The 216,754-nt window shown below is 33.5% G+C and carries 193 protein-coding genes, 1 pseudogene and 1 riboswitch; of the genes and pseudogenes, 81 read left to right on the plus strand and 113 right to left on the minus strand.

All coding sequences use genetic code 11. The features are described from left to right. The first annotated feature begins 133 nt into the window (after window positions 1-133). Window positions 134-1,024 (plus strand): carboxypeptidase-like regulatory domain-containing protein, encoded by an 891-nt coding sequence (locus FUA24_RS22245; protein ID WP_148545317.1) that lies wholly within the window; start codon window positions 134-136, stop codon window positions 1,022-1,024. Window positions 1,025-1,078: 54 nt separating this feature from the next. Here the strand turns inward: FUA24_RS22245 and FUA24_RS26145 are convergent, their stop codons facing one another. Beyond that, the gene (locus tag FUA24_RS26145) at window positions 1,079-1,228 is read right to left on the minus strand and encodes a PspC domain-containing protein (protein ID WP_148545319.1); all 150 of its coding nucleotides are present in this window, start codon (window positions 1,226-1,228) and stop codon (window positions 1,079-1,081) included. A 294-nt stretch (window positions 1,229-1,522) separates the two neighbouring features. On the opposite strand from FUA24_RS26145, the gene FUA24_RS22255 reads away from it, so the two are divergent. The 12 genes from FUA24_RS22255 to FUA24_RS22310 all read left to right on the plus strand — a co-directional run bounded on the left by FUA24_RS22255 (window position 1,523) and on the right by FUA24_RS22310 (window position 14,718). Beyond that, window positions 1,523-5,029: a hypothetical protein gene (locus FUA24_RS22255; protein WP_148545320.1), complete on the plus strand. Its 3,507-nt coding sequence runs from the start codon at window positions 1,523-1,525 to the stop codon at window positions 5,027-5,029. Between the two features lie 158 nt (window positions 5,030-5,187). Further along, on the plus strand, window positions 5,188-5,556 hold the full coding sequence (locus FUA24_RS22260) for a hypothetical protein (RefSeq protein ID WP_148545322.1): 369 nt from the start codon (window positions 5,188-5,190) through the stop codon (window positions 5,554-5,556). A gap of 89 nt (window positions 5,557-5,645) precedes the next feature. Continuing rightward, window positions 5,646-6,668 carry a transporter gene (locus FUA24_RS22265; RefSeq protein ID WP_148545324.1) on the plus strand — a complete coding sequence of 341 codons (1,023 nt, stop codon included), beginning with the start codon at window positions 5,646-5,648 and terminating at the stop codon, window positions 6,666-6,668. 169 nt (window positions 6,669-6,837) lie between these two features. After that, window positions 6,838-7,410 carry a Crp/Fnr family transcriptional regulator gene (locus FUA24_RS22270; RefSeq protein ID WP_148545326.1) on the plus strand — a complete coding sequence of 191 codons (573 nt, stop codon included), beginning with the start codon at window positions 6,838-6,840 and terminating at the stop codon, window positions 7,408-7,410. A gap of 135 nt (window positions 7,411-7,545) precedes the next feature. Then, a complete protein-coding gene (locus tag FUA24_RS22275; protein WP_148545328.1) occupies window positions 7,546-8,034 on the plus strand; it encodes a GlcG/HbpS family heme-binding protein in 489 nt (162 codons plus the stop codon). A gap of 38 nt (window positions 8,035-8,072) precedes the next feature. After that, a complete protein-coding gene (locus FUA24_RS22280; protein ID WP_222861380.1) occupies window positions 8,073-9,593 on the plus strand; it encodes a Dabb family protein in 1,521 nt (506 codons plus the stop codon). Window positions 9,594-9,707: 114 nt separating this feature from the next. Next, complete coding sequence (locus tag FUA24_RS22285) at window positions 9,708-10,868, plus strand: carbohydrate porin (RefSeq protein WP_148545330.1); 1,161 nt, start codon at window positions 9,708-9,710, stop codon at window positions 10,866-10,868. 41 nt (window positions 10,869-10,909) lie between these two features. Next, on the plus strand, window positions 10,910-11,626 hold the full coding sequence (locus tag FUA24_RS22290; protein WP_148545331.1) for a 3-ketoacyl-ACP reductase: 717 nt from the start codon (window positions 10,910-10,912) through the stop codon (window positions 11,624-11,626). A gap of 97 nt (window positions 11,627-11,723) precedes the next feature. Beyond that, window positions 11,724-12,503 carry an SGNH/GDSL hydrolase family protein gene (locus FUA24_RS22295; protein WP_148545333.1) on the plus strand — a complete coding sequence of 260 codons (780 nt, stop codon included), beginning with the start codon at window positions 11,724-11,726 and terminating at the stop codon, window positions 12,501-12,503. Window positions 12,504-12,538: 35 nt separating this feature from the next. Then, window positions 12,539-13,435, plus strand: coding sequence for a metallophosphoesterase family protein (locus FUA24_RS22300; RefSeq protein WP_148545336.1), 897 nt, complete (start codon window positions 12,539-12,541; stop codon window positions 13,433-13,435). 3 nt (window positions 13,436-13,438) lie between these two features. After that, on the plus strand, window positions 13,439-13,924 hold the full coding sequence (locus FUA24_RS22305) for a hypothetical protein (RefSeq protein ID WP_148545338.1): 486 nt from the start codon (window positions 13,439-13,441) through the stop codon (window positions 13,922-13,924). Next, window positions 13,924-14,718: a DUF1853 family protein gene (locus FUA24_RS22310; RefSeq protein WP_148545339.1), complete on the plus strand. Its 795-nt coding sequence runs from the start codon at window positions 13,924-13,926 to the stop codon at window positions 14,716-14,718. The genes FUA24_RS22305 and FUA24_RS22310 overlap by 1 nt, the downstream gene beginning before the upstream one ends. Window positions 14,719-14,757: 39 nt before the next feature. On the opposite strand, the gene FUA24_RS22315 is transcribed toward FUA24_RS22310, so the two are convergent. The 5 genes from FUA24_RS22315 to FUA24_RS22335 all read right to left on the minus strand — a co-directional run bounded on the left by FUA24_RS22315 (window position 14,758) and on the right by FUA24_RS22335 (window position 17,659). After that, window positions 14,758-15,264, minus strand: a complete 507-nt coding sequence (locus FUA24_RS22315) for a ferritin (protein ID WP_148545341.1) — start codon at window positions 15,262-15,264, stop codon at window positions 14,758-14,760. Window positions 15,265-15,353: 89 nt separating this feature from the next. Continuing rightward, on the minus strand, window positions 15,354-15,656 hold the full coding sequence (locus FUA24_RS22320; RefSeq protein ID WP_148545343.1) for a hypothetical protein: 303 nt from the start codon (window positions 15,654-15,656) through the stop codon (window positions 15,354-15,356). Between the two features lie 95 nt (window positions 15,657-15,751). Beyond that, window positions 15,752-16,081, minus strand: coding sequence for a 2Fe-2S iron-sulfur cluster-binding family protein (locus tag FUA24_RS22325; RefSeq protein WP_148545345.1), 330 nt, complete (start codon window positions 16,079-16,081; stop codon window positions 15,752-15,754). A gap of 193 nt (window positions 16,082-16,274) precedes the next feature. Next, window positions 16,275-16,517 carry a NifU family protein gene (locus FUA24_RS22330; protein WP_148545347.1) on the minus strand — a complete coding sequence of 81 codons (243 nt, stop codon included), beginning with the start codon at window positions 16,515-16,517 and terminating at the stop codon, window positions 16,275-16,277. Window positions 16,518-16,522: 5 nt separating this feature from the next. After that, complete coding sequence (locus FUA24_RS22335) at window positions 16,523-17,659, minus strand: Mrp/NBP35 family ATP-binding protein (RefSeq protein ID WP_148545349.1); 1,137 nt, start codon at window positions 17,657-17,659, stop codon at window positions 16,523-16,525. Between the two features lie 153 nt (window positions 17,660-17,812). Here FUA24_RS22335 and FUA24_RS22340 point away from each other — a divergent pair, with 153 nt between their 5' ends. Together FUA24_RS22340 and FUA24_RS22345 are read left to right on the plus strand one after the other, a co-directional pair. After that, window positions 17,813-18,649 (plus strand): hypothetical protein, encoded by an 837-nt coding sequence (locus FUA24_RS22340; RefSeq protein WP_148545351.1) that lies wholly within the window; start codon window positions 17,813-17,815, stop codon window positions 18,647-18,649. Window positions 18,650-18,750: 101 nt separating this feature from the next. Beyond that, window positions 18,751-20,055 (plus strand): Fic family protein, encoded by a 1,305-nt coding sequence (locus FUA24_RS22345; protein ID WP_148545353.1) that lies wholly within the window; start codon window positions 18,751-18,753, stop codon window positions 20,053-20,055. Between the two features lie 15 nt (window positions 20,056-20,070). On the opposite strand, the gene FUA24_RS22350 is transcribed toward FUA24_RS22345, so the two are convergent. Genes FUA24_RS22350 through trmB form a run of 3 tightly spaced genes read right to left on the minus strand, consistent with a single transcriptional unit; the run spans window position 20,071 to window position 21,708 of the window. Beyond that, window positions 20,071-20,400 carry an MGMT family protein gene (locus FUA24_RS22350; RefSeq protein WP_148545355.1) on the minus strand — a complete coding sequence of 110 codons (330 nt, stop codon included), beginning with the start codon at window positions 20,398-20,400 and terminating at the stop codon, window positions 20,071-20,073. A 1-nt stretch (window position 20,401) separates the two neighbouring features. Further along, window positions 20,402-21,031, minus strand: coding sequence for a LysE family transporter (locus tag FUA24_RS22355; protein ID WP_148545357.1), 630 nt, complete (start codon window positions 21,029-21,031; stop codon window positions 20,402-20,404). 2 nt (window positions 21,032-21,033) lie between these two features. Continuing rightward, window positions 21,034-21,708, minus strand: a complete 675-nt coding sequence (gene trmB / locus FUA24_RS22360; RefSeq protein WP_148545359.1) for a tRNA (guanosine(46)-N7)-methyltransferase TrmB — start codon at window positions 21,706-21,708, stop codon at window positions 21,034-21,036. 223 nt (window positions 21,709-21,931) lie between these two features. Between trmB and FUA24_RS22365 the strand changes: the two genes are divergently transcribed. Next, window positions 21,932-22,996, plus strand: coding sequence for a glycosyltransferase (locus tag FUA24_RS22365; RefSeq protein ID WP_148545361.1), 1,065 nt, complete (start codon window positions 21,932-21,934; stop codon window positions 22,994-22,996). On the opposite strand, the gene FUA24_RS22370 is transcribed toward FUA24_RS22365, so the two are convergent. Beyond that, window positions 22,970-24,013, minus strand: a complete 1,044-nt coding sequence (locus FUA24_RS22370) for a sensor histidine kinase (protein WP_148545363.1) — start codon at window positions 24,011-24,013, stop codon at window positions 22,970-22,972. The genes FUA24_RS22365 and FUA24_RS22370 overlap by 27 nt on opposite strands. Before the next feature lie 6 nt (window positions 24,014-24,019). Continuing rightward, window positions 24,020-24,700 (minus strand): response regulator transcription factor, encoded by a 681-nt coding sequence (locus FUA24_RS22375; RefSeq protein ID WP_148545365.1) that lies wholly within the window; start codon window positions 24,698-24,700, stop codon window positions 24,020-24,022. 193 nt (window positions 24,701-24,893) lie between these two features. On the opposite strand from FUA24_RS22375, the gene FUA24_RS22380 reads away from it, so the two are divergent. Together FUA24_RS22380 and FUA24_RS22385 are read left to right on the plus strand one after the other, a co-directional pair. Beyond that, window positions 24,894-25,238, plus strand: a complete 345-nt coding sequence (locus FUA24_RS22380; protein ID WP_148545368.1) for a T9SS type A sorting domain-containing protein — start codon at window positions 24,894-24,896, stop codon at window positions 25,236-25,238. Window positions 25,239-25,316: 78 nt separating this feature from the next. Beyond that, a complete protein-coding gene (locus tag FUA24_RS22385) occupies window positions 25,317-26,297 on the plus strand; it encodes a LuxE/PaaK family acyltransferase (protein WP_148545370.1) in 981 nt (326 codons plus the stop codon). Between the two features lie 144 nt (window positions 26,298-26,441). On the opposite strand, the gene tyrS is transcribed toward FUA24_RS22385, so the two are convergent. Beyond that, window positions 26,442-27,737 (minus strand): tyrosine--tRNA ligase, encoded by a 1,296-nt coding sequence (tyrS, locus tag FUA24_RS22390; RefSeq protein WP_148545372.1) that lies wholly within the window; start codon window positions 27,735-27,737, stop codon window positions 26,442-26,444. Window positions 27,738-27,823: 86 nt separating this feature from the next. On the opposite strand from tyrS, the gene FUA24_RS22395 reads away from it, so the two are divergent. Beyond that, window positions 27,824-28,834, plus strand: coding sequence for an NAD-dependent epimerase/dehydratase family protein (locus FUA24_RS22395; protein WP_148545374.1), 1,011 nt, complete (start codon window positions 27,824-27,826; stop codon window positions 28,832-28,834). Here FUA24_RS22395 and FUA24_RS22400 read toward each other — a convergent pair. Genes FUA24_RS22400 through FUA24_RS22410 form a run of 3 tightly spaced genes read right to left on the minus strand, consistent with a single transcriptional unit; the run spans window position 28,809 to window position 31,447 of the window. After that, the gene (locus FUA24_RS22400) at window positions 28,809-29,348 is read right to left on the minus strand and encodes a DUF4296 domain-containing protein (RefSeq protein ID WP_148545376.1); all 540 of its coding nucleotides are present in this window, start codon (window positions 29,346-29,348) and stop codon (window positions 28,809-28,811) included. The two genes, FUA24_RS22395 and FUA24_RS22400, sit on opposite strands and share 26 nt — an antisense overlap. After that, a complete protein-coding gene (locus FUA24_RS22405) occupies window positions 29,348-30,688 on the minus strand; it encodes a dihydroorotase (RefSeq protein ID WP_148545697.1) in 1,341 nt (446 codons plus the stop codon). Before FUA24_RS22405 ends, FUA24_RS22400 begins: the two co-directional genes overlap by 1 nt. Before the next feature lie 36 nt (window positions 30,689-30,724). Then, on the minus strand, window positions 30,725-31,447 hold the full coding sequence (locus FUA24_RS22410) for a polyprenol monophosphomannose synthase (protein WP_148545699.1): 723 nt from the start codon (window positions 31,445-31,447) through the stop codon (window positions 30,725-30,727). 114 nt (window positions 31,448-31,561) lie between these two features. Here FUA24_RS22410 and FUA24_RS22415 point away from each other — a divergent pair, with 114 nt between their 5' ends. Both FUA24_RS22415 and FUA24_RS22420 read left to right on the plus strand, forming a co-directional pair. After that, on the plus strand, window positions 31,562-32,206 hold the full coding sequence (locus tag FUA24_RS22415; RefSeq protein ID WP_148545378.1) for a DUF4271 domain-containing protein: 645 nt from the start codon (window positions 31,562-31,564) through the stop codon (window positions 32,204-32,206). 26 nt (window positions 32,207-32,232) lie between these two features. Then, window positions 32,233-32,982, plus strand: a complete 750-nt coding sequence (locus FUA24_RS22420) for a uroporphyrinogen-III synthase (protein WP_148545381.1) — start codon at window positions 32,233-32,235, stop codon at window positions 32,980-32,982. 71 nt (window positions 32,983-33,053) lie between these two features. On the opposite strand, the gene FUA24_RS22425 is transcribed toward FUA24_RS22420, so the two are convergent. From FUA24_RS22425 to FUA24_RS22435, 3 genes are all read right to left on the minus strand, one after another. After that, entirely contained in the window at window positions 33,054-34,142 is a 1,089-nt protein-coding gene (locus FUA24_RS22425; RefSeq protein WP_148545383.1) for an L-rhamnose/proton symporter RhaT, read from the minus strand. Window positions 34,143-34,232: 90 nt separating this feature from the next. Continuing rightward, complete coding sequence (pckA, locus tag FUA24_RS22430; RefSeq protein ID WP_148545385.1) at window positions 34,233-35,849, minus strand: phosphoenolpyruvate carboxykinase (ATP); 1,617 nt, start codon at window positions 35,847-35,849, stop codon at window positions 34,233-34,235. A gap of 75 nt (window positions 35,850-35,924) precedes the next feature. Beyond that, window positions 35,925-36,308: a DUF423 domain-containing protein gene (locus FUA24_RS22435; protein WP_148545387.1), complete on the minus strand. Its 384-nt coding sequence runs from the start codon at window positions 36,306-36,308 to the stop codon at window positions 35,925-35,927. Between the two features lie 144 nt (window positions 36,309-36,452). Here FUA24_RS22435 and FUA24_RS22440 point away from each other — a divergent pair, with 144 nt between their 5' ends. The 3 genes from FUA24_RS22440 (at window position 36,453) to FUA24_RS22450 (ending at window position 38,354) form a co-directional block, all read left to right on the plus strand. Further along, the gene (locus tag FUA24_RS22440) at window positions 36,453-36,923 is read left to right on the plus strand and encodes an Lrp/AsnC family transcriptional regulator (RefSeq protein ID WP_147134731.1); all 471 of its coding nucleotides are present in this window, start codon (window positions 36,453-36,455) and stop codon (window positions 36,921-36,923) included. A gap of 2 nt (window positions 36,924-36,925) precedes the next feature. Then, complete coding sequence (locus tag FUA24_RS22445; RefSeq protein WP_148545389.1) at window positions 36,926-37,648, plus strand: 3-keto-disaccharide hydrolase; 723 nt, start codon at window positions 36,926-36,928, stop codon at window positions 37,646-37,648. 139 nt (window positions 37,649-37,787) lie between these two features. Then, complete coding sequence (locus tag FUA24_RS22450; RefSeq protein ID WP_148545391.1) at window positions 37,788-38,354, plus strand: hypothetical protein; 567 nt, start codon at window positions 37,788-37,790, stop codon at window positions 38,352-38,354. 93 nt (window positions 38,355-38,447) lie between these two features. Here the strand turns inward: FUA24_RS22450 and FUA24_RS22455 are convergent, their stop codons facing one another. Continuing rightward, entirely contained in the window at window positions 38,448-39,992 is a 1,545-nt protein-coding gene (locus tag FUA24_RS22455) for a glycine--tRNA ligase (RefSeq protein ID WP_148545393.1), read from the minus strand. A gap of 164 nt (window positions 39,993-40,156) precedes the next feature. On the opposite strand from FUA24_RS22455, the gene FUA24_RS22460 reads away from it, so the two are divergent. Both FUA24_RS22460 and FUA24_RS22465 read left to right on the plus strand, forming a co-directional pair. Next, window positions 40,157-40,837: a ComF family protein gene (locus tag FUA24_RS22460; protein ID WP_148545395.1), complete on the plus strand. Its 681-nt coding sequence runs from the start codon at window positions 40,157-40,159 to the stop codon at window positions 40,835-40,837. A gap of 54 nt (window positions 40,838-40,891) precedes the next feature. Then, window positions 40,892-42,511, plus strand: a complete 1,620-nt coding sequence (locus FUA24_RS22465; RefSeq protein WP_148545397.1) for an Ig-like domain-containing protein — start codon at window positions 40,892-40,894, stop codon at window positions 42,509-42,511. On the opposite strand, the gene FUA24_RS22470 is transcribed toward FUA24_RS22465, so the two are convergent. The 3 genes from FUA24_RS22470 to FUA24_RS22480 are packed head-to-tail and all read right to left on the minus strand — an operon-like array spanning window position 42,498 to window position 44,675. Next, window positions 42,498-43,277, minus strand: coding sequence for an amidohydrolase (locus FUA24_RS22470; RefSeq protein WP_148545399.1), 780 nt, complete (start codon window positions 43,275-43,277; stop codon window positions 42,498-42,500). The two genes, FUA24_RS22465 and FUA24_RS22470, sit on opposite strands and share 14 nt — an antisense overlap. A 28-nt stretch (window positions 43,278-43,305) precedes the next feature. After that, on the minus strand, window positions 43,306-43,995 hold the full coding sequence (locus FUA24_RS22475) for a LytR/AlgR family response regulator transcription factor (protein WP_148545401.1): 690 nt from the start codon (window positions 43,993-43,995) through the stop codon (window positions 43,306-43,308). Continuing rightward, entirely contained in the window at window positions 43,992-44,675 is a 684-nt protein-coding gene (locus FUA24_RS22480) for a sensor histidine kinase (RefSeq protein WP_246147142.1), read from the minus strand. Before FUA24_RS22480 ends, FUA24_RS22475 begins: the two co-directional genes overlap by 4 nt. A 774-nt stretch (window positions 44,676-45,449) precedes the next feature. Here FUA24_RS22480 and FUA24_RS22485 point away from each other — a divergent pair. Beyond that, entirely contained in the window at window positions 45,450-46,340 is an 891-nt protein-coding gene (locus FUA24_RS22485) for a thioredoxin family protein (RefSeq protein WP_148545403.1), read from the plus strand. Here the strand turns inward: FUA24_RS22485 and FUA24_RS22490 are convergent. From FUA24_RS22490 to leuS, 7 genes are all read right to left on the minus strand, one after another. Continuing rightward, entirely contained in the window at window positions 46,333-46,824 is a 492-nt protein-coding gene (locus tag FUA24_RS22490) for a coiled-coil domain-containing protein (RefSeq protein ID WP_148545405.1), read from the minus strand. The genes FUA24_RS22485 and FUA24_RS22490 overlap by 8 nt on opposite strands. A 46-nt stretch (window positions 46,825-46,870) precedes the next feature. Next, window positions 46,871-48,640 carry a MutS-related protein gene (locus FUA24_RS22495; RefSeq protein ID WP_148545407.1) on the minus strand — a complete coding sequence of 590 codons (1,770 nt, stop codon included), beginning with the start codon at window positions 48,638-48,640 and terminating at the stop codon, window positions 46,871-46,873. Between the two features lie 61 nt (window positions 48,641-48,701). Beyond that, a complete protein-coding gene (locus FUA24_RS22500) occupies window positions 48,702-49,415 on the minus strand; it encodes a Bax inhibitor-1/YccA family protein (protein WP_148545409.1) in 714 nt (237 codons plus the stop codon). 24 nt (window positions 49,416-49,439) lie between these two features. After that, window positions 49,440-50,150, minus strand: coding sequence for a zinc metallopeptidase (locus FUA24_RS22505; protein WP_246147143.1), 711 nt, complete (start codon window positions 50,148-50,150; stop codon window positions 49,440-49,442). 139 nt (window positions 50,151-50,289) lie between these two features. Beyond that, window positions 50,290-51,390, minus strand: a complete 1,101-nt coding sequence (gene ald / locus FUA24_RS22510) for an alanine dehydrogenase (protein ID WP_148545411.1) — start codon at window positions 51,388-51,390, stop codon at window positions 50,290-50,292. Window positions 51,391-51,605: 215 nt separating this feature from the next. Next, entirely contained in the window at window positions 51,606-51,884 is a 279-nt protein-coding gene (locus tag FUA24_RS22515; RefSeq protein ID WP_148545413.1) for a SemiSWEET family sugar transporter, read from the minus strand. A gap of 238 nt (window positions 51,885-52,122) precedes the next feature. Next, on the minus strand, window positions 52,123-54,936 hold the full coding sequence (gene leuS, locus FUA24_RS22520; protein ID WP_148545415.1) for a leucine--tRNA ligase: 2,814 nt from the start codon (window positions 54,934-54,936) through the stop codon (window positions 52,123-52,125). 223 nt (window positions 54,937-55,159) lie between these two features. Here leuS and FUA24_RS22525 point away from each other — a divergent pair, with 223 nt between their 5' ends. The 4 genes from FUA24_RS22525 to FUA24_RS22540 are packed head-to-tail and all read left to right on the plus strand — an operon-like array spanning window position 55,160 to window position 57,261. After that, window positions 55,160-56,038 carry a cell division protein FtsX gene (locus FUA24_RS22525; protein WP_148545417.1) on the plus strand — a complete coding sequence of 293 codons (879 nt, stop codon included), beginning with the start codon at window positions 55,160-55,162 and terminating at the stop codon, window positions 56,036-56,038. Between the two features lie 49 nt (window positions 56,039-56,087). Next, complete coding sequence (locus tag FUA24_RS22530; RefSeq protein WP_148545419.1) at window positions 56,088-56,456, plus strand: hypothetical protein; 369 nt, start codon at window positions 56,088-56,090, stop codon at window positions 56,454-56,456. A gap of 2 nt (window positions 56,457-56,458) precedes the next feature. Then, window positions 56,459-56,719, plus strand: coding sequence for a DUF3098 domain-containing protein (locus FUA24_RS22535; RefSeq protein ID WP_148545421.1), 261 nt, complete (start codon window positions 56,459-56,461; stop codon window positions 56,717-56,719). 11 nt (window positions 56,720-56,730) lie between these two features. Next, a complete protein-coding gene (locus FUA24_RS22540) occupies window positions 56,731-57,261 on the plus strand; it encodes a DUF5946 family protein (protein WP_148545423.1) in 531 nt (176 codons plus the stop codon). 46 nt (window positions 57,262-57,307) lie between these two features. On the opposite strand, the gene FUA24_RS22545 is transcribed toward FUA24_RS22540, so the two are convergent. The 5 genes from FUA24_RS22545 to FUA24_RS22565 all read right to left on the minus strand — a co-directional run bounded on the left by FUA24_RS22545 (window position 57,308) and on the right by FUA24_RS22565 (window position 64,866). Next, the gene (locus FUA24_RS22545; protein WP_148545425.1) at window positions 57,308-58,432 is read right to left on the minus strand and encodes a glycerate kinase; all 1,125 of its coding nucleotides are present in this window, start codon (window positions 58,430-58,432) and stop codon (window positions 57,308-57,310) included. A 79-nt stretch (window positions 58,433-58,511) separates the two neighbouring features. Further along, window positions 58,512-60,119 (minus strand): sodium:solute symporter, encoded by a 1,608-nt coding sequence (locus tag FUA24_RS22550; protein ID WP_148545427.1) that lies wholly within the window; start codon window positions 60,117-60,119, stop codon window positions 58,512-58,514. A 7-nt stretch (window positions 60,120-60,126) separates the two neighbouring features. Beyond that, a complete protein-coding gene (locus FUA24_RS22555; RefSeq protein ID WP_148545429.1) occupies window positions 60,127-60,729 on the minus strand; it encodes a GNAT family N-acetyltransferase in 603 nt (200 codons plus the stop codon). A 1-nt stretch (window position 60,730) separates the two neighbouring features. Beyond that, window positions 60,731-62,044 (minus strand): MGH1-like glycoside hydrolase domain-containing protein, encoded by a 1,314-nt coding sequence (locus FUA24_RS22560; protein ID WP_148545431.1) that lies wholly within the window; start codon window positions 62,042-62,044, stop codon window positions 60,731-60,733. Between the two features lie 146 nt (window positions 62,045-62,190). Continuing rightward, window positions 62,191-64,866, minus strand: coding sequence for a TonB-dependent receptor (locus tag FUA24_RS22565; protein ID WP_148545433.1), 2,676 nt, complete (start codon window positions 64,864-64,866; stop codon window positions 62,191-62,193). Between the two features lie 125 nt (window positions 64,867-64,991). Here FUA24_RS22565 and FUA24_RS22570 point away from each other — a divergent pair, with 125 nt between their 5' ends. Genes FUA24_RS22570 through FUA24_RS22585 form a run of 4 tightly spaced genes read left to right on the plus strand, consistent with a single transcriptional unit; the run spans window position 64,992 to window position 68,346 of the window. Beyond that, the gene (locus tag FUA24_RS22570; RefSeq protein ID WP_148545435.1) at window positions 64,992-66,020 is read left to right on the plus strand and encodes a LacI family DNA-binding transcriptional regulator; all 1,029 of its coding nucleotides are present in this window, start codon (window positions 64,992-64,994) and stop codon (window positions 66,018-66,020) included. A 51-nt stretch (window positions 66,021-66,071) separates the two neighbouring features. Further along, window positions 66,072-66,866 carry an undecaprenyl-diphosphate phosphatase gene (locus FUA24_RS22575; protein WP_148545437.1) on the plus strand — a complete coding sequence of 265 codons (795 nt, stop codon included), beginning with the start codon at window positions 66,072-66,074 and terminating at the stop codon, window positions 66,864-66,866. A gap of 3 nt (window positions 66,867-66,869) precedes the next feature. Then, window positions 66,870-67,580 carry a tRNA pseudouridine(55) synthase TruB gene (truB, locus tag FUA24_RS22580; RefSeq protein ID WP_148545439.1) on the plus strand — a complete coding sequence of 237 codons (711 nt, stop codon included), beginning with the start codon at window positions 66,870-66,872 and terminating at the stop codon, window positions 67,578-67,580. Between the two features lie 43 nt (window positions 67,581-67,623). After that, on the plus strand, window positions 67,624-68,346 hold the full coding sequence (locus tag FUA24_RS22585; protein WP_246147144.1) for an energy transducer TonB: 723 nt from the start codon (window positions 67,624-67,626) through the stop codon (window positions 68,344-68,346). Here FUA24_RS22585 and FUA24_RS22590 read toward each other — a convergent pair. After that, window positions 68,330-68,947 carry a thioredoxin family protein gene (locus FUA24_RS22590; protein ID WP_148545441.1) on the minus strand — a complete coding sequence of 206 codons (618 nt, stop codon included), beginning with the start codon at window positions 68,945-68,947 and terminating at the stop codon, window positions 68,330-68,332. The genes FUA24_RS22585 and FUA24_RS22590 overlap by 17 nt on opposite strands. Before the next feature lie 93 nt (window positions 68,948-69,040). Between FUA24_RS22590 and FUA24_RS22595 the strand changes: the two genes are divergently transcribed. Next, window positions 69,041-69,607, plus strand: a complete 567-nt coding sequence (locus tag FUA24_RS22595; RefSeq protein ID WP_148545443.1) for a DNA-3-methyladenine glycosylase I — start codon at window positions 69,041-69,043, stop codon at window positions 69,605-69,607. 2 nt (window positions 69,608-69,609) lie between these two features. Here FUA24_RS22595 and FUA24_RS22600 read toward each other — a convergent pair whose 3' ends face one another. Next, window positions 69,610-71,442 (minus strand): alkaline phosphatase D family protein, encoded by a 1,833-nt coding sequence (locus tag FUA24_RS22600; RefSeq protein ID WP_148545445.1) that lies wholly within the window; start codon window positions 71,440-71,442, stop codon window positions 69,610-69,612. A 147-nt stretch (window positions 71,443-71,589) separates the two neighbouring features. On the opposite strand from FUA24_RS22600, the gene FUA24_RS22605 reads away from it, so the two are divergent. Continuing rightward, window positions 71,590-72,339 carry a DUF2490 domain-containing protein gene (locus FUA24_RS22605; protein ID WP_187388366.1) on the plus strand — a complete coding sequence of 250 codons (750 nt, stop codon included), beginning with the start codon at window positions 71,590-71,592 and terminating at the stop codon, window positions 72,337-72,339. Window position 72,340: 1 nt separating this feature from the next. On the opposite strand, the gene FUA24_RS22610 is transcribed toward FUA24_RS22605, so the two are convergent. The 5 genes from FUA24_RS22610 to FUA24_RS22630 all read right to left on the minus strand — a co-directional run bounded on the left by FUA24_RS22610 (window position 72,341) and on the right by FUA24_RS22630 (window position 77,084). Next, window positions 72,341-74,737 (minus strand): hypothetical protein, encoded by a 2,397-nt coding sequence (locus tag FUA24_RS22610; RefSeq protein ID WP_148545449.1) that lies wholly within the window; start codon window positions 74,735-74,737, stop codon window positions 72,341-72,343. 43 nt (window positions 74,738-74,780) lie between these two features. Further along, on the minus strand, window positions 74,781-75,008 hold the full coding sequence (locus FUA24_RS22615; RefSeq protein ID WP_148545451.1) for a hypothetical protein: 228 nt from the start codon (window positions 75,006-75,008) through the stop codon (window positions 74,781-74,783). Between the two features lie 83 nt (window positions 75,009-75,091). Then, window positions 75,092-75,715, minus strand: a complete 624-nt coding sequence (aat, locus tag FUA24_RS22620) for a leucyl/phenylalanyl-tRNA--protein transferase (RefSeq protein ID WP_148545453.1) — start codon at window positions 75,713-75,715, stop codon at window positions 75,092-75,094. A 92-nt stretch (window positions 75,716-75,807) separates the two neighbouring features. Next, complete coding sequence (locus FUA24_RS22625; protein WP_148545455.1) at window positions 75,808-76,185, minus strand: DUF3127 domain-containing protein; 378 nt, start codon at window positions 76,183-76,185, stop codon at window positions 75,808-75,810. 20 nt (window positions 76,186-76,205) lie between these two features. Continuing rightward, complete coding sequence (locus FUA24_RS22630) at window positions 76,206-77,084, minus strand: flavin reductase family protein (RefSeq protein WP_148545457.1); 879 nt, start codon at window positions 77,082-77,084, stop codon at window positions 76,206-76,208. A gap of 121 nt (window positions 77,085-77,205) precedes the next feature. Between FUA24_RS22630 and FUA24_RS22635 the strand changes: the two genes are divergently transcribed. After that, window positions 77,206-78,357, plus strand: coding sequence for a sensor histidine kinase (locus tag FUA24_RS22635; RefSeq protein WP_148545459.1), 1,152 nt, complete (start codon window positions 77,206-77,208; stop codon window positions 78,355-78,357). Here FUA24_RS22635 and FUA24_RS22640 read toward each other — a convergent pair. Next, window positions 78,354-78,749, minus strand: coding sequence for an HIT family protein (locus FUA24_RS22640; protein WP_148545460.1), 396 nt, complete (start codon window positions 78,747-78,749; stop codon window positions 78,354-78,356). The genes FUA24_RS22635 and FUA24_RS22640 overlap by 4 nt on opposite strands. Before the next feature lie 15 nt (window positions 78,750-78,764). After that, a complete protein-coding gene (greA, locus tag FUA24_RS22645) occupies window positions 78,765-79,238 on the minus strand; it encodes a transcription elongation factor GreA (RefSeq protein ID WP_148545462.1) in 474 nt (157 codons plus the stop codon). 170 nt (window positions 79,239-79,408) lie between these two features. Here greA and FUA24_RS22650 point away from each other — a divergent pair, with 170 nt between their 5' ends. Then, window positions 79,409-79,834, plus strand: a complete 426-nt coding sequence (locus tag FUA24_RS22650) for a hypothetical protein (protein WP_148545464.1) — start codon at window positions 79,409-79,411, stop codon at window positions 79,832-79,834. 3 nt (window positions 79,835-79,837) lie between these two features. Here FUA24_RS22650 and moeB read toward each other — a convergent pair whose 3' ends face one another. The 16 genes from moeB to FUA24_RS22730 form a co-directional block, all read right to left on the minus strand. Further along, window positions 79,838-80,890: a molybdopterin-synthase adenylyltransferase MoeB gene (gene moeB / locus FUA24_RS22655; protein ID WP_394344236.1), complete on the minus strand. Its 1,053-nt coding sequence runs from the start codon at window positions 80,888-80,890 to the stop codon at window positions 79,838-79,840. 7 nt (window positions 80,891-80,897) lie between these two features. Further along, window positions 80,898-82,010, minus strand: a complete 1,113-nt coding sequence (thiH, locus tag FUA24_RS22660) for a 2-iminoacetate synthase ThiH (protein ID WP_148545468.1) — start codon at window positions 82,008-82,010, stop codon at window positions 80,898-80,900. A 1-nt stretch (window position 82,011) separates the two neighbouring features. Continuing rightward, a complete protein-coding gene (locus FUA24_RS22665) occupies window positions 82,012-82,782 on the minus strand; it encodes a thiazole synthase (protein WP_148545469.1) in 771 nt (256 codons plus the stop codon). Between the two features lie 4 nt (window positions 82,783-82,786). Beyond that, the gene (gene thiE, locus FUA24_RS22670; protein ID WP_148545471.1) at window positions 82,787-83,437 is read right to left on the minus strand and encodes a thiamine phosphate synthase; all 651 of its coding nucleotides are present in this window, start codon (window positions 83,435-83,437) and stop codon (window positions 82,787-82,789) included. After that, complete coding sequence (locus tag FUA24_RS22675; protein ID WP_148545473.1) at window positions 83,437-84,207, minus strand: hydroxymethylpyrimidine/phosphomethylpyrimidine kinase; 771 nt, start codon at window positions 84,205-84,207, stop codon at window positions 83,437-83,439. Before FUA24_RS22675 ends, thiE begins: the two co-directional genes overlap by 1 nt. A gap of 99 nt (window positions 84,208-84,306) precedes the next feature. Further along, a complete protein-coding gene (locus FUA24_RS22680; RefSeq protein WP_148545475.1) occupies window positions 84,307-84,894 on the minus strand; it encodes a thiamine phosphate synthase in 588 nt (195 codons plus the stop codon). 180 nt (window positions 84,895-85,074) lie between these two features. Beyond that, on the minus strand, window positions 85,075-86,937 hold the full coding sequence (thiC, locus tag FUA24_RS22685) for a phosphomethylpyrimidine synthase ThiC (protein ID WP_148545478.1): 1,863 nt from the start codon (window positions 86,935-86,937) through the stop codon (window positions 85,075-85,077). 81 nt (window positions 86,938-87,018) lie between these two features. Next, window positions 87,019-87,222 (minus strand): sulfur carrier protein ThiS, encoded by a 204-nt coding sequence (gene thiS, locus FUA24_RS22690; protein WP_148545480.1) that lies wholly within the window; start codon window positions 87,220-87,222, stop codon window positions 87,019-87,021. 79 nt (window positions 87,223-87,301) lie between these two features. After that, window positions 87,302-87,396: riboswitch (TPP riboswitch) on the minus strand. Between the two features lie 73 nt (window positions 87,397-87,469). Then, complete coding sequence (locus FUA24_RS22695; RefSeq protein ID WP_148545482.1) at window positions 87,470-89,602, minus strand: TonB-dependent receptor; 2,133 nt, start codon at window positions 89,600-89,602, stop codon at window positions 87,470-87,472. A 390-nt stretch (window positions 89,603-89,992) separates the two neighbouring features. Beyond that, window positions 89,993-90,400, minus strand: a complete 408-nt coding sequence (gene arfB / locus FUA24_RS22700; protein WP_148545484.1) for an alternative ribosome rescue aminoacyl-tRNA hydrolase ArfB — start codon at window positions 90,398-90,400, stop codon at window positions 89,993-89,995. Further along, the gene (locus tag FUA24_RS22705; protein ID WP_148545486.1) at window positions 90,400-91,953 is read right to left on the minus strand and encodes a DUF4301 family protein; all 1,554 of its coding nucleotides are present in this window, start codon (window positions 91,951-91,953) and stop codon (window positions 90,400-90,402) included. The genes arfB and FUA24_RS22705 overlap by 1 nt, the downstream gene beginning before the upstream one ends. A 1-nt stretch (window position 91,954) precedes the next feature. Continuing rightward, window positions 91,955-92,521 carry an AAA family ATPase gene (locus tag FUA24_RS22710; protein ID WP_148545487.1) on the minus strand — a complete coding sequence of 189 codons (567 nt, stop codon included), beginning with the start codon at window positions 92,519-92,521 and terminating at the stop codon, window positions 91,955-91,957. After that, on the minus strand, window positions 92,482-93,114 hold the full coding sequence (pnuC, locus tag FUA24_RS22715) for a nicotinamide riboside transporter PnuC (RefSeq protein ID WP_148545489.1): 633 nt from the start codon (window positions 93,112-93,114) through the stop codon (window positions 92,482-92,484). Before pnuC ends, FUA24_RS22710 begins: the two co-directional genes overlap by 40 nt. Beyond that, window positions 93,098-93,358: a thiamine-binding protein gene (locus FUA24_RS22720; protein WP_148545491.1), complete on the minus strand. Its 261-nt coding sequence runs from the start codon at window positions 93,356-93,358 to the stop codon at window positions 93,098-93,100. The genes pnuC and FUA24_RS22720 overlap by 17 nt, the downstream gene beginning before the upstream one ends. Before the next feature lie 57 nt (window positions 93,359-93,415). Beyond that, entirely contained in the window at window positions 93,416-94,141 is a 726-nt protein-coding gene (locus FUA24_RS22725) for a geranylgeranylglyceryl/heptaprenylglyceryl phosphate synthase (RefSeq protein WP_148545493.1), read from the minus strand. Next, window positions 94,142-94,768 carry a 4'-phosphopantetheinyl transferase family protein gene (locus tag FUA24_RS22730; RefSeq protein WP_148545495.1) on the minus strand — a complete coding sequence of 209 codons (627 nt, stop codon included), beginning with the start codon at window positions 94,766-94,768 and terminating at the stop codon, window positions 94,142-94,144. It lies immediately after the preceding gene. Window positions 94,769-94,833: 65 nt separating this feature from the next. Here FUA24_RS22730 and ahcY point away from each other — a divergent pair, with 65 nt between their 5' ends. Next, window positions 94,834-96,150 (plus strand): adenosylhomocysteinase, encoded by a 1,317-nt coding sequence (gene ahcY / locus FUA24_RS22735; protein WP_148545497.1) that lies wholly within the window; start codon window positions 94,834-94,836, stop codon window positions 96,148-96,150. Between the two features lie 307 nt (window positions 96,151-96,457). On the opposite strand, the gene FUA24_RS22740 is transcribed toward ahcY, so the two are convergent. The 5 genes from FUA24_RS22740 to FUA24_RS22760 all read right to left on the minus strand — a co-directional run bounded on the left by FUA24_RS22740 (window position 96,458) and on the right by FUA24_RS22760 (window position 102,315). Next, on the minus strand, window positions 96,458-97,240 hold the full coding sequence (locus FUA24_RS22740) for a hypothetical protein (protein ID WP_148545499.1): 783 nt from the start codon (window positions 97,238-97,240) through the stop codon (window positions 96,458-96,460). A gap of 1 nt (window position 97,241) precedes the next feature. After that, entirely contained in the window at window positions 97,242-98,000 is a 759-nt protein-coding gene (locus FUA24_RS22745; RefSeq protein ID WP_187388367.1) for a hypothetical protein, read from the minus strand. Window positions 98,001-98,056: 56 nt separating this feature from the next. Then, entirely contained in the window at window positions 98,057-98,335 is a 279-nt protein-coding gene (locus FUA24_RS22750) for a hypothetical protein (RefSeq protein WP_148545501.1), read from the minus strand. A gap of 136 nt (window positions 98,336-98,471) precedes the next feature. Beyond that, complete coding sequence (locus FUA24_RS22755; protein WP_148545503.1) at window positions 98,472-99,476, minus strand: phytase; 1,005 nt, start codon at window positions 99,474-99,476, stop codon at window positions 98,472-98,474. Between the two features lie 7 nt (window positions 99,477-99,483). After that, window positions 99,484-102,315 (minus strand): TonB-dependent receptor, encoded by a 2,832-nt coding sequence (locus FUA24_RS22760; protein WP_148545505.1) that lies wholly within the window; start codon window positions 102,313-102,315, stop codon window positions 99,484-99,486. 269 nt (window positions 102,316-102,584) lie between these two features. Between FUA24_RS22760 and FUA24_RS22765 the strand changes: the two genes are divergently transcribed. After that, entirely contained in the window at window positions 102,585-103,355 is a 771-nt protein-coding gene (locus tag FUA24_RS22765) for a T9SS type A sorting domain-containing protein (protein WP_187388368.1), read from the plus strand. Between the two features lie 97 nt (window positions 103,356-103,452). On the opposite strand, the gene rpmA is transcribed toward FUA24_RS22765, so the two are convergent. From rpmA to FUA24_RS22785, 4 genes are all read right to left on the minus strand, one after another. Beyond that, a complete protein-coding gene (gene rpmA, locus FUA24_RS22770) occupies window positions 103,453-103,713 on the minus strand; it encodes a 50S ribosomal protein L27 (protein ID WP_148545509.1) in 261 nt (86 codons plus the stop codon). 38 nt (window positions 103,714-103,751) lie between these two features. Then, window positions 103,752-104,411, minus strand: a complete 660-nt coding sequence (gene rplU, locus FUA24_RS22775) for a 50S ribosomal protein L21 (RefSeq protein WP_148545511.1) — start codon at window positions 104,409-104,411, stop codon at window positions 103,752-103,754. A 97-nt stretch (window positions 104,412-104,508) separates the two neighbouring features. Then, window positions 104,509-104,961, minus strand: coding sequence for a DUF4199 family protein (locus FUA24_RS22780; protein WP_148545513.1), 453 nt, complete (start codon window positions 104,959-104,961; stop codon window positions 104,509-104,511). A gap of 78 nt (window positions 104,962-105,039) precedes the next feature. After that, window positions 105,040-105,915 carry a DMT family transporter gene (locus FUA24_RS22785; RefSeq protein ID WP_148545516.1) on the minus strand — a complete coding sequence of 292 codons (876 nt, stop codon included), beginning with the start codon at window positions 105,913-105,915 and terminating at the stop codon, window positions 105,040-105,042. Between the two features lie 128 nt (window positions 105,916-106,043). Between FUA24_RS22785 and FUA24_RS22790 the strand changes: the two genes are divergently transcribed. Beyond that, the gene (locus FUA24_RS22790) at window positions 106,044-106,535 is read left to right on the plus strand and encodes a heavy-metal-associated domain-containing protein (protein ID WP_148545518.1); all 492 of its coding nucleotides are present in this window, start codon (window positions 106,044-106,046) and stop codon (window positions 106,533-106,535) included. Between the two features lie 59 nt (window positions 106,536-106,594). Here the strand turns inward: FUA24_RS22790 and gldD are convergent, their stop codons facing one another. The 4 genes from gldD to mutY form a co-directional block, all read right to left on the minus strand. Then, the gene (gldD, locus tag FUA24_RS22795) at window positions 106,595-107,173 is read right to left on the minus strand and encodes a gliding motility lipoprotein GldD (RefSeq protein ID WP_148545520.1); all 579 of its coding nucleotides are present in this window, start codon (window positions 107,171-107,173) and stop codon (window positions 106,595-106,597) included. Beyond that, entirely contained in the window at window positions 107,174-108,478 is a 1,305-nt protein-coding gene (locus FUA24_RS22800; protein ID WP_148545522.1) for a gliding motility-associated protein GldE, read from the minus strand. Window positions 108,479-108,512: 34 nt separating this feature from the next. After that, window positions 108,513-108,965, minus strand: a complete 453-nt coding sequence (locus FUA24_RS22805; protein ID WP_148545524.1) for a single-stranded DNA-binding protein — start codon at window positions 108,963-108,965, stop codon at window positions 108,513-108,515. Between the two features lie 81 nt (window positions 108,966-109,046). Continuing rightward, window positions 109,047-110,090: an A/G-specific adenine glycosylase gene (gene mutY, locus FUA24_RS22810; RefSeq protein WP_148545526.1), complete on the minus strand. Its 1,044-nt coding sequence runs from the start codon at window positions 110,088-110,090 to the stop codon at window positions 109,047-109,049. A gap of 142 nt (window positions 110,091-110,232) precedes the next feature. Here mutY and FUA24_RS22815 point away from each other — a divergent pair, with 142 nt between their 5' ends. The 3 genes from FUA24_RS22815 to FUA24_RS22825 all read left to right on the plus strand — a co-directional run bounded on the left by FUA24_RS22815 (window position 110,233) and on the right by FUA24_RS22825 (window position 114,780). Continuing rightward, window positions 110,233-110,523, plus strand: coding sequence for an HU family DNA-binding protein (locus FUA24_RS22815; RefSeq protein WP_116039361.1), 291 nt, complete (start codon window positions 110,233-110,235; stop codon window positions 110,521-110,523). Window positions 110,524-110,853: 330 nt separating this feature from the next. Continuing rightward, window positions 110,854-112,401, plus strand: coding sequence for an Rne/Rng family ribonuclease (locus FUA24_RS22820; RefSeq protein WP_148545528.1), 1,548 nt, complete (start codon window positions 110,854-110,856; stop codon window positions 112,399-112,401). A 123-nt stretch (window positions 112,402-112,524) separates the two neighbouring features. After that, complete coding sequence (locus FUA24_RS22825; RefSeq protein WP_148545530.1) at window positions 112,525-114,780, plus strand: response regulator; 2,256 nt, start codon at window positions 112,525-112,527, stop codon at window positions 114,778-114,780. Between the two features lie 16 nt (window positions 114,781-114,796). Here the strand turns inward: FUA24_RS22825 and FUA24_RS22830 are convergent, their stop codons facing one another. The 4 genes from FUA24_RS22830 to FUA24_RS22845 form a co-directional block, all read right to left on the minus strand. After that, window positions 114,797-115,096 carry a DUF1905 domain-containing protein gene (locus tag FUA24_RS22830; RefSeq protein ID WP_148545532.1) on the minus strand — a complete coding sequence of 100 codons (300 nt, stop codon included), beginning with the start codon at window positions 115,094-115,096 and terminating at the stop codon, window positions 114,797-114,799. Between the two features lie 7 nt (window positions 115,097-115,103). Next, a complete protein-coding gene (locus FUA24_RS22835) occupies window positions 115,104-116,141 on the minus strand; it encodes an aldo/keto reductase (RefSeq protein ID WP_148545534.1) in 1,038 nt (345 codons plus the stop codon). 203 nt (window positions 116,142-116,344) lie between these two features. Next, window positions 116,345-117,304 carry an OmpA family protein gene (locus FUA24_RS22840; RefSeq protein WP_148545536.1) on the minus strand — a complete coding sequence of 320 codons (960 nt, stop codon included), beginning with the start codon at window positions 117,302-117,304 and terminating at the stop codon, window positions 116,345-116,347. A 30-nt stretch (window positions 117,305-117,334) separates the two neighbouring features. Continuing rightward, window positions 117,335-118,096 (minus strand): exodeoxyribonuclease III, encoded by a 762-nt coding sequence (locus FUA24_RS22845; protein WP_148545538.1) that lies wholly within the window; start codon window positions 118,094-118,096, stop codon window positions 117,335-117,337. Window positions 118,097-118,323: 227 nt separating this feature from the next. Here FUA24_RS22845 and FUA24_RS22850 point away from each other — a divergent pair, with 227 nt between their 5' ends. After that, entirely contained in the window at window positions 118,324-121,746 is a 3,423-nt protein-coding gene (locus FUA24_RS22850; RefSeq protein WP_148545540.1) for a hypothetical protein, read from the plus strand. On the opposite strand, the gene FUA24_RS22855 is transcribed toward FUA24_RS22850, so the two are convergent. The 5 genes from FUA24_RS22855 to FUA24_RS22875 form a co-directional block, all read right to left on the minus strand. Further along, window positions 121,743-122,663 (minus strand): M28 family peptidase, encoded by a 921-nt coding sequence (locus FUA24_RS22855; protein WP_148545542.1) that lies wholly within the window; start codon window positions 122,661-122,663, stop codon window positions 121,743-121,745. The genes FUA24_RS22850 and FUA24_RS22855 overlap by 4 nt on opposite strands. Next, on the minus strand, window positions 122,660-123,847 hold the full coding sequence (locus FUA24_RS22860; RefSeq protein ID WP_187388369.1) for a carboxypeptidase-like regulatory domain-containing protein: 1,188 nt from the start codon (window positions 123,845-123,847) through the stop codon (window positions 122,660-122,662). Before FUA24_RS22860 ends, FUA24_RS22855 begins: the two co-directional genes overlap by 4 nt. Window positions 123,848-123,946: 99 nt before the next feature. Beyond that, window positions 123,947-124,687 carry a succinate dehydrogenase/fumarate reductase iron-sulfur subunit gene (locus FUA24_RS22865; protein ID WP_148545709.1) on the minus strand — a complete coding sequence of 247 codons (741 nt, stop codon included), beginning with the start codon at window positions 124,685-124,687 and terminating at the stop codon, window positions 123,947-123,949. A 22-nt stretch (window positions 124,688-124,709) separates the two neighbouring features. Next, the gene (locus FUA24_RS22870) at window positions 124,710-126,725 is read right to left on the minus strand and encodes a fumarate reductase/succinate dehydrogenase flavoprotein subunit (protein WP_148545546.1); all 2,016 of its coding nucleotides are present in this window, start codon (window positions 126,723-126,725) and stop codon (window positions 124,710-124,712) included. A gap of 10 nt (window positions 126,726-126,735) precedes the next feature. Then, the gene (locus tag FUA24_RS22875; RefSeq protein ID WP_148545548.1) at window positions 126,736-127,410 is read right to left on the minus strand and encodes a succinate dehydrogenase cytochrome b subunit; all 675 of its coding nucleotides are present in this window, start codon (window positions 127,408-127,410) and stop codon (window positions 126,736-126,738) included. 254 nt (window positions 127,411-127,664) lie between these two features. On the opposite strand from FUA24_RS22875, the gene FUA24_RS22880 reads away from it, so the two are divergent. Beyond that, the gene (locus tag FUA24_RS22880; RefSeq protein WP_148545550.1) at window positions 127,665-128,957 is read left to right on the plus strand and encodes an aminopeptidase P family protein; all 1,293 of its coding nucleotides are present in this window, start codon (window positions 127,665-127,667) and stop codon (window positions 128,955-128,957) included. A gap of 59 nt (window positions 128,958-129,016) precedes the next feature. Here FUA24_RS22880 and FUA24_RS22885 read toward each other — a convergent pair whose 3' ends face one another. Beyond that, window positions 129,017-130,339 (minus strand): aspartate kinase, encoded by a 1,323-nt coding sequence (locus tag FUA24_RS22885; protein ID WP_148545711.1) that lies wholly within the window; start codon window positions 130,337-130,339, stop codon window positions 129,017-129,019. A gap of 152 nt (window positions 130,340-130,491) precedes the next feature. Here FUA24_RS22885 and FUA24_RS22890 point away from each other — a divergent pair, with 152 nt between their 5' ends. After that, entirely contained in the window at window positions 130,492-131,148 is a 657-nt protein-coding gene (locus FUA24_RS22890) for a hypothetical protein (RefSeq protein ID WP_148545552.1), read from the plus strand. Between the two features lie 12 nt (window positions 131,149-131,160). On the opposite strand, the gene FUA24_RS22895 is transcribed toward FUA24_RS22890, so the two are convergent. Continuing rightward, entirely contained in the window at window positions 131,161-132,843 is a 1,683-nt protein-coding gene (locus tag FUA24_RS22895; protein ID WP_148545554.1) for an FAD-dependent oxidoreductase, read from the minus strand. A gap of 174 nt (window positions 132,844-133,017) precedes the next feature. Between FUA24_RS22895 and FUA24_RS22900 the strand changes: the two genes are divergently transcribed. Both FUA24_RS22900 and FUA24_RS22905 read left to right on the plus strand, forming a co-directional pair. After that, window positions 133,018-133,797: an alpha/beta fold hydrolase gene (locus FUA24_RS22900; RefSeq protein ID WP_148545557.1), complete on the plus strand. Its 780-nt coding sequence runs from the start codon at window positions 133,018-133,020 to the stop codon at window positions 133,795-133,797. A 57-nt stretch (window positions 133,798-133,854) separates the two neighbouring features. After that, a complete protein-coding gene (locus FUA24_RS22905; protein WP_148545558.1) occupies window positions 133,855-134,109 on the plus strand; it encodes a DUF1660 family phage protein in 255 nt (84 codons plus the stop codon). Between the two features lie 311 nt (window positions 134,110-134,420). On the opposite strand, the gene thiL is transcribed toward FUA24_RS22905, so the two are convergent. Continuing rightward, entirely contained in the window at window positions 134,421-135,464 is a 1,044-nt protein-coding gene (gene thiL / locus FUA24_RS22915; RefSeq protein ID WP_148545562.1) for a thiamine-phosphate kinase, read from the minus strand. A gap of 111 nt (window positions 135,465-135,575) precedes the next feature. Between thiL and FUA24_RS22920 the strand changes: the two genes are divergently transcribed. The 16 genes from FUA24_RS22920 to FUA24_RS22995 all read left to right on the plus strand — a co-directional run bounded on the left by FUA24_RS22920 (window position 135,576) and on the right by FUA24_RS22995 (window position 150,004). Then, entirely contained in the window at window positions 135,576-136,829 is a 1,254-nt protein-coding gene (locus tag FUA24_RS22920) for a choice-of-anchor B family protein (RefSeq protein WP_148545564.1), read from the plus strand. 10 nt (window positions 136,830-136,839) lie between these two features. Then, complete coding sequence (locus tag FUA24_RS22925; RefSeq protein WP_148545566.1) at window positions 136,840-138,165, plus strand: hypothetical protein; 1,326 nt, start codon at window positions 136,840-136,842, stop codon at window positions 138,163-138,165. A 4-nt stretch (window positions 138,166-138,169) separates the two neighbouring features. Further along, window positions 138,170-138,931: an MbnP family protein gene (locus FUA24_RS22930; protein ID WP_148545568.1), complete on the plus strand. Its 762-nt coding sequence runs from the start codon at window positions 138,170-138,172 to the stop codon at window positions 138,929-138,931. A gap of 6 nt (window positions 138,932-138,937) precedes the next feature. Then, complete coding sequence (locus tag FUA24_RS22935; protein ID WP_148545570.1) at window positions 138,938-139,981, plus strand: cytochrome-c peroxidase; 1,044 nt, start codon at window positions 138,938-138,940, stop codon at window positions 139,979-139,981. 108 nt (window positions 139,982-140,089) lie between these two features. Next, window positions 140,090-140,302, plus strand: a complete 213-nt coding sequence (locus tag FUA24_RS22940; protein WP_148545573.1) for a hypothetical protein — start codon at window positions 140,090-140,092, stop codon at window positions 140,300-140,302. Between the two features lie 664 nt (window positions 140,303-140,966). Beyond that, the gene (locus tag FUA24_RS22945; RefSeq protein WP_148545575.1) at window positions 140,967-141,296 is read left to right on the plus strand and encodes a HesB/IscA family protein; all 330 of its coding nucleotides are present in this window, start codon (window positions 140,967-140,969) and stop codon (window positions 141,294-141,296) included. Between the two features lie 53 nt (window positions 141,297-141,349). Then, entirely contained in the window at window positions 141,350-142,798 is a 1,449-nt protein-coding gene (sufB, locus tag FUA24_RS22950) for a Fe-S cluster assembly protein SufB (RefSeq protein ID WP_148545577.1), read from the plus strand. A 40-nt stretch (window positions 142,799-142,838) separates the two neighbouring features. After that, window positions 142,839-143,591, plus strand: coding sequence for a Fe-S cluster assembly ATPase SufC (gene sufC / locus FUA24_RS22955; RefSeq protein WP_148545580.1), 753 nt, complete (start codon window positions 142,839-142,841; stop codon window positions 143,589-143,591). A gap of 74 nt (window positions 143,592-143,665) precedes the next feature. Next, window positions 143,666-144,979, plus strand: a complete 1,314-nt coding sequence (sufD, locus tag FUA24_RS22960; protein WP_148545581.1) for a Fe-S cluster assembly protein SufD — start codon at window positions 143,666-143,668, stop codon at window positions 144,977-144,979. Between the two features lie 121 nt (window positions 144,980-145,100). Further along, window positions 145,101-146,315 (plus strand): aminotransferase class V-fold PLP-dependent enzyme, encoded by a 1,215-nt coding sequence (locus FUA24_RS22965; protein ID WP_148545583.1) that lies wholly within the window; start codon window positions 145,101-145,103, stop codon window positions 146,313-146,315. Window positions 146,316-146,570: 255 nt separating this feature from the next. Further along, complete coding sequence (locus FUA24_RS22970; RefSeq protein WP_187388370.1) at window positions 146,571-147,296, plus strand: META domain-containing protein; 726 nt, start codon at window positions 146,571-146,573, stop codon at window positions 147,294-147,296. A 39-nt stretch (window positions 147,297-147,335) separates the two neighbouring features. Continuing rightward, the gene (locus FUA24_RS22975) at window positions 147,336-147,758 is read left to right on the plus strand and encodes a SufE family protein (RefSeq protein ID WP_148545587.1); all 423 of its coding nucleotides are present in this window, start codon (window positions 147,336-147,338) and stop codon (window positions 147,756-147,758) included. Window positions 147,759-147,823: 65 nt separating this feature from the next. Then, window positions 147,824-148,150, plus strand: a complete 327-nt coding sequence (locus FUA24_RS22980) for a DUF59 domain-containing protein (protein ID WP_148545589.1) — start codon at window positions 147,824-147,826, stop codon at window positions 148,148-148,150. 9 nt (window positions 148,151-148,159) lie between these two features. After that, window positions 148,160-148,447 (plus strand): YciI family protein, encoded by a 288-nt coding sequence (locus tag FUA24_RS22985; RefSeq protein WP_148545591.1) that lies wholly within the window; start codon window positions 148,160-148,162, stop codon window positions 148,445-148,447. Between the two features lie 4 nt (window positions 148,448-148,451). Further along, on the plus strand, window positions 148,452-148,958 hold the full coding sequence (locus tag FUA24_RS22990; protein ID WP_148545593.1) for a DUF2480 family protein: 507 nt from the start codon (window positions 148,452-148,454) through the stop codon (window positions 148,956-148,958). Window positions 148,959-149,077: 119 nt separating this feature from the next. Beyond that, window positions 149,078-150,004, plus strand: a complete 927-nt coding sequence (locus FUA24_RS22995; RefSeq protein ID WP_148545595.1) for a DUF3078 domain-containing protein — start codon at window positions 149,078-149,080, stop codon at window positions 150,002-150,004. 88 nt (window positions 150,005-150,092) lie between these two features. On the opposite strand, the gene hflX is transcribed toward FUA24_RS22995, so the two are convergent. Next, a complete protein-coding gene (gene hflX / locus FUA24_RS23000; protein ID WP_148545597.1) occupies window positions 150,093-151,310 on the minus strand; it encodes a GTPase HflX in 1,218 nt (405 codons plus the stop codon). 294 nt (window positions 151,311-151,604) lie between these two features. Between hflX and FUA24_RS23005 the strand changes: the two genes are divergently transcribed. Then, window positions 151,605-152,573, plus strand: a complete 969-nt coding sequence (locus FUA24_RS23005; RefSeq protein WP_148545599.1) for an endonuclease/exonuclease/phosphatase family protein — start codon at window positions 151,605-151,607, stop codon at window positions 152,571-152,573. Between the two features lie 14 nt (window positions 152,574-152,587). Here the strand turns inward: FUA24_RS23005 and FUA24_RS23010 are convergent, their stop codons facing one another. From FUA24_RS23010 to FUA24_RS23020, 3 genes are all read right to left on the minus strand, one after another. Beyond that, window positions 152,588-153,685 carry an adenylate/guanylate cyclase domain-containing protein gene (locus FUA24_RS23010; RefSeq protein WP_148545601.1) on the minus strand — a complete coding sequence of 366 codons (1,098 nt, stop codon included), beginning with the start codon at window positions 153,683-153,685 and terminating at the stop codon, window positions 152,588-152,590. Window positions 153,686-153,729: 44 nt separating this feature from the next. After that, window positions 153,730-155,175, minus strand: coding sequence for a DUF5689 domain-containing protein (locus tag FUA24_RS23015; RefSeq protein WP_148545603.1), 1,446 nt, complete (start codon window positions 155,173-155,175; stop codon window positions 153,730-153,732). Window positions 155,176-155,278: 103 nt separating this feature from the next. Further along, on the minus strand, window positions 155,279-158,080 hold the full coding sequence (locus tag FUA24_RS23020) for a TonB-dependent receptor (RefSeq protein WP_148545605.1): 2,802 nt from the start codon (window positions 158,078-158,080) through the stop codon (window positions 155,279-155,281). A gap of 77 nt (window positions 158,081-158,157) precedes the next feature. Between FUA24_RS23020 and FUA24_RS23025 the strand changes: the two genes are divergently transcribed. Further along, a complete protein-coding gene (locus FUA24_RS23025; protein WP_222861381.1) occupies window positions 158,158-159,225 on the plus strand; it encodes an endonuclease/exonuclease/phosphatase family protein in 1,068 nt (355 codons plus the stop codon). A gap of 18 nt (window positions 159,226-159,243) precedes the next feature. Here FUA24_RS23025 and FUA24_RS23030 read toward each other — a convergent pair whose 3' ends face one another. The 10 genes from FUA24_RS23030 to FUA24_RS23075 form a co-directional block, all read right to left on the minus strand. Then, a complete protein-coding gene (locus FUA24_RS23030; protein WP_148545607.1) occupies window positions 159,244-159,675 on the minus strand; it encodes a hypothetical protein in 432 nt (143 codons plus the stop codon). A gap of 94 nt (window positions 159,676-159,769) precedes the next feature. After that, on the minus strand, window positions 159,770-161,368 hold the full coding sequence (locus tag FUA24_RS23035; protein WP_148545608.1) for an Ig-like domain-containing protein: 1,599 nt from the start codon (window positions 161,366-161,368) through the stop codon (window positions 159,770-159,772). Window positions 161,369-161,437: 69 nt separating this feature from the next. Further along, entirely contained in the window at window positions 161,438-163,108 is a 1,671-nt protein-coding gene (locus tag FUA24_RS23040) for a hypothetical protein (protein WP_148545610.1), read from the minus strand. 11 nt (window positions 163,109-163,119) lie between these two features. Further along, entirely contained in the window at window positions 163,120-165,714 is a 2,595-nt protein-coding gene (locus FUA24_RS23045) for a TonB-dependent receptor (RefSeq protein ID WP_148545612.1), read from the minus strand. 391 nt (window positions 165,715-166,105) lie between these two features. Beyond that, window positions 166,106-167,725: a glucose-6-phosphate isomerase gene (gene pgi / locus FUA24_RS23050; protein ID WP_148545614.1), complete on the minus strand. Its 1,620-nt coding sequence runs from the start codon at window positions 167,723-167,725 to the stop codon at window positions 166,106-166,108. Between the two features lie 2 nt (window positions 167,726-167,727). After that, entirely contained in the window at window positions 167,728-169,008 is a 1,281-nt protein-coding gene (locus FUA24_RS23055) for a peptidoglycan DD-metalloendopeptidase family protein (RefSeq protein WP_246147145.1), read from the minus strand. Between the two features lie 8 nt (window positions 169,009-169,016). Further along, window positions 169,017-169,940, minus strand: a complete 924-nt coding sequence (locus tag FUA24_RS23060; protein ID WP_148545618.1) for a tryptophan 2,3-dioxygenase family protein — start codon at window positions 169,938-169,940, stop codon at window positions 169,017-169,019. After that, window positions 169,940-170,719, minus strand: coding sequence for a DUF3108 domain-containing protein (locus FUA24_RS23065; RefSeq protein ID WP_148545620.1), 780 nt, complete (start codon window positions 170,717-170,719; stop codon window positions 169,940-169,942). Before FUA24_RS23065 ends, FUA24_RS23060 begins: the two co-directional genes overlap by 1 nt. Window positions 170,720-170,915: 196 nt before the next feature. Then, window positions 170,916-172,076: a 4-hydroxyphenylpyruvate dioxygenase gene (gene hppD, locus FUA24_RS23070; protein WP_148545621.1), complete on the minus strand. Its 1,161-nt coding sequence runs from the start codon at window positions 172,074-172,076 to the stop codon at window positions 170,916-170,918. A gap of 108 nt (window positions 172,077-172,184) precedes the next feature. Next, the gene (locus FUA24_RS23075) at window positions 172,185-173,342 is read right to left on the minus strand and encodes a homogentisate 1,2-dioxygenase (protein ID WP_148545623.1); all 1,158 of its coding nucleotides are present in this window, start codon (window positions 173,340-173,342) and stop codon (window positions 172,185-172,187) included. 245 nt (window positions 173,343-173,587) lie between these two features. Between FUA24_RS23075 and FUA24_RS23080 the strand changes: the two genes are divergently transcribed. After that, window positions 173,588-175,468, plus strand: a complete 1,881-nt coding sequence (locus tag FUA24_RS23080; protein WP_148545625.1) for a hypothetical protein — start codon at window positions 173,588-173,590, stop codon at window positions 175,466-175,468. On the opposite strand, the gene FUA24_RS23085 is transcribed toward FUA24_RS23080, so the two are convergent. Both FUA24_RS23085 and uvrC read right to left on the minus strand, forming a co-directional pair. Beyond that, window positions 175,465-177,627, minus strand: coding sequence for a patatin-like phospholipase family protein (locus FUA24_RS23085; protein ID WP_246147146.1), 2,163 nt, complete (start codon window positions 177,625-177,627; stop codon window positions 175,465-175,467). The genes FUA24_RS23080 and FUA24_RS23085 overlap by 4 nt on opposite strands. A gap of 190 nt (window positions 177,628-177,817) precedes the next feature. Continuing rightward, window positions 177,818-179,614: an excinuclease ABC subunit UvrC gene (gene uvrC / locus FUA24_RS23090; protein WP_148545629.1), complete on the minus strand. Its 1,797-nt coding sequence runs from the start codon at window positions 179,612-179,614 to the stop codon at window positions 177,818-177,820. 184 nt (window positions 179,615-179,798) lie between these two features. Between uvrC and rimK the strand changes: the two genes are divergently transcribed. From rimK to FUA24_RS23120, 6 genes are all read left to right on the plus strand, one after another. Continuing rightward, entirely contained in the window at window positions 179,799-180,674 is an 876-nt protein-coding gene (gene rimK, locus FUA24_RS23095; protein WP_148545631.1) for a 30S ribosomal protein S6--L-glutamate ligase, read from the plus strand. Between the two features lie 25 nt (window positions 180,675-180,699). Then, complete coding sequence (locus tag FUA24_RS23100; protein WP_148545633.1) at window positions 180,700-181,677, plus strand: succinylglutamate desuccinylase/aspartoacylase family protein; 978 nt, start codon at window positions 180,700-180,702, stop codon at window positions 181,675-181,677. Continuing rightward, complete coding sequence (locus tag FUA24_RS23105; RefSeq protein WP_148545635.1) at window positions 181,664-182,230, plus strand: 5-formyltetrahydrofolate cyclo-ligase; 567 nt, start codon at window positions 181,664-181,666, stop codon at window positions 182,228-182,230. Before FUA24_RS23100 ends, FUA24_RS23105 begins: the two co-directional genes overlap by 14 nt. A gap of 102 nt (window positions 182,231-182,332) precedes the next feature. Then, window positions 182,333-183,784 carry a PAS domain-containing sensor histidine kinase gene (locus tag FUA24_RS23110; protein WP_148545638.1) on the plus strand — a complete coding sequence of 484 codons (1,452 nt, stop codon included), beginning with the start codon at window positions 182,333-182,335 and terminating at the stop codon, window positions 183,782-183,784. 3 nt (window positions 183,785-183,787) lie between these two features. Then, window positions 183,788-184,201, plus strand: coding sequence for a response regulator (locus FUA24_RS23115; protein ID WP_148545640.1), 414 nt, complete (start codon window positions 183,788-183,790; stop codon window positions 184,199-184,201). A gap of 152 nt (window positions 184,202-184,353) precedes the next feature. Next, complete coding sequence (locus FUA24_RS23120) at window positions 184,354-184,800, plus strand: phytochrome family protein (protein WP_148545642.1); 447 nt, start codon at window positions 184,354-184,356, stop codon at window positions 184,798-184,800. Window positions 184,801-184,852: 52 nt separating this feature from the next. Here FUA24_RS23120 and FUA24_RS23125 read toward each other — a convergent pair whose 3' ends face one another. The 13 genes from FUA24_RS23125 to panC all read right to left on the minus strand — a co-directional run bounded on the left by FUA24_RS23125 (window position 184,853) and on the right by panC (window position 206,849). Beyond that, window positions 184,853-185,761 carry a hypothetical protein gene (locus tag FUA24_RS23125; protein WP_148545644.1) on the minus strand — a complete coding sequence of 303 codons (909 nt, stop codon included), beginning with the start codon at window positions 185,759-185,761 and terminating at the stop codon, window positions 184,853-184,855. Beyond that, the gene (locus FUA24_RS23130) at window positions 185,718-187,601 is read right to left on the minus strand and encodes an OmpA family protein (protein ID WP_148545646.1); all 1,884 of its coding nucleotides are present in this window, start codon (window positions 187,599-187,601) and stop codon (window positions 185,718-185,720) included. Before FUA24_RS23130 ends, FUA24_RS23125 begins: the two co-directional genes overlap by 44 nt. 80 nt (window positions 187,602-187,681) lie before the next feature. Then, window positions 187,682-188,308, minus strand: coding sequence for a lipoprotein signal peptidase (locus tag FUA24_RS23135; protein ID WP_148545648.1), 627 nt, complete (start codon window positions 188,306-188,308; stop codon window positions 187,682-187,684). Between the two features lie 67 nt (window positions 188,309-188,375). Next, a complete protein-coding gene (locus tag FUA24_RS23140) occupies window positions 188,376-188,756 on the minus strand; it encodes a TraR/DksA family transcriptional regulator (protein ID WP_148545650.1) in 381 nt (126 codons plus the stop codon). A gap of 4 nt (window positions 188,757-188,760) precedes the next feature. Beyond that, the gene (gene ileS / locus FUA24_RS23145; protein ID WP_148545652.1) at window positions 188,761-192,165 is read right to left on the minus strand and encodes an isoleucine--tRNA ligase; all 3,405 of its coding nucleotides are present in this window, start codon (window positions 192,163-192,165) and stop codon (window positions 188,761-188,763) included. A gap of 117 nt (window positions 192,166-192,282) precedes the next feature. After that, the gene (locus tag FUA24_RS23150; RefSeq protein WP_148545655.1) at window positions 192,283-196,491 is read right to left on the minus strand and encodes a LamG domain-containing protein; all 4,209 of its coding nucleotides are present in this window, start codon (window positions 196,489-196,491) and stop codon (window positions 192,283-192,285) included. Between the two features lie 299 nt (window positions 196,492-196,790). Next, window positions 196,791-201,191 (minus strand): lectin-like domain-containing protein, encoded by a 4,401-nt coding sequence (locus FUA24_RS23155; protein ID WP_148545657.1) that lies wholly within the window; start codon window positions 201,189-201,191, stop codon window positions 196,791-196,793. Between the two features lie 234 nt (window positions 201,192-201,425). After that, on the minus strand, window positions 201,426-202,085 hold the full coding sequence (locus FUA24_RS23160) for a hypothetical protein (protein WP_148545659.1): 660 nt from the start codon (window positions 202,083-202,085) through the stop codon (window positions 201,426-201,428). Window position 202,086: 1 nt separating this feature from the next. Continuing rightward, entirely contained in the window at window positions 202,087-203,445 is a 1,359-nt protein-coding gene (radA, locus tag FUA24_RS23165; RefSeq protein ID WP_148545661.1) for a DNA repair protein RadA, read from the minus strand. Beyond that, window positions 203,445-204,593 carry an alpha/beta hydrolase gene (locus tag FUA24_RS23170; RefSeq protein WP_148545663.1) on the minus strand — a complete coding sequence of 383 codons (1,149 nt, stop codon included), beginning with the start codon at window positions 204,591-204,593 and terminating at the stop codon, window positions 203,445-203,447. The genes radA and FUA24_RS23170 overlap by 1 nt, the downstream gene beginning before the upstream one ends. Window positions 204,594-204,667: 74 nt before the next feature. After that, window positions 204,668-205,630, minus strand: coding sequence for a lysylphosphatidylglycerol synthase transmembrane domain-containing protein (locus tag FUA24_RS23175; protein ID WP_148545665.1), 963 nt, complete (start codon window positions 205,628-205,630; stop codon window positions 204,668-204,670). A 3-nt stretch (window positions 205,631-205,633) separates the two neighbouring features. Beyond that, the gene (gene panD / locus FUA24_RS23180; RefSeq protein WP_148545667.1) at window positions 205,634-205,984 is read right to left on the minus strand and encodes an aspartate 1-decarboxylase; all 351 of its coding nucleotides are present in this window, start codon (window positions 205,982-205,984) and stop codon (window positions 205,634-205,636) included. 13 nt (window positions 205,985-205,997) lie between these two features. Next, window positions 205,998-206,849 carry a pantoate--beta-alanine ligase gene (gene panC, locus FUA24_RS23185; RefSeq protein WP_148545669.1) on the minus strand — a complete coding sequence of 284 codons (852 nt, stop codon included), beginning with the start codon at window positions 206,847-206,849 and terminating at the stop codon, window positions 205,998-206,000. Window positions 206,850-207,037: 188 nt separating this feature from the next. Here panC and FUA24_RS23190 point away from each other — a divergent pair, with 188 nt between their 5' ends. The 6 genes and pseudogenes from FUA24_RS23190 to FUA24_RS23215 all read left to right on the plus strand — a co-directional run. After that, window positions 207,038-207,847 (plus strand): glycogen/starch synthase, encoded by an 810-nt coding sequence (locus tag FUA24_RS23190; RefSeq protein ID WP_148545671.1) that lies wholly within the window; start codon window positions 207,038-207,040, stop codon window positions 207,845-207,847. A gap of 25 nt (window positions 207,848-207,872) precedes the next feature. Further along, window positions 207,873-209,573 (plus strand): DUF4270 domain-containing protein, encoded by a 1,701-nt coding sequence (locus FUA24_RS23195; RefSeq protein ID WP_148545673.1) that lies wholly within the window; start codon window positions 207,873-207,875, stop codon window positions 209,571-209,573. A 115-nt stretch (window positions 209,574-209,688) separates the two neighbouring features. Beyond that, window positions 209,689-211,536 carry a glutamine--fructose-6-phosphate transaminase (isomerizing) gene (gene glmS / locus FUA24_RS23200; protein WP_148545675.1) on the plus strand — a complete coding sequence of 616 codons (1,848 nt, stop codon included), beginning with the start codon at window positions 209,689-209,691 and terminating at the stop codon, window positions 211,534-211,536. Window positions 211,537-211,716: 180 nt separating this feature from the next. Beyond that, the gene (locus FUA24_RS23205) at window positions 211,717-214,500 is read left to right on the plus strand and encodes a TonB-dependent receptor (protein ID WP_148545677.1); all 2,784 of its coding nucleotides are present in this window, start codon (window positions 211,717-211,719) and stop codon (window positions 214,498-214,500) included. 12 nt (window positions 214,501-214,512) lie between these two features. After that, window positions 214,513-216,045 carry an SGNH/GDSL hydrolase family protein gene (locus tag FUA24_RS23210; RefSeq protein WP_148545679.1) on the plus strand — a complete coding sequence of 511 codons (1,533 nt, stop codon included), beginning with the start codon at window positions 214,513-214,515 and terminating at the stop codon, window positions 216,043-216,045. 170 nt (window positions 216,046-216,215) lie between these two features. Continuing rightward, window positions 216,216-216,754 (plus strand): annotated as a pseudogene (locus FUA24_RS23215) (F0F1 ATP synthase subunit beta); the annotation flags it as partial.

Here is a 216,754-nt window from a genome sequence, read left to right on the forward strand (position 1 = left end):
AAGAATCATGTATACCTTACATGATTTTTTTTTGTACCCAACCAATTCACTCATTAGAAAGAGGAGTTCCCTAACTCTAGTTTAATTTTTACAACTATTGATTCTAGCTTAGCTGTAAATTAAACCAACCAATATGAAAGAAGTAGTTTTTATACTCCTAGTGATTTCCAAATTAGCGCTAGGTCAAACAAAAGAAATTAAAGGCACAGTTACAGACAATAATAATTATCCAATTGCTGGCGCTACAATCAAAGTAAAAACGACTTCAATTGGCACGTTTTCAAACTTTGATGGAGAGTTCACCATAAAAATTCCAGATTCATTAAACACTATTGAAATATCTTACTTAGGCTTTGTAACCAAAGAAATTAATGTTTCGGACATCTCTAATACAAATAAAGTTATCACCCTAAATGAAGACATTTTACAATTGGATGAAATTGTAACCGTATGTAGGTGGTATGCACAATATATTGGTCTAAACTATTACGGAGGACTTAACAATTCTGGAAGAGGTTTCATGTTAGAATACGTTGATCCGTACCCACTAAAACTACCTATTGTTCCTGAGATTAGATTTGGATATCAAACCAATTCAAAAGAGAACAAACAAATATTGGTGGAGTTTAATTTAGATGACATAATCAGAGTTTTTAGAAAAACCCTTGATATTGACTTTTCATACAATAATATTGAATTAGGCAACAATTTCAAATGGAAAGCTTTTAAAGCAACTCTAAAAACCGAGTTCAAAACCTTTCGCTTAAAAAGGACATCATTCTCATTTGGCCTCGGTAAATCTACCCTGAATTCAAAAAATAGATTTGGTGTTACAGGTGGTTTCGAACAATATTTATGTGGAGGCATTAGAGTTACTTCAGAGATTACCAATTGGGGAAACTCTTGGCAGCTTCAACCCGGTTTAAGTTGGAGTCATAAAGGTTTTCGGTTTTTTTACAACTTCAACACTATAAATAGCTATTCAGAAAATAACATTGGCCTTGGTTACCGAATAAGTTTCTAAATTATTTGCCTCTGCGAAGATTTAAACTTCGCCGAATCATGTCCCTTAAGCAACCTATTTAGACAATAATTTTACGATCCAAAGTATAATATATAAACCGATACCAAAACCAAATAACAATACGCTAACTACAAAAGCTATTCTTATATGAGACGCTTTCCAACCCAATTTTGTTGCTAGCCAATCTGAAACACCTAAAATCATATCCAATAAGTTTAAAATGAAATCCTAAGATAAGAATATATACCTTATCAAAGCATCGTCAATACACTTTTAAATGGTTCCTAAAATCAATTTATCATAATTGCATTCACATCTAGAACCTAAAACCACCCTTAACACATCCAAAAATTCAACTTTATTACCTAAAACTTTATACTACATCGTTTTAGTAAAAAATATAGTGGCAATCTGATTTTTGTCAGGTTTTTTAAAGTACCCGGAATCTAACTTTGTTATGTAATTAATGCAGAACTACAAACAGTTAAGTTAGAACCTATGGAAAAATTAAGAAAAGACATTGTTCAGTCTATCAACTTAAAGTTGGCAGCTATTGGGCAACCTACCTTTAAAGATGAAAAAGGTAGCAAAGACATGTTTAGTGACCCTAAGTTTGATGAGTTAACTACCGGATTAATAATGAGCATAAAAGAGAAGTCCAGACTTCTCGCCGATCACCTGTCTCCTGCAGATGCAAGAATTCAAAATTTTATTGATAGGTATTTAGAAGAAGTACCTTTTAATAAACCTTGCAAATTGCCAAATGACACGCTTATTCTGTCTAAAAAAGGGCAAGCAAGAGAGGCTAGTTTACCAGCAAATGGTGATTCTTTTGTGAGTGATTTGGTTACCTCAAAACGCTTAAAGCAAGGTATTTTAAATAATCCTTTGCATGATAAAAGAACTACTAAAGGTACGTTCCATATTGTTGAAGGACCACTACCGGTACCTTTAGACAAAAAAGAAGTACCAAAAATTGTATTAGCGCACTTTATAAACGCAGCATTTAACGCACCAGAAGACCTAAAAGTATTACCATTTACGTCTTTACAAGAAGACAAAGCTAAGGTAATGGTGTCTATGATGTTAAGACCAACGGTGTCTCCAGAGGTAAAAGGTATCATGAAGAAAAAATCTTTAGAAGTAAGATTCTTTGCTCCTGGTAACTTGGTAAGTAACTTAGATTTTGTTGAAAATATTTTTGGCAATGCTGGAGATCCACATTTAGCACATAACGATGCTGCTTTAGATCCAGAGCACTGGACTGGACATACAGGATGTATTATCCTTGCACCGCACTTAAAAGAATTAAAGAAAAAAGATGTTGGACTACCACATTATGACGATGCCACAGAGCGTCAACGTAAAGATGGTATGTGCTATAAAGATGAAAACGAGCTTTATAATGATGGTGGTGCATTTAAAATCACTGCCAGAGATGAAAGTGGTGTTGTAGTTACGCTTATTGCAGACAACTATTATGGTTACTCTAAAAAAGAGATTAAAACACAAATTAGTTACTCTGCTAACTTATTTGGTTTAGTTGAAGAAGAGCATGCCGGTGGTGCTATTGCTTACGCAAGACGTATTATGGGTAGTACCGTAAATGGTAAAGATTATGCAGATAGTTACGGGTTAACACACAACTTTGAAACTGTAAAAACTCTGTTAGCTGATAGAATTGAGGTTAAACCAGAGAACTATGCAGTAGATAAAAAGTACCCTAATATTATTTATGTTCCAGAAACGGCATATTTTAATATTAATACGAATGATATTACTTGGGAATATAATGGCAAAGAGCAAAAATTATTGTTGTCGCCGTTTAAAACTTACGTGCACCCAACTGGTAACAAATTACGTTTAGAAAAACACCCGTCTATTAATTTATGGCGCATGGTAGAAACGTATCCAGAGGGTATCTTCTGTCATAAACCTTGTACAGTGTCTGGTGGTGGTAAATCAGAGATTTCTAAATCTATGCAAAATGCCATTACATACAGCAGTTTCAACATTCATGATATTGAAGAAGATTTCAAAAAAGCAGATGAAATTATTGAATTTGACTACTCTACAAGATGGAAAGTAAAAGACCCTAACAGACCAAAATCTAGATCATTCTTAAGTGAAGATAGAACTTTAGGTTCAGTAGTTAAGTTATTAACGCCATCTGAGGAAAACTCAGATGAATTCAATGCTTGGTTAGAGACTATTCCTGTGCATGTACGTTCTTTAGTGCTATTTGTAAAACGTTTGTTTAGACAAGCACATGGTGCGGACATAAACTGGAAAGACATGATGTCTGTTGAAATTATTAACGGTGTACAAGGTACTAAGTTAATTTACGACAATAACCCAGTAGTTGGTAGTTATGTACGTATTGGTTTTAACCAGCAAGGTAACTGGATGCTTAATAAATTACGTTCAGATTTCTCGGCAAGTGAAAAGATTCAGACAGAAGATGATATTTCGGCTTCTATTACACTTCCTAGAAATCAGTTCAAAGATTTAAATCCAGAATATAAAAATGAAAGTGTAAAAGTTTTAATTAACTGTGAAGCGCATCTTTTCCAAAGACCAGATGAGGCTATTGTAAGAGGTTATGATAAAGGTGCTGAGTTAGATATTATTTCAGATGGTAGATTCTTAACTAACTATGAAATGTTAACTAAGAAAGATGCTATTGCTATCTATGAAGACACTATTAATTATGACAAGTATACACAACCTGTTAAAGATTTCATTTTAGAAATAGTTAATAGTGAGGAGGAAGATATTCAGTTTGTATTACCGTCACACCCAAGAATTATTGGCGATGGTCTACCAACTAAAAACCCACGTTACTTAGAGCCAAATAGATTCTATAATGAAACAGAGGCTTCTTATATCTCAGACATGGGTGTACGCTTGCATAGAAAAGTTAAACCTGAAGATCCAGTAATTCACGTTGTAAATGCTGTATTGCCAGGTAGAAGAAATAACCCGGTAGATAGAGAAAATGGTATTAGACCTTTAGCGGTTTATAACCCTATTCACTATCAAGAAACTCCGGAGTTGTTTATGGATTTTGTTTGTAGTTTAACAGGTAAGTCTCCTTCTACAACCGGAGCGGGTTCTGAAGGAGCACTTACTAAAGCACCGTTTAACATGCTTACACCTACAACAGACTTAAACAACGCTTTATTATCGCATATCTTAACAGAGTCTAATGGATTTAGTACTGCTGCCGGTTATGTTGGTGCAGAAAACAAAATTGATCATGATGTGAGTTTATTAATCCCAGAAATTTGGGCGAGAATGACTCCAAATGATAGAGATCCTAAAAACTTAATTGCTAATGGCTCTTTAGAAAAACTTGAAGATTTTGAATACGAAGGCAAAAAGATACTTGCTAGTAGATTAGGATACAGAATTACCAGAAAATTCGATTTACTATGCTTAAATAGAATTTTTGATGAGCCTACTGCTGTATTTAGCGAACGTATGCTAAAACCAGAACTTCAAGGACTAGAAGATTATGTTGATGGTATAAACAACATTGTTGAAGCACAAGAAAAAGTAGCACTTAACTACTTTGCTGATGGCAGTGTAGAATCGGCTATTCCTCCATTAAAAGTACTGTTACACATTATGGCTTACGGTCATTACGAAGGTAAGGACATTAGTGATCCAGAATTACGTAAACTATTTGATAGAGACTATGTATTAAATAGCGATTGGTATAAAGAACGCTTAGCGCTTAAACAGCAAAAAGACCTAAAATACTACCAATCTCAAATAGATTACCTAGAGGCATTCATTGCAGAACCAAATAACAGCATTTTAGTATCTGAATTAGATATTGAAGCTAAATTAGAAGCTGTTAAAGCATTATATAAAACTGCTGAGACTGAGGAGTATCTAGATAGTTTAGTAGGAACTATAGGTTCAGATCCGCTGTTTAAAAAAGACTTAAACGTTGATAAAACAGCAAAAAACGAAGCACACTTAAATAGTTTGGTATAAACTACAGATTCTCAGAATCACTGTTCAAAAGATAGTTTGATTATTTTTAGTTATTCAGGGTAGTGCCTGATTTGTTTGCACAAAGAAATCTTAATTTTTTTAATTGAGGTTTCTTTGTTGCTTTTAGGGTATCGTATATATTTGCAAAAATTTTTTTCTTGCATAAATCGGCAGCACTTTTTTTTGTGGCTTTATACGTAGTAGCCATGTTAAGACCCATTCAACCTTGTATTGAATACATGCTTAATCAAGACTATATTGCCGAGTTTTTATGTATTAACAAAAACGAACCTGAACTTCAGTGTAAAGGCAAGTGCCATTTGGCAAAACAAATAGAAAAGCAACAAGAAGAACCTCAACATGCTTTATCAGTTTCCATGGAAAACTACCCTATAGGTTTTGTTTCTATTCTAAATTTAAAAAAACCTACTAATTTCATCGTTTTTAATAGTCCCCTCTATTCATATCGTTCATTGTATAATTTCCAATTTTCCGGACAAAGTTTTCAACCTCCAGAGTTAGTGTAGTAATACATAACAACTTTTTTAATGTCTTCGGAATCTTCTCCGCTAGAGATTAGTGATTACTACTTAAAACTATAACAATAAAATTCACAATGAAACATTTATTTATAGCACTGCTTTGCCTTGCAACAACCTTAACTTTTGCTCAAGAAGAAAAACACGATAGCCATCACTGGACATCAGGAAGACCAGATGGACACGCTCCAATTTCAGTAATGGGAGATCACGTTCACCACAAAGGCGAATTCATGTTCTCTTACCGTTATATGACTATGGATATGCGCCAATTAAGACAAGGTACAGACGATGTTACCAACGCCTCAGCCCATGCTAATTATATGGTAGCTCCTCAAGATATGGTCATGAATATGCATATGTTAGGAGCTATGTATGCACCTAGCGATAAAATTACATTAATGGTAATGGCTAATTACTTAGAAAACGACATGACTTTACAAATGCGTAATGGCATGAACTTTAATACAAGTTCAAGCGGTTTGGGTGATGTTATGGTAAGTGCCCTCTATAGCATCTTTAACAAAAACAATAAAGCCATGCATGCGCAAGTTGGTTTTAATATTCCAACAGGCAGTATAGAAGAAAAAGACGTAACACCAATGTCTATGGGTATGCAAATGCAATTACCCTACCCAATGCAATTGGGTACAGGCTCTTTTGGGGCTAAATTAGGTTTAACTTATTTAGGGCAATGTAATACATTTTCTTGGGGTCATCAGTTAACTGGAATGATAAACGTTAATGATAACGACCAAGATTACAAGTTTGGCAACCAATATAGATTTAACAACTGGATAGCTGCAAAAGCTGGAGATAACTTGAGTATTTCAGTAAGGCTTGAAGGTGTTTTAATAGATGAAATTGATGGTAATAGTGATTTACTAAACCCAATGATGGTAACTACAGCAGACACTAAAAACTCTGGTGCTACGTTTATCAATTCAGGTTTTGGTTTAAATTACATTATTAATGGTGGTGCTTTTATAGGCCTGCGTTTTGCTACCGAAATTAGCACACCTTTATACCAAGATCTAGAAGGTATTCAATTGAAACAAAATTATAATTTGATGTTCGGATTGCAATATGCTTTTCATTAGGATTTAATTAAAAAAAGCATCCTCGGTGCACAGCATCGAGGGTTCCGTTCATTGATCTCTACATTAAGTAAGATTTAAATATTAAAAGCATTTCTTTTCTTGAAGTGCTTTTTTTATAAATTTTAGTTTTTCATTTCAAAACTCTATTTTAGGCGCATACATTAAAAAAATGTCTCTAGAAACATTAAAACAACATATAAAAAAGAACATTGACATCTCTTCTTCGGATCTAGAGACCATAACCCGCTACTTTAAACCAAAATCTATTAAAAAAAGGGATTTCCTGCTTAATCAAGGAAGCATATACAAATACGAAGGCTTTGTTTTAGATGGTTGCTTTAGAGTATTTACTATTGATAAAAAAGGAAACGAAAACACTTTGTATTTTGCGGCAAAAGATTGGTGGCTTATGGATATTGATAGCTTTATGAATCAAACACCATCAAGTTTAAATATTCAAGCTTTAGAAGATAGTGAAGTTCTTCTTATAGACCGCGCGGATAAAATGATGCTTTATGAGTCGTTTCCAATAGTTGAAAAGCTATTTAGAATTATGTCGCAAAAAGCCTTAGTTGCTTGGCAAAGACGCTTAATTAGAAACCACTGTGAAACTGCCAAAGAGCGTTACCATCATTTTTCTACTACCTATCCCAATATAGCTTCAAAACTTACAGATAAACAAATAGCCAGTTATCTTGGCATTACACATGAATTTTTGAGTAAAATTAAAAAACAAGCTTAACGCCTTCACATTAACATAGATTCCGAAATAAGTTCAGCATAAGAAATTGCATGTAATTTTAATGAATTGAACAAGTTCAACTATTTTCTCATAACGGTTTATAATTTTTGTATTAATCAAACTATAAACACAATTATGAACTTTCTTAAACATTTAAAAACTGGTGTATTAGTAGCAGCCTTAATCTTATTATCTAATGCTACCTATGCCCAAATCACTTACGATTTAACACATGACCAAGCCTTCAAAGCCCTCTTAGCGGCCAAAGAAAAAGCCGAGGCAGACAATGTTCTTGTTAATATTGCAGTGGTAGATGCTGGAGCAAACCTTAAAGCATTTATTAGAATGGATGAATCTTACCTTGGTAGTATTGATGTAGCCATTAAAAAAGCAAAAACAGCACGTTATTTTAATGTAGATACAGGAAAACTAGGTGAATGGACACAACCAGGAGGTATTATTTATAATATTGAGCTTACCAATAATGGCTTAGTATCTTTCCCTGGAGGTCTTCCTATTAAAAATAAAGATGGCAAAATTATTGGAGCTATTGGCGTAAGTGGAGGTACCATAGAACAAGATAGAGAAATTGCAACTGTGGGAGCAAAAGCAATTATAGAATAATAAACTAAATTTACGAAAGACTTAAATTATTTAAGAACATGAAAAAAGCAATTTTCTTCTTAGCATTATTAGTATCTCAAATTTCCTTAGCGCAAGTTTCAGATGACCTAATGCTGTACAGACAAGATTTTAAAAATATAGCTGGTCAAAATACCGTTTCTGTAACTAGTTACGAAAAAGATGGCAAACACCTTGTATTTGTAGGTGGTGCTGGAGATGTAGATGTATTCAGTTTAAATAAAAAAGGGGCACTTACACCAATTAGCAGCCATGAATTATACAAAAAGAAAGGCCCTGCTAGAGGTATGGTTGCAGACAATATTGGTGGTACCGATTTTCTATTTGTTGCTAATAAATTTGGTAACGTTGTTGAAACGTTCAAGATATTAGACAGTGGTTCTTTGGAACGTGCCGCTATGGTAGAAGATACTGAAGATATGCATTTAGCAGTTGGTATTACATTACAGGTTGTTCATATGAAAAAGGCATCTTATTTATTTGTAGGTGGACTTGAAAGAACAACTCCAGGACTAACTTGCTTTAAAATTAATAACGACGGAAGCCTAACTCATGTACAGTCCATGAAGGACAATGACGAATTACACACCGATGGTATTATTGGGATGTACACAGTTAAAATTAAAGGAAAAACCTATTTATACACTAGCGGTTTCCAAGATAGTGGCGTAAGTAGTTTTAGAGTTTACGAAAATGGAAAGTTCAAGAATGTTAATAACATTCATGATAACACTACAGATAGATATTTAAATGGAGCTTACCCAGTAACTGGAGTTACTCTTGGTGAAAATAATTATGTAGTTGTGGGACACAGACATCATCAATATTATGGCTATGCTCCTAAATTCATTAAAAACAAAGATTTCGTATATCATGGTGATGGTGTAAGTGTCTTTAAACTAAATAACAGAGGTGCTCTTGTACCACATTTTGTCTTAAAAGATGATGAAACCAATAAACTTAAGGGACAAACTAGAATTGAATTAGTTTCTAGCAATGGAAAAGAGGCAGTATTCGCTGTTGGAACAAGAGATGATGCCGCTATTCAACTTTGTAAGTTAAATGAAGATGGTATTTTAAGTCCAATTAATTATTTGGAAACTGGATTTTCAATTTACTACGGCTTAAGATCACATAAAATTGGTGATGATAATTTCCTAATAGCAGGATCTAATAGATTTGACTTTGGTAAAGCAGTATCTTATAAGATTGCTCCTAAAATTGATAGAAAAAACAAGGTTATCAAACACATTGTACATCTAAAGTATAAAGATGAAGCAACTGCAGAACAAGTTAATGAAGCGGTTCAAGCTTTTGTGGACCTTCAAAATAAAATCCCTTCAATAGCAGCTTTTGAATGGGGAGAAAACGACAGTACTGAAGGCCATGACAAAGGGCTTACACATTCTTTTGTTCTTACATTTAAGGATGAAAATGCCAGAGAACAATATTTATTTCATGAAGCACACCTTGGCTTAATTAATAAATATGCGCAGTTCTTTGCTGATGCTGTAGTTATGGATTATTGGACTGAAGAATAAAATAGTTCAACCATAAAAATCACAAATTTTTATTTAATCAATAGGTTATAGATATCAAGAATTAGTTTAGAATCTTGATATCTGTAGCCTATAGAAAATCATTTAGCAAGTAAAATGAAGACGTTGATTTTACTCAGCTTTATTTTTGCCTCGTTTTCCCTAATTGGGCAAGAAAATGAAGAAGATAAAGTTAAACTAAGTTTAGCCGAAGGTGTAGATCCTTTTTTACACTACGCATCAATAGCCGCATCAAATATTTCTGGAGGACTGGAACAAGAAACTAGTTACTCCGGACAATTATATACGGGAATTAAACTTAATTTTGAAAAGCTATTGGGCTGGAAAGGAACACGTGGAAAAATTTCAATGATTAATCGCCACGGTAAAGGCTTATCTAATGAAGTGGGTTCTGTATTTGAGCCGCTAAATCTAGTTGGTGGGCAAAGTACCTTTTTATACGATTTAAACTTAGAACACGATTTTGGAGATAAATTCTCATGGAAGCTGGGCCGCACTACTACGGTTGATGATTTTTCGGTTTCCAAATGGTACTTTTATTCTTTAAACAATACCATTAATGGTGTAATAAGAGCCTTGCTACTAGATGGCAGAACAACAACATTTCCATTTGCAACATGGGGTACAAGATTCAAGTTTAAACCAAACGCTAAACATCAATTTCAATTAGGCGTATACCAATTAAGCGAAACTGTTTTTGATGAAACCTTACATGGTTTAGACTTTGCTTTTAGGGACTCAGATGACGTCTCCGTATTTTTTCAATACGATTGGTTTGGTAAAATTGCTGATTGTAAAACAAGAGTATATGCGGGTGCTAACCAAGTATTTGGTAGTTTCTCCAATTTAGATCCTAATAAGTTATCGGAGTATTTTTTAAGGCTTTATGGTCATATTGACGTAGATTTCACAGAAGATTTAAACACTTTCCTTACCTTGGCGTATTCACCTCACGGTGCAGTAGCTAAACTACCTTTTCAAAGTAGTTTTGGCCTCAATTGGAAAGGATTGGTTAACACCAGACCAGAAGACAGAATACTGTTTTTTGCCACAGTAGGCACATTTAGTGAAGAGTGGACAGCATTACAAGACTTTGATGAATTGTCACCAGAGGTGGTATTAGAAATGGGATATCGTTTTCAAATTACAGATTATTTTGTGTTACAACCTGCAGTGCAATACGACATCTGTCCGGGAGGCTCGGGAACTGTTGACAATGCTCTAATTCCAGGCATTTGGATTGAAGCCAGTTTTTAGCACATTTATAAAATAAAAGAACATAGTTAAAACATAAAAATATGAGTACGTTAAACAATAAAAAGGCCATTATTACAGGTGGTAGTAGAGGCCTTGGAAAAGCTACAGCCGTTGCATTTGCAAAAGAAGGTATTGATGTTGCTATTACTGGTAGAAATGAAGCTGTTTTAAAAACTACCGTTGAAGAATTAAAAGCTCTAGGTGTTAATGCCACATATGCTGTATTTGATGTTGGTAATTATGATGAAGTAAAATCTGGAATAAAACAGCTAATAGAGACTTTAGGTGGTATAGACATATTGGTTAATAATGCGGGGATCTGCTATGTTGGATCTTTTAATGAGATGCCCGTTGAACAATGGAGCGCAATGATACAGACTAATGTTATGGGCATGTATTACGTTACCAAAGAAGTGTTACCTCATTTAATTCAACAAAACGAAGGCGATATAATTAATATATCTTCTACAGCTGGTTTAAATGGCAACCCAAATATATCGGGGTATTGTGCCTCTAAATTTGCGGTTATAGGCCTATCGGAATCTCTAATGAAAGAAGTTAGAAAACATAACATCAGAGTAAACACCCTAACGCCTAGCACCATAGAAACAGATATGACTTTAGAATTAGGCATGATGGAAAAAGGATCAGAGCATATACTACAACCAGAAGATTTTGCAGAACTAATAGTTTCTGGCTTAAAATTACCAAGAAGAGCCATGTTAAAGTCAGCAGCTTTATGGACCACAAATCCGTAATATAAATTTTTAAGTTTAATTTTTTAAAGTGCTTTTAACGAAGCACTTTTTTATTACACCTTAGTTTACTGAATAAAGCCGTATCTTTAAAAGAAAAATGAAATTGAAATCTATCATTCTAGGTATAGGTTTAATTTTAGTATTCTATGTAGCCTGTTCCTCTTCTGAAACTCAAGAACAAGAAAAACAGGAAGAATCTATTGAGCAACCGCAAGAAGAAGAAGAAGAAGAAGAAGAAGAAGAAGAAAACAATGAGAACGCTAATGGTCTTTTAAAAATCCTCTCCTTAGGTGACAGTTATACCATAGGCGAAAGTGTATGTACAACATGCAGATTTCCCGAACAACTTAAAGACAGCATTATTAAAAGAACAGGAAATGGAAACATTAACCTAAAAGTTATTGCTACTACCGGCTGGACCACTACCAACCTTAAAAACGCCATCCTTAATGAGGAACTCGAAAATGATTACGACCTTGCCACCCTACTTATTGGTGTGAACAATCAATTTCAGGGCAAACCCTTTAGTCTGTTCGAAATTGAATTTCCGCAGTTGGTAAATTTAGCCATTAGTTCTGCTAAAGGCGAACAAAAGCGCCTTATTGTAATTTCTATTCCAGATTATGCCTACACCCCTTTTGGTAATGGCAGTAGTTCTATATCTGATGGTATAGATCGTTATAATGATTACATAGAAAATTACTGTAATGAGAATGGTATAACCTATGTTTTTATCACTGATATAACCAGAGAAGGTTTGCAAAAACCAGAGTTAGTAGCGAATGATGGATTGCATCCATCTGAAGTAGCTTATACCGAATTTGTTAAAAGAATTCTACCCGAAGCGCTAGATAAAATTGGCTTCAATTCAAATTAATATTGTCTATATTTAGCCTAAAGTAATTCTGCAAAATGTTTTCATCTAAAAAACGGCTAGACTACGCTTATAAAAATGCCAAAACTATTGCGTTTAATGACGCTAGTAAGTTTATTTTATTTAGTGATTGCCATCGTGGAGATAATAGTTTTGCCGACGACTTCGCCAATAACCGTAACATTTATTTCCACGCCTTAAAGCACTATTACAATGAAGGCTTTCAATATTGCGAACTTGGGGATGGTGATGAACTTTGGGAGAATATTTCCTTTAAATCTATCCTAAATGCCCATAAAAATGTGTTTTTACTAATGAAACAATTTCATGAGGAAAACAAATTACATATGATTTGGGGCAATCATGATATGGTGTATCGAAATCCTAATTATGTAAAAAAACATTTATCCACGTATTTTGATCCTAAAGTCGGTACAGAAGTAAAACTCTTTGGAGATATAACCTATAACGAAGCACTTATTTTAAAACATTCTGAAACAAACCAAGAGTTGTTTTTAACCCATGGTCATCAGGCAGATTGGTGGAACTTCTTATTTTGGAAATGGAGTAGATTCTTAGTTAGAATTCTTTGGAAACCCTTAAATGTAATGGGCATTGCAGACCCCACAAGTCCAGCAAAAAACTACAAAGAATTAATAAAAGTAGAAAGACGCGCTAAAAAATGGATTGCAGATCATAACAATCTACTTACCATTTTCGGACATACCCACAGACCACGTTTTCCAGAACCTGGAGACATTGCTTTTTTTAACGATGGTAGCTGTGTACATCCTAGAAGTATAACAGGACTGGAAATTGAAAACGGAGCCATTTCTTTGATTAAATGGCATATTGCAACCAAAGATGATGGTACGCTACAAATTGTTAGAACTTTGTTGGAAGGCCCTGTAAAGTTGATTGATTACAGGACTTAATTTATGAAGAAAAGGATGTTAAACCTAATTAAAGGAATTAGCTTAGTAGTACTAAGTTTTATTGCTGGTTTCAGTATTGCATTTTTCTTTGAGTCATTTCTTCGTGGAACAATTCAAGACATTTTTAGATTATCAACTTCAAATAAAATTCATTTTTATGGAAAGAATATGTTTATTTTTTCAGATAGATTATTTAAATATTTCTTAGGTTTAAGTATCCTAATTTTTATTTATGCTAACCTCAGAAAAAATTTCAAAAACATTATAACAAACACTCTTATTTGCCTATTTATTTTTGGAATAGCCATATTCTTAATTTCAGCTATTGACGCAAATATAAAAGTTCTTGAATGTACAAATTGTAAAGATGGAATTAGAGGTTTACACTGGACGGATATAAATTATGACTTTATTATTGGAGCAAGTGCCATAATTTCAACTATACCCTATTTAGTTAGAATTACAAAACATCTTAAAAAAGATTATTAATGCTTCAAAAAAGATACCAAGGCTTTTTAGCTACACCATGTTTATGGTATAAGAATTCAGTTTTTGATTTAAACCAATTTGAGATAACATCATCTTCATCAAAAATTAATTTTCAAATTGATGAGAGTCTTAGGTTAGGTAAGTATGTAGAACGTTTTGTATCTTTTGAATTGGCACAACATCCTAATATTTCAGTTCTAGCGGAAAACATTCAAATTCTAAAAGACAAAATCACTTTAGGCGAACTAGATTGTCTATTGCTCAAAGACGACCAACCTATTCACCTAGAAATTATTTATAAGTTTTATTTGTACGATGCCTCTGTTGGTAATACTGAAATAGAACACTTTATAGGTCCAAATCGAAAGGATGCGTTAATTGAAAAGTTAAACAAACTTAAAGACAAACAATTGCCTTTACTGCATTCTAAAACTTGTAAACCGTATTTAGACCGTCTTAACTTAAGAGCCGAAAATATTTTGCAAGAGGTATACTTTAAAGCCCAATTATTTTTACCGTACCACAACCAAGACATTCAGCTACAAGAGTTAAATAATGATTGTGTAATTGGATATTATATTACGCGTATTGATTTAGCTGATTTTGAAGATTGTAAGTTTTATATCCCAACCAAAAAAGACTGGTTAATACAGCCACACCCCAATGTAGACTGGCTAAACTTCAATAGTTTTAAAACCATTGCAACAACCTACTTTGAATCGCAATTTTCGACATTATGTTGGGTGAAGTTCAAAAATGGAGCATTAAAAAAAATGTTCTTAGTATGGTGGTAGCTAAGAACATTTATAGTTATAGTTGGTAAAAGTTGATTTTTATTCCTTTGGAAGTCTTTCATCAATCATTTTTAATGGCATACCTTCCATTAAATCAAATATATCAAGAATACTTCTAAATGTATCTTCTTCTTCAGCTTGTTCTGTTACAAACCATTGTAAAAAGACCTCACTAATAAAATCATCTGCTTTTCTTGCTGCTTTAAATGCCTTAAAAATAGATTCAGTAACAGCAATCTCTTGGTCTAAAGACGCTTCATATATAGCTCTGAGACTCTCAAAATCATTATTTACATCGCTTACATTAGGCGATACTGCAGCACCACCGTTATCATTAACAAATGTAAATATTTTCATGGCGTGTTCACGCTCTTCTTCAGCTTGCTTGTAAAAAAAGCTTTTTGCATTTAAAAGCTCACGTTGATCGCACCAAGATGCCATGGCTAAATAAGAAGCAGATGCCTTCATTTCCATAGCTATTTGGTTATTTAGTAAATCCATCACATCTGGATGAATAGACATTTGTTTTCTTACTATTGTATTCATACCTTTTTTGTTTTAATCAAAGTTACAACAAAAAGAAGGCGATTTTAAAAGCCAATAAAATTTAAAAAAAGTCTAAATAAACATAAAACTTAGACCAAAACAGGGTTAAAATCAAGGAAAAACAATTCAATTTCTTCCTTTAACTTTAGCAATTGAGGAATATCAAGAAAAATTAGATGTTGTTTATCTGCTACAAAAAGAAGCACGAAATTATCCGTATTTATAATGCGGTTAAGCGTTTCAAACGTTGTTAACTCATTAATCTTACGTCTAAGTGCTAACATTTGAGGAAAGCTTAAATCAATGTCCTTATTTGGCGTTTTTAAAACGTATTTACAAAAGGTTGTTTGCTTTATCTCGTAACAATATGTAGTATCGGCATCTAAATTCACGCAGCAAATATACCTTTTATTTAGAATAAATAAAAATAAAAAACACCCTAATTAAGACAAGGTTTTGAAACGGGTAAGAAAGTGATGGCCTTCTATTAACTCTCAGGAGCTAATTCTACTTCAAGCCCCTCCATTTCAGGAGTTATTTGAATTTGGCACCCTAAGCGAGAGTTGTCCTGAACATCAAAAGCTTCCGAAAGCATAGCTTCTTCATCATCGCCCATAGGAGGTAATTCATTATCGCTTTTTACATAACACTGGCAAGAAGCACACATAGCCATACCGCCGCATACTCCAATGGTACCTTCTGGAGCTAGTTCATAAGAACGAACTACTTCCATTAAATTCATAGCCATATCTGTAGGTGCCACAATATCGTGTGTTACACCATCTCTATCTGTTATTTTAATATTTACGTCTTGCATGATAATAAATTGTTTACTGCCAAAGGCATATCATATTTCGTGCCGCAAATTTAAGTTAAGAAAACGTAATAATTAAATCTTTTCTCTACTAATTTGATAGGAATTAAGAAAAATGAAGATTTTTTAAAATTAGTCGAAATATAAAAGCCCTTTTTTAGTAAAAAGGGCTCTTTATTATAGCTTTTATAGATTTTTAAGCATCTATATTAATTACCTCTTCTATTTGAGGTGCGTGTTTTTTTATGGTCATTTCAACTCCCGACTTTAATGTCATTTGGTTTACACTGCAACCAACACAAGCGCCTTGAAGTTGCACCTTTACAAGTTTATCGTCTTCAATTGAAAGTAATGAGATATCACCACCGTCACTTTGTAAAAACGGACGAATTTCATCTAAAGCCAATAATACTTTTTCTTTTATTTCTTCTGAAGTCATACTCATTATTTTTTAACTGCCGAACAACCAGCCATTGTTGTTATTTTAATTGCTTCTGTTGGAGGTAAAGTGTCATTTCTTCTCACTACTTCTTGTACCACATTTTGAGTTAATTTCTCAAAAGACTGTTCTAAAGGAGTAGCGGTTTGTAATGCCGCTGGACGTCCAACATCTCCTGCTTCTCTTATACTTTGCACTAAAGGTAACTCTCCTAAAAACGGTACCTTTAAGTCTTCGGCTAGGTTCTTAGCGCCTTCTTTTCCAAAGATATAGTATTTATTTTCAGGTAATTCCTCTGGCGTAAAGTACGCCATATTTTCAATAATTCCTAAAACAGGCACTTGAATACTATCCTGTTGAAACATTGCCACACCTTTTTTAGCATCTGCTAAGGCTATATTTTGAGGTGTACTTACCACCACCGCTCCTGTAATTGGTAAGGACTGCATAATACTTAAATGTATATCTCCAGTCCCTGGAGGTAAATCTAATAATAAGAAATCCAATTCACCCCAGTGCGCATCAAAAATCATTTGATTCAATGCTTTAGCAGCCATTGGCCCTCTCCAAACTACCGCCTGATTTGGTTGCGTAAAAAATCCAATAGACAGCACTTTAACACCGTAATTCTCTATCGGTTTCATCTTAGATTTTCCTTCAATATTAACAGCTAGAGGCTTTTCATTAGGAACATCAAACATAATGGGTATAGAAGGACCGTAAATATCGGCATCTAAAACACCAACATTAAATCCCATTTTAGCTAAAGTAACTGCTAAATTTGCTGTTACCGTAGACTTACCAACACCTCCTTTACCCGATGCTACTGCTACTATATTTTTGATACCTGGAATAGGTTTCCCTTTTATAACATTAGCTTTTGGTGTTTCTGGAGCATCTACCTTTACATTCACCTTAATTTTGGCCTTTGCATATACTTTCTCATGAATAATTTTTAAAATATCCACTTCGGTACGTTTTTTAGCCTGTAAACTAGGGTTCTTAATAGTAATATCTACAATTACCTCATCACCAAAAGTCACCACATTTTTTACGGCACCACTTTCAACCATATTTTGTCCTTCTCCCGGTACTGTAATATGCTCTAAAGCCTTTAATATATCTTGCTTGTTAAGCTTCATAACTCTTAAATTAATTGCATCTACAAAGATAATTAATAAACCCCGAAGTAAGAAGGCACAAGCTAGAACTTTTACCTATTGCACTATATATATTATTTACTACAAAAATTGGTATGATTTATGTGTAAAAACACACAACTTAATATCTTTTGTATGCTGCAAAAACTCTTCATTATAGTAGTCTGTTTTATGTCTTATACAGGCTTTAGTCAAAGTAAAATTAGAAAGGCTGAAGAAAGTCTAAAAAAAGAAAACAACACTACTAAGGTCTCTACCCAAAGTGGTGGCCGTGTAAGTAACGATGATGATAGTTTGGGCGAAGCTATTGTTAAAGAAACGTTTGGAGGGTTAGCTGTAGCTATTTTTTACTATACCGCTTATGGTATTTTAGTAGAAATGCCTTTTGAAAAAACCACCCCAAGTAGTCGTGCTATATTAAATAAACACCCCTATTTTAATACGGAAAACGGAAACTATAGTTACGAATGGAATGATAATTCTGCAGTAGGTAGAGCAACACTTTCGTCCAGATATATCTTTGAAAATTCTATTCTAGACGGACATCATCTTAACCTAGGCCTTCGTTTTTACAATAAATTGGCTCTTAAACTCGATTATCTTCAACTTTGGGAAAACAACCCCAATTTTGGGCATGACGAATTAGCCATTTATACAGCTTTACTAAAATATCACAGAGTTAGAACAAAAAAATTAGATGTATGGTGGGGTGTTGGAGCTTCCTATGCAGATGGTGCTGTTGATGATTTTGGATTTACATTTGGATTAGGTGCCGAAGCTTTTTTCGCAAAACCTATAAGTTTAGAATCTAACTTTAATCACACCTCTGTTAACGGAAACTCCATTACGAAATTTAATGCTTTGATAAATTATTATCTAAAACAGTTTAAAATTTCTGGTGGCTATGAACGATTAAAAATTGGTAGTCAAAAGTTTTCAATGCCATCTCTTGGATTAGGTGTATCTTTTTAGATGATATTTGTAAATTTTTCAAAAATTAGGAAATAATTACATATTTCGTATATTTGATGATATTTGTAAATTTTTCAAAAATTAGGAAATATTAGCGAATTATGATTGAGAAAGCTCCTAAATATGAATCTGATAGAGATGTAATTTTAAGAACAGGTTTTTTAAATATGGTAAAACATATGAATAAAGATGTTTTTAATAAAATTGAACGTGATTATTTATACTGGGATAAAATCAAACATTTAAAATACACTAATTTAACTTCAGAAGAAGCTTGGGAAGTAACAAAACTATCAAGACAAGTAAATTCAAGGAGTGCCAGTATAAAATCAACATGGTTGAACTACAATATTAATTCACACCTTAGTCAAAAAATACATTACCTAGATACTAACTTTGGAGCAGGATTACAAAAAGAGAAGTTACTATCAGATTTAGACAAACAAAGCTACCTTAACAATGCTTTAATGGAAGAATCTATTTTTTCTTCAATGATTGAAGGTGCTACTACTACAAGAGTTAAGGCTAAGGATATGCTTAGAAAAAGTAAAAAGCCTAAAAACAAAAGTGAACAAATGATATTGAATAATTATAAAACAATTCAATACATAAGTGAACACCAAGACAATGATATTTCTATTGATAAACTTTATGAGATACACCGATTGGTAACAGAAAACACACTGGACGATGACAATGTAGGTGTTTTTAGAAATAACAACGAGGTACATGTAATTAATGAACTCACAGGAGAGATAGTTCATACACCACCTAATTATGAAGAAATCAATGATTTAATGGTTTCCTTTTGCGAGTTTTTTAACAATAACCCTAAGGAAGACTTTATTCACCCAATAGTTAAAGGTAGTATTCTACATTTCTTGATAGGTTACATTCACCCTTTTGTAGATGGTAACGGACGTACTGCAAGAGCCATTTTTTACTGGTATTTACTTAAAAATGGATACTGGCTCACAGAATATCTATCTATTTCAAGAATTATTATGAAAACTAAAGTTCAATATGAAAAGGCATATATCTATTCTGAAATAGATGATATGGATATCACCTATTTTATACATTATCAAGTTAAAGTTTTAATGCGTGCCTTTGAGGAACTAAAAACATATGTAGCCAAGAAAAAGAAAGCGGAAACAAATCTGTCTAAATATTTAAAATTACAAGGCATAAACGAAAGACAAGCTATTATTCTACAAAAAATAGAAGAAGATAATAACAGGTTTTTCACCGTGAAAGAAATAGAAAACACATTTGGTATAACAAACCAAACGGCAAGAATAGATATTGAAGAATTAGTTGAAAAAAAGTTTCTTAAAAAAGTAGCTATCAACAAAAAAACCTTTAATTACTGGAAAGGAGATAAATTTGATGAGATTCTCAAATAAATTCAGAAAGACATTTTAAAGCGTTTCAGAAGGGTCCCAAAATACTTGCTTAAAGTTCTTAATTTGATTATCAACTACCTCAACGCCTTCACTTTCTAAAAGTTGTTGCATGAGATTGGTGCCATCAAAATGATGTTTACCAGTTAACAGACCTTTTCTATTTACTACCCTATGAGCAGGAACGTCTTTTCCAGAAGAACCATTCATAGCATACCCAACCATACGTGCACTTCTAGCGGCTCCAAGGTATTTAGCTATAGCACCATAACTCGTTACTCGTCCGTATGGAATTAACTTAGCCACCTCATATACCCTATCAAAAAAACTTAAAGTTTCAGGTTTCATGCTAAAGTTCCTTAATGATGTTTATAAGCGTAACAATGGAAATAACACCAGTTATTCCTCCAATAATAAAATTCATATTCTTTTGAGAGGTAAACTTTTTCTCTTTAATCTTATCAAAAAAGAAGATGTACATGTAGAGCATAACAAAAGTACCCGAGGATGCACCAGCTACATATGACAATATGTTTATTTGTTCAAAATTCAGCCATCCAAAAGACGCCAAAGTAATGGTCATATAAGCTTGGTAAGGTATAGGGAACACATTAATTGAAGACAAAAACAGACCATGAAAAAATCGACTTTTTTTACTTCTAATTTTAGGTTCAATCTGTTGTTTAGTCGTTGCCTTTGCAACAAATAAAAAGTAAATAGTTATGAGCACAAATATTACAAAAGCCACCCTTTGGAGAATATCTACTACCTCTGGATGATTACTTAAATAGCTAGCAAAAATAGAAGCAATATATGTTTGTAAAGCAACAATAACGCAAACCCCAATTGAAAAGACTATTCCCCTACCATGGCCTTCTTTTAAGCTAATTTTGGCTGCTGTCATGTTTAATAAACCAGGTGGAATTACACCAACTAAGGCTATTATTAAACCTAAAAAGAAAATAACAGTTATGTTCAAGGTTAGTTTATTTTAAATCTAATATACGTAATTGGTTTGTTTTGCTCCAGGTATTGAGACTCATAAAACGTCTGTATTGAAGTAACTTCTTCAGGACTTCCTTCTTGATTGTATACGTCATGATTAGAATATAACACGTCATGACCAGCACCATGTAATAATCCAAGCGTGTAGCCATGCATAAACTCGCTATCTGTTTTTAAATTCATAATACCTCCAGGCTTTAGAACCTGTTTATATTTATTAAGAAAATCGGCATTAGTTAACCTATGTTTGGTACGTTTATATTTTATTTGAGGATCTGGAAAAGTAATCCAAATTTCATCAATTTCATTTTCTGAAAATGCATATTCAATTAACTCAATCTGCGCTCTTAGAAATGCTACATTTGGAATATCTTCTTCTAAAGCAGTTTTTGCACCTCTCCAAAACCGTGCACCTTTTATATCTATACCAATAAAATTCCTATCTGGAAACTTTTTAGCTAAAGCCACTGTGTATTCTCCTTTACCACAACCCAGCTCTAAAACAACAGGATTATTATTTTTAAAGATTTTCTCTCTCCAATTCCCTTTTAAATCAAAGTTATTGTTAACCAATTCATCTCTACTTGGTTGATGCACGTTAGAAAAAGTTTCGTTCTCTTTAAATCGCTTTAGCTTGTTTTTGCTTCCCACTATATATTAACTATTTCTTATTATTTAAAAATATTTGGTAAAATTAAGGAAATATACATGAGTGTTGATATACTTATATTTGTTTTCTTTAAAATTAAGTTAGAAGGATAAATTAATATTCTTTTATTCTGAAATTCTTCCCAAAAGAAGTAAATGACAGAATTAAAAAATTAGAAATACGCTGTCTTCCGCATCAGCAAAAGACAGATTCAAAATCTATTTTGTGAAAGAACAAAAAAAAAGAATTTTAGTAGCCCCTTTAAACTGGGGATTAGGTCACGCTACACGATGTATCCCAATTATAAATGCATTACTAGATAATGGCTTTGAGCCTATTATAGCTAGTGATGGCGTAGCCTTAGCTTTACTTAGAAAAGAATTTCCTTTGATTTCATCTATAGAACTACCTTCATATAATGTTACTTATGCTAAAAAAGGAAAGAACTTTAAAATGAAACTTTTAAAGGACTCTCCTAAAGTTTTAAAAGCGGTAAAGGAAGAAAAGAAAGCTGTTAAAAAAATTGTAGAAATACAGAATATAGATGGTATTATTTCCGATAATAGATTAGGTGTTTACAGTAAAAAAGTACCTTCTGTTTTTATTACGCATCAATTAAATGTTTTGAGCGGTACTACTACTTGGTTTAGTACCAAAATGCACCAAAAAATTATTAAAAAATTTAATGCTTGTTGGGTTCCAGATACAGAAGGAGAAATAAACCTTAGTGGTATTCTGGGACACACTGAATCTTTTGACATTGCTACAACATATATTGGACCACTAAGCAGGTTTGAAAAGAAACTAGTAGAACCAGTAAATGAAATTTTGGCTCTAATTTCAGGACCTGAGCCACAACGTAGTTTGTTAGTTGATAAATTACTGAATGAACTAAAACACTTTAACGGAAAGGTTATTTTGGTTAAAGGCTTAATGGAAGACGAACAAACTATTCAGGTTATGGGCAACATTACTGTTTATAACTTCATGACTTCTAAATTACTTGAAAAAACCATTAACGAAAGTGAGCTGGTCATTTCGAGGTCTGGTTACACCACTGTTATGGATTTGGCGAAATTGAATAAAAAGGCGTTTTTTATTCCAACTCCTGGACAATTTGAACAGGAATATTTAGCGGAACGTTTAACGGAGTTAGGTCTAGTTCCAAGTTGTACTCAAGATGAATTTAGTATAGACAAACTCGATGTTTTAAAACATTTTGAAGGCCTAAAAGCTTTTGATTATACAGTAGACTTTGGTGAATTATTCAGTCTTTTCAAGGGTGAATGAAAATTCACTTCCTACACCATACTCACTTTCCACATAAATTTTCTCGTTATGAGCTTCAATTATATGCTTTACAATTGATAAACCTAAACCAGAACCTCCTTCTTTTCTAGAACCACTTTTATCAACTCTAAAGAAACGTTCAAACAATCGTGGTAAATGTTCAGATTCAATTCCTTCACCATTATCTGTTACACGAACAATGACTTTATTTTTAATTAAGTTTTCAATACTAATTTCTGTAGTTCCTTTTTGTCTACCGTATTTTAATGAGTTCACTATTAGGTTTGCCAAAACTTGTTGGATACGTTCTTTATCAGCATTAACAATAATAGGTTCGGTATAATCCATATCAAAAGTGAGGGTAATTTTCTTTTTGGCAGCCTTCATTTCAAACATCTCAAATACGTTTTCTACCAACTCTACAATATCAAACTCTTCAAGATTAAGACTTAAATCACCAACCTCTAATTTGGTAATCATATCTAAGTCCTTAATGATATAGCCCAAACGTTCAATACCCTTACTTGCTCTCTCTAAGTACTTTCTGCTAATCTTTTTATCATCCATTGCGCCATCTAGCAAGGTTAAAATATACCCTTGTACTGTAAACAATGGTGTTTTTAGTTCATGAGAAACATTACCTAGAAACTCCTTTCTATACTTTTCTCTTACCCTTAAAGTTTCAATTTCAATTTTCTTGTCTTTGGCAAACTTATCAATCTCCTGAGTAAGCGTCTTCATGTCTGTGGTAATAGCCCCTTTTGATAAATTTGCGGATTCCAGAAGTGTAAGGTCGTCATAAATTCTTTTTACTCTTTTGTAAATAAATTTTTCAATTCTAAATTGAATAACAACAAAACAGAAGGCGTAAACTATACTGGCTAGTATAAGTATGTTAAACCACTTTATCTCATGAAAGTAATATAAAAAAACACTCACTAAGAGTGTTATAAATAAGGTGATGTAAAGCGATGTATTTACCGCAAACCTGTACGATTTTTTAAATTTTGTCCGCATTTGGCATTAATCTACAAACTTGTACCCTACGCCTTTTATGGTTTTAAAACTATCGTCTCCTAACTTCTCACGTAGCTTTCTAATATGAACATCAATAGTTCTACCTCCAACTACAACTTCATTACCCCAAACAGTATCAAGAATTTCATCACGTTTAAAGACCTTCCCTGGCTTAGATGCTAGTAAAGATAATAATTCAAATTCTTTTCTTGGTAAAATAATTTCCTTTCCTTTAGAAGTAACTTTGTATTCATCTCTATTAATAACTAAGCTACCTATTTTTACAGTGTCTGCTATATCTTCTTCTTTGTAGCGTCTTAATAAAGCTTTTACTTTACTTACCAATACTTTCGGTTTAATTGGCTTAGTTATGTAATCATCTGCTCCAGCATCAAAACCAGCTACTTGAGAGTAGTCTTCTCCTCTAGCTGTTAGAAAGGTGATGATTGTATTTTTTAAATCGGGATTCTTACGCAATAATTCACAAGCTTCAATACCATCCATTTCTGGCATCATAACATCTAAAATGATTAACTGCGGTAGTTCCTTTTTAGCCTTCTTTACCCCTTCAAAACCGTTCTCTGCTGTTATTACTTGGTAACCTTCGCTTGATAAATTATAACCTACTATTTCTAAGATATCTGGTTCATCATCAACTAGTAGTATTTTAATATCCTTTTTTTTCATTTTAAATTAATGTTTGTAAAAAGTAAAGATAAAACTTAAAGAACAATATAGTTAATATTGGCTAATTAATAACATTAAGGTAACAAACCTCTTACTGAAAATTAACCTTTCGATTAAAAACGAAAATCTTTAACAAATTTTTGGTACAACTTTTGTTATTATTTCTTACCTTTATATAACCTTAATAACACTTATGGTAAAAAACTACTTTTTAACTACAATATTTACTTTAGCCGTTCTCTTTTTCACTAGTAATAGTGAAGCGCAGAGTTTCGGTGATACTAAACCTGTACAAGAAAATATAGAAGGGTTATCTATCTATCCTAACCCGGTTAATAGTAGTAAAACATTCATATATATTACTTCTAATAGAAATTTGGTTAAAAACATTGAATTTTTTAATGTTCTAGGAAAACGTATATATTCCACTAGGTTAGTTGGTAAGCAACTTAATATTACTAATCTAAACAAAGGTGTTTATATTTTAAAAATAACCGAGGGTGATGTAAGCGAGACAAGAAAGTTAGTTATCAAATAACGCCCTTACAAGACATATTAAAAAGCGTTGCCTATGGTAGCGCTTTTTTATTTTATATACTTTTGCGTTCATAAAGCCATGATAGATACAAATTCCATTTTCAACATAAAAACTAAGGAAGCGTTTGAAAAAAAGACTCTTGAAGTTTTTAAATTTCAATTTGAAAATAATAGAGTTTACAGATCTTTTTGTGATTTATTATATAAAACACCTAGTGATGTTAAAACTATTGAGGACATTCCTTTTTTGCCTATTCAATTCTTTAAAACGCATGAGGTAATAAGTTCAAAATCTTCAATTGAAACTACATTTACCAGCTCTGGAACAACCGGAAGCATTACTAGCAAACATAATGTTACCGATTTAAATGTCTATAATAAAAGTTTTGCCCAAGGGTTTAGGCATTTCTATGGTGATATTAAGGAATATACAGTTTTAGCCTTACTTCCGTCTTATTTAGAAAGAGAAGGTTCATCTTTAATCTATATGGTAGATGCCTTAATTAAGCAATCGAACAAACCGGAGAGCGGATTTTATTTAAATAACCTATCTGATTTAAAAGAAACCCTTGTAAAACTAGATTCAAAAGGTGAAAAAGTCTTATTAATTGGTGTTTCTTTTGCGCTTTTAGATTTGGTTGAAACCTATCAGTTTAATTTAAAGAACACCATTGTTATGGAAACTGGTGGAATGAAAGGTCGGAGAAAAGAATTGATTAGAGCCGAACTTCATGCTATTTTAAAATCGGGCTTTGGCGTAAATACCATTCATAGCGAATATGGTATGACTGAACTTTTGAGTCAAGGATATTCTAAAGGATATGGCATCTTTGAATGTCCGCAATGGATGCGTATATTAATAAGAGACACAGAAGACCCTTTAAGTATTCAAAAAGAAGGTAAAACAGGAGGTGTAAATGTTATAGATTTAGCCAATATTAATTCCTGTTCTTTTATTGCCACGCAAGATTTGGGTAGAATTTATACGAATAATTCCTTTGAGATTATAGGACGTTTTGACAACTCTGATATTAGAGGTTGTAACTTAATGGTTTTATAAAAGAAAACTTTATAAAAAAATCACAAATAGTGTAAGTTATTGAACTTTTAACCGACAAAAGTTTAAAGCTAAGAAAAAGAAAGATTAGTTTTTAATTGGTTGGTTAGTATATAAGGCTCGACACTCTCAATCGAGCCTTATATTTTATTGTATTTTTATTAGAAAATAATTTCTTCTTCCTCGTTGTAATAAAAGAAATTTCTCGTTAATTAAATCTTTTTCAGTGATTATGTAGTCTTCTTTTACTTTCTGCTTATTAACCGAAATTGAATTTTCCTTAAGTGCTCGTCTTGCCTCTCCATTAGACTTCAAAAAGTTTGTCTTTGCGGCTAAAGCACCTATCATATCGAGACCAGTTTCAAGATCTGAACTGGAAACTTCAGCTTGTGGAATACCGTCAAACACATCTAAAAAAGTTTGTTCATCTAATTGTTTTAAATCTTCATTAGTAGATTTTCCAAATAGGATATTACTTGCTTTAATAGCATTTTCCAATTCAGCCTCAGAATGCACTAGTTTTGTAATTTCTTCAGCTAAACGCTTTTGTAACACTCTAGCGTGAGGTGCTTCTTTATGCTCCTCAATTAATGCATTAATTTCTTCTTCTGTTAAAAAGGTAAAAATCTTAATATACTTTTCGGCATCATCATCAGATGAATTTAACCAGTATTGGTAGAACTTATAAGGCGATGTTCTTTTAGCATCTAACCAGACATTACCACCTTCAGATTTACCGAATTTAGAACCATCCGACTTTGTAATTAATGGACAGGTAATTGCATATCCCTTTCCACCAGCTATTCTCCTTATTAGCTCTGTTCCAGTTGTTATATTACCCCATTGATCACTCCCACCCATTTGCAATGTGCAATTGTTTTCTTTATATAAATGAAGGAAGTCATAGCCTTGAACTAACTGATATGTAAACTCTGTAAAACTCATTCCTTCCGAAGACTCAGAAGAAATTCTATTCTTAACAGAATCTTTTGCCATCATGTAGTTAACTGTAATATGCTTTCCTACATCTCTTATAAATTCTAAAAACGAAAACGCCTTCATCCAATCATAGTTGTTCACAAGAACTGCCGCATTATCGGCTTCACTTTCAAAATCTAAAAAGTGAGCTAACTGCTTCTTAATAGAGTCTTGGTTATGACGCAGCGTTTTCTCATCTAACAGATTACGCTCGTTAGATTTACCAGAAGGGTCACCAATCATACCTGTTGCTCCTCCTACCAATGCTACAGGTTTATGCCCGCAACGTTGATAATGTGCTAAAATCATAATTGGTACCAAATTACCAATATGTAAAGAATCTGCTGTTGGATCAAAACCTATATAAGCGCTTTTCATACCTTCCATAAGATGATCTTCAGCACCAGGCATAACCGTATGAATCATTCCTCTCCAAGTTAGTTCTTCAACAAAATTCTTTATCATTTCAATTCTATTTAGTAATTGTTGGCAAATATAAAAATACGTGCACAATTACTCATGTATTCTGAATAATTCTTTACTTTAGTTCCATGATTTTAGTAACTGGAGGAACGGGTTTAGTAGGAGCTCATTTACTTTACAAATTGGCAAGTAAAGGTGAAAAGGTGCGTGCTATTTTTAGGAATGAAAAAAAGCTTGAAAACATAAAAAGTGTTTTCTCTTGCTATACCAACAATTATTCTGACATCTATAACGGCATTGAATTTGTAAAAGGAGATATTCTTGACATTCCTTCTTTAGTCCATGCATTTAAAGATGTTGAATACGTTTATCACTGTGCGGCATTTGTGTCTTTTGAACCAGACAAGTATGTTTTATCTAGAAAAACCAATATTGAAGGTACTGCCAATATTGTAAATTTTTGTTCCTCAAATAATGTAAAAAAACTATGTCACGTAAGCTCTATTGCTGCATTGGGAAACAACACTAGCAATGCTCCTATTAACGAAAAAAACGTCTGGAACCCCGAAGATGACCATAGTATATATGCCATAACAAAATATGGTGCGGAAATGGAAGTATGGCGAGGTACCCAAGAAGGTTTAGATGCAGTAATTGTAAACCCTGGAGTAATTCTTGGCGCTGGAATTTGGAGATATGGTTCTGGAAATATTTTTAAAAGAGCTCATAAAGGTTTTAAATATTACACTTCGGGCTCTGTAGGACTTGTTAATGTTGATGATGTTACTGAAATTATGATTAAGCTTATTAAAAGCGATTTAAAAAATGAACGCTATATTCTTGTTGCCCAAGATTGGAGTTATAAGCAATTTTTACAACATCTTGCGGAGTCTGTTAACATGAGTCCGCCTAAAAGGCAAGCAAGCAAGTTTTTGTTGACCATTAGTTGGAAACTAGATTGGTTAAAAACAAAACTTACTGGAAAAAGAAGGGTACTTACAAGACATATTGCTGATGCTCTAACGAATAATAATAGTTACGATAACAGCAAAATAACAAATGCTTTAGACTATAGTTTTAGACCAATAGATAAAACGATAAAAGACATTGGATCTAATTATCTGAAACAGGCTCAATAAGATTTATTTCTTCATCTATATCTATTTCCTCAAGCTCTTGTTTTACAAGTTCTTCTTCAATTTTCATTAAGGCTAAAGAGTCATTTATAGGTCCAGAAAATTTTAAAGAATCTCTTTTCTTTAAAATCACATCAAGTGAATCTCTGCTTTTTTTTGCAGCCTCTTCTCGTTCTCTATCTTGTAGATTCTTTAAGCTTTCTTTTAATTCATCAAGACTATCTTTTACCATTTGGTAAATCTCTTCATACTCCTTAACATTATAAGCATAATAGGTATTACTTTCGGCAAACTGAAGACTGTCTATATTATGCTTCTTAAAAATATAGCTATTCGGGAAAATGTTATTTTTCTCCATGATTTTTCTGTTAACACTATTTGCTCCAGCTATGAGTTTAGCATCAATTAAAATGTTAACCATTCTCTTTTTTGAAATTAAGTTTTTAGGCTTTTTAGAACCATCACAAGCCATAACCACTAAAAGAGCTATAAAAATTATGAAAAAACGTTTTAGCATTATCTATTAAAAGTTAATCTTTTGGCATATTTTACCTTACTAAATTTAGCATTTTGATATGCTATATTTCCGTTTACAAAAGTATGCGTTATTCTTGATTTAAATGTAGTACCTTCAAATGGAGACCATCCACATTTATACAACGTATTTTCCTTAGTTACTGTCCAAGGGTTATTTAGATCTACCAAAACTAAATCTGCATAGTACCCTTCTTTAATATAACCTCGTCTTTCTACATCAAATAAAATAGCTGGATTATGACACATTTTTTCAACTATTTTTTCAAGGGAAATCTTTCCTCTATGATGCATTTCAATCATAGCTGGTAAAGCATGTTGTACCAAAGGACCTCCTGAGGGTGCTTTTGTATAAACGTTTTTCTTTTCCTCTAAAGTATGTGGAGCGTGGTCTGTTGCAATAACATCAATTCTATCATCAAGAAGCGCTTCCCATAATTGTTCTCTATCTTCTTTTGTTTTTACCGCCGGATTCCATTTAATAAAGGTGCCTTTACTATCATAATCTTCATCTGTAAACCATAGATGATGGATACAAACTTCAGATGTTATTTTTTTATCCTTTAGTGGCGTTTTATTTTCAAACAAACTGGTCTCTTTACCTGTAGATAAATGGAACACATGTAATCTTGCTCCAGTTTCTTTTGCTAGTTCTATTGCTTTTGAAGATGATAAATAACAGGCTTCTTCACTTCGAATTATTGGGTGTTGTCTTATAGGTATATCTTCTCCGTACTTGTCTATATTGGCCTTTAAGTTAGTCTTTATGGTAGTTTCATCTTCACAATGCACAGAAATTCTAAGATTGGTATTCTTAAAAATCTCTTTTAATACCTCTGGATCATCAACTAACATGTTTCCTGTGGAAGATCCTAAAAACAGTTTTAGCCCTGCGGCTTGATTAGCATCTAACTTTAAAATTTCATCTAAGTTATCATTAGTACCTCCAAACATAAATGAGTAATTGGCTGAAGACGATTTAGCTGCTATAGCAAACTTTTCCTCTAATTTCTCAATTGTAGTCGTTTGCGGATTTGTGTTAGGCATTTCAACAAAAGATGTAATACCACCAGCTATTGCAGCCTTAGACTCAGTTTCAATATTTGCTTTATGGGTTAACCCGGGCTCTCTAAAGTGCACCTGATCATCTATAACACCAGGTAATAAATATTTCCCTTCTGCATCTAAAACCAGCACATCTGCCGATTTAGGTGTTAAAGATTCCCCTATTTTTTTAATACATTCTCCCTCAATAAGAATGTCGCTATTAAAAACTTTACCTTCATTAACAATGTTGGCATTTTTAATGAGTGTTTTTTTTATTTTCATTTTTTAAAATTTGTAGCCTTTTGGTTGACTTTATTTTCTAAAAATACTTTTTAATTTCATAGATATTACTCCAAAAATTGCTTCAGAAATAATACCCTTACTTAATTTAGATTCCCCTTTAGTTCTATCTGTAAAAATTACTGGAACCTCTGTAATTTTGAACTTTTTTAAATATGCCTTAAACTTCATTTCAATTTGAAACGCATATCCCACAAATTTAATGGCATCTAAATTTATGGCTCTTAAAACCTCCTGTTTATAACAGACATATCCTGCGGTTGTATCATTAATATTCATTCCTGTTATAAAACGCACATATTTTGATGCAAAATACGACATTAAAACTCTACCCATTGGCCAATTAACCACATTTACGCCTGTAATGTATCTTGAGCCTATTGATAAGTCTGCTCCATCCTTAGCACAAGCATCATAAAGTTTTTGTAAATCATTTGGATCATGAGAAAAGTCGGCATCCATTTCAAAGATATATTCGTAATTTCTATCTAAACACCATTTGAATCCATGAATATAAGCCGTTCCCAGTCCAGATTTTTCTTGTCTAACTTCTAAAAATAGCCTTTTAGGAAACTCCTTTTGAAGTTCTTTCACTTTCAAACCTGTTTTGTCTGGTGAATTATCATCAACTACAAGAACATTAATATCTTTAGATTGAGAAAACACCGCTTTAACGATCTCCTCTATGTTTTCAATTTCATTATAAGTTGGAATAATAACTATAGCTCCTACCATTCTATCTCTGCGAACGTTTATTTTTAGCAAATGTACACTAATAAGCTTTTATTTATTTTAAATATTCCTTAATAATTTACGCACCTTATTAATTATTTGTGATAATTTTAACGCATGCTTAGAGAAATAGTATCAAACGAATTATTTACCGTTTTATTGGTTATTGGATTGGTTTTTGTTGCCATTGCAAAATTAAGTAGTCCGAAACGTTTTAATGACTTTGTTTATGTCATTGGGAATTCAAAATATTTAAAGATTTACTCTAAAGATCAAAAATTCTTCGATAGGTTTGATGCCTTATTATTCTGTAATTTAATTATTTGCGCTTCAGTTTTCATTTATCTTATTTACGGATATGCTTACGACGTTAAACAGATTTCCTCAGAAGTATTATTTAAAATAGTTTTTGGAATAGGATCTTTAATTTTAATAAAAGTACTTTTAGAAAGGCTCGTTGCAAGTCTATTTGAATTTGACAAGCTAATGGACGATTATCAATTTCAAAAAATAAGCTATAAAAATTATTTAGGTCTATTATTATTGCCAATTAATGCCATTATTCTCTACAATGTAGATTTATCATTACCCCTAATTTACATCATGATTATTTTTTTATTAATAGTTAATATTATTGGGGTTATCACTTCTTTTAAAACACACCAAAGTTTTATAAAGCACCATTTTTTTTATTTTATTTTGTATCTTTGCGCACTTGAAATAGCACCCTATGTAATTTTATATAAGGTGTTTTTGACCTAGGAACACAGAACAAACCGCTTGCGCTTATGAAAGTGAAAACAATTTTAGTATCTCAACCTGAGCCTAAAATAGAGAACTCTCCATATTTTGATTTACAGGAGAAACAAAAAGTAAAGATAGATTTTAGACCTTTTATTCATGTAGAAGGCGTTCCTGCTAAGGAAATAAGACATCAAAAAATAGACTTAAGCAATTACACTGCAATCATACTTACTAGTAGGAATGCTGTGGACCATTTCTTTAGAGTAGCCGAAGAAATGCGTTTTAAGGTTCCAGATTCAATGAAGTATTTCTGTCAGTCTGAAGCTGTTGCCTACTATCTTCAAAAATATGTTGTTTACAGAAAGCGTAAAATTTATGTAGGTAAAAGAACTTTTCCTGAGTTATCTCCTTTAATTAAAAAATATAAGGATGAAAAGTTTTTGTTACCAAACACAGATAAAGTAAAACCATTGGTTCCTGAAACTTTAGATGCTTTAGGTGTTAACTGGAAACAAGCAACTTTTTACAAAACTGTAGTTAGTGATTTATCTGATTTGGCAGATGTTTACTATGATGTTTTAGTGTTTTTTAGCCCTTCTGGAATTGAATCTTTATTCCAAAATTTCCCAGATTTTAAGCAAAATGATACTAGAATTGCCGTTTTTGGTAATACTACTATTAAAGCTGTTAAGGAAAAAGGATTGCGTGTTGATATTGCAGCGCCAACCCCAGAAACGCCATCTATGACTATGGCTTTGGAAAAATATATAGAACAAGTTAATAAGAAAAAATAATTTCTTTTAGAACATAAAATAAAAAAGGAAGCTTTAAAAGCTTCCTTTTTTTTATTACCAATATTACCCAGTTATGGTTTAATTCCGGAATCCTTTATAATTAATGCAATTTCCTCATTTTCTTGAATCTTCATGTAATTACCATTTGCTATAATTAAGACACCTACTATTAAAACCGCTAAGCTTAAACCCAGTATCGTTTTACTTTTCTTTGACGCTCCAGTCCATTCCTTTGTTAAAATACCATTTATAGTGGCTACCATAATGGCTCCAGTTTCTAATATAGCAAACCCAACCGAAGTTCCGAGCTCTCCTAGATGATAAGCCGCCAAACCGTAAATTACCAAAGCGGCATCATGAAAAACGGCCATTGCTATTACTAAAACAATGGCTATCAAAGCACCTTTCTTATTAAAATTAGTCCATGTTTTATTCTTAGTAAGTCTGTAACTAAAAAACAGCATTGTAGAAATTGTAGCCCCCATGAAAATAGGTAATAATACTGCTAAACGAGCAATCCAAGGTTCGTTACCAAATTGCACCTCTGCAACTTCACCAATACCTCCAAGGTTATTGCCTGTATGATAAGATAAGTTAAATCCTGCTGCACAAATAGCGCCTAAAACGCAAAACAATATACCTTGCCTTATTACTTTTGTATCTTTTTTTCCTTCTTGTTTTCCTTTGCTTTTATCTCGTAGAATTCCAGCGTAACCATTCAAAGCAATCCCAAAGACAATAACAGCAATACCAGCTAACATAATGTTTCCAATTGGGGTACCTATAACACTTTCTTGGCCTTCGGGTACGAGTATTAAGGGTAATACAGTATCTATAGAAGTTATAACACCTAAAAACAAACTAAATGCTAATGCCATTCCAATGGAATCAATACTATATCCCCAAAGCATATTTCCAATCCCCCAACAAAAGCTTAAACCAAACATGGTAAAAAACACCCATGAAGGAATTTGAGCATAAATACCCCATAAATCATTAACTAAAGAAAATGTAACAATAAGTGGAACAACAAACATGCCAAAAAAGAAGAAACCACCCCAAGTGTTTTCCCAAGCAAATCCTTTGGTATACTTAGAAGGAAGTGCATATACTCCTAATAATATTGCCGATAAAAAGGCCAAAAGAACACCAGTAATCATAGATTCAAAAATTTAAGTTTCTCGAATATAAAAAAAACACCTTAAGAAAGGTGTTTTAAAAATCATCTGTACAGTTTTTATATAGTCCTTTTAAAAGGCATATCGCTGAGGACCGCCTCTTCTAATTTCTTCATTACAATGGGCTTCAAACTTTTTGAAGTTTTCTCTAAAGGCATTAGTTAACTTAAATGCCATAGTGTAATAGGCTTCGTCATCATTCCATGTTTGTCTTGGACTTAAAACACTAGTTGGTACCCCAGGACATGTTCTTGGTTGAGCCACACCAAAAACAGAATGAATATGGTAATCATCATAATTATAAAGCCCTAAATCACCATTTAAAACAGCATTTATCATTGCTCTTGTATATTTTAGCTCCATACGCTTACCAACTCCATATGGCCCGCCTGTCCAACCTGTATTAACCAGCCACACATTAACACCAGATTTAACCATTTTATCACTTAACATTTCTGCATATTTAGCAGGATGTAAAGGCATAAATGGCGCCCCGAAACAAGCAGAAAAAGAAGGTACTGGTTCAACAACTCCAGCCTCAGTACCCGCAACTTTAGCCGTATACCCCGAGATAAAATGATAAGCTGCTTGACTAGGAGTTAACTTTGAAATTGGTGGTATAACTCCAAAAGCATCTGCCGTTAAAAAGAATATATTCTTAGGGTTTTTACCAATTGAAGGCACCTTTATATTTTCAATATGATGAATAGGGTAACTTACCCTTGTATTTTGGGTTATTGAAGTATCCTCAAAGTTTACCACCCCATTAGCATCCAAAATTACATTTTCAAGAATTGCCCCTTTTTTAATAGCATCATAAATTTCGGGTTCCTTGTCTTTTGATAAGTTAATAACTTTAGCATAGCAACCTCCTTCAAAGTTAAAAACTGTGTTTTCATTAGTCCAACCGTGCTCATCATCTCCTATTAAACTTCTGTTCGGATCTGTAGAAAGTGTGGTTTTACCTGTACCCGACAGACCAAAGAAAATTGCAGTATCTCCATCTTTACCTACATTAGCACTACAATGCATTGGCAAGGTGTTTTTAAATACAGGAAGAATAAAATTTAATGCAGAAAAAATACCTTTTTTAATCTCACCTGTGTAACCTGTTCCTCCAATTAGCGCTATCTTTTTTGAAAAATCTAGAATGGCAAAATTATGTTGTCGCGTTCCATCTACTTCAGGATCCGCCATAAAACCAGGAGCATTAACTACTGTCCATTGAGGATTAAAATTGTGAAGCTCCTCTTCTGTAGGTCTTAAGAACATATTATAAGCAAACTGGTTACTCCAAGGGTACTCATTAATTACTCTAAGACTTAACTTATAGTTTTTATCTGCGCAAGCATAACAATCTCTTACAAAAATCTCCTTATCGGATAAATAACTAACTACTTTGCTATATAAGTTATCAAATTTATCTGCATCAAATGGAATATTAATATCGCCCCACCAAACACGATCTTTTGTAATATCGTCTTTAACAATAAATCGGTCCAACGGAGATCTACCAGTAAACTCGCCAGTATTAACAGCCAATGCTCCTGAAGAAGCCTCGACGCCCAACCCCTTTTCTATAGAAATTGCATGAAGTTGCTCTGGTGATAACTGATAATTTAATTTAGCATTTTTAATACCATAACGTTCTAACGAAATCGTTTTCGTGACTTGAGTGTGGTTATCCATAGATTTGTTAAAAATTATTTTATGCGCAAAATTAACGGAATTATTTTGATAATTATGCTGTAAAAACCGTAATTTTTAATTTTTCTTCAAAAAACCATAGATTAACAGTCCCCAAGCCATGATAAAAAGTAAACCACCAATTGGTGTTATAAAACCAATTGTTTTAAAGTTGAAAGACCATAATTGATTAGTAGCCAGTCCATATATAGAACCAGAAAAACAAACCACCCCAAATATTACTAAATAGAAAATAATACCTTTAAGTTTAGTATTTAGTAAAGTGCTATTTCCAACGAAAAGTAGAAAAATGGCATGATACATTTGATACTTCACCCCTGTTTCAAAAGTTCTTAGCGCACTCTCTGAAATCAACTCTTTTAAACCATGAGCGGCAAAAGCGCCTAACACTATAGCTATAAGTCCAAGTATAGCTCCTATAATTGAGATTTTCTTATTCATTTCTTCCTTTTAAACCATCAAAAATAATAAATCTCCAGTTGCATTTCATCTATGATTTATTGTTCTGGTCAATCAATTAACAATTTTTTGTTTTAATCTGAAATCAAATCATTACATTTGCCTTATAAAGAGAAACAAATCAATATGAAGTCAAAAGATAAAGCCTTAACCATAGACGGCATAGACAAAAAGATTTTACGAGCATTAATGGTAGATGCAAGAACTCCTATTTTAGAAATAGCCCGTAATGTGGGTATTTCTGGAGCTGCAATTCACCAACGTTTGCGTAAATTAGAAAAGTCTGGACTAATCACGGGCTCTAAATTTGTCATTAACCCAAGAGTATTAGGTTATACTACTGTTGCATTTATTGGTGTATATTTAGATAAGGCCATTCACAATCCAGAAGCTATTAAACAGCTTAAAAAGGTGCCTGAAGTTTTAGAGTGTCATTATACCACTGGAAATTGGAATGTATTAATAAAGATTATTTGTAAAAACAATGCACATCTTATGCACTTGTTAAATGATGAAATTCAAACGATCTCTGGTGTGTCTAGAACTGAAACTTTTATTTCTCTAGATCAGCAAATTGATAGACAGATGAAGATATAATTATGTCTAGACAGTTTTCTCTGCTTATTTTGTTTATCGCTATTTATTTAAATGGCTTTTCTCAAACAAGTGCGTGGCACAACCCTTTTCCTAAAAATGGGCTAAACGAGAGTTACTCTGCAACATTTAAAGCGGAGTCTGCTTCTAAAAACACATATTTATTTAAAGTAAAAAAGAATCGTGTTTGTGTTCTATATGATTGGAAAGGCAACAAAGCTCCTTTTGGATTACTAACTAGCACCAAAAAGTATAGTAGTTTTAATTTGGAGCTTGAATATAAATGGGGAAAAAGAAAATTTGAACCTAGGTTAGAACAAAAAAGAGATGCTGGTATTCTTTTTCATGTACATGGTAACATTCTGGTGTGGCCTTCTAGTTTAGAGTGTCAAATTCAAGAAAATGACACTGGAGATTTATGGGTAATTAAAGGCCCTAAAGTTACTGTAAAAAACACCGACGCATCCACGAAACTAGTTGATGCTAGTGGAAAAAAGAAGTATGTTAGTAGTGTAAAGTATGCTAACCATGAAAAGAAGGGATGGAATAAAGTTAGAGTTGAAGTCAGAGCTAATTCTTCAGCAAAATTCTATGTTAACGGTAATTTAGTAAACGAAATCACCAACTTTTTTGATGCTGAAGGCAATGCTTTATCTAATGGCTATATAGGTATTCAGGCCGAAGGAGCAGAACTCACTTATAAAAATATTAGAATTCAAGAGCTTTAAATTAACTTGGGCTGTCTTTATTATATGTAATAGTCTTCATTGTAAAAATTAACTTCGAAATACCATTAATTTAGAAGTAATTGGATGTGTTTTTTCTGGTATAATTTTTGAGAAATTTCAGGAAATAAAAACTATATCAATGAAAAACGTTTATCTATTCTTATTTTTTGCTCTCATTATTTCAAAGACATCATTTTCGCAATCGGCTAGTGTAGAGGAATCTACATCTGGGGTTCAAATAGGCGTTCTAGGCGTTTGGTTTCACAATGAAACCAAACTATCCAACAAAATTGCTTTAAGAAGTGAAGTTGGGTTCGATGGTGGTATTTGGGGAGGAAGTTTTTATCCAAAAACCGGCTACTTGTTTACACCTTCATTTAAGGTTGAACCAAGGTGGTATTACAACTTAAACCGAAGAGTAACCAAAGGGAAAAACATAGAAGATAATAGCGCAAATTTCTTAACGCTACAAGTTAACTTTAGACCCAATTGGTTTACAATATCAAACTATGAAAACGTAGAAATTGTTACTCATGCATCAATAATTCCTACTTGGGGAATAAAACGCAATTTAGGTAAGCATTTTAACTATGAAACGGGAATAGGCATTGGGTACATTCATTACTTTGCCAAAAGCGAAGGGTACTTGGAAGACTTTGGAGAGGCAACTGCCAACCTTCATTTAAGGATTGGTTATAGGTTTTAGCTTAAAAAAATAAAAATCCCGGAGGCATACTTCGGGATTTTTATTTCGTTATTTGAAAATAGACTATAGTTTTAGATCATCTAAATGTATTTCCTACTTCATTTTTAATAACCAAGAACGTACATCAACTTCTTTTTTAATGATGTCTCTTAAATCGTCAATTTTAACACGTTCTTGTGCCATCGTATCTCTATGACGAATGGTTACAGTATTATCTTCTAAGGTATCATGATCTACCGTAATACAGAACGGAGTACCATTAGCATCTTGCCTTCTATAACGACGTCCTACAGCATCTTTCTCGTCATAAATAACATTAAAATCCCACTTTAGTTCATCTACAATTTTACGCGCTATTTCTGGCAATCCATCTTTTTTAACCAGTGGTAAAATAGCCGCTTTAACAGGAGCCAAAACACTTGGTAATTTTAAAACTGTTCTAGTTGTTCCGTTTTCTAATTCTTCTTCTTGTAAAGAATTAGAGAAAACCGCCAAAAACATTCTATCTAAACCAATAGACGTTTCTAACACATAAGGCACATAACTCTTATTTTCTTCTGGATCGAAGTATTGCAGCTTTTTACCAGAATACTCTTCATGCGCTTTTAAATCGAAATCTGTTCTAGAGTGAATACCTTCTAATTCTTTAAATCCAAATGGGAATTTAAACTCAATATCTGCCGCGGCATCAGCATAATGCGCTAACTTCTCATGGTCATGAAAACGGTATAAATCTGCTCCCATTCCAAGAGAATGGTGCCATTTTAAACGTGTTTCTTTCCAGTGTTCGTACCATTCTTTTTGTGTTCCAGGCTTTATAAAGAACTGCATTTCCATTTGTTCGAACTCACGCATCCTAAATATAAATTGTCTTGCTACAATTTCATTTCTAAAGGCTTTACCTGTTTGCGCAATACCGAAAGGAATTTTCATTCGCCCAGTTTTTTGCACATTCAAGAAGTTAACGAAAATACCTTGAGCTGTTTCAGGACGTAAGTATAAATCCATTGCACTCTCTGCACTTGCTCCTAACTTGGTTCCAAACATTAAGTTAAATTGCTTAACGTCTGTCCAATTTTTTGATCCGGTTAAAGGATCTGCAATTTCCAACTCTTCTATTAAAGCCTTAACATCTGCTAAATCTTCATTTTCTAAAGATTTTGCCATTCTAGATAGAATTGTATTTATCTTTTCTTGGTAACCAAGCACTCTACCATTGGTAGATACAAATTCTTCTTTGTTAAAAGCATCACCGAAACGTTTAGCAGCTTTTTTTACTTCTTTATCAATTTTGGCTTCTATCTTAGCACAGTAGTCTTCTATTAAAACGTCTGCTCTATAACGCTTTTTAGAATCTTTGTTATCAATTAAAGGATCGTTAAATGCATCAACATGTCCTGAAGCTTTCCAAGTAGTTGGGTGCATAAAAATTGCGGCGTCTATACCAACAATATTTTCATTCATTTGCACCATGGCCTTCCACCAGTAATCGCGTATATTTTTCTTTAACTCTGCCCCATTTTGCGCATAGTCATAAACTGCACTTAAACCATCGTAAATTTCACTACTTTGAAACACATATCCGTATTCCTTTGCATGTGATATAACCTTCTTAAATTTATCGTCTTGATTTGCCATAGGTGCAAAAATATAAAACCCCTTGAAACTAATGTAGTTCAACCCTAAAATTTCGTCAAAAATGAAATATTTTTTGCTTAAGTTTATATTTAAGAAATTTCGTCGGTGATTCAGACAAAAAAACGGATTACAAGCCTATTGAAAAAGCAATTTAGCAACCTACCATGTACAAAGCATTAATAAATCTTTTCTTTCCCGAGGTATGTTATGCCTGCCATAATCCGTTACATGATAATGAAGACGTTATTTGTACTAATTGTAGACATGATTTACCAATTACGAATTTTCATTTTGACAATAATAACACCATACAAAAAGTACTTTACGGACGTGCAAAAATAGAACATGCCACTGCCCTTTTTAAATTTGAAAAGAAAAGCAATTTGCAACGCCTTATTCACGGTTTAAAATATAAAGGTTACCAAAGCATAGGACTTACCTTAGGAAATTGGCTTGGAGGAGAATTAAAAAACTTAGTTCACTACAAGGGAGTCGATGTAGTTATACCAGTTCCGCTTCATGAAAAAAAACTTCGAAAAAGAGGCTATAATCAGGTGGCTAAATTTGGGGTACAAATTGCCGAATCTTTAAATGCAGACTATATAGACAACGTTCTAATTAAAATTACCAATACAAAATCTCAAACAAAAAAATCTAGACTTTCTAGGTGGAAACCTAGTGATGAATTGTTTATCCTTAAAAAGGGTTACAAACTAGAAAACAAGCATATTTTGCTTGTGGATGACATTATAACCACAGGAGCAACCTTAGAAGCCTGCGCAACCACTTTACAACAGGCTAAAAACATAAAAATTAGCATCGCTACTATGGCAATAGTACCTTAATTTTGGCGTTATATCTCTAATTTTATGTAGGTTTGTGCAAAATTTAACTTGGTAATGAATAAAACCCTTTCAAACTTTGTTTTATTAGTTTTTTTCGGAGCACTTTTAATTAATTGTGCTAATCGTGGTACACCAGAAGGAGGTCCTAAAGATGAAGAACCACCAAAAATTGAAAAATCTTCTCCCGAAAACTATTCAACAAACTTTAAGGGTAATGAAATTGAGATTGTGTTTGATGAATTTATTAAAATAAAGAACATCCAAAAGCAACTTATTATCTCGCCTCCAATGAAATACACTCCAGAAATTAGACCTATGAGTGGAGCGAGCAAAAAGATAAAAATTAAAATCCTAGATACACTTTCTCCTAATACTACCTACGCATTTAACTTTGGTAATAGTATTGTAGACAATAATGAAGGTAATCCTTACCCGTATTACAGATACGTATTTTCTACCGGTGATTATATAGACTCTTTAAGTGTTAAAGGTACTATTATGGACGCGTATTATAATCAGCCAGAAACTTTTGTTAATGTTGCGTTGTATGAGGTAGATTCTACGTTTACCGATTCTATAGTCTATAAAGAAGTACCCAAGTACATTACAAATACTTTAGATAGTCTTACTACATTTTCTATTGAAAACGTAAAAGCTGGAAAGTATATGCTTATGGCGTTAAAGGATAATAATGGTGATAATAAATTTCAGCAGAAATCAGATCAAATTGCCTTTCATAAAAGTTTTATAGAAGTGCCTACGGATTCTTCATACACCTTAAAATTATTCAAGGAAGCATTAGATTTCAAAGCGGTAAAACCTAGATTAATTTCTGGCGAAAAAATAGCCTTTGGTTATGAGGGAGATAACAAAAACATGAAGATTGCTATTACTTCTGAAGTGCCTGATGAATTTGAATATAGAATTACAAAAGATGAAAAAACAGATACTCTTTATTACTGGTATAATCCCCGATTAGGTGAAGATGTAGATTCTTTAAACTTTAAGGTTACTAATAACGATTACGAGAAGGACCTTACCGCTAGGATTAGTATACAAGAAAGAGATTCTTTAACTTTAAAAGAATCACCTTCGGGTTCTATTGGTTTAAAAGAAGCTTTTAAAATTTCTGGATCAACGCCGCTTATTTATTTTGACAAATCTAAAATTAAGTTAATGGATAAGGACTCTGTTAATGTAGAGTTCAAGACGTCCTTTGATACTATTAATAACACGTATCTTTTTGACTTTAAAAAGACCTATGAAAATCGCTATGAGTTCATGGTAGAACCAGAGGCTTTTGAAGGTTTCTTTAGTGGTATTAATACCGACACGCTTTACTTTAGTGTTAACACCAGAAAGGAAGCTGACTATGGTTATGCAAGACTTACTTTGATTGGAGCAGAATACCCAGTGATTATTCAGTTAACGGATTCTAAAGGCGAAGTAAAATATGAGAAATACTCAGAAAAGCCTGAAGCCGTTGATTTTCTGGATTTAAGTCCGGGGAAGTATAATATTAGAGTTATTCATGACACTAATGGCAACAAAAAGTATGATACAGGAAACTACTTAAAAAAGATCCAGCCAGAACGTGTGAGCCACTTTGAAATGCCAGATGAGGTAAGGTCTAATTGGGGCTTGTCTCCTACTTTAAATTTTACTCCAGAGTAAACTTATCTCTATCGTCTAGAAATTTTAGTTTATTTCTGTATTTGGTTACATGAGCTTTTTCTAATGTTACAATTTCAGTCTGTTCCCTATAAGGCTCCATGTTTGATATTTTATTTCCTAAAACGTCATAAGCTGCAGAGTTTCCAGAGTATTCAATACCCAAACCATCTACCCCAACTCTATTTACACCTATACAATAGCTCATATTTTCTATAGCTCGAGCTTTTAATAAAGCGTCCCAAGCTGAAATTCTAGGTTTCGGCCAATTGGCCACGTACAAAAGGACATCGTAATTAGCAGTGTTTCTAGCCCAAACGGGAAATCTTAAATCGTAACAAACTAAAGGACATAATTTCCATCCTTTATAATTTACAATCAATTTTTCTTTTCCAGCAGAGTATACCTTGTCTTCTCCTGCTAAAGTAAAAGTGTGTTTCTTGTCATATGTTTTTATGTCTCCAGATGGGTCAATAAATACTAATCTGTTGTAAAAATTTTTGTTTTGCGAAATTACAATACTGCCTATAACACCAGTATTATACATTGATGCCATTCCCTTCATCCAAGAGACTGTTTCTCCTTGCATAGATTCTGCTACATTTTCGGCATTCATTGTAAAACCAGATGTAAACATTTCTGGTAAAATAACGAGGTCTACAGTTCCTGAAAGTTCTTCAAACTTTTTTGAAAAGTTAGCCCTGTTCTCTTTTGGATTCTCCCAAACTAGATTAGACTGTATTATTGCTACCTTAAGTGTTTCTTGCATGAGCTAAAGATAAAACTAATCTAATAACCTAAACACCTAGCGCCTTTAATAAATTAGGTTTATAGGTTCTACCTACAGGTATTTTATTCGATTCTAAAAAAACAATGTTCCCTGAAATTTTATCTACGTAATTCGAATTAATTATAAACGATTTATGGACCTGAACAAAGGCATCTGCTTTAAGTTTTTCAGTCCAATTTTTTAAAGAATCTATAAACGAAAGTTTTTGAGTTTTGGTTACTAGTGTTAAGTAGTTCCTATCGGATTCAATGTAGAGAATATCATTAATTACAATTTTATGCATGGTTTTATCTACATTTAAAAAAATAGTCTCCTCTTTATTGTCTGAGGCTATTGTAGAATTCCCAACACGTTCTTCCGCCTTATTAATTGCCTTTAAAAACCGATTAAAAGAAAAAGGTTTTACCAAATAATCTACAATAGTTCTTAATTCAAAACTACTAACTGCATAATCAGGATACGCTGTAGTCATAATTACAGCAGGTGGATTTTTAACTGTCTTAATAAAATCAATTCCAGAGATATCAGGAAGGTTAATATCTAAAAACACTAGGTCTACAGTGTGTGTATTTAAAAATGAATTAGCCTCCATGGCAGCCTTAAAGGTTTTCACCAGTTCCAAATTAGGAATCTTATCAATAAAGTTTTTTAAAATCCTTTGCGCTGGTATTTCATCTTCAATAATTATACAAGTCATTGCAATTTTAATTTTAAATACACTTTGAAAGTTTCAGCTTTCTCTACATTAAAAACATAATCGTCAGGATAAATAAGTTCTAAACGCTTTTTAAGATTTCTCAGCCCAATGCCATTTTTTTCATCTGTCTGAACTTCTTTGAACCCATTTTCACAAACACATACTAACTCGCTATTTTTAACTTCAATGTTTATTGAAATGGTACTATTTAGTGTGCTATGTTTAAACGCATTTTCAATAATAGAAATTAGCAATAACGGAGCTATTTCATAATTATATCCGTCAATTTCTTTTAAATAATTTACTTGTTTTACCCCTTCAACACGCAACTTCTGAAATTTAATATAGTTATCTATAAACTGAATTTCTTTTTCCAGAGCTACTGTTTTAGAATTACTGTCATATAACACATGCTTCAGATTATCTGATAACATAAGCACCATTTCAGGAACTTCATTAGGCTTTTCTATAGCATAAGAGTAAATGGTATTTAAATTATTAAATAATACATGTGGATCTATCTGAGACTTTAAGAACTTTAATTCCATCTCTGTATGCTGCTTTTTTATTGCCGCTACTTTTTCTTGTTCATCTAAAAACCTATATAGCATCCACACAAAAGAAAAGAATATTAAAGGCACTAGAGACTGCCATAAATAATCACTTAAGCACTTAAACAAAGAACAACCGCATTGGGCAAATATGTAACAGTACAACTGCGTAGCTAAAAACGATATTAGCGAAAAGAGTAAAACATACATCACGTACATTTTTTTCTTCACAAAAAACGGCAGTAACCAAAAGTAATTAACATATACTATGATAACTAAAAGGGACAGATATTGTAAAAACGGATTTTGCCTCCAATAGAAATCTGAAAACAAAAAAAGCGACACAAAAATAAAGAGCATCCAAAAGAGGATGTGCACCAGGGCTCTAGATAGATGTTTGTTCACTATTTGCATAGCGATGAAAATACTGAGAAAAGCCTAAATCTTCAAATAGATAGTACAAAATGATCGTTTGAAGTTACAAACAACAGAATTAATTGCAATACACACCAACAATTGTTTGCCTAAAGCTTCTAATTATAGCTTTTAAATACAACACTAGTTAAAAGAAGATAAAAGGATAGTACGGTGTAAAAGAATAGAACAATTAAGGAAATTAATAGAATTTTGATGAGTAAAATCATGAGAGCAGTTTTTAATGGATTAGTCTCTCTAATTTAACCCAGAATCTACAGATACCTTCCTTACTTTCGATGAAAGTCCTGTAATGTAACGATTAAACTTAATTATATGAAGACGAACCTGTATTTGGCTTAATGTTACTACACCAAAATGTTGTTTGTATTACCAATTAATTAGTTAATACACATTATTGAGCAACCTGTACATTATTCTAGTTAACAAACAGTTAGCTCTTTATATTTGGATAAACAATCAATAATCATGAAACGAACAGTAATCCTTTTTATCATTCTACTTAACCTACAATTTGGCTTTTCGCAAACCTCACAAAACGCTTTGGTAAATAGAGAAGGCAAAGAATTATTATTAGGAAAAATTGACAAATCCGATTTAACTAAAAACTCTTTTAAAGCGTGGTTTTTAAAAAACTATGATGACTATTTAGAAAATAAAAAGGTCGTTAAACTTTTAAAAGACTCACTATCCCATTATGAAATAAAAGCTTTTTTAGGAACGTGGTGCGGTGATAGTAAACGGGAAGTCCCAAGATTTTACAAAATACTAGACCAAGCCAAGTTTCCAAAAACTCAATTAGAGGTTATCGCTGTAGACAGAACTAAAGAGGCCTATAAACAGAGTCCGAACCATGAAGAAAAAGGTTTAAATATTCACAGAGTTCCTACATTTATCTTTTATAAAGACGGTAAAGAAATTAATAGAATTGTAGAATCACCGAAGGAAACCCTAGAAAACGATATTCTAAAAATAGTTACTCAAAAAAAATATACACCTAATTATTTTGTTGTACGGTATTTGGATCATTTATTACAAACAAAATCTGTGGAAGCACTAAGGGAGGAAACCCCTAATTTAATTCCTAGATTATCAGAATTCGTAAAAGGTTCAAGAGAATTAAACACTTATGGATATGCGCTTTTACGATCTAAGGAAACGGAAAAAGCCTTATTTGTTTTTGAATTAAACACTAAGATATTCCCTTATAAACCTAACGTTTATGATAGCCTGGGAGAAGCTCAATTTGAAACTGGAAACAATGAAAATGCTTTAAGGAGCTATTACAAAGTACTAAGCATTACACCAAACGATGAAAATGCTCTAAAAATGATCGAAAAAATAAAGTCAACTATTTAAGTTTACGCTTGGCTTTGTCTAACTTTTGATTGAGCTTATCAATTTTTTCAAGCATTTTAGTTTCATCTGCAGGAGAAAGTTTCCCTTTCTCCTTTAGCTTTTTATACTTTGCTAAGGTCTTTTTATACTTTTTATCAGCACTATTAAAGTTATCCTGTCTTTTTTCTGCTTGTTTTAATGCTTTTTGGGTTTTCTTTCGCTTCTTATGAATTCTTTTTTCTCTTTTTTCGGCTTCTTTTAATTCCTTAGCTTTTTCTGAATCAGCAGTTTCCTGTAATCTTTTATCTTTTGCTAATTGTAAAATCTTAGTTTTTTGTTCTTCGCTTAGGTTAGAAGTTACATCGGTGCCTTCTTTTAGAATAACATCCTTTTCTACTTTGTAAATTACCTCGTTTAAGGTTACCTCTTGAGCAAACATATTGCCGCATCCAAAAAACACTAGGACCACCAGTATTTTAGTCATATTAAAAATTCTATTCGTCATACTCTTTAGACCAATAGAACTTAAAGAAGTCACATTAAACGTATTCCTATACTATTTCCATTTTCTTTAGAAGGAAAGATGCATTCATATTTTGACAAATACCTTTTTTTAGTTTGTAGTCAAAATAAAGCTCATCATTTATAATTTCTGCATCGAAATAGTAGTTTTGAACATCATCTAGTTCTTGTTCAATATCACAAAGGCTTAAATCGTGCGTAGCAATAATTCCTGTGGCATTAGAAGCTACTAGTTTTTCAACAAATTTCTTAGAACCTATAGCTTTATCTGTACTATTTGTTCCTTTTAGAATTTCATCTAAAATTATAAAGTAAGGTGCTTTAGCTATCGTATCTACAATAAACTTTAATCGTGTTAACTCCGAAAAGAAATACGAACTATCATCTGTTAAAGAATCTGTAGTTCGCATACTCGTAATAAGTTTAACTGGGTTGTATTTACTTTCATTAGCACAAATTGGTAAGCCAACATTAGCCATTACTATATGCAAAGAAACTGTTCTTAAAAAGGTACTTTTTCCTGCCATATTTGCACCTGTAACAATAAAGAATTGCTCATTGTTAATTACCAAATCGCTATCTACGCGTTTAGAAGCATCAAGCAACGGATGTCCCAACTTTTCTGCATCGATAACAGCTGCATTAGAAGAAATTTCGGGATAATTAAACTGCGGGTGATTATATGCAAAATTTCCAAGTGAATTATAAGCATCAAAGAAAGACACAACCTCAAACCAGTCTTGTACTTTATGCGCATAGTCTTTGATCCATTGTTCAATTCTATAACTATTCTTTATATCGGTTAGAAAATAACCATTTCCAAAGATGGCGCCTATAATGTTATTTCTATTATCTAATGCATCCAGCGCTCTAGAGAGTTCCTTAAAAATTGCAGAAGCTTTTTTATCATTAGACATTATTTTTTCTTGCTTTTCCTTTAAAAGCCCTGATTTAAAGGAGGCATCTTCAATAAGTTTGAGTAATAAGCTGTATTGCCTAAATGTATCTTTTACCTTGTCTACCTTTAACGAAAGCATGTTTATTTTCTTCACATACTTTCCTGAAATCCCTAAACCAACAAACAACCAATACCCAATAAAAGAAGGGGTAATTACACTCGTTATGGTTAGCACAAGTAAAGTAATAGTGACTACAGAAAAACCTATGGGCAGCCATTTAGCAATTTTTGGTAAAAATGTTTGATATTCTTTTAACCAACCTATAATTTCTTTAGCAGGTGTTTCTACAGATACCAAACTTGAAGTTGCTGAATAATGTTGGCGCCATTTTGGGTCTAATGACAGCTCCTTAATGGCATCTTGTCTTTCAGGAATTTCTTCTATGTTATTGGCTTTTAGTAATTCTGAAAGTTTAAATGCGCCTTCTTTAATTGTGGTTCTGTTTATGAACTGAAAAAAAGATCCTCTGCCAAATAAATCGATATCCAAGCTATAAAAATGCGAAGGATCTTGAAACTGTAAGCCTTCATCTCTATTATGAAAATCTCCAGAGGCTATTTTTAGTTCATCTTCATTAATATTGACCAATGCTTCATAAAAAGCCTTGTTTTGTTTAACATCTGTATATCGTGAAAGTAATTTTACAAATACTATGACACCTACTAAACCAACGCCTGCGGCAATTTGCCAATTATCAAAGAAAAAGTAAACACCAAAAGCACTTAAAGCAAACACGCCTAACCTCAATAAGCTGAGGCTTATCATCTTTTTTTGGCATGCTTTCGCCTCCGCTTTATAAGTCTCAAGATGCGCTTTATAATATTCAATTGGATTGTCCATATAGAAATAAAGAAAAAGCCCTGAAAAAACAGAGCTTTTTATATTATGTTAATTTTTAAGCTTAGTCTCTAGACATAAATATTCTTAACACATACCAAAATAACAGCATTAATGCAGCAAATAAGCCTAAAGCTGCTGGAATGTATTGATCCTGTGAATATTTATGTACTAAGTTAGAAGTTTGGTATAAAATGGAACCGGCTGCCAAAACACACATGCCAACAGAAAACCAAAGTCCAAGGTTAAACCCAAACAACGTTCCTGCTAATATTAAACCAATGGCTATAAAAAATCCAACAGTTAAACCTGCTCTTAAAAACGAAAAGTCTTTTTTAGTTATCAGTACAACAGCGGAAAGCCCTGTAAATAATGCTAAAGTTACTATAGCTGCTTGATTTAACAAATCAAAATTTTCTGTGTAAGCTATAGCAAAATAAATCATTGGTAAAAATATAAAGGCCTCTGCCAAAATATAGAGTCCATAGGCCAAATACTGCTTGTTCTTATCTGCTGTTCTTAGCGCCATACTTTCAGCATAGTTTGTTACCAGCATAAAACCTCCTAACATAATTAACCAGCGCCATCCATCTAACATTGAAAGTGAAAAATTCAGCAAGGTTTCACTTTGTAACATAAGGTATTCAAAAAGAATAAACACTAATACACCTCCTGCAACATGAGCGTAGGTCCTTTTGTAAAATGCTACTTGTTCTTCATCTGTTAAATGGCTAACTAATGTTCTGGTTTGGAATTCATTTTCCTGAAAGTGATCCATAATTATTATATTATTTTTTAATTGTTATCGTCTATTTCCAAATACTTGCAAAGCCCAGTATAAAAGTGATGCAATTGCACCAATTGCGGCTACTAAATACGTTCTTGCTGCCCATTTTAAGGCATCTTCAGAACCTTTATATTCTTCTGGGGTCACTATGTTTTTAGCTTTCAACCATTTTAAAGCTCTATTACTTGCGTCGTATTCTACTGGTAAGGTTATAACACTAAACAACGTTGCAAACCCCATCATTACTAATCCTGCTAAAGCTATTAAATAACCAGCACCTCCAATAGCATTAGAGGCCATTAAAGCAAGCCCACCAAACACTACAAGTTTGGACATGCTAGAGGTAATTTGAACAACTGGCACTAACTTAGAGCGCATAGTTAAATATTGATATGCCGTGGCATGTTGCACCGCATGCCCAACTTCATGTGCTGCAACCGCCGCCGCCGCTGCATTGCGTTGGTTATAAACTACCTCACTTAAATTAACCGTTTTATTTTTTGGGTTATAATGGTCTGTAAGCTGTCCTCTAGTAGAAATTACCTGAACATCTCTAATACCATGATCTGCCAACATTTTTTCGGCAATCTCAGCACCACTCATACCATTGCGTAAACTCACTTTAGAATAGTAGGCAAATTTTCTTTTTAATTGGTTACTAACTAACCAACTTACCAAAGAAATGGCTCCGATTAGTATGTAGTAACCCATATATCCTGTCATCATAATATTTAAGTCAAAATTTTCCTTAAATATAACAATAATTACACCAGATTTTTAATTCTGAAATTTTGACAGAAAAAAAAGACCCTAAAACACTTTTTGGTTTTAGAGTCTATTCTGCCATTAATTGGTTCTAGCTGTACTAAGCCATTTCAAATTCTAAATTGAATGCCTCAGCTATTTCTTTATATACTATTTTTCCATTTACCACATTTAATCCTTTAGCAAGAGCCGTGCTACTTTCACATGCCTTTTCCCATCCTTCTTCTGCTAATTTAATAACGTATGGTAATGTTACATTGGTTAATGCCATTGTAGATGTGTAAGGTACTGCACCTGGCATATTTGCAACGGAGTAATGTACAACATCGTCAATAATATATGTAGGCTCTTCATGTGTTGTTGGCTTAGTCGTCTCAAAACAACCACCTTGATCTACTGCCACATCTACTATTACCGTTCCAGGGCGCATATCTTTCAACATATCTTTTGTTATTAATTTAGGGGCTTTAGCTCCTTTAATTAATACACCTCCAATTATTAAATCGGCATCTTTAATGTGCTTTCTAATATTATATTCACTTGAGAATTCACTAATTACATTATTAGGCATAGAGTCACTTACATAACGAAGCGCTTTCATATTTATGTCCATAATAATCACATAGGCTCCTAATCCCGCTGCCATTTTAGCCGCTTGATACCCTACAACTCCTGCTCCTAAAACCAAAACTTTTGCTGGTGGCACACCTGGAACACCTCCTAATAAAATACCTCTTCCTTTAATTGGCTTTTCTAAATATTTAGCCCCTTGTTGAATAGACATTCTACCTGCAACCTCAGACATTGGTATTAATAATGGTAAAGAACCATCTTCTGCTTCAACAGTTTCATAGGCTATACAAACAGCTTTACTATCTACCATAGCCTTTGTTAAAGGTTCACTAGAGGCAAAATGGAAATAGGTAAATACCGTATGATGCGGTTTTATTAAGGTATATTCTTTTTCAATAGGTTCTTTAACCTTTACAATCATATCTGCAGCTTCGTATACCTCTTCAATAGTATTTAGAATAGAAGCACCTGCTTTAATATAATCTTCATCAAAAAATCCACTATTAAAACCTGCATCTTTTTGTACATAAACTGCGTGGTTTCTTTTTGTTAATTCGAAAACACCAGAAGGTGTCATTCCAACACGGTTTTCGTTATTTTTTATTTCAATAGGAACACCAATTTTCATAAGGCTTATAAATTTTTAAATATTCTTTTAAAACGGTTACAAATTTAATACAATATTTGATAATTAATTCTAAAAAACGTTTTTTGTTGAAAAATAAATAACAAAATTAACATTTTGATATGAATCAAATAAAACACACCGATTTAAAAGCGTTTTGTTACGTATTCATAAACCAAAGACGCAATACCTGAGGAAACCCCTTAATTTGAGGAAATTTATTGGCGCTTGCCGTACTTTATCTTAAAATAAAGCATTAAAAAGGAAGACACTATGGTTATTGAATTAGCTAAAACCATAGATATACTTTTTTCTAGAATACCGTAAACCAACCAGAACAGAATACCGACAAAAAAGATAAGCCACATAGGAAGTGAAAGTGAAGACACGTCTTTTGTTTTCCAAGTTTTGTATACCTGCGGAAGAAAGGAAGCTGTAGTTAGGATAGCCGCTACAATTCCTATAATTTCAATGTAGTCTATTTTAAAACCTTCCATAGTTCTTCTTAAAGTATGGTTGTCATTCTGAATTTATTTCAGAATCTTATCCAAAATTCGTCAACCCGAAATACTGAAACAAGTTCGGCACAAACAAGTCCAAGTTACCACATCGCAACCGTTCGAAAGGAATAAATAACCGCAAAAATTTGTTTAATAAATAAACAACCTTCTCTTTTTAGTTAGTTCCTAGACCAAAGAGATTCCCACGTCGTACCTCCTCAGAATGACAACAATTTTACCCTACTATATTCACAATCTTACCAGGAACTACAATCACTTTTTTCGGAGTGCGTCCTTTTAGTTGTTCTTGAGTCTTTTCATGCGCCATAACAGCAGCCTCAATATCGTCTTTACTCATATCTAATGGTAATTCCATAGTGAAACGCATTTTACCATTAAATGAAATTGGATAGTTCTTACTACTTTCTACCAAATGGCTTTCATCAAATACAGGGAATTCAGCTGTTGATATAGACTCAGTATTTCCTAAAGCATTCCATAGTTCTTCAGCAATATGCGGTGCATAAGGAGACACCAATATTAACAACGGTTCTAAAATAGCCTTGCTAGTACACTTTTGAGCTGTTAATTCATTAACCGCAATCATAAACGTAGATACTGATGTATTGAACGAGAAATTCTCTATATCTTCTTCTACCTTTTTAATGGTTTTATGCAATGTTTTCAAGCTGTCTTTTGAAGGCTCTGCATCCGTTACTTTTAAGCCGTTATCATCAATATACAGTTTCCATAATCTCTTTAAGAATCCATGAACTCCTGTAATACCAGAGGTATTCCAAGGTTTGTATTGTTCTAATGGCCCTAAGAACATTTCGTAGAGACGTAAACTGTCTGCTCCGTAATCTTCGCAGATGTTATCTGGATTAACAACGTTGAACCAACGTTTAGACATTTTCTCTACCTCTCTTCCAACAATATAAACCCCATTTTCAAGAATAAATTCAGCGTCATTAAATTGAGGTTGCCATTTCTTCAATGCTTCTACATCAATTTCATCTGAAGAGTTAACCATATTTACATCAACACGTAATTCTTCCACATCATAATCTCCTTTTAACCCTTTTGACACATATTGGTTAGTACCTGCAACCCTATAAACTATTGCACTAGTCCCCAAAATCATCCCTTGATTAATCAGTTTTTTAGCAAACTCATCATGGTTTACATAGCCTTTATCAAACATGAACTTTTGCCAAAAACGAGAATATAATAAGTGTCCTGTAGCATGCTCAGAACCTCCAATATATAAATCCACTTGCTGCCAATAATCAATAGCTTCTTTTGAGAAGATAGCATCCTCATTATTAGGGTCCATGTAACGGTTAAAGTATTGGGAACTTCCCGCCCAACCTGGCATGGTATTCAATTCAAGTGGAAACACCGTTTTGTTATCAATCAAGTTGTTTGAAACAACTTCATTCTTCGTTGTATCCCAAGCCCAAACGGTGGCATTTCCTAATGGTGGCTCACCGGTTTCGGTTGGCAAATATTTTTCAACTTCTGGTAATTCAATTGGCAAATGTTCTGTAGCAATCATTTGCGGCATACCATTCACATAATATACTGGGAATGGTTCTCCCCAATAACGCTGACGACTAAACACGGCATCACGTAAACGGTAATTAGTTTTTCCTTCACCTTGACCAATCTGCTCCAATTCGTAAATAACACGTTTGGTAGCCTTTTTATAATTCATACCATTAATGAAATCACTATTGGCAATAATGGTTTTGTCTTTGTCTGCAAATGCTTCTTCTGAAATATCTACACCTTCAAAAATATTCGGAATATCAATTCCAAAATGCTTCGCAAAATCGTAATCACGTTGGTCACCACATGGTACTGCCATAACTGCTCCCGTTCCGTAGCTTGCTAATACATAATCGCCAATCCAGATTTGAATTGGTTCTTTAGTGAAAGGGTGCTCTGCATAAGCACCAGTAAACACACCTGAAATTGTCTTTACATCAGACAATCTATCTCGTTCACTACGTTTAGACGTTGCCTCAATATAAGCTTCTACTTCCGCTTTTTGTTCAGGTGTCGTGATCTTTGATACCAGATCATGTTCTGGTGCCAAAGTCATAAAACTTACACCAAAAATAGTATCAGGACGGGTGGTGAAAACCTCAATAGTCTCTTCATGATTATTCACATTGAAAGTTACAGAAGCCCCAACAGATTTTCCAATCCAGTTACGTTGACTTTCCTTTAAAGAATCTGTCCAATCTATAGTATCTAAACCTTGAAGTAGTCTTTCAGCATATGCCGAAATACGCATACTCCATTGTGTCATTTTCTTTCTTACTACAGGATGTCCGCCACGTTCCGAAACCCCATTTACAATTTCATCATTTGCTAAAACGGTTCCTAATGCAGGACACCAATTTACTTCGGTTTCAGCTAAATAGGTTAATCTATAGTGTAGTAGTTTATTTTGTTGTTCTTCAGAAGAAAAATTACTCCAATCTTCAGCTGTAAACACCTCAACGGTATCGTCACATGCCGCATTCACATTTGCGTTTCCTTCGGCTTCAAATAGTTTAATTAATTCTGAAATGTCTTCGGCTTTATTAGTATCGTAATTAAACCAAGATTCGAATAATTGAATAAACACCCATTGTGTCCATTTGTAATATTTAGGGTCAGACGTGCGTACTTCACGAGACCAATCAAACGAAAAACCAATTTGATCTAACTGACGACGATACGTTGCAATATTCTCTTTAGTAGTGATTGCAGGATGCTGTCCTGTTTGAATAGCATATTGTTCTGCTGGCAACCCAAAAGAATCATAACCTTGAGGATGCAATACATTGAAACCTTTATGACGTTTGTAACGTGCATAAATATCGGAAGCGATATATCCTAACGGATGCCCAACGTGTAAGCCTGCTCCACTAGGGTAAGGAAACATATCTAACACATAATACTTTGGTTTATCACTATTATTTTCAGCTTTAAATGTTTGGTTCTCTGCCCAATATTTCTGCCATTTGGCTTCTATTTCGTTGAAATTGTATCGCATTATTTTGTAAACACCTTTTGTCATTGCGAAGGAGACACGGCTGTGGCAATCTTTTGAAATAACTTTACGTTTCTTAATTAAAAGATTCCCGTGCTTCGCTCAAAATGACGGATTTTAAATGCGCAAATTTAAACTTATTATAAGACTATTAAAAGTTAAACGTTGTAATACTTAAGGAAGTAATATTTCTTTTATATTTTTACTGCATTAATCCAATAGTTCTATGAGTTCATACTACGAAAAACAACAAAAACGCCGACTTATCTCTTCTTATTTCTCTGTAGTTTTAAGTATTGCATTGGTCTTGTTTTTATTGGGCTTGTTGGGTATTATGCTCTTAAATGCGAAAAAAGTATCGGATCATTTTAAGGAACAAGTGGTTGTTACCATCTACTTAAAAGAAAATGCTAAAGAGGTAGAGGTAAAACAACTTGAAAAGAGCCTAATGATGAGCGATTACGTAAAATCTACCGAATATGTTTCTAAGGAACAAGCTGCTGAATTTATGAAAGCTGAAACTGGTGAAGATTTTATGGATTTTGTAGGGTATAACCCATTACAAAACTCCATTGATGTGCACTTAAAAGCCGATTATGTAACGTCTGAACACCTAGAAACAGTTTCAGCCGAAGCTTTAAATAAAAAGTTTGTTGATGAAGTAAGCTACGATAATGATTTAGTAAACTTAATGAACGATAACGTTAAAAAGATAAGTTTCTGGGTATTAATTATAAGTGCCCTGTTTACCGTTATTGCAGTTTTACTAATAAATAGCTCATTACGTTTATCTGTGTACTCAAAACGATTTACAATTAAAACTATGCAAATGGTAGGAGCCACTAAACAGTTTATTAGAAAACCGTTTATTTGGAAAAGCATTCGTTTGGGTATTATAGGTGCAACTCTTGCTTTAATAGGGATGGCTGTTGTTTTCTACTATTTGAACAAAACGTTCCCAGAATTGGAATTAACGAGTAATGCTATTCTTGTTGGTTTGTTGTTTGTTGTGATTTTTGGTTTAGGTATTGTTATTACTTGGATAAGCACGCACTTTGCAACACAGCGTTTCTTAAATTTAAGAACAGACGAATTATACTATTAGTAATATTCTTGAAGGTGAAACGTTAGTAATTTAACTAACACCAACTTTCATGAAAAAAACAGTCTACTACTTAGGAGGTTTATGCCTTCTCGCCTTACTAATTTTTATTGGATATCAAGGATTAATGGCTGCTGTTATTCAAGATACTACAGCCGAAAAATGCAACGTAGAAACTCGAAAAATTGTAGCTATTTCCGAAGGATCTTCTTTTGACCTTATATTTAAAGATGCCCAAGGTGACCGTTATTACATTAATAGAGGTTTGGAGCGAGGATTAAATTTAGATTCTCTTAACGCAAAAGTTCTAAATAAAACCGTTACTTTGCACCTAGCTAAGATTTTTGGAGGACGAATTACCTCTGAACATATTTCACAGCTTGAAGTTGATGACACTATAATTTTCACAGAATTTAAGTAACTATGGCAAATAAAAAACAGAAAGAGTCTCCTAAGCCTAAATCTACATTTGTATTTGGAAAGAAAAACTACAAGTTTATGTTTATTGGTTTAGCAACAATTGCCTTAGGTTTTATATTAATGGCCGGTGGCGGTAGTGATGACCCTAATGTTTTTAATCCAGAAATCTTTAGTTGGAGACGTATTCGCTTAGCACCTGCTTTAGTGTTGATTGGTTTTGGCATTCAGATTTATGCTATTCTACTTAACCCTGACAAGAAATAGTTTAAACTGCATTGCAAAATTATATTGATTTAGCTAACAAAAACGGCGTTACACTTCTTAATAGTGGAAAATGCCAATTTTGTGGAGCAAACACAGAAAGAGGCATTAGCGAATGTCTTGAAATTTTCAATCTAAGTTTCGATTCCAGTGATTTCTCTGATACTGAAAATCATATTTATAGGTTTTTTATTGTAGATGCTCATGCTTTACAACACCCTGAAATTCACGGTAGATGGAGTAATCACTTTCATCTTTTAAGGCTGCATCTAATTTTTAAATATGATGTTAAGTGGACTTATAAATTATCTCCTAAACTAAGCAACCATTTAAACTCATATAAAAAAGACAAACCAGACGAGCATTTAAATCCCCCTGAGTTACTCAAAAGAGGAAATATTACAACAGTAGATATACTTAAAGTTGCAACAGACACAACCAAATGTAAAGATTTAATAAAACAATGGGCTAAATGTGTTTATGACGTATGGCATAATCATCATAATTTAGTAGATAAAATTGCACAAGGTTTTTTAGTAGAATAAGCGCAATAGGTAACATTCAACTTTAATACTAAAAATCATGAAACAATTACTTAAGATATTTAGCAAACTCAATTGCTATTTGCTGCACGTAGTCATAACCATTTTCCATTGCATCCTCTAAAGATTTGGCTTTTTCAATAACGGCATCTGTATAACGTATTCCTAGTTCAGTGGCTTCAGCTTCAGAAACATCAATAGCACCACAAAATGCACCTACATTTATTTGTTTCGCTTTCGCTGAAGACAATACACCCTGTATCGTTTTGCCAGACATGGTTTGCGAATCTAGTTTTCCTTCACCTGTAATAATCCAATCTGCTCCTTCTATTTTTTCATCAAATTGTGCTAAACTTTTAATGAGTTCAATACCTGGTTTTAAGTGGCCATTTAAAAACACCTTTGACGCAATACCCATTCCTCCTGCTGCTCCTGCACCCTTAACAGACTGCGAATTCACTTGAAATACATCATCCAAAATTTTCGAGAAATCTGTTAAGCCTTTATCTAACATCCTTATATCTTGCCAAGACGCACCTTTCTGAGCACCATACACATAAGCAGCACCATTCTCTCCATATAAAGGATTTGTTACATCACATGCCACTTGAAATTCTACTTCGTGTAATTTAGGATGTACATTAGAGACATCTATCGTTGCTATTTGAGATAAATTAGCTCCTATAGGCATTACTTCTTTACTTCTGTTATCTAAAAATCTATAGCCTAAGGCTGTTGCCATACCAATTCCACAATCGTTTGTGGCACTTCCCCCTATACCAAGAATGATTTTTTCAGCTCCTTTTTCTATAGCATCAACAATCATTTCACCTGTTCCCAATGTAGTGGCATTTTTGCAATCAAATTGGTCCGGTTGTAGCAATTTAACGCCAGAGGCTTCAGCCATTTCAATAAATGCTGTTTTTGAATCTATTGAAAACAAGTAAGACGCTTTAACAGGTTCAAAAAAAGGATTATTTACAGTAACATAGACCACCTCTCCATTAAGATAAAAGTTTGCCACCTCAATGGTACCATCTCCTCCATCTGCTAATGGTAGTTTTATAAACTCAACATCCTTTCGAACTTTTGAGATGCCACTTTCAACAGCTTCGCAAAATGCCAATCCACTTAATGAGTTTTTAAATTTATCTGGTGCTAATACTATTTTCACTATTTCAAAATTAATTTAAAAAACCTACAAAACCATATAAGCTTTGTAGGTCTAACTTATGCTATTAATCTTTTTATTCTTAACTTAAAATATTTACCATAGAAATGGCTACAATGGTAATAATAACAAAATAGCCTAGTAAAATAATTACTTCTCTTTTTCCTGCTTTATAAAAAACAACCTCTAAACCTTCCTTGGTTTCTTTCTTAATTACGGCACTAATGGTATACGCCACTATAATGGTTACCAAACAGCCTATGGCGTTCCACCAAAACCAAAATACTTCGGGAACATATAACCATAAAAACATATTAAACAAGACTCCCGCTACAATCCCTATGTTGGCTCCTAACGCGTGTGTTTTCTTTGTTAAAATTGCCAATATAAACGCAGCCAAAATAGGCCCATAGAACACAGAACTTATTTTATTGATTACCTCTATTACGGTTCCTTCTATACTTCCTGCGAACAAAGCGAATAACAAACAAACAACTCCCCAAAATACAGATAACAGTCTTGAGTTCATTACATATTCTTTATCACTCATATTTGGCTTAAAACGTTTAATAAAATCCTCGAGGGATACAGCGGATAAAGAGTTTACAGTTGAACTTAATGAGGACATTGCTGCCGACATAATGGCTACAATTAAAATACCAATAATGCCATTAGGCAAATACTTAATAATAAAAACGGGCACCATTAAATCTGCTTTCTTACCCTCTAAGCTACCAATATTACTTTGGTATACGCTATCCATCATTTCTTGAAAACCAAAATCTTGAAGCAAAAGGGTGCCTAGTACCAGCCCCATAATACAATATGTTAGGGTAATGGGGAAACGTAATAAACCATTGGCCAGCAATAGTCTTTTTATGGTAGGCATCCCTTTTGCAGATAACAGTCTTTGTGATTGTGTCTGATCTGTACCATAGTAAGAGGCATATAAAAAGAACCCTCCTATAACCATTGGCCAAAAACCAAACTCGTCATTTTTATCAGCATTATTAAATCCCCATTTTGAAAAATCTACTGCCGTTAATCTATCTTTATCTACATGCGTTAAAAAGTTATCAAATCCTCCCAATTCACTTAATCCGTAGACCAAACAGATAATTATTCCGAAGAAAAGAATGAGCATTTGTATAACATCTCCCCAAATAACGGCTTTCATACCACCTTGAAAGGAGTATATCATGGTAATAACACCAATTATCAAAATGGACCATAAAAAGTCTATACCAACTGTGGCTTGAAGAATTAGTGCCATGGTATATACCATAACTCCAGTAGCTACTGAGCGACTAATTTGGAACACAAAACTTATTAGCAATCTTGAAGAGGCATCAAAGCGCTTTTCTAAAAACTCATAAACACTTACAATACCAGAATTATATAGCGTTGGAATTACGGCTATTAAAAGAAAAGCCATTGCCAAGGGCACCCCAAATTCATAGGTTAACCATTGTAAACCACCGCCTTCTTTTAGACCTACAAAAGCTGGAGCCGAAATGAAACTAATTGCTGACAACTGTGTTGCCATTGTAGATAGGCTTAATGGGAACCATCCCATAGATTGTCCGCCTAAAAAATAATCTTTAGAATCGTTATTTTCTTTAAAGAAATAGCCTATTCCTAAAAAAGCCAACAGGTATACAACTATAATAATGTAATCTATATAATTCATAATGCTTTTAGTTATTTAATTTTTGCTCTAACTTCATTTTCCATTCTTCTTGCCATTCTTCTTTTAGAATACTCATTAACACAATATCTGCTCTTCCTTTTCCAATTAATGCGGGTATAAAATTCCTTAGAACACCTTCTTCTTTACAGCCTACACTTTTCATTGCAGCAATACTAACTTTATTATCTGCATGAGCACCAAAACCAATACGCTCTAATTTAAGAACATCAAAAACAAATTCAAACAACAAATATTTACAATGCTTATTTAAACCTGTTCCTCTAAACGCTTTACCATACCAAGTATGACCAAGTTTAATTGTTTTTAATTCACTAGAGTACTCGTATAGTCTTGTAGTGCCAGCAAATTCATTTTTCACTTTGTCAAAGACAATAAAGGGATACTCCTTTTTAAATTTTCTTTTATTTACGGCTGATAAAATATACTTTGTTAGGTTTTCCCATCCGTTACCTTTTTCTAGCATGAATGTCCATAATTCATCTTCATTAGAAATGCTAATTAAAGGTTCTACATGCTCTAATTTTAAGGGACTTAATTTGACCTTATCATTTTCTAGAGTGTAATCATTATTAAAGTCAAAGTTTAGCACTTTATTCCTCCTTTTCTAGTAGATCTATCAATAAGGCAGCACTCCAAGAGAAATTATGTCCTCCATAGCCAGCGTTTCCATCTTTATGCATGTCTTTCCTTGAATCGAAATACTCATAAAATCCGTTATTTTCCATTAAAGCAATAGTATCTTGCTTTACTCTTAATGCCACATCTGAATAGCCATAGGCTTTGAGTCCATTATGCAGCATCCAATTAAGATTAACCCAAACTGGTCCTCTCCAATACTTTTTAGGATTGAATCGTTCACTGTCTGGATCAAAAGACGCACATAAATATTGATGATCTCCGCCAAATTTTTGCAGCATTACCTCTACCATTTTATCAGCTCGTTCTTTACTTGGAATACCAGCATAGATTGGAGCAAATGATGATGATGACAGAAACTTAATAGGTTTCTCGTTTCTTAAATCATAATGCACATAGGCTCCTAAACTATCATCATAAAGTTTCTCATTAAATGTGGCAATTGCTTTTTGCTGCCATTGGGTTAACTGAGCAATTTTCTCTTCATTTCCACCAATACGTTCGTAAAGCTTGATTAAGCTCTTACTTGACTTTATCAACATGGCATTAAACAATGGATCTTGCACCAAGAACGGTGATAGTTCCGCTATTTTTTCATCACTATAATTATGCTCCTTCGCTATATCTATAATGTACAGATAATGATCATACTCTCTTTTAGAGGGTCTCTCAGCTGCATCTACATGCGTGGTATCTCTTCTTTCAAAAGTGTATTCTGGTGGATTCATAGTTTTCCAAATATCATCCCAAATTGGAGAATTATCAGTACCCGATTCCCAATTGTGATAGATATAAACTAAACCTTCATTTTGCGGATCTCTATTATCGTAGAAATACTCATGATTAAAATATACTTTATCGATAACCCCTTCTATAAATTTTAAGGTTGCTGGTTTATCTTTACTTATCTTATATATCTCTTCAAGCACAAATCCTGTTACAGGAGGTTGTGTCATTCCTGTAGATCTGTATTTTTTTGAAGACTGTGGGTGCAAATCTGAACGATGAAAATCTGGACCTGGGAAATACGTATCACTTTCTGTATGGAAAATGATATGCGGAATAAAGCCATTACCCCATTGTGCATCTAATAAGGTCTCTATTTCTTGTTCTGCCTTTTTCATATCAAAATGTGCAAAACCTATAGCTATTAAACCCGAATCCCAAAACCATTGAAAGGGATACAATTTAGCACATGGAATACTAAACCCTTCTTTCCAATTGTTCTCTAAAACCTCTACAGCTTTCTTGTATAATGTATCTTTCATTTTCTCAACAAGTGTTTAAATAAAGACCCGCTTGTTACTGAAGCAGGTCTTTAATTCTTAAGGATTTAACTCATAATCCTAAAAATCCATCACCTTCACCTTAGCTAAAAGGTGATGAATTCAACCAAACCAAACTATTTAAAAAACTAAAAATTAAGGGTTGCAGTTAAGAAGAAACGTCTTGGTAAAATTGGTCTTCCGAAGAAAAACTCAGCAGTACCAGACTGGTTAATGTTTCTTGGATCTCCTTCTGTAACACCTTCGTCATTGAATAAATTGAATATTGAAAAACCAAGTCTTAATGTATCTCCGCTATCAACACCTCCCATTGGGAATTCATATCCTGCTCCTAAACGCGCTATTGTAATAGCATCTAATTCTACGTTGTTGTTATCTGCAGCAAACTTACTTCCGGTATGGTTGAAAGAAAACAGAGCATCCCAGTTACCATCATCGTAATACGCTCCAATAGACCCTAAGAAATTAGGTTGTCTTGCTAGTTTATTACCTTCATCTGCAGTTGTTGTTGTATTAGCTACTAAATCTGTTCTTTCGTTTTTCGTAATCTCGTGTGCCTGATATGTTGCTGTACCTCTAAGGTTGAAGTTTTCTGCAAATCTCCAATCGAAAGTAGTTTCTAAACCAATAGTTCTTGTGCTTTGATCTGATCTAAATAAATCAACCAATACACCATTATCAAACCCTTGGTCAATTTTAATTCTATCGCTTAAGCCTACGTAGTATCCAGCAAAAGATCCTTTAAACTTTGGTGTACCTACTTTTGCACCTGCTTCAAATTGTATAATTCTTTCAGAATCGTATTTACTTCCTGTTACACCAGTTGCAATTGGAGCAAATCCTCTAAGCTGTGGAAAGAAATATCCTTTTGAGAAGTTAGCATATAAATTAACTGCATCGCTTAGTTTATATAAACCGGCTAAAGATACAGCCCAATCTGTAACATCTACATCGGCACGTGTAAAGCTTCCATCTGCAAAACGAACGTTAGCTAATTCTGGAGTTAACTCTGGATTATCATACACTTGAGACTCTACAATGTTTCCATTATTAAAAGTTCCTTTTGTATTTTCAATTCTAAAACCAATATCAAAACGCCATTTATCTAAAACCATCTCATCTGTTAAATAGAATGCCGTTCTACTTTGAGATAAAAATCTATTAGATGTCATACCAATTCTATTATACAACCCACCTTCAGAGAAGATCACATTATTTCCTCCTGCATCTGTATAGCTTAAGTTTACTAATTTAGGATTGTTATTAAATTCAGATAAAACTCTATACTGATAGTTTACATCTTCTGCTTCTGTACGTGCTAAAAACACACCACCAGTAATATTGTGAGTTCCGCTAGGGACTTCTATAGTCTTAGTTAAAGACGCTTCTCCCGAATAATCAGTCATAGGTCTTAATCTATCAATATGTAAATTATCAACTACCAAATCTGAACCACTAATATCTGATGATGTTCCCTGGTATTGCGCTGAAAATCCTAAGTTTCCAGGAGCTACATTATTAACATATTCGTTTAATGTAATTGGATTGTTATTTGCGCCATTACCTCCTACATATAAGGCAAAGTTGTGCTTATAGTTAGCATATCTAACTTTAGATTTAAATTTTAAATCGTCTGAAAAATTATATTTAAAATCCCCCATTAAGTATCCACCTTGTGTATGCACACCATCTTCAATTGGGCTTTTATAAACACCACCAGGAGTTAAGAATGATGTATGTGCTAACTCACCTGATAATAATTGAGAAACCTCATTACCATCATTACCTGCTAATCTTTTTCTTGATTCACCATCTAAAGGAAGTGGTAAAAAGAATTGCGCATTATCATTTATAAACTGACCATGAATTGTGAATGAGCCATTCTCAAATTTTTGTTTAATGTTTGCTCTAAACTGTACCCCTTTTGTTGGTAAACCTGTTTCAATTGGCCCATCATCTTTTCTAACAAAACCAGTAAAAGCATAGTAGGTATTAGATTCTTCTCCTCCTAGTTTTCCACCAGTATAAAAGTCGGTTTTAATACGTCCTTTGTCTGCCCACTCTACATTAATCATATTTTCTGCATTAGAATCTCCGGTTTTACTTGTATAGTTAATTATACCTGCAACAGATCCAGAACCGTATAACACGGCAGCACCACCTCTAACAAACTCAACGCCTTTAAATCCTATATCTGGTCTTGCATACACATCATGAGCAGAAGAGTTTAACCCAAACGTACTCATTAGCGGCATTCCATCATATTGTAATGGATTAAAAACATATTGCCCTCCAGAAGGCAAACCTCTAACAAAGATGTTAGATGCAGTTTCACCACCACCACCTTCAGCGGTAATACCTGGTATACTTCTTAAAACATCTGCTTGAGAGTTCACAGAAAGCTTGGTTATTTCTTTCTGTTTAAGTGAGCTAATAGACATTGGAGTATCCTTCTGCGATCTAAAAGTTGCCGATGCTGTTAAAACTACCTCATCTAAACTATTACCTCCTTCTTTAAGAACAATATTTAAGGTTATTGCAGTTCCGTTTAAATCAATATCCTGTGAAAACGTCTCATAGCCAATAAAAGACACTTGTAATTTTTGAGTTCCTGTTAAGCTTGTTGAAAAGCTAAAATTACCATCAAAATCTGTAGTTGCACCAGAAGAACTATTTACTATTAAAATATTAGCCCCTGTTACTGGTACCCCACTTGCATCTTTTACCGTTCCCGAAACATCGGTTTGCGAAAACGCAAACGAAACGCTAAAAATGCACGTTAATACAAAAATAATTTTTTTCATTTTATTTAGAATTAGTTAATTGTTTCTCAAATTTATAATCAATATCACAAAAAAAATGATAAAAATTTGCAATATTTGTACGCAAACGTTTGCGAAAACGTTTGCAATTTAAAATTTATTTTAAAATGAAAAAGGAATCTGTTTCGTTAAAAAAGTTAGCTCAAGAATTAAATTTATCTATTTCTACAGTCTCAAGAGCATTGAATGATCACCCCGACATAAGTGAAGATACCAAGCAAAAAGTCAAAGCTCTAGCAAGTCGTCTTAACTATGTACCTAATATTTTTGCCAAAGGGTTTAGGCAACAAAAAACAAACATTATTGGAGTATTGGTACCAAACATAACCCATTACTTTACATCCACTATTTTAAAAGGCATTTTAGATGAAGCCGCCTTAAAAGGGTACCGCGTAATTATTTCTGAGTCTAATAACGATGCTATAAAACAAACTGAAATGTTAAACACAATGTTACAGTTTAATGTTGACGGTATTTTAATGTCTATTTCTAAAGTAACTAGAGATATTGACGATATCTTAAGAGTGATTAATAATGTTCCTTTAATACTATTTGATAAAGCCTCAGATAAAATACCATGTTCTCAAGTGGTAATTAATGAAGAAGAGGCAGCATATAATGCCATTGAACACTTAATTAATATCGGGAAAAAGCGTATTGCCATTATTAAGGAAAATGAATATTCATACAACTCCGAAAGGCGTTATGCAGGTTACTTAAGAGCTCTTAAAGAGCATAACATTGCTATTGATGAAAAAATCATTATTAGCGTTGATGATATTTCTCAGAGACAAGGCAAACGAATGGCCAATTTGCTTCTGAGTCTTAAAAAGAAACCTGATGCCATTTTTGCCATTACCGATAGTGCAGCTATTGGCGTTATACAAACTCTAAAAAAGTTTAACGTTAAAATACCCGAAGAGATAGCTGTTATTGGGTTTAGTAATTCTAGAAATTCCACAATCATAGAGCCCATGCTAACTACTGTAGACCAACCAGGACAACGTATTGGTTCAACGGCTGTAAAATATCTTGTGGAGGAAATCGAAGACCCCAACTCCATTGGCAATAAAACAGTTGAAATTAAAGGGAATCTTATAATTAGGGATTCTACATTTAAAGCCGCTGTTAGTTAATTTAATTGATATTTTAACTTTTGGTATTTCAATTTTAATATTTTTGCCTACATGGATATAATAGACTCAATTATTTTAGGTATAATTCAAGGACTTACAGAATTCTTACCGGTATCATCTAGTGGTCACTTAGAATTAGGAAAAGCAATCTTAGGCGACAACTCTGTACCTGAGGAAAGTTTACTTTTTACTGTGGTCCTACACTTTGCGACAGCGTTAAGTACCATAGTTATTTTTAGAAAAGACATTCTAGATATTATTAAAGGTTGTCTGAAATTTAAATGGAATGAAGACTTGCAATTTCTTTTTAAAATTGCCGTTTCAATGATTCCTGCTGTTGTAGTTGGATTGTTTTTTGAAGAACAACTAGAAGCCCTTTTTAGCGGAAATATATTGCTTGTTGGTTGTATGCTTATCATTACCGCAGCGCTATTATTTTTAGCCGATAAGGCCAAGGACACCAATAAAAAAGTAAGTTTTAGCAATGCTTTTGTTATTGGTATATCTCAAGCCATTGCAATGCTGCCAGGTATATCAAGATCTGGTGCTACAATTTCCACTTCCGTTTTATTAGGAAACGATAAAACCAAAGCGGCTCGTTTTTCATTTTTAATGGTAGTTCCTCTAATTTTCGGAAAAATTGCAAAAGACATATTAAGTGGCGATATTTCTATGGAGAGTCAAAACTTTACAGCATTATCAGCTGGTTTTATTGCTGCGTTTGTAGCAGGACTTTTTGCTTGTACTTGGATGATTGCCTTAGTTAAAAAGAGTAAACTCTCTTACTTTGCTATTTACTGTGTCATTGTTGGTTTAATTGCCATAGTTGTTTCGTTTTTAAACTAGTTTATGACTGCTGAAGATTATCAATCGGGTCAAGTTTTATTAATTGACAAGCCTTTGCATTGGACCTCCTTCCAAGCGGTTAATAAGATACGCTGGAAAATTAGAAAGACATTTAACCTAAAAAAGATTAAAGTTGGCCATGCAGGTACTTTAGATCCTTTGGCCTCTGGCTTGTTAGTTATATGCACTGGTAAAAAGACCAAAGAAATAAATACTTACCAAGGACAAATAAAAGAATATACTGGCACTTTTGTTATTGGAAGCACTACGCCTTCTTTTGACCTTGAAACTGAAATTGATAAACATTATCCAACAGAGCATATTTCTGAAGCCCTTATTCATTCTACCACAAAACAATTTATTGGAGATATAGCGCAATATCCGCCTGTTTTTTCCGCTATAAAAAAAGATGGGAAACGGCTTTATGAATTTGCAAGAGAAGGTAAAGATGTTGAAATAAAGTCGAGAATAGTTAGTATTTCAGAATTTGAAATCACTAATGTAGAGCATTCAAACTCAGCTAAAGATGGTATAAACGTAAATTTCAGAGTAGTTTGCAGTAAAGGTACCTATATACGTTCTTTAGCTAATGATTTTGGGAAGGCTCTAAATTCTGGAGCTCATTTATCTGTTCTGCGCAGGACAAAAATTGGCGATTTTAAGGTAGAAAATGCCCAATCTATTGAAGCTTTCATAGACAGCTTTGAAAACTAAATTTTCAGTTTTTGCGTATATTGTTCTAAAGAAACCTACTTAATTGCATTTAAAAGATCAACATAAAGCATTATTAATTACCGTTCTTATTGCAGGAACGGTGGTGTTATCTGTTTTTAGTCTTAGCCTTAAACAACATGAAAAAGGCATAGCCGAAACCTTCTATGAAATAGAACCAGAAGAAGAACTTACCGAAGAAGAGCAAAAAATGATTGAGGCCTTAGAAAAACTAAACAATTCTAAAGCTGAGACCAATAGCGCTTTTAATGAAACTAAAAGTTCTAACAGATTTGCCCAAGCTTATAAGGCTATTGCTCCACCCGAAGATTACACACCAGAACACACTGCGATTAATAATTCGGAAGCTCTTAACAACTATAAGGAAAAATACAAAAACACGCACAAGGAAGAATTAGACAAGGAAGCACTTGACCAATTTGACAAAGCCAACGACGTGTTAAAAAAGCAACAAGAAAAAGCCAATAATTCCAGAAGTACTATTGGGTTCTCTCTTAAAAACAGAGATAAGGTTCATATACCTATACCTATTTATCTTTGCGAAGAAAACGGTACAATAGTAGTGACTATTACCGTAGATGCTAAAGGTAATGTAACTGATGCTTATATAAACTCCAGTTCAAATTCTGACAATGAATGTTTAATAGAACATGCCTTGGAATACGCAAAGGAATCTGTTTTTAGTTCAGACGCTTCAAAAGCAACCCAAATTGGCACAATTACTTTTAATTTTATTGGTAAAAACTAGGCTGAAATTTTCTAAGCATTTGGGTAACATCTTCAACAACAGTTGCTCCTTTATCATTATTATACCAATGCTGTAAGTCTTCTTTAAAGTCTGCTGTTAGACTGCCATGTTCTGCTTTAAATCTATTTACATAGCCAGTAGCTTCGCTTGGTCTAGGGCCATATGTATCTAAAACATCTCCAGTCTCATCATCTAGCATTATAAGTTTAGGGATTGCCTTTCCCCCATTAGTTAAAAACATATCCATTAAGGCTTCATTTTCATCTCTTAACACCACTTTCATATCAATGTTTTCACTTAAATCGGCTATTTTATTTAAAACAGGCATTACGTGAGCAGCATCACCACACCAACTTTCAGTAATCACTAACCATGTCACTTTTCTATCAAAATCTGCAAATCTCTTCTTAGCAGCCTCATCAATTTTAAGTGTTTTATCCCAACGTTTCATGCGTCTGTTACTTAACTTTGTAAAATCAATTCTTGATTCACTTTTATCATCACCTGTTGTATCTTTATCCTCTACTAATTGAATAACCATATTACGATATGCCTCATAAGACACACTATTCTCCATACTAGATTTAATAACTGTATTCATTATATCATTGTTTTAGTGACAAGACAAAATTAGTATCTTGCTAAGCGTTTTAAGATGACTTTTGTCATGGACATACATTAAAACTTACAACCAATGAGCAAAAAAAATAGATGTAGCTGGTGTGAAGGCGATGATTTATATGAAAAATATCATGATGAAGAGTGGGGTGTTCCAGAATATGAAGACGATAGATTATTTGAATTTCTAATTCTTGAAACCTTTCAAGCCGGATTAAGCTGGATAACTGTTCTACGTAAACGTGAAAACTTCAGAAAAGCTTTTAACGGATTCGATTATAAAAAAATAGCCACTTATAATCAAGAGAAAATTGATGACTTACTTCAGGATTCTGGAATAATTAGAAATAAATTAAAGGTAAAGGCAACGGTAACCAATGCTCAGGCTTTTATAAAAATTCAAGATGAATTTGGAAGTTTTAGTAAATACATCTGGGGATTTGTAAATGGCAAGCCCATTAAAAATGCTTTTAAAACTTTAAAAGAAGTACCTGCAAATACACCTTTAAGCGATGCTATTAGTAAAGACCTAAAAAAGCGAGGTTTTAAATTTGTAGGCACAACAGTAGTATATGCCTATATGCAAGCAACTGGCATGGTAAATGACCACTTAACCAGTTGCTTTAGGTATAATGAGGTCTAAAATTACAGACTTACGTTCTTTGTAGTTCTATTTTTCTTTTTCGCCGAAACCTCAATAGTCTTTTTACTAGCTCCTTCGCCTATGATTAAATTGTAAAGCCCTTCTTTATGAACTTTTGGTTGATATGAGCTGCCCTTTATTCTATGAGAAGAAATGACTTCTCCAGAAGTTTTATGAACTACTGTTACAACTTGATTGGATTTAGAAATTTCTAACTTAGGCAATTCAAATCCGTTTTCTATAGCATAATTACTTTCTTGAGTAACTGTTATTGGCCATCCGAGATATTGTTGACTGTTTGGATTACTCATATCAACATTTCTCCCCCAACACTCAAAAGTAACTTGTCTTTTAGGTTTGTTATATCTAATAATACCATATCCTGCAGCTCGAGTGTTTAATCTATCTCCAGACTCCATATCTTCCTTAAAGTTAGGGTTTGCAATAGCATTAACAGTAATTTTATTATTGAAACCATCTAGGAATTCGCCTGTGTAATATGGTGCACCTTTCTTTCTATTCTTACCTGGTTCTTTTGGATCCCACCAGCGCACCCAGAAATTAGCAACAGCTGGTACCGCAAATGAGTAGCCAGCATCATTCCAATCATCTACTCCATGATGGATTACAGATCCCAAATGTTGGTCACCTGCCACCATGGTAGAAAAGCTCTTTCTTATAACTTTTAACGCCTTATTTCTTCCTTTTTGGGGCCATCCATTAGAATCGAAGTCAAAACGTATTTCATTTTTGCCTTTATTACCATAGTTAGCGGATTTACAAAAAATTGTTTGCGATAAAACTGATTTCATTTCTGCATCCTCCCAATCTGTTGTCCAATCTTCTAAAAAGTCTAATTGTCTTTTCCCAAGCATTGTTGCTTTTGGGTCGTCAAATAGTTTAGGATCAATGGCATTAAAACCACCCTTGTTTTGCTTTCTAACCTTATCTGTTATAGGCTTAGGTCCTGTTTTAAACTTTCTATCTTCTAGAATAGCAAAACTCATTCCTCCCCATTTTAAATCCGTGTAATATACCCCAATACCTCTTTCTATAGGTGTTGCGTCATAGGGATCTGGTAAATGACTAGTTTGCGCTCTTTCAACTTCTTTCACATATTCTACGGGCATATAGTAACCTCCCATGTTGCCATGGCGTGTTGGTGCAACTTTTCCACCAGCTCCCCATAAATTCCCTTGTCCAATATCATGATCATCAGGTAGTGTAATGGTTGGTGTATTTCTAATAATTTCACCAAAATCCCTTCCAAATTGCAACCAGTGAATCAAATGAAAACTATGATCATAAACCTGATCTCCAGCAAAGTATAATAAATCTGGTTGTATTTGTTTTAAGTTGTTTATGATGTCTGTTTTAGGAATATTGCCATCATGTCTTGAGTAAATTGAATTACATGAAAAAGCCGCCATAACAAATTCATCTTTATGTACTGGGTTTTTTCGTATTAAACCTTCGTAAAAAGCTTTATCCATGAAGTTTACCCTATACGCTACGTCTTTGGTATCGTCCCAATTATCTAATCGAAAATGTGCTGTATATCCAGGATAATGAATTCTGGAATGCGAAACTGTTTTCCACTCACCGTTTTCTTTTAGTTCCAAACTAGCCTCAAAGGGTTCAAAATTTTGAATTGGGTAGAATTGAGCCGTCATTTTTACGGTATTTTCGTGTACAGTATACAACGCAAAACAAATACGGTCTTTAGGTTTAAGTTTTTTAGAATATTCGAATGTTCCTAAATCCTGAGCCCTTACTATACCGGAAGCAAAAACTAATACTATAAACAGAACTAATGCGTTTTTTATAAACCTCATAACTAAAAATATTTTCTTAAAAATAAATAACAACTTAGGCTTATCACAGTTCGTATACTATTTTTTTAACTACATTTGGTTTATTACTAGTATTTAAAGCTTATTCAAAAGTATTGTATACTTTTTGTATAATGGGTAGACTTTTCTTTGGAATTAAAAAGCAATACTATTAACATTAGAAACTCTAGAAATTCGTTTTCTAGCCTTATGAACTTGAATATGTACGTTGTTAAATACCTCTCTTTAGTTTGCACTATTTTTTTATCTTTTTCGGCATTTTCTCAAGATTATTTTGATGTCTTAGGAGAAACCACGTTGTCCTTTAACCACAGTATTTCAAAAAAGTATAACGCCAGTTTTATTTTTAGAAGTCGCTATTTTTTACACAAGAGCAACCTAGATTATGAACAACAGCAAGTTGATGTCTTTCACTTTTCAAATTTTAATGTTGGGAATTCTAATAAGATTGGTTTTGGCTTTTATTATCGTAATAGAGATTGGTTTAATTCTGGGAGTGATGAAATTCGCCTTTTACAGGAATATACTTTAGGCAGGCAGAAAATAGGATTTAAGTTAGGGCATAGACTTAGGCTTGAACAACGTTTTTTTGACACTTATACTGTGTATAGGCCGCGATATAGATTTGCCGTAGATTTACCCTTAAATGGAGATACACTAGATATTGGAGAAGCCTATTTCATTGGAAGCACAGAGGCTTTATGCAGTATTAGTAAAGAACACTCCCCCCTTCTTGACCAAAGGTTTACCTCATTTATTGGCTGGTTGATAAGTGAAAATGTAAAATTACAAAGTGGTTTAGAATATAGATGGGAGAACTACAACACAAAAGCAAACAACTACTTGTATTTTGCTACCTCGGCACTGTTCAAAATTTAACTCACTTTACCTCAATATTGATAATTTTATCTATTCTAAATCCTGTATTGTCTTTTACCCAAGCTTTGAGTTCGTAAGATCCAGTATTCATATTTTTGAGCGATGCCGTATTGTTAGCGTTCCATAAAAAGGGGGCATTTTTCTTAACTCCAAGATATTCCCCATTTAAAACAAATCCTACCGTTTCAATTTCAATATTAGATTCAATAACTAAATTCACCGTTAAATCTGTGCCGACAGGATATACATTACCATCTTTAATGTTTTCAAAAGAGATATTTACATCAAACCCTTTAAAATCTTTTGCTATTTCAATATCTTGTTTAACGTCTGCAGTTAGGGCATTCCAATCCATTTTACCAGTACGCGCAAGAACTTTAGGAAGGTACTGTTCATCTAAAACTTGCGCATACAGCTTCCAATGTATTAGAGCTTTTTCAAGGTGATTTACGGCGTTTTTCTGATGAGATTTTTCTTGAGTGTTTGCATACAGCGCTAATTCAGTGGCGCCTCTTATTTTTTCGCTGTAGTAATTACCCAAATGGGCAAAAGCAATAATATCATTTTTTACAAGTTGTAATTCAGACTCATCCTTTGCTTTAACTGTATTAATTAAATCTAAAGCAGTTCCCGAATAGTTTTCTAAATTATTAGCAACATCAAAAGGTGTAATATCGGATATCTTTTCTTTATTCATAACTTTTTGACAGTAGTCCGCTATATTCAAAATCCCGCTACCCTCCATAGTGAAGCCAACCATAAAATCTTTTACTGTTAAAAACTTACCACTTTTACAGCCCTCAGGATACCAGTTACCGTCCCAATCTCTCCAGGCAAAACGCGTAGTCTGAGGAATAATTTTTGAAGCAGTTTTCCAAGCCTTGTATAGATTATCAATAGTACTGGTCTTAAAACGCTGTTTTAAATGAATTTTAAAAACATCTTGCGATAGCTGCGGATTGTAACCTAGCCTACCCCAGAGCATAAAATTATACCAATGCTTACTAATCTCTGTTTTTCCTTGAAATAATGGCTTTTTACTAGAATACACTCTTCCCCAAGTGTATCCGTCTGACCCCATTAGATAACCTGCTGTCTTTTCTTTATCAAAACCCAATAAAAAATCTCGTGTAAACTCTGGATCTCCCCACCTTAGATAGAACATATCATCATTTCTCACATTCCACCAACTCTTGGTACCTTCTGGCATTTCCTCCAATAAAAAATCTTCAAAAACGATATTGGGGCTAGAATACATATGAGCTCTGGCATATTTAAAACTAAACTCAAAAGCTCCATCATAATCTTTAAAATGATTCATAATATCACTACATGCCGTATTCCAATGTCGGTGAATAAATCTAATTTCACGATTAGGTTGCTGCTTCTTAGCATCCATTATTCCTTGAACATAGGTGTCCCATAACCATTTTTCACGTTCATCAAAGTTCAGATCACGCATACGCTCTCCAGCGGTAACCCCAATTCCAGAAATATGTGGGTAGGTTAACAAAAATTTCTCTACAGATTTTCTTAAATATACTTTAGTATTTTCATTTGTCCCTTTATGGGTAATACCATATTTACCTTCTGCTGTACTTAAGAATATATTCCATGTAAAATAAAAAATATCAATAGATCTGTTCTTAGCATATGTCATAACTTCTTGCCAAAAGGCAATTTTTTCTTCAATAGTCATTTTCTTGACTAAGTTCCCATAACCATCTGTAACATCATGTATTACTACATCTGGATACTCTTCTAATGCTATCATGCAGGTAAATGGGTGTTTAGTCCAAAAGGATAAAGTATTATAACGATACCTAGCTAAATCATCGAGGTATGATTTCCAGAATGTAATATCCCAAACATCTTTAATATTACTTTTGTCTTGATCTCCATCACTATCAAAACTATGCGATTTATTATCTAAAGCAATGTTGAATTTAATTCCTCTCTTCTTTAAGTAGGGAGAGGCCTCCTCATTATAAACTCCATCTAATGCATTAAAAGCTATATTTTCTGCTATTTGAAGTCCGCCGTACATAGCTCCGGCAACATCGCCTCCAACTACCCAATAACTTAAATAATTATCTTTTAAGGTTCTTAAGGCATAGGCTTGTTCAGAAAGTTTATTAATGACATTTAAGTTTGGGCCTTCTTTATGAAGCTGATCTAACAACGCTTTATTGGAATGTAGGGTTAAAACTATTTTATCTGAAGTATTGTAACTTGAAATTTGTTTTAAAGGCCTTAGGGTAGATTGAAAGCCTTTATTTTTCAAGGCTATTTTAATCTCATTTGCTGCAAACTCAAATTGAGGAATATTGTGATCAAAAAAAATATTGATATTTTGAGAGACGATATTACTTGTTATCAAAAAAATAACCAGTAACATTTTAATTTTTTTCAACATAGAGATTGCATTATTTGCGTATTAATTAAGGAAATTGATAATGGCCAAATTCCAACACCATAAAAATTGAAATAGCAACTACAAAAAAGAGAATTACAAAAAAGACTATTTGTTTTTCTAGCCTAGAAAAAAAAGATATTTTGGGATCTAAGGTTGGCTTTATAAAATCTTCAATTTTATACTTAAATCTTTTGTAGAAGGATAGTTCAGAAACACTTTGCTGAGTTAATGCAGATTTAGATGTTTTTCTCATAATTAGATATTCGTATAAATTTAAAATGAGAGCGTTAAACAGCAAGATACGCTACTAATTTAGCCATTAAATACTAACCCCGTCTATAAAAAGCTTAAAAATTCTTTTCTAGATATCTCTTCTGCTCCTAAACTTTCTAAGTGGCTTGTATAAACTTGGCAGTCTATGAGTTGGTACTTTGAGTTATTTAAAAATGTAATAAACCCTACTTTACTTGCATTGCTAACCTTAGAAAACATACTTTCGCCGCAAAAAACACCATTGTTTAAATCTACACCGTACAATCCTCCAACTAATTTGTTGTTCTGCCATACTTCAATAGATTTAGCGTATCCTAAGACATTCAGCTTTACATAGGCATCAATCATGCTCTGAGTAATCCATGTACCCTGTTGCCCGTTACGTTTTATATTTGAACATTCTGTAACAACGTCCTTAAATGCCTTGTTTACCGTAACTACTAGACCAGAATTCCGCAACACCTGTTTCATACTTTTAGAAACCTTAAGCTTTTTAGGAAACAAAACAAATCTTGGATCTGGGCTCCACCATAAAATAGGCTGGTCTGTCTCGAACCAAGGAAATATCCCAGATTTATAAGCAAGCATTAATCTTTCTGCAGATAAATCGCCACCAATTGCCAATATACCTTCTGGTGTTGCTTTATTTACATCTGGAAACCATAACTCTTGGTTTAAGTAATACATAGTGTAAAAATAAAAAACCTCAACGTATTAATAATACATTGAGGTTATTTATGATTAAGATTCCCAACTTCGAGGGAATAACAAGTTAAATTTTAAAAAGGTAAATCGTCGTGATCTTCTTTATTTAATTCTCCTGCTGGCTCAAAAGCATCTGCTGGTGGTACTGGAGGCACATTTCCTGCTCCTGCATCTGCTTGTACTGCTTCAATTCTCCAACCTTGAATAGAGTTAAAATATTTGGTTTCACCTTGTGGATTAACCCATTCTCTCCCTCTTAAATTAATATTTACTTTTACCTGTTGCCCTACTTGATAGTTATTTAATAAGTCTGTTTTATCTTGAACGAACTCTACCATAATATGCTGTGGATATTGTTCTTCTGTAGTCACAACTATTTCTCTCTTTCTAAAACCATTTGCTCCAAAAGTTTGTGTCTCACCAATTACTTTTATTCTTCCTTGAACTTCCATTATTAATTTATATATAATTATTATTTACTCTTACTTAATAAAATTTTCCATGCACTTTCAACATCTCCAAAACTAAGATAATTACGTGCCAACTTATGTTTTTCTCTATGTGATGCCGTTTTAATGTTAGGGTACCTATGGCTTAAGTCATTAACAAACAGCTCCACTTCTGTTTCTGATGGCAACATTTCTACATTCCCTAACATTCCCAGGTCATTTCCAGTTAAAATCATTGAATTTTTCACAAAATCAGGAAAGCTATCTACACCTATACCTTGACTAGATATTGGTTTGGGTATTTCAAAAAATCCTTTTTTTGCCCGTGCATACACGCTACCACCTGCCCTTGATACAAGATCTAACTTGGTCTGATTAATAGTTTTATCTTCATTTAAAACCTCACCATCAATATGAAATTTTACGACTTCACAAATTACCAAATTACCAGCACCTCCTTGATCTCCTAAAGCTTTAATTTCATTAACCTTACACTCAAATTGTACAGGAGATTCGGCTACTCTAAATGGCTTAACCATATCAGATTCTAACATAGTTAGTCCTGCCTTATCAAACTCATTAACACCTTCTGGGTATTCTGAACTAGTTAATGACATTTGATGTACCAAATCATAATTAACTACGTTAATAACTACCTCTTTAGTCTTTTCTATATTTTGTAAGGTATGCTTAGTTGTATTGTCTCGCACTCTCCTGGCAGGAGAAAAAATCAATATTGGAGGATTAGCACTAAACACATTAAAAAAACTAAAAGGTGATAAGTTTGGAGTTCCTTTTTCATCAACCGTACTTGCAAAAGCTATCGGTCTTGGAGCAATAGCATTTAATAAATAACTATGTAGTTTGCTGGTTGATAAATCTCTAGGTTCAAACGATGCCATCAAATAATTTTATTTCAACAAATGTAACCAATATCTTATGCAACTAAAAACCAATTTACTAACAAGTAGCACAATAATATTAACAGATTTACATTATATTTCAGTATAAAATTAAATTTTAATGATTTTCACGAATCAAAACAACACTTTCCGTTGGATAATTGTAATAGCTTCATTTATAGTTGTTTCGGGTATAATGTGGAAAACCTATCAGTTTTTTATGCTTTTTAAGCATGAAGAAAGGGTTAAAATGGAAATATGGGCCTCTTCTCAATCTGATTTGATTAAGACAGACAATTTAGATGCTAATATGGGCGATTTACCTCTAAAAGTAATTACTAGTAATAAAACCACTCCAATGATACTAGTTAATAGAGATGGTAGTATTGATTTTAATAATATAGACCCAGTTAAAGCAAAAGACTCTATTTACATAAATAAACTAATACGTAAATATGAAAAGGAGAATGATCCTATAAAAGTAATATTTGATGGAAAAACATTTAGCACAATCTACTATGGAAACTCTCCCTTGCTTAATAAGGTTAAATATTATCCTCTTTTTTTAATACTAATTGTAATTCTCTTTGCTGCAGTGATTTTCTTCTTTTACAGTAGTAATAAAAATGCAACTCAAAATAAGTTATGGTCTGGTATGGCTAAAGAAACTGCCCATCAGATTGGAACTCCATTATCTTCTCTAATCGGTTGGACCGAAATTTTAAAAAGTGAAAATGTTAATCCAGATTATATCTTAGAAATAGAAAAAGATGTAGATCGGTTAAAAATTATTACTGAACGCTTTAGTAAAATTGGCTCATTGCCAACCTTGGAAATGACGAATATCGTAGAAGAAACTATTGCTTCTTATGACTATCTTAAATCAAGAGCTTCTAATTTAATAGAATTTGAATTCACTAAAAGCACAGATTACATTCCTGTTAACTTAAACAAACAATTATACAGTTGGACCATTGAAAATCTGGTTAAAAATGCCATTGATGCTATGAAAGGGCGAGGCAAACTTACTGTTGAAATTGCAGAGTTAGAAGACAATGTAAAAATTAAGGTATCCGATACTGGAAAAGGTATTGCGAAAAAAGACTTTAAGAAAATTTTCGAGCCTGGATACACCACCAAAAAACGTGGTTGGGGACTCGGTTTATCACTAACCAGGCGTATTATAGAAGATTTTCATAATGGTAAGATAAAGGTACTTCATTCTGAAAAAGACAAAGGCACCACAATTCAAATAACATTGAAGAGTTCTTAAGCAAGAAAATTATCTTGAATGGATTTGGCTATTTCTTGAAATTCTTCTGAAGTTAAACTGGTTTTCTTTATAAATCGCGCGTCTTCCATAGAATGCAACGGAATTAAATGCACATGTGCATGCGGTACTTCTAGACCAATTACTGATACGCCAACACGTTCACAAGGCATCACTTTTTCTATGGCCAGAGCTACTTTTCTTGAAAAACTCATAAGTCCATTATAGGTAGCTTCATCTAAATCAAAGATTTTGTCTACTTCTTTTTTTGGTATACAAAGGGTATGCCCTTTACTATTTGGGTTAATATCTAAAAATGCCAAGAACTCACTAGTTTCTGCAACCTTGTAGCAAGGTATTTCGCCATTAACTATTTTAGTAAAAATCGAAGCCATACAACTCTAAACGTATTATCGTGTTATTTCAATAACATCAAATTTCATTATACCATTAGGAACTTTTATCTCGGCTACATCTCCAACAGATTTACCTAATAACCCCTTACCAATAGGAGAGTTTACCGATATTTTACCCGTTTTTAAATCCGCTTCACTTTCCGCAACCAAAGTATAAGTCATTTCCATACCGTTGGTTTGATTTTTTATTTTAACTGTAGATAAAGCCAATACTTTAGAAGTATCTAATTGAGATTCATCTATAACTCTTGCATTTGCTAAAGTCTCTTCCATTTTAGAAATTTTCATCTCTAACATGCCCTGAGCTTCTTTTGCAGCATCATATTCTGCATTTTCACTTAAATCTCCCTTATCTCTTGCTTCTGCAATGGCTTGAGATGCTTTTGGACGTTCAATATCCTTTAACTGATTTAACTCGTCTCTTAATTTTTTTAAACCTTCTGCCGTGTAATAAGATACTTTACTCATAACTTCATATTAAATAATTAATAATTTCTTTCGTTATATCTAAAAAAAGAACCCGAAACAAGTTCGGGACAAAAGAAAAAATCTCGTTGACACGAGATTGTAAGGCAAATATACAAAATATTTAAGTTGATTTACTTTTTGTTGTAAATTGCAAACCATTTTTATTGACTATGAAATTATTTTTTTGCGCCCTTTGTTTTGTTGTTTTAACCGCGTGTAGCAGCAATTCTGGTGAAGATGAAAATTGCAAATTTTTATTGAATATTAACGTTCAAGAAACTGTAAATCTAAGCTTACCTCAATTCAGCCAATTACAATTTGCCGGTAATTCTGTTTACATACCTAATGCGGGTAACGGGGGCATTATTGTAGCAAGTACAGGGTTTGATTTTTATGCTTGGGATGCAAGTGATCCAAACAAAACACCTTCGCCTTGCTCAATTTTGGTGCCTTCTGGTTTAAATGCTAGTTCTACATGTACTGATAAAAACACCTATAACCTTATTACTGGTGAGCCCGAAAACCCGAGCCTTAGATGCTCTTTAAAGTTTTATAGAATAGAAAAAAACGGAAATAACCTTTTAATTTTTAATTAGAAATTACCCAATTCCGTCCTTTAAATTAATAAAACTAGTATTTGGAATTGCTGCTTCTAAAAACTCTATTGCGCGTTTACTCCTTATTCCAGACTTACAATATACTACAACTGGCTTATTAATTTCAATTTCGGTATATCTAGCTGGTAACTCATTTAATGGTATATGCTTCCCCCCAATACTATCTTGCGCTCTTTCCCAATGGTCTCTTACATCTAATAAATTGTAAGCCATTTTCTTTCCATTAAAAACTTCTAAAGTAATTTCTTCATCAACTTGAGGAAGACCACAAAACACGTCATAATTATCTTCTAAAACCTGGATATTAATGGCTTCATTTTTATTGAAATTAAACGACATTTGATTCATGGTAAGCGCATTAAAAGTGAGTAGTTTTCCTGAAAGCACTTCTCCAATACCAAGAATCATTTTTAAAGTTTCGTTGGCCTGATAACTGCCTACAATACCAGGTAAAACTCCTAAAACACCAATATCAGAACATGAAGGAACAGCTCCAGGGCTTGGCGGTGTTGGATACAAACATCTATACGTTGGTCCATTGTTATAATTGAAAACCGTTACTTGCCCTTCAAACTTAAAAATAGAACCAAAAACTAAGGGTTTATTAGTAATTACCGCTGTATCATTACATAAATAACGGGTTTGAAAATTATCTGAACCATCAACTATTATATCATACTTTTTAAATAAGCCTAACGCATTTTCATTCGTTAAAAATTCTTGATAGACTTTAAATTTCACAAATGGGTTGAGCGACTTCAATCTATTCGAAGCACATTTAGCTTTAGCTTTTCCTACATCTTCAAATGCATATAATATTTGCCGTTGTAAATTTGAAACATCAACCACATCACCATCAACAATACCTATGGTACCAACACCTGCAGCTGTTAAATATTGAAGAACAGGACAACCTAAGCCACCTGCACCTACAACTAATACTTTGGCTTGTTTTAACTTTTCTTGACCTTCAGCACCAATTTCATTTAACCGTAAATGACGGCTGTATATTTTTTGTTCATTTTTACTTAACATAATAGCGCTATTTAAAACTTTCCCAATCTTTCCAAACGGGTTCTAAACCCTGTTCTTGAAGCATTCTCGCCACATCTTCTGTTGGTCTTTCATCCGATATTTCAAACTGTTCTAAAGTTTGTGGGTCTACCACGTATCCTCCAGGGTTAGTTTTAGACTCTGCGCTTACTGATGTTATACCTAACTGGACAACATTGTTTCTAAATATTTCACTTTCTCTAGTAGACAATGATAGCTCAACATCTTCATCTAATAACCTAAAAGCGCAAATAGTTTGTACTAGATCTTTGTCTGTCATTTCAACTTTAGGCTCCAAACCACCACTATGCGGACGTAACCTAGGAAATGAAATTGAATATTTAGTCTTCCAATAGGTTTTTTGTAAATATTTTAAGTGTAAAGCCGCAAAAAAACTATCGGCACGCCAATCCTCTAAACCAAATAGAGCACCCAAACCAATTTTATGAATTCCTGCCTTACCTAACCTATCTGGTGTATCTAAACGGTAATTAAAATTTGATTTTTTTCCTTTAGGATGATGCTTTTTATATTCTGCTCGGTGATATGTTTCTTGATATACTAAAACAGCATACAATCCTGCTTCAATAAGCGCTTCGTATTCATCTTGATTAAGCGGTTGTACTTCAATAGTAATATTAGAAAACCTATCATTTATAAGCTCAATAGCGTGTTTAATGTATGGTACTCCAACCGTTTTATTGGCTTCACCGGTTACTAATAAAATGTGATCGTATCCTTTCTCTTTAATGAACTCAACTTCTTTAATAATTTCAGAATCAGATAATGTTCTACGGGGTATTTTATTAGTCATGCTAAACCCGCAGTAAGTACAGATATTTTGACATTCATTAGACAAATACATTGGAATATACATCTGAATAGTATTACCAAAACGCTTTTTAGTTAACGCTTTACTTTGTAGGGCCATTTCCTCCAGATATGGGATAGCCGCAGGAGATAACAATGCTTTAAAATCTTCTAAATCTCGTTTAGATTTATTCAATGCAAACTCAACATCTTTAGATGTTTTAGCATGGATACTTGCAAGAGTGGCGTCCCAATTATAAGAATCAAATATATCTTGAAATGTTGTACTCATTTTAGTTTAAGAAGCTTGTTAACGGACTACTAGCCTCGGCATGTGTTTTCACACTAGCCAATTTTGCATTAAATGCCATTCTTCCAGCTTCAACAGACATTTTAAATGCCTTTGCCATGTCTACCGGATTTTGAGATACGGCAATTGCCGTATTAACTAAAACAGCGTCTGCACCTAATTCCATAGCGTATGAGGCATGAGATGGTGCTCCAATACCGGCATCTACAATAACAGGCACATTACTTTGCTCTATGATAATCTCAAGAAAATCCATTGTTTTCAATCCTTTATTGGTTCCAATTGGTGCTCCTAAAGGCATTACACATTGCGTCCCGACCTCTTCTAATCGCTTACATAATACAGGGTCGGCATGAATATATGGCATTACTACGAATCCTTGTTTTACCAATTCCTCCGCAGCCTTTAAAGTCTCTATTGGGTCTGGTAATAAATATTTGGGATCAGGATGAATTTCTAGCTTAACCCAATTAGTTTCAAGGGCTTCTCTAGCTAATTGTGCTGCAAAAATGGCTTCCTTAGCATCTCTTACTCCCGATGTATTTGGTAATAAATTAACGTGTGGTTGATTTATACTTTCCAACATTTTATCTTGTCCATTTTCTACATCAACACGTTTTAATGCTACTGTTACCAACTCACTTTCTGAGGCTAATATAGCCTGTGCCATTAAGTCATTAGAGCTAAATTTCCCAGTTCCAGTAAACAGTCTTGAATTAAATACTTTATCAGCTATTTTTAATGTATCACTCATCATTTTAATTTTTAAAGCTGTAACGTTGTTCTTGAGAGCTTCCGGTATTTAGCAGCTTATGAAACTCTTTAATTTTATTAAAATCTCTTGTTATCTCACCTGAAACTGCAATTCCTGAAATACCAGTTTCTAATATTTCGCTAACATCTTCGGTTTTTATTCCTCCAATGCCTATAATTGGAGTCTTAGTATTTAGAGCTTCTACTATTGAAGTATAACCATTAAGACCCAAAATTGGACTTAAATTATCTTTTGTAGTTGTAAATCTAAAGGGTCCCAAACCTATATAATCAACTTCTTTAGCAATTAAAGCTTCACAATCTTGGAGAGTATTTGCTGTTCCACCTATTATTTGCCAACTTTTCAACTCTTTTCTAGCTATAGTAGGGCAGGTATCTGTCTTTCCTAAATGAACACCATCTGCATTTACTTTTTTTCCAATTTTATAATGATCATTTATAATTAATCTGGTATGATAATGACCTGTAATTTCTCTAGCTTCTTCGGCCGCTTTTAGTATCTTTTTTTCTGAAAGATTTTTTAACCGAAGTTGCACTAACTCGGATCCATATTGACAAGCTTTTTGGATATTCTCTAAATGCTCCTTAGCATTGGTTCCTTGTGATATATAGTGTAATTTATTTATGACTGGCATTAGATATTGGCTTTAATAATTGATTGATGTTTTCCTAACAAGGTCTCATTTGAATTCAAAAAATTCTCAGTATAATATTTAGATGCTCTAGCGCCATCTTCTAGTTCTATTTCTAAAGCAATATTACTTGCCAAAGAAGATGATAGAACACATCCGCTACCATGTTTTTCAAAAACACGCCTTGCCTTAGGTTCAATATTAGTTTGAATAATTCTGTTATGACATAACACATCCCAACCTTTCTTGTCGGTTCTATGTCCACCTTTTAAATAAACATTTGTTTTTTCCGAAATATGCTCAATAGTTTCATTTATATCTTTTTCAGGATATAGCAGCTTAATTTCTTCATAATTTGGTGTGATTAAAAAACACTTATTCCAAATACTGTCTAACAAGTCTTGATTCTCGGTTGAATGAAAATCAAAACCAGCAGTAGCTTTTATTATCGGATCTAGAATTATTTTTATTTCCGCGTTTAATGCATGAAGTTTATTTAAAACTTCTGATAACGCCTCCCAAGACTGAATGATTCCAATCTTAATAGTTGAAATTTCAAAACGTTCAAAAAGTGTTTCAAGTTGTGCAATAATTACTCTGGTATCTGTCCATATACATTCCTTAAAATCAATGTCATTTTGAACGGTTATAGCACTACAAACTGAAAGACCATGTAAACCGTGAGCCTCAAATGTTTTAATATCTGAAGTTAAACCTGCTCCTCCTGAAGGATCATGACCTGCTATGGTTACTATATATTTATTGTTTTTCAATTATTAATCTTATTTGTCCGTTAGTTCGCTAATTTTATGATTGCTGATGGGTAAAATGTATATCTAAAACTTCTTGATACAATTTTTCAGTTCTCAAAATCACTCGAAATGACGTTTCATCGTTTTAAAAACCTCAACTGGCTCATTGCTATTCCATATACCTCCTAAAACACCAACACCTTTAAAACCTAGCCTATCAAATTCAGTTAAGTTATTGGCATTAACGCCACCCATTCCAACAATTATTTTATCAATATGATTAACATCAAAACCGCGACCTTCATAACCTTGTTTAGAAATGGATGAAAAGACTGGACTTAGTAAATGATAATCAAATTCGAAGTAACATTCATCTAATTCTTCTGGTTCATGAAAAGAAGAGCTAATTGTTTTTCCAAACATATTTAAGCCTTTAAAATATTGACCAGGGTTATCTATATGTTCCTTTCTTTTTTGCTCTTGAAAATGGATTCCTTTTAAATTGAAATCATTGATTAATTCATGAAAATAATGAACCACGATTCTATTGTGGTACTTCTCATTGATTTGATTTAAATAATCACAATGTTGTTGAAAATCTTTGTTAGGTTTTCTTAAATGATAATACTCCAAACCTTCTTGAAATAACTGATGTAGTATATCAATCTCGTTTTGAACGTCTTTTTCTGGTGCTATTAATACTATCATTTTTACTTATTTGTCACTTTGAGTTAATTTCACGATTGAAATGAGTTAAATTTTTATCGACAAGTTCTCGATACAATTTTTCGTTCCTCAAAATCACTCGAACAGACATTTGTTTATTAAGTTAAGGATGGCAGCGGAAAGCCTGCCCACGCTTTTTAGCGTGGGAACTCCCTATTTATTTTAATGGTATATTTCCGAACCTTTTTCTTTAAACTCTTCCGACTTTTCATCGAATCCTTTTTGGATTACTTCGTTATCATCTGCGATTTCATTTTCGGCTGCAAAATCACGAACTTCTTGTGAAATTTTCATTGAACAGAACTTCGGCCCGCACATTGAACAGAAATGAGCAATTTTTGCGCCCGCAGCTGGTAAGGTTTCATCATGATATTCGCGTGCTCGTTCAGGGTCTAATCCTAAATTAAACTGATCTTCCCAACGGAACTCAAAACGTGCCATACTTAAGGCATTATCTCTGTGTTGAGAACCTGGGTGTCCTTTTGCTAAATCTGCGGCATGAGCAGCTAACTTATAAGTAACTACACCAACACGTACATCTTCTTTATTTGGCAATCCTAAGTGTTCTTTTGGTGTTACGTAACATAACATCGCGCATCCGTACCAACCAATCATGGCTGCACCAATTCCCGAAGTAATGTGATCATAACCAGGAGCAATGTCTGTTGTTAAAGGTCCTAATGTATAGAAAGGTGCCTCATCACAGACTTCAATTTGCTTCTCCATATTTTCTTTAATCATATGCATTGGCACATGACCCGGTCCTTCTATGAAACATTGAACTTCGTGCTTACGCGCTATCTGCGTTAATTCTCCTAATGTTTCTAATTCTGCAAACTGTGCTTCATCATTAGCATCAGCAACAGAACCTGGACGTAACCCATCACCTAAAGAGAAGGCAATATCATAAGATTTTAAGATTTCGCAAATCTCTTCAAAATGCGTGTATAGGAAACTCTCTTTGTGGTGTGCTAAACACCATTTTGCCATAATAGAACCTCCACGAGAAACAATTCCTGTAACACGGTTAGCCGTCATTGGCACATAACGTAATAACACCCCTGCGTGAATAGTAAAGTAGTCTACCCCCTGTTCTGCTTGTTCTATTAGCGTATCACGGAAAATTTCCCAAGTTAAATCTTCGGCAACACCGTTTACTTTTTCTAATGCTTGATAAATAGGCACTGTTCCTACTGGTACCGGAGAGTTTCTAACAATCCACTCACGAGTTTCATGAATATTTTGACCTGTAGATAAATCCATGATATTATCTGCTCCCCAACGGCATGCCCAAACTGCTTTTTCAACCTCTTCTTCTATAGATGATGTGGTGGCCGAGTTACCAATATTTGCGTTTATTTTAACTAAGAAGTTTCTACCCAAAATCATAGGTTCCGCTTCTGGGTGATTAATATTAGATGGTATTACAGCACGACCTCTAGCAACTTCTTCACGAACAAATTCTGGCGTAATTTTGCTTGGAATTGAAGCCCCAAAATCTTGTCCTGGATGTTGTTTTCTTATTTCGGTCATTTCATCAATTCGCTGATTTTCCCGAATGGCAATATATTCCATCTCTGGTGTAATAATTCCCCTTTTTGCATAATGTAATTGTGTTACATTTTGTCCTTTTTTAGCACGCTTAGGTTTATGCTTTAAATCGAAACGCATGTGATCTAAACTAGCATCATTTAAGCGTTCGTTGCAATATTTAGATGAAAAAGAGTCTAATTCCTCTACATCTCCACGATCTAAAATCCACTGCTCTCTAATTCTTTCAATTCCATTATGAACGTTAATTTCTTTATTAGGATCTGTATACGGCCCAGAGGTATCGTAAACAGTAACTGGCTCATTCGGAGTCAATTTTCCTGTCATAGAGTCTTTAGTATCGCTCAATGAAATTTCACGCATTGCCACTTTTATATGTGGGTGAATTTTTCCTGGTACATAAATCTTTTTAGAGTTAGGAAATGGCTTTCTTGTAATTTGCCCTTCTTTTGGTGCAGTGTCTTTGTTTTTCATTTTTTATCTTCTAGTTATCGGCTTGGAATCCTTGGCGGTTAGTGATTTCTTTAAAAATTTTGCTTGAGGCTTATTGCCAATTTATCCGCCTTGAGTGGCTTGAATGATAAGTATATCATCGCCATCATTTAAAATTTCTTGATCCCAATTATGTCTACTAATAATAGATTGATTTACAGCAACAGCTATACCCTGACTTTGTTGATTTAAATCATTTAGTAATTGCTCAACTGAAACAGCTTTAGAAATTTCTTTTGTTTGATTATTGATTGTTATAGTTATCATTACTTTTAGTTCTTAAATGATAACTTCAGGAATGGAATATCTTATGAAGGAGTACGATTTAAAATCGCTTTTATTATTTCTAATAAAATTTACTTTTCCCTACGCAAGCGCTAACTCAATCAGGTTCAAAGGGTAACTCTCAGTTAATATAAATTAACACCCCTAAAGTTTATCGGGGCAAATATAACCAAAAATAAAAAAGCAACTTATTTTTAAGTTGCTTCTTTATACTTTTAATTAGAACTAACTAAAATTTTAGTGTTGCACCTACTAAGAAATTTGTTGTAGCTTGAGGGTAGTATCCAGCCCCCTCAATAGTTGTTACTGCATTAGGATCTGACCACGTATCGTCATAAGTGAAATAATACCCATTAGAAACATATTTTTTATTGAAAATATTGTTTACTAAAGCCGTTAAGGTTATTGATTTAAATATTTTGTTTGGTTTAATTACATAGTTAACATTAAAATCATTCACAAAATAACTATCTAATTTTGAAGCTTCTGAATCTACATTTCCCATGTATTGTTCACCAACATACTTACTTAAAAATGATAGTTGTACGTTTTCAGCAGGAAAGAAGTTAAGCGCATTACCAATAATTAAATCTGGTGAAAATGAAATATTTGTATTACCAAGATTAACTAAGGCTCCATCTATTGAAGATGTGAAATCTCTATTTTTGTTACTACTAATAGCAACGTTGGTAGATGTTGTAAATGATTTACAAAACTTTACATTAGCATCTACTTCTAAACCTAATCTATAACTTTTACCACTAGTTGCTCTAATAGGACTCCCTACATCGTCTAACTCTCCTGTTAACACCAGCTGATTCTGGTAAAACATATAATAAATGTTTGTACTTAATGCTACTTTTTCGGTGTTATGGCGCCAACCTAATTCAATATCATTTAAAGTTTCATTTTCGGTAACACCATTTTCAAAATCATCTCTGTTCGGTTCTCTGTTTGCTCTAGCAAATGACGCATAAAAGCTATTATTTTCACTAGGTTTAAATGTTAAACCAAATTTAGGGTTGAAGAAACTAAAATCGGCATCTGTTACGAACTCATCTCTATCTGAATTTAATCCGTCTGTTTCATAACCTACAAAACGACTTTGTAAATCAACGAATCCAGTAAACACATCAGAGAATTTAAAGGTTGCCTTAGAGAATACACTAAAGTCATTTTTTATAGCGTCTCCAAAGTAATAATGATCTCTTATTTGTGTGCCGTCAGCTAAATCGCTTCCCCAAATAACTTCTCCAAAGTGATCGCCATCATATGTACTGTATGACAAACCTGTAATAATCTCTAACCCTTCATTTTTATAAGTTACATTAGCATTTGCAACGTAAAAATTATTGTCTAACCATCTTCTTACTATAACATCTGAATCCTCTTCGATTAAATTAGCAAAATCGCTAGCAGATTCTTCAGGTTTGTATTGTTCAAAATATCCTTTCCCTTTGGTATAATTTAAACCAATATTTGTAGACCAATTGTTGTTGAATCTTTGATTCCAGTGTAATTGAAAATGGTCTTGCCAATAATTATCGGTTTCATTTTCATAAGTATAAGGGTTTTGTCTTCTATCCTCTTGTAATTGTTCAGCAGTTAAACCAAACCAAGCTTGATACGTGCGTTCTGCACCACCGAAAGTAACCGCTTTAATTAAGGTGTTTTCATCTTTATAAACCCCTTGAAGGAAAAATGCTTTTAAATCTGTAAAGGCTCTATCTACATAACCATCTGAGTCTATTTTAGAAAAACGGCCCGAAACCTCAAAATGGTCATTAATTAAACCCGTACTTAGTTTTACAGTATGCTTTCTAGTATTATAACTACCAAAACTATTAGATATTTCGGCATAAGCGTTATCTGAATAAGCATCTGTAAGCAAGTTTAAACTAGCTCCAAAAGCTGCAGAACCATTAATAGATGTTCCCACACCACGTTGCAATTGTAAGCTTTCTGTTGAAGATGCAAAATCTCCTAAATTCACCCAAAATGTCCCTTGACTTTCAGGGTCATTATATGGAATTCCGTTAATAGTAACGTTTACACGCGTTGCATCTGTACCACGAACACGAATGCCAGAATAACCAATACCTGCTCCAGCATCACTAGTAGTTACTACCGATGGTAAAAAATTAAGTAACGTAGGAATGTCTTGCCCCAAATTACGTTTAGCCAATTCTTCCTTACTCACATTAGAGTGCGTAATTGGGGAATCTGCATCTACTCTTACCGCTTTTACTAAAACCTCGTCTAGTTTTTCGCGTTTGGTAGAATCTTGTTGAATTTGATTTTGTTGCGCACCAGCGCCGACTGATAACACTAAAAGTGTTAGAAAAAGAACTAAATTTTTCATGTCGATTAAAAATTATAATCGAATAAAAAGAGGTAATTATTCTTTTGGTTGATTAAAAAATGATAAAATTTTGAACGTTAACTTCAACTACTTTGTCATTGCGCGTTATGCTTAAACGTGATCCGCAATCTCATTAAAGAGATTACTTCACTAGGTTCGTAATGACGTAATAAAATTTAAACATTCTTAATCCCTAAACAGCATTACCTGTTCTAGGTTCATTGGGTATGATCTCAGCCTGTTTCCAGTTGGCAGTCATAGTTTGCAGTTAACAGTTTTACTGTATACTGAACACTCTATACTGAGAACTGGATATAGCACCCCTTTTTGAGAACGGTGCAAATGTACTAACCAATTCTTAATAATCAATTAACATTTTTACTTTTTTCGTTAATCTAAGTCAGGCCTTTTTCTATTCGCTTTTTTTTCGGAATTACGTTTTTTGCTATTTAAGCGCTTTCTAATTACAGACTTTGGAACTTTTGTTGGGATGCGTTTCTTTTGAAGAATCAAGGCGTTTTTAATTAAAAACAAAAACCTTTTGATGACCAATTCTTTATTTTTAAACTGACTTCTTGTTTCGTTGCACTGAAGATTTAGCACCCCTTCTTTGGTAAGTCTATGTTGAAGTTTAAGATATAAGCGCTCCTTTTGTTCTAAAGAAAAAGCAACCGAGGCAGCCAAGTTAAAACTTAACTCTACTTTTGTTGCTACTTTATTTACATGTTGTCCGCCACTGCCAGAGCTTCTAACCGCTTTAAAAGACAGCTCTTTTAATAAGGCTTCTTCATTAAACATTATAATTCTACCTGATGAGCGGGTTTTAGTAAATCGTTAACCGTCTTTACTGGGTTAAAAGTTTCTAATGGCACCTCTACAAACAGTGTAATCCAATCTGCCATGCTACCATTCCATAACCCAGGAAGCTCTAGCGCTTTTATATCTGTACCATTCTGTGTTTTCATGGTAATAAATGCGGCTTCGTAATCTACAAAGTCCTTTAAATTGAATTTTTCACCTTTATAATTTCTAACTGCACAAACCAAGTCGGTTGGATTAAAATGTGTGGCTTTATAAACAATATCTTGTTGATCTTTATTACCAAAGTTTATTTGAGCAAACTCTACAATTTGAAGTGAGATATTGCCTTTATCATCTTTTACCCAAAACGGACCACCACCTGGTTGCCCCTCGTTTTTAACCATCCCACAAATACGTATAGGTCGGTTTAGCTTTTCTTTTAAATAAACTTTCTTTTCTTCATTTGAAAACCCTTCAAAATCTGTTGGAACCACTACATTTAGTCTATGAATTAGAAACAATACTATTAGTTTAAAATCCTCTTCGTCGCAATTGTTTTCATCCAATTTATGGAGATATGTAAACACTTTCTCTTGAACATCTAGCAACACTCCTGCTAAGAGCTTTTTGTATTTAGAAATATCTATATTTTTATCTGCAACTGTTATATTGTCAATGTTTTTAATAAAAATAAGGTCATTATCTAAATCATCTAAATTCTCTAAAAGCGCACCATGTCCTGCTGGCCTAAACAAAATGGTACCATCTTCCTTTCTGTAAACCTTATTATCTGATTGTAATGCAACGGTTTCGGTTTCTTCTTTTTGATAGGAATAAGACACATTAAAGGTAACACCAGTTTCTTCCGATAACCCCTTACTTGCCTTATCAAATTCAGACTTGAAATAATCATGATGCTTTTCAGATACCGTAAAATGGAGGTTAGCTGTCTTATTAGAAGACGCGTATATTGTAGACTCTAATAAATGCTCAGTAAAAGCCGAAACAAAGCCGTTTTCGTACTTATGAAATGGCAATAAGCCTTTAGGAAAAAAACTATAGTTTAATCCATCTTCACTGAGCATAGCTTTTACAAAAGCTACGCTTTTTTCACTTTCAGATAGTTCATTATAATCTGGTTGAATTTCCTTAAGTTTATCAATTACCTCTTGGTAAAACGGAAACCCTTCAAGATTATCAAAAAAGCTTTTCACCAAATCTGAACTTGGTTTTTCAACAAACTCTTCAATAGTTTCTTTATCTGGGTTAAATGCAGATAAAAACTGGAATAGAAATTTAAACATTCTTGTAGCCGCACCCGAAGCTGGAACAAACTTTAGAATGGATAAATCATCTTGTTTTCCTTCGTAAAATTCAACGTAGTTTTTTATTTCGGTTTCACTAAATTTTTCAATACCCTTATCTATTGTTGCAGCTGCTAATAATTTAGAATAAGACATGCCATTTTTTAATCGTTCTACTTGACTTGTTACTTGATCGAAGGTTATTCCTTTACTATGAATTTGTTGAATATCTTTTTCAGTGAACATTCTATTTACTATTTAAAAGCTTATTAATATGTTTAACCGCCTCTTCTAATCTCTCTTGTTTGTTTCCTTTAAGCAAAACAAAAGGCCTATTTTGCTTTATTAACTCGTTTTGAAAGGCTTCAAACATGCGTTCTCTTTCCTTTGGTTTATCTCTTAAATCATCTGCCTCCCATGGGACATCAATATAAGTTAAAAAATACAAATCGTAAGTATTTTCTAGTGCAAATTTTTCAAGAATTGGGTCACATTCGCCCACATAATAAACTTCAGAATATACCTTAGTTTCTAAAAGATCGGTATCACAGATTAAAACGGTATTGGTTTTTTGAGCAAGTTCATTTTCTAAGTGCATTTGCCCTTCTGCAATGGGTAGTAAATCTTCTGGCTCACAAGTTTTGCGTTCGTTATTCCATTTGTTTTGCAGATACTCTCTGGCGTACTCTGGCACCCATACAGAGTTATAATAACGTGCCAATTGTCTAGACAAGGTTGTTTTACCTGTAGACTCTGGACCAAACAAAACTACTTTTATGCAGGTTGCTGGATGTTGTTTAAGATTTTTTTCCATGCTAAATATCCAAATATAGCTATAATGGTAAATATTAAATATTGAAAGCTAGTAAGTGTAAAACCTTTGTAAAAATAGAGCGGAATAGAAATAACATCTCCAACTATCCAGTATATCCAATTTTCTATTTTACGCTTTGCCATAAGCCACATGCCAACAAAGAAAATTGCTGTTGTTATAGTATCTACATAAGCCATCCAACTAGTCCATTTATCGAAGGCATTATATACAGCATAAACAAAAAACAAGGTTGCTATAAAAATAAAGATACTTGTTATTTTTTCTTTTTTAGTAGTCCTGGATATTGGTGTAACATGGGTCTCATCAACTTTCCTTGTCCAAATAATCCAACCATAGGCACTCATTATAAAATAATATGCGTTTATCATCATATCACCAAGAAGCTCCCATTTTATAAGTAGGTAAACAAATATAGCTGTGCTTATCATTCCGGTTGGAAATACCAACACTTTATTTTGTTTAGAATACCATACTGATAAAAAACCAAAGACAATAGCAATGGCTTCTAAAACAACATCCAAAGTTTCATATTCTGCATATTGACCAAAGAAAAAATCAAAAATGGGGCTCATAATCGTGTCTATCAGATTTTACGATTTTCATGTATAACAAGCCCTTTTCAATAAGTTCAAAAGCTTCTTTTATTTCTTCACTTAGCACCTTCATTACTTCATCATACTCTCCGTAAACTTGCGTACTTAAAGGATTCTCTAACACTTTTAATTTTGAAGCTCTTAATTTCTTTATAAAATGAATTATAGCTGGTTCAAAATCGTCTTGTAAAGGTGTTAATGTTAATTCTACTGATATTTTCATAATCCTCTCTTAATCTCTCCAAAGGAGATAAACTGTTATTTTAAATTTAATAGTGTCTTACTTCTTTAAATCCTCAAAAAAAGATTCATCCTCTTCAAAGGCAGTTCCTATAACAACCAAGTCTGCACCACTTTCATATACATTTTCTAACTGTAATTTGGTTCTAATGCCACCTCCAACTATCAATGGGACATTAAGTTCTTTTTTTACTTGATTAATTACGTCTAAAGCAACATGTTCTTTAGCTCCGCTACCGGCCTCTAAATATATTAATTGCTTCCCCAAAAGTTCTCCAGCTTTTGCCGTATCTACAATACATTGAACATTACTTTGATCTAATGGTTTTGTTTCTGTGACACGCTCTACAGCAGTTTCATTACCACCATTAATAAGTAAATAACCTGTAGGTATTACTTCCAATTCCGTTCCTCTTAATTCCGAAACTGCCTTAACATGCTTACCAATAAGATATTCTGAGTTCCTTCCGGAAATAAGTGATAAAAACAAAATGCCATCGGCTTTATTTGTGATTTGATTGGTGTCTCCTGGAAATAAAACAACTGGTAATTGTGTATGCTCTTTAATTTCTTTTACAATGTCTTCTGTAATACTTCCATTTACAGTGCTTCCGCCAACAAAAATGTGAGTAGCTTTAGAAGCATTCAATTTAAAAATAAATGAAGCCACATGGTTCACAGCCATTTTATCTGGGTCAATCAAAACCGCTAGCAACCTTTTTCTGTTAGAAACAGAAGCTTTTATATGTTTATAAATTGAATTCATTTAAGAAAGTGCATAAGCACAAGTAAAACCCTCAAATTCTAAAAAATGAATGTTATACCTATGTTTTTTATTTTCATAATCAACCCAAGCAATGGTTTCTTTCTCCTCAAGTGTAAATGGAATAGCTAGACAATGGTCTTTAAAGCTTAGTCCTGGGGTTGCAAACAATTTATATAAAGACTCTTTAATACACCAAATCACCGTGAGTTTTTGCACATAGTCTTGGGCTGCTTCATTCAGGTAGTCTTCCTCATAATCAATAAACTTATGTGCAATTATTGATATTTTATCGCGTTGTTTTTCAACATCAATCCCCACAACAGCATCACTAACAATCATGGCCGAAAAGTTAAAAGAATGTGTAATGGAAATTTGTTTACCATCCTTTAAATAAGGCTTACCCCAATCGTCATAATATAAATCGGAATCTGTATAGCCAAACGCTCTCAGTAAATGACGTACGCTTAAAAAACCACGTTGGTGCATTTCACTTTTCATACCATTAACTCTATTCTGACTATTCTCAGTTAACTCTAATGGTTGCATTAACTCATTAAAAGACTCGGATATCTTCCAGATTTTAACACAAGTTTGGGAGTTAGGTATAATGGTTTTATAAAGAGGCATTTAGTTTTCTGAAAGTTATTGGTTATCTTTGCCGTCCAATATTTAAGACCCACAAATATAACAATATGAGTACAAAAACAATTGCTTACGTTCCTAATAAGGTTAAAGATATTTCATTAGCTGCTTGGGGAAGAAAAGAAATAGAATTAGCAGAGGCAGAAATGCCAGGATTAATGAGCTTGCGTGAAGAATATAAAGATTCTCAGCCTTTAAAAGGTGCACGTATAGCTGGTTGTTTACACATGACTATTCAAACGGCTGTATTAATTGAAACATTACAAGCTTTGGGTGCAGAAGTAACTTGGAGTTCTTGTAACATTTTCTCTACTCAAGACCATGCTGCTGCTGCTATTGCAGATGCGGGAACTGCCGTTTATGCTTGGAAAAACATGAACGAAGAGGAGTTTGATTGGTGTATAGAACAAACCTTATTCTTTGGTGAAGACAGACAGCCTCTTAATATGATTCTTGATGATGGTGGTGATTTAACTAATATGGTTTTAGATAAATACCCAGAATTAGTTCCTGGTATTAAAGGATTAAGTGAAGAAACAACAACAGGTGTACACCGCTTATATGAGCGCGTAAAAAATGGTACGTTACCAATGCCTGCTATTAATGTTAATGATTCTGTTACAAAATCTAAATTTGATAACAAATACGGGTGTAAAGAAAGTGCTGTAGATGCTATTCGTCGTGCAACAGATGTAATGTTAGCAGGTAAACGTGTAGTGGTTTGTGGTTATGGTGATGTTGGTAAAGGTACTGCTGCTTCATTTAGAGGAGCTGGTTCTATCGTTACGGTTACGGAAATTGATCCTATTTGTGCGTTACAGGCTGCAATGGATGGTTTTGAAGTTAAAAAATTAGAAACTATAGTTGGCAATGCTGATGTTGTTATTACAACTACAGGAAATAAAGATATTGTTAGAGGTGAACATTTTGAAGCTTTAAAAGACAAAGCTATTGTTTGTAATATAGGGCATTTTGATAATGAAATTGACATGGCTTGGTTAAATGAAAACTATGGCGATACTAAAGTTGAAATTAAGCCTCAAGTGGATAAATATTCTGTTAACGGAAAAGACGTTATCATTTTAGCTGAAGGGCGTTTAGTAAACTTAGGTTGTGCTACAGGACATCCTAGTTTTGTAATGAGTAATTCATTTACAAACCAAACTTTGGCTCAAATTGAACTTTGGAATAACTCTGAAGCTTACAAGAATGAGGTATATATGTTACCGAAACACCTAGATGAAAAAGTAGCAAAATTACATTTAGCTAAAATTGGTGTTGAGTTAACAGAGTTACGTGAAGACCAAGCAGAATATATTGGTGTAACTGTTGAAGGGCCTTATAAACCTGAACATTATAGATATTAATTGTCATTCTCGCGAAGGCGAGAATCTCAAAAATCCAATATTAATATAACAAATCCCAAGCAGTGATGTTTGGGATTTTTGTTTGTAGCACTTCTTGACACAACTCCTCATGCTTCGGAATCATTCCAAGTGAGGTCCTGTTTCGTTATTTAAATTCTATTTTGACCATTGCAAATAGACCTCATTGTGAAGGTAGTTTTTTAATTACCTAAGGCAATCCACTTCATTTAAGAGATTACTTCGGTGTTCGTACCTCACTTCTTGTAATGTCGGTTTATTTACAGGATAATGTATCAATCATCTAAGCTTAACTAAGAGGAACAATCAACTTTTCATTAAAAATCCACTTTTTAATCAGTTCTTTGTTTGTTGTAACTTCAGCAAACACGTAAATACTAGAACTAAAACAAGGGGATGCTTCAGCTAATTCAATCATGACCTTATTATCGTAATAACTTGAGTGTAGAAAATAAACTTCTTTATCCTTGAGAAGCACATAACCCACATGATTGTCTAACCCTACAAAATAGACACCATCATTGTAAACAGCGTTTAACTTATTTTTTAATTTCTTGAATGAAAGGTTTGAAAAAATCTTCAGTTGGTCTTTAGGTTGTAGCGTCTTTGCTTCATTAAGACCACCTTGTTGTGCCATTTTGTATCGGTTTAAGTTAAACCCCAAATGCTTTAGTGTAGTAGACACAAAATAACCACATGCAATTTCTCCTTCGTTAGGAATATTAGTGTGCCCATTAAAATCCCAAGGTGTATTATACCAGTGAGGCACTAGCTCATTTAATAATTTAGAATACAAATACTTTGAAACAGAATCTAAGGCCTTTTCTTGATCTCTTTCATAAGAACTCCTAAAATATGCTTTATCTTGTCCTATTTGCCTTTTAATTGTGTTATAACTTCCTCTTGGTTTAAAGTGAAGTCCAAGTTCTAGACTATCAATTGATTTAACTTGTACGATTAATTCAGTAAATGCCTTTTCTTGAAGTTCAGGTTTTTCTAAGTCTTGCATCTCTGCCTTCTTTTTACAAGAAAGAAACACCAACAACAGGCCGAATAAAATAATGTTTCTCATATCAATTTCCTGTTACCAATAACCTTCTAGCACCATTAACCCCACATTTTTGATATTTATGATAAGCCTGAGCTGCCCGTTCTCTAATTTGAGCATCAGTTTCATTATTTATCCAACCATCAACTGCCCATTTAAGCGTATATGCCTCGGGAGACATTAATCCTGTTGACCACACTAAAGGATTTGCTTTAGTTATACTTAAATAAGGTGCAAAATAAGTCTTGCTAACACAAGCTAAAATAATGGCATCTCGTTTTTCTTTATTAAGAGGTAAGAAATGTCCAGAAACATCAAACTCCATTAGTCCGTCATGACCAACGTAAGCCAATAAATTAGATGTTCCTCCAAAAACCTTCTCATTAACTTTTATAGAATTTCTTCCTGCGGAAGCTTCTAAAAAATCTGTAATGGCTTGTTTAATGAATTTACCATCATAGGCATCTGCTAATAAAAAGGTATTGGTTGTAGTATGCTTAAAAAGCACACGTTCTAAAATATATTCTTTAGGATTTTTTTGAGTAGAAACTAAAGTCCAATCTTTACTTCTCTTAAAATGGGTTTTAACACCATAAAGGGCTCCCCAATACAAATTGTTAAATGGATCTTGACCATTTCCTAATTTAGAAGACACAGGAACAATGCCCTGATTAACATTATCGCATAGCGCTACAAAGACATGAATTGTTTTAGCTTTAGGCTTAGGTTGACCAAAGCAAAATGCACAATAAAAAAGGACAATAAAGAGATGGCGTTTTTTCACACAATTACAACGTGAAAAACTTATTTATCATATATGTTCTTACAAAAAAGATAATATTAAACATCTTTCTCTTCATATTCTCTTTCAAAGTACCACCAAAGGCTAGAGTCTATTGAAGATTTCATCTTATTAATATCAACATTATCTTTTAGAAAAACGGTTATGTTTTCATCTACACGATTACGTTCAACGCTAGTTCTAATTTCAACCGCATCGACTTCGTTAAAGTGCTCAAGATGCTTTTTGATGCGCTTATCTAAAGATACATCGCCTAAAAAAATCTTAATAGTAGGTCGCATTGGGGAATTCCTAATTTCTGATCTAAATGGAAGCATACCTATATATTTTAAAAATTAAATGGTGTTTATCTAAAACGTATCAGCCTAATTTAATGATTTTTTTAATGCGGGTCAATAAAAAAAGCCCTTATCCATTACAGAAAAGGGCTTCGCATTTATCTAAAATTTAATGCTACTCTATTAAACTGAGTTTCTTTAAATCGTGAAAAAAGAATGTTTTATCATCATTCATACTAACAAATAATCCGTTTGGAAACTTATCTCCTAATGGCTCTGTTGTTACATCACAACCATCAGTTTCTGTTGTACCTAAGTTAATTTCTTTAATGAATTCATTTGTTTTAATATCAAATATATTAAACGTCCCTGCTTGTTGATTAGATACAATTAAAAACGATTTTTTTGGATAATGAGCAATGGCAATGCCTTCTATATCTTCTTTAAAATATTCACCACCAAAACAATAAATTTCTTTATCTCCTTTTGAAGGTTCCGCATGGTACTTTCTTATGCAATGTCCTTCGTCTGAATAATACACAATACCTTCTTTATCGTTTACAGCTATAGCTTCAATCTCCTTTTTACCACTAAACTCACCAAACTTTCTAACCAATTGAGCATGTACCCCTAAACTATCAGACAGTAATATATATTGATATAAATAACCTTCTTTAGGTCCTGTTTTTCTTCCAACTATGGCGTAAAGAGTTTTAGATATTGGTGATTTATACAAGGCAATCCCCATTGGTAAATCGGCTTCAGGTAATTCTGCATCTTTAAACACCGGAAAACCACCATTATCAAGAGGTTTCATGTCTGGAACCGAAAATAAACGAATTCGTTTCCGTTCCCTTTCGGTAAAAGCAATAACGTCTACTTGAGTTGAATCGTTTAACTGAAAACCATATTCTAGATCTACATTATTAGGGCGTTTTACACCTCTTATCGTTTTATCTTCAATGATTTTGCCATCTAAATCAAAGGCATAAATACCACCTTCTGTATTTTTATCTGTACCAAAAACGATGCTTTTAGAAGCATCGTTTTTGTTAATCCAAATAGCAGGATCATCTGTATCATGTAATGTCTTTTCTGTAATAACATTAGGAGCAACTACAGGCAACTTTTTTCCACATGATACAAATACTAATCCAACTATAATTAAAATTCTTTTCATTTAAGATTTATTTCTTTTTAAATAAATCATACTTTAAACCAAACGTTAAACGTCTGCCGTAGTACTCAGATTGCATAGTTCTGTTCTTAACACCTTGGAAATAACGTAATGGCTGATTTGTAATATTATTTAAATCAAAGTAAATTCTTAAGTTATCACTAAATGCATATGATGCATTAAAATCTAATAAGAATTGCTCATCATAATATCTATCTTCCCACTTGTTTCCTCCAACTTCATCTACATAAGAATCTGAGAAGTTAGCAGATAGGCGTAAATTTAATTTCTTACCACCATAAGCTAAAGAACCGTTAAACATATTTGGCGAAGTACCAGGTAAATCTACATCTGTTCTTTCATCTCCATCGCCGTTTCTAATACCTTTAGCATCTGAAGTTAAATAAGTGTAGTTAGCCATTAAGCTTAAGTTCTTTAAGAAACCTGGTAAGAAATCTAACTGACGTTGGAAAGCCACCTCAACACCTGTAATTGTGGCATCATCCCCATTTTGTGGTTGAAAAACATCATACCCCGCCGTACCCGTACCAAACTCAGCAACAGTTGTTTCTCTAGTAAATGTGTATACGAAGTCTTTAATTTCTTTATGGAAAACACCTGCAGAAATGATACCTACGTTTTTAAAATAGTGCTCAGCCATTAAGTCGAAGTTCATAGATTCTGTAGCACTTAAATCTGAATTTCCAAGAACTACTTCTTCATCTTCATTAATAATTTCTTGATAAGGCACTAAATCCTGATAGTTTGGTCTTGCCAAAGTATTTGTCCATGCAAAACGTAAAACTGTATTATCTGAAACATTGTATTTAAAAAGTGCACTTGGTAAAATATGAACGTAGTCTGTGTCTTCGTTTACTTGATTAATAACAATAGCCTCTTCAATACCATTGTCTTCATCTTCTTCAATAAAATTAACAATATTACCAGTACTTTCAACAGAAGTAGCTTCTACACGAATCCCTGCTAAAACAGATAGTTTATCGGATAAATTTTGTTCTGTCATTACGTAAGCCGCATATACATCTTCTTTTACTTTAAAGTTTCCGCTTGCATACTCCTCAGGTAAATCTTCTTCTTCAAACAGACTTGAATTTTTTAAATCTAGTGTACCTAAATATTCTGGATCTACAAATATACCAGCTACATACTCACTTCCTGCTAAATAATCATCATTAGTCTTGTCCACTAAAGGCAACAAGTTAAAGCTATCAAAAATTCCGTTTTCTGGAGAATATTCAAAGAAGTTATTGTCTCTTTCTTTTTCTTTAAGTTTACCTCTACCACCAAACTTTAAAAACCCTCCGTTACCAACTAAGTCTAAAGGTAATTTGAAATTTGCGAAAAAGTTAAAATCTTCTTCATCGGTATATTGATTCTCTTCAGTAATTTCTTTTAAACTATAATTACTTAAATTAACATCGCTAGCGTTTGCTGGAGTAATAACTGGGAATTCAGTATCCGATAAATCTATATTAAAAGGAATTGGATCTCCAGCAGAAGTCTCTTCTAATTCATAAGAAATGTAACGCTCATTTAATCTTTCTTCAGATGCTTTAGCATAAGACGCTAACCAATCAAATTGAAGTTTACCAAATAAATGCTCACCCCCTAAACTGTAGTTTTGCATACGTTGGTCTTCTAAACGTGTATTTTTGTTTCTATCGTTGTCAATTCCACCTTTAGTCTGTCTTCTAATTTCTCCTTGGTATCCTAATTCTGGATTATCTTCATCTATAAATTCAATGCTTCTGTAACGTAATCTAAAACGATTTTCTCTATCATCTCTCCAGTTGTACATAGATTTCACATAAATCTTGTTGTTTGCATCTAAAGCATAATCTAAATTAAGAGAAAAACTACGTCTTATACGTTGCACTAAGTACGTTCTAATATCGTGTTCTTTAATGAAATCATCTTCACTATCGTCCCATTCAAACTCAATATTATCAGAGCCAAAATCAGAATCGTTAATAGATGCAGAAGCCATCCAACCAAACTTACCGTTTTTAGTTCTATCTCCAACTAAAAAAGACCCATTAACAATACGTCTATCTGTAATAAAGTTAACACCAGAACCTAGAGTGGTTGACATTCTAAATCCATTAGGAGATGTTCTGGTTACCAAGTTAACAGAACCTCCTAAGGCATCGGCATCCATATCTGGAGTTACGGCTTTATTCACCTCTATTAATTGGATCATATCCGAAGGAATAAGGTCCATTTGCACATTTCTGTTATCTCCTTCTGCAGAAGGAATTCTACTTCCGTTTAAAGTAACTGAGTTTAACTGTGGTGCTAAACCTCTAACTATAATATTTCTGGCTTCACCTTGATCCACTTGCATTGTAATACCTGGAATACGCTTTACGGCATCTCCAATGTTGGCATCAGGAAATTTACCTATTTGGTCTGTAGATACCACATTAGTGATATTCTGTTTATTCTTTTGAGAGTTTAGTGCTTTTGCTTGCCCGTTGTTATAACCATTAATTACAACATCTTCTAATTCTAGGGCTTTAGCTTCTAAGCTAATTGTTACGTTAGTTGTTTTTCCTTCACTTACTTCTACTTGAACTTCAGTATTAGAGTACCCCAAGTACATTACTTTTACCGTTTGCGTTCCTGTAGGAATGTTAATGAATAAAAACTTCCCATCTGCATCAGAAATAACCCCTTTACTTTCTGATTCTATTAACACATTGGCAAAAGGTACTACAAGTCCTTTTTCGTCAATAATAGTACCTTGAATATTTCCATTTTGGGCAAATGCCATAAATGAAAACAATAGGGCAAATAGTGAAATTACGTATTGTTTTTTCATAATTTAATTTGATTGTTAGTTATAAATGCGAAATAACAAAACCACTACACCATGCCTATTAAATAAGTTTTAAGATAACGTTATAAACGAGTAGGAAAAAATAGTCAGTTAACAATAAAGATAGCTTGAGTAAACACAGTAATAACAAACCTTAAAAACATACGAAAAGAGGCATAAAACTCATTTGTAATGAAATCAAAATCATACCTAAACTTAAGAGGATTAATAGTTTAATAGCTTTACATAACTAACAATTAAAACATTTTATGATGAAAAAATTACTTAGACAAATCAGTACTGGGGCTTTGGTTTTAGCCGTCTCCTATTCATTTGGACAAATTAATGTGGCCTTTGATAATACGCCGACTACGATTAACGATGACGGTACATTAGACAATCCAATTATTATCACATTAAGCAATATACCTAACGGCACTTACAATGTTGGAACAGCCACCGGAGTAACAATTAACTCTAGAGTTTATGATGCCGGAACTACAATTAGTGGTGGTGGTCATGTAGCAAGTTATTCTGCTGCGACTGATTTTAATTTAGATGAAACAGATCCTGATATTGATACAGCAACACTTAAAACAGTAACTACCCTTAACACTCCTAGTTCTGGTTTTTTTACTAGAGTTTATACCATTAAAAAGTATCCTGCCTTAACAGGTTCAATAACTAGTGCCGATATAGGAATTAGGTTTGTTGGAGCTACAGGAGCAGGCTTAACATTTGTACAAACAAAAGAAACAGGAGGGAATGCCAACAATGCAACATTTAGACTTAATACAAATTTATCTGTGCAGAGCTTAAGTGCAAGAGATTTCAATATTTCTAAAAGCATTTATCCTAACCCAGTTATCTCTGAATTAACCATTAGTAAGGACATTAAATCTAGAACATATAAAGTAACCAATCTTCTAGGAAACGTTGTAAAGGAAGTTGCAGCAAACGGACGCCTAAACGTTTCTGAATTATCTAGCGGTATCTATGTTTTAGTTACCGATGCTGGTGTTGCTAAATTTGTAAAGAAATAAAGTGGATAGGCTAACTCAAATTTAAAATTTGGTAACAAAAAACCCTTTTCAATTAAATTGAAAAGGGTTTTTTCTAATATTATTATAAACCTAAATCTTAAGCCTCAAATGGAACTATAGATACATAAGATTTATTGTCTTTCTTTTTTGTGAACTTTACAATACCATCTACTTTGGCATGTAATGTATGATCTTTAGAAGAGTATACATTTTCACCTGGGTGATGCGTATTACCTCTTTGTCTTACGATAATATTACCTGCAATTGCAGCTTGACCACCAAAAATCTTTACACCTAAGCGTTTCGATTCTGATTCTCTACCGTTTTTCGAACTTCCGACTCCTTTTTTATGTGCCATTTTATTTCGATTTTATTTTTAACAATAAGAACTAAAGCTTAAGCTTTACCTCCATCTAATTCGTCTTGCCATTTTTTAAGTTCATCCCACTTACCTTCAGCAGCTAATTTAGCTTGAGCTGGCCAAGTGTCTGTAACATGATTACCTCTTACATTAGCAATTACTTCAGAAATTTTCTCTGGAGTAGCAGCAGCTAAATCTGCAAATGTTGCAATTCCAGCTTCTACTAATGTAGATGCAATTTTAGGACCAATACCTTCAATCTTCTTTAAATCATCTGCTTTACCAGTAGCTTTTGCTTTTTTAGGAGCTGCAGCTGGTTTAGCCTCTGCTTTAGGAGCTTCTTTCTTTGCAGCAGCTTTAGCTGGTGCAGCTTTCTTAGCTCCAGAAGCTGCAATACTTTCTATTACAATTTCTGTTAAAGCTTGACGATGACCATTCTTTACACGGTATCCTTTACGTCTTTTCTTTTTAAATACTATTACTTTATCACCTTTTAAGTGCTTAACGACTTTAGCTCCAACTTGAGCTCCGTCTATAGCCGGGGCGCCTACAGTTACTTTGTCTCCATCTGCAACAAGAAGAACGTTATCGAAAGCTACTTTCTTTCCTTCTTCTGTTTGTAAACGGTTAACAAAAACTTTTTGGTCTTTTTCAACTTTAAATTGATGCCCTGCTATCTCTACAATTGCGTACATAGCGTAACGTTTTTATTAATTATTTCTATTAAACATAGCTTTTGAGTCCTCAAAAGCGGATGCAAATATACTGCTAATTAATTAAACTACAAACGTTTTAGCGATTTTGAAGAATATTTCTGCTATTCTTAAATAACTGCATAACAGCTAGTGTTGCCACAACAGTGGTAGCCAACCCCATAACGGCTACGATAAAGGTTACCATACCAATATCTACAACAAACTCTCTACTAAAACCACCAAGTAATTCTGCTAAAAAACCCGGACTAATTTCTGTGGAATAAAACAGGAAAAAGGTTGTAAAGAAAAAGGTAGCTACAAAACCCGTTACTATTCCAGTTTTAAAGCCCTCTCCATAAGAGAAATCATTTGAATACTGAAGTTTGCTTAACCTTACGGCTTCATAAACACCAAAAGCTGTAATTACAGCATTAAAAAAACTAAAAGCAGGATTTATATGTTTATTGAACATGGATAGAATCAAAAAATATGCTATTAATACAGCACTTGTAACGAGGCCAAACCTAACTGGAAGTGATATTTTTTTCATCTTATTTAAATTTTGGTTGTACTTAAATTTCGTGAAAAAAATTGACTTTTAATAATTTAGCCCCTATTATTTAAAGTTTTAGTTACCTTTTCTATGTGCCAAATACACGCCAACTAAAATTATAATTGTTGAAACGCCTTGTAATAAACTAAACTTTTCGCCATCCAAAACACCCCAAAAAACAGCAACTATTGGCATTAAATAGGTTACAGAAGATGCAAAAACAGGTGAAGACGCCTGAACTAGCTTATTAAAAAGAACTTTTGCTATTGCCGTACCAAATAAAGCTAATAACAACATATAAAATAATGCTGGCTTTAGTGCTTCACTTGTTAAGACTTCGGTTTTAAAAAAACCTGTAGAAATGAGTACTATAATAGCAGGCCCAATAATTGCCAAAAAGTTACCCACCGTTATGGTTAGCGCATGCATATTCTGTAAATAACGCTTTAGAAGATTAATGTTAATGGCGTACATTAGGGTAGCTAAAATCACAAAGGCTGCGTAAAGGTAATTTTGATTTGGATTTATTGTGGCGCCATTCATTATAAGCATTATGGTTCCGATTAATCCAATAAACACTCCTAAAACCTGCCTTTTGGTAGACTTAATTTTAAATACCGCAAAACCAAGGATAATAGTGTTTAGAGGTACCAACGAATTTAAAATTGACGCAATAGAACTGTCTATCTCAGTTTCTGCATAAGCAAAAAGAAAGGCTGGAAAAAACGTGCCAGTTAGTCCAGTTAAAATAACCCATTTCCACTCTACAATTTTAATTGTTTTTATCTTATTAAAACCGATAACAAAGAGAAATATTCCGGTAAAAATAATCCTAACAGCACCTAATTGCATTGGTGTTAAACCAATTAATCCCTTTTTAATGAGAATAAATGAGCTACCCCAAATTAATGAAAGGACGACTAAGTATAGCCATTTGATACTATTACTCATACCTAAAAATTGAAATGCAAAATTGCAACTTTTAATATTATAAAACGTTATTTATTTACTAATTTTGCAGGAATAGATATCAATCTGTAATTAATAGAATTTTTAATATTCAATAACTTTATATCATAATGAACATTTTAAAGAACTTTTTGGTTGTTGCTGTAGTTGTATTAGCAACTGTTAGCTGTAAAAACGAAACAAAACCAGAAGTAAAAACAATTGAGGTGGCTTCTGAAGCCTCAAAAACATTAGACCCTAATGCTACTTATGCAAAAGCTGAGTTTACCATAGATGGTATGACTTGCGAAATTGGATGTGCTAAAACTATAGAAAAGAAAATTGCTAAAATGGAAGGCGTTAAATCTGCTAAAGTAGATTTTGAAAACAAATTAGCAATGGTAGAATATAATGACGCAAAAGTTACTCCAACATCTTTAGAAAACACAGTTACAAATGTTGCCGATATTTATAAAGTGAGTAACATGAAAACTGTTGAGGCTTTTTCTTCAGAGAAAAAATGCGCATCAGATTGCGAAAAGAATTGCGCTAACAAAACAGATGCTGAAAAGAAAGCTTGTGCAGAAAAATGCAAGAAAGAGTGTTCTATGAAAAAAGCTTAGAACTTCTCCTTTAAATACAATGATTTATTAAAAGCTTCTCCTTTTTGGTGAAGCTTTTTTTATTTCCATCTTAGGGTTTCCATTAAATGCATAATATCTTTTTGCAAATAATTCGCAGCTGGAAATACAGAGTCATAATTAGGCTTAGCATAAAAATAAAGTGAACCTGTTAAAAAATGGTTTACACTATCAGTAACGTAGAACTGCACAGGTGAAGCTACATTTCCTTTTACCTCAGACAAAGCTCCATAAACCTTTCGTTCATCATTTAAATAAGACGTAACAGGAATTTCATCTGCTTTCTTTGTATGCTCTAATGTAAATTTTTGGGCATCTCTTAAAAAGGCGTTAAGATTGGTTTTATTTTCACCAATTGCCTTGTAAGTCAAAAATATAGTTCCCTTTAGTTTTTCATATTCAATATTTACCCCATAGCTCTCTGTTGTTGCCGGTATTTGTTTTGCCGATAGTTTATTTGCCACCAAATTAGTCTCAAAACTAAATGGTAAATCTACATTTGCCTGAACATAGTTAGCCCTTGGGTAATCCAATCTTAAAAAAGCTTTAGGTTTGGGCTTATAATCTTCATTACAAGACAAAATCACTAATGGGAGTATTAAAATTAAATATCTATTCATTTAATTAATAGTAAATTTTACAAGTTTTATCCGTTTTCTATCAAGAGCTTCAATTGTAAAAACGTAGTTTTCAAAATTTATTTTGCTATTCAGTTTCGGAAAACTGCCTGATATTTCTAAGACAAAGCCTGCAATGGTTTCGGCTTCACCTTTATTTTCCTCAAAAATAGAATCATCCTCTAGTTTTATGATTCTATAAATATCTTTTAACGCGGTCTTTCCCTCAAACACGTAATTATGCTCATCTAGTTTAGAGTATTGTAAATCCTCATCATCAAATTCATCACTAATATCTCCTACAATTTCTTCGATAATATCTTCTAAAGAAATTAAACCAGAAGTACCGCCATACTCATCTACTACCACAGCCAAATGCACCTTTTTTTCCTGAAATTCTGCCATTAAATCATCTAGCTTCTTGTTTTCTGGAACAAAAAATGGTTCTTTAATTAGTTTTACCCAATTAAACTGCTTTTTGTTAATATGGGGCAACAAGTCTTTAACATATAGCACCCCTTTTATTTGGTCTATATTATCTTCATAAACAGGAATTCTGGAATATCCCTTTTCTATAATTTCTGGCATTATTTCAGCATACTTTTGCTCTATATTTAAAGCAAAAATATCTATGCGTGGCCTCATAACTTGTTTTGTATCTGTATTACCAAAAGATACTATTCCTTGTAAAATCTTATGTTCCTCTTTGGTTGTATCCTCTTCGCTTGTAAGCTCTAACGCTTGTGATAACTGGTCTACACTTAAATTAGACTTACGCCTACCTAACTTATTATGAATTGCCAAAGTTACACTTTGCATTGGCAAACTTATAGGTGAAAATATAACATCTAATACCTTAAGAGGAAATGCCATAAAAGAAGCAAACTTTATATTATTTCTACTGGCATATATTTTAGGTAATATTTCTCCAAAAAGTAAGATGAGAAAAGTAATTACAATGACTTCTAAAATAAATTTCACAGTAGCATCTTCTATACTGCCAAACATAAAATCACCTAAATAAGCAAATAAAATAACTGTGGCTATATTTATAAAGTTGTTAGCAACAAGTATAGTTGCCAGTAACTTTTTTGGGCGCTCTAATAATTTTGCAACAACCTGCATTCGTCTAGACTTTTCCTCTAAACCCTCTTCAATATCTGTTTTAGCAAGCGAAAAAAAAGCAACTTCGGCACCAGAAATAAGTGCAGAACAAATTAAAAGTAGAAACAATAATACAAAACCAGAGATTATAGAAAAATCTACTGCAATTACTAAACCTATTAAACTCGCGGGATCAGGATCCAAATGTTATAATTTTAGTTAAACTTTAGCGTGGTTATTAAAATGGAAGATCATCGTTGTCTTCGTTTACCGCACTAGTATTAGAAGTTTGCGGCTGACTTGCTGATGGCATTTGTTGTGCCACAGAATTTGCCGCGTTATTTTCACTTTCCTTTTTGGTTGTTAAAAACGTAAAGTCAGTACATTGTATTTCGGTACTGTAACGCTCATTACCTTTATCATCTTGCCATTTGCGCGTTTTAAGGCGTCCTTCAATATACACCTTATCGCCTTTGCTTAAATACTTTTCGCAAATCTCTGCTCCTTTATTTCTAACAACTATATTATGCCATTCTGTATTAGAAATACGCTCATTTGTTTGCTTATTGGTATACGTTTCATTTGTAGCTAAAGGAAATCTACCTACACAACCTCCACCTTCAAAATAATGCATTTTAACCTCATCTCCTAAATGCCCAATTAGCATCACTTTATTTAATGTTCCCGACATAATTTATTTAATTAGTTTACAAAGCTACTTATTAATTGCAACTCATTTTTAAAATTAATAAAAAAATAGCATTTGCATACCTTATTTAAATCTAAAGGTATCTATAAAATTACCTATTAGAATAGGAACAGGATAATTCTTAATATTATTTACAGGAATACTTTTGGTTTTTATCTCATCTATATTAAGTATCCAGAATTTTGTATACAAATGTTGATGAGAAAGTTTATGAATGATACTCTTTTCATTATACAAGGATAACCGATACCTGGATTCGTTTAGCAGTTCATTGTCTTTAATTTTAGCACGAAACTCCTCAATATCCATTTCAGATTCAGTTTCTATTAAAGGAAACTGATAAAGGTTTTGCCAAATACCCTTCCCTTCCCTTTGTTCTAAAACTGTATTAAAGTCTTCTGAAAGCAAGACTAGAAAATTGAAATACCGCTTTTTCACCTTTAGCTTTTTTAACTTCACGGGTAATTCTGTAATCCTATGTTCAGAAAATGCAATACAAGAATCATTGAAAGGGCATATATTACAATCTGGGTTTTTAGGCTTACATTGTATTGCACCAAACTCCATAATGGCCTGATTGTGCTCTCCTGGCATTTCTTTATCTATAAGCTCCTGAGCTAATGCTTTAAACTCTTTAATCCCTTTTGTTGAATTAATTGGTGTATCAATTCCAAAATAGCGCGATAATACCCTGTACACATTACCATCAACAACAGCTGCAGGTTCATTAAAGCATATAGAAGCAATAGCACTTGCCGTATAATCTCCAACACCTTTTAATTTAAGAAGCCCTTTATAAGTGTTAGGAAACTCGGCGTTGAGTTCATTTACAATATATTTTGCTGTCCCATGTAAATTTCTAGCTCTAGAATAGTAACCCAACCCTTGCCATAACTTAAGTACTTTTTCTTCATCGGCTTCGGCTAGATGATGAACAGACGGAAATTCATCTAAAAAACTATAATAATATGGTAACCCTTGCTTAACCTGAGTTTGTTGTAAAATGATTTCTGACAACCATATCGTATAAGGGTCTATTGTTTGCCTCCAAGGAAGCTCTCTCTTATTAACTGAATACCAATTAGTTAAAGTTTTACTGAAACGCATTGCAACTTTTTGTAGAAAGCGCTAAAATAAACGTTTATAATATTAAATTTTAATGAATTAGGTTTGAAATATTGAATATTAAATCCCTATATTTGCACTCCTTAAAAAAATTATATAGTAATCTAAAAATAAAATAATTAAAATGACGAAGGCTGATTTAGTAGCAAAAATCTCTGAAAAATTAGGAATTGAAAAAGGAGATGTACAAGCAACTGTAGAATCTTTTATGGAAGAAGTAAAAACTTCATTAGAAAGTGGCGACAATGTTTACTTAAGAGGTTTTGGAAGCTTTATTATCAAAACAAGAGCTGAAAAAACTGGTAGAAATATCTCAAAAAATACTACTATTAAAATTCCTGCTCACAACATTCCTGCTTTTAAACCTGCAAAAGTTTTTGTTGAAGGAGTTAAAACTAACGTAGAAGTTAAGTAATAAACGTATTAGAAAATAAATTATTAATTTAAAAAACACTATTTATGCCAAGTGGTAAAAAACGTAAAAGACATAAGGTAGCGACGCACAAGCGTAAAAAACGTAGACGCGCTAATCGTCACAAAAAGAAAAAATAAATCAAAAAAGTAGTTAGATTAACTACTTTTTTGGTTAAAAAACGTTCTTTGAAATGAGTTCTTTTACATAAGAACTCCGCGGGTGAAAATCCTGTGATTCCAGATTAACATATTTCGAATTGTTTTATGCTTAATCTAAAATATTGTTTAATCCATCTGTCACGTTTTAATGTGATGGAAAAAAATTAACTTAATGGATAAAGAATTGATTATTCGTTCTAGTTCAGAAACTGTTGATTTTGCCTTATTAAAAGATGGAAAACTAATTGAATTACAAAAAGATGAAGATGATAACAATTTTTCGGTTGGTGATGTGTTTATAGCCAAAATAAGAAAAACTGTTCCAGGTCTAAATGCTGCATTTGTTAATGTAGGATATGACAAAGATGCATTTTTGCATTATCATGATTTAGGCCCTAAACTTCTTTCACTTTTAAAATTCACAAAACGTGTAAGCACAGGTAAACTAAGAGATTTTTCTTTAAAAAATTTCCCATTTGAAAAAGATATTGAGAAAGACGGCAAGATTGTCGACGTCTTAAAATCTAATCAATCGTTATTGGTACAAATTGTTAAGGAACCAATATCTACTAAAGGACCACGTATTAGTTCAGAGCTTTCAATAGCTGGTAGATATATTGTTTTAGTTCCTTTTTCTAGTAGAATTTCTATTTCTCAAAAAATAGAAGATAGAGCTGAAAAAGATAGACTAAAACGTTTGGTTAAAAGTATAACCCCACAAGGATTTGGCGTTATAGTACGTACCGTAGCACAAGGCAAAAAAGTAGCCGAACTAGATAAAGATTTGCAAAATTTGCTAAGTCGTTGGACTGCAATGAGCAAAAAGTTACATAAAGCCCATCATCCAAGTAAAGTATTAGGAGAAATGAACAAAGCCTCGTCTATATTACGAGACATTTTTAATGACACCTTTACTGCTATTCATGTTGATGACGAGGAGCTTTATTATCAAGTAAAAGATTATCTGCAAGAAATTGCACCAAAGAAAGAATCAATAGTTAAGATGTATCAGTCTTCAAAAGTTCCAATTTTCGAGAAATTTGGAATTGAAAGACAAATAAAAACGTCTTTTGGAAGAACTGTTTCTATGGCCAAGGGTGCCTATTTAGTAATAGAGCATACTGAGGCTTTACATGTTATTGATGTAAACAGTGGAAACAGATCTAACAAAGCAAGTAACCAAGAAGAAACAGCACTTGAAGTTAATTTAATTGCCGCTACAGAAATTGCTCGTCAATTACGCTTGCGCGATATGGGCGGTATTATTGTTGTTGACTTTATAGATTTAACAAATGCTGAAAACAGGCAAAAATTGTTCAATCATTTTAGAGAAGAAATGAAAGATGATAGAGCAAAACACAAAATACTGCCTCCAAGTAAATTTGGATTGATACAAATAACAAGACAACGTGTACGACCAGAAATGAAAATTAAGACCAGAGAGGAAAATCCTAATGGTGTTAATGGTGCCGAAGTAGAAGCACCAATTGGAATTGTACAGAAAATAGAACAAGATCTTGAACTATTGTTACGCAAAGACTATAAAAAGTTGACTTTAAACACACATCCTTTTATAGCAGCCTTTTTAACTAAAGGTTTTCCATCTATACGTTCAAAATGGTTTTTTGAACATAAAAAATGGGTAAAAGTTTTACCAAGAGATGCTTACACATATTTAGAATATCATTTTTATGACAAAGATGGTAATCAGATTAAATAACCAAAAAGCCTTAATACTAAAGTGTTAAGGCTTTTTTATTTTCTGGCTTAATATTTAACATAGCCATAACCATACAAAATTATATAATAAATAACTTCGTTAGTTAAATTACCCTAATCCCTAATGAAGTTCAGTTTTTATAACTCCTATAGATTCAGGATTGCTCTATCTTTCCTTTTTATAATTGCTCCAACAGTATTAATGTTTGTTGGCTATAACTATTTCAAATCAAAGAGCAGAGATCTGCAAAACATAACCACCAAAATATATAATTTAGAATCTAGCTTTTCCAACAATGAAAGAAACCTTCAGTCGTTCTTGCTTTACGGTTATAAATCGAGTGCATTCTATGGAACTAAAAAGGAACAAAACATTGATGCATTTATAAACAACTCTTCTAAATTAAAATCTGAATTTCAAAATATTTTAAATAACCTAGAAAATAATGGTATTACTACCGACAGCGTATTTAATAGTTCCGTATTTAAAGGGTTCCAAAATCTAGATTCTTTATCCAGACTTCTTAAAACTGAGCGCTATCAATTAGGATTTAAAGATTATGGCAGTATTGGAAAAATGCGAAGTATAGCCCATAAAATAGAAAATGAAAATAAACTTAAAAATGAGTTTATACTTCAATTAAGACGGCACGAAAAAGACTTTCTATTACGTTCGGATAGCAGTTATATACTAAAATTCAATACGTTATCCGATCATTTAATTTCCAAAGAAGCCAATAAGCAAACTATAGCTGCTTTAAATGATTATAAGGATGCATTTAACGATATGGCTAACCTACATTTACATATTGGTAATAGCACCAATGATGGATTATATGGCCAAATTTTCCTATTAAATAAAGACATTAAAGACAATATAAATGTATTAGAAACACTTGCACTAAATGGCATTTTTAGGAAGAATACGGATATAGACCAATATGTGAAGGTGTCTTTTACCTTAATTGTTTTCTTTATTATTTGCGTTATATTTTATCTTTCAAGACTTCTTACCAAAGACATTCAGAAACTGCAAAGATCTATGCATGAGTTTATCCAATCCGGTTTTAAGACTCAAGACGATACTAAGGAAGAAAAGTCTAAAATACTAGAAATTAACTTCCTATATAAGGCGTATGACTTACTTAAGAAAAACCTTTTAAAAAATATAGATGGCTTAAAAATGACCATTGATGAGCTTGAACGTACTACAGTTTATAAATCTAGCTTCTTAGCAAATATGAGTCACGAAATTAGAACGCCATTAAATGGTATAATAGGCGTTTTAAACTTAATTGACCAATCTAACCTTGACAAACAACAAATCAAACTTTTAGAAATAGCCAATTACTCTTCTAGCCACTTATTAGGCTTAATCAATTTAATTTTGGATTACTCCAAAATAACTGCTGGCAAAATGGAGCTTGAAATTAGACCTGTGAATCTTAAAACTGACTTGAATAAGTTAATTAAGATATTTCAATTTCAAGCCAATGAAAAAGGTATAGATTTATTGTACACCTATAACAAGTCCTCGCATGCATCAAATATGGTTATGGGAGACTCCATAAGAGTAAACCAAATTATTATTAACCTATTGAACAATGCTATTAAATTCACCAATTCCGGATGGGTTAAACTTAGTATTGAACAGAAAAAATTAAATGATGAATACGATGAATTATCTATATCTGTTGAAGACACAGGAGTTGGTATTGCAAAAGAAAAAATTGATAAAATATTTTTGGCCTTTGAACAAGAGGATATATCAACCACTAGAAAATTTGGAGGTACAGGTTTAGGTTTAACGATATCTAATGATCTTGCCAAACTAATGGGATCTGAATTACAGTATAAACCTTCAGAAACTGATGGATCGTGTTTTTATTTCGTACTTCACTTGAAAAGGACTATGGAAGAAGCAGACATAAGCATTAATCCTGATTTTACCAGAAATCTATCTGAACTTGGAAGATCTATAACAGTTTTAGTAGTTGACGATAACATTATGAACCAAAAAGTTTTAGGTTTAATGCTTAAAAAATTCAATTTAAAAATTGATTATGCAAACAATGGACTTGAAGCTTTAGAACTTACTAATTCAAAAGACTATGACATTGTATTCATGGACATACAAATGCCCATAATGGATGGATTAGAAGCTACAAAAAAAATAAAAGCTTCTAAACATTTTATATCCAACCCTTACCCGATAATTGCAGTATCTGCCAGCGCATATACTGATGATAGAAAGAAAGCCACTGAGCATGGTATTGATGACTTCATATCAAAACCCATAGAAATTAAAAAACTTCACAACCTTTTAATAAAGTATTCTTTAAACCCTACTAGCTCTAATATTACCAATTCTATTAAATAACAATTCGTTTAGTGTTTTAAATCCAAACACACACATCTAACACTTCATTAAGCTTAATTTCAGCACGTTTTCTAATTTCGGCTTTAATTGGAAGCACATAGATATCTAGTTTTGAATCAAACCAAATAGAGGTTTTCCATTCCAAATCTTTAATTTTTGCAACCACTTTCATTCTTCCCCAACCTTCTTCCTGCCATTGAAAATTTGCTCTTATCTCCTTTGAAATTTCCGAAGGTAAAGACATAAAATACCAACTTCCCGCAGTTTCTCCTGTCCACATTTTCGATTTAAAATCGAACTTTACTTTTCCTTCCATTCTTAAACTAAGGCGCAGGGTTAGGCATTACATTATGAACAGCGTCTATAGCTTCTAACACCTCTTCATTTAAATCTAAATTAATACTTGCTATGTTCTCTTTTAGCTGCTCCAAACTCGTTGCCCCAATAATGTTGCTGGTTACAAATGGTTGCTGATTTACAAAGGCCAAACTCATCTGAGCCAATGTTATTCCATTGTCTTCGGCTATTTTTAAATATTGCTTAGTAGCTTCTGTAGATTGCTCACTACTATACCTAGCAAATCTTGGATGCAATTTTAAACGGGCATTGTCCTTTGCTATACCTTTAATGTATTTACCAGATAATACTCCAAAGCCCATTGGAGAGTAAGCCAATAAACCTATATCTTCTCTCATTGATACTTCAACCAAATCATATTCAAACAAACGATTTAATAGAGAATATGCATTTTGAATAGTTACTGGTCTTTGTAAATTCTTATCTTTTGCTTCTTGTAAATACCGCATGGTACCCCATGAGTTTTCATTAGATATACCAAATTGCCTTATTTTACCTGCTTTAACCTGATTGTTTAACTCTTCAATAACCTCGGCAAAGTTCTCCTCCCATTGTTGTGCTGATTTATAAGGAAAATTTCTAATTCCAAATTTATTGGTATCACGTTCTGGCCAATGCAGTTGATATAAATCTATATAATCGGTTTGTAATCTTTTAAGCTCCGAATTTAAAGCTTCTTTAATAGAATTAGGACTAAAACCTGTAGTTCTAATATGTGCTGTATAATCACCAGGACCAGCAATCTTGGATGCAATTACAACCTCATTTCGCTTTCCAGTTTTCTTTAGCCAAGAACCAATAATTTCACTTGTACGTCCGCTAGTTTCGGCAGTAGCGGGGACAGGATACAATTCTGCCGTATCAATAAAATTAACACCTTGTTCTAAGGCATAGTCTATTTGAGAATGCCCCTCCTCTTCTGTATTTTGGTTACCCCAAGTCATAGAACCAAGGCATATTTTACTAACTTTTATATCGGTATTTGGTAGCGTTGTGTATTTCATGTATTACGTTTTTGTCATCCCCGTAAAGACGGGAATCTCTATTTTAAACTGGTTTGTTTTATTGTGGGTTCCTATTCTATTGAAACAAGTTCCATATATAGCTCAGGAATGACTGCTCATTAGTGGCTATAAATATAAAAACCTTTCAGGCTTTCGAAGTTCCTAAAAGGCTTTTATTAATAAGTTATAAAACTGTTTAAATATTAATTATCATTTAAAAGTCTTGAAAGCTCATCTAACTTAGGCGTTAAAATAACTTCAATACGTCTATTTTTAGCTTTCCCTTCTGCAGAATCATTAGTAGCAACTGGTGCAAATTCTCCACGACCAGCGGCCGTTAAATTTTCTGGATGAATATTATTGTTTTCTCTAAGAATATTAACAATAGCAGTAGCACGTTTGGTTGATAAATCCCAGTTTCCACTTAATTGTCCGCTACCCTTGTAAGGCACGTTATCTGTATGTCCTTCTATTAAAACAGCAATATCAGGGTTATCACCAAGTACAGTTCCTAATTGTTCCACTGCTCTTCTACCCTCGGTTCCTACTGCCCAACTACCAGAACTGAATAACAACTTATTTTCCATAGAAACATAAACCTTACCGTCTCTTTGCTCTACTGTTAAGCCTTTCCCTTCAAAATCGGTTAATGCTCTAGAAATAGCATCTTTTAAAGCACTCATTGCAGCGTCCTTATCGGCTATAACTTTTTCTAGTTCGGCAACTCTATTAGAACGTTTTTCTAACTCTTTTTTAAGTTGCGCTAGTCTTGCATTTTCAGCTGCTAAGGCTTGTTCTTTAGCTTCTAATTCAGCCAACAACTCTCTGTTTTTTTGAGAATTCTTTGCAATTGCAGCAGAACTATTCTTTTCTAAGGCATCATACGAGTTCTTTAATGCATCGTAATTAGCCTTCATTGCGTTATAATCTGCTTGTAACTTATCTCTTTCTGTAGCAGCTTCATCGTATGCTGCTTGAATTTGTTTAAGCTCATTTTTTGCAGCGTTTTTTGCATCTAAAAGCGCTTCATTTTCGTCTGAAAGTTTTCTGTTTTCATTTTTTAAATTATTGTATTTAGCCTCCAATTCTTTATAAACTTTTGGCGAAACGCAAGATGCAAAAACAGAAATTGTTAGTACTATTAATAAGATTTTTTTACTCATTAGGTTAGGTTTTGATTTGAATGTATTATGTTAATTGTCTATCTCTACTAAAATTGGGCAATGATCACTATGTACTGCCTCAGTGAGTATAACGGCTCTTTTAATATTTTCTTGTAGTGGTTTTGCTACCATGGCATAATCTAATCGCCAACCTTTATTGTTAGCTCTAGCATTAGCCCTGTAACTCCACCAGCTAAACTCTTGTTTTTCAGGATTTATATAGCGATAAGAATCTATGAAGCCACTATCAATAAACTTACCAAGCCACTCGCGCTCTTCAGGCAAAAATCCTGAAACGCCTTTCATTTTAGGATTATGAATATCTATTTCTTCATGACAGATATTATAATCGCCGCAAATAATAAGGTTAGGCACATCTTTCTTAAGCTTGTTTATATAGTCTTGAAACATATCCATATAATCTAACTTATGCTGCAAACGCGCATCATTTGTTCCAGAAGGCAGATATAGACTCATTATAGAAATACCATCATAATCTACACGAAGATTTCTCCCCTCAAAATCCATAGACTCTATTCCGGTTCCGTATTCAACATGATTGGGTTCTGTTTTACACAAAACGGCTACACCACTGTATCCCTTTTTCTGTGCACTAAACCAATAATGATACGTATAACCTGCATCTTCAAAAACCGCTAAATCTAATTGTTCCTTAAGCGCTTTTATTTCCTGTATACAAATAACATCCGGGTCTGCGGCCGTTAACCAGTCTATAAAACCTTTGTTTAAGGCTGCTCTAATGCCATTTACGTTGTATGATATAATTTTCATTTCTTTAGTTTGTGATTCTGAATTAACTTCAGTGTTTCAGAATATCATCAAGTTATTCATTAATTTTTAAGAGAAACTGAAACAAGTTCAGCTTGACTTCAACTATTTTCATAAATAGTTTCGTCATTTCAGCTAAAATAAATAATACATTACTTTTACACTACCAAATTAAGCGACAATTAACTATTTCTAAAAATATTTTAAGCTTATTGTAGTTTAAATATAGAATGAAGCAACTTTTACCCATACTTTTCTTATGTCTTAGTTTTTTTGGATTCTCGCAAGACCAAAACTCTAATTATAAATCGGTAAAAGTTGCGCTAAGGGATTCTATTAGAGTAGATAGTGTAAGCATAAATTCTAGTTCATTTTCCGTTACCACAAAAAAAGGTATTACAATTGATAGCTCTTTTTACACTATTGATTTCCCAAAAGCACTTTTAACTTTTAAAAAACCTGTAGATACGGATTCTATAATAATTAACTATTTGAAGTTTCCGGAATTCTTAACTAGAACCTATAAACAATTAGATGAATCAATTATTGTTTCTAATAATGCTAATACCAAAGCACTGTATAAACTTTCTCAACCTAATACTAACAATACCTTTACTCCTTTTGATGGGTTAACAACTTCGGGGAGCATCTCAAGGGGTGTTACTATTGGAAATAATCAAAACTCGGTTTTAAATAGTGAGTTAGATTTACAGATAACTGGAAAACTAAATGATAAAGTTTCTTTACGAGCCTCTATACAAGATGCAAATATTCCATTACAAGAAAGTGGTTATAGCCAAAGGTTAGATGAGTTTGATCAAGTATTTATTGAGTTATTTAGCGATAAATGGCGTGTTAGAGCTGGAGATATAGATCTACAGAATAACAATTCCTATTTTGCTAAATTCTCTAAACGGGTTCAAGGATTATCGGTTAATGCTAATTTGGGTAATGGAGACACTAAAATCAACCTATTTGCGGCTGGCGCCATAGTACGTGGACAATTTACAAGAAGTCAATTTATTGCCCAAGAAGGAAACCAAGGGCCTTATAAATTACAAGGACAAAACGGAGAATTATTTGTTCTCATTGTTTCGGGTAGTGAAACGGTATATGTTAATGGCGTTGCCGTAGAACGCGGCGAAGACCAAGACTATATTATTGATTACAATGCTGGCGAAATCATTTTTAACTCTACCTTTCCTATTACCTCAGAAATGCGCATTACAGTAGATTATCAGTTTAGCGATAGAAATTATTCAAGATTCGTAGCCTATGGAGGAAGCAATATCGATTCTAAAAAACTTAAAATTGGTGTTTCTGTGTATTCCGAAAGTGATGCTAAAAATCAACCTTTACAACAAAACTTATCCGAAGAACAAGTTCAAATTTTAGCCGATGCAGGTGATGATCAAACCCAAATGATAGCGCCATCTGAAGTTCAAGAATCCCTAAACGAAAATAGGATTCTGTACAAAAAGGAACTTATTGGTGGTGTTGAAGCCTTTGTATTTTCTAACAATCCTGATGACGAATTATACCGGGTTACCTTTACCCAAGTAGGAGCTAACCAAGGTGATTATATTTTAAGTAATGTAAATACTATTAATAACATTTATGAATATGTAGGTGTAAATCAAGGTAATTATGCGCCAATAATTCAACTTGTTGCTCCAACACAGTTACAAATTGCAGTAATTAATGGTCGTTACACACCAAATGAAAAAACAGATGTTTCTTTTGAACTTGCTGGAAGTAAAAACGATTTGAATTTATTTTCTAACTTGAATGATGATGATAATGATGGTTTTGCCGCCAAACTTAACCTCCATCAAGACATCATTAAAACTGATAGCCTTTGGAGCCTAAACTTTTTTGTTAAAGGAGATTATATTCAAAACGAATTTAAGACCATTGAACGTTTGTATAATGCTGAATTTGCCAGAGATTGGAATCTTCTCTCTTCAACTGGCACGGTAGCAAACGTAAACATTGGAGATCAGGTATTAACGAATTCGGGATTAAGATTACATCATCCTAAAAAAGGCTTTATAAATTATCAGTTTGAACATTTAGATTATTCCGGTGGTTTTAATGGAAATAGACATATGGCCAATGCTAATCTATTACTTGGCAGGTTTAGAATAGCTTCAAATTCCAGCTTTTTAAAAGCGACATCAGCCAGTAATGAATCATCTTTTCTAAGATCTTACAATACTATAACCTACGGTGGCAAAAAAAACTGGGTTGGAACAAAGTTGTCTATTGAAGACAACGAACAAAGGGACATTGTAACGGGCACTTTAACCCCTTTAAGCCAAAGATTTAAATCTTATGAAGTTTTTACGGGTATTGGAGATAGCACCAAGGTTTTTGTTGAAATAGGTTATAAAAATAGGGTAAATGACAGTATAAGAAACAATGAATTACAAAAAGTAAATACCTCTAATACCTTCTATTTAGATTCTAAACTTATTCAGAATAAGAACACCAATTTATCTATTTATGCTAACTATAGAACGCTTAAAAGTGAAGAGGATAATATTAAGGATGAACAATCCATAAACTCGCGTATACAATTTAACCAAAAACTTTTTAAACGCATTGTGTTTTGGAACACCATATTTGAGACTAATTCGGGAACCTTACCCCAACAAGATTTTACTTATGTTGAAGTTGAACCTGGACAGGGCACTTATACTTGGATTGATTATAACAATAATGGTATTCAGGAATTAGAAGAGTTTGAAATAGCTCAATTCCAAGATCAAGGCACCTACATAAGAGTACTTCTACCCAATAGAGTTTATATTAAAACGCATCAAAATAGGTTAAGCCAAACATTAACCATAAATCCAGCGCAGTGGTCTGTTAGCAAAAAGAAATCTGAAAAATTTTGGTCTCACTTTTATAATCAGACCAGTTATTTAATTGATAGAAAGGTTAAGCGAGAAGGAAATAACTTTGACCTGAATCCTTTTAAAAGTGATGACGATAACCAGTTAGGGCTTCAATTAAACTTAAGAAATGTGTTGTTCTTTAATAGAGGAAAACAAAAGTATACCACATCTTACACTTACCTCAGTAACAAAACAAGAAATACCCTTTCGGTAGGTTTTGTGGAAAATAGTTTAAAAAGCCATCAATTAAACTTCAATCATAAACTATCGGATAATTGGCTGGTAACATTACTTTCTGCTATTGAGGATAATGAAAGTATAAGTGAAAATTTTGCAAGCAAGAATTACAATTTCGAAGAAACACGTTTTAACCCAAAATTATCTTACCTGTTCAATGATAATTCTAGTTTTGATGTATTTTACCAATTCGCCCAAAAAGACAACACAGTTGGTGCATTTGAGTCTTTAAAGCAACAAAAATACGGTGTATCTTTTATGTTCTCTAAAAATGCTAAAAGTGCTATTAACGGGGAATTCAATTACTTTTCTAATACATTTAATGGCAACGCAAACACGCCTGTTTCCTATCAAATGTTAGAAGGGTTACAACCCGGAAAGAATTTTACTTGGACTTTATTCGCGCAAAGGAAAATCACTAAATACTTAGATCTTAACCTAAGTTACTTTGGCAGAAAAACCGAAAGTAGTAGAACCATACACAGTGGTTCGATTCAGTTGAAAGCTTATTTTTAAAATTGTGAATCAATTTTATTAAAAACAGAAATAATTGTACTTACTGAAGCTATATAGAAGTCTTGATTAATTTTTTCAAAAACATCTGTTGGCTCATGATAATCGTCGTGATCTTCTACTCCGAAATATAAAAATGGAATGCCTTTTTTATGAAATGGTGTATGATCTGATGCATAAACCCAACTATCTTTATTATCATATCCATCATGCCCAGATATCAACTTAATTTCCTTTGAATTTACACAGCAAACCGCTTCCTTCAAAAATGTATTAATATTAGCCCCAACAACATAAAGTTCCTTTTTATCACTGCGGCTAATCATATCCATATTTATGTTTAACAGTATTCTGTCTTCAGAAAAAGGTAAGTTATTCATGAAATAAGAAGACCCCTTGGTTCCAAGTTCTTCACCATCAAAAGCAGCCAGAACCACAGTATGTTTGGGCGGGTGTGTTTTAAAATATTCTGCAAAAGCAAATAAAGCCCCTAGGCCAGACGCATTATCATCTGCCCCATTAAATATTTTACCTTTTCTAACACCCAAATGATCGTAGTGCGCACAAATAACAATTATTTTCTTTGGTTCGCATGTTCCTTTAACATACCCTAAGACATTGGTAGCTTTATATTCCTTTTTGCCTTTGTAAAAAATGAAAGGTTGCTCAAAGGTCTTTTTTATAGGTTTTACGCCTAAAGAATGAAACTGATTAATGATATACTTTTTAGCACGAATAGCACCAATAGTACCTGTATGTCTGCCTTCGAATTGATCTGATGAAAGTGCCTTTACATGTCTTAGTATAGTCTCTTTTTCGAAGTATTGCTTTTTACATTCTTGAGAATACCCAACAGATAAATAAAAAATAGAAATTAGTATTAGGCCTAATAGATTGGGTATTCTCAAAAATTGTATCATTTATTAACAGATTGGAATTGGGACTCTAAAGGTACACCATAAATTGATTCTAATTCTTTTACACTCTTTTTATAAAATGCTGTCTCTGGTGGAATACTAAAATTGTTCCAAAAGTTAGGATTATACTTTATTTCTATATCACCCATATCCTTTTTATAACCTTCGTAATTTCCAATTTTTATCTTCTTTTTATTTGTTTCTACACCTAAAACAAACGCTTCATGCCTATAAGATACAGGCACTTTATCTGAAGATGTATTTAAAAGCCTTTGTTGCATTTTATTTATGGGTTTATCTTTTGCCCAAACCCTATTATGATAACTTAATATGAGTTTACCGTTAGGGCCTTTTTTATAAATCCACACCGAATTTAAATTAGAAGATTCAATTTTATAAATACCTTTAGTATCTACACCTATATACAATTTTATCCATCTCCATTTGTTCTTTTTTCCTTTACCTTCTATAATAACAATGTCTTCTCCATCATAAGATGAATCTCCAATTTTCTTCCAATTGTAGCTCTTTTGATTTATACCTTTTCTAAAAGGATTTGTATTGGCCACATTTAATACTTGATGACCAGGATACTTGTCTTTTATAAACCTGTAATCTGCGGACTTTCTTCCTTCGGCAACTTCGACCCTAGCATACTGTGGAGATGTTAATCCGCGATCTAAAACTTTTATGTAATGCTCCACTAAAAAACGAGATTTTCCGGCCTCGGTAGAAAATCTTCTGTACAACATATTTAATTGATGAGAGGTTCCTAGAGATGTATTTTTAGCACCTTTAATAGCATTTTTCACATAATCTCCAGGAGCAAGAATATTTACCTCATCTAGAGATACAATATCCTCTTTTAGTATTAACACTTTCTCCTCTAATTTAAGAAAGTCTTCTACTTTAATCTTATACGTTACATATCCTATACTTGAAACTTCAAGAATATCAGAAAGATTGCTTTCTGAAAGCTGTAAATAGAAACTTCCATCTTCTGTTGTTGCTGTACCTAAATATTTCGAAGGAATTCCAATGGCTGCATAGGGCACTTCATAACCATTCTCATCTTTTACGACCCCTTCTAGCTCAATTTTTTGTTGAGCGAAGACGATTGAATTAAACGCAAATAAAAAGGCTAAAACCAGTTTAACCTTAGGTTGTAAATTAGTTCTTAATAACATTTCCATCATTCTTTTAATTAGAGGTACATATTAAAAAACAAAAACCATACCTTGTACAAGGTATGGTTTTTTTTGGATAATGTTTATTTTTTACTTGAACTACAAAGAAGCCTTAATAAGCTCTCTATTCATTCTTGCAATGTTATCAAGAGAAATTCCCTTAGGACACTCTATTTCACAAGCTCCTGTATTCGTACAGTTTCCAAAACCTTCTAAATCCATTTGAGCTACCATATTCTTAACACGATCTGCAGCCTCAACTTGCCCTTGCGGTAATAGTGCGTATTGAGATACTTTTGCTCCAACAAATAACATGGCTGAAGAGTTTTTACAAGTTGCAACACAAGCTCCACAACCAATACATGTTGCAGCATCCATAGCCTCATCTGCTGCATGTTTTGAAATTGGAATAGCATTAGCATCTTGTGTATTACCTGATGTATTTACAGATATATAACCACCAGCTTGTTGAATGCGCTCAAATGAAGTTCTATCAACAATTAAATCTTTAATAACTGGAAATGCTGCTGCTCTAAATGGTTCTATTGTAATAGTATCACCATCTTTAAACATACGCATATGTAATTGACATGTAGTCACACCTCTATCTGGCCCATGAGCTTCTCCATTAATATACATAGAACACATTCCGCATATACCTTCACGACAATCATGATCAAATGCCACAGGCTCATCGCCTGCTGCTATCAATTGTTCATTTAGAACATCCATCATTTCCAAGAAAGACATATGTTCTGAAATATCATTTACCTTGTAAGTTTCCATCTTACCTTTTGATTGAGCGTCTTTTTGACGCCAAATCTTCAATGTTAAATTCATTCCTTTTCCTGACATATCTTTCTTATTTATATGAACGTTGTTTTAATTCAATATCCTTAAATTCTAATTCTTCTTTATGAAGCACCGCATCAGCTGGTTCTCCTTTATATTCCCAGGCAGACACAAACGCAAAATCTTTATCATTACGTTTAGCTTCTCCTTTTTGAGGTCCGTCTTCTTCTGCTGATTCTTCTCTAAAGTGCCCCCCACAAGACTCCTCTCTTGTTAAAGCATCTTTAGCAAACAATTCTCCTAGCTCCAAGAAATCTGCAACTCTACCTGCTTTTTCTAGCTCAGGATTCATTTCATTAGCACCACCAGGGACTGAAACTTCCTTCCAGAACTCTTCACGTATGGCTTTAATTTCGGCCATTGCCTCCTTTAAACCTTTTTCGTTACGAGCCATCCCTACTTTGTCCCACATTACTTTACCTAAACGTTTATGAAAGTAGTCAACAGACTTAGTACCTTTGTTATTAATAAAGAAATCTATTCTATCTTTCACCTCTTTTTCAGCTTCATCAAACTCTGGCGTGTCTGTTGGAATAGTACCTGTTCTAATATCATCGGATAAATAATCTCCAATAGTATAAGGTAATACAAAATACCCATCTGCGAGACCTTGCATAAGAGCAGAGGCACCTAATCTATTTGCTCCGTGATCAGAGAAATTAGCTTCTCCAATACAATATAATCCAGGTACTGTAGTCATTAAATTATAATCTACCCAAACACCTCCCATAGTATAATGTACCGCTGGGTAAATCATCATTGGTGTTTCATATGGATTTTCATCTACTATCTTCTCATACATTTGGAATAAGTTACCATACTTAGCTTCCACTATTTTCTGCCCAAGCTCATAAATTTTATCAGCTGAAGGGTTAGCTATACCTTGTATTTTGGCTTGCTCTTTTCCGTAACGTTGAATCGCCGCAGCAAAATCTAAGTAAACAGCTTCTCCAGTAGCATTTACACCATAACCCGCATCACAACGCTCTTTTGCTGCACGAGATGCAACATCACGAGGTACAAGGTTACCGAATGCAGGATAACGTCTTTCTAAATAGTAATCTCTTTCATCTTCAGACAAATCAGTAGGCTTTTTACGTCCTTCTCTAATTGCCAACACATCATCCATGTTTTTAGGTACCCAAATTCGTCCGTCGTTACGTAAAGACTCAGACATCAAAGTTAATTTAGACTGATAGTCTCCCGAACGAGGAATACATGTTGGGTGAATTTGTGTATAACATGGGTTTGCAAAAAACGCACCTTTTTTATGAATTTTCCAACTCGCAGATACATTTGAACCCATTGCATTCGTTGATAAGAAAAATACATTTCCATAACCACCAGAAGCAATTACTACTGCATGAGCAGAATGACGCTCAATTTCTCCTGTAATTAAGTTTCTAGCTATAATTCCTCTTGCTTTTCCGTCTACCTTAACAACATCTAACATTTCATGACGGTTATACATTTGAATCTTTCCACGAGCAATCTGACGGTTCATAGCAGAATACGCTCCTAATAATAATTGTTGCCCAGTCTGTCCTTTGGCATAAAAGGTTCTTGATACAAGAACACCACCAAATGAACGGTTGTCCAATAACCCACCATAATCACGAGCAAAAGGAACACCTTGCGCCACACATTGGTCAATAATATTAGCTGATACTTCAGCTAAACGGTATACATTAGCTTCACGAGAACGGTAGTCACCACCTTTTACAGTATCATAGAATAATCTGTATGTTGAATCACCATCACCTTGGTAATTTTTTGCGGCGTTGATACCTCCTTGTGCAGCAATTGAGTGGGCACGTCTAGGAGAATCTTGATAAGCAAAAGCTTTTACATTATATCCTAATTCTGCTAGTGTAGCTGCTGCAGAACCACCAGCCAAACCTGTACCAACAACAATAACATCTATTAAACGTTTGTTTGCTGGGTTTACTAAGTTTATTTTATCTTTATAAGTAGTCCATTTATCTTTAATAGGACCCTTTGGTACTTTTGAATCTAAAACACTCATATTCTAAAAATTAATGGTGATTAAAATGATGATAAACAGCTACGATTATAAATCCTAAAGGAATGATAATTGAGTAAGCTTTACCAAATGTTTGTAATGCCTTTTTTCTACCAGCAGTAGAACCAACAGATTGAAATGCCGATGTAAACCCATGTAATAAGTGTAAGGCCAATAAAATAAATGACACAACATAAGCTCCAACTCGTAATGGACTCACAAACTTTTCCTGTAATTCATGAAAGTATCTAAAGCTACCATCATGCATTCCAGTCATATCACCTTGAATGTATTTAACATTTATTTCTGGAATCCAGAAATCAATAAAGTGTAATACTAAAAACGCAAGTATTACTAATCCGCTATATATCATATTTCTACTCATCCAAGTAGAATTAGCAGCTCCGTTGTTTTTTGCATAAGAAACGCCTATTGCTTTTTTATTTCTTAATTCTAAAACAAATCCCATCACAAAATGAAAAACAACCCCAAAAATAAGTACTGGTTGCAACGCAAATTGCACTGCTGGATTGGTTCCCATGAAATGAGATAATTCGTTAAATAAATCTTCACTAAAAATTGAAGTTATATTAACTGCTAAGTGAATGATAAGGAAAAACATTAGGAAGAATGCAGAAAGCGCCATGGCTATTTTCCTCCCTATTGAAGATTTTAAAAATCCGCTCATTATTTATAAAATTTAGTAGTATGATACAAAGGTAAATTACTAGATACTCTTAGGCAAAAAGTAGGCAATTTAAAATCATAATTTAGAACAATTATAAGTAATAATACTTAGTTTTTAAACTATGATTTTAGTCATAGTTTAAAAACTCCAAAAATAAACCCAAAAAGGAACAAAAATCCAAGGTTTAAATACTGCTAAAAATCTACTTTTTCTTCATACTTTTACCTAATGGAAAAATTTAATTTGTAATTAACATGAAATATTCCCCTATAAATCGTAATCTTTTTATCAAAAATAGAGAAAATTTTACATCAAAAATGGCTCCCAGTAGTTTAGCTGTTTTTAACTCAAATGACATATACCCCATTAGTGCAGATAGTACATTACCTTTTCAGCAACACCGAGATATTTTCTACTTAAGTGGTGTAGACCAAGAAGAAAGTATTTTAGTATTGTTTCCAGATTGCCCTAAAGAAAAACATAGGGAAATCTTGTTCTTAAGAGAAACTAATGAACACATTGCTATTTGGGAAGGAGAAAAATTAACTAAAGAAAAAGCTTTTGAGGTTAGTGGCGTAAAAACCGTTTATTGGTTACAAGATATGGAACGTGTTATGTTTGAAATCATGACGCAATGCGATACAGTATATATCAACACAAACGAACATTACCGCTCAAACGTAGAAGTTGAAACAAGAGAAGATAGATTTACAAAGTGGCTTAAAGAAAAGTATCCTGCGCATTCTGTAGCAAAAAGTAATCCCATTCTACAAAGATTACGTTCAGTTAAGGATGATATAGAATTAGATTTAATTCAACACGCCTGCAACATTACTGAAAAAGGTTTTAGACGAGTTTTAAACTTTGTTAAACCTGGAGTTATGGAATATGAAATTGAAGCCGAATACATTCATGAATTTATAAGAAATAGATCTAAAGGATTTGCTTATACTCCAATTGTTGCCAGTGGTAATAATGCCAATGTTTTGCATTACATAGAAAACAATAAAGCATGTAAAGCGGGGGATTTAATTTTAATGGATGTTGGTGCAGAATACGCCAATTACTCTAGTGATATGACGAGAACAATCCCTGTTTCTGGAAAATTCTCAGACCGACAAAAAGCGGTATACAATGCAGTTTTAAGGGTGAAAAACGAGGCTACAAAAATGTTAGTTCCGGGAACACTTTGGGAAGAATATCATATAGAAGTTGGTAAAGTAATGACTTCAGAATTGTTAGGCCTTGGTTTACTTGACAAGGCAGATGTACAAAATGAAAACCCAGATTGGCCGGCTTACAAAAAATACTTAATGCATGGCACCAGTCATCATATGGGATTGGACACTCATGATTATGGCATTTTAACCGAACCAATGCAACCAAATATGGTATTTACAGTAGAACCGGGCATTTATATACCCGATGAAGGTTTTGGAATTAGAATTGAGGATGATGTTGTAATTCAAGAAACAGGTGTTCCATTTAATCTTATGAAAAATATACCAATTGAAGCAGAGGAAATAGAAGATTTAATGCAAAAGTAGTACATAAAAAAAAGAGGGATTAATAATCCCTCTTTTGGCAAAAACTTAAAATTTTATTTTTAAATAGCGACTAACTCAAATAAATATTCATTTAGCTTCTGCAGTGTTCCTACTTTATTTTCTGTATCGATTAATATGGAAATATTGTTTCTACTACCTCCATAAGAAATCATTCTAATATCTACATCTTTTAATATTTGAAACATTTTAAACGTTTCTTCATGATCTACTATTGAGTGCCCTACAAGACACACAATACTCTGATTTGTATCCACCTCAATTGATGCGAATGTTTCTAATTCTGCAATTATCTTGCCAAGGTTTTTATCATCGTCAATTGTTAAAGAAACCGCTACCTCAGATGTGGTGATCATATCGATTGAAGTTTCATAAGACTCAAAAATTTCAAATACTTTCCTTAAGAAACCATAAGCCTGTAACATTCTACCCGACTTAATTTTTATGGCAGTAATTCCATCTTTAGCAGCAATAGCCTTTATACCCGATTGTACGTGGTTTTTACTAATTAGCGTACCATGAGCGGGAGGATTCATCGTGTTTTTAAGTCTAACAGGAATACCATCTTTTCTAACCGGCAGCACTGTTTGAGGGTGTAAAATTTTTGCACCAAAATAAGCCAACTCCGCAGCTTCATCAAAAGACAAATTAGATATAGGTTTAGTCCCTTCAACGAATCTAGGATCATTATTGTGCATCCCGTCAATATCTGTCCAGATTTGCACTTCCTCAGCATGTATTACTGCACCAACTATAGTTGCCGTATAATCACTACCACCACGTTGTAAATTAGACACTTCATTATTAGCATCTAGGCAAATAAAACCCTGAGTTATATAAATATCAGCTTCAGGTGTATTGCTTAAAACACCATCTAAATCCTTTTTTATAGAAGCAAAATCTGGCTCTTTTACTTCATTAATTCTCATAAAATCCAACGCCGGTAATAATTGAGAATTAATTCCTTCTTGCTGTAAAAATTGATTAAACATAAAAGTTGAAAGCAATTCTCCTTGTGCTAAAATCTCATTTTCTAAAACTTGGGAGAAAGGTTTTGATGCACATGCTCTTAAAAAATCAAAACGCTCAGAAACATAAACTTTTACCGTAGTATTAATAGATGAACTAACTATCAATTCATCTATAACTGCTGTATATTTAGAATAAAGGTTTTCAACATCTTCTAATGCTTCGGTAACAGCATTACTAGCAATTTTAGAAGCTATACCTACTAATGAATTTGTTGTACCAGACATAGCCGATAAGACTACTATTTTTTTCTCACCATCATTAATAATGGACCTCACATTATTCATGTTCTCAACAGACCCAACCGATGTTCCACCAAACTTTAAAACCTTCATATCTATATTAATATTGTAAATAGACTTTCGTCTATATATTTCATTTTCATCATTTTGAGAAACAAAACTAAAATACATAGAGCGTTAAAACTTATTTTTATAAAAAAATGTTTACTTTTACACATATTGTTAAATAATTAACATAAAAGCAGATGAAAACTGTATCCAACTGTGTAGAAGACATTTTAATAACACAACCTTACCTAGAAGAAGCGTTGTCTAGAAATATTATTAACTATAGTGCTTTAGCTGTTGAACTCACGGAACCCATAAGCAAAATGTTAAAAAAGGACGTAAAACCAGGCGCTATTATGATGGCTTTAAGGCGTTATAATCCGCCGCCTACTTTGGGGAACTCCATTAAAATGAAACGGGTTATTCAAAACCTAGGTGATATCACTGTGCGTTCAAACCTTACAGATTTTACAGTTAAAAACTCGGAAACGTTAATTAATAACCACTCTAAAATTTTAGAGCGCATAAATAAAGAAGATAAACTTTTTTACACCTTTACCAGAGGTATTCACGAAAGTACTTTAATAATTTCGAGCAGTCTTAATGAATTTGTACATGACAATTTAAAAAACGAAACATTTCTTGCAGTTCAAAATGGACTTTCCGCAATAACTATTAACTTACCTCAAGACAATTCTAAAATAGCCGGTTTGTACTATCACTTCTTTAAAAGACTAGCTTGGGAAGGCATTGTATTGTATGAGGTACTTTCTACAACTAATGAATTTACTATTCTAGTTGAAGATGAGTATGTAGATAAAGCGTTTACCGCCATAAAAAGGGTTAAAGCTTAATTGTTTTTAGGTTTAAACTTCAATAATTTCTTCTGGCTTATAAATACTGTCTGTATACATTTCCCAAACTTTAAATCCGCCAGCTAAATTCGCCACTTGGTCAATACCATTATTCCTAAAAATTAATTCAGCTAAATAACCTCTTAATCCTTTTTGGCAAAACACTACAACTTTTTTGTTAAGTGCTTTTATAGCATCAATATGCAATCTTAATTCATCTAACGGATAGTTAATCGCTCCAGGAATAGTCTCTTTTTTATATTCCAATTCCGTTCTAGCATCAACTAACAACACATTATTATCTGATTTTATAAGTAATTCTAGATCCTCTACAGATATTTGTTGGCTTCTTTCATGTAAAACGTTCTCTGCAATGTATCCAGAAACAACAATTGGATCTTTTGCTGGCGAAAATGGTGGCGCATAAGCCAAATCCAATTGGGCTAAATCCGTAATTTTTAGTTTGGCATAAATAGCCGTACTTAAAACATCAATACGCTTATCTACACCAACTTCTCCAAAGAGCTCTGCGCCGTAGATTTCTTCGGTTTTTGGATTATAATAAATCTCTGTAATCAAATCCTTCTTACCAGGATAATAACCCGGGGTAGAACCAGCTACCGAGAGTATGGTTTTAAACGGTAAACCTTTTTGAGCTAAAGTGGAGGCATTCATTCCTGTTCTTGCTAATGTGAAATTAAACACCTTAACGATAGCCGTTTTGTAAGCACCTTTAAATGTTAGATTTCTACCTAATGCATTGGCTCCAGCTGTTCTACCTCCTTTGTTAGAGTGTGTTCCTAAAGGGAAATAATCATACTCCTGAGTTTGTAAATTCTTAATTGACACGTTATCTCCAGCAGCATAAACGTCTTTAATAGAAGTTTCCATTGCTGTATTCACTATTAAGGCTCCATTATCAATGGCCTCTGCCCCCGCTTCAATTAGTAAGTCCGTATTGGGCTTTATGCCTGTACTTAATATGACAAAATCTGTTAAAATTGTTTTCCCATCGGAAGTGGTTACCGATAAAATTTTCCCATTAGTATCAATATTAAATTTAGACACCAATGTATTGGTTAGCACCTCAACACCTTCAGACTCTAAGATATTACCAGCAAAATTTCCAAATTTCTTTTGCCACATATTTAAAACATGAGTTGAGCCTTCAACTAAAGTTACCTTCTTACCAGCATGCCTTAAGTTTTCGGCTACTTCAACACCAATTAAACCGGCACCAATTACTGTAATATGTTTAGATACGTTGGTTAGACCTTCTTTAGTTATTTTATCAAAGTCTGGCATAGACCTACAAGTAGACCAGTTATGAGCTAATTTTACATTTTCAATTGGAGGTACAATTGATCTTGCTCCTGTGGCAAAAATTAAAATATCGTATGGGTAACTTGTTATACTGGAATATACCGTTTTGTTCTTTGCATCAATCCTAATAATTTCTTCATTTAAATGAACGTCTATATTAAATCTAGTTTTGAGTAATTGTGGCTTAACCACCATTAACCTATCTCTAGTCTCTATAACTCCCGAAAAAGCATAAGGCATTCCACAGGTTGCATAGCTAATATTTGCACCTTTTTCAAACAAAATAATTTGAGCTGTTTCATTTTCTCGTCTTGCTTTGGCTGCTGCAGAAGGGCCTGCAGACAGACCTCCTATTACTATAATTTTTTTCATTCTAAATTCAATTTCTATTCAAATTTCAATGAAAGTTTTCAACTAGAATGTAATATTTGTCACTTAAACGATTTCGTACGTTTTCAAATCTATTTATTAAAACTAAACGTATTATACAATAATGATATTTAGTTTTGCATGAATGTTAGATTATCTCTTAAAAGGTATTTTTAAATGACACTTAAGTATAAAGGCTTAGATATTTTTTTTAAAGATGAAGGCAAAGGAGGCGCTGTTGTTTTACTACATGGTTTTTTAGAAAACTCAAGCATATGGAAAGACCTTAGTGCTGAAATCTCCAAACGACATAGAGTTATATCAATAGATCTCTTAGGGCATGGAAAAACTGGTTGCCTGGGTTACATTCACAGCATGGAACTAATGGCCGAAGTTGTTGAGGCAGTGCTGAAACACTTAAAAATTAGAAAGTCAATTCTCATTGGTCATTCTATGGGTGGTTATGTGGCTTTAGCTTACGCTGAAAAAAACCCGGACAATGTAAAAGGATTATGTTTATTAAACTCTACCGCAAGTGCTGACACTCCAGAGAAAAAAATTAATAGAGATAGAGGTATTGAAGCTGTTAAAAAAAATCACAAAACGTTCATACGAATAGCTGTAGCAAATCTGTTTTCTTCAGAAAATCAAAAACTATTTTCTAAAGACATAAAGAAACTTATTGACCAATGCTTAAAGACACCCCTGCAAGGTATTGTAGCTGCCTTAGAAGGCATGAAAATAAGAAATGATAGAGAAGTCCTTCTTCATTTCTCTCCTTATAGAAAGCTAATGATTATTGGTAAGAAAGACCCAGCACTTAATTATGAGGCATTAATTGCCCAGACAAAAAACACAAAAGTTAAGGTGGTTGAATTTGATGGTGGACATATGAGTTTTATAGAGAATAAAACGGAGTGCAAAGACACAATATTGCATTTCATCGAAAATAAATAGTTATTCGTCGAATAATTGATATTTTTTTGTAAGTTTATATCCTCCAAATCAAAAATAATGAAAAAACCTACTTTAAGCCCTAAGGTATATTGCTCACTTTTTGGTCATGATTATGAGGTTACAAAAAAGGTAACGGAACATGTAAAAGAGTACACCTGTACACGTTGTAAAAAGCAACTAACCACCAATAGCAACGGAGAGTTAACAGAGTTAACTCCAAAATTTAGAGAAATCAACTTAATTTTAGAAAGAATTCATAACAGCAGAAAAGAACGTTTAAAGGGAAAAGCCGTCATTTCGTCGATTTGTTAATGTGCTGTTAATAACTTTCATCGGTTTTTTATACCTTTAAGTCATCTCCCCGAAACCCTAATTTTAATGGCTAATTTTTATGAAAAACATTCACTGCAAAGTATTTGGACATGACCTTAGAGTCAGTAAAAATGTCACTTTACATGTTAAAGAATACACTTGCAAAAACTGCGGAAAACAATTTACTACAAGCAGTAACGGCAACTTAGTTGAGTTAACTCCTAAGTTCAAAGAAATTAATACTGTTTTAGAAAAAATTCACAATAAACGTCTTCTTAGACAACAAAAATTGTATCCGGAGTTATTAGTTTTTAGGCATTAAAATTTTTCCACCCTTGAGCTTGTAGTTCAATTTTAGTTTCTGCTCTGGTTACCAAGTGTACACCAGCTTCTTTTTCTCTCATATAACCAATAACGGTTAAATTCGGATTGGCCTTTATTTTAGGGAAATCTTCCTGTGAAATAGTAAAAAGTAATTCATAATCCTCTCCCCCATTCAACGCAACTGTTGTACTATCTATGTTAAACTCTTCACAAGTTGAAATAACTTGAGGATCTAGAGGTATTTTATTTTCATATAAATCGCATCCAACATTACTTTGCCTGCATATATGAAGTATTTCTGATGATAACCCGTCACTAACATCAATCATAGAGGTCGGTTTAACCTCTAAATCTTTTAACAATTTAACAATATCCTTCCTTGCTTCAGGCTTTAATTGTCTTTCAACGATATATGTATAAGGTTCCAAATCTGGTTGATTATTTGGATTTACTTTATAAACCTCTTTTTCTCGTTCTAAAACCTGTAACCCCATGTAAGCTGCTCCTAAATCTCCAGTCACTACCAATAAATCGTTTGGTTTTGCTCCAGATCTGTACACTTCATCATTAACCACCTCCCCTATAGCAGTAACAGAAATCAATAACCCTGTTGTTGAAGAGGTTGTATCACCACCAACTACATCTACATTATAAATTTTTGCAGCAGTTTCAATCCCAGCATATAATTCTTCAAGAGCTTCTAAAGGAAATCGGTTAGAAACAGCAATAGAAACTGTAACCTGAGTTGCACTTGCGTTCATGGCATAAACATCAGACAAATTAACAACTACAGCTTTGTAGCCTAAATGTTTTAAGGGCATATAACTTAAATCGAAATGCACGCCTTCAACTAACAAATCTGTGGATACCACAATTTTATTGTTTTTAAAATCTAAAACGGCGGCATCATCTCCAATACTTTTAACGGTTGACGATTGTTTTACTTTAAAGTTTTTCGTTAAATGGTCTATAAGACCAAATTCACCCAAATCACTTAACTGGGTTCTTTGCTGATTTTTATCCTCTATCATAATGCAAAAATAATAGTTTTATTAGGTTAATTTTGGTACATTACAAATAGTTTTTGAAAGGTTCATAATATAATCGTTTAAAAAACCGTTTTAATTAAAAATTGCTTAGCTATGTCTTACTTTATAAAGAAACTATGCCGGATTTCTTTATTCGGATTGTTTTGTGCTACCCTAATTTTTTCTTGCGAGAGAGATAACAATATTCCTTTAAACACAGACATTAGTATTAATGAAGATGTTTTAGCTCCTTGTGTTAATGGATTTGCTGCAGGGTATCCATGCAGGGACTACGATTTAATGGCACATTTGCCAGTAGATACTTTTGATGGTAATGAAGGAAATGATTCTTGGGGTTGGGTAGATGAAACAACACAAAAAGAATATGCGTTAATGTGTCTTGATAATGGCGTTGGTTTTGTTGATATTACAGATGCTTTAAATCCAATATATTTAGGAAAATTACCTACTGCAACCATTGCTAGCCCGTGGCGTGATGTAAAAATATACCAGAATCATGCATTTATTGTGGCCGACAATTCTGTTGGAGAGGACAGTCATGGAATGCAAATTTTTGATCTTACTAGATTACGAAATGTTGCAAATCCGCCAGAGACCTTTACAGAGGATTTAAATTTTACTGGTTTTGGAAGAGCCCATAACTTGTTTATTAATGAAGAAACTGGCTATGCCTACATTGTTGGAAGTAGTTCTTTTTTAGGTGGGCCAATTTTTATCAATATTCAGGATCCAATGAACCCTGTAATTGAAGGCGGCTTTATTAATTTAGGTTATTCTCATGATGCTCAAGTTGTAACTTATAATGGCCCTGATTCGGATTATACTGGTCAAGAAATATTTATAGGTAGTAATGAAGATGAAGTTGTCATAGTTAATGTAACGGATAAAACCAATCCAACTATTATTTCTAGAATTACATATACCAATGTTAGGTATGCACATCAAGGTTGGTTTACTTCCGATATGAAATACTTTATTCTTGGTGACGAACTAGATGAACTTAGAATTGGCATTGATACCAAAACCATTGTTTTTGATTTTACAGACTTAGACAACCCGCAATTTCATTTTAATTATTTTGGCCCCACCTCGGCTATTGACCACAACGGATATGTAAAGGGAGATAACTTTTTCTTTGCAAACTACAATGCTGGAATGCGTGTTTTAGACATTTCGGATATAGAAAACACTAATGTATCCGAAGTTGGTTTTTTTGATACCTATCCAGACAATAACAACACTGGTTTTGATGGCGCTTGGACAGTTTACCCATACCTACCGAGTGGAAATATTATAATAAGTGATGTTACTAACGGACTTTTTATAGTTAGAAAAAGCGGCACTTAAGTTTTTGATTATGTTCACACAGAACAAAATATTCCAATTCCTTTCAATTGCTTTGGCAGTTTTAGTACTTCGGTGTTCTAATAATGACACCCCCCAAACATCTTCTCCTCCTGATAAAGACGTTACTTTCGTAAAAACTCTTGGCGGATCCAACAATGAAAGTGCTAGGTCTATTATAGCAACATCAGATGGTGGTTACGCTATCTTAGGATATACTCAAAGTTCTGATGGCGACATTACCAATAAAACCAATTCGTCTTTTGATTATTGGCTTTTAAAATTTGATGCTAACCACGCCTTACAGTGGCAACAGACATATGGAGGCGCTAGTGATGATAGAGGAAGCTGTCTCATTCAAACCCAAGATAACGGTTTTGCATTATTAGGTTCGCGTAAAAGCACCAACGGATTCAATGATTTTTGGGTCATTAGAACAAATGCTTCTGGTCATATCTCATGGGAAACATCTTTTGGGTTTTCTGGAACAGATGAAGGCATTTCTATTATTGAAACAAATGATAACGGCTTGCTCCTAACGGGTGTTTTAGATGTAACCGCATCTGGCGGACAAGGAAACACCAAACACAACTTAACCAAAAGACATGCTGGTGGTGATTACTGGGCAGTAAAACTAGATGCTTCTGGAAACCTTGAGTGGAGTAAATTCTTTGGAGGTACATTTACAGACACGCCCTATGATGTGGTTCAAACAGATGATAATGGTTACATTTTAGTTGGCTCCTCCGATAGCGCAGACACAGACATCAAGAATAATAAAGGCACCTATGATTTTTGGGTCATTAAAATTTCTGAAACTGGTAATTTGGTATGGGAAACATCCTTTGGCGGTACACAATTAGATGAAGCTAGAGGAATTGCAAAAACGAATGACGGTAACTTCATCATTATAGGAGACACCAGAAGTAATGATAAAGATGTAGGATTTAATAAGGGCGCTGCAGACTTTTGGGTCATTAAAATTTCTAATCAAGGTGATCTCTTATGGGAAAAAACATTTGGTGGTAGTAGTTTTGATGCGGCCCGCGCAATACATAGAACTAAAGACAATGGTTTTGTAATTTCTGGCAGTTCAAGAAGTGCAGATACAGACCTTGAGGCCAACAACGGGCAAAATGATGCCTGGGTCATAAAATTAAATAACCAAGGTAATCTTGAATGGCAAAAATCTCTTGGTGGCGCAGATGTAGATTTGGCTTATGATGCCATTCAATTAAATGATAACTCCATTGTTGTTGTTGGTGAATCAAATAGTTCAAATGCAGATATACCCGAAAACAAAGGGTTTTCCGATTTATTAATTTTTAATATAAAATAGCCCTATGAAAAAACTAAGTTTAGCTATTGTTAGTTTGTTCATTTTATTATCCTGTTCTTCGGATGATGGTAATAAAGGCTATAACATTAGTCTAAATTTTGGTCATATTTGGGATGATACACCAGTTACGAATTCGGATTTTAATACCATAAAATTCACTAATGCCAATGGTAATCAATTGAGCATAGAACGTCTTAGATATGTGATTTCAGATCTTACCTTCAACAATTCTAATGGAGAAACCATTTCTATTGAAGGTTATAATCTCGTTGATGTTACCAATGCGGAAAACTTAAGTTTTTCCCCAGCAGCAACCATTCCAAAAGGCAAATACACTAATGTGTCTTTTATATTTGGGTTTACCAATGCAAAGAATATTGATGCTGCCTATGCTGACTTAAACTCTGCAAGTTTTGGTGTACCTACAATGATGGGTGGTGGCTACCACTACATGCAATTAGACGGAAAGTTTATTAACAGTTCATCATCAGAACAAGGTTATAACTATCATGCCATTAGGGCGGTAGATAATCCCGGAGCGAGCCCAAGTTTTCCGCAAGACACTTTCTTTAAAGTAGACCTCGGAGCAGTTACTATAAATAGCAACACCAATCTTAATATTGAAATGAATATTGCCCAGTGGTTTAAAAGTCCACACACTTGGGATTTGGATGCCTTAAATCAAGCACTAATGCCAAATTCTACAGCTCAAATTATGATGTATGACAACGGACAAAATGTGTTTTCTTTAAAATCTATAGACTAACGCCAATTGAATAAACGGACTTTACATATTGCTTGTATACTTCTCATTTGCCTTTCCTGTGCTAATGAAAAAATAGATAGTTATAGTCCAACCCCGCAACCTTTAGAAATCCCGCAACTATTTCAAGACAAAATTTTAGCTCCCGTAATTCCAATTAACAATCCACAAACCAAAGAGGGTATAGCTCTTGGTAAAAAGCTTTTCTTTGATCCAATTTTATCTTCAGACAATACACAGTCGTGTGCAGATTGTCATGCCCCAGAAAACGCATTTACAGATACAGACCGGTTTAGTGATGGTATTGCGGGTATTTTAGGCACCAGAAATTCTATGCCTTTATTTAATTTAGCTTGGAATTATGATGAAAAGTTTTTTTGGGATGGTAACGCTTTTAGCTTAGAACATCAAGCCTTTGTTCCCGTAACAGACCCAATAGAAATGGCCAGCACATGGCCGCAAATAGAAAACAGACTTCAAAATCATAATGAATACCCAGAGTTGTTTAATCAAGCTTTTGGTACCAGAATCATAGACTCAACCTTAGTAACAAAAGCCATTGCGCAATTTGAGCGCACTCTAATATCAGCCAATTCAAAATTTGACCAATTTCTTTTAGGAGAGGCCACGTTAACGCCACAAGAACAAAATGGTTTTAACGTCTTTATGGATGAAAATAGAGGCGATTGTTTTCATTGCCACGGTAGTGAAAATAATCCGCTTTGGACCGACAACTTGTTTCATAATAACGGGCTTGATTCTGAATTTTCAGATTTAGGCCTTGGCGCCATAACTGGAGATCCTGCAGACAATGGAAAGTTTAGATCACCCTCATTACGAAATCTAGCTTTTACATCACCTTATATGCATGATGGTCGATTTGCAACTCTAGACGAGGTGATAAACCATTATAGTGAAGGTCTACAAGCCTCTCCAACAATAGACCCATTAATGAAAAAAATTGCTGAAGGAGGTGTTCAACTTACGGCTCAAGACAAGGCAGATTTAAAAGCTTTTTTACTTACACTATCAGATTACGAATTCATTAAATAAATCAAAAATTCTTTGATAATCAGAAGTTTTACACGTTTATAAATGTGGTTTTTCAACATAATACTGTAAAAATTTTATTGTAATTTAAAGCTACTTAAAGCCTAAGACATGACATTTAATACAGCATCTAAACTCTATTGCTTCCTCTATGGGCATAATTATAAGCGCATTGAAAAAGCCAAAAAGAACACTCCAAAACTTATTTGTAAGACCTGCAAAAGCTATTTTACATACGACTCTAAAGGCGAAATAATTCCGTTTTCCGCTAAAAAGAACAAACAATTAAAACTTATAAGAAAGTTAAAAAAAAGTAGTTCGTAAATTAATCTTACCAAAATACCGAAGCCCTTCTAAAACGGAATAGCTTTTGATGACTATTACTTTTACATGCACAACAAGCTCATTACCTACAGCTTTCGCCTACTTATTCTGGTGGCTCCCTAAAATTAAATAAACAATAGCCTTTCCCAATAACATGAAACGGGTTTCGAATTCATGGAATAATTCCGCAAAAATGAATAAAAATGGGTTAAAATACCATATGTACGGTTTTCCCGCAGCAAAACGTCAATATCTTTTAATACTTTAACCAGCGTAAAGTCTCTCTAATATGAAATCTGGTTTACCGAATAGTCTATATTGTTATATATATGGTCATAACTACCACCGTGTAGAAAACTCAAATGACGACTCACCCAAATTGATATGCAAAAACTGTAAAAAGTATTTTGAATATGCTCCTAATGGTGATATTGTACGTTCTCAACAGCCTAAAAAAAGAGAAGAAGTGCAGCTTAGAGTATTACGGAAAATTTAATTTCTTCGCTACTTTCAAAGTTAATTTTCACCTAAAAACCTATTTTGTTTACTTATAAGAAAAACTTATTAGCCCATATGCTAATATAATGTTAGGTTACATTGAAATCCCTGACTTATATTGTATATTTGCAGTCAATTTAGTGCAAATCTAAATTAAAATAAGGGTATGATCAAAGTTTCAGAAACAGCAAAGAAAAAAGTGATAGAGCTTATGACCGATGATGGTTATGATGCTACTACAGATTTTGTTCGCGTTGGTGTTAAAAGTGGTGGGTGTTCTGGTTTATCTTACGATCTAAAGTTTGATAAAGAACAACAAGAAGAAGATAAAGTGTTTGAAGACAACGGCGTTAAAATCATAGTAGATAAAAAAAGCTTTTTATACTTAATTGGCACAACTTTAGAGTATTCCGGAGGATTAAACGGAACTGGGTTTGTATTTAATAATCCTAATGCCAATAGAACCTGTGGTTGTGGTGAATCATTTTCACTATAAACACATTTAAATCTTCCTAAAAGGAGGACTTTTAAAACTAATAAACTCGAAGCATGAGTAAATATACGGAAGACGATTTAAGAGAAGAGTTAAAAACCAAGGAATACGAATATGGTTTTTATACAGATATTGAGTCGGAAACATTTCCTAATGGTTTAAACGAAGATATCGTTAAAGCTATTTCTAAAAAGAAAGAAGAGCCAGAATGGATGACCGAATGGCGTTTAGAAGCTTTTAGAATTTGGAAAGATATGGAAGAGCCTGAATGGGCCAATGTAAATTACGAAAAACCAGATTTTCAAGCTATATCTTATTATTCTGCGCCAAACAGCAAACCTAAATATGATAGTTTAGATGAAGTTGACCCTGAATTATTGGCAACTTTTGACAAACTTGGTATTTCTTTAGATGAGCAAAAGAAATTGGCTGGTGTAGCCATGGACGTTGTGGTAGATTCTGTTTCTGTAGCAACTACATTTAAAGAAACGTTAGCAGAACAAGGCATTATTTTTATGAGTATTTCTGAAGCCATTAAGGAACATCCTGAATTGGTAAAGCAATATATTGGTACCGTTGTACCTCAGAAAGATAATTTTTACGCGGCATTAAATAGTGCTGTATTTAGTGATGGTAGTTTCTGTTACATTCCTAAAGGCGTAAGATGTCCTATGGAATTATCTACATATTTCAGAATTAACCAAGCCGGTACTGGTCAGTTTGAAAGAACCTTGGTCATTGCCGATGAAGGAAGTTATGTAAGCTACCTTGAAGGTTGTACAGCGCCTAGTAGAGATGAAAATCAATTACATGCGGCCGTTGTTGAGTTAATTGCTCTTGATGATGCAGAAATTAAATATTCTACAGTACAAAACTGGTTCCCAGGAAATGCTGAAGGTAAAGGTGGGGTTTACAATTTTGTAACCAAAAGAGGTCTCTGTGAAACCAATGCTAAAATCTCTTGGACACAAGTAGAAACTGGTAGTGCGGTAACTTGGAAATACCCTTCATGTGTGCTAAAAGGCGATAATTCGGTTGGCGAGTTTTACTCCATAGCAGTTACTAACAATTATCAACAGGCAGATACGGGTACCAAAATGATTCACTTAGGAAAAAACACTAAGTCTACTATCATCTCAAAAGGTATTTCGGCAGGGAAATCTCAGAACTCTTACCGTGGGCTGGTACAAATTCAGCCAATGGCTAAAAATGCCCGTAACTTTTCGCAATGTGATAGTTTACTTATGGGTAATGAGTGTGGTGCACATACCTTCCCATATATTGAAGCCAAAAATCAGTCTGCTCAAATTGAGCATGAGGCTACTACAAGCAAAATTGGTGAAGACCAAATTTTCTACTGTAACCAAAGAGGTATTGATACCGAAAAGGCTATTGCTTTAATTGTAAACGGATTTAGTAAAGAAGTATTAAATAAGCTTCCAATGGAATTTGCCGTTGAAGCTCAAAAATTATTAGAAATAAGTTTAGAAGGAAGTGTAGGTTAATCTCTAATTCCTATAAAAATAAATAACGAAGCAAACAAGTATGTTAAAGATAGAAAACTTACACGCTAGTGTTGAAGATAAGAACATTTTAAAAGGGATTAACTTAGAAGTTAAGCCTGGGGAAGTTCATGCTATTATGGGACCAAATGGTTCTGGTAAGAGTACATTATCATCTGTAATTGCTGGTAAAGAAGAATACGAAGTTTCAGAAGGAAGCATCATTTTTGATGGTGAAGATATCGAAGAATTAGCAGCAGAAGAAAGAGCACATAAAGGTATCTTTTTATCATTCCAATACCCTGTAGAAATTCCAGGAGTATCTGTTACTAACTTCGTTAAAACAGCTATTAACGAAACTAGAAAAGCACAAGGGTTAGAAGACATGCCTGCAAAAGATATGTTGAAGTTAATCCGTGAAAAATCTGATTTATTAGAAATAGACAGAAAGTTTTTATCACGTTCTTTAAACGAGGGCTTCTCTGGTGGTGAAAAGAAACGTAATGAGATTTTTCAAATGGCCATGTTAGATCCTAAATTAGCTATTCTTGACGAAACCGATTCTGGTTTAGATATTGATGCCTTAAGAATTGTAGCTAATGGTGTTAACAAACTTAAAAGTAAAGACAACGCTGTTATCGTTATTACACACTACCAACGTCTATTAGACTATATAGTACCAGATTATGTACATGTTTTACATAATGGTAGAATTGTAAAATCTGGAACTAAAGAATTAGCGCTAGAGCTTGAAGCTAAAGGATACGATTGGATTAAAGAAGAAGTTGGTGCATAAAGTAGTAAGCAGTCTCAAATCTCAGTAGACAGTGTTTATTGTAACTGAAAACCGCGACTGAAAACTGAAACAACATGAGTTTAAAAGAAAAATTATTATCGTCATTTATAGTTTTTGAAAACCAAGCTGAAGCAGATTCTTATGTGCATGAGGTAAGAAACGAAGCTATAAAAACCTTTGAAGAAAAAGGCTTTCCTACCAAGAAAGACGAAGCTTGGAAATACACTTCTTTAAATAAAATTTTAAAAGAAGACTATAGCGTATTCCCAAAACAAGAAAATGCTTTAGAATATAGAGATGTTAAAAAATATTTTATCCATGAAATAGACACTTATAAAATTGTGTTTATTGATGGTAAATATTCTTCACATCTGTCTGAAACAACACATGACGGATTAGATGTATGCTTAATGTCTGCAGCGTTAACCAAACCGAAATACAGGTTAATTATAGAAAACTACTTTAACAAAGCTTCTAGCAAAGACAGTTTATCTTCTTTAAACACTGCATTCTCAAAAGAAGGAGCCTACGTTCATATTCCTAAAGGGAAAGTGGTTCAAAAACCAATTCAAATCATTCATTTCTCAACTGGAGATGAATCTGCAACCATGTTACAACCTCGTAACTTAATTGTAGTTGAAGAGAATTCTCATGTACAAATTATAGAGCGTCATCAAAGTTTAACGAGCAACCCTGTTTTAACGAATTGTGTTACCGAAGTTTTTGCTAAAAAACGCGCTATTGTAGATTATTACAAAATCCAAAACGATACCCAAGATGCTTCTTTGGTAGATAATACGTTCATTAAACAAGACCGAGAAAGTCATGTATCGGTGCACACCTTCTCTTTTGGTGGAAAATTAACTAGAAACAATCTTAATTTTTACCAAGAAGGAGAACGTATAGACTCTACTTTAAAAGGGGTAACGATTATAGGCGATAAACAACATGTAGACCATAACACTCTGGTACATCATATTGAACCGAATTGTGAAAGCCACCAAGACTATAAAGGTATTTTTGCAGACCGTTCAACAGGTGTATTCAATGGTAAAGTTGTGGTTGAAAAAGAAGCGCAGAAAACCAATGCGTTTCAAGCCAATAACAATATTTTAATAAGTGACAAAGCTGCCATTAATACAAAACCACAGTTAGAAATTTTTGCAGATGATGTAAAGTGTTCTCATGGATGTACTATTGGTCAGTTAGATGAAAGCGCCTTATTTTACATGCGTTCTCGCGGAATTCCGGAAAAAGAAGCCAAAGCCCTTTTAATGTATGCATTTAGTAATAACGTTTTAAGTTCTGTAAAAATCCCAGAAATTAAACAGAGAATTACTAAAATTATAGCCAAACAATTGGGCGTTAATATTGGTTTTGATCTATAAGTACTGAATTCATTTCAGTATAAAAATTATTTGTAGCTAATTCCCGCTTTCGGCAGTCGCTTCCCGATTTTCTTATCGGGAGAGCTTCAACAAATGCCTCAATCGGGGCTAAAAAACAACTATGTTAAACGTTGAAGACATCAGAAAAGATTTCCCTATTCTCTCAAGAGAAGTGAATGGAAAACCTTTAGTATATTTTGATAATGCGGCTACATCGCAAACACCTCAACAAGTTATAGATGCCATTGTAGATTATTATTCTAACTACAATGCAAATATTCACAGAGGTGTACATACTTTAAGTCAAGAAGCTACAGATTTATACGAGCAAGCCAGACAAAAAATACAGGCCCATTTTAACGCTAAACATAGCTACGAAATTATATTCACCTCCGGAACAACCCATAGTATCAACTTAGTTGCTAACGGGTTTTCTGCTTTACTCAAAAAAGGAGATGAAATAATAGTTTCTGCTTTAGAACACCATAGTAACATTGTGCCTTGGCAAATGCTTTGCGAACGTACAGGAGCCACACTAAAAGTTATTCCAATGAATGACGATGGTGAGCTTGTTATGTCTGAATACGACAAGTTATTATCTAAAAATACGAAACTAGTTTTCACCAATCATATATCTAATGCCTTAGGAACCATTAATCCTATAGAGTATATCATTGCAAAAGCACATGAAGTTGGTGCCGCTGTTTTAATTGATGGTGCGCAAGCTTGCCCACATATAAAACCAGATGTACAAGATTTAGATGTAGACTTCTACGTAGCTTCGGCCCATAAAATGTGTGGACCAACAGGTATGGGAATGCTTTATGGCAAAGAAGAATGGCTGAACAAATTACCACCGTATCAAGGTGGCGGCGAAATGATTGCCGAAGTTAGCTTTGAAAAAACCACTTACGCAGATTTACCCCATAAATTTGAAGCAGGAACTCCAAATATTGCTGGCGGTATTGTATTTGGAACCGCAATAGATTATATGAATGCTATTGGGTTTGATGCTATTGCCAAATATGAAAATGAGCTCTTAGAATACGGTACTCAAAAGCTTTTAGAAATTGAAGGCTTAAAAATCTACGGAACGTCACAACATAAAACATCTGTATTATCGTTTAACTTAGAAGGCATTCATCCCTATGATGTGGGTTCTATTTTAGACAAATTAGGTATTGCTGTTAGAACAGGACATCATTGCGCGCAGCCTATTATGGATTACTACAAAATTCCAGGGACAATCAGAGCTTCCTTTGCCTTTTACAATACTAAAGCAGAAATTGACGCTTTAGTTGAGGGGGTTAAAAAAGCCAAAATGATGTTGTCTTAAAAGTAAATTTTGTCAACCTGAACGCTCACACCGGGCATAGTGTTGTTTAAGGTTCCCATTATACAGTCTAAGATTCTGAAATACTGAAATAAATTCAGCACATGCAAATTCAGAATGACAACTGACCAGAAAAATTAGGCATCTTTTTTGTACTTTCAATACTGAAATAAAATTTAATCTAAGATGAAACCTATCTTATTATTTTTTTGTCTGATGGTTTTACGCTGTTGCTGGGGACCATCTAATTATCAATTAATGTTAGATTCTCAAAATAATAGTACAGCCGTGAAAGACTTAAATGGTAAATACAACGTTGTTCATTTAAATGACAGGGATGTATCTTCATATAACCTAAATATTAGTTTTAATAAAGCAACACAGCAAGCCTCAGGATTTTCAGGATGTAATCGTTTTTTTGGTTCTTATTCAATTGATGGTAACTCCTTAAATTTTGGCGAAATGGGTGCCACCAAAATGCTATGTCAAGATGATAAAAATACTATTGAATCGTCTTTCTTTAAAGCACTAGGAAAAGCTAATACCATCCTTTTTAATAAAAGTGGCTTTTCGCTCTTTCAAAATAAAAAACTACTCCTTATAGCGGAAAAAGAGCAAACTTCTTTTGAAACAATTTCGTTTGAATACTCCGCAGTGTCCCGTGGTTCTTATCAATTCATAAAACTTAATAACAAATCTATCTCATTTCAAAACACGAGAAACGGAAACCCTCAAAACGTCATATGCAAAAAAGAACAATGGACCAAGATTATTAACGCTTCCAAAAGTATCACTTTTAAAAACATTTCTAATCTAGAAGCGCCGTCGCAAAAGCGACTGTTTGATGGCGCAGCTATAGCAAAACTAAAAGTAATTGTAGACGGCAAAACTTATGAAACACCAAGTTTTGACCATGGCAATCCTCATCCTGAAATTGCTAATCTTGTTAAAGAAATCCTATCATTAGCCCAAAACGTTGAATAGCAACTATTCTTGTTGTATTTTTGCTTAAAATTTGAGACCGTGACAATTGAAGATATTCAAAACGAAATAATAGACGAATTCTCTATGTTCGAGGATTGGGAGGAGCGTTACCAATATATGATAGATTTAGGGAAAGAATTACCCTTAATTGACGACCAATACAAAACTGACAACAACATTATTAAAGGTTGTCAAAGTAAAGTATGGGTGCATGCTGAAATGAAAGATGACAAGCTAGAATTTACAGCAGATAGTGATGCCATTATTACTAAAGGTATTATTGCAATTTTAATTAGAGCATTTTCGAATCAGCACCCAAAAGATATTATTGATGCAGATACAAGTTTTATTGACCAAATAGGACTAAAAGAACATTTATCACCTACGCGTGCTAACGGATTAGTAAGTATGGTGAAACAATTAAAAATGTACGCGATAGCGTACCAAACTCAACTTAATTAGGTTTATGCGTTGATACGTGTATTCGTTTAAACGTCTCAACAAATAAACGTATAAACATTCAAAAAATGAGTGATACTACAATAGATACAAACGCCCTAGGCGAAAAAATAGTAAACGTTTTAAAAACTATTTATGACCCTGAAATTCCAGTTGATATTTATGAACTCGGGTTAATTTATGACGTTTTTGTAAACGAAGATTACGACGTTAAAATTCTAATGACTTTAACAACGCCTAACTGCCCAGTGGCAGAAACTTTGCCTCTTGAAGTTGAGGAAAAAGTAAAATCTCTTGATGAAGTAAATAATGCCGAAGTAGAAATTACTTTTGATCCACCATGGTCTCAAGATTTAATGAGTGAAGAAGCTAAGTTAGAATTAGGAATGCTGTAACAATACACTATGTTTATAGTAGAACTAACTTATAAGGTTCCGCTTTCTGAAGTTGATACTTATCTTGAAGCCCATATTAACTATCTCAATGAGCAGTATGAATTAGGTCATTTTATTGCTTCAGGAAGGAAAGAACCAAGAGATGGTGGTATTATTTTATCAAAACTACCAAACAAAGAAACACTATTAGAAATTCTTAATAAAGACCCTTTTAAAGTACATAATCTAGCAGATTATAAACTTATTGAGTTTACTCCTAGCAAAGTAGGAAAAGGGTTTGAAAATTTAATAGCCTAAAGGTATGGCAGAAGAAATAGTAAATCGCGTAGCGAATAGTAAATTAATTACTTTAGATCTTGAGGATTTTTATCCTGAGGGTAAAAGAATCGTTTTCGATATTAAAGATTGGTTATTTGAAGGCTTCGTGCTACGTGAAAAAGATTTTAGAGCACAAGTGAAAGATTTTGATTGGTCGCAATATCAAGATGCCTACGTAGCTTTGACTTGCAGTTCTGATGCCATTATTCCGGGTTGGGCTTATATGTTGCTCACTATTCAGTTAGCACCCTATGCCAAACGCGTTGTTGTAGGTACTTTAGAAACCTTAGAAACATCGGTTTATCAAGATATCATTACAGATCTAGACACTTCAATTTTTAAAGATAAACCCGTAATAATAAAGGGCTGTTCCAACAAACCAGTGCCTCAAAACGCTTACATTATGTTAACCAATAAGCTTAAGCCAATAGCAAAATCTATTATGTATGGTGAGGCTTGTTCTTCTGTTCCACTTCATAAAAACCGCTAAATTCTTGTGACTTTATAGTTTTTAATGGGTCGAAAAAAAGGTGTTAATTGTGGTTTTAACCTGATTAACATTTGTTAAAATTAGTATATATTTGACCTCATTTTAAAAACTAAATTACAATGAAAAAACTATTATTTTTTGCTCTTTTAAGCTTAAGTGTATCTTATACTTACGCCCAAACTAAAGAAGAATTACAAGCTAAAAAGGCAGAAAAACAAGCTGAAGCAGATGCTGCTCAAGCAGAAGCTAACAAATTACAAGCACAAATTGATGCCCTTCCTGGTTGGAGAACTGGTGCCTTTGGTACTATTGGAGGTAGCTTATCTGGTTTTAATAACTGGTACGCTCAGGGTGCACCTAATAACAACTCAGGCAACATTGGATTTACTGTTAATGCATATGCCAATTTAATTCAAGATAAATTCTTTTGGAGAAACTCATTAACAACAAATTTAAATTGGGTTAAACTTGATGATAAAGATGATCCAAATGATAAAGATAGTTTTGAACCTACAACTGATGTATTCAACATTTCATCTCTTTATGGTAGAAACATTACTAAGACGCTTGCTGCCTCTGGATTATTAGAATACAGAACAACTTTATTAGACAACTTTAATGACCCAGGATACTTAGATGTTGGTGTTGGTGCTACATGGACTCCAGCTAAAAATTTAGTTGTTGTAATACACCCTTTAAACTACAATTTTGTTTTTGCTGATAATGATGCTGTTTTTGACTCATCTTTGGGTGCTAAAATAGTGGCAGATTACTCAAGACAACTTGGTGCTATAAGTTTTAAAACTAACTTATCTGCGTTCCAAAGTTATAAATCTAGCGATTTATCTAACTGGACTTGGACTAACTCCTTTAGTTACACGCTTTGGAAAATGATTGGTGTTGGTTTCGATTTTGGTTTACGTAGCAACAAACAGGAGGCTTTAAACTATGCCCTTGCACAAACTCCTGCTACGGCAACAGGATTTGATGATGTTGATAACGATTTACAAAGCTATTGGACATTTGGTCTAAGCTATAAATTTTAATAAATCATAAATCTACTTTGAACAAAAAAAAGGCTCTAAATATAATTTTAGAGCCTTTTTTATTTGATAAAATATAACCTTTTCTGCCTTACTCCATATCCTCATAATTATAATCAGGATATAAAAAGTGATTATATGGAAAACGCGTAATATGAATCTCTCTTACCTCATCATAAACGCGCTTTTTAAAGTCTTCTAAGTTACTTTTATTTATTGCCGAAATGAACAGAGCATTGTTACCTATTTTATTCATCCAAGTGCTTTTCCACTCCTCTAAAGAATAGTTCGCTTTGGTTCTTTCCGTCACTAAATCATCTTCGTCTATAGGTTCTTGTTTGTAAGCATCAATTTTATTAAACACCATAATGGTTGGTTTATCACTACTTTTAATTTCACCTAAAATCTTGTTTACCGAGGCTATATGCTCCTCAAAATTTGGATGAGAAATATCAACAACATGAAGCAATAAATCGGCTTCCCTTACTTCATCTAATGTACTCTTAAAACTATCTACTAATTGTGTTGGCAATTTTCTAATAAACCCAACCGTGTCACTTAACAAAAATGGTAAGTTCTGAATTACTACTTTTCTAACTGTTGTATCAAGCGTTGCAAATAATTTGTTTTCAGCAAATACCTTACTCTTACTTATTACATTCATAAGAGTAGATTTACCAACGTTAGTATAACCAACCAAAGCCACACGCACCATCTTACCTCGGTTACCACGTTGTACAGCCATCTGCTTGTCAATAGTCTTTATTTTGGCCTTTAAAAGAGCTATTTTATCTCGAACAATACGTCTATCTGTTTCTATCTCCGTTTCACCAGGACCACGCATACCGATACCACCTTTTTGACGCTCAAGGTGTGTCCACATTCCCCTTAATCTAGGAAGTAAATATTCACACTGGGCCAATTCCACTTGTGTTCTTGCGTAACTCGTCTGAGCGCGTTGCGCAAAAATGTCCAAGATCAAATTGGTTCTGTCTAGAACTTTCACATTAAGAATTTTACTAATATTTCGCTCTTGAGCTGCTGAGAGCTCATCATCAAAAATGGCAGTTCCAACTTTATTGTCTTCAATAAACTGGCGCACATCTTCCATCTTACCAGATCCTATAAATGTTTTAGAATTTGGCATTTCCATTTTTTGAGTAAATCGTTTTAAAACCTCTCCACCGGCAGTATGGGTTAAAAACTCTAATTCATCTAAATACTCTTTAGACTGAACTTCGTCTTGATCTTTAGTTATAATACCAATTAAAACTGCTTTTTCTAAGGCAATATCTTTCTTCTCTATCATAAATCGAATTGCTAAAGGTCTCCTTGATTTTTATCAAGGTTACCACTGAAATTGTCATTCTCGCAAAAGCGGGAATCGAAACAAAAAACTTTCGTTCAAAATTAAAACGTTAAGAAAGAAATATTTTTGTTGCGCAAAGTTACGCAATTACAACAATTTAAATTCACAAATTGCTGCGCAACATAATTGTTCTGCTATCCATTTAAATTGTCATTCTGGCAAATGCGCGAATCTAAAAAATAAAGAATCCATAGAATTCTTTATTTTTATATTTTAGCGTCTATTTTGATTTTTATGAGTGATTTATTTGAGGGCATCCCGATTCAAGAGAATATGCAAACCATTGCATTTTACAATGTTGAAAATCTTTTTGATTTAGAGGAAGATCAGCACACCAACGATAACGACTTTTTACCAACTTCCGCCAAGAAATGGACTCCCAAACGATACAAAAACAAATTAAGAAAATTAGGGTTTGCAATTTCTAATATTGGGAAGAAAGAAACTGGCAAACACCCAGCTATTGTTGGATTAGCAGAAGTTGAAAATGCTAAAGTTCTTGAAGACCTTTTAAACTCTAAACACCTAGAGGATTTAAGTTACAATTATGTGCATTACGAATCTCCCGATGAACGTGGTATAGATGTAGCACTTATTTATGATGAAAATGCTTTTGAAGTTACCAATTCTGAGGCATTTAGTGTACCTCTTACAGATGAAGACGGTACACCAGACTATACCAGAGACATTCTACTTGTAAGTGGCAATTTAGATAACCAACCTATTCATGTTATTGTAAACCATTGGTCTTCTAGACGAGAAGGCACAAGAGAAACAGAACATAAACGACTTGCATCTTCAGAGCAGGTTGCAAATATCTTAAGAACATTGCATCATGAAAATGAGGCAGCTAAAATAGTTGTGATTGGCGATTTTAATGATGAACCTCATAATAATAGTATTGTGCGCTTAGTTGAAGGATTTAATCTTTATAATCCGTTTGAAACACTTCGCTCTTATAACAGGGGAACAGTAAGCAGATTTAAGCAATGGAGTCTTTTTGATCAAGTATTTTTTACCTCAAACTTTTTTAAAAGTTCCAATGAGGAATTCGAATATTACAACGCCAATATATTTGATGAAGACTTTTTAAAACAGTTTAGAGGCAGATTTAAAGGGTCTCCTTTTAGAACATATGTTGGTAAAAAGTATAAAGGGGGTTACAGCGACCATTTTCCTGTTTACGCTATTTTTAAGCGATAGTTATCGCTTAATATTCAAATAAAATTGATTTCAAAAAGCTGAATGGGTTGCTTCTTTCCACGAAGAAGTAAATCATCAATTTTAGTAAATGAAAAGGTGTTATCTTTTTCGAGACTATCCATTAATTGTCCTGAGATGAGGATTTTAGAATTGTAGTTATTACACTCCGCCTGAATACGTGCAGATGTGTTTAAAATATCTCCTGTGTAAACAATATCTTTTTTAATAATCCCTATTTCTCCTGCTGTGACTGAACCGATGTGGTAACCGGCCTTAAATTCTGGTATAAGTCCAAACGCTTTGAGGTATTTATCGCTATGCGAATTAATGGCTTTTGAAATTTTTCTAAAACAATGCAAACAATTATTCTTATGAATACCTTGTTTTTGCTTCCATGTTATCACTATTTCATCCCCAACGTATTGATATACTTCTCCAGAGGTTTCTAAAATAGCGTTGGTCATATCGGCATAATACGTTCTCAATAGCTCAAAATACTTTTGATGCCCCAGATTTTCGGCAATTGCGGTTGAAGATTTCATATCCAAAAACATAAATATGCGCACTTCTGGTTTTGGTCTATGGTACTTCCCAAAGTAATTAAACAGTGCATTATTACCCATATAATCCTTAATTTCAGAATAAAACAATGCAAGATCCAAAACAACACCAACATAAAGTATCACACTCCAAAAAGCGAATTTAGAGATAAAACCGAATACCATATTGATTACAACAGGATCAAAAACTGACGTATCGTAGAGGTAGGCATTATTTATAAGTGCAATAACAATTACAAATACGAATACAAAAACCAGATAAAAAATACTCTTAAAGGCTATTTTTATCCAAAAGGGCGATCTTCTAAAGTATTTCTTCAGCCAAAAAATTTCAACAACACCTTGAACTATTCCCATTAAAAAGCTTCCTACACAAACCATGAATAGTGAATTAATGACATTGTACTTATTACCCGTAGCAGGATAGTACGTGAGTCTTCCTAGAATACCATATTCTAACATGACATAAACAAGCCCAAAAAACAACCATATGAGTCCGAAGGAAAATATTTGTATGAAATAACGCTTATATAATGGATGCAATTGCATCATGTAAAGATAAATATTTCATCTCTATTTCCTTTTTAGAGATAGTCTTAATATGGTGTATAATCAATGCTCACATCATCTAGTTCATAAACCCCATCGAAAGATTCTTTGTCCGCCCCTGTATATTTAAAAGCGATATGGATAGTTCCTGAGAGACATGATAAATCTACATTACCAGAATTAAACCAAGTTGTAAAAGAATCTGAATCTTTAACCACATAAGCATCGGATAAAACACTCCATGTTGCCGAGGTTACATTAGCTTCTGTACCATCCCAATCTTGGGAATACAGTACTTCCATAAAACTACTATCTGCTCTACTATTAGAGGTTTTAAAACGGAGTGTTTCTCCGTCTTGAGTATCTAGATCAATTTTGGGAGTAATTAACCAACCTACGTTCTTCGTATCCCCAGAACTGGCTGACTGAAATCTTGCAGAACGGCCTAAAGAGGCATTGGTTGATGTTGAAGACCAAGCTTCCCATCCTTCGGAACCTTCTTCAATATAATTTGTCCAACCATTACCTTTTACCAAACGGTTGTTCCGTTGCGATTCAAAATCTTCGAAGAATAGATTATCAGTTCCAAATGATGTTGCCAGCCCGCAGGAGAATTCTAATGGATCACATCTTTCTGTATTATCAAAATTTATAGATGCGAAACTTAAAGGTTGAATCACACTAAAATTATCTCTAAAATCCCGATTTAACACTCCAACTACACTCCCCTTTCCTTTAGGAACTAGTAATGCTTTAAAATCAGAAAATGTACTTGTTTGTAGTATCATTTGAATACCCGAATCGCAACTTTCCAACAACCGTAAACCATCAAATTCATCAAAAGACTCACTAGCAAAAGTGGCTCCTAATTCAAACCTATTCAATTGCATATTATTCAATTGAATTAGGGTGTTTTCATCTGCTTCGGTTAAATCTTCTAAATTCACTGCTTTGGGTTCTATTTCTTCTATTACTGTGCTTCTTAATACAATATCTTTATATTCTGCTGCTTGAATTTGTTTTACATTAACCGCGTCTCCTTTTCCAATGGTTAAAACACCGCTGGTTTCTCCAATGGTTAGCCCATTCAACTTAACATATACTTTTTGTCCGAACTGATAGGTGTCTGATAAATTACTCTTATTAATAGCTATCTTAAATCCAAGTCTTGGGTCGTTATCTGGATTACTATCATCTATTTTATTCTGAATGATGAGTTCTTCAAAAAAATTTCCAGCCCTATCCGAAGAGATTACATAACCTTCAAGATAAATAGCGTCTTGAATTACAACAGTAGTATTTCCGTCATTGACAGCTTGTTCATATAAAGATTTGATGGCTTTAAATGTTGTGATTTGGTTTTGCGGAACTTCGAGTTCAGACACTGAAATATCCGGAATACTGTATGCATCATCTTTAACACATGATACTAACAATACTACTAGAGTTAGAGTGAAAATCGATTTTAGATTGTTGAGTTTGATTATCTGCATAGTTTTGTTTTTTCAACCGCCATTGTGAGGAACGAAGCAATCTTGAGTTCATTATTAAATAGACTGCTACGGTCGTTCCTCCCTCACAGTGATATCATGCGTTCTAGAATCTGAGATTAAGGTTTAAGAAGTAGGTTGTTCCTCTTCCATACCAATATTTTGGCCCAAAAACTGGAGTATCTAGTGCTTTATCATCTCGTAATTCTCTATAGTTAGCGTTTCTACCTTGTTCAAATCCGCCAGTTTTATAGACTTCATCTAACAGGTTGTTGATACTTGCAAAAAAACCAACATAATACGCTCCTATTTTCCATGATTTTCCTCCTACCAAATTAATTACCATATAATCATCAAATCGTTCTTGTTTTAACAACTCTCTAGCCAAATCTTCATCATAATCATTAAACACATTTCCATCAAAATCTGTGTTAAAATTTGAAGACCTAGTTAATGGGCTCACATCAAGGTAGGTGTTTGAGAAAAAATTAGCCGTGGCCCCAAACCACCAATATTCTGGGTCCCTATATTCAAACCCCACGGAATAGGCATTTTGAGGACCAGATGCCAGCTTATAATTTTTTAATTGTGATTGACCAAAATCTTTAAAACCATTAATAAAACCAGCTTCTACAGACTCTTGGTCGGGCTCTGTAGAAAGATAAAGGTTAGGGTTATTAGCGTATGTGAATTGACCAACCGATGCTGCCCCCTTTAATTTAATACTAGACGTTACTTGAGCCTCAATACCTAATTCCGCACCTAAATGTTTTTTATCAATTCCTTGTAAAATCTCCTGAACGAAAACGGCATTATCTCCACCAATACCGTCGGCAAAGAAGAAGGAAATCTCGTTTGCATCTATTATTTTGGTGTAATAACAAGTAAGTTTTGCTTGAACAATAGGCGACCTTAGCATATAACTAAGATCAACTGCTATGATACCTTCTTCGGAACCATTAGGGACTATGTTATGATTTTCTCTAGAATTTGAAAAGGTATTTTGAATGGAGGGTGCTCTTGAAATGTATCCTGCATTTACATTAAACAGATGCTTTCCTGTAAGTTTTAATGTTGCACCGGCTTTTGCCCCAAATCCCGTAAAGGACAATTGTTCCCCTTTACCTAAGGAACTATTTGGAAAACCACCATTTTGATAGACACCTTCCCTTTGGTATTGGGTTTGTTTTACACTCCCTGAAACATAAAAATCCAGCTTACTATAGGTAAATTGTGCCTGAACAAAAGCGTTAAATTCATTGGCTAATATATTGTAATGATACTTAAATTTATCACCTTCACCCACCAATCTATTTGGATTTAACATATCGTTCTGAGCTTTGTTAATATCAGAAGCAAAACCATCAATATCTAAATACGTTGAAGCTCCAAAAAGGTCTACCACTTGGGCAAAATTTTCAGAATTTAGGTTTTTATATCCAATAGATGCATTCAAAATAGCATTATCATTTAGTTGCTTATTTAAGATGGTATTTATGGTTAACTGGGTATCATCTACTCTATCTTCGTACAACGCATAAATGGCATTTCCTCCATTATAGGAGTTACTTATATTAGCATCATACATCGCGTTCCAATTAATCTGACCTCCATCCTGAAACTCTTTTAAAGCGATATATGCAAATTGTAAGTCGTTTGGAAAGTTCCTTTCGAAGTAACTTGGTAGTTTTTGATAGTAGGTTGGACTTGGATTTGCACCGCCTCCTTCGGGGAATCCATTTATTAAATCGGTTCCATTATAATCTAAGCGGCTATTTCCTAGTTTTCCAAATTGATAGCCAATATTGGTAGTCAAGGACATACTATCATCTAAATTCCAATAATGATTAAGCATTATAATGGGTTCATTCACTTCCTTAATTCTCGAGTTCCGTTTTTTGCCATTTTGCCATCCCCAATACGCATTGTATTTTATATCCTTTAAACCATAAACTTCTTGGGTGTTAGGTGAGGATTTACCTCTCCTATTAGGTGTATAAATAGCTGTTAACCCCAAACTATGTTTTTCATTAAACTTCTTTTCAACCGATGCAAAAAACGAATTGGAATTGTATGATGTGGCATCTTGATAGCCCTCATTTCCCCACCGTCTCCCCAAAGAAATTGTGTAAGCCCAATTGTTTGACAAAAGACCTGAAGCGTAAGTAGCCATCACCCTGTTGGTATAACTTCTATTTGAAGATGAATACGTAATTCTTCTTCCTAGTTTGGCTTCTGAAGCTCTTAAATTAATATTAGTGCTACCTAAAACACCCCCAAATGTATAGCTAGAAGGAGATAATCCTGAGGCTAATTCCTGATTACGTAATACATCATTAACACCTCCCCAATTGCTCCATTGCGGCCTACCATTGTAAACCTTATTCACCTCAATTCCATTGAGTAAAATGGTGCCGTTATTGGAATCCAGACCACGTATTCTAAAAAAAGAAGAACTAAACTCAAACGCAGCCGTTCTTTGAAATACATCAAGCGACGATGCTAACAAACCCGAAATATTATCGGCACCACTAGCATCATCATTGAGTTCATCATCAGACAAAGTAATTGTAAACAAATCTTCAGTTTCGGAAAGATCTCTTTCTAAAGTCATATCGGATATGTTTAACATCTGACCTTCATTTATAACAATTGGAAATCGTTTAGTTATATAACCCTTTTTTGAAATTTTTAAGACGTGTTCTCCAAATGGAATATGGCTTCTGAATTCGAACTCACCTAATTGGTTGGTAAGCGTCTTTATATTGGTGTTTTCAACCTCAACTAAAACACCTACAATAGGTTTAAAACTATAATCTTCCTTTACACTCCCAAAAACTCTTGTATTTTGAGTGTATGCAGAAAAGGTAATAAAATAGATATATGAAAGAAAAAACGTTTTATTCATAGCAGAATAAGCATCAAATATTCACGAAATGTAAACTATTTCTTTATAAAAAACCAAATTTGTATTATTTTTATTTAATGCAATTCAAACAAAAACTTTCAAAATTTCAATTTTTATTTGCTGTTTTTTTCGTGGTTCTGGTCGGTAACACTCAAGAAAAAAAGCGCTATAAAATTCATACAATAGCTTTTTATAATTTAGAAAATCTGTTTGATGCCATAAACGAACCTAATAAGCTTGATGAATACAGCCCCATTATGGAAATTAAAACTGATAGAGCAAAAGTTTATAAACGGAAAATTAAAAATATGGCTCGTGTTATTTCGGATATTGGCTATGACAGTTCTAAAAATACACCAAGTATTATAGGTGTTTGTGAAATTGAAAATCATGTGGTACTAGAGGATTTGGTTAACTCTCCTGATTTAATTGATAGCGATTATGGTATTATTCAATATGATTCACCTGATGCTCGAGGAATAGATGTTGCTTTACTATACCAAAAGCGCATTTTTACTCCCTTGCATAGCAAAACCTATGAACTTAAAATCTATGACAGGGAAGACAACAAGAGAATCTATACCAGAGATCAACTATTAGTTAGTGGGAAATTAGAAAACGAAGACATACATATACTGGTAAATCACTGGCCCTCAAGACGTGGCGGCGAAACTAAAAGCAGATCTAAAAGAATAGCTGCTGCACAACTGAGTAAACATATTATTGACTCTTTACAAACCAAGAACCCCTATTCAAAAGTAGTTATTATGGGAGACCTTAATGACAATCCAACAAACGTAAGTGTAAAAAAGATTCTTAAAGCCAAAACTAAGAAAGGAAAAGTAGGACTTAAAGGTATTTACAATCCTTTTACCAAATTTTATAACAATGGTCTTGGTACCACAGCCTATAGAGATACATGGAGTTTATTTGATCAAATTTTAGTTACAAAACCATTTTTGACAAAAGATTACACCTCGTTAAAACTTTATAAAGCCAGAATTTTTAATAAAAACTATTTAATTACTAAAAGTGGCACATACAAGGGCTACCCCTTTAGAAGTTGGTCTAATGGAGGTTTCTCAAATGGTTACAGCGACCATTTCCCTGTTTATATACAAATTGTAAAAGAAGTTAAAAAATAGCAAGGATGTCTTCCTATATTATCCCATCCAAGTGCTCCAAGGAATTCTTGATAATAAAAGAACTAAAGCTATAGAATAGAATACTGCAATCTTTTTATGCTTTGCTTTAGAGGTTAGCATCTTTTTATGTTTTGAGTATCCTATTGTTATTAAGGCAATTGCAAGAATATTTACAAAAGGGTGCTCTACCAAATACAATCTGGCCAAACTATTACTCATAACTCCCCCACCTAGCTCACTCCAAAGATCAAATCTTGGTGATACAAAATATAAAACTAAACCTATTAACAATTGTACATGAGATAGTATTAAAGTAAATAAGGCTATTCTAAAATCTTGCGGACTATATTCCTTAGAACCTTTAATAATGGCGTTAAAAACGGCAATAATTAAGATTACTAATACTAAATATGCCCAATAAGAGTGTAAATTAAGAATGACTTCGTACATGATGTAATTGTTTTAGAATTTCAAAAATAATGATTTTAATCTATAAAAAAACCGCTTCTTAAAAGAAGCGGCTTCAATTTTATAATAGTTAGAACTACTGCCATTTATTCTCTGCATTTTCACCTCCCCATATAAGGGTTGCTAAATACGGATTGTCTATAAACGGATTTCTATTACCTTGAGCTCCAAGAATTATTGTATTTCGTTGTTCTTCAAAGGGAGACACAGGGTCTTCTATATTCCATTTTAAAAATAGCTCAATACTACCTACTCTTGTAAAGGATTCTCCATATCTTAAGTTAAGATACATCATCATTCTTGCAACATCGCCTTTCCATTCATCTCCAGGATACCAAGTTTCACCAATTAATTGATACGTTCCCGTACCATCCGCAAAAGGATAATTAAGTCTATCACTATTTACGGTTGCATCACAGGCTCTTAAATGATGCAAATCTGTTACGGCATCATCAGAAGTTAAAAGTGATTGTGGATAAACATGCTCGGTGTTAAACGTTTGCGGTGAATACGAATTAGATCCCGACGTATACTCCTCCCAATATCTACTTTCTCCTGAATACATTAAAATTACATTATCGGTATTGTTAAGATCTTCATCTGCATTATAAAGATAATTATGCCTTTCTCCATAGGATAATATTGTTGTGTGCTTTGTTTTGGTAACGTCTTCAAGTTCGTCCTGCATAATATCGGAATCCATTACAAAAAGAACATTATCGTAGTACGTTTGCAAAGCCGCAGGAATATTAAAATTAATTGGGGCTAATACATTTAACGTTACAGTTGCAGTTGAACACGAATTAGGGGAATCGTCATCGCAAATGGAATACGTAAAGCTATCGTTACCCGTAAAATCTGTTGGTGGTTCATAGCTTATGGTACCATTTGAATTAAGGGTTACTGTCCCTAAAGTTGCACTATCGTTCAAAGAACTTAAAACAGCATCATCTATAACCGAATCATTATTTAAAACGGTAGAGATGGTATTAACTTGATTTCTTAAAACAGTTATGGCGTCATCAACTGCAGTAGGATTTCCTTCATCCAAAACATTGATATTTACAGTTCCCGTAGCACAAGTTGGGGTAGCATCATTATCACATAAGGTATAGGTGAAGGTATCCATTCCAGAAAAACCATTTATTGCAGTATAGGTTATAGAACCATCATTATTTAAGACAACTGTTCCTGATGTTGCAGAATCATCTATTGACGTTAATTCAGCCCCATCAACAATTGTATCATTGTTTAAAATAGTTGTGAATTGAGAGGTTGTGTTTTCAGTAACTTCAAAACTATCATCAACAGCCACTGGATCTCCTAGGTCTGAAACCGTAACAGTTACCGTTGCTGTAGCGCAGTTTGGCGTACTTAAACCATCACAAATGGTGTAAGTGAAGGTATCCGTTCCAGAAAAATCTTGAGGAGGTGTATAAATAAGCCTGTTGGATAATTCTATAACAGAACCATTATTTGACGAAGATGCATCAAAATCTGAAATAGACGCATTATTTCGCAAAGTATCATTATCTAAGACACTAATAGTTACGGCTGTATTTTCCGGTGTACTAGCGGAATCATTAACCGCCACAGGAGGATCAGCTGGTGCAGGATCATCACTACCACCACAAGCAAAAACTAACAGTACCAAAAGGGAATAAATCTTTTTCATTTACATTTACATTTTAGCCAAAAAACCCCTTACAACCGTAAGGGGTTTTTAATTATTTTATTTTGAATATTATTCATTTAATACCCAAGCTCCGTTTTCCTTAATTAGTTTAAAAGTTTCCGTTCCATTTGATCCATTATAAATATCAAATGTAACAGCGTACTTTTGACCATTGTCTGCCGAAGGATTAATATCATTTAACAAGAAAGCAAGCGCTTCTACAACCATATCGTCTTTCCATTCTGCAGAATTTCCAACACGTCTTTCAAAATTCCCAAATCTATCCATACTACTTGTTGCATCTGGGTATTTATCTGTAAACTGACTCACAATTTTACCGTAATCTGCACCTAGTAATGTATAGTTAATAGTATTGTCTGGTACCCAAGCTCCTTTTTCGAAACCATATTGGAATGACGTTGCAATAACATCTGGAGTTAAGTTCCATTTATCTCCATCAAAAATACTATGTCCGTATTTAGTAGATACACCTCCTGCGAAGAAATCGTATTGTACCATTGCAACATCTCCAGCCTGAGCATAAGGGAATAAATCTTCTAAGAAGATATCTAGTATATAGACGTTGCTACTACTAAAGTTAGGGAATCTAAACCCGAAAGTATCAAAATCAGCTCTTTGGAACGCATATGGGAATTCCCAATCACCATCATTCTTAGCCACTACAGCAGAAACCTCAACAGTAGTTGCATTTTCAACATATGCACCACCTGTATACAATAATGTAACAGTTTCAGTACCTACAGAACCATTGTAAATAGCATAGGTAACGGCGTAAACATCACCTTCATTAGCTGCTGGTAAAACAATGTTAAGTGCTTCTAAAATCATAGCATCAGTCCAAGCATTTCCGCTTGATCCAACTCTAACATCAAAACTTCCGAATCTACCTAAGTTTGACGCTGGGTCTGGATATGCAGCCGCCAAATCTGCAGCTATAGTATCGTAATCATCACCCGTTAACGTATATGCCGTAGAACTACCTCCTGTTGCATCAACATCAAGCTTTAAGAAATTGTATCCATTATGTTGAACAACGAAAGACTCAGATCCAGAGCTACCGTCATAAATTGCAAATGTTACCACAACCACTTGACCTGTGTTGTACTCTGATGCTAAAATAGCGGTAAGTGCTTCAAGAATCATATCGTCTGACCAATAAGAATCTCTATCTGATCTTCTTTCAAAGTTACCAAATCTACCTGCACTTGAAGTTGCTTCTGGATATTTAGAACTTAAAGCACTTTCAATAGCTTCGAAATCATCATCGTTAAGTGTATAAGCTAAAACCTCTGCATTATAGGTTAGTTCTACGAATGTTCCATTGGTTGCAGTCTCATAGTTAGATGATAAATAATCATCAATACCGCTAAGGCTAGAGATTGTCTCTGAAGTAGATAATGTTTCTGGAACAGTTTCTGCAAACAAATTGTAACCAACGTTAACCAGAGATCCTTCTCCCCAAACAGGATATTTATCTGCTAAAAAGTCTGGTATAATTAAATCTGCTTGATCTTGACTTTCAAAATATTCTTCTCCGCTTAATTCTGTTTCAAACTCTTCGTAATCTTCAGTTGTAAACGTATAATTTTCAACACCTTGAATAAAATCTACACCTGGAGTTTCCGCAGCATCAAGATCATTATAAATATCATCTAGAGGGTTACAACCTACAAAGGTAACCGCTAAGATTAATGTGATTAAATAAATTAAATTTTTCATTTTCAAATTTTTTAAAAATTAAGTTTTACCCCTACACTAAACGTTCTTCCAAAACCATAATAAACTAAGGCAGTTTGGGCTGTAGATCCAGCACCGTCTTGTGCATCAGAAATATATTCTGTATCAAATACGTTATTTACTCTTCCTGTTAATGTAGTATCAAAAGGCCCTAATTTAAAGTCGTGTTTTAAGACAGCGTCAAAAATCCCAAAATCAGGTAATTTCCATGGTTGTACTGGGTCAGTAGCTAATTCAGCTGCTATTTCTTCTGGAGTAGCACCACTAACACCTCTATCACTTGGGTCAAAATCAGCGTAATTATCAGCAAAATAATTATAGTCAAGTATTAACCTAGTTTCATCAGATATACTATAATTTAAACCTAAGGCTGCAGTAGTTTGAGCAGCATCACCTACTTTTAATCCGGCGATATGTAAATTGAAAGGTGAATCGTCAATCTCTTCTTGTTCTTCATTAAAAATTCTAACATTAGCCACATTGTTATCCCAAGTCCAATCTCCTAAAGATAGCATACCTGTAATGTTTATTCTCTCAGTAGCTTTATAATTAAAGTCTATTTCTATACCTTGATGTATTGCATTAACTCCTAAAATATTTGCAGTAGCTCTTGTGCCATCAGGTTGTTGAAAAGATGCTGTTTCAGTTCTATCATTCCAAGATGTTCTATATAAGTTTACGTTAGCAGATAATCTTTCACTTCTGTAACCATAACCTAATTCAAAACTTGTAATTTTTTCGTTTTCAGCATCTGCATTAATATTATCATTGCTGAAGTTTAAGAATACCGCATCAAAATCTGCTGCTCTTTCGAAATAACCAACATTAGCAAATACATTGTGATTGCTATCTATTCTGTAATTTCCACCCCCTTTAACACTGAAACCGAAAAAGTTGTAGGTATCTGTCTCTTGAATAGGATCTGTATCTAAATAATTAAAGTAATCTATTCTTTTATAAGACGTATTAGAAGCTGCTAAAGCAAGGTAAGTATTAAGTTTTTCGTTAACATCGTATTCAAGCTGACCAAAAGCTCCTATCCATCCAACTTTACCATCATTATGGTAGTTAATTTTATCTCCAACTCTAGTTAAATTATTAGGGTTGTTTTCGTCACTATCGTCTAACCAATATTGACCTCCTAATAAATCTGTTACTTCTTGGAAGTGAATTCCTGTATACGATCTAAAATCTAAACCAGTTAATAATACTAAATCATCAGAAAGATGTGTCTTTAAAGTAGATAATACACCATACCAGTTATGGTCATTACGAGAAGCTCTTAAAATAGTCTCAGATCCATTTGCACCAAGTGCTTCGTTTTCAGCTGCTATGATATCAAAGTTAATTGGCCCATATAAACCAGATCTATAAGGACTAACACCGTTAGCACCTAATCCAAATTTATTGGTACCTCTGATACCTCCACCTCCACCAGAACCAAAGGATACGTAGGCAGAAGTATTAAGTGACGTGTTCTCACTTAAAGTCCAATAGTGATTTAAGGATATTTGAGGCTTGTGATAAAAGTTATCTTCCTGAAATGTTAACTGCCCTTGCTTGTATCCCCAATCGGCATTAAATTTTCTGCCTCTATCACTATTTTTAAAAGTTTCTATTAACTGTCTGTTTTGTCTTTGTCCGTGACGTTGTTTAGCTCCAAATGCGCTAAAAGCAATCTTATGGGCATCATTAATCTTTTTAGAAATATTGATAAAATAATTAAACCCTGTGAATTCAGTTCCGTCTACATAACCATCTCCTTCAGTTTTCGCAGCAGAAATTGTGGCAGCAAAACCATTATCTAATAATCCAGTTGAATAGGTCATTCCATATTTAAAATAACCATCATTTGCAATAGAAGTAATTAAATTACCACCTTGCTCAACATCTGTTGTTTTAGTAACAACATTAATTGTTCCTCCAATAGAAGGCACTGCAATTTTTGAAGCTCCAAGTCCTCTTTGAACTTGCATTTGGCTAGTTACGTCTCCAAGACCTGCCCAGTTAGACCAGAAAACACGTCCATTTTCCATATCATTAACAGGAATACCGTTAATCATAACAGCTACGTTTTCAGATTGGAACCCTCTAATATTTACACGAGCGTCACCATAACCACCACCTTGTTTAGTAGCATAAATACCTGGTGTTGATCTTAAAACTTCTGGAAACTCTTGGTTACCTAATTTTAATTCAATATCTGCAGATTTAATTGTTGAAACCGCAACAGGCGTTTTTCTATCTACGGCTACAGAAGCCATAATTAAAACTTCTTCTAGACCAACTTGGCTAGATTCAAGCTCAATAACTCCTAAATCTGCACTTCCAGAAAAAGTTATTGTTTTAGTATTATATCCAACAAAAGAAATTTCAATCTCTCCAGAAGATGACGATGTATTTAAAGTAAAATTACCATCAAAGTCTGTAGTTACACCATTAGATGTACCCTTCTCGATAACATTTGCTCCTGGAAGTGGCACACTCGAACCAACCTCTACAATTGTACCCGAGATAGTCTGAGCAAAAATTGTTGCACTAAATAACATAGTTACAGTCAACAATAATAATTGAGTAGTTTTTTTCATAATTATGAATTAATTAATTGAATTAGTCATGCAAAAATACGGATAATAGCTGGTTATATGTTAAGCATATGTTAACATATATTAACAATTATTGCACATAAAAAAAACTTAATTCGCAAAATTACCTATCAAATATTGTGTTTTTAATTACAAATTGTAAGTAATTAAGCAATTGCTTTTTTTCTTCAGTTTTTAGGCATATCTTTATTAGTTTTCCTTTTCTGAATGTTGAAGGGGAATCACAAGTTCACAAACATAACTCACTCATTTCCAAAACATAGCTTTAACATCTTCTCAAAAGAAGTTCTCCAATTGTATCATATACCCTTAAAAAAAAGGCTCAAATACTAAAGTATCTGAGCCTTTTTTAATCGTAAACGAGTTTATAATACTATCTAAATTTTTTGTAGTATGCTAATAGATTTGTTGTTGAAGATTCATGTTGATTTGTTACATCTCCGTTAAATTCTTGTAAAATCTTTGAGGCCAATTGTTTTCCTAGCTCCACGCCAAACTGATCATAACTAAAAATATTCCAAATTACACCTTGAACAAATATTTTATGTTCATACATAGCAATTAACTTCCCTAAGCTTTTTGGTGTTAATTTCTCAATGAAAATAGAATTGGTAGGTTTATTACCTTCAAATATTTTAAACGGAATTATTTCTTTAGCTGTTCCTTCTGCAATTACTTGTGCCTCCGTTTTACCATTTAGCAATGCTTCAGTCTGCGCTAAATAATTTGATATTAATTTATCTTGATGATCTTGGTTACCATGCAACGACTTAGCAAACCCAATAAAATCTGCGGGAATTAATTTTGTGCCTTGATGAATTAACTGAAAGAATGCGTGTTGAGAATTTGTTCCTGGCTCTCCCCAAATTAGAGTACCAGTTTGATAATCTATAAAATCGCCATTTCTATCTACACTTTTACCATTACTCTCCATAATACCTTGTTGGAGATAGGTTGCAAATTGGTTTAAGTATTGCGAATATGGAATTATTGCTTCACTTTCAGCATTGAAAAAGTTATTATACCAAATACTTAGCAAACCTAAAACTACAGGGATATTAGAATCAAAATCTTCATTTTTAAAATGTTCATCCATAGCGTTAGCGCCTTCTAATAAACTAGCGTAGTTTTCATACCCTACAGCTAAACTAATAGAAAGTCCAACGGCACTCCATAAAGAGAAACGCCCTCCTACCCAATTCCACATTGGAAAGATATTATCTGGATCTATTCCAAAACTTTTAACAGCATCAAGATTGGTAGATACAGCAACAAAATGCTTTGCTATATCTTCCTGAGAAGCCGATTGCAAAAACCAATCTTTTATAGTATTTGCATTAGATAATGTTTCTTGAGTAGTAAATGTTTTAGATACCACTACAAATAATGTGGTCTCTGGATCTAATTTTTTAATCACCTCATTTACATGGTCTCCATCTACATTGCTGACAAAATACGTTGTTAGGTCGTTTTTGTAATACTGAAGCGAATCTACTACCATTGCAGGACCAAGGTCTGAACCTCCTATACCGATGTTTACAACATGCGTAAATGATTTACCAGTATATCCTTTTCTTTCGCCATTCACTACTTCATTCGTAAAGGTTTCAATTTTCTTCTTTACACTGTACACTTCTGGAATAACATTTTCTCCTTCGACATTTACAACCGCAGTTTCAGGTGCTCTTAAAGCCGAATGTAAAACTGCTCTTCCTTCTGTTTGATTTATTATTTCACCAGAAAACTGACTTTCTATAGCCTCTTTTAATTTTACGTCTTTAGCTAATTCAAGTAAATATTTAAAAGTCTCTTCTGTAATTCTGTTTTTAGAATAATCTACATAAAAGTCCTCCCATTTAATGGTAAATTTATTTGCTCTTTCTGCATCTTGAGCAAATAGGTCTTTCATTTGTAAATTGTTTACTTCATTAAAATGATTTTGAAGTTTTTTCCAAGCCTCGGTTTGCGTTGGATTAATTGTTGGTAAAGCCATTGCTAATAATTATGGGTAATAAGGTTAGTGTTGTTCGTTATTGTATCCTCTGGAATAGTTTTCTCAACTTCATCAAAAGGAATAGCATCTAATTGTATTTTTATAGGTTTTATAAAATCTAAATATTTTGCCTTAAGTGAATCAGAAATTGGTTTTGCTTCAGGTAATTTTTGCTTAAAAGGATCTACTTGCCTCCCATTTACCCAAAAACGGTAACAGACATGTGGCCCGCCTGTATTACCAGTCATACCTACCCAACCAATAACATCGCCTTGTTTTACAAATTCTCCAACTTTTACCTTTCGTCTTTTCATGTGGAGATATTGCGTTTCATAAGTAGCATTATGTCTAATTTTAACATAATTCCCATTACCACCTCTTCGTTCAGATTTGGTTACAGTACCATTTGCAGTAGCCATAATTTCTGTTCCTATGGGTGCAGCAAAGTCTGTTCCTCTATGCGCTCTTATTTTATATCCATAAACCGCTATTCTTCGTCTTAAATTATAACGGGACGAAATTCTACTAAACTTTACTGGAGCTTTTAGAAAGGCACGTCTTAAATTTTTCGCTTCTTCATTAAAATAGTCTATTACACCTTTTACGGAATCCGTTTCAAATTGGAAAGCATAAAACGGTTCGGTATTATGTTCAAAATAGGCCGCTTTAACATCGTGTACACCAGTATAAATAGAATCATCAATATATTTGTCTGTGTAGATTACTTTAAATCTATCTCCTTTTTGAAGGCGTCTAAAGTCAATAGTCCAAGCATAGATATTGTCTGCCAATAAGTTGGTGAGTACCGCACTAACACCTTTTTCATCAAGGGTTACGGAAATACTATTATCAATAACTCCTGTTACCGTTTTCTCTACATATTTTATAGGTTTTTTACCTTTAAATGCATGTATAGAGTCTTTAAAATTAATAACTACATACTCTTCTTTTGTAGGTTGATAAATGAAAGATTCCGGAAGTTCTAAAGAATCTTTGGAACAAAGAATGGTATAGGGTTTACCCGCTTGAAAAAATCTAGCAATATTATAGGTCTCTTTTGTCTTTTCAGCAATGTGAAATATTTTCGGATAACCTATCTTATTTTGTTCTAAAATTTGTCCAAAGCTTTCACCCGATTTAACCGTATCTCTTTTAACTACGTACTCATTGAGATTAAACCCAAATTCATATATATCTTTTGGTTTTTCTACCTCAACAACCTCTTCTTCTAAGACTTCTTTTTTATCTTCCTTACAAGCGCTAAAAAGAGCTAGCGCAAACATTAATAATATTAAATATTTGTTCCCCAATCTTCTATTTCTTTTTTGGTCCATAACTCCGGAAAAAATATTCTTTTTTGGTATTTAGGATGCATATATTTAACCCATTCACTACCTCCAGTAGCCTCAGCAGTTTTTCCGCCAATATTTAAGTAATGATTTGCGGTATTGTAGTGTGCCATAACCCACTTTACATTTACCGTATAATCGTAATGACGCATGGCTTCAATTAATGCTTTATCTTTCTGAATTTCAACAGGTAATTCTTTAAATTTTGACCAAAGATTATTCTTTCCATAAAATTTGCTAAATCTAAGAAACTCTTCTTTATATCTTTCTTCAAAAACTGTTAAAGTATAGGTTTTTTTTCCTGTTTTAAAGTCCTTACCGGCAGCTTGCCAATACAAATGTTCGAAAGCTTCTTCATAGGACGCTTCTTTATCAAAATCATCTCTAAATCTCTTATCTATAAGATTGATAAGTTCTGTGGAAGCAAATTCTATTTTTCTGTACTGAGCACTTTGAAAGCCGCTAGCAGGTATTAAGGTTTGTCTAAACTGATTGTACTGTTCTATACTCATACCATCTTTCATAATACTGAAAGATGATGTTAACACATCAAAATAACGACTAATACGCATTATTTTATCTGTAAACATTCCTCCATCAACAATGTTACTTTTGGCAACCTGCTCAATTTCAGAGAGTATCATTTTAAACAGTAACTCAGTTACCTGATGATATATTATGAATACCTTTTCATCTGGAAAATCAGTTCTAGGCAATTGTAAGCTCAACAAAGCATCGGTATGGATATAATCCCAATAAGTAATGGGTTTACTATGCAATAGGCCTTCTAAATGATCTTCTACATCTTGGTCTATTGCCTTATATTTCTCATTAAGTTGGTTGCTAATGTCTTTGTTTAAACCCATTAATTTTTAACTACTATTTGAAAAGGATATTTTAACCCTTTAAAGGCGTCCAGGTCTGCTCTTAGTGAGCCTACCGCCAAATCTGCCTTGATGCGCAAAGGTACTTTATTTTTGTCTTTTGACACCCATAGTGTTAAACTTTCTTCTTCCTTAAATACACGTCCTGCCATAACATATGGCCTAAATTTTAAGGATTCTACTTTACCAAAATCTGTATTTATAGTTTCTTCTCCTAAATACCTCAATTTAAAGCCATAATTTTCTTTATCAAAAAACATATCAACCCTTACCTCATCTCCAATCTGCATGGTTTCTGTTTTTAAATTATTTCTTAAATAATAAAACGTAGATACCATATCTTGGATATTTGGTCTCGTATCGAACACATATTTCTTATTATGCTTTTTATCATTTATATGCGCCTTGTTATTGACTTGATCAAACTCTATTTCCAAGTCTTTTGTATACCCTCCTTCGTTAATATTTCTAACAAACTTATAGGGCAACAAAGTACTTTTATCAAAATAACTCTCATATTGGTCTTCTACTTTAAAAAACCATTTTATCATACCGGTAGTCCAACCTTTACCAACTACATGGTACACATCTTTATCGCCTAGCTTTGAATCTTTTACGGTAAGTGTAGCATTTCCTGCCTTTAAAAAGTTACTGTAGCTCATTTTAAATTTAAACCATTCTCCATCTCCAAAAGAAGACTCTTGAGCAAAGGATACTTTAAATGCGCTTAATACTAATAATATAAGTAGTAGTTTTTTCATCTTTTATTGGGTTAAGTAATAAACTCCTATAGCTTATTTTTATTGCTTTTAGCATAGAAATTACAATTACTATTCCAAAAATATAAAAAAAATAAGACAGCCCCTTTTTAGTAAGAAGTTCTTAACGATAATTTGTTACATGAAAAACGCCAACTCTTTTTCAAAGTTGGCGATTATGTTATAAAAGTAAACGTTATTATAACGTTCCTCTTTTAGCTTGTTCTCTTTCTATAGATTCAAAAAGCGCCTTAAAATTACCTGCTCCAAAACCTCTTGCTCCCATTCTCTGAATAATCTCAAAGAATAAAGTTGGCCTATCCTCCACTGGTTTGGTGAAGATTTGAAGTAAATAACCTTCTTCATCGGCATCAATCATGATACCCAAACTTTTTAATGTTTCAATATCTTCTCTTAATTCGTGATTATGTTCTAATAAACGTTCTGGCACCGCCTCGTAATACGCATCAGGAGGTGTGGACAAAAACTCAACACCTCTAGCGCGCATACCTTTAACGGTTTTTATTATATCATCCGTAGCAACCGCTATATGTTGTACGCCAGCACCCTCATAAAAGTCTAAATATTCTTCTATTTGAGATCTTTTCTTTCCTTCCGCAGGTTCATTAATTGGAAACTTTATGCGGCCATTTCCATTACTCATCACTTTACTCATTAATGCTGAGTACTCCGTATGTATTTGTTTGTCATCAAAGGATAAAAAATTCTCAAATCCCATAACATCTTCATACCATTTCACCCAAGTATTCATTTGCCCCCAACCTACATTACCTACCATATGATCTACATATTTTAAGCCCAGAGGTTCTGGATTGTAATCTGATTTCCATTCTACAAACCCAGGCATAAATACACCCTTGTAATTTTTACGTTCAACAAACATATGCACCGTTTCTCCGTATGTATAAATCCCTGCTTTAACAACTTCGCCGTGTTCATCTGTTTCTGTTACTGGCTCTAAATACGACTTTGCTCCTCTACTGGTTGTTTCTTCATAAGCTTTTTTTGCATCTTCGACCCATAAGGCAATAACTTTTACGCCATCTCCATGTTTTACAATATGCTCATTAATTGGATGCTTTGAATTTAAAGGCGTTGTTAAAACTAAACGTATTTTATCCTGCTTAAGCACATAAGAGACAGTGTCTTGACTGCCAGTCTCTAAACCTTTATAGGCATACGATCGAAACCCAAAAGCCGTTTTATAAAAGTGCGCTGCTTGTTTTGCATTACCCACATAGAATTCTACATAGTCTGTTCCCAAAAGAGGCAAAAAATCTTGCGCTCCTTCAAATATTTTTTCTAAACCGTAGTTTACTGATTTTATGTCTTTACTCATTATGTTTTTGTTTTTCGTTGGTTTGTTTAACCCTTTCTAATAGATTTGCTTAACAATTTTGAAAAGCAAAGGGATGTGCTGAAACCGAAGAATGGTTTTTGAATTATCCTACTCTAACCAGGATTTATGATAGTCTTCATCGGCTATTTTCATAGCTTCCTCAGTTACCATAAGTGGTTTAAAAGTGTCTACCATTACTGCTAATTCCTTTGTATCAACTTTACCAATGCTTCTTTCTGTAGCACCTGGGTGTGGTCCATGAGGAATCCCTGCTGGGTGAAGTGAAATATGTCCAGCTTCAACATCATTTCTACTCATAAAATCACCATCCACGTAATAAAGCACTTCATCACTATCAATATTACTATGATTATATGGTGCTGGTATTGATTGGGGATGATAATCATACAACCTTGGCACAAAACTACATACCACAAAGGCATCGGTTTCAAACGTTTGGTGTACTGGTGGTGGTTGATGGATGCGCCCTGTTATAGGCTCAAAATCGTGAATTGAAAAAGCATACGGGTAATTATAACCGTCATAGCCAATTACATCAAATGGGTGCGATGCGTAGACCATTTCGATTATATCGCCTAGTTTTTTAACCTTAATAAGAAAATCACCATTTTCGTTATACGTTTCTAGCGCTTCTGGCCTTCTAATATCACGTTCACAAAATGGAGAATGCTCTAGGAGTTGACCAAACCAATTACGATATCTTTTTGGTGTATATATAGGTCTATGAGACTCTACAATAAAAAGTCTATTATCCTCTGTCTCAAAATCAATTTTATAGATTATTCCACGAGGTACTAATAAATAGTCGCCGTATTTAAAATCTAAATTACCTAACATGGTACGCAATTTACCTTTACCTCTATGAACAAAAATTAACTCATCGGCATCAGTATTTTTATAAAAATAATCTTGGGTAGATTGCTTAGGTGCAGAGAGTACTATGCTGCAATCTGAATTTGTTAAAACGGTCTTTCTACTTTCTAAAAAGTCGTCTTCGGGTTTTACTTGAAATCCTTTAAACCTATAAGACTTTATGTTATTTTTTAAAGCAATTTTTGGTTTAACGCTATATTGGTTTCTTATTTCTTTAACCTGTGTAGGTCGTTGTTCGTGATAACTATTGGTGGACATCCCATCAAAACCAATTGTTCCAAATAATTGTTCATAATACAAACTACCATCTGGCTTTCTAAATTGGGTGTGTCTCTTAGGCGGAATACTTCCTAATTTATGATAAAAAGGCATTTTTTCTAATTTTTAAGGTTGAAAAAAAAGTAAAAAATAACAGCTGTATAACTTTAATTATCAGCCATATATAAATATACAAAAATGCCGCTTATTCAGGATTTCTCTTGATAAGATAGTGTAAGTGAATTAAAAGATTTTGCCAGAATAATTTCATCTGGGATAAAGATACAATAAATTGAAAAAATGCTATTAAAAGTATTTTTGTTATATTTAGCAGCAGTCTCTCTAACAACCATCCTCATATGAATTGCAAAATAGCATTGTGTATTCTGCTATTAGCCAGCAGTATACCAGCTTTCTCTCAAAACAATAAGGCTAACTCCTTCGAATATTTTGGACCATACAAAGTGTTTGTAAATGGCAATACATTCCTAAAACCAAGAAAACAAAAGAATTACCTAAATCCACGTTTGAAAAATGAAGACGCGGTTTTGTACAATATTGACGAAGATCGGGAAAAAAAGACCTATTCTTCTACTAGTGTTTCTGTGAACATCCCTAAAAATGCTACTATTGAAAAGGCTCTAGTAATTTGGGCATGTAACTATAACATTTGTTTTATAGATGAAGCGAAAGACAAACGTTTAGATAAGATCCCTTCTACCGATATGGATGATGGCACTATTAAATTTAAAGGGCCATTTCACCAAGATTATCTTACGTTAAGGCCTAATGTAATACTAGATAATTCTAAATACGACACTAAAACGGAGTCGGACATTTTTGACCCAAGTATTTTCAGCATTGATATCACCGAAATGTTACAAAAACAAAATAAGGTTAATGGCACTTATTGGCTTGCAAATTTTAATACTATTCAAGGACAAAACAAAGATGGACTAAGTGCTGGTTGGAGTATTTTAATTATCTACAAACAACCAAATATAGAAGACAATTTTATTAGCGGGTCTATTGGTTTAACCGAAATCAATCAGGAAACTGAAACTGCTATTGTTTTCCCTAACGCCAAAAGCTCAATGGACATAGAATACAAATCTGATATACCGTTTTCTTTATCTATGTTCACTTTAGGAGGAGACCCAAATGAAAATGAAGAGAACATATTTTGGGCTAAAAGCACTTATAAAAATACACCAATTAATTTTGAAAACAGGGATAATACCGATTTACTGAGTAGCTCAATTGATAATTTTGGAGGAAGACAACCTAGACTTAAGAATAACTTTGGAGTTGATTTGTTTACGGTTAAAAGTTCAATTCCCACACTCATGTTAAAAAAGGATAATGATACTGACATGACCTTGGGCATTGAATCTTTAAATAACACAGAAAAAATGCAAATCATTTATTCTGTTCTTGAAATTCCATCGGCTAAAAAACTTGATCCGGAACAAGATTACAACATGGATTTTGCCGGTAATACTCAATTACCTTTAGCTCAAGAAACAGCAAAGAAAGAGGAAAAGAAAATTGAGGACGAAATTGATATTAGAACCTATAATATACCTAATCTAGAAAGTGGATATTATATTGTTAATGGTGTGTTTGGAGTTAAATCTAATAGAATAAATTGGATTAAACATTTAAATACGATCTCAGACTATACTCTAAATTACTTTAATAATCCTGAAAACAAATTTGATTATATCTTCTTAAAGTACACAAAAGACTTAGAAGTTGCCAAAAGCCTTTATTATGAAGCTAGGAAACTAAAAGATTTTGAAGATACTTGGATATTGGAAGTCTCTGCTGCAACCAAGCAAGTTAGTGCTCAAAACAACTATAATAGTAGTATAGCTAGTAAACCTTCATTACCTTTAAATCAAAGCGTAACTAAAAAAAAAAGGACTGAAAACAACATCACTATAAGGTCTAGTAGTAGTTCGGACATTGACATTAGATCTTACTCTATTCCATCTATAGTTGAGGGTTATTATGTTGTAAATGGTGTATTTGCTTATAAAAGTAACAGAATAAACTGGATCATTCACTTAAATAACAACTCTTCCTATTCAGTGAGTTACTTTAACAATCCTGCCAATAACTACGATTACATTTATTTGTATCATACTAAAGACTTGTCTTTTGCAAAAAAGAAGTATTTCGAAGCAAGACAGAAAAAAGATTTTGAAGACACCTGGATTTTAGAGGTGGTAAACTAAAACCAAAAGCCTAAGGTAAAAAACCATATACTTTTTTTCCTTTCTGGAGAATAACTATATTTTGCTTGTATAGGGCCAATAAAAGTATCTACAGCATACCCCAAAGCGTAACCTCTATAATCGGGTAATGTAAACCATTCTCCAGTTTCAAAAATATTATCAGCTACATTAGCCCAATTAGCTTCGGCAGTAATATGTTGTTTTTTAAACACTTCATAATCTAAAATGGCATGTGCTTTTACATAACTATTTCCTGTTAATGAAATAAAATCATACCCAAGAAATGGTGTAAAGTTGTTTATTAAATCGTTACCATATCCACCCAATGCAAAATCTAAAGTCTGTGTAGATTTATCGCCTAGTTTAAAACCACCACTTGTTCTTATGTTTATTGCAAAATTATGAGATAAGCTTAATGCATATCCTAAATCGGCCTTAGCTATAGAAAAGGGTTCAAAAGTTGTATTAAAACGAGAGGCGTATAGATACCAATGTAAATCTCCGTTAAAATAAAAGCCCTTTTTAGGGAAGTACTTATCATCATAGGTATCTAACTTTAAATTTCCAAAAACACTTAAATAGTCTGTATTTTCAAAAATAAAATCCTCATCTTCTTCATCCGTCGCCAAGGTTTCGGAACTAATCTCTAATCGTTTATGTTCTGCACCTAAACTCAACGCAAAATCATTTCTAAATTGTGTTTGCAAGTAAAACTGATTGGTTTGGTCTTGTAACTCTACATCGATTTTGTTCAACCCAAAAGCATCTACTTCAGTATCATTTAGTAATAATTGCGCACTTATACTTTTGTGAAAATCTATATATCTAGAACGTAAACCTATACTCCAATAGAATCCTTTATCAATTAAGTAGTTAAAGTTATACCTAACATTATCGCCCAAAACAATATCTAACGAAGCAACATCATTATCAAATAACAGTGTATTCTTTGTAACATTTACCAAAGCACCGCTTTTGTACAAACCATCATAATGCACTCCAAATTTTAAAAAGGTATTTGTTTCGGTTTCTTTTAAGTTAGCATGAAAATCATATCCCTTTCTAGTTTTCGAAGATTTCAAGCGGTATTCAAATACATCAAAATTGTTTGTAGCCACTAAATTATTTATGCCTTCTGTCAACGCTTCATAATCCGTTTTTTCGAAACTTTTTATTTTCATTTTCCCCAACACATAGGATCTTCTATAACGATCTAGACCATTTAATTCAACCTTATTAATTTGAATAGTATCTTGCTTAAAAGGATGAATTTCTTTGCGTTTTTTTCTAGGCAGTTGATTTAATTCTTGAGCCTTGTTTTTACCGGCAACAACACCTATATCTATTAACTCCTTAACCGCATCAAAAGACACCACATTATAATTAGTAATGTCTGGTTTAATATATACATCGGTTTTTTTAGATTTCATCTCCATATCTTTTATGGTTCTGAAGTTGTTTACTTGCAACAACACATCTGTAGCCGATTTAATTTCGGTTCTATCCATTAATCCGTCTTGTACATCTACACCAATGATAACATCCATTCCCTTGGCTCGTAATTCATCTATTGGATAGTTATTAACCACGCCTCCATCTATTAATAATTTATCCCCTAAGGAAACGGGCTGAAACAGGGATGGCAAGGCTCCACTAGCCATTATACTCTGGGTTAAATTACCTTCTTCTAAAACAATTTGCTTACCTGTTTCAACATTAGTTGCAATACAAAAAAACGGAATTGGAAGTTTACTAAAATCCTCTATTTCGTTAACATGAAGTTGCAGCTTAAGCAACATGTTATAGGCATTTTGTCCTCTAGAAAGTGCCGAAGGCAGTTTTACTTTAAACTTGTTAAAAGGCAATTTTACCGCATACTTTTCGTCGTTACTACGCTCAAAGAACCCTTTAGACGCACGTGGTAAATCATCTGTAATAATAGTTTCAAAATCTGCTTCTCTAAAAATAGAATCCAGTTCTTTACCTGTGTAACCAGATGCATAAAGCGACCCTACTATTGCTCCCATGCTTGTACCAGCTACATAATCTATTTTTATCCCCAAACTATCAATAACCTTAAGAACACCAATATGCGCCAGTCCTTTTGCTCCACCACCACTTAATACTAAACCTACTTTTTGTTCTTTAGTTTCAAGCAAGTTGTTTTGTGCTTTCGCGGAGATGAAAGCTAATAGAAATATGAGTGATATGATTATCTTTTGTTTCAAAATATAAAATAAGTGCTTTTGTCATGTCGAAATGAGGTACGATTGAGACATCTCATAAAACCACCTATCAAATAAATAATTATGAGATTTCTCCTGACGTCGAAATGACAAATATTTACCATTACTTTTCTATATGATAATAATTATACACCTTTTCAGCTCTAGAATTACCAACCACAACTTCTAACTCGTCTAATTTAGCATTAGCTACACGCTTAGCGGATTTAAAATGCCTTAACAACTCCACAACCGTTTTTTCTCCAATCCCAGGTATGGTTTCCAACTCTGTATTCAACGCATTTTTACTGCGTTTATTTCTATGATGCTCTATACCAAAACGGTGTGCTTCATTCCGTAACTGCTGAATTATCTTTAGTGTTTCACTTTTTTTATCTAAATACAAAGGAATTGGATCATCAGGATAAAACAGCTCCTCTAAACGCTTTGCAATACCAATAATGGCTATTTTTCCTCTTAACCCTAAAAGATCTAAACTTTTAAGTGCTGACGATAACTGTCCCTTCCCCCCATCTATGATGATTAATTGCGGTAAAGGTTGCGCTTCTTCCAACAATCTTTTATACCTACGATGTACCACCTCTTCCATAGAAGCAAAATCGTCTGGTCCTTCAACCGTTTTTATATTAAAATGGCGGTAATCTTTTTTACTTGGCTTCCCATTTTTAAAGACAACACAAGCGGCTACCGGATTTGTTCCTTGAATATTAGAATTATCAAAACATTCAATATGCCTTGGCTCTTCAGATAAACGCAAATCTCCTTTCATCTGTGCCATAATTCTATTTGCATGCCTATCGGGATCTACAATTTTATCTTGCTTAAAACGCTCCATTCTATAATACTTAGCATTACGAAGCGATAAATCCAAAATGTGTTTTTTATCTCCTAATTTAGGTATGGTTACTTTTACGGTCTCCCCCAAATCCACTTCAAAAGGCACGTAAATTTCTTTAGAGTTAGAATGAAAACGCTGTCTTATTTCTGTAATTGCCAACTCTAGCAGCTCCTTATCTGTTTCTTCTAATTTCTTTTTTATTTCTAAGGTGTGGGATCTTATTATGGAACCATAAGATAATTGAAGAAAATTGACATAACCATAGGTTTCATCACTCATTATAGAAAACACATCTACATTACTAATCTTGGGGTTAACTATTGTAGAACGCGCTTGGTAATTCTCTAAAACTTCAATCTTTTCTTTTATTTTTTGAGCTTCCTCGAACAACATATCTTCAGCAAATTGCTTCATTTGCTTTTTAAACTGCTGTAATGAATCCTTAAAATTACCCTTAAGAATTTGTCTAATAGCTTTTATGTTCTCGTTGTATTCTTCTTCAGACTCATTTCCTTCGCAGGCACCTTTACAATTTCCTAAATGGTATTCTAAACATACTTTGTATTTACCTGCATCAATTTTTGATTGAGCTAAATCATAATTGCAAGTTCGCAACGGATATAATCCCTTTATTAAATCCAATAACGTATGCACGGTCTTTCCACTGGTATAAGGACCAAAATATTCGCCACCACCTTTAAAAACACGCCTTGTAGAAAACACTCTAGGAAACCGTTCTTTTTTTATACAAATCCATGGGTAAGACTTATCGTCTTTCAACATTACGTTGTAACGTGGCTGATGTTTTTTAATAAGATTATTTTCAAGCAGTAAAGCATCGGTCTCTGTTTCAACAACAATGTGCTTTATATCCGCTATTTTTTTTACTAAAACTCTAGTTTTTCCGTAGTCGTGGTTTTTCGTAAAATACGAACTTACACGCTTCTTTAAATTTTTGGCCTTTCCTACATAAATTATGGTACCATTGGCATCAAAATACTGATACACTCCAGGAGAGTTAGGCAAGGTTTTAAGTTGAATATCTAAAGGCGTATCGCTCATTACACCAAAGGTATATTAAAGTTTCAAGTATTTAAAGTTATAAGTTCCTAAAGTTTCTTAAAAGCTCATACTATTGTGTTAAAATCACAATGCTTTTTTAGTATATTGCACTAAGCTATAAGTCCTAAAGTAAAATAGAAACTAACTTTAAATACTATTAACTTAAGACACTTTAAGTACTTTTATGAACATAGTTATCCTTTCTAGAAACGCCAACTTATACTCTACACAAAGACTCATAGAGGAAGGTGAAAATAGAGGTCATGAGATGGAAGTTATTGACCCTCTTAAATGCGACCTTATTATTGAGAAAGAGAAACCAACTATTTATTATAAAGATCGCTATTTAGATTATGTAGATGCAATTATACCAAGAATTGGAGCTTCTGTTACGTTTTTTGGTTGTGCTGTGGTTAGACAGTTTGAGATGATGAATGTGTTTACCTCTGTAACATCCGATGCCATTATTCGCTCCAGAGATAAACTTAGAAGTTTCCAAAGGTTATCTAAAGCTGGTATTGGCATGCCTAAAACGGTATTTACGAACTATTCTAGAGATATAGAAAAAGTATTGTCTCATGTTAGAGGTGCTCCAGTAATTATTAAACTTTTAGAGGGTACCCAAGGTTTAGGTGTTGTTTTAGCCGAAACAAAAAGTGCTGCTGAGTCGGTTTTAGAAGCTTTTAATGGTTTACAAGCTCGTGCTCTGGTTCAGGAATTTATAGAAGAGGCAAAAGGTGCTGACATTAGAGTTCTTGTTGTAGATGGACATGTAGTAGGTGCAATGAAACGACAAGGAAAAGAAGGTGAATTCCGTTCTAATTTACACCGAGGTGGTACTGCCGAAATTATTAAGCTAAACGAGACAGAAATAAAGGTAGCTATGAAAGCAGCAAGAGCATTAAAACTTCCCGTTTGTGGTGTCGATATGCTTCAATCTAGCCGAGGTCCTTTATTACTTGAAGTTAACTCAACTCCAGGTTTAGAAGGTATAGAAACAGCCACTGGAAAAAATATTGCTAAAAGTATTATTACTTATATAGAAAGAAACAGACGTTAGGTCTAAAATTTGATTGAATTGATTTATGAGTACAGAAAAAAAGACTTTAACTATACTTAATGAGGCTATTGCTCCTGGCGAAAGCAAAGAAGTAAACTTTGATGTTGCCAATCTTCATACAACTACACCAGTAAACATTCCTGTAATTATTGAGCGTTCTAAAAAAATTGGGCCCACGGTATTGTTTACGGCTGGTATTCATGGAGATGAAGTTAATGGTGTTGAAATTGTACGTCAATTAATAGCTAAAGGAATTAATAAACCCAAAAGAGGCACAATAATTTGTATGCCCGTTATTAATGTTTTTGGTTTTATAAATTTGAAAAGAGAGTTTCCCGATGGTAGAGATTTAAATCGCGTATTTCCTGGTAGCCCAAAAGGCTCACTAGCAAGTAGAGTTGCTTACAAATTAATAACCGAAGTAATTCCGCATGTAGATTATATTATAGATTTTCATACTGGTGGATCGGGCAGATTTAATGCACCTCAGATTAGAGTTGCCGAAGGCGAATTAGAATTAAAACAGCTGGCTAAAATATTTGGAGCGCCTTTTGTTTTATACTCTAAAAATTTAAACAAGTCCTTTAGAAATACATGCCATAAATTAAATAAACCCTTATTACTTTTTGAAGGCGGAAAATCCCTTAACATTGATGACACGGTAACCAATTCTGGGGTAAACGGTGCTAAACGCCTATTAAAACATTTTGGAATGCTGAATTCTAGTTTTAAGTCTTCATCTCCAAAAAAAGAATGTGTCTTTATTAAAGAAAGTAGATGGGTTAGAGCGAAATATTCGGGCATGTTTAAACCTGTAGTTAGTCTTAATTCTCAGGTTCAGAAAGGCGATTTATTAGGAAATATAACAGATCCGTATGGTAAACTTAATTATTTTGTAAAATCACCTAACTCTGGATATGTAATTAATGTTAATGAAGCTCCCATTGTTTACCAAGGCGACGCGTTGTTTCATATAAGTACGGTTTTAAATGACAAAAGCTGAATTAAGAAAAAAATATAAAACATTAAGACGAAATCTGTCTTTAGATGATGTTGAAGATTTTAGTATTGCTATAGCAAATCAACTTATTGCTTTACCCATATGGGAACATTCTTTCTACCATATATTTCTTCCTATTGAAGAACAAAAAGAAGTAAATACAGAATACATATTGAGTATCCTTTCTGGAAAGGACAAAAATATTCTTGTGTCCAGAAGTGATTTTGAGACGTATGAAATGCACCATTTTCTGTTAACCGACAACACGATTTTAAAAAAGAATCAATATAATATTCCTGAACCCGTAGACGGAATTGAAATTGACGACAGTAAAATTGACGTAGTATTTATTCCACTTTTAGCTTTTGATAAAAAAGGAAATCGTGTAGGGTATGGGAAAGGGTTTTACGATAGGTTTTTATCTAAATGCAAACCCGAAACTTTAAAAATAGGATTGTCCTTTTTTGAAGCTGAAGAGGAAATTAGTAACGTTTTTGCAAATGATATTAAACTTGATCACTGTATTACAAAAACCACATTTCACTCGTTTAAGTGATTGTTTTTAACGATTAAATGTAAAAATATTTGTAAGATATATTAATTTTTTGTTAAGTTTACCACAAGTTACTCTCAAATCTCTCAAATAACTTAACCTAAAATGCTATTATCTGAAGTACTCAACAAAACAGTAGATGACATAGATATTGCCTACTGGGAACTTAAAGACAATGATGAAATTTTATGGTCAAAAGCCTTTTTATCTAGTCTGGGTTATTCCGAAAAAAAAGTTGACATCACCCTCAATTTCTTTCTTGAAAACCTCATTCATCGTGAAGATTCCAAACAATTTAAAAACAACTTTTTTGGTTTATTAAAAAACGGAACTGATTTTCGGCAAAGTATGCTCATAAAGTCAGAAAAGGGTAAATACAAAGAATTCGTTTGTACCACTAACCACAACTTTTCTTTTAAAGAAAATAAAACTTCCAAATTTATTTTCTTTAACAAAAGAAAGTTTAAGACCAACAAAAAGGTAAAAAACGCCAAATTCTATTATAAAGAAACCGCAGAAATGACCAAAACTGGTAGTTGGTATATAGACTTTTTAAAGCAAAAAAGTTATTGGGACCAACAAACTAGGCGAATTCTTGGCTACGAGGAAGATTACATACCTTCTTTAAAGCACTCGGCGAAATATTATCCAGAAGAGCACCAAGAGCTAGCACGCCAAACCTTTATGGAATGTGCTTTACACGGTAAATCTTTTAATATAGAAATTAAAATGCTCACCAGAGACGAAAAAAAACTCTGGGTTAGAGCCATGGGAAAACCGGTATACAACAACGATAAAGAAATTATTGGCGTTAGAGGTGTTTTTCAAGATATAGATAAATCTAAGGCTAGAGAATTAAGTTTACTTAGAACCTCAAACATTATAGCCTCGCAGAATAAAAGGTTATTTAATTTTGCTCATATTGTATCACATAATTTGAGATCTCATTCCAGCAATTTAAGTTTAATTGCAGAGCTTATTGAGTCTTATTCGGATCCAAACGAGAAAATGGAATTAATGAGCAATTTTGGAGACGTTGCCAAGAGTTTAAATGATACCATAGAACACTTAAATGAGGTATTAACTATTCAAACAAGTACTAACAAGAGTAAATCTAGTGTTAATTTTAATAATACACTCTGCCAAGTTTTAATTTCTATTAGTCAGATTATAATTAATCAAAAAGCAAAGGTTAATTCTGACTTTTCTAAAATAGAATCTATTGACTATATCCCTGCTTATTTAGAAAGTATTTTATTGAATCTAATAACAAATGCTATAAAATATAAACATCCAGACAGAGATCCAATCATTGATATTTCAACATATTTTGATGAAAACGACAATGCCATTTTAAAAGTTTCAGATAACGGCATTGGAATTGATTTAGACAAATATGGCAAAAAGCTTTTTGGTATGTATAATACATTTCATAATAATCAAGATGCCAAAGGCATTGGGCTTTTTATTACCAAAAACCAAGTTGAAGCTCTTAAAGGACAAATTTCCGTTGAAAGTATAGTTAATCAAGGTACCACTTTTAAAATCAAATTCTAAACCATGCAAGCAAACCCAACTAGACAACTGGCGTGCATTATTGATGATGACTTAATTTATACCAACCTCATTAAAAAAATAATTGAAAAGAATAATTTATGTAACGAGTTTCTCATTTTTAACAATGGAAAGCAGAGTATAGATTATTTGGAATCTTCCTTGGTAAACTCCGAAGAACATATTCCCGAAATCATTTTTCTAGATTTAAACATGCCCATTATGGACGGATGGGAGTTCCTAGAACGGTTCAATAAAATTAAATCTAAGATAAAGAAGAAAATATGCTTGTATGTTGTAAGCTCTTCCATTAACCCTGTTGATATAAAAAGAGCAAAATCATCACCAACAGTTCAAGATTACATATCTAAACCTTTAAATCTAAATAAACTGGAAAACATATTGAAAAAATGCGGCTAAAGCCTATTTTCATTTACAAAACATAGTGAAAAACTTCGCTGAAAAGATGCATTTCACCGATTAAGTGTTAATTTTTTACAAATTACCGCTTTTTTTCACTAAGTTTACACCAAGTTACTCTCAATTCTCTCAATAACTTAACTTGAAGTAAAATGCTATTATCTCAATTAGTTGACAATACCGTCGATGATATTGTCTATTTAGAAACGAAAAATATAGATAAGCACAAGTCATCTATAAGTTTCAACAAATCCTTATCTGAAGTATTAATTTCGATTAGTGCTATTCTAGTTGACGAAAACATCAAAATTAATTCAGATTTTTCAAAGTTAAATTCTATTTATTACAGACCCGCTTTATTAGAGCGTATTTTGTTAAGTCTAATTGCAGGAGCAATTAAACGTAAACAACCTAATTCAGCTTCTGTGATTAACATTTCCACGTATTTAGAAAACTCTAAACCAACTTTAGAAGTTTCTGATAATGGTGCAAGAATTGACATGAACAATTTTGATAAGGAACAAGATGTAGGCTTTCAAGGTAACATTTACCTTGAATCTGTTTCAGACAAGGGAACAGTCATTAAAATATATCTATAAAAAAATTGAGGCGATTACATAAAATAGCCCAACTCTAAGAGTTGGGCTATTTTTATAGTTTTATATTATTTTCTTTTAGCAGGTTTATTAGCTTTGAAGAAAGCTCAATAATATAAGCTCCCTTTTTATTTTTTTGTCGTAACTCTGTTCGAATTCTTTTAACTTCTTGAATACAATAAATATAGTCCTCATAGTAAATACCTTCAGCAAATTTTAAAAATATAATTTGGTTCTGAGTTACTAAGTTTTCCAATTTGCCAGCATTAATTATAGCTCCTTTATAGTTTATTGATTTGTTTTTACCTACTTCAATAACTTCAGTTTTCACCTCTTGTAACGTCTTTTCAACTCCTTTCTTTTTCCCCTCGTACAAATTCTTTTCAAAATCAAATTCCCATGGATTAACTATGTCAACAAAAAACTCTTCACCGTTTTCAGCGTTAAAAATATCCTCTTCAAGAGTCGTTATTTTTTCGATTGCAATTTCCTGATTATAATAACTCGTAAACCTATAATACATGCCTGTAAAACCGTAAAAATCATTGGTCATAAAGTATACTCTACGAGGATCTATAGCGAGTTGATATTTTATCTTTTCAATAAAACTGTAGTATACCTTGCTATCTGCATATATTAATGTTTTAAAAGACACCCCAGGCGCAATACTGTTTTTTTGATGTTGCAAAGTATACCCCACATCTTGGAAATACTGAAGCTTCTTGCCATCATTATACACTTCCTGGTTTTTAGTAATATATAAACTATATAAGTTTGTTAAATGCTTAAACTCTATCTCCTTACCACCCTTAGGAAGCTCTATTTCTTCTTTTGGTTGAGTATGACCATAAAAGGAAAATACTAAAATTAATAACCCTAAAATTAGTTTTCCTGGATTTTCAAAACGCCTACCAATCATATTAGTCATTACAATTCTCGCAATAGGTATCTTTGAGATACTCATTTTCTAACAATTGAAATGTAACCCCTCCATTTTCAACAGCATTAAACAGTTTGCAAAAGCGCTCCTTGTTAATATTAATAGCATTTAACATCATTGTTCTGTAATCTGTTTGATGCGTTAGCTCATTATTTATTAGTGTTAAGTTCAGGTAGTAAAACAATAGATTTTCATCTATATCAATGGTTCTTACTTTTTTATCTAATAGCTCTACTGCCATATCTGTATTGGCGTAATAACTAAAAAATTGTGCTAAGCTTAAATAGTCATAGTCAGATAACACGAACTTATTGTAGTTTTTATGTATATAAGAAACGGAAGCATCCTTTCCTTTAAAGTCTCTTTTTCGCATTAGGTTCTCTGCTTTAATGATATGAAAGTTTACCATCATTCTGGAAACAAGCGATGCATCAATTCCATAATTCTTAAGTGCATTAATTTGATTTTTCAATTTGGTTTCATCTATTTCTATGGCTCTAAAACGCCATAATTTAATTTTTATAGCTGCAATATTATATTTTACTTCACCATTTTTTGGAACAATTTCTTCGAGAACAGATAACTCATTATATACAATTAGGGCTTGCCTAACGTCTAACATATATCTGTAAGCTGAATTCTTATTAAAGATTTTAGCAAATTTGGCCTGTTTAGGAATGTTCATCTTTCTTAAAAAATCTGGAGAGATTTCTTTATTCTTAAGTTTTTCAAAAATTGAATTTTGAATTTCATTGGCCACATCTAAATCTTCTTTGCTTATGGCTTCATTGAACTTAGAAAGTAATTCAGATTCCGACAAGTTTTTATACCTATCCTTCTTCTCTAAGCCTAGCTCTAAAAGTGCCTTTCTATGATGCTTTAATATGGGTTCCATTTCTTTAGAAAACGCTCCTACCAACTTACTTTTAATCCTAGTTTTACTTAATGCACTTAGGTTACTATACTTAGTGTTTTTAATATCGTTTAGAAACTCCACCCAATTTTCTGATGACGAAATTTGTGTTTTTATTGTTGGCTTCTGAAAACTCTGTAAAGCGTTTGCAATACTACTGGCGCGCTGCTCTTGTAATTCTACATTACGCTCTAAACTGCCTTCAACTGAAGAATAGGCCTTTATTTTTATGGTTTTTATATTAAAGTCTGTTAACCTTAAGGAATCATAGATAGGTTTTATGTCTTCTTGTGAATACTCCGATTTATTCTTTTTAAAAGGAATGGTAAACTTTAATGTCTTATTCTTTAAAACATATCCTTCATTTGAACTTGGCTTAATTTGTTTTGTATTATAGGTAAGTGAATCTAAATACATTCCCATATCAAGTAATTCCCAAGGATAAGCCTCTAAGTTATATATAGTTTGATACCTACACATGTTCTTATTACTTAAAAACAATATGTTGTATTCTAACTCTTCATCTAAGAAATTACTGGGAATTCTTCCAACATGAACTCGGTACATATCATCTTTTGCAGGTTTTAACATGCCTCTGAGTTTAGCACCATAAACAGGTTTAAGAAGCAATCCCTTTATTTGAGATGCCACAACGGTTTCATTACAATCGTATCTTCTTTTTCTAACGACATCTACAGCTATACCATCTCCAGCATTTTTAAAAAGCATATTGAACCACTTTTTATCGTTTATCCTAAAGTATAGATTAGCTCCCTCTCGTTCTACAGTAAACCTAATTTCTTTAGGTTTTTGCCTAAATATATTCGTGCAAGACTGACACACTTGATCTCTATTACTCTGGGGGAATAGAATATCAAAAGTGTTTTGTGCATTTAAATTAGTAAAACAGGTTAAAAGACAGAGAACCGAGAGTAGCTTTAAGAATTTCATTAATGGATTATGTTTAATTGGTCATCTAAATATAACCATTAGTATTTAAGTAGAAAAATACTTACCGCTAGAAATTAACTCTAAGCTTCCTTTTTTGGGAATGCCTTTTTATTAAAAACAATAAGCATTATAAAACCAGTACTTATTGCCACATCGGCTATATTAAAAACGGGTTCAAAAAAAGTGAAGTATTTACCGCCTTTAAAAGGTATCCATTCTGGTAAGCGTCCGCTCCAAAGTGGAAAATAGAGCATATCGACAACTTTTCCATGAAGAAATCCATCATAACCACCTTCTTGCGGCAAAAATGAAGCTACTTCCATGGTACTATCATTAAACAAGACACCATAAAAAACAGAGTCTATTATATTGCCTAAAGCGCCAGCAAAGATTAAGGCAATTGCAATTATTAGAACTCGCGGTTTGTCTTTTTTAACTACATCATTTAACCAATATCCTATGCCACAAATAGCAACAATTCTAAAAAGAGTTAAAGCTACTTTAGCTGTTCTATCATTAACAAAGGGAAGAAAATCGCTAATTTTTGTTCCCCAAGCCATACCATCATTTTCTATAAAATAGATTTGAAACCATGTAAAAATCTTGACACTTTCTTGCAATTGAAAATGCGTTTTAACATACACTTTACTTATTTGATCTATAAGCAAAATAAGAACGATAAGAATAACTGATTTTTTTAATGACATACGCCTAGTAAACAAAAACGTCTCGATAAAATAACGAGACGCTTTTAAAATTTTATAAAAAGGTAAATTACTTCTGCATGTTTTTTGCTTCTATACTCAGCGTAGCATGAGGTACTAACTCTAAACGTTTTTTATTAATTAACTTACCTGTTACTCTACAAATACCGTAGGTTTTATTTTCAATTCTAATAAGTGCATTTTTTAAATCTCTAATAAACTTTTCTTGACGAATAGCTAATTGAGAATTAGATTCTTTACTCATGACTTCGCTACCTTCATCAAATGCTTTAAAAGTTGGAGATGTATCATCTGTACCATTATTATGATCATTCATATAGGCACTTTTAATTAGCTCTAAATCATGTTGTGCTTTATCTATTTTTTCTTGTATTAAAGCTCTAAACTCTTCTAATTCCGCATCTGAGTATCTTGCACTTGTAGCTGCCATAATATTAATGTTTTTGTATAAACAATTTGGTATTTACATCATCAAAAGTGATATCTATACCACTATCTAATTCATCTATAATTTCTAGCTCATTTGCCAACGTTTCCGTTTTAATATAAGCCATATTTGAGTCTATAGCATTCACTATTTGCTCATCTTTTTGAAGTTTTACATCTATTCTATCTGTAACTTCAAACCCTGAATCTTTACGTAAATTTTGAATTCGGTTAATAAGTTCCCTTGCAATTCCTTCACTTCGTAAATCATCTGTAATGGTAACATCTAGGGCGACAGTTAAAGCACCTTCGTTAGCAACTAACCAGCCTTCAATGTCTTGAGATGTAATTTCTACATCTTCAAGCCCTAAAGTAACATTTTTTCCATTAATGTCAAGTGATAATTCACCAGATTGTTCAATTTTTTTGATATCCTCAGCATTGAAGGCTCTAATAGCGTTTGCAATTAACTTCATGTCTTTACCAAAACGTGGTCCTAAAGCTTTAAAATTAGGCTTTATTTGTTTTACCAAAATATCAGAAGCATCTTCTAAAAGCTCAATTTCTTTTACATTTACTTCGTGCATAATTAAATCTGAAACGGCTAAGATTTCTTCCTTTTGCTGTTCACTATCAATAGGAATCATTATTTTTTGAAGTGGCTGACGTACTTTAATCTTTTCTTTAGCTCTTAACGATAATACTAAAGATGATATGGTCTGCGCATTTTCCATTTTACGCTCCAAACTCTTATCTACGAAGCTTTCATCAAATACTGGAAAATCTGCTAAATGTACACTTTCAAATGCTTCCTTCTTGGTAATTCCATTTAAATCTTGGTATAACTTATCCATATAGAAAGGTGCAACAGGAGCTCCTAACTTTGCAATAGTAACCATACAGGTGTAAAGCGTTTGATATGCCGATATTTTATCAGTTTCATAATCACCTTTCCAGAAACGTCTTCTACTTAATCGTACAAACCAGTTACTTAAGAAATCTTGCGTAAAATCTGAAATTGCTCTAGTGGCTTTTGTAGGTTCGTAATCTGCATAATATGCATCAACTTTCTGAATAAGTGTGTGTAACTCAGATAAAATCCACCTATCTAATTCTGGTCTTTCTGCTAAAGGAATATCAGCTTCAGAATAATTAAAATTATCAAGATTCGTATATAAACTGAAGAAAGAATACGTATTGTAAAGTGTTCCGAAGAATTTACGTTTAACTTCTTCTATACCTTCTAGATCAAATTTTAGGTTATCCCATGGGTTGGCATTACTAATCATGTACCAACGTGTAGCATCTGCACCGTATTTAGCCAATGTTTCAAACGGATCCGCTGCATTACCTAAACGTTTAGACATTTTTTGTCCGTTTTTATCTAACACCAATCCATTCGAAACTACATTCTTATAAGCCACAGAATCGAATACCATAGTACCAATAGCATGTAATGTATAGAACCAACCACGTGTTTGGTCTACTCCTTCTGCAATAAAGTTTGCCGGATATGTTGTTCCTTTATCAATTAAATCTGCATTTTCAAAAGGATAATGCCATTGTGCATATGGCATAGAACCAGAATCAAACCACACATCTATTAAGTCGCTTTCGCGTTTCATAGGTTTTCCAGATGGTGATACCAAAGTAATTTGATCTACAATATTCTTATGTAGATCTAACTTTGCATAGTTTTCATCACTCATATTTCCAACTTCAAAATCGGCAAAAATATCTTCAGCTAACACTCCAGCATCAATAGCTTTTTGCATTTCAGCTTTTAGCTCTTCCACAGAACCAATACAAAGTGCCTCTTTTCCATCTTCTGATCTCCAAATTGGTAAAGGAATACCCCAATATCGAGAACGCGATAAATTCCAGTCATTAGCATTTGCTAACCAATTACCAAATCTACCTTCTCCAGTACTTTTTGGCTTCCAATTTATTGTTTGATTTAACTCAAACATTCTATCCTTAACATCGGTTACTTTGATAAACCAAGAATCTAATGGATAGTATAAAATTGGTTTGTCTGTACGCCAACAATTTGGGTAACTGTGCTTATATTTTTCAACCTTAAAGGCTTTATTTTCTTCTTTTAACTTAATGGCAATTTCAACATCAACAGAACGTTCAGGAGCATCACCATCTGTATAATACTCATTCTTTACGTACTTTCCAGCCAGCTCTTTTAATTCTGGACGGAACTTACCTTGCAAATCTACAAGGGGCACCAAATTATCATTCTCATCTTTAACTAACATTGGCGGCACCTCTGGTGTAGCTTGTTTTGCTACCAAGGCATCATCTGCACCAAAAGTAGGTGCGGTATGAACAATACCTGTACCATCTTCGGTAGTTACAAAATCACCCGAAATAACTCTAAATGCATTTTCAGGATTATCATTAGGCAACACATATGGCAATAATTGTTCATAGGTGATTCCGACTAAATCTGCTCCTTTAAATTCTTTTACAACGAAATAAGGAATCTTTTTATCTCCAGAATTATAACTATCTAATTCCGAAATGTCTTCAACCTGATTGAACTTACCAGCAAATTGCTTTCCAACTAAAGGTTTACCTAACACAACGTTTATTGGCTCAAATGTGTATTGATTAAACGTTTTTACCAAAACATAATCTATTTTTGGACCAACGGTTAGCGCAGTATTACTTGGTAATGTCCAAGGTGTGGTTGTCCAAGCTAAAAAATGAACATCTCCTTGATTTTGCAAAAACTCTGGTAAAGATTCTGCATTTGCTTTAAACTGTGCAACAACTGTAGTATCGGTTACATCTTGATAGGTTCCTGGTTGATTTAACTCATGCGAACTTAAACCAGTTCCCGCCTTTGGGGAATATGGTTGAATGGTATAACCTTTATAAAGTAAATCTTTGTTGTAAATCTGTTTAAGTAGCCACCAAACAGATTCCATATATTTAGGTTCATAGGTAATATATGGGTCTTCCATATCTACCCAATATCCCATTTTTTCAGTTAGGTCATTCCAAACATCTGTATAACGCATTACAGCTTTTCTACAGGCCTTGTTATAATCTTCTACAGAAATTGTTTTACCAATATCTTCTTTAGTAATTCCTAATTCTTTCTCAACACCTAATTCTATAGGTAATCCATGAGTATCCCAACCTGCTTTACGCTTAACTTGATATCCTTTTTGAGTCTTGTATCTACAAAAAATATCCTTAATAGCACGTGCCATTACATGGTGAATACCAGGTAATCCGTTTGCAGATGGTGGTCCTTCAAAAAAAACGAAAGTTTCTTTACCTTCTTTTGAAGTTATACTTTTATCAAAAATGTTATTTTCTTGCCAATATTGTAGTATCTCATTTGCTACATTTGGCAAGTCAAGTCCTTTATATTCAGGAAATTTAGCGCTCATTTAATCATTAATCTTGTAAGGATGCGAATTTAATGATTTATCCTGAAATGCTTAGTTTTTAAACACAAAAAAAGCCAAAACAAATGTTTTGACTCCTTTCAGGTTTTTGGTTGGTTATTAATGTATCATGATTTTCTTAGAAATCACTTGGTTATCTTCTGTTCTTAGATAAGCAACATAAGCTCCTGATGCTACTTTAGGTAAATCTACACCTCCTTCTAAAACTGCATTAGGTATGCCGTAAACTTCAAATATTATTTGACCTGTAACACTTACTACAGCCATTTTAACAACTTGAGATTTTAGCTTTTTTACATAGAGTTTTCCATCGCTTTTAAGATAGTACATGTGGTTTTCTTCCGTTAAAGCATCTTCAACGCTTAGAGATTGTTGCTGCGACTGGAACACTATTTCAAAACGCTCGTTGAATTTTCCTTGTGTAGCACTAAACCCATAAGCTTCATTATTTCTTAAATCGAAATACTCGCCGGTTAAATTATCTTTGATATAGATTTCTTGAGATTCATCCACATTTTCTATTTGTGTTAACCTAATTTCAAACGTGTTATCTCCAGAGGATTTAAAGTTTAAAGGCACTACTTTATCATCGGTGATATCTCCAAAAGCTTGGATATTCATATTCTTATCTTCAAAACTTAGGTTTAAATCGTTGTTATTTAATTCATGACATTCGGCATCGTAACCATAGTCAAAGGCATCAGATGTTTCAGTACTGAATCCTAATAATAATTCTCTTCTTGTAGCTGGACCAGATACTGTGTTAAATTCTAAACGAAGTCTCTTAAAAGGGTTTAGCTCTTCCTCTGTAGTCTTTGCTACAGCCTGACCTTTTGAATTTGATTTTGTGTTTTTAAAGAATACTGAGCCATTTTCATAATCTCCATCTGCATCATCTTCTAAGGCAAATACACGTTGTGAATTATTAAATTCAACTGTGCCATCAGCAATTATCTCTGTTGAAAATCCTTGACCAATAGGCAAATATCTTGTTGGTATCAAGGTACCATTTTGTTTAGTTTCATCATGACCCCCACCACTTAAAGGCACGAATTGATAAGCTCTAACTGCTCCAGATTTATTAACCTGAGCATAACCTCCTTCGTATTCTCTTAAGTTATGAGAACTACCACTCCATTGCTGCCATAAATACAAATCACCTCCAATTACCCCAGCATTATCATCTATAAACTGATGAACATCTAAAGCCGATGGATACGGATTTCCTAATAAATACGAAGTTCTTGATACGTTACCTTCAGACCCTGGTCCTCCAACGTCTAAGACGTCAATTAAAATAGTACCATTATTAGGTTTTCCTTCAAAAATATATTGTTGCTCACTGGAAGCCACTCCTGTCCCTTTTTGTGTATATCCAACGCCTGGTTCTATGGCACTAGAAGTAGTTAAGCGTACCCAATCCCAATAGGTTCTACCATTTTTATATGAATACAACCAATATGTACTTATACTCCCATTACCATCATAACCTGAGGTAAATAAACAATCTGCACCGGTACCATCTTTTATCATACTTATTGTAAATGGCGAATTATTGGCATTATTAGTTGAGGCATTATTATCTATTAGTGTAGTTGCACCAGTTGCACCTACAGGTGAAGACCAGTAATTATACCAGTAAATATTTGGAGTACCTTCTTGGCGCCTTAAAGCTTTACCATTCGCAGAAGTAACTAAATCACTTTTATTCGTTTGAATTAATTGGGAATCATTCATTAAATCTAAAGTGCCATTAAGTTCAAAATACCAAGAGTTTTGAACTAAATTATTTCCATTAATTGTTAACGTACCTCCATCATCAATAATTAGCCCCATTGTATTCAAAGATGAATTCAGTGAAACATCATGACTAACTTTTACTATTCCACAATTAGGAGCACTAAATAAGTTTAAATCCCAATGATCTCCGTGCACCCAAGAAGAACTACTTGAAAAATTACCATTCCCAGAAGTCTCATAAGGCATTGGTGCCGTTTGATCCATAACGGTAGTAATATTATAAAAATATGCCGTATTACTGTTGTTCGAATAATCTGTTGTATATCCGTTTTTTATATCAGTCATTGGATAATACGCCACTAAATTAGACCATGAAATAGACGAAGAAGTAACATCATCTACAACTGGTTTAGGAATAACAGAACCAGTAACAACATTTGACGCCTCTTGTATTTCTTGGTATATAATTTTTTGTAATTGATATTCGGTTAAGGCCACATCAAAAACACGAACCTCATCGATATCTCCATTAAAATAATCTGAATCTGATGCTGCATCTTTGCCAATTGTAAAGGCATCTGTAGATGCGGAAATACTAGAGTTCAAAGCGGAATCGTCACAAGTCGCAGCATAGTGACCATTTATATATATTTTTAACCTATTGGATGAAGCCGAAACATCAAACACTGTAGTTAAATGAGCCCATATGCCATTGGTTAGCGCTTGTGAGGAAGGTAAGGTAACGACTTCTCCATTTAAGCTTATAACTGGCACCCGGGAACTATTAATTTTAATTTTGAAATCACCTTGACTCAATACCGTTCCTGTTGAAGAAAAACCAGCATCTAATCTAACCCAGGCCATTGTTGTTAATTGACCATAGTTACTAAGATCTAAACCAGACTCTACATAATCGTCTACGCCATCAAAATCTAAAGTGGCACTTACAGGAGGGTTAGGAGAAAAAACATCTCTGTAATCCAAATCCCCACCTGAATTTAAGTCGGCATCTGCATCTGGCAAAATTGATAAATCAGTAGGATCTTCAATATCTTCATTTACATCCCAAGCAGTATCATTAACACCATTGGTTTCAAAAGCATCATTTAAACCATCGTCATCAACATCTGCTGCCGTATAGGTATCGGCCATTCCGTTTTCTTGAATGTCTGTATATTGATCATTATCTGAATTAGTATCAATAAAATCTGGAATTTTGTCTCTATCGGTATCTTCAGGATAAATTCCTGTTCCGTATGCCGTATCTATCCCTGTTACTCCAACATTACCTGTTGGTAAAATGTAACTAAGCGTAGGCTGAGCTTCAACATTATCTGGTATTCCATCGCTATCACTATCTATATCCAAATGGTTAAATCGTCCATCACCATCAAAATCCTCACCTTGTACGATATTTAAAGAGTTTGCGTTAAAATCTAGAAACTCACATTGGGTGAATGACATTCCAAATTGTCTATTTCCACCTCCAACGTAAGTTTTAATTCCTTGCATTCTCATTGTGAAAGAGTTTCCTATGAATTGATAGTACGCTCTTAAAACTTTTAATGTTGAAAAACCTGGACCTTCTTGTAAACCAGAGGCACTAATTTGAATATCACCACCTCCTAAATCTTGAATTTCTAATGAACTTGGGTTTTCAATTCCATAAGCAGCAACATCATGATACACTACAGATTCTTTTAGACCTCCACTTCCATCGCAATCCCATGTAATACCATTTATTCTAAAAATTGTTGTTGAAGGTGTTGTTGTTCCGGCATTTACAATAGTAAATTTAAATGTTGCTCCGGGTGTTCCGCTTCCCGTAAGTCCTAATTCTGTTTGCAAATATGTTGGATTATCAACAGTATCATTATCTATGTTATTAATTGTAGCATCTGTTAACTCAATAATTTCCATTAAAACATCATGTCCGTTAATTGAGTTACTAAATCTATAAACCGCACCCACTGTATCTACAGCTCCGCTACTAGCAGCGGCATCATAAGCTCCGTTCTCAAAAGCCAATTCTGGTAATGAACATTCAAATCTATTTTCACCTAAATTCTCTGTTCCATCGGTTAAACCATCTCCATCATCATCATAATCCAAATAATCCACAATACCATCTTCATCTGTATCTAATAACGCATTACAAGTTGCGTCTCCTCCTGAGACGTTAAAAAATATTGTTTGCCCAGAAGTATTTGCTCCACTTCCATCATTATTAATAACCTCAACACCTGCTACAACCACAGAAATATAACTTGTACCTTGCCAACCATCGTTAGCTATATCGTAAAGTTTTACATAGTAATTGTTACCATTAGTTACACAACCTAAATCAAACTTTGAACCGTATCTATCTGTAACCCCCTGTTGGGAAGAAACGTAACACTGGTTGTCATCACATATTGTTGCAATTAAATCGTTGGCTGTATTATAAATTTCAACTTTGTTCTCATAGGAGTTATCTAGCCACCTTACTGTTATTTGTACATCTGAATTCTGAGATACAACAAAGTTTACAACTAGAAAAGTTATTAAAAAACATACTTTGGTTTTCATAACTATAGATTTGCGTGCGTTATAATTATTAAATGGACTAATTTGAAAACTCAATAACGTTTTACCTTCCTGCAATGAGAAAATAGAGTCGTCAAAGCAATCATTATACAATAATACGTCAAAACATCGTTAAAAAACAAATATATTCGACAAAACGCATTATTCTTTAAGAAATTATCCTGATTTTAATAAAAAAAGAACAATCTTGAAGTTAAAAAGGTCAAAACGGAAAGTCTTGACCTTTGTTAGGGTTTTTGGTTGGGTATTTAGGGAAATTGATCGGGTTGTATTATGTTTTATTAATTAGCTACAAATTTTTTGGTTAGAACTTGATTATCATCTGTTCGTAAGTAAACAATATAAGCTCCTGCAGCTACTCTCGGCATTTCTACCCCTGCCTCTAATACTGGATTAGGCACGTCGTATAGTTCTAAAACTGTTTGTCCAGTTATATTTATTACAGATAATTTTACAACAGAAGATTTCAATTTCCTTACTCTTAATCTACGCTCAGAAATTGAATAATAAATGAAATTTTCCTTAGTTAATGTTTCTTCTACGCTTAACGATTGTTGCTGTGATTGGAATACAATTTCAAAACGCTCATTAAATTTACCTTGCTCTGATGAGAAACTATAGGGTTGATTACTTCTTAAATCGAAGTATTCTCCAGTTAAATTATCTTTTAGATAAACTTCATTTGTTTCGTCAAAGTTTACCAAATCTGTTATAGAAATTTCAAATGAATTGTCTCCAGATGATTTAAAATTTAGCGGAACCACCTTATCTTCAGTAAGCGGTCCATAAGCCTGAATATTCAAATTTTTACCTTCTAAATCAAGGTTTAAATCATTATTATTTACTTCACCACATTCAGAGTCAAAACCATAATCATAGTCATCTGATGTTTCTGAACTAAACCCTAACAATAACTCGCGTCGTGTGTCAGGTCCCGACACAGAATTAAACTCTAATCGAATTTTTTTAAATGACGAATTACTATCATTATTTTTTGATGTAGTTCTATTTTTAGATGATTTTGACTTCGTATTTTTGAAAAACACAGAACCGCTTTCATAGCTACCGTCTGCATCTTCTTCTAAAATGAACACACGCTGGGAATTATTGAACTCTACATTTCCCGTCCCAATAATTTCCGCAACAAATCCCTGTCCTATTGGCAAATATCTTGATGGGACTAATGTTCCATTTTGTTGGGTTTCATCAACACCTCCATGTATACCTACAAATTGGTATGCTCTGGTGGCGCCAAGCTTATTAACTTGAGCATAACCTCCATTATATTGACTTAGATTATGAGAGCTACCACTCCATTGCTGCCATAAATACAGGTCTCCATAAATCATTCCCTCATTATCATCTATGAATTTATGAATATCAATTGCCGAAGGGTAAGGGTTACCTAACAAATAACTTGTTCTAGAGACAGTGGAAACCGAACCAGGACCTCCCTTATCTTCAACATTTACCAAAATAGTTCCGTTATTAGGTTTACCTTGAAAAATATACTTCTGTTCACTTTCTTGTATACCTGTTCCCTTTTGTGTATACCCTATTCCCGGTTCAATATTTGAGGAAGTGGTCAATTTCCCCCAATCCCAATAAGTTACGCCGTTTTTATAGGTATACAACCAATACGTACTTATACTTCCATTACCGGTATAGTTTGAAGTAAATTGGCAATCGAATCCAGTATCATCCTTTAACATACCTATTTTAAAAGGTGAATTATTAGGATTATTTGTAGATGCATTGTTATCTACTAAAGTAGTAGCGCCAGTAGTTCCTACTGGAGAAGACCAGTAATTATACCAAAAAGCACTTGGCGTTCCCTCTTGCCTCCTTAAAGTTTTTCCGTCTGCCGAAGTAACCAAATCACTAGTAATAGTTTGAATTAACTGAGAATCATTCATTAAGTCTAGCGTACCATTTAGCTCAAAATATCCTGTGTTTTTAACCAAATTATTGCCGTTAACTGTAAGCGTTTTATCACTGTCAATTATTAAACCATATGTTGAAATAGAACTTGAAATAGATACATCATTTTCAATTTTAACAATACACCACTCCCTTGAACTTGGTATGCTCTCTATATCCCATACACTACCGTGCTGCCAAGCCCCTTCTAAATCCCAAGTACCATCACTGGTAGTTTTATATGGCATTGGTGCCGTTTGATCCAAGACCGTAGTAATATTATGCATGGTTAAGGTGTTACTGTTTTGAGAAAAGTCCGTTACTTGATTCAAAGCTACATCTGTCATGGGATAATAAGCTAATAAATTGGCCCATGGAATTGTAACTTTGGTTTCTAAATCCATAATATCTTTTGGAATTATTGAACCTCTAACATTGGATGAATTTTCCTGAATTTCTTGATAAATCTGTGTTTGAATTTGGGAATCGGTAAGTGCCAGATTATAGACTCTAACCTCATCAATTTCACCATTAAAATATTCCCTATTGGAAATAGAACTAGAAATACGTCCTACCTCAAAATCTCCAGTCCAACTTGAAGAAGGATCTATTGTAGCACCAATATGGCTATTGTTTGTTACTGTTTCTACTATTTCACCGTCAACATAAATGGTCTGTTTTCCTGTTACATTTGAAAAGACTCCAGTAATATGATGCCATTCTCCATAATTAACAGTACCTCCTGAAATGCTATTTGAAATGCCAGCAGATGTTCTTATACTAAAACTAAGCTCATTACCATTTGCTACATATAATCTACATCCCGTATCTTCTCCTGCTATAGTTGCTTTTAAAGTGCCTGAGCTTTCAGCGTCAATCTTAACCCATGCCATTATAGTTACATTTCCTAAACCATCTATAATAGAGTTACCATTAAGATAGTCATCAACCCCATCAAAGTCAATTGAGGCAATTGAAGGATACACCACTACCGGTGCAACATCTCTATAATCTACATCTCCCCCAGAATTGACATCAGAATCGGCATCTGGTAGAACTGACAAATCTGATGGGTCGTGAATATCTTCATTAACATCCCAAGTTCCATCGTTTGTTCCATTAGTCTCAAACGCGTTATCTAATCCGTCATTATCATCATCGGTTGAACTTATAGCATTCGCCATTCCGTTTTCCTCAATATCATCATAGTCATCATTGTCACTATTTGAATCAACATAATCATCAATGGTATCTGTATCTGTATCCTCAGGTGTAATTCCAGTACCATAATTATCCCAAAGCCCAATATATGAACCAGAAGTATTTACTGTTCCACTAGGTAAAATATAACCTAAAGTAGTTTGAGCCTCTATGTTATCAGGAATACCATCATTATCACTATCTAAATCAAGATTATTTGCCAATCCATCATTGTCAGTATCAATAAAAAGTGGAATATCACAGACACTATTAAAACGAACACTCTGAACATTTACAGAACCTCCTGTCGAGGCAGAAAAACCAAAATATACTAAATTATTTCCTCCAAAATAATTATTAATCAGATCTCCTGTATAAGACCCAGCCAGAGTACTATCATAGTAGTAATTAATAGTGTTTGTTGAAGCATCCCAATTAATCGTTACTGTATGCCAATTACCATCTTCTATATTTCCAAGATCAGTTGGTGAAGTTAAATACCCTGTGTCTGTTTGATTGTCTGAATCCCAGATCATACCATGGTCATTAGAAATATCTCCACGATTGGAATTGTAATAAGTATCTAACTCTAGAACTATTCCATTTTGAATACCCTGAGCTCCTAAACCTTCTCCAACTGCTCCTACGGCCGAGGTTCCTGCTGGATCATCGTGAAAAATGATAGCTATACCATCTGCTCCATTATCATTATATCCAAGAAAAGCATTAAATGAGAATGAAAAACTATTATTAAAATTTATTCTATCTTTAATAGTTGCCGCACCTGCTTGACTGTTCGTTGCTGATGTTAATTGAAATTCAGTGCTTGAAGTTTCCGTAGCTGTTCCGCTTAAAGTAAATACCTCGGTAATTGTTCCATAAGTAATACCTTTTTCTGTACAATCTAGTAAACCGTCGTTATCATCATCAACATCACAAATATCACTAATACCATCTCCATCAGTATCCACATTACCAGATGCAACAGGATCACATTGATCAATTGCACTAGAACCTCCAGAACCAGTTATAGTAATATTATCTAAAGTAATATCTTCGCCACTTCTATTACAATCTGATCTAAATCTAAATCTAGAAGTTGATGTAAAAGTATATGTGCTATTTAAAGCAGTGGCAGTAATATCTGTATATGTTATATTGTTACTAAAATCGGTTCCATGTACATATTGTAAAACTGGTGTACCACTCCAGGAAGTTCCACCATCATTAGAAAATTCTATAAAAAAATCTTCCCCCGTATCGTATCTCCATGAACTAAAATCGAACTCTATTGTTACTGAATCATAAGACGTTAAGTCGATACTTGAGGTATACATTACTGAACTGCTATTGTCATCCCTTATATAAGGACTATAAGAACCAGAAATAGCATAATACGATGTCATTAAACAATCATATCCTCCATCTTGCCATAAGGTGAATGGAAAACTACCAGATTCAAAATCTTCAAAATCAATTACTGTTTGAGAGTATGTGTTAAATGAAATAGTTGCGCAAACCAAGAAAGCTAGTTGCCAACATTGATGAACAAAATTTTTCATAGATTAATTGTTATTTGCATTAGAACCAAATTTTCTAATACTAAACAACTACCTATTGTTACAATGGATTACAAATACTTTGAGAGAATAAGTATCCATTTTATAAAATGTTAAGTATACACTTTACAACCACAATATTACACTATTGCTTTCTTAAAAACTAGAAAAACTGTAATTTTTTATCGATTAAATGAAATAAAAATCGACGAAATGCATATTTGTTGCATTTAGTTTTTATAAATCAGTACAAAAATCATTATAATAATATACCATCTCTGGAACCGTATGTCTATTAAACTCTCCAGAGTCTAATTTGTTTTCTATACCAATACAACCCTTAAAAAACCTTTTTAACTTCTTTTTAAAACCAAAAGAAATACTTGATACATTTCCAAACAAAGATTGCGACGAAGACGTTGTTAAAACCTCTTTACTTAAGTTATGCTTTAAAAAGTACGTTATCGTTTTACTAACTTGGGTATGCATTGGGAAATTGGTATTTGAATCGACGTTTGAATTAATCCAATGTGTACGTATTTCCATAAATAGACTAACAACACCCTCCTCTACAAGCTCAAGCAATATAGGATAACCATTTTTGCTCAATTTTACATAAAGGAAAGTTGTATCTCCCGATTCATCATGGAAAGTAATTCCTTTAACCATTAATTCTGTCCAAACATCAGGCTTATCATCCTTAGAAACCTTAAATTTTATTTTATACTTATTAAGTACCCCAGACAGTTTACCATACCCTTTTATTGATGTTCCATCTAAAAAAAGAATTGTGGCTATTTTGTATTTCTCAAAAGCATTTATTTCTAAAACATTTGAAGAATTCCCTATTTTAAGTAAGGCTATGCTGAAGACTAGTAATAAGCATATCTTTTTCATATTACACTATAAGATCTACTAGGTCCTCTATTTTAGATATTAACTGCACTTTTATTTTTAAGTTCCTAAGTGACAACTTGTTATACTTTGAAACAACTATTGTAGCAAACCCCAGTTTTTCAGCTTCCAAAATACGTTGCTCCACACGCTGAATGGGTCTAATTTCGCCAGATAATCCTACCTCAGCCGCAAAACAAAAATCGTTTTGTAAGGCTTCGTCTTCATTAGAAGATAGGATAGCTGCAATGACTGCCAAATCTATTGCTGGATCGTCAACATTTATACCCCCTGTTATATTTAAAAAAACATCTTTAGCCCCAAGTCTAAACCCTGCTCTTTTTTCTAAGACTGCTAAAAGCATATTCAGCCTTTTTGCATTAAACCCAGTAGCAGATCGTTGTGGTGTTCCATAGACAGCCGTACTAACCAAAGCTTGAACTTCAATCATTAAAGGACGCATACCTTCTAAAGTAGCTGCTATTGCATTACCCGATAATTCTTCATCCTTTTTTGAAATTAGCAACTCTGAAGGATTAGACACTTCTCTTAAGCCAGACCCTTGCATCTCATATATTCCAAGCTCATTAGTAGATCCAAACCTATTCTTATTTGCTCTTAGAATTCTGAAAACATGATTTCTATCGCCTTCAAACTGAAGTACAGTATCAACCATATGCTCCAATATTTTAGGACCAGCAATATGCCCATCTTTTGTTATATGTCCAATTAAGATAACAGGTGTTGCCGTTTCTTTAGCAAATTTTATTAACTCCGTAGTACATTCTTTTATTTGAGAGATGCTCCCTGCTGAAGATTCAATATAATCACTATGCAAGGTTTGAATAGAGTCTATAATAACAATATCGGGCTCCAACTCGGAAATTTGCTTAAAAATGTTTTGAGTTTTGGTTTCTGTTAGGATATAACAATTACTATTATTTGGATTAATACGTTCTGCACGCATTTTAATTTGTTTCTGACTTTCTTCTCCAGAAACATAGAGTGTCTTATAGGGTAGTTTTAAAGATATTTGTAGCAACAAAGTACTTTTACCAATACCAGGTTCACCACCAAGTAAGGTTAAAGACCCCGGCACAATACCTCCTCCTAAAACTCTATTAAACTCCTTATCTAAACTATTAAGTCTAGCATCTTCAGAAACATCAATTTCATTTATTTTTAAAGGTTTAGAAACACGTTTAGTTTTAGATTCGGAAGACTTCCAACTACTTTTCTCTGGTTTCTCAATAACCTCTTCGGCAATGGTATTCCATTGTTTACAGGAGTTGCATTGCCCTTGCCATTTGGCATATTGTGCTCCACAATTCTGACAAAAAAATGTTGTTTTAACTTTTGCCATTAATATCCAAAGTCATTTTTAATGGCATCAGCTTTTTCGAGCATTAAATCTTTAGTTATACCGGCTATTTCTTCTAAAAGATAAGCTGACTGATATGTTCTCATAGCTTTTTTAGGAGAGCCTTGTTCTTCATAAAATCGACCTAAATAGTAATTTCCTAAAAGCGTTTTCGGGTATTCTTTTCTAGCCATTTTACCCAATTCTTCGTAATACTGAAACGCCTCGTTCTTTTCTATAGCGGCTGATATTGCTTTAAAATCGTTGATAAGTATCTTTTTGTTAATCCCAAAAAGACTATTTATTGTTTCATATTTGTTTACCAAGTAATCTACCGGAGAATCTTCTAACTCTAAAATAACTTCTTTGTATTCTTGTTTGGTAATGGGCTGAAAAACTTTAAATATTTTCTCGATTGCACTGGGAATAGTATGAGTAGGCACGGAATAATGAGAAGGTCCTTCAAAATCTTTGAAGAAATACTCCAAATTTTCATTTTCTATTGCAGATATATCCGAATTTATGGCACCTGCCATGTCTCTTATAGATTTAGAATCATTGTTTGTTAGAGCTAAAAAGTAAAATGTCTTTGACTCCAATTTTACTAATCTTTCGGGAATATAATCTAACATACCTGGTGCTAACTCGGGACTAGCAACAATATAAGCTTGAAATAACGGATTGGCTTTTAATAAATAGTAATTGATAAAATTTGCAGTATCCCCATGACCAACAGCCACTCTGAAATTTGTAGTACGATAATTTTTTTCTAGGTAAGGCACCAACTCTGTTCCTATAAATTCAAAAAAAGCAGCACCTTTTTCAATAGGCAAGGAATTTTGTTCTGAATACATACAGTCATCAAAACGTTTATCAAATTGATTTATACCAACTACAATAGCATCTGGCATATCTTCCCAATAAGAATAGTAATCTACATTTCCAGCAACGACTTCGAAAAGATAATCGCCATCTAGAACAATAAATAAAGGATAGTTTTTTTCAACATTAGAGCTATATCCTCTAGGTAATTGAATCTTTATCTGTCGGTCTTCTCCTAATTTAGAAGACGTGAAATTTTCGTATTTAACTTGTGAAAAAGAAGTTGCAAAAGTTAAAAACAACACAGAAATGGAGCAAATAAGTTTCATGATATTATTGTAAAATTTTAAGCGAAAGTTAATAAAATAAGCTAGAGAAAAGAAAAGAGCTCTAAATTAATATATTATGAACCTGATTTAGTTCTATTAAATATTGGCAAATAAATAAGTGATAGGCCACCAAAGAGAATTATAAGCAATGTTTGGGAGGCCCACATTATCCAGCCAAAAGCATAACTCGGATCTTTTTCTATTCCAAATATGGAAAATGCAGCAAAAACAGCAATAGGATATGTTCCAATACCTCCATTTGTAGCTGCAATACTAAAACTTGCAGAGATAAAGCCAATAAGCACAGCTCCTGTTGGTATACCTCCTAAATCTGAAATTGACAAAGAAGTTACATAAAACATCAGCAAATACATTGCCCATATAAACAGCGTGTGAAATATGAATGCCCATTTCTTCTTCATTTTAAAAATGCTTAATGCCCCCTCCATTAAACCTGTAATGAATGCTTTAATTTTTAAAGCAAGTTTAGATTGACTTTTTCTTATTAACGCAATAAATAAAAGTCCAATTATGAACAAACCTCCAAAAGCAATAGCTATTTTAGTGGGGTTAAACTTTTCAACAAGAAAGCCATAAATGAAATCAAACTGCAAAAAAAGTGTAATTGTAATGATACCAAGCATTACAATCATGTCTGCTATTCTCTCTGAAATTATGGTTCCAATACCTTTTTCAAAGGGTACACCCTCATAATTTGTAAGTATTGAAGCCCTAGCCACTTCTCCTGCTCTAGGAATAGTATAGTTAATTAAATATGTAGCAAAAACTGCCATAACACTATTACCTAATTTAATATTATAACCTAAGGGTTCTAATTGAAACCTCCAGCGATAGGCACGAGATAAATGGCTTAAAAGTCCCAAAACAACTCCTAATGCTATCCAACCTTTTGAAGCAGACTGCCAATATTGATAAATTTTTGATAATGGCACTTCTTTGAGAGAATACCAAACCAAAAAAACTCCCAATGCCAATGGGAGTGTTATTTTGAGAATCTTCTTTATTTTTAAAGACAAGGTTTACTTTAATAAGTTAGTAGCTTCATCTGGAAAAACCAACGATGGTTTAAACACTTTAGCCTCTTCAATATCCATTATTGCATAGGTAATTAGGATTAAAGTATCACCGATAGAAACCTTACGTGCAGCTGCCCCATTAAGGGTAATTTCGCCACTATTTCTTGGCCCCGGAATACAATAAGTCTCCAAACGCTCACCATTATCATTATTTACAATTTGAACCTTTTCTCCTTGAATAATATTGGCAGCATCCATTAAATCTTCATCTATGGTAATACTCCCAATGTAATTAAGTTCTGCACCAGTGCATTTAACTCTATGAATCTTGGATTTTACTACTTGAATTTGCATGTGGCAAAGGTAATTAATTTAAAGCGATATTATCTATTAACCTTATATCATCTGCATATGCCGCGATAAAGGCTCTATATGACTTTTTTCTTGATTTTCTCTTAACAGGTTTTAAGGTTTCGGTATCAGCTATAATAAAATATTCTAACTCTAGTAATTCATTTTTAGCAAACTGATTCTCAACCCACTCCGTAACTTTATTAGCACTTTTTATGCCAAATTTATTTTTGGCAGAAGTTAAAGTTTTATAAATAAAAGGAGCCTCTTCCAAGTATTCTGGTTTTAATCTTGTATTTCTTGAGCTCATTGCCAAACCAGAATCTTCCCTATATATGGGACAACCAATTATTGTTACTGGAATATGGTACTTATCTACAAGTTTTTTGATAATTTGTAATTGTTGAAAATCCTTTTCACCAAAATAGGCGTTATGCGGTATTGTAATCTCAAAAAGTTGCTTTACAATTGTGCCTACACCATCAAAATGATTATCTCTAAACTTCCCTTCCATTTCATGTTCTAAACCATCAAAATCGAACTTTTCTGCTACCGTATTACCCTCGTAAATATCATCAACAGTTGGAGCGAAAACTAAAATATTATCTTCAGAAAGCGTTTTTAACAAATCAACATCTTTTTCCAAAGTTCTTGGGTACTTTTTAAGATCATCACCATTATCAAACTGTGTAGGATTAACAAAAATACTAACAACCACTTTGTCGTTTGTATTCAGAGCCCTTTCAACTAAAGCTAAATGCCCCCTATGCAAAGCTCCCATAGTAGGCACCAATCCAATCTTTAAATTTTTATCCTTTAAGTCTTGAATCTCTTTATTTATTAAATCTTTTTCTGAGTAAACCTTCACTTTTTAATAAAAAATTAACGGGTGCAAACTTAAGATTTTACAGTCAATTAGCATAAATTTTTGTACTTTTGCGTGTTTTTTATTTTGAAAAGCCCTTTTAAAATGAGCTTTTTCGAAATACTCTCAAATAAAAAATCGTTAAATCGATTAAGTAAAATGGTTTTTTAAAAGCCAATAAAAACAAACATATGAAAGATAAGAGGATATTGTATGTATCATCTGAAGTTGTGCCTTATTTACCTGAAACCGAAATTTCTTCAATGTCGTTTGAAGCACCTAGATTAGTAAATCAACAAGGTGGACAAATTAGAATTTTCATGCCTAGATACGGAAATATTAATGAACGCAGGCATCAACTACATGAAGTAATTAGACTTTCTGGAATAAATTTGGTTATTAACGATTTAGATATGCCTCTTATTATAAAAGTGGCTTCAATTCCTAAAGAACGTATTCAAGTATACTTTATAGATAACGATGAATACTTTAAAAGAAAAGCCACCTTAACCGATGAAGATGGAGAATTATTCTCGGATAATGACGAACGTGCCATTTTCTTTGCTAAAGGTGTTATAGAAACTGTAAAGAAATTAAACTGGTCTCCAGATGTTATTCATGTTCATGGTTGGCTTGCATCTTTGTTACCGGTTTATTTAAAAGAATATTATAAGGACGAACCTTTATTTAGCGAGAGTAAAATTGTTACCTCGGTGTATAACCAAAGTTTTAACAATACTTTAAACAAAGACATGCTGAATAAGATTAAATTTGACAACATTAACGAAGATGCTGTTAAAGTGCTAGACGAACCTTCATATAACAACCTTATGAAAGTTGCTATTGATTATTCTGATGCATTAATAGTTGGTTCAGAAAATATTCCAGAAGATTTAAAAGCGTATTTAGAGGCATCTGAAAAACCAATTTTAGAATACAAAAACAGAGATGAATTTGGCGAAGCTTATACAACATTTTTTAACAATACCGTTTTAAGCTAACAAGTCATTCTTTAAGCGCTCCTTTATGAAAAAGATTTTTGAAACTCTAAGAGTTCCTGCTATTGCCATTATATTAATTACCTCTTTTGTTGCTTGTGATAAAGATTTTTATGTTCTTGATAGTGATGTTTTAGGAAAAGACAACGCTAATTTTGACACGGGAGCAAAAGAACATCCTGTAGTTTCATATAACAAGAGGTTAAAAGGGCTTCAGGTAAATAACTTACCATCTAACCTTTTAGGTTTTTTTAATGACCCAGATTTCGGTACAACTACAGCTAGTATAGTTACAGACATTACACCTTCTAGCTATGACCCCGATTTTGGTGACAACCCTGTTATAGACTCGGTAATTCTTAGAATACCATATTTTAGTAGAGTTATTGGAACAGATAGTGATGGATTTAATGTATACACAATAAGCGACTCCTTATATGGGGCGGCTAATATGCCAATTAAGTTGTCTATCTACGAAAACGGGTACTTCTTAAGAGATTTAGATCCGAATAACTTAGATGAAAATCAAAAATACTACTCGCATAACAATGCAGGATCTACAGATAATTATGCGCAAACAGAAAATAACTTAATTAATTTTGATGACTTAAGTAGTGTAAATCCTATTATGACAAATGATGCTATTACCTTTAGCGATAAGATAGTTGTCACAAAAACGGAGTCGGACACTACCAGATTTGCACCTTCATTAAGATTAAAACTAGGCGATTTGGATGACGATGAACCTTATTCTTATTGGCAAAACAAAATAATTTTTAAAGAAGGGCAAGCTGAATTGAGCAATGCAAGTAATTTTAAAAATTACTTTAGAGGCCTATATTTTAAGGCTGAGGCTATGAATAATAATGGTAGCATGATTATGCTTAATTTTAATTCAACTGATGCAGGCATTACCATCTATTATCAGAGAGATGATGAGAGTAATGCTGGCGAAAGAGTAAATGCATCTTTTAGTTTTAATTTTGCTGGTAATAGACTTAATACATTTAATAATGATTACTCTGCTCCATTGAATGATGGAGACACTAACAACGGGGATGAAACATTGTACTTGAAAGGAACTGAAGGTTCTATGGCTATTGTAGATCTGTTTCCTACCGAAAATGACCTAAAAGCTTTTTTAGATGAATATAGAGTCCCGATTAGCGATACTGAGTATCTTATTGATAACACAACTGGTGATTTTATTTTACGTAAATTAATAAATGAAGCGCATTTAGTCATATATGAAGACAATGCTAAAATAACAGCAGGCTTAAGAAACGATGAAGACTACCATAAATATGATCGCCTATATGCCTTTGATGTTAAAAACAGTACATTTTTAGTTGATTACGCAACAGATATTACCGATAATGTTACTAATCCAGTTAACTCTAAAATTATTCATTCAACACGCAGAGATACTGTACCTGGTGAATACAAATATAAGATTAGACTTACTGAACATTTAAATGACTTGCTTTTAAAAGATTCTCTAAACACTAAAATTGGTTTAGTACTTTCTACTAATGTAAATTTTGTGTCTAACGCTACAACTTTAGACGAAAATAACAGTGTTCCTGAAAACCTTAAAGTTGAAAATGTGCCATCCGCTTCAGTAATAACTCCAAAGGGGACAATCTTGTTTGGTAATAATATACCAGATACGGATCCTAATTATAATAAGCGCCTGAGATTAAAGATTTTTGCCACTGAACCTAAATAGAATTGTGTTATTTCATCGTTTAAAACAATAAGTTTATATATTAATTGACCCAGTTTAGCATTTATTTTACATCTTTGCCTAGCTATTAATCATTAAATAACCCAAATAATTACTTATGTGTGGAATAGTAGGATATATTGGACACAGAGAAGCTTATCCAATTATTATTGAAGGACTTAAGCGTCTTGAATACCGAGGATACGACAGTGCTGGTGTGGCATTGTTTGATGGTACGGATTTGAAAGTTGCCAAAACTAAAGGCAAAGTAGCCGATTTAGTTGAGATTTCTGATAAAGAAATTACTAAACATGGAAATGTTGGTATAGGTCATACCCGTTGGGCCACTCACGGTGTTCCTAATGATGTTAATTCGCATCCTCATGTCTCAAACTCTGGAGATTTGGTTATCATTCATAATGGTATTATTGAAAATTATGATTCTCTAAAACAAGAATTGATTGCCAGAGGATACACATTTCATTCTGATACTGATACCGAAGTTCTTGTAAATTTAATTGAAGACGTAAAAACTAAAGAGAATGTAAAACTCGGAAAGGCAGTACAAATAGCACTTAACCAAGTTGTAGGTGCATATGCTATAACTGTCTTTGATAAAAATAAACCGGAAGAAGTCGTAGTGGCTAAATTAGGAAGTCCTTTAGCCGTTGGTATTGGCGAAGATGAATTCTTTATTGCTAGTGATGCTTCTCCTTTTATTGAATATACAAAAGACGCCATTTACCTTGAAGATGAAGAAATGGCTATTTTAAGGTTTCATAAGCCTATCAAAATTAGAAAAATTAAAGATGACTCTTTGGTTGACCCTTATGTTCAAAAACTTCAACTAAATCTTGAGCAGATAGAAAAAGGAGGCTACGAACATTTCATGTTAAAAGAAATTCATGAACAACCAAAAGCTATTTTAGACACCTATAGAGGTAGACTATTAAGAGATCAAGCTATAATAAAGATGGCAGGGGTTGAGGATAATATGAAGAAATTCCTTAACGCCAACCGTATTATTATTGTTGCTTGTGGTACCTCATGGCATGCTGGTTTAGTTGCCGAATATATTTTTGAGGATTTAGCCAGAATTCCCGTTGAAGTTGAATATGCTTCTGAGTTTAGGTATAGGAACCCAGTAATAAGGGAAGATGATATCTTAATAGCAATTTCTCAATCTGGTGAAACTGCCGATACGCTTGCCGCTATTAAAATGGCAAAAGAAAAAGGAGCATTTGTTTTTGGGGTATGTAATGTTGTAGGTTCTTCTATCGCAAGAGAAACGGACGCTGGTGCCTATACCCATGCTGGGCCGGAAATTGGAGTAGCTTCAACGAAAGCATTTACGACTCAAATTACAGTTTTAGCTTTAATGGCTCTTAGACTATCAAGAGCAAAAGGATCAATAAGTAGCTCAGATTACAGACGCCACCTATTAGAATTAGAAATGATTCCTGGTAAAATTGAAAAGGCTCTTGAATCTGATGCTCACATTAAATACATAGCAGATATTTACAAAGATGCTCCGAACTGTTTATACCTTGGTAGAGGCTACAACTTCCCTGTTGCTCTAGAAGGCGCATTAAAACTAAAGGAAATCTCTTATATACATGCTGAAGGTTACCCCGCTGCTGAAATGAAACATGGTCCTATCGCATTAATAGACGAAAACATGCCAGTGGTTGTTATTGCTACTAAAAAAGGACATTATGAGAAAGTAGTAAGTAATATTCAAGAAATAAAATCGAGAAAAGGTAAGATAATAGCAGTAGTTACAGAAGGTGATGTTCAGGTTAAGGAAATCGCAGATCATGTAATTGAAATACCAGAAACTCTGGAACCTTTAACGCCTTTGTTAACCACAATACCTTTACAACTACTTTCTTATCACATTGCTGTATTATTAGACAAAAATGTTGATCAACCAAGAAATTTAGCAAAGTCAGTTACAGTAGAATAATACAAACATAAATTGAATTAGAAACCCAAGGTCAAAAGCCTTGGGTTTTTTAGTTTTAGCTCAAAAAATTAAGAAAAACTCAGTTTTTAACCCCTTTTTTTGTTAAATTATATTATGCATGCATAGTTTTTTGCGATTTTATTTATATATTGCCTCTGTAACTAAAACTAATTTAACTGAATGAAGACAATTATCCCTATTATTTTATTGTTTTTTTGTGGTTTTACATATTCACAAACAACTATTACAGGTTCTGTTAAAGATGATAATGGACAACCCATACCTGGTGCTAACATCATCATTACGGGAACCACTGTTGGAACCGTAACAGATTTTGACGGTAACTTCACATTAACATACAATCAGAATCCTCCCTTTCAAATTCAAGCAAGTAGTGTGGGATTTGAAACTGCTAATCAAGATGTTACATCCAACAATCAAGTGCTTGCCATCATTTTAAAAGAAGGAAATGCCCTTGATGAAGTTGTAATTTCGGCCTCAAGAACTCCTGAAAGAATTTTTGAATCTCCAGTTACTGTAGAACGATTTGGACTTAAAGAAATTAGAAATACGGCATCTGCCGATTTTTATGATGGCTTAGAAAACCTTAAAGGCGTAGATGTTAACACCAACAGTTTAACATTTAAATCTGTTAATACAAGAGGGTTTGCAACATTTGCCAATAATCGCTTTATGCAATTAGTAGATGGAATGGACAACTCAACTCCTGCTCTTAACTTTCCAATTGGAAACCTTGTAGGTATGATAGAAACTGATGTACAAAGCGTTGAGTTATTACCTGGTGCAGCCTCAGCTTTATATGGAGCAAACGCATTTAACGGTATTCTCTTTATGAGAAGTAAAAACCCGTTTGATCACCATGGTATGAGCGGCTATTATAAGCAAGGTATAACATCTCAAGAATCTGCTGGAGACAATAGCTATGTAGACTTCGGTATTAGAGCTGCTCATAAATTCAGTAACAAATTTGCGGCCAAAGTTAATTTTGGTTACTTAAAAGGAACAGATTGGCAAGCTACCAGTGAAGTAGACAAAACCACAGTTGGTGGTACAAGAGCCGATTTAAATTATGATGGTATCAATGTCTATGGAGATGAAGTTTCGACAAATTTAAAAGTAGTAAAAGAAAGCGAAGATTTTCTTAATGAGCTTCCTAATCCTGCGTTAGCAAGCTTAATACCTGATGTTGTAGTTAGTAGAACGGGTTATAATGAACGTGACCTTACAAACTACAACGCCGAAAGTGTAAAAGCCGACTGGGGACTTTATTACCGTCCTTGGGAAAATGACTTCGAAATTCAGTACGTTGGTAAAATCGGTACAGGTTCCACGATTTACCAGGGAACAAACCGTTATAACATTGCCAACTTTTTTCAACAACAACATAAACTTGAAATTAGAAATAACAACTTCTTCCTAAGAGGTTATGTAGTTTCAGATAAAGCAGGTGACTCTTATGATATGGTTTTTACAGGAATTAATATAAATAGAGCTTGGAAAGATGATAATACATGGTTTGGAGAGTATGCTGGCGCTTACATTACAGCTACGCTATCGGGCGCTACAGATTCCGAAGCTCATGCGGCAGCAAGAACAGCAGCTGATACTGGAAGGTTTTTACCAGGAACACCAGAATATAGAGCAGCCTTTAATAGAAGCATCAATGATCCAGATCTTTCTACTGGTTCAAAGTTTCAAGATGCCTCAAAATATTACCATGCCGATGCTAATTACAACTTTAGCCATTTAATAGATTTTGCAGAGATTCAAGTAGGTGGATCTTATAGAAGATACAGTCTTAATTCTTCTGGGACTATTTACACAGATACCGATGGCCCCATTGATTATTCTGAATTTGGATTGTATACTCAGATTCAGAAAAACATAGAAATTAACGATGCCTTAGAATTAAAACTTACTGGTTCTATACGCTATGACAAATCTGAATTTTTTGATGGTTTTTATTCTCCAAGAATTTCAGCTGGCTTAACTGTAAACAAAAATCATAATTTTAGAGCTTCAGTCCAAACAGGTTTTAGAAACCCAACAACACAAGATTTATTTATCGGGTTAAATGCAGGTAGAGCTATATTGGTTGGAGCTGCTCCCGATAATTTAGATCGATACGTTAGAGATTATGAAGTAAGTGCTAGTGGTCAATTACTTGGCCAGCCTTCAACAATTACGCAAACGGGAGGTGTAGCATACACTAACTCCTACACCCTAAGTTCTGTTACAGAATTAGGAGAAACTGGAAACCCTGCTGTTTTAGATGTTGCAAATCCTAACTTGGTACAACCAGAACAGGTAAGTTCTGCTGAAGTTGGATACAGAGGTAAATTCAACAATTTTACTGTAGATTTAAGTGCCTACTATAACAGTTATAAGGATTTTATCTCTCAAGAGGTAGTTGTTTCACCTTTCTATGGAACAGTTGGAGATGGTGCTCTTTCAGTAGCAGCAATTTCTAACGGAGATTTTCAAGCTTATAGTACGTATACGAATTCTCCAGCCGATGTTAATTCCTATGGTGCTTCTATTGGTCTTTCAACTAAGGTCTTTGGAAATTTTGATTTAAGTGGGAACTATACCTATGCTAAATTAGATTTTGACAGAGAAACCTATCCAGATTTCGCAACTAACTTTAACACTCCAGAACACAAATTCAAAGCAGCATTTGGAAATACCGAGCTCTTTAAAAACTTTGGTTTTAATGTGGCTTATAGATTTAGTGATGATTATTATTGGGAAGCCACTTTTGGAAACGGTGTAGTTCCAGAGTTTCATGTATTAGATGCTCAAATAAGCTTAAAGGTGCCGAGTTTAAAGTCTACTTTTAAAGCTGGAGGAACAAACCTAACAGGTAAGGAATATTTCACTGCATTTGGAACTGGTTTTATAGGTTCAATGTATTACGTTTCTTGGACAATTAACAACCTATAATTAAAAGCAATTATGAATACAAAATATATATTTCTAATATTAATTCTTATTGGTTTTACAGCATGTAATGAACCTGAAGATGTATTAAAAGACTTTAACATTGAACCAGAAGGTGCTCCTGAATTACCTGAATTAACGGCAAATGGAGTTGACTTCTCTAAGTATGTCGCTGTAGGAGCTTCCTTTACGGCTGGCTTTACAGATAATGCATTATTTAAAGCAAGTCAGGCAAACTCATTTCCCAATTTATTATCGCAAAAATTTGCAATGATTGGAGGAGGAGAATTTAAACAGCCTCTTATGAATGATAATTTTGGAGGTCTTGCAGCAAATGGAACGCGTATTGCAGAACCAAGACTAGTTTTCTTCAATGCTCCTACCTCACTAGAATCTGTAATTGGCCCGGTAACGGTTACTACTGATATTGTACTTAATAACCCAACAGGACCGTTCAATAACCTTGGCGTTCCGGGAGCCAAAAGCTTTCATTTGTTATCAAATACTTATGGCGATTTAGCTGGTGTAGGTGTATACTCAAATCCATATTTCGTAAGAATGGCTTCTAGTCCGTCTTCTTCCATAATAGCTGATGCTATAGCTCAAAACCCAACGTTTTTTACACTGTCCGAGATTGGAGGAAATGATGTTTTAGGTTACGCTTTATCTGGAGGAAGTGGTGTAGACCAAACCGGTAATTTAAACCCTTTAACATATGGTAGTTCGGATATTACAGACCCTAATGTATTCGCTAATACATTTAATGCCCTTGTAGCGCAACTTACTTCAAATGGCGCAAAAGGCTTAGTTACCAATGTTCCTAACATTACCGATTTAGCCCATTTTACAACTGTACCCTACAATCCGGTACCTTTAAATTCTGGTACTGCAGCAGCATTAAACCAAGGATATGCTGCATATAATGGAGGCTTACAGCAGGCGTTAGCTGCCTTAGAGCCATTAGGTCTATTAACAGCTGAGGAAGTGCAGAAAAGAACCATAACCTTCGCTCCTGGAGCTGGAAATGCAATGGTTATAATTGATGAAAACTTAACCGACCTTGGCGCTATTAACCCAGCTTTTGCCGCACTACCTAAGTTTAGACAAGCAACTGCAGAAGATTTATTTGTATTGTCATTATCATCATTGATACCACAAGGCTATGGAACCCAAATTGCTCTTGAAGATAAATACGTTTTAACTCCAGAAGAGCAAATGTCTATTCAAAACGCCACAAATGCTTACAACGCCACAATAGAAGCAATTGCAAGCAGCAATAGCAATATAGCCTTAGTAGATTTAAATGCTATTCTAAATCAATTATCTACAACTGGTATTGTATATGACGATTACACTTTAACTGGTGCTCTAGTAACAGGAGGAACTATAAGTTTAGATGGTGTGCACCTTACTGCTAGAGGTTATTCTTATATGGCAAATAAGTTTTTAGAAGCGTTAGATGATTCCTTTGGAACCAATTTTGAAGCCTCTGGAAACTTCTTTAAAGCAGGTGATTTCCCAACAAACTACTCGCCTGCCTTACAATAAAATACCTAAATTTTAACCCTTATAAAACACCTTCAAAACGAAGGTGTTTTTTATTAATAAAAAAGAATGTAAAAAGGCCTTTAATTTTTAATTAAAACCCATATCTTTGCACGCGAAAACAAAACGATGTTTTCATACAATTAAATCGCATAATATTAAACAGATAAGTAATGTCAAAAGTTACAGGTAAAGTTGCACAGATAGTAGGACCAGTTATCGATGTTGAATTCGGAGCAGGTTCAGAACTTCCAAAGATTTATGATTCATTAGAAATAAATAGACCTGACGGTTCAACATTAGTACTAGAAGTACAATCTCATATTGGAGAAGATACTGTACGTACTATTGCAATGGATTCTTCTGATGGTTTAAGTAGAGGAACAGAAGTAATAGCTACTGGAGCACCAATTCAAATGCCAATAGGTGAAGATGTTTACGGACGTTTATTTAACGTAATTGGAGATGCTATTGATGGTTTAGGAGACTTACCTAAAGCAGATGAAGCTGGATTACCAATTCACCGTCAAGCACCTAAGTTTGAAGAATTATCTACGTCTACCGAAGTATTATTTACTGGTATTAAAGTAATTGATTTAATTGAGCCTTACGCCAAAGGTGGAAAGATTGGATTATTTGGAGGTGCTGGTGTAGGTAAAACAGTATTAATTCAAGAGTTAATTAACAATATTGCAAAAGGTCACGGTGGTTT

The organism is Seonamhaeicola marinus (assembly GCF_008085455.1).

Coding starts and splice junctions, on each gene's coding strand:
- FUA24_RS23035 (WP_148545608.1), bottom strand. CDS start 161,368: ATGAAAAAGATTTATTCCCTTTTGGTACTGTTAGTTTTTGCTTGTGGT.
- FUA24_RS22380 (WP_148545368.1), top strand. CDS start 24,894: ATGGTAAAAAACTACTTTTTAACTACAATATTTACTTTAGCCGTTCTC.
- FUA24_RS22290 (WP_148545331.1), top strand. CDS start 10,910: ATGAGTACGTTAAACAATAAAAAGGCCATTATTACAGGTGGTAGTAGA.
- FUA24_RS22970 (WP_187388370.1), top strand. CDS start 146,571: ATGTTAGATTCTCAAAATAATAGTACAGCCGTGAAAGACTTAAATGGT.
- FUA24_RS22630 (WP_148545457.1), bottom strand. CDS start 77,084: ATGGCATCGTTTGAACCTAGAGATTTATCAACCAGCAAACTACATAGT.
- sufB (WP_148545577.1), top strand. CDS start 141,350: ATGAGTAAATATACGGAAGACGATTTAAGAGAAGAGTTAAAAACCAAG.
- FUA24_RS22340 (WP_148545351.1), top strand. CDS start 17,813: ATGCTGCAAAAACTCTTCATTATAGTAGTCTGTTTTATGTCTTATACA.
- moeB (WP_394344236.1), bottom strand. CDS start 80,890: ATGTTAAGTAAAAATGAACAAAAAATATACAGCCGTCATTTACGGTTA.
- rimK (WP_148545631.1), top strand. CDS start 179,799: ATGAACATAGTTATCCTTTCTAGAAACGCCAACTTATACTCTACACAA.
- thiE (WP_148545471.1), bottom strand. CDS start 83,437: ATGCCAGTCATAAATAAATTACACTATATATCACAAGGAACCAATGCT.
- hppD (WP_148545621.1), bottom strand. CDS start 172,076: ATGAGTAAAGACATAAAATCAGTAAACTACGGTTTAGAAAAAATATTT.
- FUA24_RS22940 (WP_148545573.1), top strand. CDS start 140,090: ATGACATTTAATACAGCATCTAAACTCTATTGCTTCCTCTATGGGCAT.
- FUA24_RS22650 (WP_148545464.1), top strand. CDS start 79,409: ATGAAATTATTTTTTTGCGCCCTTTGTTTTGTTGTTTTAACCGCGTGT.
- ileS (WP_148545652.1), bottom strand. CDS start 192,165: ATGAGCGCTAAATTTCCTGAATATAAAGGACTTGACTTGCCAAATGTA.
- FUA24_RS22385 (WP_148545370.1), top strand. CDS start 25,317: ATGATAGATACAAATTCCATTTTCAACATAAAAACTAAGGAAGCGTTT.
- FUA24_RS22830 (WP_148545532.1), bottom strand. CDS start 115,096: ATGGAAGGAAAAGTAAAGTTCGATTTTAAATCGAAAATGTGGACAGGA.
- pnuC (WP_148545489.1), bottom strand. CDS start 93,114: ATGAGCCCCATTTTTGATTTTTTCTTTGGTCAATATGCAGAATATGAA.
- FUA24_RS22410 (WP_148545699.1), bottom strand. CDS start 31,447: ATGGTAGGAGCTATAGTTATTATTCCAACTTATAATGAAATTGAAAAC.
- FUA24_RS22855 (WP_148545542.1), bottom strand. CDS start 122,663: ATGATACAATTTTTGAGAATACCCAATCTATTAGGCCTAATACTAATT.
- FUA24_RS26145 (WP_148545319.1), bottom strand. CDS start 1,228: ATGATTTTAGGTGTTTCAGATTGGCTAGCAACAAAATTGGGTTGGAAA.
- FUA24_RS22500 (WP_148545409.1), bottom strand. CDS start 49,415: ATGGATCACTTTCAGGAAAATGAATTCCAAACCAGAACATTAGTTAGC.
- FUA24_RS22310 (WP_148545339.1), top strand. CDS start 13,924: ATGCTTCAAAAAAGATACCAAGGCTTTTTAGCTACACCATGTTTATGG.
- FUA24_RS22345 (WP_148545353.1), top strand. CDS start 18,751: ATGATTGAGAAAGCTCCTAAATATGAATCTGATAGAGATGTAATTTTA.
- FUA24_RS22265 (WP_148545324.1), top strand. CDS start 5,646: ATGAAACATTTATTTATAGCACTGCTTTGCCTTGCAACAACCTTAACT.
- FUA24_RS22680 (WP_148545475.1), bottom strand. CDS start 84,894: ATGATAGTATTAATAGCACCAGAAAAAGACGTTCAAAACGAGATTGAT.
- FUA24_RS22920 (WP_148545564.1), top strand. CDS start 135,576: ATGTCTTACTTTATAAAGAAACTATGCCGGATTTCTTTATTCGGATTG.
- FUA24_RS22850 (WP_148545540.1), top strand. CDS start 118,324: ATGAAGCAACTTTTACCCATACTTTTCTTATGTCTTAGTTTTTTTGGA.
- FUA24_RS22985 (WP_148545591.1), top strand. CDS start 148,160: ATGTTTATAGTAGAACTAACTTATAAGGTTCCGCTTTCTGAAGTTGAT.
- radA (WP_148545661.1), bottom strand. CDS start 203,445: ATGGCAAAAGTTAAAACAACATTTTTTTGTCAGAATTGTGGAGCACAA.
- FUA24_RS23080 (WP_148545625.1), top strand. CDS start 173,588: ATGAATTGCAAAATAGCATTGTGTATTCTGCTATTAGCCAGCAGTATA.
- FUA24_RS23150 (WP_148545655.1), bottom strand. CDS start 196,491: ATGAAAACCAAAGTATGTTTTTTAATAACTTTTCTAGTTGTAAACTTT.
- FUA24_RS22275 (WP_148545328.1), top strand. CDS start 7,546: ATGAACTTTCTTAAACATTTAAAAACTGGTGTATTAGTAGCAGCCTTA.
- truB (WP_148545439.1), top strand. CDS start 66,870: ATGACTGCTGAAGATTATCAATCGGGTCAAGTTTTATTAATTGACAAG.
- FUA24_RS23130 (WP_148545646.1), bottom strand. CDS start 187,601: ATGAAATTCTTAAAGCTACTCTCGGTTCTCTGTCTTTTAACCTGTTTT.
- thiC (WP_148545478.1), bottom strand. CDS start 86,937: ATGAAAAACAAAGACACTGCACCAAAAGAAGGGCAAATTACAAGAAAG.
- FUA24_RS23160 (WP_148545659.1), bottom strand. CDS start 202,085: ATGAAAAAGATATGCTTATTACTAGTCTTCAGCATAGCCTTACTTAAA.
- FUA24_RS23025 (WP_222861381.1), top strand. CDS start 158,158: ATGCAATTCAAACAAAAACTTTCAAAATTTCAATTTTTATTTGCTGTT.
- FUA24_RS22305 (WP_148545338.1), top strand. CDS start 13,439: ATGAAGAAAAGGATGTTAAACCTAATTAAAGGAATTAGCTTAGTAGTA.
- FUA24_RS22325 (WP_148545345.1), bottom strand. CDS start 16,081: ATGCAAGACGTAAATATTAAAATAACAGATAGAGATGGTGTAACACAC.
- FUA24_RS22465 (WP_148545397.1), top strand. CDS start 40,892: ATGAATAAAACCCTTTCAAACTTTGTTTTATTAGTTTTTTTCGGAGCA.
- FUA24_RS22535 (WP_148545421.1), top strand. CDS start 56,459: ATGGCAAATAAAAAACAGAAAGAGTCTCCTAAGCCTAAATCTACATTT.
- FUA24_RS22615 (WP_148545451.1), bottom strand. CDS start 75,008: ATGAGAAAAACATCTAAATCTGCATTAACTCAGCAAAGTGTTTCTGAA.
- FUA24_RS22760 (WP_148545505.1), bottom strand. CDS start 102,315: ATGAAAAAACAATACGTAATTTCACTATTTGCCCTATTGTTTTCATTT.
- FUA24_RS23105 (WP_148545635.1), top strand. CDS start 181,664: ATGACAAAAGCTGAATTAAGAAAAAAATATAAAACATTAAGACGAAAT.
- FUA24_RS22395 (WP_148545374.1), top strand. CDS start 27,824: ATGATTTTAGTAACTGGAGGAACGGGTTTAGTAGGAGCTCATTTACTT.
- FUA24_RS22705 (WP_148545486.1), bottom strand. CDS start 91,953: ATGTTCACTGAAAAAGATATTCAACAAATTCATAGTAAAGGAATAACC.
- FUA24_RS23010 (WP_148545601.1), bottom strand. CDS start 153,685: ATGATGCAATTGCATCCATTATATAAGCGTTATTTCATACAAATATTT.
- mutY (WP_148545526.1), bottom strand. CDS start 110,090: ATGCGTTTCAGTAAAACTTTAACTAATTGGTATTCAGTTAATAAGAGA.
- FUA24_RS23115 (WP_148545640.1), top strand. CDS start 183,788: ATGCAAGCAAACCCAACTAGACAACTGGCGTGCATTATTGATGATGAC.
- FUA24_RS23015 (WP_148545603.1), bottom strand. CDS start 155,175: ATGCAGATAATCAAACTCAACAATCTAAAATCGATTTTCACTCTAACT.
- gldD (WP_148545520.1), bottom strand. CDS start 107,173: ATGAATAGATATTTAATTTTAATACTCCCATTAGTGATTTTGTCTTGT.
- greA (WP_148545462.1), bottom strand. CDS start 79,238: ATGAGTAAAGTATCTTATTACACGGCAGAAGGTTTAAAAAAATTAAGA.
- FUA24_RS23060 (WP_148545618.1), bottom strand. CDS start 169,940: ATGGGTTTAAACAAAGACATTAGCAACCAACTTAATGAGAAATATAAG.
- FUA24_RS22865 (WP_148545709.1), bottom strand. CDS start 124,687: ATGAATTTAACATTGAAGATTTGGCGTCAAAAAGACGCTCAATCAAAA.
- FUA24_RS22860 (WP_187388369.1), bottom strand. CDS start 123,847: ATGTTATTAAGAACTAATTTACAACCTAAGGTTAAACTGGTTTTAGCC.
- FUA24_RS23205 (WP_148545677.1), top strand. CDS start 211,717: ATGAAGACAATTATCCCTATTATTTTATTGTTTTTTTGTGGTTTTACA.
- FUA24_RS22805 (WP_148545524.1), bottom strand. CDS start 108,965: ATGTCGGGAACATTAAATAAAGTGATGCTAATTGGGCATTTAGGAGAT.
- FUA24_RS22635 (WP_148545459.1), top strand. CDS start 77,206: ATGATTTTCACGAATCAAAACAACACTTTCCGTTGGATAATTGTAATA.
- FUA24_RS22460 (WP_148545395.1), top strand. CDS start 40,157: ATGTACAAAGCATTAATAAATCTTTTCTTTCCCGAGGTATGTTATGCC.
- FUA24_RS23155 (WP_148545657.1), bottom strand. CDS start 201,191: ATGAAAAATTTTGTTCATCAATGTTGGCAACTAGCTTTCTTGGTTTGC.
- FUA24_RS22740 (WP_148545499.1), bottom strand. CDS start 97,240: ATGAGAAACATTATTTTATTCGGCCTGTTGTTGGTGTTTCTTTCTTGT.
- FUA24_RS22785 (WP_148545516.1), bottom strand. CDS start 105,915: ATGAGTAATAGTATCAAATGGCTATACTTAGTCGTCCTTTCATTAATT.
- FUA24_RS23005 (WP_148545599.1), top strand. CDS start 151,605: ATGAGTGATTTATTTGAGGGCATCCCGATTCAAGAGAATATGCAAACC.
- FUA24_RS22525 (WP_148545417.1), top strand. CDS start 55,160: ATGAGTTCATACTACGAAAAACAACAAAAACGCCGACTTATCTCTTCT.
- FUA24_RS22245 (WP_148545317.1), top strand. CDS start 134: ATGAAAGAAGTAGTTTTTATACTCCTAGTGATTTCCAAATTAGCGCTA.
- FUA24_RS22880 (WP_148545550.1), top strand. CDS start 127,665: ATGAAATATTCCCCTATAAATCGTAATCTTTTTATCAAAAATAGAGAA.
- FUA24_RS22840 (WP_148545536.1), bottom strand. CDS start 117,304: ATGAGTAAAAAAATCTTATTAATAGTACTAACAATTTCTGTTTTTGCA.
- FUA24_RS22890 (WP_148545552.1), top strand. CDS start 130,492: ATGAAAACTGTATCCAACTGTGTAGAAGACATTTTAATAACACAACCT.
- FUA24_RS22255 (WP_148545320.1), top strand. CDS start 1,523: ATGGAAAAATTAAGAAAAGACATTGTTCAGTCTATCAACTTAAAGTTG.
- FUA24_RS23110 (WP_148545638.1), top strand. CDS start 182,333: ATGCTATTATCTGAAGTACTCAACAAAACAGTAGATGACATAGATATT.
- FUA24_RS23195 (WP_148545673.1), top strand. CDS start 207,873: ATGAAAAAGATTTTTGAAACTCTAAGAGTTCCTGCTATTGCCATTATA.
- rplU (WP_148545511.1), bottom strand. CDS start 104,411: ATGTACGCAATTGTAGAGATAGCAGGGCATCAATTTAAAGTTGAAAAA.
- FUA24_RS22295 (WP_148545333.1), top strand. CDS start 11,724: ATGAAATTGAAATCTATCATTCTAGGTATAGGTTTAATTTTAGTATTC.
- FUA24_RS22640 (WP_148545460.1), bottom strand. CDS start 78,749: ATGGCTTCGATTTTTACTAAAATAGTTAATGGCGAAATACCTTGCTAC.
- FUA24_RS22440 (WP_147134731.1), top strand. CDS start 36,453: ATGAAGTCAAAAGATAAAGCCTTAACCATAGACGGCATAGACAAAAAG.
- FUA24_RS22300 (WP_148545336.1), top strand. CDS start 12,539: ATGTTTTCATCTAAAAAACGGCTAGACTACGCTTATAAAAATGCCAAA.
- FUA24_RS22425 (WP_148545383.1), bottom strand. CDS start 34,142: ATGATTACTGGTGTTCTTTTGGCCTTTTTATCGGCAATATTATTAGGA.
- FUA24_RS23140 (WP_148545650.1), bottom strand. CDS start 188,756: ATGGCAGCTACAAGTGCAAGATACTCAGATGCGGAATTAGAAGAGTTT.
- FUA24_RS22990 (WP_148545593.1), top strand. CDS start 148,452: ATGGCAGAAGAAATAGTAAATCGCGTAGCGAATAGTAAATTAATTACT.
- FUA24_RS22965 (WP_148545583.1), top strand. CDS start 145,101: ATGTTAAACGTTGAAGACATCAGAAAAGATTTCCCTATTCTCTCAAGA.
- FUA24_RS23065 (WP_148545620.1), bottom strand. CDS start 170,719: ATGAAAAAACTACTACTTATATTATTAGTATTAAGCGCATTTAAAGTA.
- glmS (WP_148545675.1), top strand. CDS start 209,689: ATGTGTGGAATAGTAGGATATATTGGACACAGAGAAGCTTATCCAATT.
- FUA24_RS22900 (WP_148545557.1), top strand. CDS start 133,018: ATGACACTTAAGTATAAAGGCTTAGATATTTTTTTTAAAGATGAAGGC.
- rpmA (WP_148545509.1), bottom strand. CDS start 103,713: ATGGCACATAAAAAAGGAGTCGGAAGTTCGAAAAACGGTAGAGAATCA.
- FUA24_RS22505 (WP_246147143.1), bottom strand. CDS start 50,150: ATGATGACAGGATATATGGGTTACTACATACTAATCGGAGCCATTTCT.
- FUA24_RS22495 (WP_148545407.1), bottom strand. CDS start 48,640: ATGGACAATCCAATTGAATATTATAAAGCGCATCTTGAGACTTATAAA.
- FUA24_RS22730 (WP_148545495.1), bottom strand. CDS start 94,768: ATGCCTCTTTATAAAACCATTATACCTAACTCCCAAACTTGTGTTAAA.
- aat (WP_148545453.1), bottom strand. CDS start 75,715: ATGTATTACTTAAACCAAGAGTTATGGTTTCCAGATGTAAATAAAGCA.
- FUA24_RS23055 (WP_246147145.1), bottom strand. CDS start 169,008: ATGTTTGCGCTAGCTCTTTTTAGCGCTTGTAAGGAAGATAAAAAAGAA.
- FUA24_RS22400 (WP_148545376.1), bottom strand. CDS start 29,348: ATGCTAAAACGTTTTTTCATAATTTTTATAGCTCTTTTAGTGGTTATG.
- FUA24_RS22765 (WP_187388368.1), top strand. CDS start 102,585: ATGAAAAAATTACTTAGACAAATCAGTACTGGGGCTTTGGTTTTAGCC.
- FUA24_RS22905 (WP_148545558.1), top strand. CDS start 133,855: ATGAAAAAACCTACTTTAAGCCCTAAGGTATATTGCTCACTTTTTGGT.
- FUA24_RS22755 (WP_148545503.1), bottom strand. CDS start 99,476: ATGAAAAGAATTTTAATTATAGTTGGATTAGTATTTGTATCATGTGGA.
- FUA24_RS22470 (WP_148545399.1), bottom strand. CDS start 43,277: ATGCAAGAAACACTTAAGGTAGCAATAATACAGTCTAATCTAGTTTGG.
- uvrC (WP_148545629.1), bottom strand. CDS start 179,614: ATGAGCGATACGCCTTTAGATATTCAACTTAAAACCTTGCCTAACTCT.
- FUA24_RS22550 (WP_148545427.1), bottom strand. CDS start 60,119: ATGAATTATATAGATTACATTATTATAGTTGTATACCTGTTGGCTTTT.
- FUA24_RS22750 (WP_148545501.1), bottom strand. CDS start 98,335: ATGCTTCCATTTAGATCAGAAATTAGGAATTCCCCAATGCGACCTACT.
- pckA (WP_148545385.1), bottom strand. CDS start 35,849: ATGGATAACCACACTCAAGTCACGAAAACGATTTCGTTAGAACGTTAT.
- FUA24_RS22665 (WP_148545469.1), bottom strand. CDS start 82,782: ATGAGTGATACATTAAAAATAGCTGATAAAGTATTTAATTCAAGACTG.
- FUA24_RS22625 (WP_148545455.1), bottom strand. CDS start 76,185: ATGGAAGTTCAAGGAAGAATAAAAGTAATTGGTGAGACACAAACTTTT.
- FUA24_RS22420 (WP_148545381.1), top strand. CDS start 32,233: ATGAAAGTGAAAACAATTTTAGTATCTCAACCTGAGCCTAAAATAGAG.
- sufD (WP_148545581.1), top strand. CDS start 143,666: ATGAGTTTAAAAGAAAAATTATTATCGTCATTTATAGTTTTTGAAAAC.
- thiS (WP_148545480.1), bottom strand. CDS start 87,222: ATGATAACTATAACAATCAATAATCAAACAAAAGAAATTTCTAAAGCT.
- FUA24_RS22375 (WP_148545365.1), bottom strand. CDS start 24,700: ATGAAAAAAAAGGATATTAAAATACTACTAGTTGATGATGAACCAGAT.
- FUA24_RS23045 (WP_148545612.1), bottom strand. CDS start 165,714: ATGAAAAAAACTACTCAATTATTATTGTTGACTGTAACTATGTTATTT.
- FUA24_RS23100 (WP_148545633.1), top strand. CDS start 180,700: ATGAGTACAGAAAAAAAGACTTTAACTATACTTAATGAGGCTATTGCT.
- FUA24_RS22560 (WP_148545431.1), bottom strand. CDS start 62,044: ATGAAAGATACATTATACAAGAAAGCTGTAGAGGTTTTAGAGAACAAT.
- FUA24_RS22790 (WP_148545518.1), top strand. CDS start 106,044: ATGAACATTTTAAAGAACTTTTTGGTTGTTGCTGTAGTTGTATTAGCA.
- FUA24_RS22875 (WP_148545548.1), bottom strand. CDS start 127,410: ATGAGCGGATTTTTAAAATCTTCAATAGGGAGGAAAATAGCCATGGCG.
- sufC (WP_148545580.1), top strand. CDS start 142,839: ATGTTAAAGATAGAAAACTTACACGCTAGTGTTGAAGATAAGAACATT.
- FUA24_RS22870 (WP_148545546.1), bottom strand. CDS start 126,725: ATGAGTGTTTTAGATTCAAAAGTACCAAAGGGTCCTATTAAAGATAAA.
- FUA24_RS23135 (WP_148545648.1), bottom strand. CDS start 188,308: ATGTCATTAAAAAAATCAGTTATTCTTATCGTTCTTATTTTGCTTATA.
- FUA24_RS22575 (WP_148545437.1), top strand. CDS start 66,072: ATGGATATAATAGACTCAATTATTTTAGGTATAATTCAAGGACTTACA.
- FUA24_RS22710 (WP_148545487.1), bottom strand. CDS start 92,521: ATGGAAAAAAATCTTAAACAACATCCAGCAACCTGCATAAAAGTAGTT.
- FUA24_RS22845 (WP_148545538.1), bottom strand. CDS start 118,096: ATGAAAATTATATCATACAACGTAAATGGCATTAGAGCAGCCTTAAAC.
- FUA24_RS22885 (WP_148545711.1), bottom strand. CDS start 130,339: ATGAAGGTTTTAAAGTTTGGTGGAACATCGGTTGGGTCTGTTGAGAAC.
- FUA24_RS22285 (WP_148545330.1), top strand. CDS start 9,708: ATGAAGACGTTGATTTTACTCAGCTTTATTTTTGCCTCGTTTTCCCTA.
- FUA24_RS22435 (WP_148545387.1), bottom strand. CDS start 36,308: ATGAATAAGAAAATCTCAATTATAGGAGCTATACTTGGACTTATAGCT.
- FUA24_RS23190 (WP_148545671.1), top strand. CDS start 207,038: ATGAAAGATAAGAGGATATTGTATGTATCATCTGAAGTTGTGCCTTAT.
- FUA24_RS23170 (WP_148545663.1), bottom strand. CDS start 204,593: ATGAAACTTATTTGCTCCATTTCTGTGTTGTTTTTAACTTTTGCAACT.
- FUA24_RS22485 (WP_148545403.1), top strand. CDS start 45,450: ATGAAACGAACAGTAATCCTTTTTATCATTCTACTTAACCTACAATTT.
- arfB (WP_148545484.1), bottom strand. CDS start 90,400: ATGTTTAATGAAGAAGCCTTATTAAAAGAGCTGTCTTTTAAAGCGGTT.
- FUA24_RS22350 (WP_148545355.1), bottom strand. CDS start 20,400: ATGAAACCTGAAACTTTAAGTTTTTTTGATAGGGTATATGAGGTGGCT.
- FUA24_RS22610 (WP_148545449.1), bottom strand. CDS start 74,737: ATGTTACTGGTTATTTTTTTGATAACAAGTAATATCGTCTCTCAAAAT.
- FUA24_RS22565 (WP_148545433.1), bottom strand. CDS start 64,866: ATGAAAAAAATTATTTTTGTATTAACGTGCATTTTTAGCGTTTCGTTT.
- FUA24_RS22695 (WP_148545482.1), bottom strand. CDS start 89,602: ATGAAAAATTTAGTTCTTTTTCTAACACTTTTAGTGTTATCAGTCGGC.
- thiL (WP_148545562.1), bottom strand. CDS start 135,464: ATGATAGAGGATAAAAATCAGCAAAGAACCCAGTTAAGTGATTTGGGT.
- FUA24_RS22475 (WP_148545401.1), bottom strand. CDS start 43,995: ATGACTTGTATAATTATTGAAGATGAAATACCAGCGCAAAGGATTTTA.
- FUA24_RS22270 (WP_148545326.1), top strand. CDS start 6,838: ATGTCTCTAGAAACATTAAAACAACATATAAAAAAGAACATTGACATC.
- FUA24_RS22530 (WP_148545419.1), top strand. CDS start 56,088: ATGAAAAAAACAGTCTACTACTTAGGAGGTTTATGCCTTCTCGCCTTA.
- FUA24_RS23120 (WP_148545642.1), top strand. CDS start 184,354: ATGCTATTATCTCAATTAGTTGACAATACCGTCGATGATATTGTCTAT.
- FUA24_RS22995 (WP_148545595.1), top strand. CDS start 149,078: ATGAAAAAACTATTATTTTTTGCTCTTTTAAGCTTAAGTGTATCTTAT.
- FUA24_RS23020 (WP_148545605.1), bottom strand. CDS start 158,080: ATGAATAAAACGTTTTTTCTTTCATATATCTATTTTATTACCTTTTCT.
- leuS (WP_148545415.1), bottom strand. CDS start 54,936: ATGCGATACAATTTCAACGAAATAGAAGCCAAATGGCAGAAATATTGG.
- FUA24_RS23075 (WP_148545623.1), bottom strand. CDS start 173,342: ATGCCTTTTTATCATAAATTAGGAAGTATTCCGCCTAAGAGACACACC.
- tyrS (WP_148545372.1), bottom strand. CDS start 27,737: ATGATAAAGAATTTTGTTGAAGAACTAACTTGGAGAGGAATGATTCAT.
- FUA24_RS23030 (WP_148545607.1), bottom strand. CDS start 159,675: ATGTACGAAGTCATTCTTAATTTACACTCTTATTGGGCATATTTAGTA.
- FUA24_RS22595 (WP_148545443.1), top strand. CDS start 69,041: ATGAGCAAAAAAAATAGATGTAGCTGGTGTGAAGGCGATGATTTATAT.
- FUA24_RS22725 (WP_148545493.1), bottom strand. CDS start 94,141: ATGAATTCAATTTATAAACATATAAAAGCTTCTGTTTCTAACAGAAAA.
- FUA24_RS22515 (WP_148545413.1), bottom strand. CDS start 51,884: ATGGAAGGTTTTAAAATAGACTACATTGAAATTATAGGAATTGTAGCG.
- FUA24_RS22335 (WP_148545349.1), bottom strand. CDS start 17,659: ATGAAGCTTAACAAGCAAGATATATTAAAGGCTTTAGAGCATATTACA.
- FUA24_RS22450 (WP_148545391.1), top strand. CDS start 37,788: ATGAAAAACGTTTATCTATTCTTATTTTTTGCTCTCATTATTTCAAAG.
- FUA24_RS22280 (WP_222861380.1), top strand. CDS start 8,073: ATGAAAAAAGCAATTTTCTTCTTAGCATTATTAGTATCTCAAATTTCC.
- FUA24_RS22720 (WP_148545491.1), bottom strand. CDS start 93,358: ATGAAAATATCAGTAGAATTAACATTAACACCTTTACAAGACGATTTT.
- FUA24_RS22455 (WP_148545393.1), bottom strand. CDS start 39,992: ATGGCAAATCAAGACGATAAATTTAAGAAGGTTATATCACATGCAAAG.
- FUA24_RS22820 (WP_148545528.1), top strand. CDS start 110,854: ATGGATAAAGAATTGATTATTCGTTCTAGTTCAGAAACTGTTGATTTT.
- hflX (WP_148545597.1), bottom strand. CDS start 151,310: ATGATAGAGAAGAAAGATATTGCCTTAGAAAAAGCAGTTTTAATTGGT.
- FUA24_RS22835 (WP_148545534.1), bottom strand. CDS start 116,141: ATGAAATACACAACGCTACCAAATACCGATATAAAAGTTAGTAAAATA.
- FUA24_RS22315 (WP_148545341.1), bottom strand. CDS start 15,264: ATGAATACAATAGTAAGAAAACAAATGTCTATTCATCCAGATGTGATG.
- FUA24_RS23040 (WP_148545610.1), bottom strand. CDS start 163,108: ATGAAAAATTTAATTTATTTAATCACATTAATCTTAGCGGTTACCTTT.
- FUA24_RS22825 (WP_148545530.1), top strand. CDS start 112,525: ATGAAGTTCAGTTTTTATAACTCCTATAGATTCAGGATTGCTCTATCT.
- FUA24_RS22780 (WP_148545513.1), bottom strand. CDS start 104,961: ATGAAAAAAATATCACTTCCAGTTAGGTTTGGCCTCGTTACAAGTGCT.
- FUA24_RS22370 (WP_148545363.1), bottom strand. CDS start 24,013: ATGCGGACAAAATTTAAAAAATCGTACAGGTTTGCGGTAAATACATCG.
- ahcY (WP_148545497.1), top strand. CDS start 94,834: ATGAGTACAAAAACAATTGCTTACGTTCCTAATAAGGTTAAAGATATT.
- FUA24_RS22895 (WP_148545554.1), bottom strand. CDS start 132,843: ATGAAAAAAATTATAGTAATAGGAGGTCTGTCTGCAGGCCCTTCTGCA.
- ald (WP_148545411.1), bottom strand. CDS start 51,390: ATGAAAATTGGTGTTCCTATTGAAATAAAAAATAACGAAAACCGTGTT.
- FUA24_RS23125 (WP_148545644.1), bottom strand. CDS start 185,761: ATGAGTATCTCAAAGATACCTATTGCGAGAATTGTAATGACTAATATG.
- thiH (WP_148545468.1), bottom strand. CDS start 82,010: ATGAGTACAACATTTCAAGATATATTTGATTCTTATAATTGGGACGCC.
- FUA24_RS22415 (WP_148545378.1), top strand. CDS start 31,562: ATGCTTAGAGAAATAGTATCAAACGAATTATTTACCGTTTTATTGGTT.
- FUA24_RS22815 (WP_116039361.1), top strand. CDS start 110,233: ATGACGAAGGCTGATTTAGTAGCAAAAATCTCTGAAAAATTAGGAATT.
- FUA24_RS22600 (WP_148545445.1), bottom strand. CDS start 71,442: ATGAGGTTTATAAAAAACGCATTAGTTCTGTTTATAGTATTAGTTTTT.
- FUA24_RS22590 (WP_148545441.1), bottom strand. CDS start 68,947: ATGAATACAGTTATTAAATCTAGTATGGAGAATAGTGTGTCTTATGAG.
- FUA24_RS22945 (WP_148545575.1), top strand. CDS start 140,967: ATGATCAAAGTTTCAGAAACAGCAAAGAAAAAAGTGATAGAGCTTATG.
- pgi (WP_148545614.1), bottom strand. CDS start 167,725: ATGGCTTTACCAACAATTAATCCAACGCAAACCGAGGCTTGGAAAAAA.
- FUA24_RS23210 (WP_148545679.1), top strand. CDS start 214,513: ATGAATACAAAATATATATTTCTAATATTAATTCTTATTGGTTTTACA.
- FUA24_RS22445 (WP_148545389.1), top strand. CDS start 36,926: ATGTCTAGACAGTTTTCTCTGCTTATTTTGTTTATCGCTATTTATTTA.
- FUA24_RS22490 (WP_148545405.1), bottom strand. CDS start 46,824: ATGACGAATAGAATTTTTAATATGACTAAAATACTGGTGGTCCTAGTG.
- FUA24_RS22925 (WP_148545566.1), top strand. CDS start 136,840: ATGTTCACACAGAACAAAATATTCCAATTCCTTTCAATTGCTTTGGCA.
- FUA24_RS22570 (WP_148545435.1), top strand. CDS start 64,992: ATGAAAAAGGAATCTGTTTCGTTAAAAAAGTTAGCTCAAGAATTAAAT.
- FUA24_RS22980 (WP_148545589.1), top strand. CDS start 147,824: ATGAGTGATACTACAATAGATACAAACGCCCTAGGCGAAAAAATAGTA.
- panD (WP_148545667.1), bottom strand. CDS start 205,984: ATGCAAATTCAAGTAGTAAAATCCAAGATTCATAGAGTTAAATGCACT.
- FUA24_RS22930 (WP_148545568.1), top strand. CDS start 138,170: ATGAAAAAACTAAGTTTAGCTATTGTTAGTTTGTTCATTTTATTATCC.
- FUA24_RS22330 (WP_148545347.1), bottom strand. CDS start 16,517: ATGACTTCAGAAGAAATAAAAGAAAAAGTATTATTGGCTTTAGATGAA.